Source organism: Curtobacterium sp. WHRI 8282, from assembly GCF_040223925.2.
GTDB lineage: Bacteria > Actinomycetota > Actinomycetes > Actinomycetales > Microbacteriaceae > Curtobacterium > Curtobacterium flaccumfaciens.
On sequence record NZ_JBEHCD020000001.1, the window covers coordinates 847,114 to 1,068,830 of the forward strand.

The 221,717-nt window shown below is 70.4% G+C and carries 222 protein-coding genes, 4 tRNA genes and 2 pseudogenes (2 of these 228 only partly in view); 129 read left to right on the forward strand and 99 right to left on the reverse strand.

All coding sequences use genetic code 11. From position 1 onward, the window contains the following. Nucleotides 1-406 carry the 5' portion of an HAD family hydrolase gene (locus ABRP24_RS04160; protein WP_349847533.1) on the reverse strand. Its footprint begins 266 nt before the window's first position, so 406 of the gene's 672 nt are visible here — the first part of the coding sequence; the start codon lies at nt 404-406; its stop codon lies beyond the left edge, outside the window. Between the two features lie 163 nt (nt 407-569). On the opposite strand from ABRP24_RS04160, the gene ABRP24_RS04165 reads away from it, so the two are divergent. The 4 genes from ABRP24_RS04165 to ABRP24_RS04180 are packed head-to-tail and all read left to right on the forward strand — an operon-like array spanning nt 570 to nt 3,582. Continuing rightward, entirely contained in the window at nt 570-1,634 is a 1,065-nt protein-coding gene (locus tag ABRP24_RS04165) for a TerC family protein (protein WP_071245309.1), read from the forward strand. 42 nt (nt 1,635-1,676) lie between these two features. Further along, a complete protein-coding gene (locus tag ABRP24_RS04170) occupies nt 1,677-2,366 on the forward strand; it encodes a YceI family protein (protein ID WP_349847531.1) in 690 nt (229 codons plus the stop codon). Continuing rightward, a complete protein-coding gene (locus tag ABRP24_RS04175; protein ID WP_349847529.1) occupies nt 2,363-2,878 on the forward strand; it encodes a sigma-70 family RNA polymerase sigma factor in 516 nt (171 codons plus the stop codon). The genes ABRP24_RS04170 and ABRP24_RS04175 overlap by 4 nt, the downstream gene beginning before the upstream one ends. Next, nucleotides 2,875-3,582 (forward strand): zf-HC2 domain-containing protein, encoded by a 708-nt coding sequence (locus ABRP24_RS04180; protein ID WP_071245303.1) that lies wholly within the window; start codon nt 2,875-2,877, stop codon nt 3,580-3,582. The genes ABRP24_RS04175 and ABRP24_RS04180 overlap by 4 nt, the downstream gene beginning before the upstream one ends. Here ABRP24_RS04180 and ABRP24_RS04185 read toward each other — a convergent pair. Next, nucleotides 3,579-4,058, reverse strand: a complete 480-nt coding sequence (locus ABRP24_RS04185; protein ID WP_111057257.1) for a MarR family winged helix-turn-helix transcriptional regulator — start codon at nt 4,056-4,058, stop codon at nt 3,579-3,581. The two genes, ABRP24_RS04180 and ABRP24_RS04185, sit on opposite strands and share 4 nt — an antisense overlap. 128 nt (nt 4,059-4,186) lie before the next feature. Between ABRP24_RS04185 and ABRP24_RS04190 the strand changes: the two genes are divergently transcribed. Beyond that, a complete protein-coding gene (locus ABRP24_RS04190) occupies nt 4,187-7,756 on the forward strand; it encodes a bifunctional proline dehydrogenase/L-glutamate gamma-semialdehyde dehydrogenase (protein ID WP_349847527.1) in 3,570 nt (1,189 codons plus the stop codon). A gap of 138 nt (nt 7,757-7,894) precedes the next feature. Here ABRP24_RS04190 and ABRP24_RS04195 read toward each other — a convergent pair whose 3' ends face one another. From ABRP24_RS04195 to ABRP24_RS04230, 8 genes are all read right to left on the reverse strand, one after another. Further along, nucleotides 7,895-8,092 (reverse strand): hypothetical protein, encoded by a 198-nt coding sequence (locus tag ABRP24_RS04195; protein WP_035809337.1) that lies wholly within the window; start codon nt 8,090-8,092, stop codon nt 7,895-7,897. A 10-nt stretch (nt 8,093-8,102) separates the two neighbouring features. Next, nucleotides 8,103-8,645: a dihydrofolate reductase family protein gene (locus ABRP24_RS04200; protein ID WP_349847525.1), complete on the reverse strand. Its 543-nt coding sequence runs from the start codon at nt 8,643-8,645 to the stop codon at nt 8,103-8,105. Nucleotides 8,646-8,678: 33 nt separating this feature from the next. Then, on the reverse strand, nt 8,679-9,023 hold the full coding sequence (locus ABRP24_RS04205) for a hypothetical protein (RefSeq protein WP_349847523.1): 345 nt from the start codon (nt 9,021-9,023) through the stop codon (nt 8,679-8,681). Beyond that, a complete protein-coding gene (locus ABRP24_RS04210) occupies nt 9,020-10,015 on the reverse strand; it encodes an SDR family oxidoreductase (RefSeq protein WP_027467045.1) in 996 nt (331 codons plus the stop codon). Before ABRP24_RS04210 ends, ABRP24_RS04205 begins: the two co-directional genes overlap by 4 nt. 70 nt (nt 10,016-10,085) lie before the next feature. Continuing rightward, on the reverse strand, nt 10,086-10,847 hold the full coding sequence (locus ABRP24_RS04215) for a YqjF family protein (RefSeq protein WP_301566168.1): 762 nt from the start codon (nt 10,845-10,847) through the stop codon (nt 10,086-10,088). Continuing rightward, on the reverse strand, nt 10,844-11,677 hold the full coding sequence (locus ABRP24_RS04220) for a nitroreductase family protein (RefSeq protein ID WP_071245291.1): 834 nt from the start codon (nt 11,675-11,677) through the stop codon (nt 10,844-10,846). The genes ABRP24_RS04215 and ABRP24_RS04220 overlap by 4 nt, the downstream gene beginning before the upstream one ends. A gap of 3 nt (nt 11,678-11,680) precedes the next feature. Next, nucleotides 11,681-12,061 (reverse strand): hypothetical protein, encoded by a 381-nt coding sequence (locus ABRP24_RS04225; protein ID WP_111234288.1) that lies wholly within the window; start codon nt 12,059-12,061, stop codon nt 11,681-11,683. Between the two features lie 10 nt (nt 12,062-12,071). Further along, the gene (locus ABRP24_RS04230; RefSeq protein WP_017887694.1) at nt 12,072-12,509 is read right to left on the reverse strand and encodes an Lrp/AsnC family transcriptional regulator; all 438 of its coding nucleotides are present in this window, start codon (nt 12,507-12,509) and stop codon (nt 12,072-12,074) included. A gap of 304 nt (nt 12,510-12,813) precedes the next feature. Here ABRP24_RS04230 and ddaH point away from each other — a divergent pair, with 304 nt between their 5' ends. Beyond that, nucleotides 12,814-13,722 (forward strand): dimethylargininase, encoded by a 909-nt coding sequence (gene ddaH / locus ABRP24_RS04235; RefSeq protein WP_349847520.1) that lies wholly within the window; start codon nt 12,814-12,816, stop codon nt 13,720-13,722. Further along, entirely contained in the window at nt 13,722-14,951 is a 1,230-nt protein-coding gene (gene rocD / locus ABRP24_RS04240; RefSeq protein ID WP_349847518.1) for an ornithine--oxo-acid transaminase, read from the forward strand. The genes ddaH and rocD overlap by 1 nt, the downstream gene beginning before the upstream one ends. A 107-nt stretch (nt 14,952-15,058) precedes the next feature. Here the strand turns inward: rocD and ABRP24_RS04245 are convergent, their stop codons facing one another. Further along, nucleotides 15,059-16,051 carry an NAD-dependent epimerase/dehydratase family protein gene (locus tag ABRP24_RS04245; RefSeq protein WP_301580929.1) on the reverse strand — a complete coding sequence of 331 codons (993 nt, stop codon included), beginning with the start codon at nt 16,049-16,051 and terminating at the stop codon, nt 15,059-15,061. A gap of 58 nt (nt 16,052-16,109) precedes the next feature. Next, on the reverse strand, nt 16,110-16,751 hold the full coding sequence (locus ABRP24_RS04250; RefSeq protein WP_349847516.1) for a hypothetical protein: 642 nt from the start codon (nt 16,749-16,751) through the stop codon (nt 16,110-16,112). Nucleotides 16,752-16,956: 205 nt separating this feature from the next. Between ABRP24_RS04250 and ABRP24_RS04255 the strand changes: the two genes are divergently transcribed. After that, on the forward strand, nt 16,957-17,967 hold the full coding sequence (locus tag ABRP24_RS04255; protein WP_349847515.1) for an aldo/keto reductase family protein: 1,011 nt from the start codon (nt 16,957-16,959) through the stop codon (nt 17,965-17,967). Nucleotides 17,968-18,165: 198 nt separating this feature from the next. Here the strand turns inward: ABRP24_RS04255 and ABRP24_RS04260 are convergent. The 3 genes from ABRP24_RS04260 to ABRP24_RS04270 form a co-directional block, all read right to left on the reverse strand. Continuing rightward, nucleotides 18,166-18,238: transfer RNA gene (locus ABRP24_RS04260), tRNA-Phe, on the reverse strand. 1 nt (nt 18,239) lies between these two features. Next, a tRNA-Asp gene (locus ABRP24_RS04265) sits at nt 18,240-18,316 on the reverse strand. A 53-nt stretch (nt 18,317-18,369) separates the two neighbouring features. Next, nucleotides 18,370-18,442, reverse strand: a tRNA-Glu gene (locus ABRP24_RS04270). Between the two features lie 258 nt (nt 18,443-18,700). Here ABRP24_RS04270 and ABRP24_RS04275 point away from each other — a divergent pair. Together ABRP24_RS04275 and ABRP24_RS04280 are read left to right on the forward strand one after the other, a co-directional pair. After that, nucleotides 18,701-19,978: a M23 family metallopeptidase gene (locus tag ABRP24_RS04275; RefSeq protein ID WP_214522663.1), complete on the forward strand. Its 1,278-nt coding sequence runs from the start codon at nt 18,701-18,703 to the stop codon at nt 19,976-19,978. A 34-nt stretch (nt 19,979-20,012) separates the two neighbouring features. Further along, a complete protein-coding gene (locus tag ABRP24_RS04280) occupies nt 20,013-21,491 on the forward strand; it encodes an NlpC/P60 family protein (protein ID WP_349847514.1) in 1,479 nt (492 codons plus the stop codon). A 209-nt stretch (nt 21,492-21,700) separates the two neighbouring features. On the opposite strand, the gene ABRP24_RS04285 is transcribed toward ABRP24_RS04280, so the two are convergent. Beyond that, on the reverse strand, nt 21,701-22,192 hold the full coding sequence (locus tag ABRP24_RS04285) for an inorganic diphosphatase (protein WP_349847513.1): 492 nt from the start codon (nt 22,190-22,192) through the stop codon (nt 21,701-21,703). A gap of 64 nt (nt 22,193-22,256) precedes the next feature. On the opposite strand from ABRP24_RS04285, the gene tilS reads away from it, so the two are divergent. From tilS to ABRP24_RS04360, 15 genes are all read left to right on the forward strand, one after another. Then, nucleotides 22,257-23,276 carry a tRNA lysidine(34) synthetase TilS gene (gene tilS, locus ABRP24_RS04290; RefSeq protein ID WP_349847511.1) on the forward strand — a complete coding sequence of 340 codons (1,020 nt, stop codon included), beginning with the start codon at nt 22,257-22,259 and terminating at the stop codon, nt 23,274-23,276. Nucleotides 23,277-23,285: 9 nt separating this feature from the next. Further along, complete coding sequence (hpt, locus tag ABRP24_RS04295) at nt 23,286-23,837, forward strand: hypoxanthine phosphoribosyltransferase (RefSeq protein WP_017887686.1); 552 nt, start codon at nt 23,286-23,288, stop codon at nt 23,835-23,837. Between the two features lie 158 nt (nt 23,838-23,995). Continuing rightward, nucleotides 23,996-25,984 (forward strand): ATP-dependent zinc metalloprotease FtsH, encoded by a 1,989-nt coding sequence (gene ftsH, locus ABRP24_RS04300; protein WP_349847508.1) that lies wholly within the window; start codon nt 23,996-23,998, stop codon nt 25,982-25,984. Between the two features lie 6 nt (nt 25,985-25,990). Next, nucleotides 25,991-26,959 carry a dihydropteroate synthase gene (gene folP, locus ABRP24_RS04305; protein ID WP_301601195.1) on the forward strand — a complete coding sequence of 323 codons (969 nt, stop codon included), beginning with the start codon at nt 25,991-25,993 and terminating at the stop codon, nt 26,957-26,959. Then, complete coding sequence (gene folB / locus ABRP24_RS04310) at nt 26,956-27,345, forward strand: dihydroneopterin aldolase (RefSeq protein ID WP_027467059.1); 390 nt, start codon at nt 26,956-26,958, stop codon at nt 27,343-27,345. The genes folP and folB overlap by 4 nt, the downstream gene beginning before the upstream one ends. Further along, nucleotides 27,342-27,896: a 2-amino-4-hydroxy-6-hydroxymethyldihydropteridine diphosphokinase gene (folK, locus tag ABRP24_RS04315; RefSeq protein ID WP_349847506.1), complete on the forward strand. Its 555-nt coding sequence runs from the start codon at nt 27,342-27,344 to the stop codon at nt 27,894-27,896. Before folB ends, folK begins: the two co-directional genes overlap by 4 nt. Further along, nucleotides 27,893-28,384 (forward strand): DUF3180 domain-containing protein, encoded by a 492-nt coding sequence (locus ABRP24_RS04320; RefSeq protein ID WP_027467060.1) that lies wholly within the window; start codon nt 27,893-27,895, stop codon nt 28,382-28,384. The genes folK and ABRP24_RS04320 overlap by 4 nt, the downstream gene beginning before the upstream one ends. A gap of 24 nt (nt 28,385-28,408) precedes the next feature. Next, nucleotides 28,409-28,930 carry a PH domain-containing protein gene (locus ABRP24_RS04325; RefSeq protein WP_071245268.1) on the forward strand — a complete coding sequence of 174 codons (522 nt, stop codon included), beginning with the start codon at nt 28,409-28,411 and terminating at the stop codon, nt 28,928-28,930. Nucleotides 28,931-28,939: 9 nt separating this feature from the next. Beyond that, the gene (locus ABRP24_RS04330; protein WP_349847503.1) at nt 28,940-30,700 is read left to right on the forward strand and encodes a PH domain-containing protein; all 1,761 of its coding nucleotides are present in this window, start codon (nt 28,940-28,942) and stop codon (nt 30,698-30,700) included. Continuing rightward, nucleotides 30,697-31,389, forward strand: coding sequence for a Rossmann-like and DUF2520 domain-containing protein (locus ABRP24_RS04335; RefSeq protein WP_035809347.1), 693 nt, complete (start codon nt 30,697-30,699; stop codon nt 31,387-31,389). The genes ABRP24_RS04330 and ABRP24_RS04335 overlap by 4 nt, the downstream gene beginning before the upstream one ends. Before the next feature lie 362 nt (nt 31,390-31,751). Then, nucleotides 31,752-33,290, forward strand: coding sequence for a lysine--tRNA ligase (lysS, locus tag ABRP24_RS04340; protein ID WP_349847500.1), 1,539 nt, complete (start codon nt 31,752-31,754; stop codon nt 33,288-33,290). Nucleotides 33,291-33,374: 84 nt separating this feature from the next. Continuing rightward, nucleotides 33,375-33,578: a hypothetical protein gene (locus tag ABRP24_RS04345; protein WP_071245264.1), complete on the forward strand. Its 204-nt coding sequence runs from the start codon at nt 33,375-33,377 to the stop codon at nt 33,576-33,578. 98 nt (nt 33,579-33,676) lie between these two features. Next, entirely contained in the window at nt 33,677-33,850 is a 174-nt protein-coding gene (locus ABRP24_RS04350) for a hypothetical protein (protein WP_173032455.1), read from the forward strand. Between the two features lie 63 nt (nt 33,851-33,913). Further along, entirely contained in the window at nt 33,914-34,048 is a 135-nt protein-coding gene (locus ABRP24_RS04355) for a hypothetical protein (RefSeq protein ID WP_349847497.1), read from the forward strand. A 353-nt stretch (nt 34,049-34,401) separates the two neighbouring features. Continuing rightward, a complete protein-coding gene (locus tag ABRP24_RS04360) occupies nt 34,402-35,460 on the forward strand; it encodes a sigma-70 family RNA polymerase sigma factor (RefSeq protein WP_035809350.1) in 1,059 nt (352 codons plus the stop codon). Between the two features lie 194 nt (nt 35,461-35,654). Here the strand turns inward: ABRP24_RS04360 and ABRP24_RS04365 are convergent, their stop codons facing one another. Beyond that, nucleotides 35,655-36,587, reverse strand: coding sequence for an NAD(+)/NADH kinase (locus ABRP24_RS04365; RefSeq protein WP_027467066.1), 933 nt, complete (start codon nt 36,585-36,587; stop codon nt 35,655-35,657). Nucleotides 36,588-36,657: 70 nt separating this feature from the next. Between ABRP24_RS04365 and ABRP24_RS04370 the strand changes: the two genes are divergently transcribed. Both ABRP24_RS04370 and ABRP24_RS04375 read left to right on the forward strand, forming a co-directional pair. After that, nucleotides 36,658-37,134, forward strand: a complete 477-nt coding sequence (locus ABRP24_RS04370; protein WP_027467067.1) for a Clp protease N-terminal domain-containing protein — start codon at nt 36,658-36,660, stop codon at nt 37,132-37,134. Nucleotides 37,135-37,358: 224 nt separating this feature from the next. Continuing rightward, nucleotides 37,359-39,878, forward strand: a complete 2,520-nt coding sequence (locus tag ABRP24_RS04375; RefSeq protein ID WP_027467068.1) for an ATP-dependent Clp protease ATP-binding subunit — start codon at nt 37,359-37,361, stop codon at nt 39,876-39,878. Nucleotides 39,879-40,182: 304 nt separating this feature from the next. Here the strand turns inward: ABRP24_RS04375 and ABRP24_RS04380 are convergent, their stop codons facing one another. The 5 genes from ABRP24_RS04380 to ABRP24_RS04400 form a co-directional block, all read right to left on the reverse strand. Beyond that, the gene (locus ABRP24_RS04380; protein WP_349847494.1) at nt 40,183-41,205 is read right to left on the reverse strand and encodes a hypothetical protein; all 1,023 of its coding nucleotides are present in this window, start codon (nt 41,203-41,205) and stop codon (nt 40,183-40,185) included. After that, nucleotides 41,202-42,152, reverse strand: a complete 951-nt coding sequence (locus ABRP24_RS04385) for a hypothetical protein (RefSeq protein ID WP_349847492.1) — start codon at nt 42,150-42,152, stop codon at nt 41,202-41,204. The genes ABRP24_RS04380 and ABRP24_RS04385 overlap by 4 nt, the downstream gene beginning before the upstream one ends. Nucleotides 42,153-42,156: 4 nt before the next feature. After that, nucleotides 42,157-42,612 (reverse strand): hypothetical protein, encoded by a 456-nt coding sequence (locus ABRP24_RS04390; RefSeq protein WP_027467071.1) that lies wholly within the window; start codon nt 42,610-42,612, stop codon nt 42,157-42,159. Next, nucleotides 42,609-43,052, reverse strand: coding sequence for a hypothetical protein (locus ABRP24_RS04395; protein ID WP_035809351.1), 444 nt, complete (start codon nt 43,050-43,052; stop codon nt 42,609-42,611). Before ABRP24_RS04395 ends, ABRP24_RS04390 begins: the two co-directional genes overlap by 4 nt. A 192-nt stretch (nt 43,053-43,244) precedes the next feature. Continuing rightward, nucleotides 43,245-43,697, reverse strand: coding sequence for an SRPBCC family protein (locus tag ABRP24_RS04400; protein ID WP_027467072.1), 453 nt, complete (start codon nt 43,695-43,697; stop codon nt 43,245-43,247). A gap of 77 nt (nt 43,698-43,774) precedes the next feature. Here ABRP24_RS04400 and ABRP24_RS04405 point away from each other — a divergent pair, with 77 nt between their 5' ends. Beyond that, entirely contained in the window at nt 43,775-44,317 is a 543-nt protein-coding gene (locus ABRP24_RS04405; protein WP_071245253.1) for an amino-acid N-acetyltransferase, read from the forward strand. Nucleotides 44,318-44,381: 64 nt separating this feature from the next. Continuing rightward, complete coding sequence (locus ABRP24_RS04410; protein WP_349847489.1) at nt 44,382-45,080, forward strand: hypothetical protein; 699 nt, start codon at nt 44,382-44,384, stop codon at nt 45,078-45,080. A gap of 225 nt (nt 45,081-45,305) precedes the next feature. Here the strand turns inward: ABRP24_RS04410 and ABRP24_RS04415 are convergent, their stop codons facing one another. Further along, a complete protein-coding gene (locus ABRP24_RS04415) occupies nt 45,306-45,515 on the reverse strand; it encodes a cold-shock protein (protein ID WP_017887662.1) in 210 nt (69 codons plus the stop codon). A 280-nt stretch (nt 45,516-45,795) separates the two neighbouring features. On the opposite strand from ABRP24_RS04415, the gene ABRP24_RS04420 reads away from it, so the two are divergent. Then, nucleotides 45,796-46,179, forward strand: a complete 384-nt coding sequence (locus ABRP24_RS04420) for an SseB family protein (RefSeq protein WP_017887661.1) — start codon at nt 45,796-45,798, stop codon at nt 46,177-46,179. A gap of 4 nt (nt 46,180-46,183) precedes the next feature. Here the strand turns inward: ABRP24_RS04420 and radA are convergent, their stop codons facing one another. Beyond that, nucleotides 46,184-47,545 (reverse strand): DNA repair protein RadA, encoded by a 1,362-nt coding sequence (gene radA / locus ABRP24_RS04425; RefSeq protein WP_349847485.1) that lies wholly within the window; start codon nt 47,543-47,545, stop codon nt 46,184-46,186. Between the two features lie 10 nt (nt 47,546-47,555). After that, nucleotides 47,556-48,545 (reverse strand): SGNH/GDSL hydrolase family protein, encoded by a 990-nt coding sequence (locus ABRP24_RS04430; RefSeq protein WP_349847483.1) that lies wholly within the window; start codon nt 48,543-48,545, stop codon nt 47,556-47,558. A 143-nt stretch (nt 48,546-48,688) separates the two neighbouring features. Here ABRP24_RS04430 and ABRP24_RS04435 point away from each other — a divergent pair. Both ABRP24_RS04435 and ABRP24_RS04440 read left to right on the forward strand, forming a co-directional pair. After that, nucleotides 48,689-48,778 (forward strand) — tRNA-Ser (locus ABRP24_RS04435). Between the two features lie 719 nt (nt 48,779-49,497). After that, entirely contained in the window at nt 49,498-53,322 is a 3,825-nt protein-coding gene (locus tag ABRP24_RS04440) for a hypothetical protein (RefSeq protein ID WP_349847481.1), read from the forward strand. Between the two features lie 207 nt (nt 53,323-53,529). Here the strand turns inward: ABRP24_RS04440 and ABRP24_RS04445 are convergent, their stop codons facing one another. Both ABRP24_RS04445 and ABRP24_RS04450 read right to left on the reverse strand, forming a co-directional pair. Next, nucleotides 53,530-57,081, reverse strand: a complete 3,552-nt coding sequence (locus tag ABRP24_RS04445) for an NACHT domain-containing protein (protein WP_349847479.1) — start codon at nt 57,079-57,081, stop codon at nt 53,530-53,532. 345 nt (nt 57,082-57,426) lie between these two features. After that, the gene (locus tag ABRP24_RS04450) at nt 57,427-58,182 is read right to left on the reverse strand and encodes a DUF4145 domain-containing protein (RefSeq protein ID WP_349847478.1); all 756 of its coding nucleotides are present in this window, start codon (nt 58,180-58,182) and stop codon (nt 57,427-57,429) included. Between the two features lie 939 nt (nt 58,183-59,121). Here ABRP24_RS04450 and ABRP24_RS04455 point away from each other — a divergent pair. Next, nucleotides 59,122-61,023, forward strand: coding sequence for an ATP-binding protein (locus ABRP24_RS04455; protein WP_349847476.1), 1,902 nt, complete (start codon nt 59,122-59,124; stop codon nt 61,021-61,023). A gap of 336 nt (nt 61,024-61,359) precedes the next feature. Here the strand turns inward: ABRP24_RS04455 and ABRP24_RS04460 are convergent, their stop codons facing one another. The 3 genes from ABRP24_RS04460 to ABRP24_RS04470 form a co-directional block, all read right to left on the reverse strand. Beyond that, nucleotides 61,360-62,307: a hypothetical protein gene (locus ABRP24_RS04460; protein ID WP_349847474.1), complete on the reverse strand. Its 948-nt coding sequence runs from the start codon at nt 62,305-62,307 to the stop codon at nt 61,360-61,362. Then, on the reverse strand, nt 62,304-62,777 hold the full coding sequence (locus ABRP24_RS04465; protein ID WP_349847473.1) for a hypothetical protein: 474 nt from the start codon (nt 62,775-62,777) through the stop codon (nt 62,304-62,306). The genes ABRP24_RS04460 and ABRP24_RS04465 overlap by 4 nt, the downstream gene beginning before the upstream one ends. Nucleotides 62,778-62,981: 204 nt before the next feature. Then, the gene (locus tag ABRP24_RS04470) at nt 62,982-63,128 is read right to left on the reverse strand and encodes a hypothetical protein (protein ID WP_349847471.1); all 147 of its coding nucleotides are present in this window, start codon (nt 63,126-63,128) and stop codon (nt 62,982-62,984) included. Between the two features lie 322 nt (nt 63,129-63,450). Here ABRP24_RS04470 and ABRP24_RS04475 point away from each other — a divergent pair, with 322 nt between their 5' ends. Beyond that, nucleotides 63,451-63,924 (forward strand): hypothetical protein, encoded by a 474-nt coding sequence (locus ABRP24_RS04475; RefSeq protein WP_232748983.1) that lies wholly within the window; start codon nt 63,451-63,453, stop codon nt 63,922-63,924. A gap of 59 nt (nt 63,925-63,983) precedes the next feature. Here the strand turns inward: ABRP24_RS04475 and ABRP24_RS04480 are convergent, their stop codons facing one another. From ABRP24_RS04480 to ppk2, 14 genes are all read right to left on the reverse strand, one after another. Continuing rightward, nucleotides 63,984-65,495 carry a histone-like nucleoid-structuring protein Lsr2 gene (locus ABRP24_RS04480; protein ID WP_349847469.1) on the reverse strand — a complete coding sequence of 504 codons (1,512 nt, stop codon included), beginning with the start codon at nt 65,493-65,495 and terminating at the stop codon, nt 63,984-63,986. A 255-nt stretch (nt 65,496-65,750) separates the two neighbouring features. Next, on the reverse strand, nt 65,751-66,464 hold the full coding sequence (locus ABRP24_RS04485) for an NADPH-dependent F420 reductase (protein WP_214521739.1): 714 nt from the start codon (nt 66,462-66,464) through the stop codon (nt 65,751-65,753). A gap of 27 nt (nt 66,465-66,491) precedes the next feature. Beyond that, nucleotides 66,492-67,121: a TetR family transcriptional regulator gene (locus tag ABRP24_RS04490; protein WP_349847467.1), complete on the reverse strand. Its 630-nt coding sequence runs from the start codon at nt 67,119-67,121 to the stop codon at nt 66,492-66,494. 104 nt (nt 67,122-67,225) lie between these two features. Continuing rightward, complete coding sequence (locus ABRP24_RS04495; protein ID WP_051597132.1) at nt 67,226-67,567, reverse strand: hypothetical protein; 342 nt, start codon at nt 67,565-67,567, stop codon at nt 67,226-67,228. Between the two features lie 49 nt (nt 67,568-67,616). Next, the gene (locus tag ABRP24_RS04500; protein WP_349847465.1) at nt 67,617-68,147 is read right to left on the reverse strand and encodes a DUF6611 family protein; all 531 of its coding nucleotides are present in this window, start codon (nt 68,145-68,147) and stop codon (nt 67,617-67,619) included. Beyond that, a complete protein-coding gene (locus ABRP24_RS04505; protein WP_301629016.1) occupies nt 68,144-68,704 on the reverse strand; it encodes a hypothetical protein in 561 nt (186 codons plus the stop codon). Before ABRP24_RS04505 ends, ABRP24_RS04500 begins: the two co-directional genes overlap by 4 nt. Nucleotides 68,705-68,789: 85 nt before the next feature. Continuing rightward, nucleotides 68,790-69,383 carry a biotin transporter BioY gene (locus ABRP24_RS04510; RefSeq protein WP_349847463.1) on the reverse strand — a complete coding sequence of 198 codons (594 nt, stop codon included), beginning with the start codon at nt 69,381-69,383 and terminating at the stop codon, nt 68,790-68,792. Nucleotides 69,384-69,413: 30 nt separating this feature from the next. Next, nucleotides 69,414-70,106 carry a TetR/AcrR family transcriptional regulator gene (locus ABRP24_RS04515; RefSeq protein WP_027467251.1) on the reverse strand — a complete coding sequence of 231 codons (693 nt, stop codon included), beginning with the start codon at nt 70,104-70,106 and terminating at the stop codon, nt 69,414-69,416. Between the two features lie 26 nt (nt 70,107-70,132). Continuing rightward, the gene (atzF, locus tag ABRP24_RS04520) at nt 70,133-71,935 is read right to left on the reverse strand and encodes an allophanate hydrolase (RefSeq protein WP_349847461.1); all 1,803 of its coding nucleotides are present in this window, start codon (nt 71,933-71,935) and stop codon (nt 70,133-70,135) included. Then, a complete protein-coding gene (gene uca / locus ABRP24_RS04525) occupies nt 71,932-75,630 on the reverse strand; it encodes an urea carboxylase (protein ID WP_349847459.1) in 3,699 nt (1,232 codons plus the stop codon). The genes atzF and uca overlap by 4 nt, the downstream gene beginning before the upstream one ends. Continuing rightward, nucleotides 75,627-76,331 (reverse strand): urea amidolyase associated protein UAAP2, encoded by a 705-nt coding sequence (locus ABRP24_RS04530; RefSeq protein WP_349847457.1) that lies wholly within the window; start codon nt 76,329-76,331, stop codon nt 75,627-75,629. Before ABRP24_RS04530 ends, uca begins: the two co-directional genes overlap by 4 nt. Then, nucleotides 76,331-77,170, reverse strand: a complete 840-nt coding sequence (locus ABRP24_RS04535) for an urea amidolyase associated protein UAAP1 (protein WP_349847455.1) — start codon at nt 77,168-77,170, stop codon at nt 76,331-76,333. The genes ABRP24_RS04530 and ABRP24_RS04535 overlap by 1 nt, the downstream gene beginning before the upstream one ends. Nucleotides 77,171-77,185: 15 nt before the next feature. Continuing rightward, nucleotides 77,186-78,778: an amino acid permease gene (locus ABRP24_RS04540; RefSeq protein WP_349847453.1), complete on the reverse strand. Its 1,593-nt coding sequence runs from the start codon at nt 78,776-78,778 to the stop codon at nt 77,186-77,188. 172 nt (nt 78,779-78,950) lie between these two features. Continuing rightward, nucleotides 78,951-79,859 carry a polyphosphate kinase 2 gene (ppk2, locus tag ABRP24_RS04545; RefSeq protein WP_027467245.1) on the reverse strand — a complete coding sequence of 303 codons (909 nt, stop codon included), beginning with the start codon at nt 79,857-79,859 and terminating at the stop codon, nt 78,951-78,953. A gap of 177 nt (nt 79,860-80,036) precedes the next feature. Between ppk2 and ABRP24_RS04550 the strand changes: the two genes are divergently transcribed. Further along, nucleotides 80,037-80,396, forward strand: a complete 360-nt coding sequence (locus ABRP24_RS04550; protein WP_071245324.1) for a UBP-type zinc finger domain-containing protein — start codon at nt 80,037-80,039, stop codon at nt 80,394-80,396. Between the two features lie 18 nt (nt 80,397-80,414). Here the strand turns inward: ABRP24_RS04550 and msrA are convergent, their stop codons facing one another. Beyond that, nucleotides 80,415-80,936 carry a peptide-methionine (S)-S-oxide reductase MsrA gene (gene msrA / locus ABRP24_RS04555; protein ID WP_111024046.1) on the reverse strand — a complete coding sequence of 174 codons (522 nt, stop codon included), beginning with the start codon at nt 80,934-80,936 and terminating at the stop codon, nt 80,415-80,417. A 182-nt stretch (nt 80,937-81,118) separates the two neighbouring features. On the opposite strand from msrA, the gene ABRP24_RS04560 reads away from it, so the two are divergent. The 8 genes from ABRP24_RS04560 to ABRP24_RS04595 all read left to right on the forward strand — a co-directional run bounded on the left by ABRP24_RS04560 (nt 81,119) and on the right by ABRP24_RS04595 (nt 87,597). Further along, complete coding sequence (locus ABRP24_RS04560; RefSeq protein WP_349847450.1) at nt 81,119-81,493, forward strand: hypothetical protein; 375 nt, start codon at nt 81,119-81,121, stop codon at nt 81,491-81,493. Between the two features lie 43 nt (nt 81,494-81,536). Next, nucleotides 81,537-82,124 carry a HEAT repeat domain-containing protein gene (locus ABRP24_RS04565; protein ID WP_349847448.1) on the forward strand — a complete coding sequence of 196 codons (588 nt, stop codon included), beginning with the start codon at nt 81,537-81,539 and terminating at the stop codon, nt 82,122-82,124. 93 nt (nt 82,125-82,217) lie between these two features. After that, entirely contained in the window at nt 82,218-82,856 is a 639-nt protein-coding gene (locus ABRP24_RS04570; protein WP_349847446.1) for a HEAT repeat domain-containing protein, read from the forward strand. An 85-nt stretch (nt 82,857-82,941) separates the two neighbouring features. Next, entirely contained in the window at nt 82,942-83,418 is a 477-nt protein-coding gene (locus ABRP24_RS04575) for a DUF4265 domain-containing protein (protein WP_197019677.1), read from the forward strand. Nucleotides 83,419-83,594: 176 nt separating this feature from the next. After that, nucleotides 83,595-84,182: a HEAT repeat domain-containing protein gene (locus tag ABRP24_RS04580; protein WP_349847445.1), complete on the forward strand. Its 588-nt coding sequence runs from the start codon at nt 83,595-83,597 to the stop codon at nt 84,180-84,182. A 57-nt stretch (nt 84,183-84,239) separates the two neighbouring features. Continuing rightward, complete coding sequence (locus tag ABRP24_RS04585) at nt 84,240-84,701, forward strand: DUF4265 domain-containing protein (RefSeq protein ID WP_349847444.1); 462 nt, start codon at nt 84,240-84,242, stop codon at nt 84,699-84,701. 277 nt (nt 84,702-84,978) lie between these two features. Then, a complete protein-coding gene (locus ABRP24_RS04590; protein WP_349847443.1) occupies nt 84,979-87,348 on the forward strand; it encodes a hypothetical protein in 2,370 nt (789 codons plus the stop codon). Nucleotides 87,349-87,360: 12 nt separating this feature from the next. Next, nucleotides 87,361-87,597, forward strand: coding sequence for a DUF4190 domain-containing protein (locus ABRP24_RS04595; RefSeq protein WP_349847441.1), 237 nt, complete (start codon nt 87,361-87,363; stop codon nt 87,595-87,597). A 348-nt stretch (nt 87,598-87,945) separates the two neighbouring features. Here the strand turns inward: ABRP24_RS04595 and ABRP24_RS04600 are convergent, their stop codons facing one another. Beyond that, nucleotides 87,946-88,251, reverse strand: coding sequence for an Lsr2 family protein (locus ABRP24_RS04600; RefSeq protein WP_371836712.1), 306 nt, complete (start codon nt 88,249-88,251; stop codon nt 87,946-87,948). Between the two features lie 123 nt (nt 88,252-88,374). Then, nucleotides 88,375-89,196, reverse strand: a complete 822-nt coding sequence (locus ABRP24_RS04605) for an aldo/keto reductase (protein WP_027467236.1) — start codon at nt 89,194-89,196, stop codon at nt 88,375-88,377. 89 nt (nt 89,197-89,285) lie between these two features. Here ABRP24_RS04605 and ABRP24_RS04610 point away from each other — a divergent pair, with 89 nt between their 5' ends. Next, nucleotides 89,286-90,017, forward strand: coding sequence for an OBAP family protein (locus tag ABRP24_RS04610; RefSeq protein ID WP_349847437.1), 732 nt, complete (start codon nt 89,286-89,288; stop codon nt 90,015-90,017). 61 nt (nt 90,018-90,078) lie between these two features. On the opposite strand, the gene ABRP24_RS04615 is transcribed toward ABRP24_RS04610, so the two are convergent. After that, nucleotides 90,079-90,540 (reverse strand): DUF4383 domain-containing protein, encoded by a 462-nt coding sequence (locus ABRP24_RS04615; protein ID WP_027467234.1) that lies wholly within the window; start codon nt 90,538-90,540, stop codon nt 90,079-90,081. Between the two features lie 78 nt (nt 90,541-90,618). After that, a complete protein-coding gene (locus tag ABRP24_RS04620; RefSeq protein ID WP_349847435.1) occupies nt 90,619-91,263 on the reverse strand; it encodes a TetR family transcriptional regulator in 645 nt (214 codons plus the stop codon). 89 nt (nt 91,264-91,352) lie between these two features. Here ABRP24_RS04620 and ABRP24_RS04625 point away from each other — a divergent pair, with 89 nt between their 5' ends. Together ABRP24_RS04625 and ABRP24_RS04630 are read left to right on the forward strand one after the other, a co-directional pair. Continuing rightward, complete coding sequence (locus ABRP24_RS04625) at nt 91,353-91,967, forward strand: GNAT family N-acetyltransferase (protein WP_349847433.1); 615 nt, start codon at nt 91,353-91,355, stop codon at nt 91,965-91,967. Nucleotides 91,968-92,049: 82 nt separating this feature from the next. Continuing rightward, complete coding sequence (locus ABRP24_RS04630) at nt 92,050-92,406, forward strand: VOC family protein (protein WP_027467232.1); 357 nt, start codon at nt 92,050-92,052, stop codon at nt 92,404-92,406. Nucleotides 92,407-92,490: 84 nt separating this feature from the next. On the opposite strand, the gene ABRP24_RS04635 is transcribed toward ABRP24_RS04630, so the two are convergent. Beyond that, nucleotides 92,491-93,513, reverse strand: a complete 1,023-nt coding sequence (locus tag ABRP24_RS04635) for a LacI family DNA-binding transcriptional regulator (RefSeq protein WP_349847430.1) — start codon at nt 93,511-93,513, stop codon at nt 92,491-92,493. 215 nt (nt 93,514-93,728) lie between these two features. On the opposite strand from ABRP24_RS04635, the gene ABRP24_RS04640 reads away from it, so the two are divergent. The 4 genes from ABRP24_RS04640 (at nt 93,729) to ABRP24_RS04655 (ending at nt 99,020) form a co-directional block, all read left to right on the forward strand. After that, on the forward strand, nt 93,729-95,762 hold the full coding sequence (locus tag ABRP24_RS04640; RefSeq protein WP_349847428.1) for a beta-galactosidase: 2,034 nt from the start codon (nt 93,729-93,731) through the stop codon (nt 95,760-95,762). Further along, complete coding sequence (locus tag ABRP24_RS04645; protein ID WP_027467229.1) at nt 95,759-96,673, forward strand: carbohydrate ABC transporter permease; 915 nt, start codon at nt 95,759-95,761, stop codon at nt 96,671-96,673. The genes ABRP24_RS04640 and ABRP24_RS04645 overlap by 4 nt, the downstream gene beginning before the upstream one ends. Next, nucleotides 96,670-97,620 (forward strand): carbohydrate ABC transporter permease, encoded by a 951-nt coding sequence (locus ABRP24_RS04650; RefSeq protein WP_231495739.1) that lies wholly within the window; start codon nt 96,670-96,672, stop codon nt 97,618-97,620. The genes ABRP24_RS04645 and ABRP24_RS04650 overlap by 4 nt, the downstream gene beginning before the upstream one ends. Before the next feature lie 62 nt (nt 97,621-97,682). Continuing rightward, complete coding sequence (locus ABRP24_RS04655; protein WP_349847425.1) at nt 97,683-99,020, forward strand: sugar ABC transporter substrate-binding protein; 1,338 nt, start codon at nt 97,683-97,685, stop codon at nt 99,018-99,020. Nucleotides 99,021-99,150: 130 nt separating this feature from the next. Here ABRP24_RS04655 and ABRP24_RS04660 read toward each other — a convergent pair whose 3' ends face one another. Genes ABRP24_RS04660 through aztB form a run of 4 tightly spaced genes read right to left on the reverse strand, consistent with a single transcriptional unit; the run spans nt 99,151 to nt 103,389 of the window. Next, entirely contained in the window at nt 99,151-100,329 is a 1,179-nt protein-coding gene (locus ABRP24_RS04660) for a hypothetical protein (protein WP_349847423.1), read from the reverse strand. Between the two features lie 26 nt (nt 100,330-100,355). Continuing rightward, nucleotides 100,356-101,258, reverse strand: a complete 903-nt coding sequence (locus ABRP24_RS04665) for a metal ABC transporter substrate-binding protein (RefSeq protein ID WP_349847421.1) — start codon at nt 101,256-101,258, stop codon at nt 100,356-100,358. Beyond that, on the reverse strand, nt 101,255-102,499 hold the full coding sequence (locus tag ABRP24_RS04670) for an ABC transporter (RefSeq protein ID WP_349847419.1): 1,245 nt from the start codon (nt 102,497-102,499) through the stop codon (nt 101,255-101,257). The genes ABRP24_RS04665 and ABRP24_RS04670 overlap by 4 nt, the downstream gene beginning before the upstream one ends. After that, complete coding sequence (gene aztB, locus ABRP24_RS04675) at nt 102,496-103,389, reverse strand: zinc ABC transporter permease AztB (RefSeq protein ID WP_214561018.1); 894 nt, start codon at nt 103,387-103,389, stop codon at nt 102,496-102,498. The genes ABRP24_RS04670 and aztB overlap by 4 nt, the downstream gene beginning before the upstream one ends. Before the next feature lie 50 nt (nt 103,390-103,439). On the opposite strand from aztB, the gene aztA reads away from it, so the two are divergent. Then, nucleotides 103,440-104,075: a zinc ABC transporter ATP-binding protein AztA gene (aztA, locus tag ABRP24_RS04680; RefSeq protein ID WP_349847417.1), complete on the forward strand. Its 636-nt coding sequence runs from the start codon at nt 103,440-103,442 to the stop codon at nt 104,073-104,075. Nucleotides 104,076-104,171: 96 nt separating this feature from the next. Here aztA and ABRP24_RS04685 read toward each other — a convergent pair whose 3' ends face one another. From ABRP24_RS04685 to ABRP24_RS04700, 4 genes are read right to left on the reverse strand one after another with little or no spacing between them, the layout of a single operon-like run. Beyond that, entirely contained in the window at nt 104,172-105,404 is a 1,233-nt protein-coding gene (locus tag ABRP24_RS04685; RefSeq protein WP_349847415.1) for an MFS transporter, read from the reverse strand. Between the two features lie 53 nt (nt 105,405-105,457). Continuing rightward, nucleotides 105,458-106,195 (reverse strand): copper homeostasis protein CutC, encoded by a 738-nt coding sequence (locus ABRP24_RS04690; protein ID WP_071245156.1) that lies wholly within the window; start codon nt 106,193-106,195, stop codon nt 105,458-105,460. Further along, a complete protein-coding gene (locus tag ABRP24_RS04695; protein ID WP_349847413.1) occupies nt 106,192-107,766 on the reverse strand; it encodes a M81 family metallopeptidase in 1,575 nt (524 codons plus the stop codon). Before ABRP24_RS04695 ends, ABRP24_RS04690 begins: the two co-directional genes overlap by 4 nt. Continuing rightward, nucleotides 107,759-108,943 carry an ROK family protein gene (locus ABRP24_RS04700; RefSeq protein WP_349847412.1) on the reverse strand — a complete coding sequence of 395 codons (1,185 nt, stop codon included), beginning with the start codon at nt 108,941-108,943 and terminating at the stop codon, nt 107,759-107,761. Before ABRP24_RS04700 ends, ABRP24_RS04695 begins: the two co-directional genes overlap by 8 nt. Nucleotides 108,944-109,170: 227 nt before the next feature. On the opposite strand from ABRP24_RS04700, the gene ABRP24_RS04705 reads away from it, so the two are divergent. From ABRP24_RS04705 to ABRP24_RS04725, 5 genes are all read left to right on the forward strand, one after another. After that, complete coding sequence (locus tag ABRP24_RS04705; RefSeq protein WP_349847410.1) at nt 109,171-110,964, forward strand: peptide ABC transporter substrate-binding protein; 1,794 nt, start codon at nt 109,171-109,173, stop codon at nt 110,962-110,964. Nucleotides 110,965-111,057: 93 nt separating this feature from the next. Continuing rightward, nucleotides 111,058-112,017 (forward strand): ABC transporter permease, encoded by a 960-nt coding sequence (locus ABRP24_RS04710; protein ID WP_027467218.1) that lies wholly within the window; start codon nt 111,058-111,060, stop codon nt 112,015-112,017. After that, complete coding sequence (locus tag ABRP24_RS04715; protein ID WP_027467217.1) at nt 112,014-112,907, forward strand: ABC transporter permease; 894 nt, start codon at nt 112,014-112,016, stop codon at nt 112,905-112,907. The genes ABRP24_RS04710 and ABRP24_RS04715 overlap by 4 nt, the downstream gene beginning before the upstream one ends. Continuing rightward, nucleotides 112,907-114,592 (forward strand): ABC transporter ATP-binding protein, encoded by a 1,686-nt coding sequence (locus tag ABRP24_RS04720; protein WP_349847408.1) that lies wholly within the window; start codon nt 112,907-112,909, stop codon nt 114,590-114,592. The genes ABRP24_RS04715 and ABRP24_RS04720 overlap by 1 nt, the downstream gene beginning before the upstream one ends. Continuing rightward, nucleotides 114,589-115,512 (forward strand): ROK family protein, encoded by a 924-nt coding sequence (locus tag ABRP24_RS04725; protein ID WP_349847406.1) that lies wholly within the window; start codon nt 114,589-114,591, stop codon nt 115,510-115,512. Before ABRP24_RS04720 ends, ABRP24_RS04725 begins: the two co-directional genes overlap by 4 nt. 15 nt (nt 115,513-115,527) lie before the next feature. Here ABRP24_RS04725 and ABRP24_RS04730 read toward each other — a convergent pair whose 3' ends face one another. Beyond that, complete coding sequence (locus tag ABRP24_RS04730) at nt 115,528-116,244, reverse strand: hypothetical protein (RefSeq protein WP_301623911.1); 717 nt, start codon at nt 116,242-116,244, stop codon at nt 115,528-115,530. A gap of 122 nt (nt 116,245-116,366) precedes the next feature. Here ABRP24_RS04730 and ABRP24_RS04735 point away from each other — a divergent pair, with 122 nt between their 5' ends. The 3 genes from ABRP24_RS04735 to ABRP24_RS04745 all read left to right on the forward strand — a co-directional run bounded on the left by ABRP24_RS04735 (nt 116,367) and on the right by ABRP24_RS04745 (nt 121,515). Further along, the gene (locus ABRP24_RS04735; protein WP_176708001.1) at nt 116,367-117,653 is read left to right on the forward strand and encodes a HupE/UreJ family protein; all 1,287 of its coding nucleotides are present in this window, start codon (nt 116,367-116,369) and stop codon (nt 117,651-117,653) included. 138 nt (nt 117,654-117,791) lie between these two features. Next, a complete protein-coding gene (locus ABRP24_RS04740; RefSeq protein ID WP_349847404.1) occupies nt 117,792-119,927 on the forward strand; it encodes an Ig-like domain repeat protein in 2,136 nt (711 codons plus the stop codon). 376 nt (nt 119,928-120,303) lie between these two features. Then, nucleotides 120,304-121,515, forward strand: a complete 1,212-nt coding sequence (locus tag ABRP24_RS04745) for an ice-binding family protein (RefSeq protein ID WP_175474974.1) — start codon at nt 120,304-120,306, stop codon at nt 121,513-121,515. Between the two features lie 193 nt (nt 121,516-121,708). On the opposite strand, the gene ABRP24_RS04750 is transcribed toward ABRP24_RS04745, so the two are convergent. After that, on the reverse strand, nt 121,709-122,446 hold the full coding sequence (locus tag ABRP24_RS04750; RefSeq protein ID WP_349847402.1) for a GAF and ANTAR domain-containing protein: 738 nt from the start codon (nt 122,444-122,446) through the stop codon (nt 121,709-121,711). A 164-nt stretch (nt 122,447-122,610) separates the two neighbouring features. Here ABRP24_RS04750 and ABRP24_RS04755 point away from each other — a divergent pair, with 164 nt between their 5' ends. Together ABRP24_RS04755 and ABRP24_RS04760 are read left to right on the forward strand one after the other, a co-directional pair. After that, a complete protein-coding gene (locus tag ABRP24_RS04755; protein WP_349847400.1) occupies nt 122,611-123,762 on the forward strand; it encodes an acyl-CoA desaturase in 1,152 nt (383 codons plus the stop codon). Between the two features lie 73 nt (nt 123,763-123,835). Next, a complete protein-coding gene (locus ABRP24_RS04760) occupies nt 123,836-124,771 on the forward strand; it encodes a diacylglycerol kinase family protein (protein ID WP_301599688.1) in 936 nt (311 codons plus the stop codon). Here ABRP24_RS04760 and ABRP24_RS04765 read toward each other — a convergent pair. Next, on the reverse strand, nt 124,768-125,481 hold the full coding sequence (locus ABRP24_RS04765) for a GAF and ANTAR domain-containing protein (protein WP_349847399.1): 714 nt from the start codon (nt 125,479-125,481) through the stop codon (nt 124,768-124,770). The genes ABRP24_RS04760 and ABRP24_RS04765 overlap by 4 nt on opposite strands. A 197-nt stretch (nt 125,482-125,678) precedes the next feature. Here ABRP24_RS04765 and ABRP24_RS04770 point away from each other — a divergent pair, with 197 nt between their 5' ends. The 6 genes from ABRP24_RS04770 (at nt 125,679) to ABRP24_RS04795 (ending at nt 129,290) form a co-directional block, all read left to right on the forward strand. Then, on the forward strand, nt 125,679-126,410 hold the full coding sequence (locus ABRP24_RS04770) for a trypsin-like serine protease (protein WP_111057501.1): 732 nt from the start codon (nt 125,679-125,681) through the stop codon (nt 126,408-126,410). A gap of 145 nt (nt 126,411-126,555) precedes the next feature. Next, a complete protein-coding gene (locus ABRP24_RS04775; RefSeq protein WP_027467207.1) occupies nt 126,556-127,443 on the forward strand; it encodes an SDR family oxidoreductase in 888 nt (295 codons plus the stop codon). Nucleotides 127,444-127,463: 20 nt separating this feature from the next. After that, the gene (locus ABRP24_RS04780; RefSeq protein WP_214527155.1) at nt 127,464-127,763 is read left to right on the forward strand and encodes a Dabb family protein; all 300 of its coding nucleotides are present in this window, start codon (nt 127,464-127,466) and stop codon (nt 127,761-127,763) included. 207 nt (nt 127,764-127,970) lie between these two features. Beyond that, entirely contained in the window at nt 127,971-128,165 is a 195-nt protein-coding gene (locus ABRP24_RS04785; protein WP_071245787.1) for a hypothetical protein, read from the forward strand. Continuing rightward, nucleotides 128,162-128,830, forward strand: a complete 669-nt coding sequence (locus ABRP24_RS04790; protein WP_349847396.1) for a hypothetical protein — start codon at nt 128,162-128,164, stop codon at nt 128,828-128,830. The genes ABRP24_RS04785 and ABRP24_RS04790 overlap by 4 nt, the downstream gene beginning before the upstream one ends. Nucleotides 128,831-128,873: 43 nt before the next feature. Beyond that, nucleotides 128,874-129,290 carry a Rid family hydrolase gene (locus tag ABRP24_RS04795; RefSeq protein WP_349847394.1) on the forward strand — a complete coding sequence of 139 codons (417 nt, stop codon included), beginning with the start codon at nt 128,874-128,876 and terminating at the stop codon, nt 129,288-129,290. Nucleotides 129,291-129,330: 40 nt separating this feature from the next. Here ABRP24_RS04795 and ABRP24_RS04800 read toward each other — a convergent pair whose 3' ends face one another. From ABRP24_RS04800 to ABRP24_RS04810, 3 genes are all read right to left on the reverse strand, one after another. Continuing rightward, nucleotides 129,331-129,831: a hypothetical protein gene (locus ABRP24_RS04800; protein ID WP_349847392.1), complete on the reverse strand. Its 501-nt coding sequence runs from the start codon at nt 129,829-129,831 to the stop codon at nt 129,331-129,333. Nucleotides 129,832-129,851: 20 nt separating this feature from the next. Next, nucleotides 129,852-130,649: a Sua5/YciO/YrdC/YwlC family protein gene (locus ABRP24_RS04805; RefSeq protein WP_349847390.1), complete on the reverse strand. Its 798-nt coding sequence runs from the start codon at nt 130,647-130,649 to the stop codon at nt 129,852-129,854. 319 nt (nt 130,650-130,968) lie between these two features. Continuing rightward, nucleotides 130,969-131,811 carry a helix-turn-helix transcriptional regulator gene (locus ABRP24_RS04810; RefSeq protein ID WP_349847388.1) on the reverse strand — a complete coding sequence of 281 codons (843 nt, stop codon included), beginning with the start codon at nt 131,809-131,811 and terminating at the stop codon, nt 130,969-130,971. A 101-nt stretch (nt 131,812-131,912) separates the two neighbouring features. On the opposite strand from ABRP24_RS04810, the gene ABRP24_RS04815 reads away from it, so the two are divergent. Further along, a complete protein-coding gene (locus tag ABRP24_RS04815) occupies nt 131,913-132,596 on the forward strand; it encodes an SDR family NAD(P)-dependent oxidoreductase (RefSeq protein WP_071245800.1) in 684 nt (227 codons plus the stop codon). A 66-nt stretch (nt 132,597-132,662) separates the two neighbouring features. Here the strand turns inward: ABRP24_RS04815 and poxB are convergent, their stop codons facing one another. Then, nucleotides 132,663-134,387 carry a ubiquinone-dependent pyruvate dehydrogenase gene (gene poxB / locus ABRP24_RS04820; protein WP_027467199.1) on the reverse strand — a complete coding sequence of 575 codons (1,725 nt, stop codon included), beginning with the start codon at nt 134,385-134,387 and terminating at the stop codon, nt 132,663-132,665. Between the two features lie 98 nt (nt 134,388-134,485). On the opposite strand from poxB, the gene ABRP24_RS04825 reads away from it, so the two are divergent. After that, complete coding sequence (locus ABRP24_RS04825; RefSeq protein ID WP_214527144.1) at nt 134,486-135,193, forward strand: phosphatase PAP2 family protein; 708 nt, start codon at nt 134,486-134,488, stop codon at nt 135,191-135,193. A gap of 153 nt (nt 135,194-135,346) precedes the next feature. Here the strand turns inward: ABRP24_RS04825 and ABRP24_RS04830 are convergent, their stop codons facing one another. Beyond that, the gene (locus ABRP24_RS04830; protein ID WP_371836713.1) at nt 135,347-136,594 is read right to left on the reverse strand and encodes a multidrug effflux MFS transporter; all 1,248 of its coding nucleotides are present in this window, start codon (nt 136,592-136,594) and stop codon (nt 135,347-135,349) included. A gap of 178 nt (nt 136,595-136,772) precedes the next feature. Between ABRP24_RS04830 and ABRP24_RS04835 the strand changes: the two are divergent. Beyond that, nucleotides 136,773-136,883, forward strand: a pseudogene (locus ABRP24_RS04835) (MarR family transcriptional regulator); the annotation flags it as partial. A 193-nt stretch (nt 136,884-137,076) separates the two neighbouring features. Here ABRP24_RS04835 and soxR read toward each other — a convergent pair. The 3 genes from soxR to ABRP24_RS04850 are packed head-to-tail and all read right to left on the reverse strand — an operon-like array spanning nt 137,077 to nt 139,134. Further along, nucleotides 137,077-137,622 (reverse strand): redox-sensitive transcriptional activator SoxR, encoded by a 546-nt coding sequence (soxR, locus tag ABRP24_RS04840; protein WP_349847384.1) that lies wholly within the window; start codon nt 137,620-137,622, stop codon nt 137,077-137,079. A 10-nt stretch (nt 137,623-137,632) separates the two neighbouring features. Next, the gene (locus ABRP24_RS04845; RefSeq protein ID WP_349847382.1) at nt 137,633-138,676 is read right to left on the reverse strand and encodes a YdcF family protein; all 1,044 of its coding nucleotides are present in this window, start codon (nt 138,674-138,676) and stop codon (nt 137,633-137,635) included. Nucleotides 138,677-138,678: 2 nt separating this feature from the next. Further along, the gene (locus ABRP24_RS04850) at nt 138,679-139,134 is read right to left on the reverse strand and encodes an iron chaperone (RefSeq protein ID WP_196783353.1); all 456 of its coding nucleotides are present in this window, start codon (nt 139,132-139,134) and stop codon (nt 138,679-138,681) included. 90 nt (nt 139,135-139,224) lie between these two features. Here ABRP24_RS04850 and mgrA point away from each other — a divergent pair, with 90 nt between their 5' ends. Then, on the forward strand, nt 139,225-140,268 hold the full coding sequence (gene mgrA / locus ABRP24_RS04855; RefSeq protein WP_111047715.1) for an L-glyceraldehyde 3-phosphate reductase: 1,044 nt from the start codon (nt 139,225-139,227) through the stop codon (nt 140,266-140,268). A 1,006-nt stretch (nt 140,269-141,274) separates the two neighbouring features. Beyond that, nucleotides 141,275-142,555 carry an MFS transporter gene (locus ABRP24_RS04860; RefSeq protein ID WP_259411406.1) on the forward strand — a complete coding sequence of 427 codons (1,281 nt, stop codon included), beginning with the start codon at nt 141,275-141,277 and terminating at the stop codon, nt 142,553-142,555. Nucleotides 142,556-142,632: 77 nt separating this feature from the next. On the opposite strand, the gene mnhG is transcribed toward ABRP24_RS04860, so the two are convergent. The 7 genes from mnhG to ABRP24_RS04895 form a co-directional block, all read right to left on the reverse strand. Then, the gene (mnhG, locus tag ABRP24_RS04865) at nt 142,633-142,989 is read right to left on the reverse strand and encodes a monovalent cation/H(+) antiporter subunit G (RefSeq protein ID WP_071245814.1); all 357 of its coding nucleotides are present in this window, start codon (nt 142,987-142,989) and stop codon (nt 142,633-142,635) included. Further along, nucleotides 142,986-143,324 (reverse strand): hypothetical protein, encoded by a 339-nt coding sequence (locus ABRP24_RS04870; protein ID WP_051597118.1) that lies wholly within the window; start codon nt 143,322-143,324, stop codon nt 142,986-142,988. Before ABRP24_RS04870 ends, mnhG begins: the two co-directional genes overlap by 4 nt. Continuing rightward, nucleotides 143,321-143,902, reverse strand: a complete 582-nt coding sequence (locus ABRP24_RS04875; protein WP_214526901.1) for a Na+/H+ antiporter subunit E — start codon at nt 143,900-143,902, stop codon at nt 143,321-143,323. The genes ABRP24_RS04870 and ABRP24_RS04875 overlap by 4 nt, the downstream gene beginning before the upstream one ends. Beyond that, a complete protein-coding gene (locus ABRP24_RS04880; protein ID WP_027467192.1) occupies nt 143,899-145,590 on the reverse strand; it encodes a Na+/H+ antiporter subunit D in 1,692 nt (563 codons plus the stop codon). Before ABRP24_RS04880 ends, ABRP24_RS04875 begins: the two co-directional genes overlap by 4 nt. Further along, entirely contained in the window at nt 145,587-145,997 is a 411-nt protein-coding gene (locus ABRP24_RS04885; RefSeq protein WP_017887553.1) for a Na(+)/H(+) antiporter subunit C, read from the reverse strand. Before ABRP24_RS04885 ends, ABRP24_RS04880 begins: the two co-directional genes overlap by 4 nt. Beyond that, a complete protein-coding gene (locus ABRP24_RS04890; protein ID WP_349847376.1) occupies nt 145,994-148,906 on the reverse strand; it encodes a Na+/H+ antiporter subunit A in 2,913 nt (970 codons plus the stop codon). The genes ABRP24_RS04885 and ABRP24_RS04890 overlap by 4 nt, the downstream gene beginning before the upstream one ends. Nucleotides 148,907-149,007: 101 nt before the next feature. Further along, nucleotides 149,008-149,760 (reverse strand): SDR family NAD(P)-dependent oxidoreductase, encoded by a 753-nt coding sequence (locus tag ABRP24_RS04895; protein WP_138802362.1) that lies wholly within the window; start codon nt 149,758-149,760, stop codon nt 149,008-149,010. Between the two features lie 45 nt (nt 149,761-149,805). Here ABRP24_RS04895 and ABRP24_RS04900 point away from each other — a divergent pair, with 45 nt between their 5' ends. The 6 genes from ABRP24_RS04900 to ABRP24_RS04925 all read left to right on the forward strand — a co-directional run bounded on the left by ABRP24_RS04900 (nt 149,806) and on the right by ABRP24_RS04925 (nt 154,935). Further along, entirely contained in the window at nt 149,806-150,528 is a 723-nt protein-coding gene (locus ABRP24_RS04900) for an SDR family NAD(P)-dependent oxidoreductase (RefSeq protein ID WP_349847374.1), read from the forward strand. Then, nucleotides 150,525-151,184 carry a FadR/GntR family transcriptional regulator gene (locus tag ABRP24_RS04905; protein ID WP_138802363.1) on the forward strand — a complete coding sequence of 220 codons (660 nt, stop codon included), beginning with the start codon at nt 150,525-150,527 and terminating at the stop codon, nt 151,182-151,184. The genes ABRP24_RS04900 and ABRP24_RS04905 overlap by 4 nt, the downstream gene beginning before the upstream one ends. Nucleotides 151,185-151,250: 66 nt before the next feature. Further along, the gene (locus ABRP24_RS04910) at nt 151,251-151,871 is read left to right on the forward strand and encodes a VTT domain-containing protein (RefSeq protein WP_173032337.1); all 621 of its coding nucleotides are present in this window, start codon (nt 151,251-151,253) and stop codon (nt 151,869-151,871) included. A 40-nt stretch (nt 151,872-151,911) separates the two neighbouring features. Next, nucleotides 151,912-152,778: an SMP-30/gluconolactonase/LRE family protein gene (locus tag ABRP24_RS04915; protein WP_216852218.1), complete on the forward strand. Its 867-nt coding sequence runs from the start codon at nt 151,912-151,914 to the stop codon at nt 152,776-152,778. 7 nt (nt 152,779-152,785) lie between these two features. Then, entirely contained in the window at nt 152,786-153,937 is a 1,152-nt protein-coding gene (gene rlmC / locus ABRP24_RS04920; RefSeq protein ID WP_349847371.1) for a 23S rRNA (uracil(747)-C(5))-methyltransferase RlmC, read from the forward strand. 302 nt (nt 153,938-154,239) lie between these two features. Then, nucleotides 154,240-154,935, forward strand: a complete 696-nt coding sequence (locus tag ABRP24_RS04925; RefSeq protein ID WP_138802365.1) for a transglycosylase family protein — start codon at nt 154,240-154,242, stop codon at nt 154,933-154,935. An 82-nt stretch (nt 154,936-155,017) separates the two neighbouring features. Here the strand turns inward: ABRP24_RS04925 and ABRP24_RS04930 are convergent, their stop codons facing one another. Both ABRP24_RS04930 and ABRP24_RS04935 read right to left on the reverse strand, forming a co-directional pair. Then, nucleotides 155,018-156,061 (reverse strand): LCP family protein, encoded by a 1,044-nt coding sequence (locus ABRP24_RS04930; protein ID WP_349847369.1) that lies wholly within the window; start codon nt 156,059-156,061, stop codon nt 155,018-155,020. 76 nt (nt 156,062-156,137) lie between these two features. After that, on the reverse strand, nt 156,138-156,545 hold the full coding sequence (locus ABRP24_RS04935) for a MarR family transcriptional regulator (RefSeq protein WP_349847367.1): 408 nt from the start codon (nt 156,543-156,545) through the stop codon (nt 156,138-156,140). 77 nt (nt 156,546-156,622) lie between these two features. Here ABRP24_RS04935 and ABRP24_RS04940 point away from each other — a divergent pair, with 77 nt between their 5' ends. Continuing rightward, nucleotides 156,623-158,737 carry an efflux RND transporter permease subunit gene (locus ABRP24_RS04940; RefSeq protein ID WP_349847366.1) on the forward strand — a complete coding sequence of 705 codons (2,115 nt, stop codon included), beginning with the start codon at nt 156,623-156,625 and terminating at the stop codon, nt 158,735-158,737. 12 nt (nt 158,738-158,749) lie between these two features. After that, on the forward strand, nt 158,750-159,400 hold the full coding sequence (locus tag ABRP24_RS04945) for a GntR family transcriptional regulator (protein WP_349847365.1): 651 nt from the start codon (nt 158,750-158,752) through the stop codon (nt 159,398-159,400). Between the two features lie 97 nt (nt 159,401-159,497). On the opposite strand, the gene ABRP24_RS04950 is transcribed toward ABRP24_RS04945, so the two are convergent. Genes ABRP24_RS04950 through ABRP24_RS04960 form a run of 3 tightly spaced genes read right to left on the reverse strand, consistent with a single transcriptional unit; the run spans nt 159,498 to nt 164,025 of the window. Continuing rightward, nucleotides 159,498-160,274 (reverse strand): IclR family transcriptional regulator, encoded by a 777-nt coding sequence (locus ABRP24_RS04950; protein WP_349847363.1) that lies wholly within the window; start codon nt 160,272-160,274, stop codon nt 159,498-159,500. A 26-nt stretch (nt 160,275-160,300) separates the two neighbouring features. Then, on the reverse strand, nt 160,301-161,737 hold the full coding sequence (locus ABRP24_RS04955) for a hypothetical protein (protein ID WP_349847361.1): 1,437 nt from the start codon (nt 161,735-161,737) through the stop codon (nt 160,301-160,303). Between the two features lie 38 nt (nt 161,738-161,775). Further along, nucleotides 161,776-164,025, reverse strand: coding sequence for an FAD-dependent oxidoreductase (locus tag ABRP24_RS04960; protein WP_349847359.1), 2,250 nt, complete (start codon nt 164,023-164,025; stop codon nt 161,776-161,778). A 108-nt stretch (nt 164,026-164,133) separates the two neighbouring features. On the opposite strand from ABRP24_RS04960, the gene ABRP24_RS04965 reads away from it, so the two are divergent. The 3 genes from ABRP24_RS04965 (at nt 164,134) to ABRP24_RS04975 (ending at nt 167,882) form a co-directional block, all read left to right on the forward strand. Next, nucleotides 164,134-165,486 carry an MFS transporter gene (locus tag ABRP24_RS04965; RefSeq protein WP_349847357.1) on the forward strand — a complete coding sequence of 451 codons (1,353 nt, stop codon included), beginning with the start codon at nt 164,134-164,136 and terminating at the stop codon, nt 165,484-165,486. Between the two features lie 78 nt (nt 165,487-165,564). Further along, nucleotides 165,565-167,061, forward strand: coding sequence for an LCP family protein (locus ABRP24_RS04970; protein WP_349847355.1), 1,497 nt, complete (start codon nt 165,565-165,567; stop codon nt 167,059-167,061). Between the two features lie 38 nt (nt 167,062-167,099). After that, a complete protein-coding gene (locus ABRP24_RS04975; RefSeq protein ID WP_301629119.1) occupies nt 167,100-167,882 on the forward strand; it encodes an endonuclease/exonuclease/phosphatase family protein in 783 nt (260 codons plus the stop codon). A gap of 6 nt (nt 167,883-167,888) precedes the next feature. Here the strand turns inward: ABRP24_RS04975 and ABRP24_RS04980 are convergent, their stop codons facing one another. Continuing rightward, nucleotides 167,889-168,626: a hypothetical protein gene (locus ABRP24_RS04980; RefSeq protein WP_301629121.1), complete on the reverse strand. Its 738-nt coding sequence runs from the start codon at nt 168,624-168,626 to the stop codon at nt 167,889-167,891. 198 nt (nt 168,627-168,824) lie between these two features. On the opposite strand from ABRP24_RS04980, the gene ABRP24_RS04985 reads away from it, so the two are divergent. Further along, complete coding sequence (locus tag ABRP24_RS04985; protein ID WP_027467175.1) at nt 168,825-169,751, forward strand: SDR family oxidoreductase; 927 nt, start codon at nt 168,825-168,827, stop codon at nt 169,749-169,751. Between the two features lie 150 nt (nt 169,752-169,901). Here ABRP24_RS04985 and ABRP24_RS04990 read toward each other — a convergent pair whose 3' ends face one another. Continuing rightward, complete coding sequence (locus tag ABRP24_RS04990; RefSeq protein WP_027467174.1) at nt 169,902-170,219, reverse strand: hypothetical protein; 318 nt, start codon at nt 170,217-170,219, stop codon at nt 169,902-169,904. 169 nt (nt 170,220-170,388) lie between these two features. On the opposite strand from ABRP24_RS04990, the gene ABRP24_RS04995 reads away from it, so the two are divergent. Continuing rightward, nucleotides 170,389-171,072: a TetR/AcrR family transcriptional regulator gene (locus ABRP24_RS04995; RefSeq protein ID WP_071245848.1), complete on the forward strand. Its 684-nt coding sequence runs from the start codon at nt 170,389-170,391 to the stop codon at nt 171,070-171,072. 91 nt (nt 171,073-171,163) lie between these two features. After that, nucleotides 171,164-171,358, forward strand: coding sequence for a DUF2795 domain-containing protein (locus tag ABRP24_RS05000; RefSeq protein ID WP_349847353.1), 195 nt, complete (start codon nt 171,164-171,166; stop codon nt 171,356-171,358). Nucleotides 171,359-171,457: 99 nt separating this feature from the next. Here the strand turns inward: ABRP24_RS05000 and ABRP24_RS05005 are convergent, their stop codons facing one another. The 3 genes from ABRP24_RS05005 to ABRP24_RS05015 all read right to left on the reverse strand — a co-directional run bounded on the left by ABRP24_RS05005 (nt 171,458) and on the right by ABRP24_RS05015 (nt 173,825). Continuing rightward, nucleotides 171,458-172,975: a threonine/serine exporter ThrE family protein gene (locus tag ABRP24_RS05005; protein WP_035809647.1), complete on the reverse strand. Its 1,518-nt coding sequence runs from the start codon at nt 172,973-172,975 to the stop codon at nt 171,458-171,460. A 58-nt stretch (nt 172,976-173,033) separates the two neighbouring features. Continuing rightward, nucleotides 173,034-173,288 (reverse strand): hypothetical protein, encoded by a 255-nt coding sequence (locus ABRP24_RS05010; protein ID WP_349847351.1) that lies wholly within the window; start codon nt 173,286-173,288, stop codon nt 173,034-173,036. A 96-nt stretch (nt 173,289-173,384) separates the two neighbouring features. Next, nucleotides 173,385-173,825, reverse strand: a complete 441-nt coding sequence (locus tag ABRP24_RS05015; protein ID WP_027467170.1) for an OsmC family peroxiredoxin — start codon at nt 173,823-173,825, stop codon at nt 173,385-173,387. 123 nt (nt 173,826-173,948) lie between these two features. On the opposite strand from ABRP24_RS05015, the gene ABRP24_RS05020 reads away from it, so the two are divergent. After that, nucleotides 173,949-174,563, forward strand: a complete 615-nt coding sequence (locus ABRP24_RS05020; RefSeq protein ID WP_301566249.1) for a DUF805 domain-containing protein — start codon at nt 173,949-173,951, stop codon at nt 174,561-174,563. A 22-nt stretch (nt 174,564-174,585) separates the two neighbouring features. After that, the gene (locus ABRP24_RS05025; RefSeq protein WP_071245854.1) at nt 174,586-175,629 is read left to right on the forward strand and encodes an NAD(P)-dependent alcohol dehydrogenase; all 1,044 of its coding nucleotides are present in this window, start codon (nt 174,586-174,588) and stop codon (nt 175,627-175,629) included. Here ABRP24_RS05025 and ABRP24_RS05030 read toward each other — a convergent pair. Next, a complete protein-coding gene (locus ABRP24_RS05030; RefSeq protein ID WP_349847793.1) occupies nt 175,626-177,431 on the reverse strand; it encodes a gamma-glutamyltransferase in 1,806 nt (601 codons plus the stop codon). The genes ABRP24_RS05025 and ABRP24_RS05030 overlap by 4 nt on opposite strands. A gap of 323 nt (nt 177,432-177,754) precedes the next feature. On the opposite strand from ABRP24_RS05030, the gene ABRP24_RS05035 reads away from it, so the two are divergent. From ABRP24_RS05035 to ABRP24_RS05085, 11 genes are all read left to right on the forward strand, one after another. Next, a complete protein-coding gene (locus ABRP24_RS05035; RefSeq protein ID WP_301580850.1) occupies nt 177,755-178,945 on the forward strand; it encodes a peptidoglycan DD-metalloendopeptidase family protein in 1,191 nt (396 codons plus the stop codon). A gap of 71 nt (nt 178,946-179,016) precedes the next feature. After that, nucleotides 179,017-179,481, forward strand: a complete 465-nt coding sequence (locus ABRP24_RS05040) for an RNA polymerase sigma factor (RefSeq protein WP_139178888.1) — start codon at nt 179,017-179,019, stop codon at nt 179,479-179,481. Then, nucleotides 179,478-180,314: a hypothetical protein gene (locus tag ABRP24_RS05045; protein WP_349847347.1), complete on the forward strand. Its 837-nt coding sequence runs from the start codon at nt 179,478-179,480 to the stop codon at nt 180,312-180,314. Before ABRP24_RS05040 ends, ABRP24_RS05045 begins: the two co-directional genes overlap by 4 nt. A gap of 142 nt (nt 180,315-180,456) precedes the next feature. Then, nucleotides 180,457-181,260, forward strand: coding sequence for a sulfite exporter TauE/SafE family protein (locus ABRP24_RS05050; RefSeq protein ID WP_349847346.1), 804 nt, complete (start codon nt 180,457-180,459; stop codon nt 181,258-181,260). Then, nucleotides 181,257-181,892, forward strand: a complete 636-nt coding sequence (locus ABRP24_RS05055) for a DNA alkylation repair protein (protein ID WP_349847344.1) — start codon at nt 181,257-181,259, stop codon at nt 181,890-181,892. Before ABRP24_RS05050 ends, ABRP24_RS05055 begins: the two co-directional genes overlap by 4 nt. Before the next feature lie 284 nt (nt 181,893-182,176). Continuing rightward, nucleotides 182,177-183,370, forward strand: coding sequence for a zinc-dependent alcohol dehydrogenase (locus tag ABRP24_RS05060; RefSeq protein WP_027467160.1), 1,194 nt, complete (start codon nt 182,177-182,179; stop codon nt 183,368-183,370). After that, a complete protein-coding gene (locus ABRP24_RS05065) occupies nt 183,370-184,455 on the forward strand; it encodes an NAD-dependent epimerase/dehydratase family protein (protein ID WP_027467159.1) in 1,086 nt (361 codons plus the stop codon). The genes ABRP24_RS05060 and ABRP24_RS05065 overlap by 1 nt, the downstream gene beginning before the upstream one ends. Nucleotides 184,456-184,653: 198 nt before the next feature. Continuing rightward, on the forward strand, nt 184,654-185,010 hold the full coding sequence (locus tag ABRP24_RS05070; protein WP_027467158.1) for an SHOCT domain-containing protein: 357 nt from the start codon (nt 184,654-184,656) through the stop codon (nt 185,008-185,010). Continuing rightward, nucleotides 185,007-185,261 (forward strand): hypothetical protein, encoded by a 255-nt coding sequence (locus ABRP24_RS05075; RefSeq protein WP_027467157.1) that lies wholly within the window; start codon nt 185,007-185,009, stop codon nt 185,259-185,261. The genes ABRP24_RS05070 and ABRP24_RS05075 overlap by 4 nt, the downstream gene beginning before the upstream one ends. A gap of 9 nt (nt 185,262-185,270) precedes the next feature. After that, a complete protein-coding gene (locus ABRP24_RS05080; RefSeq protein ID WP_349847342.1) occupies nt 185,271-185,681 on the forward strand; it encodes a DUF6314 family protein in 411 nt (136 codons plus the stop codon). Between the two features lie 35 nt (nt 185,682-185,716). After that, nucleotides 185,717-186,382 carry a pentapeptide repeat-containing protein gene (locus ABRP24_RS05085; protein WP_051597112.1) on the forward strand — a complete coding sequence of 222 codons (666 nt, stop codon included), beginning with the start codon at nt 185,717-185,719 and terminating at the stop codon, nt 186,380-186,382. 60 nt (nt 186,383-186,442) lie between these two features. On the opposite strand, the gene ABRP24_RS05090 is transcribed toward ABRP24_RS05085, so the two are convergent. Beyond that, nucleotides 186,443-187,450 (reverse strand): NAD(P)/FAD-dependent oxidoreductase, encoded by a 1,008-nt coding sequence (locus ABRP24_RS05090; protein WP_349847340.1) that lies wholly within the window; start codon nt 187,448-187,450, stop codon nt 186,443-186,445. A 67-nt stretch (nt 187,451-187,517) separates the two neighbouring features. Between ABRP24_RS05090 and ABRP24_RS05095 the strand changes: the two genes are divergently transcribed. Beyond that, nucleotides 187,518-188,123, forward strand: coding sequence for an XRE family transcriptional regulator (locus tag ABRP24_RS05095; protein ID WP_349847339.1), 606 nt, complete (start codon nt 187,518-187,520; stop codon nt 188,121-188,123). A gap of 20 nt (nt 188,124-188,143) precedes the next feature. On the opposite strand, the gene ABRP24_RS05100 is transcribed toward ABRP24_RS05095, so the two are convergent. Then, nucleotides 188,144-188,899, reverse strand: coding sequence for a glycosyltransferase family 2 protein (locus ABRP24_RS05100; protein ID WP_349847337.1), 756 nt, complete (start codon nt 188,897-188,899; stop codon nt 188,144-188,146). A 146-nt stretch (nt 188,900-189,045) separates the two neighbouring features. On the opposite strand from ABRP24_RS05100, the gene ABRP24_RS05105 reads away from it, so the two are divergent. The 3 genes from ABRP24_RS05105 to ABRP24_RS05115 are packed head-to-tail and all read left to right on the forward strand — an operon-like array spanning nt 189,046 to nt 190,882. Continuing rightward, complete coding sequence (locus tag ABRP24_RS05105) at nt 189,046-189,873, forward strand: hypothetical protein (RefSeq protein WP_349847335.1); 828 nt, start codon at nt 189,046-189,048, stop codon at nt 189,871-189,873. Then, nucleotides 189,870-190,313, forward strand: coding sequence for a phage holin family protein (locus tag ABRP24_RS05110; RefSeq protein ID WP_051597109.1), 444 nt, complete (start codon nt 189,870-189,872; stop codon nt 190,311-190,313). The genes ABRP24_RS05105 and ABRP24_RS05110 overlap by 4 nt, the downstream gene beginning before the upstream one ends. Further along, nucleotides 190,310-190,882, forward strand: a complete 573-nt coding sequence (locus ABRP24_RS05115) for a DUF3618 domain-containing protein (protein WP_027467152.1) — start codon at nt 190,310-190,312, stop codon at nt 190,880-190,882. Before ABRP24_RS05110 ends, ABRP24_RS05115 begins: the two co-directional genes overlap by 4 nt. Before the next feature lie 72 nt (nt 190,883-190,954). Here ABRP24_RS05115 and ABRP24_RS05120 read toward each other — a convergent pair whose 3' ends face one another. Then, the gene (locus ABRP24_RS05120) at nt 190,955-191,413 is read right to left on the reverse strand and encodes a SufE family protein (protein WP_027465483.1); all 459 of its coding nucleotides are present in this window, start codon (nt 191,411-191,413) and stop codon (nt 190,955-190,957) included. After that, nucleotides 191,410-192,321, reverse strand: coding sequence for a sulfurtransferase (locus ABRP24_RS05125; protein WP_071244574.1), 912 nt, complete (start codon nt 192,319-192,321; stop codon nt 191,410-191,412). Before ABRP24_RS05125 ends, ABRP24_RS05120 begins: the two co-directional genes overlap by 4 nt. A gap of 140 nt (nt 192,322-192,461) precedes the next feature. On the opposite strand from ABRP24_RS05125, the gene zapE reads away from it, so the two are divergent. The 12 genes from zapE to ABRP24_RS05185 all read left to right on the forward strand — a co-directional run bounded on the left by zapE (nt 192,462) and on the right by ABRP24_RS05185 (nt 203,633). Further along, on the forward strand, nt 192,462-193,484 hold the full coding sequence (zapE, locus tag ABRP24_RS05130; RefSeq protein WP_071244575.1) for a cell division protein ZapE: 1,023 nt from the start codon (nt 192,462-192,464) through the stop codon (nt 193,482-193,484). Nucleotides 193,485-193,724: 240 nt separating this feature from the next. Beyond that, on the forward strand, nt 193,725-194,969 hold the full coding sequence (locus ABRP24_RS05135; RefSeq protein ID WP_254066179.1) for an ammonium transporter: 1,245 nt from the start codon (nt 193,725-193,727) through the stop codon (nt 194,967-194,969). 98 nt (nt 194,970-195,067) lie between these two features. Continuing rightward, complete coding sequence (locus tag ABRP24_RS05140) at nt 195,068-196,129, forward strand: DUF6177 family protein (protein ID WP_232749532.1); 1,062 nt, start codon at nt 195,068-195,070, stop codon at nt 196,127-196,129. Further along, nucleotides 196,126-196,482, forward strand: coding sequence for a hypothetical protein (locus tag ABRP24_RS05145; protein WP_349849341.1), 357 nt, complete (start codon nt 196,126-196,128; stop codon nt 196,480-196,482). The genes ABRP24_RS05140 and ABRP24_RS05145 overlap by 4 nt, the downstream gene beginning before the upstream one ends. 45 nt (nt 196,483-196,527) lie before the next feature. After that, nucleotides 196,528-196,887: a DUF6507 family protein gene (locus tag ABRP24_RS05150; RefSeq protein WP_232749534.1), complete on the forward strand. Its 360-nt coding sequence runs from the start codon at nt 196,528-196,530 to the stop codon at nt 196,885-196,887. Nucleotides 196,888-197,090: 203 nt separating this feature from the next. After that, the gene (locus ABRP24_RS05155; protein WP_349849339.1) at nt 197,091-199,016 is read left to right on the forward strand and encodes a hypothetical protein; all 1,926 of its coding nucleotides are present in this window, start codon (nt 197,091-197,093) and stop codon (nt 199,014-199,016) included. A 2-nt stretch (nt 199,017-199,018) separates the two neighbouring features. Continuing rightward, nucleotides 199,019-199,507, forward strand: a complete 489-nt coding sequence (locus ABRP24_RS05160; RefSeq protein WP_155896810.1) for a hypothetical protein — start codon at nt 199,019-199,021, stop codon at nt 199,505-199,507. A gap of 436 nt (nt 199,508-199,943) precedes the next feature. Next, nucleotides 199,944-200,783 (forward strand): hypothetical protein, encoded by an 840-nt coding sequence (locus tag ABRP24_RS05165; RefSeq protein WP_349849337.1) that lies wholly within the window; start codon nt 199,944-199,946, stop codon nt 200,781-200,783. 264 nt (nt 200,784-201,047) lie between these two features. Beyond that, nucleotides 201,048-201,923 carry a hypothetical protein gene (locus ABRP24_RS05170; protein WP_349849335.1) on the forward strand — a complete coding sequence of 292 codons (876 nt, stop codon included), beginning with the start codon at nt 201,048-201,050 and terminating at the stop codon, nt 201,921-201,923. 216 nt (nt 201,924-202,139) lie between these two features. Continuing rightward, nucleotides 202,140-202,964, forward strand: a complete 825-nt coding sequence (locus ABRP24_RS05175; protein WP_349849333.1) for a hypothetical protein — start codon at nt 202,140-202,142, stop codon at nt 202,962-202,964. An 80-nt stretch (nt 202,965-203,044) separates the two neighbouring features. Next, nucleotides 203,045-203,284 (forward strand): RNase A-like domain-containing protein, encoded by a 240-nt coding sequence (locus tag ABRP24_RS05180; RefSeq protein ID WP_349849331.1) that lies wholly within the window; start codon nt 203,045-203,047, stop codon nt 203,282-203,284. A gap of 1 nt (nt 203,285) precedes the next feature. After that, complete coding sequence (locus tag ABRP24_RS05185; protein ID WP_071244584.1) at nt 203,286-203,633, forward strand: hypothetical protein; 348 nt, start codon at nt 203,286-203,288, stop codon at nt 203,631-203,633. Nucleotides 203,634-203,816: 183 nt separating this feature from the next. On the opposite strand, the gene ABRP24_RS05190 is transcribed toward ABRP24_RS05185, so the two are convergent. Further along, a complete protein-coding gene (locus ABRP24_RS05190; protein WP_349849329.1) occupies nt 203,817-204,344 on the reverse strand; it encodes a hypothetical protein in 528 nt (175 codons plus the stop codon). A gap of 43 nt (nt 204,345-204,387) precedes the next feature. Here ABRP24_RS05190 and ABRP24_RS05195 point away from each other — a divergent pair. Beyond that, a pseudogene (locus ABRP24_RS05195) lies at nt 204,388-204,987 on the forward strand (tyrosine-protein phosphatase); the annotation flags it as partial. A gap of 99 nt (nt 204,988-205,086) precedes the next feature. Here ABRP24_RS05195 and ABRP24_RS05200 read toward each other — a convergent pair. Beyond that, nucleotides 205,087-206,058 carry an aldo/keto reductase gene (locus ABRP24_RS05200; protein ID WP_176708751.1) on the reverse strand — a complete coding sequence of 324 codons (972 nt, stop codon included), beginning with the start codon at nt 206,056-206,058 and terminating at the stop codon, nt 205,087-205,089. Between the two features lie 99 nt (nt 206,059-206,157). On the opposite strand from ABRP24_RS05200, the gene ABRP24_RS05205 reads away from it, so the two are divergent. Both ABRP24_RS05205 and ABRP24_RS05210 read left to right on the forward strand, forming a co-directional pair. Then, nucleotides 206,158-206,565, forward strand: coding sequence for a ChaB family protein (locus ABRP24_RS05205; RefSeq protein WP_301567365.1), 408 nt, complete (start codon nt 206,158-206,160; stop codon nt 206,563-206,565). Between the two features lie 62 nt (nt 206,566-206,627). Then, complete coding sequence (locus tag ABRP24_RS05210) at nt 206,628-207,596, forward strand: beta-ketoacyl-ACP synthase III (protein ID WP_027465501.1); 969 nt, start codon at nt 206,628-206,630, stop codon at nt 207,594-207,596. A gap of 70 nt (nt 207,597-207,666) precedes the next feature. On the opposite strand, the gene ABRP24_RS05215 is transcribed toward ABRP24_RS05210, so the two are convergent. Continuing rightward, nucleotides 207,667-208,539 carry a hypothetical protein gene (locus tag ABRP24_RS05215; protein WP_349849326.1) on the reverse strand — a complete coding sequence of 291 codons (873 nt, stop codon included), beginning with the start codon at nt 208,537-208,539 and terminating at the stop codon, nt 207,667-207,669. Nucleotides 208,540-208,577: 38 nt separating this feature from the next. Between ABRP24_RS05215 and ABRP24_RS05220 the strand changes: the two genes are divergently transcribed. Next, nucleotides 208,578-209,225: a hypothetical protein gene (locus ABRP24_RS05220; protein ID WP_349849324.1), complete on the forward strand. Its 648-nt coding sequence runs from the start codon at nt 208,578-208,580 to the stop codon at nt 209,223-209,225. A 17-nt stretch (nt 209,226-209,242) separates the two neighbouring features. Here the strand turns inward: ABRP24_RS05220 and ABRP24_RS05225 are convergent, their stop codons facing one another. The 5 genes from ABRP24_RS05225 to ABRP24_RS05245 form a co-directional block, all read right to left on the reverse strand. Then, nucleotides 209,243-210,205 (reverse strand): hypothetical protein, encoded by a 963-nt coding sequence (locus tag ABRP24_RS05225; protein WP_349849322.1) that lies wholly within the window; start codon nt 210,203-210,205, stop codon nt 209,243-209,245. Between the two features lie 259 nt (nt 210,206-210,464). Beyond that, on the reverse strand, nt 210,465-210,833 hold the full coding sequence (gene fliW, locus ABRP24_RS05230) for a flagellar assembly protein FliW (protein WP_111090863.1): 369 nt from the start codon (nt 210,831-210,833) through the stop codon (nt 210,465-210,467). After that, nucleotides 210,830-211,711 carry a flagellin gene (locus ABRP24_RS05235; RefSeq protein ID WP_173033691.1) on the reverse strand — a complete coding sequence of 294 codons (882 nt, stop codon included), beginning with the start codon at nt 211,709-211,711 and terminating at the stop codon, nt 210,830-210,832. The genes fliW and ABRP24_RS05235 overlap by 4 nt, the downstream gene beginning before the upstream one ends. 2 nt (nt 211,712-211,713) lie before the next feature. Next, nucleotides 211,714-213,135 carry a flagellar hook-associated protein FlgK gene (flgK, locus tag ABRP24_RS05240; protein WP_349849319.1) on the reverse strand — a complete coding sequence of 474 codons (1,422 nt, stop codon included), beginning with the start codon at nt 213,133-213,135 and terminating at the stop codon, nt 211,714-211,716. 4 nt (nt 213,136-213,139) lie between these two features. Then, nucleotides 213,140-213,625 carry a flagellar protein FlgN gene (locus tag ABRP24_RS05245; protein ID WP_071244593.1) on the reverse strand — a complete coding sequence of 162 codons (486 nt, stop codon included), beginning with the start codon at nt 213,623-213,625 and terminating at the stop codon, nt 213,140-213,142. 443 nt (nt 213,626-214,068) lie between these two features. Between ABRP24_RS05245 and ABRP24_RS05250 the strand changes: the two genes are divergently transcribed. The 10 genes from ABRP24_RS05250 to fliG form a co-directional block, all read left to right on the forward strand. Next, on the forward strand, nt 214,069-214,884 hold the full coding sequence (locus ABRP24_RS05250) for a sigma-70 family RNA polymerase sigma factor (protein WP_349849317.1): 816 nt from the start codon (nt 214,069-214,071) through the stop codon (nt 214,882-214,884). 118 nt (nt 214,885-215,002) lie between these two features. Beyond that, nucleotides 215,003-215,860, forward strand: coding sequence for a flagellin (locus ABRP24_RS05255; protein ID WP_027465508.1), 858 nt, complete (start codon nt 215,003-215,005; stop codon nt 215,858-215,860). A gap of 106 nt (nt 215,861-215,966) precedes the next feature. Continuing rightward, nucleotides 215,967-217,355: a flagellar filament capping protein FliD gene (gene fliD, locus ABRP24_RS05260; RefSeq protein ID WP_349849315.1), complete on the forward strand. Its 1,389-nt coding sequence runs from the start codon at nt 215,967-215,969 to the stop codon at nt 217,353-217,355. An 11-nt stretch (nt 217,356-217,366) separates the two neighbouring features. Beyond that, on the forward strand, nt 217,367-217,840 hold the full coding sequence (fliS, locus tag ABRP24_RS05265; RefSeq protein ID WP_027465510.1) for a flagellar export chaperone FliS: 474 nt from the start codon (nt 217,367-217,369) through the stop codon (nt 217,838-217,840). Then, the gene (locus tag ABRP24_RS05270) at nt 217,830-218,156 is read left to right on the forward strand and encodes a hypothetical protein (RefSeq protein WP_176708760.1); all 327 of its coding nucleotides are present in this window, start codon (nt 217,830-217,832) and stop codon (nt 218,154-218,156) included. Before fliS ends, ABRP24_RS05270 begins: the two co-directional genes overlap by 11 nt. Before the next feature lie 496 nt (nt 218,157-218,652). Continuing rightward, nucleotides 218,653-218,997, forward strand: a complete 345-nt coding sequence (locus ABRP24_RS05275) for a flagellar basal body protein (protein ID WP_017886135.1) — start codon at nt 218,653-218,655, stop codon at nt 218,995-218,997. Beyond that, entirely contained in the window at nt 218,994-219,389 is a 396-nt protein-coding gene (locus ABRP24_RS05280) for a flagellar basal body rod protein FlgC (RefSeq protein WP_071244596.1), read from the forward strand. Before ABRP24_RS05275 ends, ABRP24_RS05280 begins: the two co-directional genes overlap by 4 nt. Further along, on the forward strand, nt 219,389-219,730 hold the full coding sequence (gene fliE / locus ABRP24_RS05285; RefSeq protein ID WP_027465513.1) for a flagellar hook-basal body complex protein FliE: 342 nt from the start codon (nt 219,389-219,391) through the stop codon (nt 219,728-219,730). The genes ABRP24_RS05280 and fliE overlap by 1 nt, the downstream gene beginning before the upstream one ends. Continuing rightward, nucleotides 219,730-221,400, forward strand: a complete 1,671-nt coding sequence (fliF, locus tag ABRP24_RS05290; protein ID WP_071244598.1) for a flagellar basal-body MS-ring/collar protein FliF — start codon at nt 219,730-219,732, stop codon at nt 221,398-221,400. Before fliE ends, fliF begins: the two co-directional genes overlap by 1 nt. Before the next feature lie 8 nt (nt 221,401-221,408). Further along, nucleotides 221,409-221,717, forward strand: the beginning of a protein-coding gene (fliG, locus tag ABRP24_RS05295) for a flagellar motor switch protein FliG (RefSeq protein ID WP_071244891.1). Its footprint extends 732 nt past the window's final position; the window shows 309 of its 1,041 coding nt (coding positions 1-309); the start codon lies at nt 221,409-221,411; its stop codon lies beyond the right edge, outside the window.

Below are 221,717 nucleotides of genomic sequence, written 5' to 3' on the forward strand. Positions count from 1 at the left end.
GCTGCTGGGTCTCCGTGCCGTTCGTCAAGAGACCGAGGCGGTGTCCGAGGTCGCGTAACTCGTGCAGCAGCGGCAGGGTCTCGGGGATGAGCCGCCAGGCCTCGCGGTACGCACGCAGGTAGTCGTCGAACACGGCATCCAGGCCGGTATCGTCCCCGGGGACCGCGACGCCCAGTTGCGGCAAGACCGTGCGGAGCCGTGCGCGTCGCTGATCCTGGAAGCCGATCACCCCGGATCGCCAGCGCTCGAACTGCTCGTCCTCGGCGGTGAACCAGGCGCCGATCGCTGCCTCCGTGACCTCGACGCCCAAACCCTGGAGGAACCGGGTCACGCCCACGCGAGCGGACCCGCGGTGGTCGAACAGCGTCCCGTCCAGATCGAAGCAGATCGCTCGCGGAGTCGCCACGCGCCCAGGCTACGGCCCGTTCGACCAGTGGGAACGGCCGGGAGCGGCACGGCTCTGTCCGCCGCACGCAGCCCCGGGGTTCGCCACCGCCTGGATCATGCCGGAGACTGGTGCGGGTCGCTCACGAAGCTGCCCGCCCCACCACCAGCAAGGAAGGCTCCGCATGCCCGAGCTCCCCGTCGTGTTCGAAGTCGGCTCGATGATCGCCCTGGTCGCGATCCTGCTCGCCGACCTGCTCATCGTCGCGCGTCGCCCGCACGTGCCGACGCTGCGCGAATCCGGCATCTGGGTGGGCATCTACGTCGGGCTCGCACTGGTCTTCGCGGTGCTCATGCTGGTCTTCGCCGGTGGCGACTCCGCCGGGCAGTTCCTGGCGGGCTGGCTCACCGAGTACAGCCTGAGCATCGACAACCTGTTCGTGTTCGTCATCATCATGGCGCGCTTCTCGGTGCCGAAGAAGATCCAGCAGGAGGTGCTGCTGCTCGGCATCATCATCGCGCTCGTGCTCCGCGGGATCTTCATCCTGGTCGGCGCGCAGCTCATCGAGAACTTCTCGTGGATCTTCTACATCTTCGGCGCCTGGCTGATCTGGACGGCGATCCAGCAGCTCCGCGGCGAGGACGAGGACGACCAGAAGGACACCTTCATCGTCCGGCTGCTCCGCCGTCGGGTCCGTCTCACCGACACGTACGACGGCATGAAGTTCCGCACCCACCACGACGGTGTCCGGCACTTCACGCCGCTGCTCATCGTGCTCATCGCGATCGGTACCACCGACCTGCTGTTCGCGCTCGACTCGATCCCGGCGATCTTCGGCATCACCGAGAGCCCCTTCATCGTGTTCACCGCGAACGTCTTCGCGCTGATGGGTCTGCGCCAGCTCTACTTCCTGCTGGGCGGACTGCTCGAGCGTCTGGTCTACCTGAAGTACGGCATCGCCGTGATCCTGGCCTTCATCGGCGTGAAGCTCGTCCTGCACGCGCTGCACGACAACGAGCTGCCGTTCCTGAACGGCGGCCACCACATCGAGTGGGCGCCGGAGATCAACACGTGGGTGTCCCTGCTGGTGATCGTCGCCGCGATGGCCGTGTCGACGCTGGCGAGCCTCGTCCGGATGCGCGGCGAGACCCCGGCCGCCGACGCCGTGACCGCGGACGACACAGCGGCGGACGACGACCGCGCCGACCAGGACCGCGCCGACCAGGACCGCGCCCGCACCTCCGACTGAAACCCGTTTGAACGATCCGCCCGGCCGTCTCGTCGTCTGGGTATGGCACTCCGCAAACGCACCAAGGTCATCATCGGGATCTCCGCCGGCGTCGTCGTCGTGGCGGCAGCAGCCGTCATCGCCGGCCCGGTCATCTACGCGAACACCGTCAACGGCGAGGCCGCCGCAGCCCCCTCGCTGCCGGCGTCCTCGTCCGGCACCCTCGACGCGAAGGACGCCGACGGCACCTGGACCAGCAAGAGCAGCTCGTACGCCGGGTACCGGGTGCACGAGGTCCTGCAGGGGAATGATGTGAACGTGGTCGGTCGCACGAAGGACGTCAAGGGCACCGCCGTCGTCGACGGCGGCTCCCTCACCAAGGCGACCGTCACCGTCCAGGTCGGCAAGATCAGCACCCCCGAAGCGGCCCGCGACGAGTACTTCCGCTCCACCGCGCTGCAGACCGACAAGTACCCCACTGCCACGTTCGAGCTGACGAAGCCCGTCGACGTCAAGAAGGCGCTCGACGGCTCCACGCAGGACGTCACCCTGACCGGCACGATGGACCTGCACGGCGTCGAGAAGCCGGTCACGGCCGACGCGCAGGTCGCGGTCGGCAAGGGCGGGACCGTCCAGGTCGCCGGCACCGTGCCGATCACCTTCGCCGACTACGGCGTGAAGGCCCCGTCGCTCGGCTTCGTCACCGTGGACGGGAAGGGCTCCGTCGAGTTCTCCCTCGACCTCGGGAAGTGACCGTGACGAGTCGTTCCGCGGACGAGCTGCTCGCGACGCTGTACCGCGAGCACGGTGACGCGCTCACGCGGTACGTCCGGCACCTCACGCGGGACGGCTCGACGGTCGAGGACGTCGTGCAGGAGACGATGGTCCGCGCCTGGCAGCGTCCGGCCGTGCTCGAACGGGCACCCGACAGCGCGCGGGCGTGGCTCTTCACGGTGGCGCGCAACCTGGTGGTCGACGACGCGCGGTCGGCACGCAACCGCCGCGAGCAAGGCACCGAGCACCAGGTCGAACGGATCGAGTCGGACAGCACGGACGCCGTGCTGGACCGGATCGTGGTCGCCGACGCACTCGCGTCGCTGACCCCGGACCACCGCCGCGTGGTGGTGGACGCGTACTGGCTCGGGCACACGGTGCCGGAGATCGCACGGCGACACGACATCCCGGAGGGCACCGCCAAGTCGCGGTTGCACTACGGGCTGCGAGCCCTCCGGCTCGCACTGCAGGAACGAGGAGTGACCCGATGAGCGACGACAAGTACGCGGAGTGGGATGCGGCGTACGTCCTGGGGTCGCTCCCGGCCGGTGAACGGCTGGAGTACGAGCGGCACCTCGAGACGTGCGACCGCTGTGCGGCCGCCGTCGCCGAGCTGGTCGGTCTGCCGGGGCTGCTCGGCAAGCTGCCGGCCGACCAGGCGATCGAGATCGCAGAACCGGACGGGAGGCCCGACACCCGTTCCGAGAGCGACCTCGCCTCCGTCGCGCACCGCGTCCGACACCGTCGCCGCCGTCGCCGGGTCTGGGTCGCCGCCACCGCGGGGCTCGCGGTGGTCGCCGCCGTCCTGGGCGGGCTCGCGGTCGGTGCCGCGGGGGAGCGCACCACGGTGCAGGCCGGTGCCGCTCCGACGGCAGCTGCCACCGCCGACCGCTACGACATGACCGGCGTGCAGGGACTCGACGTCCAGCTCGCCATCAGCGGCGAACAGTGGGGCACCCGCTTCGACTGGGGGTGCTCGTACGGCGGCAAGGAGTGGTCGCCGGACGGGTCGATCCTCTACGACCTCGTCGTCGTCCGGACGGACGGCACGACGCAGACCGTGGGGTCGTGGACGGCTGCCGGCGCGGACGCACGAGGGCTGTCGGCGTCGACGGACATCCCGCGGGACGACATCAAGAGCGTGCAGGTCCGGCTGCGCGGTGAGCGCGGCGCGCTCGCCGTCGTCACGCTCTAGCCGACGTCGGCCTCGTCCGAGGCGTCGTCGGGGCCGATGGCCTCCTGGACGCGCGCACTGACGGACCGCAGCGTCTCGGCGTCGGTCCCCACGGGCCTCCAGAACAGGTCCTCGAGCGCGCCGGTGTGTGCGCGGATGCCGGCGAGCACCGCGCGACGGCCGTCCGCGGTCATCACCACCCAGCTGCCGCGGGCGTCGCTCGGGCAGTCCGCCCGCTCGACCAGGCCGCGGGAGACCATCCGCGTGACCTGGTGGCTGACGCGCGACTTCTCCCAGCCGATGCCCGCGGCGATGTCCCGGACGCGCAGACGGTGGTCGGGGTCGCGGTGCAGGCCGATCAGGATCTCGAACTCGGGGACCGAGATGCCGGCGCCCGCCTGGACGGCCCGGTCGAGCGCTCGGTCGAGTCGTCGCCAGACGTCGTGGTACGCGTCCCAGGTGGCCCAGTCGTGGCCACCGTTGCCCTCCGTCGACATGCCGACCAGCGTATCCACCGGGCGGACGGTCGGACCGCGCAGCGACCCCTTTCATCCGCTCGGATGACTCCTGGCCGACGTACGGCGTGCTCCGAGGTCGCGTCGGACGTGCGGCATACGATCGGGGGATGCCGAGTGCTCGCCTCCAGGACACCACCGATGACGCCGTCGCGCTCGTGCGCCGGTGGCTGGCGGCGTCCGCCGGGGTGAAGCCCGACCCGGGCGCGGTCCGTCTGGCCGAGGTCCTGCGCGACGAGCAGGGCCTCGACTTCACCCGGGGTTTCGTGGACAAGGTCGTCCGCCCCGAAGACCCCCGCGTGGCGGCACGGAACCTCGAGCAGCTGAGCCGTGACGTCCCCGACTTCCTCGCCTGGTACCTGCGCGGGGCGGTGACGCTCGGCGGAGGGTTCGCCACCATGGCGCCGTGGGCCGTGATCCCGACCGCGCGCCGGATCCTGCGCCGGATGACCGGGCACCTGGTCATCGACGCGAGCACGAGCAAGCTCGGCCCGGCCCTCGCCAAGGTCCGCGGTCCGGGCACGCGACTGAACGTGAACCTGCTCGGCGAAGCCGTCCTCGGCAGCGCCGAGAGCGACCGACGCCTGCAGGGCACCATGGACCTGCTCGCCCGCGACGACGTCGACCACGTGTCGATCAAGGTGAGCTCCGTCGTCCCGCAGACCTCGCCGTGGGCCTTCGACCAGACGGTCGAGCGCGTCGTCGACCGGCTCGTCCCGCTCTACCGCCTGGCCGCGGCGCCGACGGCCGCCGGACGCCCGGCCAAGTTCATCAACCTCGACATCGAGGAGTACCGAGACCTCGACGTCACCCTCGCCGTGTTCCGGGCGCTGCTCGACCGTGACGAGTTCGCCGACCTGCAGGCCGGCATCGTGCTGCAGGCCTACCTGCCCGACGCCGCGGGAGCGCTCGACGCGCTGACCGAGTGGGCGCAGGAACGCCGGGCGCGCGGCGGTGCCCCGATCACGGTGCGGCTCGTCAAGGGCGCGAACCTCGCCATGGAGCACGTCGACGCGATCCTGCACGGGTGGCCCCTCGCCACCTGGGGCAGCAAGCGCGAGACCGACACCGCCTACCTCCGGATGCTCGACGCCGCACTGACGCCGGAGCGCACCGACGCCGTGCGGATCGGGGTCGCCGGGCACAACCTGTTCGACCTCGCCACCGCGTGGGTGCTCGCGCAGCGCCGCGGGGTCACCGACGCCGTCGACGTCGAGATGCTGCTCGGCATGGCGTCCACCCACGCCCAGGCCGTCCGGGCCGACGTCGGCCAGATCCTGCTCTACACGCCCGTCGTGCAGCCGGACGAGTTCGACTCGGCCATCGCGTACCTCGCCCGGCGCCTGCAGGAGAGCGCGAGCCCCGAGAACTTCATCGCCGCCGCAGCCGACATCGACCACGACGCCAGCGTCTTCGAGCGGGAGCACAGCCGGTTCCTGGCGTCCGTCGCCGCACTCGACGAGCCCGTCCCCGCCACCCACCGCACGCAGGACCGCCACCGTGCCCTCGGCGAACCGGTCCTGCGCGACGCGTTCCACAACGCCCCCGACACCGACCCGTCCGTCGCCGCGAACCGGGCCTGGGCGCTCGACGTCCTGCGCCGGGTGCCGCGCTCGCAGCTCGGCGCACAGACGATCCGCGGCGCGAAGGTCGCCGACCGGTCCAAGCTCGAGCGGATCATGGCGCGGACCGCCCAGGCCGGCGTGAACTGGGGGCGGCAGGACCCGTCCGACCGCGCCGAGCTCCTCGACCTCATCGGGCACGAACTCGAGACCCGCCGCGCCGACCTGATCGAGGTGATGGCCGCCGAGACGGGCACGACCTTCGCCGAGGCCGACGCCGAGGTGACCGAGGCCGTCGACGCCGCCCACTACTACGCCGAGAGCGCCCGGCGCCTCGGTGACGTCGAGGGCGCGCAGTACGTGCCGCCGCGGCTGACCGTCGTCGTGCCGCCGTGTAGCTCCCCGGTCGCGATCCCCGCCGGTGGCGTGCTGGCGGCGCTCGCCGCGGGCAGCGGTGTCGTGCTCAAGCCCGCGCCCGAGGCGAAGCGCTCCGGTGCCGTGCTCGCCGACGTGCTCTGGGACGCCGGGGTGCCGCACTCGCTGCTGCAGCTCGTCGACCTGGCCGAGGACGAACTCGGCCGCGACCTCATCGGCCACCCCACGGTCGACCGCATCATCCTGACCGGCTCGTCCGACACCGCCCGCTCGTTCCGCTGGTGGCGTGCCGGACTGCCGCTCACCGCCGAGACGAGCGGCAAGAACGCCATCGTCGTCACGCCGAGCGCCGACCTCGACCTGGCGGTGCAGGACATCGTGCAGTCCGCCTTCGGGCACGCCGGACAGCAGTGCTCGGCGGCGTCCCTCGTGATCCTGGTCGGGTCCGTGGGTGAGAGCGAGCGCTTCCAGCGGCAGCTCGTCGACGCCACCCGCACGCTCCGGGTCGCGTGGCCGGACGACCCCACGGCGCAGGTCGGCCCGCTCGTCGCCGAACCGCAGGGCACGCTCCGCCAGGGACTGACCGAGCTCGGGCCGGGGGAGTCGTGGCTCGTGCAGCCCGAGGCGGTCGACGACTCCGGCCGGCTCTGGTCGCCGGGCATCCGGGACGGCGTCCGACCCGGCAGCGACTTCCACCAGACCGTGTACTCCGGCCCGGTGCTCGGCATCATGCGCGCCGAGACCCTCGAGCAGGCGATCGCCATCCAGAACGGCACCGACTTCGGGCTGGCGGCGGGCATCCACTCGCTCGACGTCGACGAGGTGTCCGAGTGGCTGGCACGGGTCCACGCCGGCAACCTGTCCGTCAACCGCGGCATCACCGGTGCCGTCGTGGGGCGCCAGCCGTTCGGTGGCTGGAAGGGTTCCTCGGTCGGCACCGGCACCAAGGCCGGCGGCCCGATGTACGTCGCGACCCTCGGGCGCTGGCAGCCCACACCCCGGACCGTGCACAAGAGCATCCAGCTGCACGGCCTGCCCCCGCGTGTCACCGCGGTGATCGAGGCCGCGCGCACCGGGCTGTCGTTCGAGGAGTTCGACCGTGTCCGCGCCGGAGCCCTGAGCGACGTGCATGCACGAGAGACGCTCTTCCGGTCGCGGGACCTGTCCGGGCTCGTGGTGCAGCGGAACGTGCTGCGCCACCGACCCCAGTCCGTCATCGTGCGCCAGGCCGAGGACGCCTCGACCGTGGACCTCGTCCGGACGCTCGTCGCCGCGACCTCGGCACGCGCGCACATCCTGCTCAGCACGGCTCGGCCGCTGCCGGGCCCGCTCACGCAGCTGCTCGCGTCGAACCGGTCCCCGCTCGACGTCGTCGACCACCTGGTCGAGTCCGACCAGGAGTTCCACGCCCGCGCGTCGTCGGGAGCCGTGTTCCAGGCGGACTGGTCCACCGACCAGGACGACCAGCCGGTCGACGCGCTCGAGGCCGTGCTGTCGCAGGGGCAGGACCGGCCGGCCCACACGGCGTTCGGTGGTCCCGGTGCCCGGATCCGGTTGCTCGGCGGTGACCCGCTCGCCCTCGAAGAAGCCCTGGGTGCGAGCATCGACGTCGCGATCCACGACGCCCCCGTGGTCGAGGCCGGTGTGATCGAGATGCTGCCGTACCTGCGTGAGCAGTCGGTGTCGATCACCGCGCACCGGTTCGGCGACGTCGACAGCGACTTCTCCGAGCTGCGCGTCTAGGCGCGTCGCGCGTCGGGCGCGTTCCGCTTCGCGCGTTCCGCTTCGCGCGTTCCGCTTCGCGCGTTCCGCTTCGTGAGCAGAAGAGGTCGGGTTCCCAGACGGGACCCGACCTCTTCTGCTCACGAAGTGCCCCGAGGATCAGTCCTCGGCGTCACCCGCGTCTTCGTCCTCGACACCGGTCTCGTCCATGCGGTCCCGCAGGTGGTCCGCCATCGCGCCGGCGCCCTCACCGGCGTGGTCGTGGTCGACCTGCTCGATCAGGCCCTGCAGCTTCTCGTGGTTCGTGGCATCGGTGGCACCGTCCATGACGGGCTCGGTCTGCTCGTTGTCGCTCATGCCCCGGACGCTACGCCGCGGTTGCTGCGGAACGGTAGTGGAGCTCGACCGCCCCGCCGTCGAACTGCGTGGTGCCGACGAGCTCGAACACCGGGGTCGGTGCGGCGACCGGCAGCAGGGGAGCTCCGCCGCCGAGTGCGACCGGCATCACGGTGACCCGCAGCTCGTCGAGGATGCCCGCCTGCTGGTACTGCGCCGCGAGCAGTCCGCCGCCGACGACCCAGACGTCACGCCCGGCGGCCTCGCGCTCGAGGTCGGCCTGGTGGTCGCCGACCTCGTCCGAGACGAAACGCACGTCGACGCCGTCGGGCACCGGCAGGTCTCGGGTCGTGAACACCCACGTCGCCAGGTCCGGGTACGCCCACGTGTCGTCGTGCTCGAGCAGCCACTCGTACGTCGTCGAGCCCATCGCGATCGCGCCGACGCCGGCGAAGAACCGGTCGTGGTGCTCCTGGAACGGCTCGAACCCGAACTGCAGCAGCCAGTCGAGGTCGTCGTCGGGCGCAGCGACGAAGCCGTCCAGCGAGGACGCGACGGAGTAGATCGTGCTCATGCCGGCGACGCTACCGAGCACCCCCGACAGGAGTCAGCGCCGACCGCTGCGACCGACGACCGCTGCCTCGGCGACCGCGAGCACCGCGGCGATCCAGAACTGGTCGAGCGCGATCCGGCGTCGACGGGGGTCGGCGACGGCCAACGGCACCATCGTCGCGCCGTGCAGGGCGTCCACGACGGCACTCAGGGTGTGCGCGTTGCCGGAACCAGCTCGCGCGACGAGCGCAGCCTGTGCGAGCTGTCGGACCCCGAGCACGCCGTGCAGCACGGCCTGGTCCGACCCTCGGGCCGCACGGCTCAGGTGCCACAGGCCGAGCCCGGCACGGGCCAGCTCGACGACGGCTGCCCCGTTCACGGTCGACGACCGGCGGCTCATCGTCGGCGTCCCGCGACGAGTGCAGCGGCACCGGCCGCGCCGAGCACCGCCCCGATGATGCCGTTGCCGACCCGGCGGTGCTCCACCCACCAGGTCTGCGGCGACCAGGCATGCGCTGACTCGTCGAAGACCCCGTGCGCGCCGTGGTCGCCCGGAACCGGCTCGTACAGGTTGTCCCGCATCTCGAGGCCGTCCTTGTCGGGGGCCTGCTGCCCGTCGACCAGGGTCTTGGCGGCGTACCAGTCGGCGAAGCGTCCGCTGATCCGGTTGCCGAGGATCGTGTAGACCGTCGACTCGCCCACCCAGGTGCGGCTGCGCGGTCGTTCGGCCACGGCGGCGATGGCGCGGGCGCCGACCTCGGGCTGGTAGATCGGGGCGACCGGCTGCGGGTGGTGCGGCAACTTCGACTTCACCCACTGGAACTGGATCGTGTTGAGAGCCGGCATGTCCACGCGGGACACCTTGACCTTGCTGCCCTGTTCGCGCAGCTCGGAGACGACGGACTCGGTGAACCCGACGATCGCGTGCTTCGCGCCGCAGTACGCGGCCTGCAGCGGGATCCCGCGGAACCCGAGCGCCGAACCGACCTGGATCACGTGCCCACGACCTCGGGGGACCATCCGCGACAGCGCCGACCGGGTGCCGTTCACGAAGCCGAGGTAGGTCACGTGCAGCGCTCGCTCGAAGTCCTCCGGGGCGGTGTCGAGGAACTTCCCGAACACTCCGACCATCACGCCGTTCACCCACAGGTCAATCGGTCCGAGCTCCCGCTCGACCCGGTCGGCCGCGGCCTCGACGGCGTCGCGGTCGGAGACGTCGGCGACCAGGGCCAACCCGCGTCGCCCGGCTGCCTCGACCTCGGCGACGGCGGCGTCGACGCCCTCCTGCCCGCGGGCCAGGACGGCCACGTCCCACCCCCGTGCGGCGAGCTCCCGGACGGTCGCCCGTCCCAGTCCTGCGGATCCACCGGTCACCACTGCCACTCGAGTCATGGCTCCCTTGTACCTGCGGTCGACCGTGCACCACTCAGCCGCTGTCCCCCGATGCGGCAGCAGCCGTGCCTCAGCGCCCCCGACCGAACCGCGTCGTGACCCCCGGCGAGTAGAGCACCGAGTCCGGCTCGAGCTCGGTCAGCCCGAAGGGCAGCCCGGCAGCTCCGACCAGGTCGTCCCGCAGCGACACGACCGAGGCCCGGTGCAACGGCCACGACTCGTGCTCGTTCGGCCAGAACCGCGTCCGTCCCGCCCGGTGCACGTGCATGCCCCACCGCGCCGTCAGGAACGTCTCGAGCGGCCCCGGCTCGTCGAGCACCTCGCCCACACGGACGTCGAGCATCGACCGCAGGTGGGTGCCGTGCCGCCGCATCGCGTACCCCACGCGGCCGTCACCGCTGCGCGACTCCGCGACCGCCCACCGGTACGGCAGGCCGGTCGCGACGCGTGCACCGATGGTCGGCAGGAGCTTGCCGGCGTCGAGTGACAGGAACACCACCCCACGCTGCCCCTGCTCGTCGACCGTGTAGACGCGGACGTTCAGCTCGACGAAGTCGCCGATGCTCCCGGTCGAGAACGGCGGGAACCGGGTGTCCTCGAACCGGAACGCGATGAGGCCCACCCAGGTGGTCGCCCCGTCGTCGGTGCCGTCGAGCGCCATCGTGTCGGGCCGCGTGCCGGCCGGCAGCAGCGGGGCCACCGCCGACACGTCGACGCGCCAGTGCACGAAGACGACGTCGAGCCAGTCCTGCGAGATCCAGGGGCGGCCCGGCAGACCGGGGGCCACGGCCTGGAGGCCCGGGGTCACGTGAGTGGGTCGGGTGTCGGTCACGATGTGGTCGCCTCCGGTTCGATGTGGGCTGCGACGGGTGCGTCGTCCCACCCCTGCTGCGGGGTGTCGCAGGTGCCGCGGAACACGTACTGCGAGGGACGCTTCCGCTCGCTCGACGTCCAGTCGATGGCCGGCCGTCGTCGTTCCGGGGGCAGGTACCCGATCCGGTAGACGGCCATCAGCTCGAGCGACTCGGGCACGCGGAGCAGTCCCTCGATCTCCTCCCACGCGCCGGGGGTCTCCATCGGGAAGGACACGAACTGGATCCCCAGGCCGAGCTCGGTCGTCGCGAGCCAGATGTTCTCCATCGCCGCGCCCATGCTGAACACCGAGTAGAAGCCGGACAGCTCCTCCTTCCGGTACTCGTGGCGGTCGAGCATCACGCCGAGCAGCAGCGGTGACCCGGCGACGAGTTTCCGGTTCTCCTCACCCAGGGTCTGCGGCACCCGGAGTGTGTTCATGAGCAGCTGCCCGCGCTTCGTGAACACCTGCTTCGTGAACGGCCGCAGCGGCCCGGGGAGCTTGTCGAACAGCATGCCGTCGCGCCGCTCGTCCATCTCGGCCTTGGAGAACCGGAAGTACGGCTTGTACCGCTCGAAGAACGTGCCCTCGGCCATGGTGCGGGTCATCGAGCTGCCGCTGATCTCGGCGACGCGGTCGATCGTCTGGCGTTCCTCGATCAGCACGAAGCGCCACGGCTGGCTGTTGAGCTGCGACGGCGCCCGGCCGGCGAGCTCCATGAGCAGCCGCTGGTGCTCGTCCGACACCGGATCGGGCAGGAACGGCCCGTTCGTCGTGCGTCGTCGTCGGATGGCCTCGAACAGCTCCACTGCTCACCTCTCTGATCGCCTGCGTGCGAGCACGGCCCCCAGGTAGGACGGTGCGGCGGCGACCGCGACCCTCCAGTGTGCTCCGGAGCGCGGGTTCGTGCGTGGAGCGACCGCCAGCGGCACGAGTGCCGGCAGCAGGAACAGTGCGGTGCGGTCGCGCGTCCACGCGGGTGTGGTCGCCGCGACGCCGGTCAGGGTCGCGGTCACGACGAACAGGCCGTGGTGCACGACGCGGAGCTTCTTCGTGCGGATCAGCCGCACGGCGACCGCGGTGCCCCACAGGCAGTTCGCGACGTAGGCGACGCTCGCAGCGGTGACCAGCTGCCGGGCCGGGCGCGATCCCGTGGGTGCCGAGTCGCGCCTCCAGACCGTCTTCCGTCCCATGCGTGGGACGTTACGCGGTCTCTCGACTGACGAGCTTGGAGAGCACGATCGCGGAGCGGGTGTGGTCGACCTGGGGTGCGAGGCGGACCTTGTCGAGCGCCTCCTCGAGCGCGGACAGGTCCTTCGAGCGCATGTGCACGACGGCGTCGGCGCTGCCGGTGACCGTGCCGGCGTCGATGACCTCGGGGACGGTGTCGAGCAGGGCACGCAGCTCGTCGGGCGAGACGGTGCCGCGGCAGTAGAGCTCGACCCAGGCCTCGGTGCCGCGATCCTCGACGGCGGGGTCGACCTTGATCGTGAAGCCCTGGATGACGCCGTCACCGACCAGCCGGTCGACGCGGCGCTTGACGGCCGAGGCCGAGAGTCCGACCACCGACCCGATGTCGCCGTAGCCGGCGCGGGCGTTGTCCCGGAGCTGATCCAGGATGCGGTGGTCGAGCGTATCCATTTGTCCCCATCGTACGCGGACTTGTTGCGAGCCCGGTGGGTCTCGCGCACGAAACGTGCGTCACCCGAACGGGTGTCACGGTCCCGCAGGCGGGGGACTGCACTCGTCGGACGGTTCATGCCAGACTTCTGAGTGGCGTCGATGCATGAGTGTCACTGTTCCGCTGCGGTGAGTCTGTGGAAGGATCGACTCGGCGTCGACCTGGTCCGCTGCGGTGAGTGAGCCTGCATCTCACCGGAGCTCTTCTCCTCGTTCCGTTTCGGTTCCTGGCAGGCTCGGGCCCCGGTCCCTTCCAGGAGGACTGATGTCGAACACCGCACCCGCCCCCGAGTCCGTCGCCACCCCGGCCCGTGTTGCCACCAAGCGCACGATCCTGATGTGCAAGCCGGACTTCTACACCGTGAGCTACCGGATCAACCCGTGGATGCACCCGGAGGAGCCGACCGACACGTCGAAGGCCGTCGAGCAGTGGGAGTCGCTCGTCGCCGTCTACGAGCAGCTCGGCTTCGACATCTCGTACATCGACCCGATCGACGGCCTGCCGGACATGGTCTACGCGGCCAACGGCGGGTTCGTCCTCGACGGCATCGCGTACGGCGCGAAGTTCCAGTACCCCGAGCGCCAGCCCGAGGGCCCCGCGTACATGGACTGGTTCCGCCAGGCCGGTCTGACCGTCGCCGAGCCGGAGCAGACCAACGAGGGCGAGGGTGACTTCCTGCTCATCGGGGACACCATCTTCGCCGGCACCGGCTTCCGGTCGGACAGCACCTCGCACGACGAGCTCGCGAAGATCTACGGCCGCGAGGTCGTCACCCTCAAGCTCATCAACCCGAGCTTCTACCACCTCGACACCGCCATCGCCGTGCTCGACCCCGAGCCCTCCGTCGACGGGACGAGCAACATCGCGTACCTGGAGAGCGCCTTCGACGAGCCGTCGCTGGCGATCCTGCGCGAGCGCTTCCCGGACGCGATCATCGCCACCGAAGAAGACGCCGCGATCCTCGGCCTGAACTCGTACTCCGACGGGTACAACGTCGTGATCGCCGCCCGGGCTGTTCGGTTCGCGGAACAGCTGCGCGAGAAGGGCTACAACCCGATCGGCGTCGACCTGTCCGAGCTGCTGCTCGGCGGTGGCGGCGTGAAGTGCTGCACCCTCGACCTGCACCCGCTCGGCACCGGCACCTCGGTCGCGCGTTCGCTCGGGGTCAGCTGATGTCGGCGGCAGCGTCGCTCGGGGTCAACACCGCGGCGGCGCTCGCCGTCGAGGACCGCGCCCTCGCGCACAACTACAGCCCGCTGCCCGTCGTCATCGCGTCGGGTGCCGGAGCGACCGCCACCGACGTCGACGGCAAGCAGTACCTGGACGGCCTCGCCGCGTACTCCGCGGTGAACTTCGGCCACGGCAACCCGCGGCTGCTCGACGCCGCACGGGCGCAGCTCGACCGCGTGACGCTGACCAGCCGGGCGTTCGTGAACGACCAGCTCGGGCCGTTCGCCGCAGCACTGGCGGCGTTGACGGAGACCGAGATGGTCCTGCCGATGAACACCGGTGCCGAGGCCGTCGAGTCCGCGATCAAGGTGTCCCGCGCCTGGGGCTACCGCGTCAAGGGCGTGCCGGCCGAGCGGGCGACGATCATCGTCGCGTCCGGGAACTTCCACGGCCGCACCACGACGATCATCTCGTTCTCGGACGACCCCTCGGCCCACGATGACTTCGGACCGTTCACGCCCGGCTTCCGCACGGTGCCGTACGGCGACGCTGCGGCTCTGCGCGAGGCGATGGACGAGACCGTCGTCGCCGTCCTGCTCGAGCCGATCCAGGGCGAGGGCGGCGTGGTCATCCCGCCGGAGTCCTACCTTCCTGACGTCCGCGCGGTCTGCGACGAGTTCGGCGCGCTGTTCATCGCCGACGAGATCCAGTCCGGCCTCGGTCGCACCGGACACACGCTCGCGGTGCAGCGAGTCGGGGTCCGCCCCGACCTCATCACGCTCGGCAAGGCACTGGGCGGCGGCATCGTGCCGGTGTCGGCGGTCGTCGGCTCGGCTGCGGTCCTCGGCGTCCTGCGCCCCGGCGAGCACGGGTCCACCTTCGGCGGCAACCCGCTCGCCGCAGCCGTCGGTGCCGAGGTCGTGGCGATGCTCGGAGAGGGCACCTTCCAGCAGCGGGCCCTCGACGGCGAACCGCTGTTGCGCGGCCTGCTCGACGACCTGCTCGGCAAGGGTGTCGTCTCGCACCGGGTCGCCGGACTCTGGGCGGGGATCGACATCGACCCCGCGCTCGGCACCGGCAAGGCGATCTCGAAGGACCTCGCCGACCGCGGGCTCCTGGTGAAGGACACCCACGGGTCGACGATCCGCTTCGCGCCGCCCCTGGTCGTCACCGACGACGAGGTGCGCTTCGCGATCGGAACCCTGGCCGACGTCCTGGCGGCGCGCGCCTGACCTGATCCGCAAAACACCGGTGTTCGCGCGTTGAACCCCCGCATCCCGCGGTGCGGAGCGCGAACACCGGTGTCTTGCGTGCGCCGGCGCGCGTCAACCAGTGCGGCTCACACCGCCCAGCGCGCCGCCAGCTCGTCCATCAGGGCATCGAGCCGCTCGTCGACGACCTGCTCCTCGGGGTGCGCCTCGTACCAGGCGATGACCTCGCGTACACCCTGCCGGTAGGTCGTGCGCGGCCGGTACCACGGCACGAGCGACCGGACCTTGCTGTTGTCGAACACCGAGCTGTTCGCCTTGTCGCCGAGCAGCGCCGCGCCCCACTCGGGGTCGACGGCGTTGATCGCGTCCGCCGGCACGTGCACGATCCGCAGGTCCTCGACCCCGGCCGCCGCCGCGATCTCGTGCGCGATGGCGTTCCACGTCGGCGCCTCGTCGCTCGTGATCGTGAAGGGCTCACCGATCGCCTCGGCCCGGTCGAGCAGCCCCGTGAACCCGACCGCGAAGTCGCGGCTGTGCGTCAGGGTCCACAGCGAGGTGCCGTCGCCGGTGATGATGACCGGCTTACCGGCACGCATCCGAGCGACCGCGGTCCAGCCGCCGGTCAGCGGCAGCTTCGTCTCGTCGTAGGTGTGCGACGGCCGCACGATCGTCACCGGGAAGTCCTGCTCCCGGTACGCCTGCATCAGCAGCTCCTCGCACGCAATCTTGTCGCGCGAGTACTGCCAGTACGGGTTCTTGAGCGGTGTCGACTCCGTGATCGGCAGGTGCGTAGCCGGCGTCTGGTACGCCGAGGCCGAACTGATGAACACGTACTGCCGCGTCCGCCCGGCGAAGAAGTCGACGTCGGCCTGCACCTGGTCCGGCGTGAAGGCGATCCAGTTCACGACCACGTCGAAGCGCTGGTCGCCGAGTGCGTCCGCCAGTGCGCTGCGGTCCGACACGTCGGCCTGGAGGCGCGTCACACCCTCCGGGATCGGCCTGCCCCCGGTGGTCCCCCGGTTGAGCACGGTGACGTCGAACCCCTGCTCGACGGCTTCCCGGACGCAGGCGGCGCTGATGACGCCGCTCCCGCCGATGAACAACACGCTCGCTCCGGTCATGGATGCTCCCTCGCTTCCGGCGGCACCGCTCCGTGCCGCAACCCTTTCGATCCTGCACCTACCCGTCGGGGCGGGCACGGAGCACGGCTTCGATCGACGTGGTGCCCTCAGCCCAGGATGCCGCGTGTGGACTGATCCAGCTGAGCAGTTCGAGTGCGAAGTCGTGGTCCCGCTGCAGGTTCCGCGCGTGGATGGGTTCGTGGTGCGCGGCGCGGTTCCGCACGAAGTGCAGCTGCTGGAGCCGTCGCGCCACCTCGCTCCGTCGGATCCGCAGGTTGTCCGGCCCGTGCGGAAAGGCTCGATGCAGGCCAGGAACCCAGAGCGACGTGTGGTAACGCGATTCCACGAGGTACCGCCAGAACCCGAAGCTGAGTTCCGCGATGACCCGTCCGTGCACTTCGGGACGACGACCTTCTCGACTCGCCCGTGCCCGTGCCTTGGCGAGGTCGGCACGCCCGCGGCTGTCGAGTGGTGCCATGTCGAACCAGGGTGGCCCGGCGCGGCTCGATGCCCACGCGAAGAGTTCACGGTCGAGCGCATTGCGAGCGAACACCTCGACGACGCCGGTGAGCTCCATGACCGCCGCCGCGGCTCGCATGTTCCACTCGTAGAGCCGCAGTGCTTCAGTCGACGACCCGGTCCGCCCTGCGTACGAACGGAGCCGTTCTGTGATGAGCCGCTCGAGCTCGTCTTCCTGCATCCCGCCTCGCCTGCTACCGTTGTTCACGAAGACCCCGGAACGATCCCTGGCTCAGGCCACATCGCCGGGGTTTCGTCTTTTCCGATCGTCTCTGAAACATCAGCGTACAGGTGTGCACTCGCAGGCCGAGTGCTCCTGGGGGCGACGCGACTACCGTCACGGTTCGGGTCGCACCGACGCGCCCCACGACAGGAGTGACACGCACATGGAGTACCGCTACCTCGGCAACTCGGGCCTCAAGGTCTCCGAGATCACCTACGGCAACTGGCTCACCCACGCATCCCAGGTCGAGAACGACGCGGCGATCGCCTGCGTCAAGGCCGCCCTCGAGGTCGGCATCTCGACGTTCGACACCGCCGACGTCTACGCCAACACCGGCGCGGAGACGGTCCTCGGCGAAGCGCTCAAGGGGGAGCGGCGCCAGTCCCTCGAGATCGCCACGAAGGTGTTCGGGCCGACCGGTCCGAAGGGTCACAACGACACCGGGCTGTCCCGCAAGCACATCCTTGAGTCGATCGACGGCTCGCTGCAGCGGCTGCAGACGGACTACGTCGACCTGTACCAGGCACACCGCTACGACCACGAGACCCCGCTCGAAGAGACGATGCAGGCCTTCGCGGACATCGTGCGCCAGGGCAAGGTCCTGTACGTCGGCGTCAGCGAGTGGACCGCGGACCAGCTGCGTGCGGGTGCTGCGCTCGCGAAGGACCTCGGCTTCCAGCTCATCTCGAACCAGCCGCAGTACTCGGCGCTGTGGCGGGTCATCGAGGACGAGGTCGTCCCCACCTCGAAGGAACTCGGCATCTCGCAGATCGTCTGGTCCCCGATCGCCCAGGGGGTGCTCACCGGCAAGTACAAGCCGGGTCAGCCGCTGCCCCAGGGCTCCCGCGCGACCGACGACAAGGGCGGCGCGGACATGATCAAGCGGTTCATGCGCGACGAGGTGCTGTCCTCGGTGCAGGAGCTGCAGCCGGTCGCCGACGAGCTCAACCTGTCGATGGCGCAGCTCGCCGTCGCCTGGGTCCTGCAGAACGACAACGTCGCGAGCGCGATCATCGGGGCCTCGCGTCCGGAGCAGGTGCACGACAACGCGGGCGCTGCCGGCGTCGCGATCCCCGCGGAGCTCATGTCGCGGATCGACGATGCCCTGGGCGCCGTGGTCGAGCGCGACCCCGCGAAGACGAACGACAGCAGCCCGAAGACGCGCGAGGCCTAGCCGCCGAAGCCGACGTGCGGAGGCGACCCGCGCCTCCAGGCCGTCGGCGAACCGGCGCGAACGCGAGCCGCACAACCAAAGTCACCCCGAACTGCGCTGCTGCGTGGTTCGGGGTGACTTTGGTTGTGCGCTGCGAGCGACGTCACACCGCTCAGACAACGGAAAAGGCCCCCTGCCGAAGCAGGGGGCCTTCACCGGTGGCTGGACACGGCATCGATCCGTGGACCTTTCGATTTTCAGTCGAACGCTCTACCAACTGAGCTATCCAGCCGTGGCGACCCTGACGGGACTTGAACCCGCGACCTCCGCCGTGACAGGGCGGCACGCTAACCAGCTGCGCTACAGGGCCATATTGAATTGCTGTGGTGTTGTTCAGTACTACTTGCTCGCTCACTCAAGGAGTGACCCCAACGGGATTCGAACCCGTGCTGCCGCCGTGAAAGGGCGGTGTCCTAGGCCACTAAACGATAGGGCCGCAAGCAGTGCATCGCGCTACCGATGGACAAGCATACGGATGCCCCCCGGGTTTCACAAATCCGACCCCGCCAACCGTGCATCCCCGGCGTGTCGCGGCGTCAGCGCACGGGTCTCCGATGCTGTCGGTGCGAGCATCGTCGGCGGCCGCACCCCTCGTCCGAGGGGCTGTCGAGCCTGCGACCCGTGTTGTTACTGTTGCACCTGTTAACAGTGTTACGTGCGTGAGCCTTGCCGCGCTGTTACGAAATCGAGATACATGTCGACCTCCACTCCCTTCTCCCTCCGCACCCGCAGCCGCCTGATCGCCGCCGCGGTCGCCGTCGCGCTCACGGCCGGCACGCTCGCGGCCCTTGCCCCGACGTCGTCCGCCAGCGCTGCGAGCTACCCCAGCTGGGACGAGGTGCAGCAGGCGAAGTCGTCGACCAGCGCCCAGCAGGCCAAGGTCAGCGAGATCAAGTCGCTCATCTCGTCGCTGAAGAGCGAGGCGGCTGCCAAGCAGAAGACAGCCCAGGCCGCGGGCGAGGCGTACCAGGCCGCGCAGAGCAAGTACGACGAGGCGACGCTCAAGCAGAAGTCGCTGCAGTCCCAGGCCGACGAGGCCGAGCAGACCGCCGCGCGGTCCGAAGCGCAGGCCGGTCAGCTCGCCGCGCAGCTCGGTCGGGCCAGCGCCAACGACGTGACGACCGACATCCTCACGCACCCCTCGGACTCCGGTGACCTGCTCTACGAGCTCGGTGCCATGTCGAAGCTCAGCGAGCAAGCCGACGGCATCTACTCGCAGGCCTCGCAGGACCGCGGCACCGCCCAGGCCCAGGCCGACAAGGCGGACACTGCGAAAGCAGCCCTGGGCGACCTCGCCGACGCCGCACAGTCGAAGATGCAGCAGGCCCAGGGCGCCGCCGACGCCGCACAGACCGCGGTGGACGCCCAGAACGACAACCAGTCCCGGCTCGAGGCGCAGCTGACTGCCCTCACCACCAAGCAGCAGGGCGTCGAGGCGGACTACCGCAAGGGCGTCGCCGCCGAGAAGAAGCGGCAGGCACAGATCGCGGCCGCTGCGGCCAGGGCAGCCGCGAAGGCGGCGGCGACCAGCCAGGGCGGCACCGGCGGCGGCAGCGCGAACGCGTCCGGCTGGGTCCGACCCGCCGGGGGGTACCAGACCAGTCCCTACGGCTACCGCGTCGACCCCTACACGCACGTCAGCGCCCTGCACGCCGGCGTCGACCTGGCCCCGGCCTGCTACGCCCCGATCTACGCGGCACACGACGGCACCGTCACCTTCGCCGGCAACGGTGGCGGGTACGGCAACGAGGTCATCCTGGACAACGGCGGCGGCATCTCCACCGCGTACGGCCACGTCGTCGACGGCGGGATCATGGTCACCGCCGGCCAGCACGTCACCGCGGGACAGCAGATCGCCAAGATCGGCTCGACCGGCTGGTCGACCGGGTGCCACCTCCACTTCGAGACCCGGGTCAACGGCGCTGCCGTCGACCCGGTCCCCTTCATGGCAGCGCGGGGGATCTCGGTATGAGCATCAGCGCCACCGGAACGAGTCCTTCCACGTCATGACCACCTCCGCTCGCTCGTTCTCCTGCGGGATCGCGACCATCGCCGTGCTCGGCATCGGCCTGTCGGTCGTCATCGCCGGACCGGCCCAGGCCGCGCCCTCGGGTCCCTCCTGGGCCGACGTCAAGGCCGCCAAGTCCGACGCGGCCGACGCCCAACAGACGGTCGACGAGCTGAGCGACCGGCTCGGCACGCTGCAGGACGCCGCCGACCAGGCCGGTGTCGCCGAACAGCAGGCCGGACAGGCGTACGCCCTGGCGGCGTCGCAGCAGCAGGAGGCCGAGGACACCCTTGCCGACCTGTCCGCGCAGTCGAAGCGTGCGAAGGACCGGGCGGACGACTCGGCCGGCCAGGTCGCCGGGCTCGTGGTCGAGCTGTCCCGCACGGGCGGCGGTGACCTGTCGACGACGATGCTCATGGACTCGACGGACTCGAAGGACCTGCTCTACCGCGTCGGCACGATGTCGCACCTGTCCGAGCGCTCCGCGACCGTCCTCGCCGAGGCACGCGCCGACCAGAAGACCGTCGAGTCCCTGGCGGCCCAGCAGTCCGCCGCCGAGAAGGCCCTGAGCAAGGCGACCGAGGCGACGAAGACCACCTTCGCGACGGCCAACGACGTGGCCGCAGGCGCCCAGGCGCGGGTGCAGAAGGAACAGGACCAGCAGGCCGAGGTCCTGCGCCAGCTCGCGTACCTGAAGGGCACGAGCGTCGCGACGGAGACCGCGTACTGGAGCGCGCAGCAGGCGAAGGCCGCCGCGGCCGCCATCGCCAAGCAGACGGGCGACGCCGGTACCGGGAACGACGCCGGCACCGGGAACGCCGCCGGCGGGGGCACGAGCGGCAGCAACACGGGCGGCACCGGCAACACGGGCGGCACCGGCAGCACCGGCGGCGGGACCTCCACTCCGGCCGTCCCGAGCACGCCGTCCAAGCCGAGCACCCCGTCGAACCCCGGCACCCCCGCGAAGCCGAGCACGCCGTCCAAGCCGAGCACTCCCAGCACGCCGAGCAAGCCGGCACCCGCCCCTGCTCCCGCGCCGGCTCCTGCCCCGGCACCCGCCCCCGCACCGGCCCCGAGCAGCCCCTCGAAGGCCGCCGGCGCGATCTCCTACGCCCGAGGGCAGCTCGGCGAGGCGTACGTCCTCGGCGGCGCCGGCCCGACCACCTGGGACTGCTCCGGCCTCGTGATGATGGCCTACAGCTCGCAGGGCATCGCGACCGGTGGACACAACGTCGTCTGGCAGTACAACTACTTCAAGTCGATCGGTCGCCTCGTCCCGCTGTCCCAGCGCCAGCCCGGCGACATCCTGTTCTACTCGTCGAACGGCACCGCCTCGGGGGCGTACCACGACTCGATCGTGACGAGCTACGGCACCATGGTCGAGGCCGCGCGCCCCGGCGTCGGCGTTGTCGAGCGCGCGATCTGGCTGCCGAACCAGCTCATGCCCTACGTCGCCCGCCCGAGCGGTTCCCTGTAGCCCGCTCCCGGTCTGCCCGTTCTTTCCCAGAGCAGCTGCGATACCGAGCGAGATCGGGCGTACCTGCACGGATCAACGCACCAGGTACGCCCGTTTCCACCCGGTACGCCCCGGCCCGGCCCGCCCCGCGCGACAGCAGCCCACCACGCACACAGAACGGCGCCCGCCCTCCGGAAGGAGAGCGGGCGCCGTTCGTCGTCAGGGGATCGTCAGTGCGAGCCGGGCACGTACGCGGCCTGACCGGCCTGCACGATGCGCTCGGCCTCGGCGGCGTCGCCCCAGCCCTCGGCCTTGACCCACTTGTTCGGCTCGAGGTCCTTGTAGCGCTCGAAGAAGTGCGCGATCTCGGACTTCGTCTGCTCCGGCACGTCCGAGATGTCCTGGATGTGTGCCCAGCGCGGGTCCTTGGCGGGGACGACGAGGACCTTCTCGTCGTTGCCGGCCTCGTCGCTCATCTTGAAGACGCCGACGGGGCGGACCTTGACGCCGACGCCGGGGAACGTCGGGAACTCGAGCAGCAGCAGCGCGTCCACGGGGTCACCGTCGTCGGCCAGGGTCTTCTCGAAGAACCCGTAGTCGGTGGGGTAGACGAACGAGGTGAACAGCACGCGGTCGAGGTAGACGCGACCGGTCTCGTGGTCCACCTCGTACTTGTTGCGGCTGCCCTTGGGGATCTCGACGACGACGTCGTACGCGGCCATGTTGCGCTCCTGTGTCTGCTTCGGGGACTGTCGTGTGTTGCGAAAGCGCGGCTAACGTTACCGGGTGAACTCTCCGCGTCCCCGGCTCGACCCCGCCGTCGCCGAGACCCGCCTGGCGGTCCGCGACCTGCTCGCCGCAGCCGTCGACGACGGTGTGGTCGCCGCAGGCGACCTGGTCCTCGTCGCACTGAGCGGCGGACCGGACTCCCTCGCCCTGGCGGCGGCCACCGCGTTCGAAGCGGGCAAGCAGGGTCTGCGGGCCGGGGCAGTGGTCGTCGACCACGCGCTCCAGGCGGGCTCCGAGGCGGTCGCGAGCCGCGCCTCCCGGCAGGCATCCGAGCTGGGACTCGACCCGGTGACGGTCCGCAGGGTCACGGTCGGCTCCGACGGTGGTCCGGAAGGCGCCGCCCGGGAGGCCCGCCACGCGTCGATCGCCGAGGTCGCGGCCGCCACCGGGTCACCCCTGGTGCTGCTGGGCCACACCCTGGACGACCAGGCCGAGACGGTGCTGCTCGGCCTGCTGCGCGGCAGCGGGCCGGACAGCCTGTCCGGAATGCAACCGCTCGCCCGACGCGACAGCGGCCCGGCCTACGGCCGGCCGCTCCTGTCGGTCCGGCGCCACGCGACCCGGCAGGCGTGTGCCGCAGCGGGGCTGGCGCCGTGGCACGACCCGCAGAACGACGACCCCGCGTATGCACGGGTGCGGGTGCGGAACACCCTGCTGCCGGTGCTCGAACGGGAGCTCGGTGCCGGGGTGCCCGAGGCCCTGGCCCGCACGGCCGACCAGCTGCGCGAGGACTCCGCCGCCCTCGACCACTTCGCCGAGGAGATCGCCGAGGACATCGCCGAGCACTCCGAGGCGGGCATCTCGCTGTCGGTGCGGGCGCTCGGGGCGAACCCGCCGGCGCTCCGGCAGCGACTCGTGCGCCTCGCGGTGGAGAGCGAGTTCGGGGTGACGCTGTCGCGCGTGCAGACGCTCGAGGTCTGCCGGCTGGTCACGGACTGGAGCGGACAGGGCCCGATCGACCTGCCGGGCGTCCGTGCCACGCGGACCGGCGACCGCATCGAGTTCAGCGCCGGTTAGGCTGGCGTGGTGGAACTCTCCGACGTCCAGGCAGACCTGTCCGAAGTGCTCTTCACCCCCGAGCAGATCGACGAGAAGCTCGCCGAGCTCGCGGCGGTCGTCGACGCCGACTACGCGGGCCGCGACCCGCTGCTCGTCGGCGTGCTCAAGGGTGCCGTCATGGTGATGGCGGACTTCTCGCGCCACCTCAAGATGCAGGCGCGGATGGACTGGATGGCGGTGTCGTCGTACGGCTCCGGCACGAAGTCGTCCGGTGTGGTGCGGATCCTCAAGGACCTCGACACCGACCTGCACGGCCGCGACGTCCTGATCGTCGAGGACATCATCGACTCCGGCCTGACCCTGTCGTGGCTCAAGCAGAACCTGCAGTCCCGTGGTGCCGCGAGCGTCGAGATCGTCGCCCTGCTGCGCAAGCCCGAGGCCGCCAAGGTCGAGGTCGACGTGAAGTACGTGGGCTTCGACATCCCCGACGCGTTCGTGGTCGGCTACGGCCTGGACTACGACGAGCGCTACCGCAACCTGCGCGGCGTCGGCGTCCTCGCTCCGCACGTCTACTCCTGACGGGCGGCCCGCCGCGCTCGGGTCGCACTCGGCCGACTCTGGCCCGGGGGTGAGTTCGCCCGCAGAGGACACCCATTCTCGCCACAGAATCGCGGCCGTATGCTGACCTGCACGCAACTTCGGCAGAGAAAGGTGTCGGGCACTCGCGCCCGGATCACATGAACTTCAAGCGCATCTTCCGCGGCCCGTACCTCTACGTGCTGATCGCGCTGGCGGGCATCTTCATCGGCTGGAGCGTCATCAGCCAGGGCAGCACGCAAGAGATCGACACCCAGAAGGGTCTCGAGCAGCTCTCCGATGACAAGGTCTCGTCCGCGACCATCAACTCCACCGAGCAGCGGGTCGACCTCGTCCTGAAGGACGGCGACAAGCAGGAGCAGTTCTACTACTCCACGCCCCGCGGCGAAGAAGTGGTGCAGGCGGTCAACGACGCCAACCTGCCCGACGGCTACAACGACCGTGTCGCCCAGGGCAACTGGTTCCTGTCGCTGCTCGGCATCCTGCTCCCGTTCCTGATCATCGGTGCCCTGTTCTGGTTCCTGCTCTCGAGCGCCCAGGGCGGCGGCTCGAAGGTCATGCAGTTCGGCAAGTCGAAGGCCAAGATCAACAACAAGGAGAACCCGCAGGTGTCGTTCGCCGACGTCGCGGGTGCCGACGAGGCGATCGAGGAACTGCACGAGATCAAGGAGTTCCTCAAGGAGCCCGCGAAGTTCCAGGCCGTCGGGGCGAAGATCCCGAAGGGCGTGCTGCTCTACGGCCCTCCCGGAACCGGCAAGACCCTGCTCGCCCGCGCCGTCGCGGGTGAAGCCGGCGTGCCGTTCTACTCGATCTCCGGTTCGGACTTCGTCGAGATGTTCGTCGGTGTCGGTGCGAGCCGTGTCCGCGACCTCTTCGAGCAGGCCAAGGCGAACTCGCCGGCCATCGTCTTCATCGACGAGATCGACGCCGTCGGTCGTCACCGTGGTGCCGGCATCGGCGGTGGCAACGACGAGCGTGAGCAGACCCTGAACCAGCTCCTCGTCGAGATGGACGGCTTCGACGGCAAGACGAACGTCATCCTCATCGCCGCGACGAACCGTCCCGACGTGCTCGACCCCGCGCTCCTGCGCCCCGGCCGTTTCGACCGCCAGATCGGCGTCGACGCTCCGGGTCTCGCCGGCCGCAAGCAGATCCTCGAGGTGCACGCGAAGGGCAAGCCGCTCGCCGCGAGCGTCGACCTCGAGCTGCTCGCCCGCAAGACGCCGGGCTTCACCGGTGCCGACCTGGCGAACGTCCTGAACGAGGCGGCCCTGCTGACCGCCCGCTCGAACGCGCAGCTCATCGACAACCGTGCGCTCGACGAGGCCGTCGACCGCGTGATGGCCGGCCCGCAGCGCCGGACCCGGATCATGTCCGACCAGGAACGCCTGATCACCGCGTACCACGAGGGCGGCCACGCCCTGGCGGCAGCGGCGATGCGCCACACCGACCCGGTCACGAAGATCACGATCCTGCCCCGCGGCCGTGCCCTCGGCTACACGATGGTGCTCCCGCTCGAGGACAAGTACTCGGTCACCCGCAACGAGCTCCTCGACCAGCTCACCTACGCCATGGGTGGTCGCGTCGCCGAGGAGATCGTGTTCCACGACCCGACCACCGGCGCCTCGAACGACATCGAGAAGGCCACCGGCACCGCTCGCAAGATGGTCACCGAGTACGGCATGAGCCAGGCCGTCGGGTCCGTCAAGCTCGGGTCCGGCTCGAGCGAGCCGTTCGTCGGCCGTGACATGAGCGGTGGCACCGGTCGCGACTACTCGGAGACCATCGCCCAGACGGTCGACGCCGAGACCCGCGCCCTGCTCGAGGCCGCGCACGACGAGGCCTACCAGGTGCTCAACGACAACCGCGACATCCTCGACCGCCTGGCCGGCGAGCTCCTCGAGAAGGAGACGCTCGACGCCCCGGAGCTCGTGGAGATCTTCAAGGACGTCCGCAAGCTGCCGGAGCGCCCCCAGTGGCTCTCCAGCGACGAGCGCCCGGTCAGCAACCTGCCCGCGATCGACGTGCCCGGCAAGGCCGCCTCGACCGCAGCGGACCCGTCGGACTCCGAGTCGACCTCGAAGACCCGTCGTCGCCCGTTCGGCAACCCGGGTATCGCCCCCGCGTAGGCCGGCATGACCGAGCTGCCGACGCGACGAGAGCGTCGACTCGCCGAGGTGAGTCGTGCCCGCGCCGCCGCCGCCGAACCGGCGACGGTCGCGATCGACCTCCGTGCACCCCAGCCGGTGCCGGAGGTCGTGACCGGCCGTCGCCGTGATCGCGGTGGCCCGGCCGAGGAACGCACCCGGGTGCTCGGCATCCTCAACGTCACCCCCGACTCGTTCAGCGACGGCGGGCTGCACCAGGCTTACGACGCCGCCGTGCAGCACGCACGGGACCTCGTCGCGGCCGGTGCGGACGTCATCGACGTCGGCGGGGAGTCCACCCGCCCCGGTTCCGAGCGCGTGCCCGTGACGGTCGAGCAGGAACGTGTGCTGCCGGTCGTGCAGCAGCTCGTCGCCGAGGGCATCCCGGTCAGCGTCGACACCATGAACGCCGCGACGGCCGAACGTGCCGTCGACCTCGGTGCCGCGATCGTCAACGACGTCTCGGGCGGGCTCGCCGACCCGGACATGGCCCGGGTCGTGGCGTCGACGGGGGTCGGCTTCGTCGTCATGCACTGGCGCGGCCACAGCGACCGGATGTACCGCAACGCCGAGTACACCCACGCGGTCGAAGAGGTCCGGCGCGAAGTCGAACTCCGGGTCGCCGAACTCATCGTGCTCGGTGTCCGACAGGAGCAGGTCGTCATCGACCCGGGCCTCGGCTTCGCCAAGCACGGCGTGCAGAACTGGGAGATCCTGGCCGGCTACGAGCGCTTCGCCTCGATCGGTCTGCCGGTGCTCGTCGCCGCCTCACGCAAGCGGTTCCTCGACGGTGTCGGGAGCCCCGAGGGTGCTCCGCCCAGGGAGCGCGACCTCGCCACCGCCGCCATCAGCCTGCTCGCCGCCGAACGCGGCGCGTGGGGTGTGCGCGTGCACGACCCGGCACCGACCCGTGCCGTGCTCGACGTCTGGGACGCCTGGAGGGCAGCTCGATCGTGAACGACACCATCCGACTCACCGGGGTCCGCGCCCGCGGACACCACGGCGTCTTCGACCACGAGCGCGAGGACGGCCAGGACTTCGTCGTCGACGTCGCCGTGGAGCTCGACGCCCGTGCCGCCTCGGGCAGCGACGACCTCGACGCCACCGTGCACTACGGCGTCCTCGCCGAGCAGGTCGTGGCCGAGATCGAACGCGACCCGGTCGACCTGATCGAGACGCTGGCCGAACGCATCGCCGCGGCCGTGCTCACCCACCGTGCCGCCTTGGCGACGGAGGTCACGGTGCACAAGCCGCAGGCCCCGATCACCGTGCCGTTCACCGACGTCTCGATCACCATCCGGCGCACCCGCGGCGCCACGGTGCCGGACGAGGAAGAAGAATGACCCACCGGGTCGTCGTCGCCCTCGGAGCGAACCTCGGCGACCGGGGGAGCACGCTCCGCGCCGCCGCCGCCGCGATCGCCGCCCTGCCCGGGGTCGAGCCCGTGGCCTCGAGCCGCGAGGTCGAGTCGGTCGCCGTGACCCTCGACGGCCTCGACACGTCGAAGCCCCGCTACCGGAACGCCGTCGTGGTCGTCGACACCGACCTCGAGCCGCAGGCCTTCCTCGACGCCCTGCACGGCATCGAGGACGCCCACGGCCGCACGCGCGAGGTCCGGTGGGGCGACCGCACCCTGGACCTCGACATCGTCGCGGTGGACGACCTGCGGATCGCCACGGACACCCTGGTCGTGCCGCACCCCCGGGCAGCGGAGCGCGCGTTCGTGCTCGCCCCGTGGCTCGACGCCGACCCCGGGGCCGTCCTGCCCGGTGCCGGACCGGTGGCCGACCTGCTCGCCGCGGTGGGGGACGACACCGAGCGCGTCGACGAGCCGCGCCTGTTCGCGGAGCCGGCACGGGCCTCCCGGCCGGCGGGGAGCGCGACCAGCGCATGAAGCCCACCCGTGCCTCCACGCTGATCAGCATCGCCGTCGTGACGGTGGTCGCCGGTTTCGCGGTCGACGCCGTCCTGGCGTCGCGCCAGCTGCCGACGTTCCTGTTCTCGATCCCGCTCGGCATCACGCTCGCGTTCATCGGCGTCGCCGTCGTGCTCATGGCGCGCCCGGTGCGCCGGCACGCGCGCGACGGCGCCGGACGCCAGCGGCCGGTCGACCCGCTCTACGCGACGCGGGTCGTCGTGCTCGCGAAGGCGTCCAGCATCTGCGGCACGCTGCTGGGCGGGTTCGCCCTCGGCCTCGTGCTGTACCTGCTGACCCGTTCCGCGACGCCTTCGCTAGGCTCGACCCTGCCGAACGTGATCGCCGTCGGGGGCGGGATCGTCCTGACGGTCTGCGCACTCGTGGCGGAGCGCATGTGCATCGCACCTCCGGGTGACGATGACGACCGTGACGATCCCCGCAACGGTTCGACGACGGTGAACTGACCGAGCAACCCCAGGAGGCCCGCGATGCCGCGTGAACGACTCGACGAGCCCGGCCTCGGCCTCGGTGGGATCGCCTGGCAGCGGGTGTCCGCGAAGCTCGTGTGGACCGAACTCATCACCACGCTCGTGATCGGTGTCGTGCTCACCGCGGGCTGCGTGCTCATCGGGATCGTCACCGACGGCTTCGGTTCCGGGGCCGGCACCGTGTGGCTCACCATCGGCATCGTCGTCGCGGTCACCACGGCGATCACCGCCGCGCTGACGCCCCGACGGGTCCGGGCCATCGGCTACGCGCTCCGCGATGACGACCTGGTCGTGCGCCGTGGCCTCATGTGGCAGCGGTTCACGGCGGTCCCGTACGGCCGGATGCAGCTCGTCGACGTCGCCCGGGGCCCGCTCGACCGGGCGCTCGGCATGAGCGAGCTGAAGTTCGTCACCGCCGCGGCCGCGACGAACGTCCGGATCCCGGGTGTCCCGGCAGCGGACGCCGACGAGCTGCGCGACCGCCTCGTCGAGCTCGCCGAGTCCCGTCGCGCCGGTCTGTAGGGGTCGTCCGTGACCTTCCGACCGGGCACCCCGCCACCCGCTCCGCCCACCCCGCCCACCCGGGGCAACGCGGCCGCCGCGGCACCCCTGACCGACGGCGAGTGGCACCGCCTGCACCCGCTGACCCCGCTGCTCAAGGGCGGGATCTTCCTCATCGTCATCCTCGGCTACGTGCTCAACAGCCTGCGTGACCAGCTCGTCGAGTTCTTCATCCCGGGCGAGCAGCAGGAGGACGGTGACCCGGTCCGGTACGTGTACGAGCACGGCGTCGTCGGCTGGGTCCTGCTCGGCATCGTGGTGCTGCTCGTGGTGCTGATCGGCTTGTTCTACCTGTCCTGGCGCATGCACGAGTTCCGCGTCACCGGCGAGATCGTCGAGGTGCGCTCGGGCGTGCTGTTCCGGAACCACCGCAAGGCCCGGCTCGACCGGATCCAGGGCATCAACATCCAGCGGCCCCTCGTGCCCCGGGTGTTCGGCACCGCCAAGCTCGAGATCGCGCAGGCCGGCAACGACGCCAACGTGCAGCTCGCCTACCTCGGGGCCCGCGCCGCCGACGACCTGCGCCAGCGGATCCTGGTGCTGGCGTCCGGCGCGAAGGACGACGACGCCCACGGCGGTCCGTCGCGGCAGTCGCACGGGGCGCTACAGGACCGCGTCGACGAGATGTTCTCGCCCGAGCTCGATCCGGCAGCCGTGCACGCGACCCGCATCGTCAAGGTGCGCCCGGGGCGTCTCATCGCGTCGATGCTGCTGTCCGGCACGACGCTGTTCCTGCTGCTCGTCATCGCCGGCATGATCGTCAGCGTCGCCCTCACCGGCGAGTTCGCGGTGCTGTTCGGGCTGTTCCCCGCCGTGCTCGGAGCCGGTGGCTACTACGTCCGCAAGTTCTCCCGTTCGCTGCAGTACACGATCGCCGAGACCCGCGACGGCATCCGGATCGGTTTCGGGCTGGTCTCGACGTCGAACGAGACGCTGCCGCCCGGCCGCATCCACGCCGTCAGCGTCGCGCAGCCGCTGCTGTGGCGTCCGTTCGGCTGGTGGGACATCCGCATCAACCGTGCGACGAGCGCCGGCAACGGAGCGTCGAGCAACCAGCAGGTGTCCTCGATCGTGCTGCCCGTGGGCACCACGGCGGACGTCCGCGAGGTCCTCGACATCATCCTGCCCGGGCTCGTCGGCACCGTCGTCGCCGGCCCCGAGGCGTCGCAGGAAGCCCTGCGCGAAGGGGCTGCCGAAGCCGTGGACGTCGTCGACGACAGCCTCACCACCTCGGGCGACCGCGGCGGCTTCGTGCACTCCCCACGACGCGGCGCCTGGCTCCGTCCGTTCGCGTTCCGGCGCAACGGCTACCGGTTCGTGCAGGGTGCGGTGCTGCTGCGGCTCGGTGCCGTGTGGCGGTCGCTCGTCATCGTGCCGCTGCCCCGGGTGCAGAGCGTCAAGGTCGAGCAGGGTCCCCTCGAGCGTGCCTTGCGGCTCGCAGCCGTCCATGTCCACACCGTGGCCGGTCCGGTCTCGGCCCGCGTCGGTGCGCTCGATGCGCGTGACGCGCAGCGCCTGTGGTCGGAGACGACGCAGCGTGCCGTCGAGGCGGCCGCGGTCGACACGACGCACCGCTGGCGCGAACGGGAGGCCCGTCCCGCGGCCGCCAGGCACGCTGCGGTCGACACCGTGCCCGGGTCCGGAGCCCCTGCCGGACCGACGGCGGACCACCGGCCCGGTGCCATCCCTGCCGGCTGGGGCGACGTCCCCCCGACCGGAGCCGCACGATGAGGGCCGGGCGCCTCGGGGTCGGCATCGTCGGTGCCGGACGGGTCGGACCCGTCCTCGGAGCGGCCCTGGCGAACGCGGAGCACGCCGTCGTCGGGGTGACCGCCGTGTCCGACGAGAGCCGTGACCGCGCCGAGGCGATGCTGCCGGGCGCCCCGGTGCTCGCGACGCCGGACCTGGTCGAGCGGAGCGAACTCGTGCTGCTCGCGGTGCCGGACGACCAGCTCGCCTCGCTCGTGCAGGGTCTGGCGGACGCGGGGATCTGGCAGCCGGGGCAGCTCGTCGTGCACACCAGTCCGGACCACGGCGTCGGCATCCTCGCCCCGGCGATGGCAGCCGGTGCGATCCCGCTGGCGATCCACCCCGCGATGGCCTTCACGGGCACGAGCGTCGACCTGTCCCGGCTGCGCGACGCGTACTGCGCGGTGACCGCCCCGGCACCCGTCCTGCCGATCGCGCAGGCGCTCGTGGTCGAGATGGGGGCCGAACCGTTCGTCGTGGCCGAGGGTGACCGGCCCGCCTACGCCGATGCGGTGCGGGCCGCCGTGAGCTTCTCGACCGCGATCGTCGACCAGTCGGCGGGCACCCTGTCCGGCATCGGCGTCGAACACCCGGGTCGTGTCCTCGGTGCGCTCGTCCGCTCCGCCGTCGACAACGCGCTCACCGCCGCCGACGGGCAGTCGACGCTCTAGCGGTTCGGGGGCGGGACCGCGGCGCGGGGCGGAGATCGGGGCCGGGTGGAAGTGGGGGCCGGGCGCTCGAGTGGTCACGACTCCCCGCTCGGTTCGCCCGAGTGGTCGTGAAGTGTCGGTTGCGCGTGCTCGAGCCGACGGGTTGTGACCGGTGGGCGTGGTGCAGGCGGGGAGTTGTGACCGCGGTCTCGGCTCCGGCAGCCTGGCAGCCCCGCCGCCCGGCAGCCCGTGGTGGTCGGGACCCACCGCTCAGTTCTGCCGAGGGGGCGAGAACTGTCGGCCGATCGGGCACGGTTCGGGGGCGGGACCGCGGCGCGGGTAGCATTTCCCCCGACCCCCACGACCATCGGAGCCGCACCCGCATGACCGACGAGACCGTCACCCCCGACACCGCGATCGCCGACGCCGCCGCACTGGCCGAGCAGGAGACCAGCGAGCAGCGACAGGTCCGGCTCGACAAGCGGGCGAAGCTGCTGGAGTCGGGCATCGAGGCGTACCCCGCCGAGCTCCCCATCACCACGACGATCCCGGCCGTGCGCGAGCAGTACGCGCACCTGGAGACCGGCGAGGAGACCCAGGACGTCGTGGGCATCGCGGGTCGTGTGGTGTTCTCGCGCAACACCGGCAAGCTCTGCTTCGCGTCCCTGCAGTCGGGCGACGGCTCGCGCATCCAGGCGATGGTCTCCCTTGCCGAGGTGGGCGACGAGTCCCTCGCCCGCTGGAAGGAGTTCGTCGACCTGGGTGACCACGTGTTCGTGCACGGACGGGTGATCTCCTCGCGCCGCGGCGAGCTGTCGATCATGGTCGACGACTGGGCGATCGCGGCGAAGGCGATCCTGCCGCTGCCGAACCTGCACAACGAGCTCAACGAGGAGACGCGGGTCCGCCAGCGCTACCTCGACCTCATCGTCCGCGACGAGGCCCGCGCCACCGTGCGTGCCCGCGCTGCCGTGATGGCCTCGCTCCGCCAGACCTTCACCGCGCACGAGTACCTCGAGGTCGAGACCCCGATGCTGCAGACCCAGCACGGCGGCGCCTCGGCCCGACCGTTCGTCACGCACTCGAACGCCTTCGACACCGAGCTGTTCCTGCGCATCGCACCCGAGCTGTTCCTGAAGCGCGCCGTCGTCGGTGGCATCGACCGGGTGTTCGAGATCAACCGCAACTTCCGGAACGAGGGCGCCGACTCGTCGCACTCTCCCGAGTTCGCGATGGTCGAGGCGTACCAGGCGTACGGCAACTACGAGCAGATGGCCGACCTGACGCAGGAGCTCGTGCAGAACGCGACCCGCGCGGTCACCGGTGGAGCGCTCGAGGTCACCCTGCCCGACGGCAGCACCTACGACCTGGGTGGCGAGTGGCCCCGCATCGACATGTACGGCTCGCTGTCCGAGGCTGCGGGGCGCGAGATCACTCCGGAGACCTCGCTGTCCGAGCTGCAGGCGCTCGCCGAGGCCGAGGGCGTCGAGGTCGCCCACGCCACGCACGGCAAGTACGTCGAGGAGCTCTGGGAGCACTTCGTCATCGACTCGCTCGACCGCCCGACGTTCGTGATGAACTTCCCGGTCGACACTTCGCCGCTCACCCGGCAGCACCGAACCCGTCCGGGCGTCGTCGAGAAGTGGGACCTGTACGTCCGCGGCTTCGAGCTGGGCACGGCGTACTCCGAGCTCGTCGACCCGGTCGTGCAGCGGGAGCGGTTCGTCGAGCAGGCGAAGCTCGCGGCCGGCGGTGACCTCGAGGCGATGCGCGTCGACGAGGACTTCCTGCGGGCCCTGGAGCACGCGATGCCCCCGTCGGGCGGCATGGGCATGGGGATCGACCGCCTGCTCATGGCCATCACGGGCCTGGGCATCCGCGAGACGATCCTGTTCCCGCTGGTCAAGGGCGCTGGAGCTTAGGGCAGCGCGCCAGCGCTGCGCGACGCCAGCCCCGGACGAGCTTGCGAGTCCGGTCGGAACAGATAGTCGGGGTACGATGCTCGGGTGCCTGAAGGAGTCGTAAGCGGGATCGTCTTCGCCCTGACGCCGACCATCGTCGTCGGCCTGATCTTCTGGTTCGTGATGCGCGCGATCATGCGTGCCGACCGGACCGAGCGTGCCGCGTACGCCAAGGTCGAGGCCGAAGAGCGCGCCCGCTTCGAACGTGAGCACGGTCGCCCCGCGCCGGCTCCGACGTCGGCCGAGTAGCCGCAGCCGCAGCACCCTGCACCCCGCGCACTGTCCGGCGCGCACGTCCTTTCGCTGACTTCACCCGGCGTTCACCGCACGGTGTGACGCTGTCGCGCATGCCGACCTTCCCGGAACCCGTCGAGGACCTCGACGACCTCGACGTGGAGGACGCCTTCGGGCACCCGGTGTCCGGCACGTCCGGCCTGCCCGACGGTGCCGATCGAACCGACCGCGGAGCAGACGGCGGACCCCTCGACGACGAGGGCGACGTCGACGACCTCGACGTCTGAGCGCCGACGGACCGTCACGCACCGTTCACCTCGCCGACGCGTGCCGGGGTGAGCATCGTCCGCATGGCAACCACCGCACATCCCTTCACGGGCCGCAGCCTCGTCGGTGACATCGAGAGCGAGTACGACGAGTTCGACCGAGACGCAGACCTCGAGGTCTCCAAGCTCCGGGACGGGTGGCTCGAACCCTCCTGGTGACCCCCACCCATTCGGTATTCGGGGTACGACGACCAGATCGCACTGATCCGGTCGGACGTACCCCTTTTGCATGTCCGGAGTACGCAGTCGCCTGGGGTACACGATCGGAAACGCTGGTGAAACACGCCTGCAACGCCGGAAAAACGGCGTTATCCGCTTGATCCAGGGCCGATTGGGGGACCAGACTGGCGGTGGGCTGTACCCCGCGGGGGACGCTTTCGATGACGAAGCACGGAGAACCCTGAGAATCGCTCCGAACGATTTGTGGGGTACACCTCCGGGCCGCTTTACTCATCAGCACCCCCCAGCAACGCCCCACGAAGCCATCACCGTCGAACGCAGGGAGAAACACCATGACGATCGCAACGGCTGCACCCAGCACCACCCGCCGCACCGCCACCAAGAAGGCATCGGCATCGAAGACCGCGACCGCCGAGTCCGCCACCACCTCCCTCGACACCGAGGTCGAGGCCGACGAGCAGCTCGCCGGTGTCCGCGGTGCCTCGGTCGACCAGGTCGGCGACTACCTCCGTCACATCGGCCGTCTCTCGCTCCTCACCGCCGAGGAAGAAGCGCAGATCGCACGCCGCATCGAGGTCGGGCTCTTCGCCGAAGAGAAGCTCGCCACCGAGAAGGGTCTCGCGAAGACTCTGCAGCGTGAACTCCGCTGGCTCGTCCGTGACGGTGAGCGCGCCAAGGAGCGCATGATCACCTCGAACCTCCGCCTCGTCGTGAGCATCGCCAAGCGGTACTCGCAGCGTGGCCTGCCCTTCATGGACGTCATCCAGGAAGGCAACCTCGGCCTGGTCCGTGCGGTCGAGAAGTTCGACTTCACGCAGGGCTACAAGTTCTCGACCTACGCCACCTGGTGGATCCGCCAGGCCATCTCGCGTGGTCTCGCCGACAAGGCACGCACGATCCGCATCCCGGTGCACACCGTCGAGCTCATCAACAAGATCTCGCGCACCGAGCGTGACCTGACCGTCGACCTCGGCCGTGCGCCGATGCCGGAGGAGGTCGCCGCCGAGCTGAGCATGAGCGTCGAGGAACTCGTCGACCTCAAGGGCCGCTCGCACGAGCCGGTCTCGATCCACACCGTGGTCGGCGACTCCGACGACAGCGAGCTCGGTGACTTCATCGAGGACGAGGACGCCGCGAGCCCGAACGAGCTCACCGAGACGACGCTGCTGCACCGCGACATCCGCTCCATCGTCGCCGAGCTGCCCAGCGACGAGGCGAACGTCATCCGCATGCGCTACGGCCTGGACGACGACAAGCCGATGACCCTCGACGAGATCTCGAAGATCGTGCACACGACCCGCCAGGCCGTCAGCCGGGTGGAGTCGCGCGCCAAGCTGCGTCTGTTCGCCAAGGCGGTCTCGCAGGACATGCAGCTGTACCTGACCGACTAGGTCAGTGGACTTCGGCCGGCACGTTCACCCGTGCCGGCGCGGGGAAACCGGGTCGTTCTGTGGGAAGACGATCCGGTGGGGTGATGGGACGGCCCGCTCGAGCACTGCTCGAGCGGGCCATTCACGTTCCCGGGGCCAGGACCGGGGCCAGGACCGGGGTCTGGACCGGGGCCAGGGCCGGCGCCGACGCGGCGTCAGTCGTCGATCTCGCGCCGGAGCTTCTGCCGCAGGTCGCTCGGGATGAGCTCGACCAGCTGGTCGGGCCGCACCGGCAGGTCGAGCAGGCTGAGCTTCACGCGCCCGGTACGCCCGTGCCGTTCGGCGTCCAGGCGCACCACGCTGCCGGCGTCCTTGCGGAGCCGCATGTCGATCTGCGCCCCGGTGGCCACCTCGCCGACCACGAGCCCGTCGACCTCGAGCGCTGCGCTCCTGGTGCCCTCGGCGATGTCGAACCGGTAGCGCTCCCGCGCGGCGAGCACCACCGAGCGGTCGATCCCGGCCATCGGCGCGACGGGCGTCACCACGGAGCCGGACAGCGCGGGGGAGAGCACCGGCCCACCGGCGGCGTAGTTGTACGCGGTGGAGCCGGCGGGTGTCGCGGCCACGATGGCGTCGGCCCGGTAGTACCCGTACCCGAGGCCCCCGACGCTGAGGTCGGCCGACACCTGCCCGGCACCGGGCCGTCGCACGATGGTCAGGTCGTTGAAGGCCAGGTAGTCGGTGCGGGCGCCGCCCCAGGACAACCGTGCCTCGAGCGCGTGGTGCGGCTCGAGCTGGTACTCGCCGGCGGACAGCCGTTCCAGCGCGCTCTCGAGTTCGGGCGGCTCGATCTCGACCAGGAACCCGACGTTGCCGTAGTTCACGCCGAGGACGGGCACCGGGCGCTTCGCCACGAGCCGCATCGCGCCGAGCATGGTGCCGTCGCCACCGAGGGCCACGACCAGGTCGACGCGGTCGGTGAAGTCGTCGTCGTCGACCACGTCGACCCCGCCGCCGATGCGCTGGGCGTCCGCGCGCCGGGCGAGCAGCTCGCCCTGGCCGGACGCGTTCCATCGCTGCAGGGTCGTCACGGACTCCTGCACGTTCTTGGTCGGGTGGACGACGAGGCCGACGACGGGCTGCTCCATGAGCGGATCGTACCGAGCGGACCTCCGATGCGGGCTGGTCGTTCGCAGAGGTATGCGATATTCTGAATACATGCAGACCGCTCAACTCTCCGTCGCCCTCCCTTCCGTCCGGCACGGCCGCGAGATCGTGCTGCTCGCCGATCTCGAATCCCACGAGTCCGGCTTCGGCTTCGTCGACGCCGAACACCTGCTGCTGGCGGCCGTCACGCTCTGCGCCGGCATGCCCCGCTTCCGGCCCGTCCTCGACGCCCACCGGATCACCCCCGACGCCGTCCGCTCCGGCATCCGCGCCTTCGTCGGCGCACACAGCACCTGCCCCGGCGAACACGACCGCGTTGCGTGCACGCCGGCTGCGATGCGCGTGCTCGCCCGGGCCGCGACGATCGCCGGCCGTTCGGAGCGCATCCGACCGCCGCACGTCGTCCTCGCCGTGCTCGACTCGGTCGACGATCCGCTCGCCGGGTCCGGGCACGACGTCCTCGACGCCCTGGGCGTCGACGCGCGCCGCTTCCGACGCGACCTGCGTCGCGCGGTGCGGCGCTCCTGACCCAGCGCAACCGACAAGCGGACCGGAGGCCCGTGGCGATCCCGCCACGGCCCTCCAGTCCGTCTCGTCGTTCGCTCACTGCGCACAAGACGCACCCTGGTCACGCCCACGGCGAACAGGGGCAGCCCCCGGGGGGAGCGCTGGTTACTCTCGAAGTACTTGGCCGGACTCACACGAGACCGGCACAGCGTCGGCTCCGCTCATCAGGGGCCAAGGGAGAGCACATGTTCGAGAGATTCACCGACCGGGCCCGTCGTGTTGTCGTCCTCGCTCAAGAAGAAGCGAAGATGCTCAACCACAACTACATCGGCACCGAGCACATCCTCCTCGGCCTCATCCACGAGGGCGAGGGCGTCGCCGCCAAGGCGCTGGAGTCGCTGGGCATCTCGCTCGACGCCGTGCGCGAGCAGGTCCAGGACATCATCGGGCAGGGCCAGCAGCAGCCGACCGGGCACATCCCGTTCACGCCGCGCGCCAAGAAGGTGCTCGAGCTGTCCCTGCGCGAGGCGCTGCAGCTCGGCCACAACTACATCGGCACGGAGCACATCCTGCTCGGCCTGATCCGCGAGGGCGAGGGTGTCGCAGCCCAGGTCCTCGTGAAGCTCGGCGCCGACCTGAACCGGGTGCGCCAGCAGGTCATCCAGCTCCTGTCCGGCTACCAGGGCAAGGAAGCGGTCGCCGTCGGCGGCGAGCAGCAGCAGAACGCGCAGCAGGGTTCGCAGGTCCTCGACCAGTTCGGTCGGAACCTCACCCAGGCCGCGCGTGACGGCAAGCTCGACCCCGTCATCGGGCGCGAGAAGGAGATGGAGCGGGTCATGCAGATCCTCTCCCGCCGCTCCAAGAACAACCCCGTCCTGATCGGTGAGCCCGGCGTCGGCAAGACCGCCGTGGTCGAGGGCCTCGCCCAGGCGATCGTCAAGGGCGACGTGCCCGAGACGCTGAAGGACAAGCAGCTCTACTCGCTCGACCTCGGATCGCTCATCGCCGGGTCCCGCTACCGCGGTGACTTCGAGGAGCGCCTGAAGAAGGTCACGAAGGAGATCCGCACCCGCGGCGACATCATTGTCTTCATCGACGAGATCCACACGCTCGTCGGTGCCGGTGCAGCCGAGGGCGCGATCGACGCGGCCTCGATCCTCAAGCCGCTCCTCGCCCGCGGTGAGCTCCAGACCATCGGTGCCACCACGCTCGACGAGTACCGCAAGCACTTCGAGAAGGACGCCGCACTCGAGCGTCGCTTCCAGCCGGTGCAGGTCAACGAGCCGTCGCTGCCCCACGCGATCAACATCCTCAAGGGTCTTCGCGACAAGTACGAGGCGTTCCACAAGGTGTCCATCACCGACGGTGCGATCGTCGCCGCGGCGAACCTGGCGGACCGCTACGTGCAGGACCGCTTCCTGCCGGACAAGGCCATCGACCTGATCGACGAGGCCGGCGCTCGCCTGCGTCTGTCGATCCTGTCGGCGCCGCCGGAGCTCCGCGAGTTCGACGAGAAGATCTCGACGGTCCGCGGGTCGAAGGAAGCCGCCATCGAGGAGCAGGACTTCGAGAAGGCCGCGAGCCTGCGCGACGAGGAGAAGAAGCTCCTCGGCGAGCGTCTCCGCCTCGAGAAGCAGTGGCGTGCAGGTGACGTCGCCGCGTCCGGCACCGTCGACGAGGGCATCATCGCCGAGGTCCTGGCCCAGGCCACGGGCATCCCGGTGTTCAAGCTCACCGAAGAGGAGACCTCGCGTCTCGTCTTCATGGAGAAGGCACTGCACGAGCGCGTCATCGGTCAGGAAGAGGCCATCTCGGCCCTGTCCAAGACCATCCGGCGTACGCGTGCCGGCCTGAAGGACCCGAACCGTCCCTCCGGCTCGTTCATCTTCGCCGGCCCCACGGGCGTCGGGAAGACCGAGCTCGCCAAGGCCCTCGCCGAGTTCCTGTTCGACGACGAGGGTGCGCTGATCTCCCTCGACATGTCGGAGTTCGGTGAGAAGCACACCGTGTCCCGCCTGTTCGGTGCCCCTCCCGGGTTCGTCGGGTTCGAGGAGGGCGGCCAGCTCACCGAGAAGGTGCGCCGCAAGCCGTTCTCCGTGGTCCTGTTCGACGAGATCGAGAAGGCCCACCCGGACATCTTCAACTCGCTGCTGCAGGTGCTCGAGGAAGGCCGTCTCACCGACGGTCAGGGCCGCGTGGTCGACTTCAAGAACACCGTCATCATCATGACCACGAACCTCGGTTCGCAGGGCATCGCCGGTGGCCCGGTGGGCTTCCAGGTCGAGGGTGACTCGGCCGTCGGCTACGACCGCATGCGCGGCAAGGTCAACGAGGAGCTCAAGAAGCACTTCAAGCCCGAGTTCCTGAACCGTGTCGACGACACGATCGTGTTCCCGCAGCTGTCGCAGCCCGAGCTGCTGCAGATCGTGGACCTGTTCGTGAAGCGTCTGGCCGACCGCCTGCTCGACCGCGACATGACCGTCGAGCTCACGCTGCCGGCCAAGGAGCAGCTCATCAAGGTCGGGTTCGACCCGTCCCTCGGTGCGCGGCCCCTGCGTCGCGCGATGCAGCACGAGGTCGAGGACCAGCTGTCCGAGCACATCCTGCAGGGCGAGCTCAACGCCGGTGACCACGTGAAGGTCGATTTCGTCGACGGTGCGTTCCACTTCGAGACCGGGCGTCAGCCGGGCCGCGAAGAGGTCCTCGCCGGTGCAGCCGCGGTCGAGGCCGCGACCGACACGCCCCAGGGTGAGATCGAGTCGTAGGACCTGACACCCCACGGACAGGAGGCTCGGTGCCAGCTGGCACCGGGCCTCCTGTCCGTTCTCGGGTCGCGTTCAGATCCCGCATCGCCGATCTGCGCGTCCTTCCGGCCACGGACCCCCGTCCGGGGGTACTGTGATGACAACGCGCGAGACGTTCCCCCCAACTCCTCGCGCGTCGCGCTCGATCGGTTCCCCCCAACGGATCGAGACGCAGCCGGCCCCGGTCTGTTCGCAGACCGGGGCCGTTGCACGTCCGGGGGTGGTGCCGATCCGTGCGGACGGGTGTCCGCGGCGTCAGGCGGCGTCAGGCGGCGTCGGGCAGCTGTGCGGCGAAGTCGCGGACGGCGCGCTCCCAGCGCTCCGGGTCCTCGTTCCACTCGAGCGTGTGCGGCGCCGTGCGGAACGCGACCGTGGTGGCGCCCTGCCGCGCGGCGACGGCGGCGACGTCGTCGGCCGCGACCAGGGCGTCGGCCTCGGAGTGGATCAGCAGCGTCGGCGTCGACGAGTCCTGCCACGTGGTCGTCGTCACGGGGGTCGGGGCCCCGGCGAGCCGTGACAGCACGTTCGTGGTCGCGATGCGTGCGGCGACGGTGCCGACGAACGCGGGCAGGTGCGCGCCCCGGACGGCCCCGCGGAGTGCCGAGGCGACGTCGAGCAGGGGTGAGACGGCCACGATTCCGTCGACGTCGACGCGTGCGGCGGCGACGGAGCAGGCGAGCGCGCCGGCGGACCAGCCCTGCAGCACGACGCGCTGTGCACCACGGGCTCGGGCGGCGCGGACGGCGGCGACGATGCGGTCCGCTGCACCGGCGTCGAGGGAGCGGAGCGGCAGGTCGGTGGTGTCGACGACCTCGGACGAGGCGCCGAGCGAACGCCAGACCCCGACACCGCGCAGGACCTGGCGCGGGCCGAGGGACTGCCCGTGCACGTGGACCACGTGGGTCGTGGCGGCCTCGGGTTCGGTGCCGGGCACGTCGTCCGGTCCGTCGTACCGCAGGGCGTCCCAGGCCCACTCACCGGTCGCCACGGGGGCGGTGACGCTGCGGCGCACGGTGTCACCGTCGCTGCCGGCCCCGCTCTCCGTGCTCGCGGTGGTGATCGCGCCGACCTGCACCCGGGTGTCGTCGCGCTGCAGGTCGTAGGTGCCCGGCAGGCGGGTGTCGCGGGTGGCGGTCAGCTCGACCTCGGTGTCCGTGGCGCTGCGGACCGTGGCGGTCGCCGTGTACGGCGTCGGGAACAGCAGCCGTCGTGCGACGAAGGCGCCGAGTCCGAGCGTGCCGACCGCTCCTGCCGCGGTGCCGAGTGCCGTGATGCGTGCGCCGGTCATGTGATCTCCCTGAGTCGTGCCGTGGTGAGCGTCGCAGCGGCCGGGACGTCCTGCCCGGCCTCACGCGCGCGGTCTTCGATCTCGACGGACAGTCGGTGCTGCCGACTCCGCCACTGGCGACGCTGCCACACGATCGTGAAGTAGAGCCCGGTGTTGCCCGATGCCGTCTCGAGCCGCCGGAGTTCCGGTTCGAGCACGCGGAACCGGCGTCGGGCGGCCCGCCAGTCGCGGAACTCCCGTGCGGCATCGGGCAGGACGCCGCCGGCCGCGCCGATCGCGAGCAGGACCATCGAGCCGAGGAACACCGGGGTGTAGAGCTTCGACAGGACCCCGACCGCACCGTCCGCGCCGGCGACGTGCACGGCGTCGAGGGCGATCGCGATGCCGGCGAGCAGCACGAGGCCGGCGGCACCGACGACGAAGAGCCAGTACAGGCGGCCGAGCCCGTCGCCGCTCCGGAACCCGCGCAGCACGGCGACGGCCGACCGGGCGATCACGATGGCGATGTAGGTCATCTCGACCGCCGAGTAGAGCGCGGTCGGCAGCTGGTCACCGTAGGCCACCATGAACTGCGCCGTGGGCGTCGGTGCGTCGATGAGGCTGAACAGCACGACGAGGGCGACGAGCACGAGCACGCAGCCGGTGATGCGGCTGGCGCGCAGGAGCTTGGCGGAGCGTGCCGCGGCCTCGACCGACTGCGCGAGGGCGAACATGCCGCACACCATCAGGCAGCGGCCGACCAGGTCGGCGATGTTGGGCACGTGCGTCACACCGGCGAGGAACGTCGTGACGTCGGGCTGGTTGATCGTGAGTCCGACGGCGACGCAGCTGCAGCAGACCATCAGCCAGGTGACGCTGGCCGACTGGGTGCGCACCAGGAGCAGCCGGGCGACCAGCACCGCCAGGATCAGCCAGACCGGGATCGACCCCCAGACGTGCAACGTCACAGCGTCACCGGAAGATCCCGGGCTGGCCCTCGGGGTCGAGCAGCCCGATCCGCAGCGCGAGCTGGTCGGCGACCAGCTCGACGGCCTGCTCGTGCGGGGTGTCCAACGACCGTGTGAACGCAGTCCGGCCGCTGAGCAGCCCCGTGTACGCCTGGTGGTCGCAGCCGGTGTCGTCCATGAACACGTGGGCGAGCTCGTGCAGCACGCACGCCACCCGGGAGCGCTCGGACAGCCCGGGGCGGGTCTCGAGCAGGGCGTGGTCGGTGCGCTGGATGAGCCGCGCGGACAGGTCGCCCGGCAGCTCCGTGGTCCGCACGTGGATCGGCTTGCCGAGCGCCGCCTCGGCGCGGGAGGTCAGCTCCGGCAGGGACAGCCGACGGGGGAGCCCGAGGCGCTGCACGCGGCGACGGGCCTCGGTCTGCCGACGCAGGGCGTCGAAGCGGTCGCGGTACCCGCTCACGGGGTGCCGCCCGATTCGTCCAGGCGACGCAGGTGGTCGGTGAAGTCGCGGATCTCGTCCGCCGAGGCGAACTCGCCCAGACGCCGAGTGGCGAACGCGACGACCTCGCGCTTGCGCAGTTCGAGCACGAGCTCCAGCTGCGCCTGCACCCGCTCCGGCACGTCCGTGTTGCCGGCCGCGTCGGTCAGGTACTCCGCCGGGACGCCGAAGTAGGTCGCCAGGGCCGCCAGGAGTCGCTGGTCTCGGACGGCCGGACCGTTACCGCCGAGCATGTAGCCCCAGCGCGGTCGGCTCATCGACGCTCCCTGCGCCTCGATCTCGGCGGCGATCTCCTTGTACGGGGGTCGCTGGCCCGAGTTGGCCTCGACGACGTCCATCAGGAGCTGCAGTTTGCGCGACAGTTCCCGTCGGTGTGCGTCGTCGTCGTTGTACTCGATCACGTGTCCCCACTCTCACATCTGTCTCAGACATGATAAAACTGATCCAGCGCGTCGGCCGGTGTCACCACTCTGCCAGGCTCGCGCTCGCTCGTCAGGTCGGCATTTCGATGGGGGGATGCCGAACGGGGGACGAACGAACGGGAGGCGCGGTGCCAGCTGGCACCGCGCCTCCCGTCCGTCGTGTGGTGCGGACTACGCCTGCACGTCGCCGCGCCAGCCCGGCTGGGTCGGTGCGTTCTCGACGCGCTCCTTGTAGTTCTGCAGGTCCTTCTTGACGGCGTGGCCGCCGACGCCCACGGCGGAGCCGAGCTTCTCGAGGATGCCGGAGGGCTCCCAGTCGATCTGCACGGTGACGCGGGTCTCGGCGTCGGAGAGCTTGTGGAAGGTGACGACACCGGCGTGGTCGGTCTCGCCGTCCTTCACGGTCCACGCGACACGCTCGTCGGGGTGCTGCTCCGTGATGAGGGCCCGGAACTCGCGCTCCTGGCCGGCGATCTTCACGGTCCAGTCGGTGGTCTTGTCGTCGACCTGGACGATCTTCTCGACCTCGTCGAGGAAGTGCGGGAACTCCTCGAAACGGGTCCACTGGTCGTAGGCCTGGCGGACGGGGACGTTGACGTCGACGGTTTCGATGATCTGAGGCATGCACCGGACGGTAGGCCGATCGACCTGGGCGGCACTCAGCAGCGCTGTCCCCCTGCGACCCCGGTAGTGTGAGGCGGATGACAGAGCACGGCAAGCACGCGTTCCACGAGCGCGACGACCACGGGATCCTCGTGCGTCCGGCGCTCGCCTCGGACGTCCCGCACATCCAGCGGCTCATCGCCCCCTACGTCGACCGGCGCATCCTGCTCGGCAAGGAGAACGTCGCCCTGTACGGCTCGATCCAGCAGTTCCGGATCGCCGAAGGGCCCGACGGCACTCCCATCGGGTGCGGCGCGCTCGCCGTCTTCTGGGACGACATCGCCGAGGTGCGCACCCTCGCCCTCGACGAGCAGTGGATCCACAAGCGCGTCGGGCACCGGATGCTCGAGGCGCTCGAGCACGACGCCCGCGAACTCGGCGTCGCCCGGATCTTCTGCCTGACCTTCGAGGTCGACTTCTTCGCGAAGCACGGGTACCTGGAGATCGGCGAGAGCGTCGTCTCACCGGACGTCTACGCCGAACTCGTCCGCTCGTCGGACGAAGGGGTCGCAGAGTTCCTCGACCTCGCCCGGGTCAAGCCGAACACCCTCGGCAACACCCGCATGCTGAAGAACCTCTGACGCTTTCCCGTGCCGCCCGGCGGGGTGGCCGGGTGCGGCACGCGCCGTTGTCTACCCTGTGCGCATGTCGTCGTTGCGTCACCCCGTCGGGCCCGAGAAGCCGGTCGTCTACTGGCGCCGCCGGGCGCTCGTGCTCGGGGCGCTGCTGGTCGTCGTCCTGGTGGTGGTGCTCATCGTCGTCGGGCGGGGGAGCGGGGCCACGTCGGCGGCGCCGAGCGCGTCGGCCTCTGCTGGTGCAGGGTCTGCTGCCGGTACATCGTCCGACGGGTCTGCGGCCGGTTCCGGGTCCTCGCGGTCCGCTGCGCCGAAGCCGTCGGCTTCCGCCTCGGCTTCTGCGTCGAAGCCCGCTGCCGCCGACGGCTCGACCTGCACGAAGGACCAGATCGTCCTGACCCCCGTGCTCGACAAGTCGGCCTACGGCCCCACCGAGGACCCGAAGATCGCGATGTCGATCAAGAACTCCGGCACGAACTCCTGCCACCTGGACCTCGGATCGGCGCAGCAGGTGCTGACGATCAGCTCCGGCCAGGAGCAGTACTGGTCGTCGAAGGACTGCCAGACCGGCGGCACGAACCAGGACGTCACGATCAAGTCCGGTCAGACGCTCACGACCCCGGCGATCGCCTGGGACCGCACCCGCTCGTCCACGTCGACGTGTGACTCGTCACGGCCGGCGGTCACCGCTGGAGGGGCGAGCTACCACCTGCAGGTCGCCGTCGGGAATCTCGAGTCGAAGAGCTCGGTGCAGTTCATCCTGCAGTAGGCGGCGGCGGCGGCTGGTTCGCGGTTCGCGGTACGCGGTTCGCGGTTCGCGGTACGCGGTACGCGGTACGCGGTTCCGATCCGTTCCGCACAACCGAAGTGCATTCGCGCCAGGCGCTCGCGTGGTTCGGCGTGGCTTTGGTTGTGCGAGATGCCGAGCAGGGCGCCGGGAACAGCAACAGGCCCCGTCGTCCGAAGACGACGGGGCCTGTTCAAGCTGATGTGATCAGCCGAGGACGGTGATGTTCTCCGCCTGCGGGCCCTTGCGGCCCTCGGTGATGTCGAACTCCACCTTCTGGTTCTCCTCGAGCGACTTGTAGCCGTTGCCAGCAATCGCAGAGAAGTGCGCGAAGACGTCAGCGCTGCCGTCGTCCGGGGCGATGAAGCCGAAGCCCTTTTCGTTGTTGAACCACTTGACGGTACCGGTAGATGCCATGATGGCGTTTCCTTAGCTTTCTTGCTTCCGCCAAGGTGCAGATGCACCGACGGAGACCCCGACGTACGTCGACGGGGGTAATGCGCCACGCGGGCAGGTGCCGGCGGGACGGGTTCGGGGTCAGGCCTGTCGGCCAGTGACCCTGGGGCCCGGGTTGAGGGGCAAACCACCTCGCCCGGACGTTGAGCGCCGCCGAAGCGGTTCCATCAGGCTAGCGTGCTCTGGGCCGACTGGCTACCCGTGCGTCACGGAACGACGAAAATCTGGTGGAATTGAGCTGATGGCAGACAAGGAACAGCGCTTCCGGAGCGAACAGCTCGAGGAAGCCCTCGCGAAGCAGGACGTCGCTGCGGTGGCGTTCGCGCTCCGCCACGACATCGTGATCGTCCCCCGGCTCGTCACCGGCAAGAAGGACATGCAGGTGCGGGTGTTCGGCCGTGAGGGGTCGGACAAGCGCATCCTGCTGCTGTTCTCGTCGGCGGACGCCTACACGGCGATGGTGCCGGACGAGAAGATCCGGCAGGTCATGGTCTACGACGGGCCGCGGCTCGAGGAGTTCCTGGCCGCCCACCTCGACATGCTCGAGGGCGTGTTCTTCGACATCGCCGGTCCGCACACCATGCAGGCCGCGCCGGCGGACCTGCTGGCCGCTTTGCGCGCGTAGCGCCTCAGAACGCGCGGTCGAGCTCGCGTTCGCGCGGCGACTGCGTCATCGAGAACGCCGCACGCAGGGCTTCGCGCAGGTGCCCGGAGTCCGAGCCGAGCACCGTCGTGAACCCGAGGCGGGTGGCCTCGTTCACGCGCTGCTTCGTGCCCGTGGCCGGACGGATCTCGCCGGCGAGGCTGATCTCGCCGACGGCTGCGAGCGTGTGCGGGTACGGACGGTCTCGTGCGGCGCTCGCGAGGGCCAGTGCGATCGCCAGGTCGGCGCCGGGCTCCGTGAGCTTCATGCCGCCCACCGTGGACACGTAGACGTCGGCATCGGACAGCTTGAGGCCGGCGCGGCGTTCGAGCACCGCGAGCAGCATCGCCACGCGTGAGGCGTCGACACCGTTCACGACCCGGCGTGGCTGCGGCGCCGAGCTCGGGACGATGAGGGCCTGCACCTCGACCGGCAGCGCTCGGCGCCCCTCGAGTGCGACGGTGACGCACGTGCCGGACACCGGGGTGGCGTTCTTCGACATGAAGAGGCCGCTCGGGTCCGGGACCTCGTGGATGCCGTCGCCACCCATGTCGAAGCACCCGACCTCGTCGGTGGGGCCGAAGCGGTTCTTGAGCGCCCGGACGAAGCGCAGCGCGGTCTGCCGGTCGCCCTCGAAGTGGCAGACGACGTCGACCAGGTGCTCCAGGAGCCGCGGGCCGGCGATCGTGCCGTCCTTCGTGACGTGGCCGACGATGAGGACGGGCAGGGCGCGGTCCTTCGCGATGCGGATCAGGGTCGAGGCGACCTCGCGCACCTGGGACGTGCCACCCGCGATGCCGTCGATCGAGCTCGACGAGATGGTCTGCACGGAGTCGGCGATGAGCAGGTCGGGCTGGACCTGGTCGATCTGGCCGATGATCACGCCGAGGTCGACCTCGCTCGCCAGGTACAGGTCGTCGTGCATCGCCCCGGTGCGTTCGGCGCGGAGTCGGACCTGGTCGACGGACTCTTCGGCGCTGACGTAGAGGACGCGCTTGCCCGAGGCTGCGGCTCGGGAGGCGACCTCGAGCAGCAGGGTCGACTTGCCGACGCCGGGCTCGCCGCTCAGCAGGACCGCGGCACCCGGCACCACGCCGCCGCCGAGGACGCGGTCGAACTCGCCGATGCCGGTCTGCCAGCGCTGCACGGAGGTGCCGCGGGCTTCGGTGATCGGTCGCGCGGCCCGGGCGCCGGTGACGGCGACCGCCGACGTACCCCGGGTGCTCGCTGACGCCGCAGAGCTGTCCTCGACGGTGCCCCAGGTCTGGCACTCACCGCACCGGCCGACCCACTTGATGCTGGTCCAGCCGCACTCGGTGCAACGGTAGAGGGACTGCGGGCGCGCCATGTCGTCGAGGCTAGGCCGTACGGCCGACATCACCGGCGCGATCGTCCGGCTCGTCCGACTGGTCTCGTTCGTCGGGCACCGCGATCGACCCGGTCATCCGGTGGCGCAGGCGCTCGACCGGCCCCGGAACCTGGCGCGAGGCGTGGTCGAGTGCCTCGGCACCGTCGGTGTCCTGCTCGGCGCGGGCGTTCGCCACCGCCCCGGCTTCGCGACCGAGGTTCTCGGCCTCACGCACGGACAGGTAGTGCCGGATCGCCGCCACCGTGTCGACCCGGGCGTCGACCGCGGGTTCGAACGCGCTCGCCCAGACCTCGTAGCCGCGGTCGTTCGGGTGGAACAGGTCGCCGTAGCTGTTGAAGAAGGTGCGGCGGACCCCGACGCGCTTCGTGATGGTGTGCAGCGGCGCCACCGTCAGCCCGAACTCGCCGGCCACCCGGTGCACGATCTCGTTCGCCACCGCCACCTTGCGCTCCCGGTCCGGCACGAACATGCACGGCAGTTCGGCCACCACGGCGTGCGACGGCACCGCGCCGTAGATCGCCCGGATGTTCCGCTCGAACTTGTCCGGGTCGAAGTCGGCGATGTCGTTCGCCCCGATCGACACCGTGCAGACGTCGGGCGCGTAGTGCCGGAGCTTCGGCAGCTGATCACGCTTCGCGCCCCACGTGGTCGAACCGGAGACGCTGAGGTTCACCACCCGCACCGACATGTGGGAACGGTGCCGGATGCGCCGTGCGAGCAGCCCCACGTAGCCACGCCCGGGTGCGGTCGCACCGACGCCCTGCGCTGCCGAGTCACCGATCGCGACGTAGAGCAGCTGCCCCTCGTGCTGCTGTCGTTCGCGCCACCAGTCGGCGTGGATCGGGAGCATGTCGACGACCCTCTGCGCCGCTGCCCGTTGGCCCTTCACGCCGGCGCGGGCACCGACGGCTGCGGCACCGACGACGCCGAGGCTGCCGACGACGGAGGTGAGGAGTGCGATGAGCGTGCGGGATCTCATGCCGTGGACGGTACGCCCGCCGGTCTTGCCGGAGACGAGGAGGACCTGTGGGTGTGGGGAGAGCCCTGCAGGTGACCGCCTGTGGAGGGGGAGCCGACCCGGGGTGTCATCACGGGCCTCCCGGATCGTGTAAACTCTTTCCCGGTACCGTGTCCGAGCGGCCGAAGGATCATGTCTCGAAAACATGTGTGGGGGCAACTCCACCGTGGGTTCAAATCCCACCGGTACCGCCACAGGGCGATTCACGGAACTCGGTGAAGAGATTCACGGAACTCGTGAAGCCCGGCGAAGGCCCTCAGGGATGCCCTGGGGGCCTTCGCCACGTTTCGGGCCACTGCCTGCATCTAACTGATGCGGCGGTCGTTGCTGTCCAGCTGCCATCCCCTAAAGCCGCGCCTCGCCCCGGAGCGGCTAGCCGGGTAAGCCGAGTCGGCGCGTGCTCCTATCGGCGCGACGAGCTGCAGGCGACCATCACCGCTCGGAGCGAGGCGCTCATAGCCCGCTCGGGCACGGTGCGGCCCGCTGCGTGGAGCTTCCGGCCGGAGTCCGAGTACCTGGCATCGATTGCGACCTTCCGGCCAGCGGGAGACGCACAGACTCGGATGGGCCGGCCAGCCCCCTCACCGAGGAAGCAAGCGAGGTGGCCGTCCTCCGTCTGAACCCGGCGCCACTCCCGCGCCCCAAAATTCCGGTACGCAATAGCGGAGTCGAACTCTGCTGCTGAGGCGAATCGCTCCGCCGGGTCGACTGCTTGAAGCTCGCCGAGTGAATTGGATGGGTCACCAGGGCGACGTCGAGGGTGGTGAGGGAGGAACCGGTAGGTAGCTCCTTGCGCACTAGAAGGTGGCCTCAGAGTGCTCCGATGTCATTCACCAGATGAACGTCCGGCACATTAGGACGGGCACATGGTGCGAAGCGCACACCGTCGCGAGGAATGGCCCATGATGATGCTGTGACCGACCCCGACCCCGACCCGCTGGCGGAGGCTGCCGACCTTCTCGATTGGACACCTGACGTGCTCCCCACAGCGGCGCTCCACGAAGCCGACTTCGAAGCCTTCACCGAGCGGCTGCTCGTCGCGCATCGCCACGCATTCCCCACCGTTTCCCGGCGGATCGCCAGGATCACCCTCTGGGGTCGACGCGGCGACCCGCAGCACGGCATCGACCTCGCTGGAGCGTGGGACACCGGCACCGAAGTCGCGTTTCAATGCAAACGCTGGGGCCGGCTCCTTCCCGGGGATATCGACAGCATCGTGACCGCAGCAACGTACCCCGCGGACGAGTACGTCCTGGTCTACTCAGGTGTCGCGTCAGCACCAACGCGTGAAGCGGTTCGGGAGCACCCGGGATGGGACCTCTGGGACGCGAAAGATCTCCGCCAACTCCTCAACGATCTGCCGCTACACCAGCGCCGAGAAGTACTCGACAATACGTGGTCGCCGGAGATCCGTCGAAGGATACTGCGCGACCTACCAACCGATGCGTTCATCAGCACGAAAGCTGTGCGAAAAAGCCGATCCCGAGAGGGGCAGCTCCTCAACGACAACGGTGCCTACATCGGCGTGAAGTCGCAGCGGAAGCAGATCCTTCGGATGCTGCAGAACGGCACCGACGGACCACCCGCCATCATCGTCCACGGCCCCGGCGGCACCGGCAAGACCCGCCTTATCGAAGAGGCAGCAGAGACGTTCGAAGAGCGGCGACCCGATGTGCCGGTGGTGTGGCTTGGTGCCGGTGTCGCCCTCGATCGTGTTGCGCTCGATGAGCTTCCCCTTCTGCCATCGGTCATCGTCGTTGACGACGCTCACCTGCGCACCGCCGCTCTAACGCTGCTCTTGCAACACGTCGTCGCAAATCCCGGTACGCGCCTCCTCTTGGGTTCGCGAGACCCTGCAGTTGAAGAATTGCGCCGCCAACTTGTCACCGTGGGCATTGCGGCACATCGAACGGGGACGGTACGCACAGACCGGTGGAGTATCAACGCTGCCCGGAGACTTGTCGCGAGCCTCGCCACCGGACTGTCGCTGCAGTACCAGTTCACGGAGCAGCTCGCGCAACTCGCAGCTGACACGCCTGCAGTGGCTGTCATTGCGATTGGCTTGGTGCGCGAAGGAGTCCTGACCGACAGTCTGCAGCTCAACGACGATCTGCGCACCGAGATCCTCAAGCGGTTCGGGATCGAAACACTCGACGATGTTCCCGGCGCACCTGGCCAAGCCGCGCCGACGCTATATGCGATCATCGCTGCGCTTGGGTCGATGAACTTCGACGATGCAGCCACGACTCGTCAGCTGCGAGCCATGACGGGTTGGAGCGTCCGGGAATGCTTGATCGTTCGCGCTGCGCTGGACGAACGCGGTCTGACAGCAGGAGAACCCACCGTCCGAGTTGTCACGGAACTGCTCGCTGACCAGATCCTTGAACGCGAAGCAATTATTGCCCGCCAGGACACCGGCTTCGTCCGGGACCTGTGGACCAACTTTGCGAACACCCACTTTGGCGCGCTCCTGGCGAACCTTGGCTCGCTGGACCGTCGGCTGCAAATCCACGGCAATCCGGGCGTCATCGACGACTTGTGGAGCGATGTGCTCGGTCGGGTACAGAAGATGGACCATGCCGACTTGTTGGGTATCCTCGTCGATGGCGCGCAGCTCGCCGTTACGCAGCCAACGCAGTTCATCGACGTACTCGACGTCGTGCTCGCCCGACTTGATGTTATCGACGACTCCGATCTGAGGGCCAGGCCACGGCTCTGGTTCGGGCGAGAGGGCGTGGAATACCGCCTCTCCTCCCTGTACGCAGACGTCGGCGTGCACGCACCGGATCTCATCCCACGCGTCCTGGAAGCGCTCCGCCAGCTGGGGCGCCGCGACGTCCGGAAAGAGAATCCGACCCCTGGCCACCCGCTCCGGCTCATCCGTGAACGTTTCGCTGACTACTCAGCGCTACCCAGCGCGGACGCTCCGAAGCACCTCATCGATGCCGTAGAACGCTGGATCAGTGAAGAGCCTTCACCGGTCCTGCTGCTTGTGCCGTTGATGGCGAAGAACACCACTCGTCGGACGATGACCGACCATCGGACGCTGACTTTCGAACCGGTGATCGTGTCACCGGGCCGGACGGCATCGATCCGAGCCCGGATCCGGGCGCTCCTCGAGTCGAACCTTCAATTGGCGGGGGACAGCGTCGAGCTGCTCAAGCACGCACTTCAGCCTCCCCAGCCAGGCTTCGGCGCCGTTGCGACGACCGAGAACGTCCTCCATTGGGAGGCGGAGGACCTCAAGACCTTGACATCGCTCCGGTTCTTCGCAGAGCGTGCCGACACTGCAGCGGTGCGCCGTTCGGTTCGAAACGCCACCGACTGGTCGGCGACTCACGCACTTTCGCAATCAGTGCGGGCGACGGCGCTGAACCTCATCCGCGAGCTTGACGCGCGGCCCGAAGATGACCTTGCTGACTTCCTCATCGGGGGCACCACGATCACATCCCACCTGCGGTTGGAAAGCGGCACAACAGGTAGTCGGCTGGAGCGCTTGGATGCTCTGGCTGCGGATGCGATCCGCTCGATCTGGCCCGACGGCTACACCGCGGCCGGCTTCCACTTCCTCGACACGCAAGCGCGAGAGGTGGCCGCGGTCAGTAAGCAGCAGATCTGGAAGCTGAACGCCATTGCCATCACGCTCCGCCGCACCGCACCGGAACTCGTTCCCGCGGTCACATCAGCGATTGTCGGTCAGGAGCCTGGCCCGCTCGATGACCTCCTCCCATCGTTGCTCGCCGACGTGACCGATGAGGCTATCATCACTGCCACCGAGAGCTTCGCGTCCCTAAGGCCAGAAGTGCGCCGCGCATTCGGCATCGCCGCCAGCCACGAGGGATGGCGAAACGATCGACCCGCTTCGGCCACGCTGCTCCGGCTCGGCCGTGGTGACGCGGTTAACAGAGTCCGGGAGTCATTCCTGGTCGCGTACGACCGCACCGCGACATGGTCGCAGGTTCGTGACGAGCTCGTCGCTGGTGACGCATCAGCGTGGACTATCGACGTCGTCTTGGACCGTTCCGGGTTCGGCTACAGCGACGACGACACGGCTCCTCCTGTGGCAAGCGATGATGTGCCAGCACTTTTTGACCTGGCAGACCGGATGACTGCGTCTGCGGCAGCTCTCCCACGCGTGCTGAAAGCGGCCGCCTCGGCTGATCCGAACGCGGTACTCACTTTTTTGAACCGTCCCCGCGACGAGTTCTACTCGCCGGACATCACGGCGTTGTTCGCCGCCCGCGCAGACAGCGTCGCCGCATGGCTCCTCAACGAGGCATCCACCCAGCCCAATCCGCGGTTAGACGTTGCGACCGTCGCAGCCATCGGCGAACCGATGCCGCGAGCGGTCGCGGACGCGCTCGAGCATGTCGCCGCTGCCGCGGACAGTTCCATCATCGACAGGCTGGCGGAGATGTTGACGGCGGTGAGCGCATGGTCGTCGTACCAGCCAGACCTTGCACGGTTCATCCTTGAACACGGCGGCCGTGTCTCAGGCGATGACCACCGCCGCGCACTTGTCTCCCAGGGCTCTACACCGACGCATTGGTCATGGGGTTCAGGAGGGTCCCCGGAGCTGAACCGTGCACTGCACGCAGCCGTTGCGGGCGCCGCCGACGAACCGAACCAAGAACTTCGTGAATTGCTCGAGACGGCAGTCCGAATCATGCAGGCACGCATCGACGACATAAACAACGAAGACGACGGCGAGTTCGACGACGACGGTGGCGCTGGGTGAGACGGTCCGACCGGTGCGATTCAACCGTCGGACGTGGGTCGCTAGACGCGCGGGACTGCTGCAGGTTCGGTGGACTCCAGGTAAGTAGGGGTATCGGCTCCTGCTGGAAGGATGTGCGCCATGGGCAATGCGTATCCGGAAGATCTCCGCCGTGCGCGCATCTTGCCCGCTGCTGGTTCGGGAAATCGGCTCCCCGGCTGCGCTCAGTCAAAACGCCGGGTTCCGGGGGCGAGTGAGGACGCCCGGGCGGCTGTCCCGGCGACATCCACCGCACGGCCACGCTTCGATGCCCGAATTCTGAAACTCGCACTCCGGACAGCACCAGTAAGTCGCGCTCTCCGCCTGCACCTGCGTTGCGCCGGCAGCGACGCGGACACTCCAGTCTTCGTCGTCGCAGCACTTCTGAACGAGTTCCGCGACGCCGTCCACGGACCGCATCTGCCGTGCTACAAGGGCGGCCCCACGTCGAACCGCGGGCCTGTTGTTCGCGAGATGTTCCGCGATGGCAGCCGGCAGGTCTCGTGCTGCGTTCAGGGCGCCGACTGTGAAGTTCAATGCAGCAGCGGGGGAGAGCGAAGCCACCGCATCCGAGTCGGAGGGGAAGCGCACGGCACGACCCCCGCGGAGGACCAGGTCGAGCGCGCTATCGCCGATCCACTCGACCTGAGAGCACAGCAGCGCCTCAACACGTTCCCACTGTTCCTCCGAAAGCTTCGTCGGGTCCGCACTCGGCGCATTGACGCGCGGGCAGAGCAGGAACGCGAGCCCCACCTCCGTTCCGAAGGCGGCACTGCGTGCGTACATCGCTTCGCGGACGACTTCGACCGGATCAAGACCTGTTGCTGCCATCATCAAGTCGAACCAGTCGCGCCGCTCGGCATCGGACGCGACGACGACAAGGGCGCTATCGGTTGCAGCCACCTCCGTGTCGAACAGTGCATGCGTGAGGTCGGCGAGATTTTGCATCCGCCACGGTGGGAGCGGCGATGAGACACTCCCCTCCGACGTCAGGGGGACCAGAAGCCAGTCGAGCGCAACCAGCGGCGCGACGGCGTTGGCCAGCGCCCGGAAGATATCAGTCGTCATCAGCGGCCGCGGGTTGCGGAAGCCGCGGCTTTCTAGCGCGCCGACGATGGAGAAATACGTGTTCGCCGGACCCCGTCCCGCGGCGAGGAACAGCCATGTCGCCTGCTCCTCGGTGAGGTCGACGGGCAGCCGCGCGACCATGTGCGCGAACATGCCGAGACCTGCCGGTACGGGCTCGGTGGTGGACGAACCTATCTCCAGAACACCGGTGCGACGGTTGCGCGTCGACGTGGTCGGCTTGGAGGTCGGCAGCTCCAATGTGGCCATCAGGTCCCGCGCCGGCTGCGGTAGGAGCGCGATGCCGTCGGCCTGCGCGTCGGCCACCGCAGTGATTCCAGCGACCACTCTTCGGCTGTCGTCATCCCACCCGATACCGCTCAGGCTCACCTCTCGTGCGGCGCGCGCTTCAGGCGAGACTGGCAGCGCGGCCGCAGCGAGGGCGATACCGTCCGCCCGGAGGGTGTTCGGCGCCTTCCACCGACGTCCGGACGGGCCGGGCTGGGCGTGCGCCATCGCGTGGAAAAGCGCCTGCTGTAGCCGTGCACCGAGGTCAATGTCGATGTCGACCATCTGCTCATCCGACCATGCGATGAGCGCTTGCGCGGCGAGGACACTGTCGACGTCGCCGGACGCGCGGACGAGGAGCGCGTCAACTACGGCGGGAACGCTGTGTGCTGCGAAAACAAGTGCTTCGCGGCTGCCCTCCACTGCGAGGAGTGCGCCGACCCAGTCGCGGACGGTGTCGCCGTCGTCTGCGTGCTCTGCGAGCCACATCGCGTCCGCCACGTCGATCCAACGGCGGGAGCGTGCTCGGATGCTCTCGCCGTCGGTGTGCAGCACCGCTGCTCGCTCGTCCCAGAACCACAGCAGCTGCTTCGCGACATTCCGGGTCACCGGCGAGGAGAACCCCCATGTCTGCAGCGATTCAGCTGCGATGTTGGTGAGGTGTTCCCGGCTGTCGGTGTCCCGTCCGGCAAGGTGATGGCCGACCGCGATGATGACCTGCAACGCCATGCCGGGCCGGTAGTCGTGGTCCCAACCGCCGGGAGGGGCGCCGGCGGTCGAAGACGGGTCGGGTTCGGCGGCGCGCTCCTCGAGAGCCAGAGGCAGAAGCTTCAACGGCGACGTCGGTACCGAGTCGTGCAGGGCGACATGCAGCGTCAGCAGGGCGACGTGCATTGGCGTGGCCAGCAGCGAATCGCGTCGCCGACCGAACGGCTGCTCCTCGTGCCAATGCGACCGTTCCCGGATCCATCGGTTTCGCTGCTCGTCGGGGATCTTCTGCACACCGGCTTGGTGTTCAAGGATCGCCCGTACTGCCGAACCGGAGTCGCGGTCGTGGCGGAGCTCGGTGCGTTCAAAGCGGAGAGCGTCTCCGACGTTTCGAGCTGCGGCGGGTCGGGAAGTGATCACCCAGCCGGTCGCGTCCGGCAGCGTCACCATCAGGCGGGACAGGCCGCTGAGCACGGCGCCGAGCTTGCCGTACGTCTCGTCGAGCCCGTCGATAAGGAATGCCACTCGGCCTGCGAGCGCGGCCGCAGTGATCGCTTCGATGACATCGGCGTGCTGAGCTGAGCTGACCTGGTCGGCGGCGAGCCGACTGAGGAGAGCCAGGGAAACATCTCCGGCGACCGTGATCGCCTGCGCGATGGAGCCGAAACGAACCGGCACCGGCAGCGGCGCGTCGGCGTCCGCGGCCCAGTAGGCGGCGAGCTGCGACATCATCGTCGTTTTCCCCATCCCGGGCAGCCCCTCAATGAGCAGCCGCGTCTGTCGGCGGGCAACGATCGCGACATCCTCACTGGACACCTGCTGTTCGGTCGGGAACTGCGGTCGATTCAGCTTCCACGACATCAGAAGGTCCGTCACGGTGATGTCGCCCACCCCCGGCACGAGTGAGGACAGATCCAGACGGTCCGTTCGGGCTGTGAGCTCGGAGCGGTATGCGTTCACGGTCTGCTGACGCAGCGCTTGTCGTTGTGCGGAGGTTCCGTCGCGGCTGCCGGTGACCGGATGGCCGGCGGCCTCGAGCGCGGCGACCCAGTCAGTGACGTCGGTGCGCTCCTGCCGACGGCCGGCTTGCTGGAACCGGCGGACGAGCGCGTCGAACGCCGCGGTCCCGTGCCCAGCGCCGGTGACGGCTTCAAGCCACGCCGACGCGATGCTGCGTCCCGTGCCGCCATCGCCGGTGTCGCAGCGGAAGAATCGGCCGTGCGCGAGGATCTTCTTCGGCAGCGCCGCGTCGACGCTGCCGGCGACGTCCATGACGGTTTTGAGCTGTTGACGCGCGTGGGTGTTCGGGTTGACGCCGCGGGAGGTGCGGTCGTACTCCAGGACGGCTTGCGCCGCCTCGAGTGTTTTCGAGAGGACGGCGACACCCATGACGAGTTCGTCGCCGTCAGCGAGGCGCTGCTGCGCCCACTGGCGCATCGTGTCGTCGAACGGCTTGCCGAGCTTGCCGGTGAGTTTCGCTTGGATGTACCAGCGGGACCTGTCCTCCATCGTGCACCGCAGATCGTCGACCGGGTCGTTGGTTTCGAAGTCGAGGGCGGTCGGAACCTTCCCGGAGTCCGCCTCGGTCATGCTCCGGCCCGTCAGGCCCATCGCCGCCAGGTATGCGGCAAGACCAGCGCGATGCTCACCGCCGGCTTCGTTGGACGCGCCACCGTTCATGCCCGCTCGTCGCGCGTCGTCCGCCGCGCCGCCTGGTGCCCCATGTCTTCCCGCCACGGTCCGACTTTAAGCGGCGCGCCGTCGTGGCGACACGTTGTGCGTCACAGCCACTACGGGTTGAGAAGGCTCCGTGGCCGGTCACCGCGCGGCGAACGTCCGTCGCTTGCGATCACTGGAGTGCCATGGCGCAAGGCGTCAGGTGAATCGGCGATCGGCGCGCAGGGGGCGGAGGAACTCCTGCAACCGTCGAGTTGCTCGTGCGAAAGCATCCGAGGGATCGACCAGGTGCATAGCCGGTCCTAGTTCAGCTACCGGATGTGCCGCGTCTTCCGCGAGGTGGTCTCGTCATGCTCTCCGAGGAGGGGCGTGCCTGAACGGGTTGGTGCGAACGATGCGTGCGGCGCGGTTGAGGACATCTTGGTCGGAAGTGTCGTAGAAGAGTCGGAGCGCGAGCTCGATGAATTCGGCTGCGTCGAGTGCGTCTTTCACGGTGACGTTCTGACCATGCGAGCCAGCGTTGCCGATGACTTTCGTTGCTTGCAGTACTGACGCCTCGCGTGGAGAGGTCTGCTCGAGCAGGCGGATGCGGTCATGCAAGTTGGTGAGTTGCTTGACCCCTCGGCTGGTGAGGAGCGCCTCGACTGCGCGCCGCATATGGTTCGCGGCGCCGTTCGGGCTCATCCAGATGATGGCGGCCGCTTCGCGGAGTGCGTCTTCGACTTCAATTGGGGTGTCACTTGGGGGTTTGAATAGTGGGATTGTGGGATGGATGAACTGCATCCGGTACTTGTTCACGAAGTGCGGACCGTGATCTGGGTCGATGTCGTCGATGCTGAGTTCCCAATTCCCGCCGACAACGTACTGCTGTCTGCAGTTGTCCCACTCGCAGACGAACTTCTTCGAGAATGCACCGGAGAGATGGTGCACGCTGTCGAGTCCCGCTTCGTACAGCCGGAGGGTCTGCGCGGACTGAGCGTCGTGTAGTTCGTCAATGTTATCCGAGGTCGGGGTGAGAAAGCCTTTCTCGCAGGCTGGGCATTGCACCCGCGGCCAGTGGCCGTTAGTGATCGGCCCTAGCCAGTCCGCAGCCCATGTCCCCATGCTGTGACAGTAGCGGCATCCTCCGCCGGTGGTGTGTCGCGTCACCGCACTGCTGGGTCGAGAGCGCATTGTCGGGGGGCTGTGACTGCTGCCGCCCGCCTTCTTCCTCCATCCCGGGCAACTGGTCCTCGCCGCGACGTTAGAGTGTCTGCTACTCACGGACGACCTCGTCGGGCACGTCATCACAGGCTCCGCGTTCGGACGGCTGCGTTCCTGTCAGCGACAGCCGTGGCGGAAGACGAGGCGGACGGAAGACCGGTCTGGGGCGGCACGGCGGACCCGGCAGTCGGGCAACGCATCAAGGCTTCGCGATCACTCGGCCATAGGTACCCAAGCGGTCCGCCGCGTATCTCTGGTTTGGTGGCATCGCGCCCGTCAACATCGGCTCCAACCCGCGGTTGCGCTCGATAGTCAGGCGGCAACTGCGGAGGCGCACGAAACCGCCTCTAACCAGCCAGTTTGCTCACACCCGGAGGAAATTCTGCGGGTCGCCGGAGGAAAGCGGCACAGTATAGGTAGCGGGAAACCCGCGCCAGCAAGCGGATGCCGGGAGATGTGTGAATCGCCTGCCACAGGAAACCCCCGTTCACGCGGGGGTTTCCTTGTTTCTGGGAGTGCCCGTGGTGCGTCTTTGGTGCAGATCTCGCTCAGGACGTCCCGTGCTGCGGTGCCGCTTGCTAGGGCGCATGCACAGACGAGGTTTGTCCGACCCATGTCGGAGTCAGATCCGTGCGCTGATCAAGCGGGCAGCCCGGTCAAGGTTTCGCACCTAGAAGCCCGTGGTGGGCCAAATCGAGCTGACCACTGCTTCGCGCTGCGCAAGATCTAAATCAGCGTGCAGATGTGTGGCGACGGCTCGGGGAGGGGGGCAGAACCACAGGTTCGCAGCCATCGGCGCCCGTGGCGCTGGGGTGTACCCCAACGCAACTTCGACGTCTCATGCCGCATGTGCCCCACACGGGTGTCAATGCGCATGCCGCAGCTGACATATGCTCATCCTCAACCAAAGGGGAGCAAGTGATTTTAGATGTTGTAGCGATCAAGAACTTTCGAGGCTATACGAATGAGCAAGAGGTAGCTATTTCTAACCTCACCGCCATTGTGGGGCGGAACGATGTAGGTAAATCGACCGTGTTGGAAGCTCTCGCCATTTTTTTTGGCAGCGATCTTATCAAGCCCGAGGTTGGAGACCTCAACGTGTCGACGGACTCCGATGCATTTGAAGTGACCTGTACGTTTAGTGACCTGCCCGAAACTCTTGTCCTGGATGCTCAGGCGGAGACTTCCCTCACAGAAGAGCACCTATTGACGGGGGATGGGCGGCTGAAAATCAAAAAGCGGTGGACCTGTTCGGGCGGAAAGCCTAAGGAGGAGGTGTTCGTAATCTGTGACCACCCTTCTGTCGAAGGGTTATCAGATTTACTTCTCTTAACAAATTCCGCGCTGAAAAGCCGCTTGTCGAAGTTTCTAACCGCTGAGCAGCTGGCGGCTGTGAATAAGTCGAATAATCCTGCTATGCGTCAGGCGCTCTGGGGGTCGAGATCGTCACTCGCGCCGATCGAGCAGGAGGTGCCGGTCTCGAAGGAGGACTCCAAGCGTATCTGGGAGCGGCTGGCGCCGATGCTGCCGCACTTTGCCTTGTTCCAATCAGATAGGGCCAGTCGGGATTCCGATAACGAAGTGCAAGACCCGATGAAACTCGCCATCGCTTCAGCGCTTGCGGAAACCGACGTGCAGGATGCGCTGGCGCAAGTCGTTGGTACGATCCGTCAGCGGGCCATTGAGCTAGCAGCGCGGACTCATGCTGCACTTGGAGAGCTGGACCCGAATCTTGCCGACGGGCTCGTGCCCGACTTCAAGAGTGATCCCCGTTGGGCGAGCCTCTTCAGTATCACCCTTGAAGGTGCTGACGGAATCCCCATCAACAAACGTGGCAGCGGAGTTAGGCGGCTTATCCTGGTCAGCTTCTTCCGAGCAGAAGCTCAGCGTCAGATGGAGGAAGGTTCGAAGCGAAGCGTCATCTACGCGGTTGAAGAACCCGAAACTTCGCAGCATCCTAAGAATCAGAAAGTGCTGCTCGAAGCGTTCCGGGAAATGGCCCGTGCTGACGGTTGCCAAGTGTTGCTCACGACCCACAGCCCAGGCTTGGCTGGCCACCTTCCAGCGGATAGCCTTCGATTTGTCTCGAAGACACCGGGCGCGGGTCCTCGAATCGACGCTGCGGACGCAACGTCGTGGGATGCGATGGCTGAAGAGCTGGGTATTTTGCCCGATGACCGTGTTCGTGTCTTGGTCTGCGTTGAGGGGCCGCACGACGTGGCTGGCCTATGTGGCTTGAGTCGCGCGCTGCACCGTGAGGACGGTACCTTAATCGATCTGAGCGTTGATAAAAGGTTTGCTTTTGTCCCGCTGGGTGGAGGTACTCTTCAGCAGTGGGTCTCTAAGCGGTATCTGCAGGGGTTCGGGCGTCCAGAGTTCCACCTGTACGACAATGACGTGGCTAAATATCAGCAAGTTGCTGATCAGGTAAATGCTCGAAACGACGGGTCCTCCGCTCGGCTCACAGATCGGCGCGAATTAGAGAACTATCTGCATCCCGACGTCATCAAGGAGGTCCTCGGTGTCGAGGTCGCCTTTGGAGAGAGGGACGACGTACCAGCAATCATATCTAGCGCTGTTGCAGCTGATCAGACGCGCCCGCCGCTTAATTCCCGGACTGTCAAGAGTAAGCTTGCAGACCAGGCTTACTCAAAAATGACGGCGGATCGCGTCGAAGACATAGGGGCCGCTGAGGAGATTCGGTCATGGTTGCAAGAACTGTCGAATATGGCGGCCGACTGATGAAGCACACGTAGCAGGCATTGCCCACGATTGCTGACATAGGAGCGCTACATTGGCGGCTTTTCCGCTGGTCACCCGGGCCGAGCCCATGAACGTGCGCGGCGCCAAGGCGGTTGGATCGGTGCTCTGACCGCGACGCGGAGAGCCTTCGCCGGCTGTGGAAGTTTTGAAGGGCGAGGGAGGCGAGCCGGCAGCCACGGTAGGGATGGGGCTGGGCCAGTTTGAGCTCACGGGCGTCCTCCCGGACACTCCGACGCTCTTGTATCAGCCCTCCGACGAACGACGCGCGCCCCTCACGTGGAGGGGACGCGCGTCGTCGTCCGCGGCATCCGAGCGTTACGTGCTCGCCCGAGCGATGATCTTCTGTTCCTGATTTGCAGTCGGGAGCTTGGTCGCGAGCCAGCCGTCGACGAGCTGCTTTACCCACTTCGACAGGATCTCCGTGCTCAGCTTCTTCACGCAGTGCTCGTCGACGAGGTTCACGCCCGGCTCGAACGGATCGTCCGGGTCTACGGGGTGAACGGGGATGTTCGGGCACAGCCAGATTCCGGTCACCCGGAGCCCTGTGATGGTGTGCGGGCCCGCGGTTGCACTGACTAGGGCGGTCATTGCCGCGCTCGTCGCGGCGCGGAGCGCTGCGCGGATCCCAGCACGTATGGCTGGAGGGACGTCGCCCCCGAGCGCGACGATGGCAACACCGAGGACCTGGTCCGCGATCTTGTTGCCAAGCAGTTCCGTCAGTTCAGCCTTGCCGAGGTCGTGCACTTGCAGCAAGTCCGCGACGAGCGAGCAGAAAAGGTGCTCGCGAGCGAACACGGCCGACACTTCATTCTTCGCGGACTGCGTCCACTGGTTCTCGTCGTCGGGTCTGAGTGAACGGGTGTGTTCGGTGATGGACTCCACCAGCGCGTCGGTTGACGCGCCCACGATGGAACGGAGCACGTTGACCGCGGTCAGCGGGTCGTCCTCGTTCGCCCACGCGTCGATGAGTCCTTCGGTGACGCGGGCACCGATGTAGTCGCTCATCGCCACCTGCCATGCGGTCGTTTCCGCCCTGGAAGGCATGTCGGACGGTAGGCGTTCGTTGACCTTCTTTCGCGCGGCTGCGCTGACGGCCGCAGCTCGCTTGCTCCAGTCCGACGCGTCCACGTTGTAGGCATTCAGACGCGTCGAATGCGGGACGCCGTGCAGCCGCTTATCGCAGCCGCCGGCGCCGTTGGTTCCGCACTTGCAGTCCTGGACCGGAGTAAGCACCGATCGCGCGCAGGGGTCGCCGTGCGTCATGCGTAGACCCCTTCCGTGTGCCCAACCTCGGCGAACTCCCGAGGCTGCTCACCGCCTACGTCATGCGACACGAGCTGACGCATGCCAGAGTGTTCGTCGGTTTCCTCCGATGCGCCGGCTCCGCCGTCGTCGATCACGCTCTCAGCCCTGCCGGCCTTCGCTCTCGGCACTTCGCGGACGGCGATGCCGAACCGCGCACCGACTTCGTCGCGGGTGATCCCGGTGGCGAGCATCCGGGTCATCACCACGCTGGCCTTCTCCCGCGCGTCGGCAACCTGCTCGGCCGCGCGGGTCCGGATCTTCTCAATCTCCACCTCTGCCGTCGCCTCAATCGTCTCGATGGATGCCTGGGCGATGAAGAACCCCTCGCCGAGCTTGTCCAGCTCGTCCTGTCGCGCGCGGAATGCCGCCGCGCGTCCGCGCGCGAGCCGTCGCGCTTCGATCTCGGTCGCTGATTGCTTCGGTGCCATGCGGCTCCCCCTTCTTTGGTATTGGTCGGACGTGACCTAACGGTCACCGCCCAGTATCGAAGTGGCGCCGCCACTTTCGGGCGCTACTTGTCGCGCTGTCGACCCTGCAGATCGGTGACAGTCCCGTCCTCTACGTGTCCGTCCCACTCCGCGATCATGCTCACCGTCCGTCGTCCGCTTCGAGCGGCTGAACCGTCGACGCGTTCAGGACGGCTTGCCCTCGGCGGGCACCGTGGCGGTCGCAGTGGACTTCGACGCGATCCGCTCGACCTGCTCGCCAGCCTCGTACGCCGCAATTGACGCCTTCAACTTGTCCGCGTCCGCACCTTCGTACCAGGGTGCCGTGCGCATCATCGACGACGGCAGACCTGACGCTCAGAGGATGGCACGGCCAAAATGCAGCTCGGCGAGCTCCGAGGTGTCGAGGATCCGCCGTCGGTTGTTCTGCACGTTGGTCGACCGGACGCCCTTGTTTTATCGAGTACGACACCGTCTCGTGGTCGTAGTTACCGATCAGCTCCGACAGCCTCCCGCCGGCTGCAACGGCACCGACTGCGAGACGTGTAGGCACGGTGAGCATCCTACGGTGACGATTCCTCGCCACTGCGGATCGCCGCATGTCCCGCTTTCGGAGTGCTGAGCAACGGTCACTAGCTGTCACTATGGGCCCACCATGAAGAAGTTCATCGCACCTCTCGCCCTCGCTGCCGTCCTGACGCTGACCGGCTGCGGTGCCGGGCGGACCAACCCCGCCATCGACACCACCGACTCGGCTGTCGCCAAGAGCATGCCCACAGAGTCGCCAACACCGGAGGCGGTCCCGGACCTCGTCGGTAACTGGAAGCAGAACAACGCCAAAAGGTCCGATGGCTGGACGGCCGCCACGATCACAGCCAACACGATCACCGTGAATTTCGTTACCGACAATGGTGACACCACGTCCCTCTTCTGGGTCGGGACATTGACGCCGCCGAAGGACGGTAAAAGCCCCTACACGTGGACGTCGACGCGGGACAAGGCCGCGACCGACAGCGCGCTTCTGGCTTCGACGGACGACACGAAGGAGTTCGTCCTCGACGAGGGCGAGATCAGCTTCCCAGTTTCAATCAGCGGCACGACGGCGACGGTGCGGATGTCGAAGGTCTGATCTTCCGTTGGGGAACTGAGCCCAGGTCAAAGACCACGACAAGGGGTGTGGTCGGCCCTTCAGTGGGCTGCCGCGTAGGCATCGAAGACGTGCTTCGGGAGTCGACCCCGGACGCCCACTTCGAGCCCGGCCGAGACTGCCCACGCTCGGACAGCTGACGGAGACGCTGCATCCAGCGGTTCGGATGTCGAGACCGGGCTGCGCAAGGCCTTCGCGGTGGCCGTCGCCGAGCTGGACGCTGCGGGCTGGAGGTGCCGCAACAACACCTCGAACGTGTCCGGGTGCACGCGACGCGTGTCGAGTTCGGTCGCCTTGGCGAACTTCCCGCCGGAGAAGGACCCGTCCGTGACCAGCATGGCGGTCAGCCGGGACACTGCACCGACGACACGAACGCCGAGCTCCTCGGATCGCTGCTCGAGTCGCGCACGTTGCCGTTCGTCGCATCCGGTGAAGACGACCTTGTCCCCGACGCGGAGCGGTTCCCCGTGTGGCCATGGGGTCGGCAGCACGCCCAAGCCTGCGCTCAACCGGGCATGACGAGCGGCATCGGCGCGGTCGAGGACTCGCTTCACCTTCGTCTCCGCGACGCCCAGGAGCGAGGCGATGGTCCTCAGCTCACGGCGCTCGTCGTGCGACACCCGTCCGTCGTCGACCGCCCGGTGCGCCAGCGCGAGGAGGAACGCTTCGTGCGCCGCGCTGATGTCTGCTGGGGACAGCTCGTACTCGGCGCACAGCTCCTGCAGGGCCACTGACTCAGCGTCGGAGATGTCGCCGTCCTCGAGGGCGTCGAAGAGCATCTCGAGGTACGCCGTCGACCCAACGGGTGCTCCTTCCTCGAGTACTTCGAGGAGGGACATCGCGGTGAGCTGTTCGAGCAACGGGGGAGCGGTGGGACGTGGCGGGGCGGTCCGTGCAGGACGTCTGCCGACGGACGCCCCGTCGACGCGCGGCCCCTTGGTAGACGGCGAAGCAGACCGCGACGGCGACCGAGACGGACCTGACGGCCACCGCGTGCTCCTCGCGAGGTCCTGCGCCTCGATCAGCACCGGATCCGGACCACCGTTCAGCCCGACGTAGGCACCGAGCAGCCCCGCGGCGGCTCGCGCATCGCCGAGCGCAGAGTGCGCGTCGTCGAGCCGGACGCCGACCGCCCAGCAGCAATCGGCGAGTCGGCGCCGGTCCATGTCCGGCAGGTACGCGTAGCTGGCATCGAGCGTGCAGTACGCAGCGATCCACGGCACGTCCCAGCCGGCGCTCTTCAACTCGTTCCGGAGGAATGCCAGGTCGAACTTGGCGTTGTGCGCAACGACGGCGAGCCCCGAGAGACGCGCGACGACCGTACCGGCGACGTCAGCGAAACGCGGTTGACCGACGACGTCGGCCTGCCTGATGCCGTGGATGTGGGTTGCCCCGACCGGTCCTTCAGGATCGACTCGGGTCACCCATTCGTCGACGACTGCGCCTGCTGCGTCGAGCCGCACGATCGCAACCTCGAGGATGCGGTCCCGCTGCGGTGACAGCCCGGTCGTCTCGACGTCGACGACTGCGAACGCGGGCGCACCGGCGCTCACGCTCGTCTGTGCAGACGCTGGCGCTACCGGGTGCTTGGCCGGGTGCGCCCGACGTCCGAACAGCCAGTTGAACAGTCCCACCGATGCCTTCTTCCACCCCGCCGCGACGGATGCTCGCGGGGAACGGGAGCGTCGCGGTCTTCCATCTCACGCTAGAAGACAGCCGCCGGCACGGGGGACGATCGGGCGTCCCCAGAAGAGGGGCCAGTGTTCGGCCTGGCTATTCCGGAGGGATCCGAAGGTCGGTCCAGATCGTCAGAACTGCCGGTTCGCCACATCCGCCCGGTGCGACACCGCCAGTATGTCCCGCAGCCGCTCCGCGGGCAACGGTGCGCCCTGATCCGCCAGGTAGTCCGCCGCGAACCCCTCGGCACTCGCCGCGTAGATCCCGGTGTACGCCCCGGACTCCGGCTCGAAGCGCCACGAATCGGCCAGGGTCCCGGCGTCCACGGTGTCGAACCCGAGCAGCTGCACGAGCTCGGCGACCACGGCCTTGGCCGGCTCGTCGTCGCCCGCGATCGGCAGCGCAGTGCGGGGAGTGGAGTCGGCCAGGTGCGGGATGTGGTGCGCGACGATGTTGTTGAACGCCTTGACGATCCGGGTGCCGGGCAGGAGCGTCTGCTCGTACTCCGCCGTGGTCGTCGCGAGGGTGTCGAGCTGCTCGATCCGGCCGTCGCGACCGGGGTAGTAGTTGCCCGTCGACAGCACGGTCCGCCCGGCGAAGGCGTCGAGGTCGGGGGCGAGTGCCGGGTAGGCGGTGAGCGGGATCGCGAGGACGGGCACGTCGCCGAACTCGACGGCCTGTCGCACGGTGCCGGCCTGGGCGTGCGGGCCGAGCTCGGCGACGAGGTCGTGCAGCGACGCGGGGCCGCGCGAGTTCGCGATGAGGACGTCGAGGTCGGCGGCGACGGCCAGGCGTGCGATCGCGGTGCCGATGGCTCCGCTGCCGATGATGCCGATGCGGTTCATGTGGTGCCCTTTCAACAGTGGTGGAGGTCAGGGGAGAGCAGGGGCTTCCCAACCGCGCCGCGACAGGGCGGAGAGCGCGGCGGAGGACGAGTCGTCGGCCATCGCGGCACCCCGGACCCAGCTGGTCGCCAGGGCGGCGAGGAACAGGTCCCGCGCGCGGACGTCGGCACGCGCACGACCGGAACGCTGCGCGGCGCGGAGGAACTCGTCCGTGGTGGTGATGAACCCCTGGCACGTCAGGGCGAGCGGCGACGAGTCGGACGACGCGGCGGCACGGAGCGGTTCGGGCAGTCCGTCGAACGTGCCGGCCCACTCGGTGACCGCGTCGAGCCAGCCGTGCAGGGCGTCGCCGGTGTCCACGGAGCCGTCGCGCAGCGCTTCGCGACGGGCCACCAGGTGCTCGTCGCGCGCGGCGAGGAGCTCGGCGAGCAGGGCCTCGCGCGTGGGGAAGTGCCGGTACAGGGTGCCGGCGCCGACGCCGGCCTGCTTGGCGATCGCGTCGAGCGAGCCGGTCACGCCCTGCTCGGTGAACGCCCGCTCCGCGACCCGCAGGATGTGGTCCCGGTTCCGCAGCGCGTCAGCGCGCGCGGGACGCGGCGGACGCGGGGAGTGCGGTGAACGCGGGGCGCGCCCGGCGGGAGCGGTCTGCTCGGGCATGGCGGGCCTCCAGGCTGTGGCGTCAGGAACCGGAGAAGCTCTCCGGAACCACCACAGTACAGGAGGCCCTCTCCGTTTCAACGCGGAAGCGCGACGCCCAGGCGTCAGGACTCCTCGGCAGCCTCCGCCGCGTCCGCCAGGTCCGTCCGCGTGTTCGCGTGGATCGGCTCGCTGTGCCCGAAGGTCTTCGCGGCGGCGCGCAGCCGCCCGACGAACTCCCCGTTGTCCATCTCGAGTTCGTCCTCTTCCGCGTCCTCGATGACGATCTCGCTCGAGGGCCCGATGAGGATCTTCGTGGTGGTCATCGTCCCGTCGTCGGCGACGGCGGGCACGTCGACGGTGTCCGCTCGGTCCCCGCCTGCGAGGGCCGCGGCGTACTCGATCACGGCGTCGGCAACGTCGTCACCGACCAGGATCGTGGTGGCGTCGTAGTGGATGTGCTTCATCGCGTACTCCTTCCCGAACCCATACAAACGCGCGGCGCGGGAACGGGCTTCAGGTTGACCGCTGCACGCGGTGGTCCGGGTCCGGGGACTCCAGGGCGTTCCACACGTCCGCCCAGATGAGTTCGAAGTCGACGGGGCGGATGCGGTCGGCCCGGAGCGCCTGCTCCAGGATCGACAGCGCGTCCAGGGAGCCGGTGAGCAGGCGCTCGTCGCCGTGGACCTCGCGGCGGCCGTCGCCCAGGAACGTCGTCACGGTGACGGACCGCACCCGCGGTCGCAGCGAGCGGGTGGCGCGGGCGAGGACCGCGAAACCACCGCCGTAGAGGAGCAGCGCGGTGGTCGTGCCGACGGCGGGGACCGAGACGGCGAGCACCAGGGCAGCGAGGGCGAGGACCGCCCCGACGGCCGGCCAGACGTGCCAGGCACGCAGCAGCAGGCGCTCGCCGGTGGTCGTGCCGGGCGGGAACACGACGAGGGTCCGCGAACTCCACAGCGTCCGCCCGACGGGTCGGATCGTGTACCGGCCCCACAGGTGGGTGCCGTCGAGCAGCCGGGTGCGGACCGGCAGCGCCGTGGTCATCGAACGACCGGCGCGAGTTCCGCGCGCACCGGCGCGAGTTCCGCCCGGACCGGCTCGACGACGTCGCGGTGCCGGACGGTCGCCAGGCACGGGAAGCAGACCAGGTCGCCTTCGCGGACGTCGGCGGGCAACGGAGCCGGGAGGCGGTGGAACGGACCGTCGGCCTGACCGTCACAGCGGGTGACGACGTACATCGGGGAGAGGGGAGCGGTGCTCCGGCGTCCGATCAGGCGCACCTGGTCGAGCACGGCGCAGGTCGGCAGGACCGCGTCGAGTTCCAGGAGCACCACCCCGGTGCGCGGTCGCCGCACACGGGTGACCGCCGCCACGGCGACGCTCACGTCGCGGGGTGCCCAGCCGCGCGGGCGGTACCGGGGCGGGGACTGTTCGGCGGTGTGCACGGTCGGGGTGCCGGTGAGGTCGGCGAGCCGGACCATCGAGATCGCCGAGACCAGCAGGTCGTCGGTGGTCGCGACGGTGTGGGCCGGCCAGAGGAACGGGTCCATCGGATCGGGGAGCGACGCACGGAGCGTCGGCATGATCGCAGTCAGTGTCACGACCACACGCTCTCGCGGGCTCGAGCGGCGCGGAAGGCCTCCTGACGGAACCCCTACGGCCGGCGCCGGAGTCCTGACGGAGCGCTCACCGGCGGGTGGCCGAGCGCACGGCTGCGGTCCACCCGAGGGAGATCACGGCGGCGCCGATCAGGGTCTTCACCACACCACCGAGGACGAACGGGTACAGCCCGTACTGCAGGGTCTGCTGCAGGTCGAGGCCGAGTGCCACCGCGAGCCAGGCCATCCCGGCGACGAAGGTGACGACGGTGCCGAGGGCGAAGGACAGCAGCGCGTTCCGCAACGGGCGGTCGCCGAAGCGTTCGGCGACCCAGCCGACCAGGGCCGCGGCAGCGACGAAGCCGACGATGTACCCGCCGGAGGGGCCGACGAGCACGCCGACCCCGGCCGAGCCGTCCGCGAAGACCGGCAGCCCGACGACACCGAGCAGTGCGTAGACGAGCATCGACAGGGCACCGCGACGGGCACCGAGGGCACTGCCGACGAGCAGTACGGCCAGGGTCTGCCCGGTGATCGGGACGGGCCAGATCGGCACGGACACCTGCGCGGCACCGGCGGTCAGCAGCGCGCCGCCGAGGACCAGGGCGGTGCTGACGACGGCGGTGCGGGGGAGCAGTGCGTCGGCGAGCGGACGGTGTGCGGCGGGGGTGATCGTGGTCATGGTGACTCCTTGCAGAGGGGAGAGGGAGGGTCAGACCGCGACGGCGGCCAGCAGGGACTCGGCGTCGCGCCGGGCCCCCTCCACGGCGGCGGTGTCGAGGCCGCAGGCGCGCAGGCAGGTCGCGACGAGGGCGTCGCGGTCGGCGTCCTGCACGGGGCCGGACCGGCGGAGCTGGATGACGGTCTCGGTGATCTGGATGAGCACGGCACCCAGGCGCGACGGCGAGACGCCGGCGGCGACGTCCGGGGTGGCAGCGCGCGAGCCGAGGCGCCCGTAGGCCTCCTGCAGTTCGACGCGCTCGGCCCGGAACCCGTCGTAGCGCTCGCCCTGCACCTCGGGCAGCAGGTACAGCGTGCCGATGTTGTGCGGCGTACGGGCGAGGGTGTCCACGTCGGCGACGACCAGCGCGGCGAGGGCACCGGCTGCCGAGGCCGACTCCGGCACGAGCTGCTCGAGGCCGCGGACCAGCTCGAGGCTCGGGCGCACCGAGGTCGTGAGCAGCTCGACGAGCATGTCGTCCTTGCCGGCGAAGTGGTAGTACAGCGAGGCCTGCCGGATCCCGACCCGTTCGGCGATCGCCCGGGTCGAGGTCGCGCTGATGCCGTTCTCGACGAACAGCGCGGCGGCGGCGTCGAGGATCTGGTCGCGCGGGCTCAGCGCGGAGTCGGCGTTCGGCACGACCCGCGGCCGCCCGGGGCGCACGGGCCGGTCGTCGGGGGACATGCCCCCATCCTGACAGCCGGTGTCCGTCACGACTGCTCCCGGTACGCGCGCCAGCCGCCGTGGTGGGTGATGTCCTCGGCCCCCTGGACCGCGAACGGCTCGACCAGGAACCCGGTGACCTCGGTGCCGTCGTCGAGCGCCACGGTGCCGATCGCCATCGGTGCCGGCAGGGCTGCGACGAAGGTGCCGAAGCCGGCGGCGGGCAGGCGCCAGACCTCCCCGACGATGCCCGACCCCGAGCCCGAGCCCGAGCTCGACCCCGGCGCAGCAGCGCCGGACGCGACCGGACCCACGCGGACCAACCCGGGCTTGGGCGGCACCGTGTCGAGGGCGTACAGCCGGTAGTCGGACGCGGTGCGGGCCTCCCGGACGAACGATCCGCCGGACGCGACCAGCTGTCCGTTCAGCGGCTGACCGCGCAGGTGCGCCCCGACGACCAGCAGGTCGACGGTCGGGGCGGCGAACGCGGCCGCCAACGCCGCCAGGCGGCGGTCACTGAACGCCGGACCGGTGAGCATGACGCCGAACGGCAGCCCGTCGACGAAGCCCGCTGGCACCGCGAGTGAGGCCATGTCGAGCAGGTTCGCGAAGTTCGTGTACCGACCCATCCGGCTGTTCGCGCCGATCGGATCGGCCGCGACCTGCTCGAGCGTCGGGTGCCACGTCGTCGTCGGGGTGAGCAGGGCGGTCGTGCCCTCGAGTGCGGCGCGACCCGCTGCCCCGAACGCGTCGAGCCGTTCCTGGTCGGCGAAGAGCTCCGCGGCGGTCGGTCGTGCGCCACCGAGCACGATCGCGGCGACCGACGGGTCGAGGTCGGCACCGACCTCGTCGCGGTGGGCCTCGATGTGGGCGCCGACGGCCGCGTACCGCTCCGCGACGAACGCGCCGTCGTAGAGCAGCGACGCGGCGTCGAGCAGGGGTGCGATGTCGACCTCGACCACCTGGTGTCCGAGCGCACGGAACCGGTCGACGGCCGCGGCGAACGCCTCTGCCCAGCCGGGTGCGAGCCCCTCGAGCTGCGACGGCAGCGGCACCGCGATGCGCGGGACGGCGGGCAGGTCGGCGAGGGCGAGGTCGGGCCGCGCGAGCGGGTCGACGCCGTCCGGACCGGCCATCAGCTCGGCCGCCGTGCGCGCCAGGTCGAGCGACCGGGCGAACACCGTGACGCAGTCCTGCGACCGGCAGGCGGGGACGACGCCGGTGTTCGGCACGAGCCCCTTCGTCGGCTTCACCCCGACCAGGTTGCCGAGCGCGGCGGGCACCCGGCCGGACCCGGCGGTGTCGGTGCCGAGCGCGAAGTCGACGATGCCCAGGGCGACCGCCGTGGCGGAACCGCTCGACGAGCCGCCGGAGATCCGCGTCGGGTCCCAGGCGTTCCGGACCGCACCGAAGGGCGAGCGGGTGCCGACCAGGCCGGTGGCGAACTGGTCGAGGTTCGTCTTGCCGACGACGACGGCTCCGGCGGCGCGGAGCCGGGCGACGGCGGTGGCGTCGGCGGCGGGTTCGTGGGCGTAGGAGCGGGCGGCTGCGGTGGTGGGCAGGCCGGCGACGTCGATGTTGTCCTTCACGGCGAACAGCAGGCCGGCCAGGGGCAGCGTCGGGTCGACGGCTTCGGCCTCGGCCAGCACGTCGGTGCGGTCGCGCAGGGTGATCCAGACCTCGGGCCGGTCGACGGCGTCGATGCGGGCGAAGGCGTCACGGACGCGGGCCGCGGCGGACGTCGTGGCGGCCGCGGTGGCGGCGGTCGGGCCGGTGCTCGCCGCGCCGATCCCGCTCACGGCGGCGCTCGCCGCGCCGATCCCGCTCACGCCGGCGCTCGTGCCGCTCACGCTGCCGCTCCGATCGCGGCGAGGACCTGGCCCGGTGCGACCTGGTCGCCCGGCTTGATGTACACCTCGAGCACGTGGCCCGGCACCGGTGCGTGCACCATCGACTCCATCTTCATCGCCTCCACGGCCAGCAGCTTCTGCCCCTCGTCCACGCGGTCACCCGGGCGGACGTCCACCTGCCACACGGTCGAGGTGAAGGGGGCGTACACGGCGGTCGACCCCTCGGGCACGGTCACGGCGTCGGCCACCACGGCGGCCGGTTCGTCACGGACGTCGAACTCGCCCGATGCCCGCCACCGTTCCTTCTCCTCGCCGAACGCCTGCGCCTGCTGCGCCCGGAAGTCGGCGATGGACCCGGCGTTGTCGGCCAGGAACCGGTTGTACGACGCGATCGAGAACTCGCCCTCGACGGTCTCGAACGAGCCCCGTCCGGCGTCCGTCTCGGCGCGCAGCTCGAGCAGCTCGTCGGCACCGACCGGGTACCACTCGATCCGGTCGAAGAACCGCAGCGCCCACGGGTTCTCCTGGAACAGCCCGCCGCGGCGGAACCGGTTCCAGATCTGCACGGTGCGGCCGACGAACTGGTAGCCGCCCGGACCCTCCATGCCGTAGATGCACAGGTACGCGCCGCCGATGCCGACGGAGTTCTCGGCGGTCCAGGTGCGGGCCGGGTTGTACTTCGTCGTGACCAGGCGGTGCCGGGGGTCGAGCGGGGTCGCGACCGGGGCGCCGAGGTACACGTCGCCCAGGCCGAGCACCAGGTAGCTCGCGTCGAACACGGTGCGGAAGACGTCGTCGACGCTGTCGAGCCCGTTGATGCGACGGATGAACTCGATGTTCCACGGGGTCCACGGGGCATCGTTCCGGACGCCGTTCATGTACCGCTCGATCGCCAGGCGGGTGGCCGGGTCGTCCCACGACAGCGGCAGCTTGACGGTGCGCGACGGCACGACGAGCTGGTCGGTCGGCGGGATCTCGTCCTCGAGCTCGCGGAGCAGCCCCGCCACGTCGCGCGCCTTGAGCACGGACGCGTCGGTGTGCACCTGCAGCGAGCGGATGCCCGGCGTGATGTCGAGGATCCCCTTCGGCGTGTGCTCCTGCAGCTTCGTCATGAGCGCGTGCACGCGCATCCGCAGCGCGATGTCGAGCGTCATGTCGCCGTACTCGACGAGCACGTTGTCGTCGCCGTCGCGTCGGTACGCGACGCTCGGTCGCACGTCGGTCGCGTCCAGGCGGGCGATCACGCCGTCGTCGCCGTCACCCCCGGTGCGCGGCACCGTCCTGGAGGCCCGGTGCGCGTCGAGCGCGGCGGCGTCGGCTTCGCGGACGGGGACGAACCGGACCGTGTCACCCGGTCGGAGCTGGCCCAGCTTCCACAGGTCCCCACTGGCGACCACGGCGGGGCAGACGAAGCCGCCGAGTGACGGTCCGTCCGGTCCGAGGATGATCGGGGTGTCCCCGGTGAAGTCGATCGCACCGACCGCGTAGGGGGTGTCGTGGATGTTCGACGGGTGCAGACCGGCCTCGCCGCCGTCGGTCCGCGCCCACTCCGGCCGTGGCCCGATGAGCCGGATGCCGGTGCGCGCCGAGTTGTGGTGCACGGCGTAGTCGGTGGCGTAGAAGACGTCGAGGTCGGCGCGGGTGAAGAAGTCCGGCGCGGCGTGCGGCCCCTCGGTGACGGCGATCTCCCACGCGTCGGTCAGCGCGGTGCGGCGGTCGGCCGGGGTCGGACCGCCGACCAGGCCCAGACGCGTGCCGGACGGGAACGCCGGGTGCGGGGCGTCCGAGTCCGGGGATCCCGGGCGCAGGACGTCGCCGGCGAGCAGGGCCCGACCGGCGTGACCGCCGAAGCCACCGAGCGTGAAGGTCGCGGTCGAGCCGAGGTAGGTCGGCACGTCGAAGCCGCCCCGGACCGCCAGGTAGGTGCGGAGGCCCGGACCGGGTGCCGTGCCGATCGCCAGGGTCTGGCCGGCGCCGACCTCGACGGGCTCCCACAGCGCCACGGGCTCACCGTCGAGGCTGACCGGCGCCGGCGCACCCGTGAGCGCGACCACCGCGGCGGTCGAGAACCGGAGTGTCGGGCCGGTGGCCGTGACCTCGAGCGCGGGGGCACCGTCCGGGTTGCCCACGGCGCGGTTCGCCTCGGCGAAGGACGCCGCGTCGAACGGGCCGCTCGGCGGGACGCCCACCTGCCAGTACCCGACCCGGCCGGGCAGGTCCTGGATCATCGTCATGGTGCCGGGCGCGACGACGTCGATGCGTGGGTCCGGGTCCTCGGTCGCGTCGAGCGTCGAGGTGGAGTGCGTGGCGGTGCGGAGCTCGAGGTCGTCGGTCAGCGCACGGAGGAGCCCGGCGTTCGTGACGATGCCGTCGATGCGGGTGGCCGCGAGCCCGTCGCGCAGCAGATCGAGGGCGTCGTCGCGGGTCTCCCCGGTGGCGATCACCTTCGCGAGCATCGGGTCGTAGAACGCGGACACCTCGGAGCCGGTCTCGACCCAACCGTCGACGCGGATGCCGGTGCGTTCGCCGGATGCCGTGGTCGCGCTCGGGAACACGGCCTGGGTGACGAGGCCGCTGGAGGGCAGCGAGCCCTTCGCCGGGTCCTCGGCGTAGACGCGGGCCTCGACGGCGTGGCCGTTCGGGGTCCAGGTGCGGTCGAACACGTCGGGGTCGATGCCGGCGGCACCGTCGCTGGCCAGGCGGAGCATGAGCTCGACGAGGTCGACGCCGAACACTTCCTCGGTGACCGGGTGCTCGACCTGCAGGCGGGTGTTCACCTCGAGGAACGACGCCTCTTCGCGCACCGGGTCGTAGACGAACTCGACGGTGCCGGCGCTGCGGTACCCGACGCTCTCGGCCAGGCGGCGGGCGGACGCGTGCAGCTCGGCGCGGACGTGCTCGGGGAGCGCCGGTGCCGGGGCTTCCTCGATGACCTTCTGGTTGCGGCGCTGCAGGGAGCAGTCGCGGTCGCCGATCACCGCGACGCGGCCCTCGCCGTCGCCGAAGAGCTGGACCTCGACGTGCCGGGCCGGCCGCACGAGCCGCTCGAGGAAGATGCCGGCCGACCCGAAGTTCGCGGTCGCGAGGCGGACGACGCTCGTGTACGCCTCGCGGACCTCGTCGAGGGTCGAGCAGGCCTGCATGCCGATCCCGCCGCCGCCCCCGGTGGCCTTGAGCATGACGGGCAGCCCGATGCGCTCGGCCTCGGCCACGGCGTCGTCGACGCTGGCGAGCAGCCCGGTGCCGGCGAGCATCGGGACCCCGGCGGCGGCGGCCAGCTCGCGGGCGGTGTGCTTCGCGCCGAACCGGACGATCTGGTCGGCGGTCGGCCCGACGAACCGGATGCCGGCGTCCTCGCAGGCGCGGGCGAAGTCGGTGTTCTCGGACAGGAACCCGTAGCCGGGGTGCACGAGTCCGGCGCCGGTGTCCTTCGCGGCCTGCACCACCGCGTCGATGCGCAGGTACGAGTCGCGGGCGGGTGCGGGTCCGAGCCGGACGGCTGTGTCGGCCTCGCGGACGTGGGGTGCCGCACGGTCGGCGTCGGAGTAGACGGCGACGGTGCGCATGCCGAGCGCCTTGGCGGACCGGATGATGCGGCGGGCGATCTCGCCGCGGTTCGCGACGAGGACGGTGTCGGTGCTGAGGGGGGTCTGGTTCACGGTGGCGGTCCCGGTGGGGTCGGGCGCGGCGGTCACGGCTGGACCACGATCATGCGCAGCGGTGTGCAGGAGAAGTCGTTGCAGGGGTTGTTCATCTGCGGGCAGTTCGAGACGACGACGAGCACGTCCCGCTCGGCCCGGATCGCGACCCGCTTGCCGGGGGCGCTCATGCCGTCGACGATCCCGAGGGCGCCGTCGGCCTCGACCGGCACGTTCATGAACCAGTTGAGGTTCGACACGATGTCGCGGGCACCGAGTCCGTGGCGGCCGGCCTCGGCCAGGAAGTTCTCGCGGCAGCCGTGCTGGTACCGGGTGTGGTGCCCGTACCGAAGGGTGTTCGACTCCTTCGAGCACGCGCCGCCGATGGTGTCCTGCCGGTCGATCTCGTTCGCGACGACGGTCATCAGCGGGTGGCCCTCGTTCGACATCAGCACGGTGCCGGTCCGGACGTACGCGTTGCCCTGCGCGGCGAGGGTGTCCGGCACGCTGTACCGCTCGTCGGGGTCGTGGGCGTCGTAGAGCAGGCAGTCGGCGCTCTGGTTGCCGCCGACGTCGACGATGGTGAGCACCTGACCGGCGCGGACCACGGCGGACCACGGTGCGAGCGGGGCGACCCGGTCGTCGCGGACCACGGTGCCCGGCACCAGGGACTCGCTCCAGTCGAGGGCGACGTCCGGGTCGTGGACGGCTCCGACCGGGACGGTGGAGGCGGGGGTGTGGGTCGTCGTGTCGGTCATCACAGGCCTCGGGCTTCCGCGTGGTCGATCGAGTTCAGGTAGGCGCGGGTGAGTTCCGGCGTCGCGGTGAACCGCTCGTCGGCCGCGGTCGTCGCGGCCCCGCGCCAGGCGTGCACCCGCAGGGGTCCGACCGCGTAGTCCGGGCGCGGGTCGATCGGGTGCGCGACGTTCGCGACCAGCACGAGCAGCGGCAGCTCGGCGACGAGCGTGACGTGGGTGCCCGCGCCGGCCGAACCGGTGAAGGTCATCGCACCCTCGGCGTCGATCCGCACGCCCTGGAAGAACGAGATGCTCGGCGGCAGGTCCCGCTTGGTGAGCCCGTGCTTCGCGGCGGCCTTCGCGAACAGCGACCGACCGCTCGGGGTACGCCCCTCGGGTGCCGCGTCGCCGTACTTCCGCTCGTTCCAGGCGTCGGTCGAGGTGCCGCAGAACGCGTCGTGGTGCCCCGAGGTGTCCTCGAGCACGGTTGCCAGCGCCCGGCCGTCCCCGCTCAGCAGGGGCGAACCCTGGCCCAGGTACGCCTGCCACGGGATCTTCTGGGTGTCGGCGACGTTGAGCCGCTCCCACGGTTCGAGCGCGTTGAACACCAGGACGTTGGCGCAGGCCTGACCCGTCGGGTCGTCGAACCGCAACCGTGACCCGCGGGCCAGCACCTTGTGGGTGTACCCGCCCGGCGCCACCGTCTCGGCCCAGACGAGCTGTGCGGGGTCGACGCCCTCGGGGGCGAACGGTGACGACGATGCCGGCAGGTACGGCATGTACTCGGACTGCGAGCCGGCCTGGGCGCGTGCGTCGGACCGGGAGGCGAGCACGCTGTCGGTCTGGTGGAGGTCGCGCATGGGGTTCCTTCCGGATCAGGCTTCGACGGGGGCGGGGACCGAGGCGGTGGTGGGCACCTCGGCCAGGGTGATCGGCCCGTGCGTGCGGTGCCGCCAGCTCGACCACGCCCAGCCGACGAGCAGCACGCCGCCGATGAAGAGCAGGGCGCTGTACTGCAGCCACCACGACGTGCCGGTCAGGTCGTAGATCTCCGGCCGGGGCCAGATGAGGTTGATCGCCATGCCGATCTGGAACGCCACGGCCAGGGCGTTGAGCGGGATGCCCCAGCGACCAAGGGTGAACAGCGGCTTGCCGTCCTCGTCCACCCCGGTCGGCAGCCCGGTACGACGGAGCGTGATCCGCTGGACCAGCAGCGGCCCGGTGACCCCGAGGTAGGCCAGGTAGAGCATCGCGATGCACAGGCTCGACAGGGCGGTGAAGATCGCGGACTGCCCGATGTTGACGGCGAGGGCCAGCCCGGCGCCGACCCCGACGACGATCGACGCGGCGATCGGGGTGCCGGTGCGGGGCGAGACCCTGGCGAGGGTGCGGTGGAAGGGCAGTGCCTTCTCGCGGGCCATCGAGTAGACCATCCGGGCGCCGGCGGTCTGCACGGCGAGGGTGCACGCGAAGACCGCGACGGCGACGGTGCAGAGCAGGAGCCGGCCGAAGACGTCGCCGAGGGTCGACGTGATCACCCAGGCGAGACCCTGCGTGGCGAGCTTGCCGTCGGTCAGGCTCGGGGCGGCGACGAGGGCGCCGATGATGAGCAGCCCGCCGCCGAGGCCGGAGACCGTGAGCGCCCGGACGATCGTCTTCGGGGTGGTCCGGCGCGGGTTGTGGGTCTCCTCGGCGAGCTCACCGGCCGAGTCGAAGCCGACCATCACGTACGCGGCCATCAGCGAGGACGCCAGGAACGCCCACACGTACGGCTCGGTGCTGGTCGACCCGGCGGTCGTGAACACCACGGAGGCGCTGCGGTGCGGCAGGAGGAACAGGGCGCCGATGAGCACGACCACGCCGATGATCTCGATGAGCACGCCGAAGCTCGTCACGCGGGCCATCAGCCGGACGCTCGTGATGTTCACGATCGTCGTCACGGCGAGCATCACCAGACCGAGGACCACCGCGTTCGCGGCACCGGTCGGCGACGCGACGGACGGGTCCGCGCCCGGACCGCCGACGACCTGGAACCCGTCCCAGATCGCGGGGAGCACGGCCTGCACGGCGATGGCCGCCACCGCGACGGTGAGGATCTGGCCGATGATCATCGTCCAGCCGGTGAACCACCCGAACCGGGCTCCGGCCAGGCGGCTCGACCACTGGAAGATCGCGCCGGAGATGGGCCAGCGGGCCGCGAGCTGCGCGAAGTTCAGCGCGACGAGCAGCTGGCCGCCGAAGACGAGCGGCCACGCCCAGAAGAACGCAGCACCGCCGAGCCCGAAGCCGAGTCCGAACAGCTGGAAGACCGTGGTGAGGATCGAGACGAAGGAGAAGCCCGCCGCGAAGGAGGAGAACGAGCCGACCCCGCGGTGGAGTTCCTGCTCGTAGCCGAGGCGGGCGAGCCCCTGGGTGTCGACGTCGGACGTGGCGCGCGGTGCGTGGAGCGGTGCTTGCGGAGAACGCATGACTGCAGACCTTTCGCGGAGTACCTGTCGGGTGACAGGTAGTGCGACAAGTGTCTTGCGGCCCTGTGTCGTCGCCGTTGCCCGTCTGTTTCGAGTGCGTGACGGCAGGCCTCGGCGTGTAAACGTTCCGAGTCGGCGGGCGGATCAGCGGCGGGGGATCACCGGCGGAGGATCACTCGACGTCCACGTCCCGCTTGCCGCGGCGGACGATGAGCGGGTCCGGCTTGCCGATGACGTCGGCTGCCTTGTCCGGGTAGTCGAACTGCGTCAGGAAGTACCGCATCGCGTTGAGCCGCGCGCGCTTCTTGTCGTTCGACCGCACGATCGTCCACGGCGCGTAGCGCTTGCTCGTCCGGGTGAACATCGCCGTCTTCGCCTCGGTGTAGTCCTCCCACCGGTCGAGCGACAGCAGGTCGATGTCGGACAGCTTCCACCGTCGCACCGGGTCGAGCTGCCGCATCGCGAACCGGGTCCGCTGCTCGCGCCGGGTCACCGAGAACCAGAACTTCGTCAGGTGGATGCCGGAGTCGACGAGCATCCGCTCGAACTGCGGCACCTGGGTCATGAACGACTCGTACTCGTCGTCACTGCAGAACCCCATCACCCGTTCGACGCCGGCGCGGTTGTACCAGGAGCGGTCGAACAGGACCATCTCACCGGCGGCCGGCAGGTGCTGCACGTACCGCTGGAAGTACCACTCACCGCGCTCGCGCTCGGTCGGCTTGCTCAGCGCCACGACCCGCGAGGTCCGGGGGTTGAGGTGCTCCGTGAACCGCTTGATCGTGCCGCCCTTGCCCGCGGCGTCACGCCCCTCGAAGAGCACCACGACCTTCTGGCCGGTGTCCTCGAGCCAGTACTGGCACTTCAGCAGCTCGATCTGCAGCAGGTACTTCTGGTACTCGTACTCGTCCCGCGGCAGGCGCTCCGAGTACGGGTAGTCGTCCTGCCAGGTGAGCACCGGGTTGCCGTGCGGGTCGATCAGCTCCGGGTCGGCCGTCTGGCCGTCCGCGACGCTGTACCCCTCGGTCCGCAGCTGTTCGATGTACTCCCGCAACGGCTGCGAGTACGGCGCTGTGTCCACGGTGTCCTCCCTCTGCGAGCCGATCGGCTGTCGACCCCAGGGCCATCCTGGCCCGGCCACCCGCACGACCGCCCCACGCCTCGCCCTGGACGCGACCCGATGACGGCCTGGAGGCGCGGTGCGGGCCCGCCCCGTGCCTCCCGACCGCATGTGGCCCTTCACAGGCATGATGGGGCCATGACGGACCAGGCCGAGATGATCCACCCCGAGATCGCACCGAGCGGAGACGGGTGCGTCGAGTGCGACGCGACCGGCTCGTGGTGGGTGCACCTGCGCCGCTGCGCGGCGTGCGGCCACGTCGGCTGCTGCGACGACTCCCTCAACACGCACGCGACGCGGCACTGGGAGGAGACCGGGCACGCGGTCATCCAGAGCTACGAGCCCGGCGAGACCTGGGCGTGGGACTACCGCGACGACTCCCGCTCCGAGGGGCTCGAGCTCGCGGCCCCCACCAGCCACCCCGTGACGCAGGCAGTCCCCGGGCCGGCGGATCGCCTTCCCGGGGACTGGTTGGAACTGCTCGGCGGATCACGCTGATCCGCGGCGGTCGTCAGGTCAGACGGCCGCGGTCGCCTCGTCGCGGTGCGGGAGCTTCCAGCCCGGACGCACGAAGTGGCAGGTGTAGCCGTGCGGGTTCTTCTCGAGGTAGTCCTGGTGCTCGTCCTCGGCCTCCCAGAACGGGCCGGCCGCGGTGACCTCGGTGACGACCTTGCCGGGCCAGATGCCCGACGCGTCGACGTCCGCGATGGTGTCGAGTGCGACCTGCTTCTGCTCGTCGGTCGTATAGAAGATGGCCGAACGGTAGCTGCGACCGATGTCGTTGCCCTGGCGGTCCTTCGTCGACGGGTCGTGGATCTGGAAGAAGAACTCCAGCAGGTCCCGGTACGAGATCTGGGACGGGTCGAAGACGATCTCGACAGACTCGGCGTGGTCGCCGTGGTTGCGGTACGTCGCGTTCGGCACGTCGCCGCCGGAGTAGCCGACGCGGGTACTGACGATGCCGGGACGACGACGGAGGAGCTGCTGCGCTCCCCAGAAGCATCCGCCGGCGAGGATGGCGGTCTCGGTGGTGGTCATGGTGGCCTCCTGGGCTCTCGTGTCACTGGCTGCGACACCGTGTGGTGCAACCGGCAACAGGGACGATCTGTTCCCGTCGTCAGGTCCGCTGTGGGGCACGGACCCACCCGGGTGTGCGGTCGGTACGACTCGACCCTACGAGTCCGTGCTCCGTGTCACCCCTGCGGTACGGTCGGGCTCACATGAAGCGGTCATCCATCGACGAAGTGCGGCGCCGTCCCCGTGGCTGGTGGCTGCTCGGACTCGCGTTCTGTTTCCTCGTGTTCCTCGAGGTGTTCGCGGCGATCGGCTCGCTGCCGGGGATGGTCGCCGCGCAACTGGAGCAGTACACGCCCTGCGCTTTCGACGTGACGTTGCAGTGTTCGTACGCCGTCGGGGAGACCGCGCAGTTCCTCGTGCCGCTCCTCGCACTCGTCGTCGCGATCACGACCTGGGTCATCGGGGCGTCTGGTGCTCCCACGGTGCGGCGACAGGTGCTGATACCCACGATCGGCCTCGTGGTCATCGTCCTGATCTTCGTGCTCGGCGTCGTCGCGATCGGTCTGTCGATCCGATGACCGTCGTCAAGCGAACTCGCCGCCCCACGCTCCCGAGGACCTGATGCCGTTCACTGCAGAAGAAGCCGCCGAGCAGTCGGCGATCCTGGCCGACCTCCGTGCGCTGGGGTACGACTTCTCGAGCCTGTCCGCCTTCGCGCAATCGGGTGTCCGGTACAAGGACGCGGTGCCGACGCTGCTCGAGTGGTTGCGGAAAGCGCGGACGCCGATGATGCAGCGGGCGGTCGCTCGTACGCTGACGAACCCATCGGCAAAGGGCGCAGCCATGCCCGCGCTGGTCGATGCGTTCCGGAACTTCACCGACGAAGCGGGTACGCGCTGGGCGGTGGGGAGCTCGATCGAGACCGCGTACGTGGACACGTACTTCGACGACGTGGCAGCGCTCGCGCTCGATCCTCGGTACGGACGTGCACGGCAGATGGTGGCCCTCGCGCTGGGGAAGTCGAAGCGGCCTGAAGCGGTCGATGTCCTCCTGCAACTCATGGACGACCACGACATCAGCGGGCATGCGGTGTTCGCGTTGAGCAAGCGGTCGAACCCGCGAGCGCGGGCGGCGTTCGAGGAGAAGCTGACCGACGACCGCCCGTGGGTGCGGAAGAAGGCTGCGCTCGGGCTGCGGAAGATCGGGTAGTTCTGACCCCGCTCGTTGCGAGAGACTGCTCTTCGCGTCGATTCTCGTCGAGAAGCGCTTCCAGCAAGCCGGAGCGGCGTCGATCGACCTGTGGTGATCGAGACCAAGGAATGGCGCTCGCCGCCCCACGCTCCCGAGGACCTGATGCCGCTCACACCACAAGAAGCCGCCGAGCAGTCGGCGATCCTGGCCGACCTCCGTGCGCTGGGGTACGACTTCTCGAACCTGTCTGCCTTCGCGCAATCGGGTGTCCGGTACAAGGACGCGGTGCCGACGCTGCTCGAGTGGTTGCGGAAGGCGCGGACGCCGATGATGCAGGGGGTGATCGCTCATGCGCTGACGAACCCGTCGGCAAAGGGCACGGCCATGCCTGCGCTGATCGGGGCGTTCCGGAACTTCACCGACGAAGCGGACACACGCTGGGCGGTGGGGGCCTCGATCGAATCAGCGTACGTGGACACGTACTTCGACGACGTGGCAGCGCTCGCGCTCGACCGGAACTACGGCGATGCTCGCCAGATGGTGGCCCTCGCGCTGGGGAAGTCGAAGCGGCCTGAAGCGGTCGATGTCCTCCTGCAGCTGATGGACGACCACGACATCAGCGGGCATGCGGTCTTCGCACTGAGCAAGCGGTCGAACCCGCGAGCGCGCGAGGCCTTGGCGGAGAAGCTGACCGATGACCGCCCGTGGGTGCGGAAGAAGGCTGCGCTCGGGCTGCGGAAAATCGGGTGATACGGTCAGGCCGCGTGAAGCGGTCATCCATCCACGACGAGGGCCAGCGCCCGTGTGTTCGTGGCGTCTCGCTGGAGAAGGTCGCTTGACCGCACCTGACCCAGCTCGATGGGCGTTGCACCCGAACCCGGTGTGGGCCGGCCGAGTCGACTTCGTCGCAGACGCGATGATCGCTGAAGAGCCGACGAGTCCCCTTCGATTCGAGCAGCTCCTCTTCCGGGACCTCGGTGACGGCCTGCACCAGCTCTGCTGCATCCCGTTCTTCACGTACGGCTGGTCGCTCGGTGATGGAGTGCGTCTTGAGGAGCGTGAGGGAGTCGGTCCCACGCCGACTGCAGTTCTCGAACGAAGCGCATTCTGGGTTCTCCGAGCTTTCGTTGAGAGTGATGACGCAGCCGCAGCGCTCCTCGAGCTGTTGCAGCGGAATGACGCGCTCGTGGAAACGCGTGGACGTCTGGTCGCGTTCGCGGTCGAGGGCGCCCAGAGACTCGCTGCTGTCCGAGAGGAACTGGAAGCTCTGCAGCGTCCGGGTTTCCTGTCCTACGAGACCGGCTGGCTCTGACCCCGCTCGTTGCGGGAGACTGCTCCTCGTGTCGATCTTCATGGAGGAGCGCTTCCGGCAAGCCAGAGCGGCGTCGATCGACCTGCGGGGTACGACGGTCTGGGCGATCCTCGACCTCCCGCCCGGGCACAGCAGCTCGTGAACCGAAGTCGCCGCCCCACACTCCGGAGGACCTGATGCCGTTCACTGCAGAAGAAGCCGCCGAGCAGTCGGCGATCCTGGCCGACCTCCGTGCGCTGGGGTACGACTTCTCGAACCTGTCCGTCTTCGCCGAGGCCCGGATTCGGTACAAGGACGCGATCCCCCTGCTGATCGAGTGGCTGGGGAAGGCGCGGACGCCGGCGATGCAACAGGACCTCGCTCATGCGCTGTCGAACCCGTCGGCAAAGGGCACGGCCATGCCTGCGCTGATCGAGGCGTTCCGCAACTTCACCGACGAAGCGGATACACGCTGGGCGGTGGGGGCTTCGATCGAATCAGCGTACGTGGACACGTACTTCGATGACGTGGCAGCGCTCGCGCTCGATCCTCGGTACGGACGTGCACGGCAGATGGTGGCCCTCGCGCTGGGGAAGTCGAAGCGGCCTGAAGCGGTCGATGTCCTCCTGCAGCTGATGGACGACCACGACATCAGTGGGCATGCGGTGTTCGCGTTGAGCAAGCGGCCGAACCCGCAAGCGCGCGAGGCCTTGGAGGAGAAGCTGACCGATGACCGCCCGTGGGTGCGGAAGAAGGCTGCGCTCGGGCTGCGGAAGATCGGGTGAAGTGCGCCATCTGACGGACCGGAGGCGACCAGCTCGAAGGGGAAAGGAATCGTAGGAATGCCGGACTACACCGTCGTCACGCACGAGAACCCAGTGCTCGGGGTCGAGAAGGTCGTCCGGATGGAGCTTGATCCGTCGTGGGACACGATCCGCTACGAAGACCTGACGATCATCGTCCTCGACGACGGCCGCAACGTTGTCAGCTGCGTCCCCTTGTTCGCGAAGAACGTCCATCTCGGAGACATCATCAAGACGGTCGAGAACACTTCGACCGGACAGCTCGAGTACGGAGGACGTGTCGACCGGGGGCAGTCTTGGGTCTTCAGGATCAGTCCTCGGGATGAAAGCGCCTTCCGCATCGCTCACGAGGTCATCCACGAATTCGGCGGCGCCGTCGAGACGTGGGGCTCGATCACAGGAGTAGCGATCCGAGGCGACGCGGCCGCCGACCGGTTCGCGGACCGGTTGCAGCGGCTGGAAGACGACGGACTCCTCGAGTACGACACCGCAGAGCGCTGAGCGGGCGAACGTGTCATGGGGTGGCGATGCGCATGGTCTAGCCCTAGTACCCACCCCGCCGGGGGTCCGGAGCTTCTCTAGCTGAAGATACATTAAGACCGTCGCGGTACTACCCCTTTTCATCTGGGGTTTTCCCCGATACCCCCAAACAGGTGGGGGGTACACGCGTTCAGCTTCCTCATATGCTTCGGGCGCTGACAGCAATTGGTGCCGTCGCTCTGAACTAGGGGGTTTCGTGCGCTCATTGCTGCACGCTCCGCGCGCGAGGGGGCGCAGCATGGCTGCTGCCACCTTGGGCGCGCTCGCACTTGTCGGATCACTACTCGTCGCCACGCCGGCGCAGGCGGTCAACGACACCGGGACCGGTGGCGTATTCGTCCCTGCATCTGGCCGTGTCCTGGACACCAAGGTCGGTACCGGTGGTTTTAGCACGCCGATGGAGGCGGGCAAGTACCGGACCATCAAGATCGCCGGCGTCGCCGGGATCCCCGACGACGGCACCGTGGGTGCCGTGTCGCTGAACGCGACCGTTAGCGGCTCGCCGGACAGCGGCATCCTCTACGGCCGGCCGAATGCGGACGCGTCGCGCACGACGATGCTGATCTACAACGACAACGCTGGGGAGTACGTCTCCAACACCGCGATCGTCGCCGTCAGCACTGACGGCACCATCCAGGTGTCGACCGAGACGGCTGCACGGCTGATCCTCGACGTGCAGGGCTACTACACCGCCAACACCGACGGCACCGCCGCCGGCGGCTTCGTCCCCGTAGCGGGGAAGCGCATCGTCGACACCCGTTCCGGGCTCGGCGCTCCGAAGGCGCTCCTGGCGCCGGGGAAGAGCGTCGACATTCAGGTCACCGGCGCCAACGGCGTCCCGGCGGGCGCGTCCGGTGCGGTCGTGAACCTCCTGCCGATCAACTCCACGGCTTCCGATGGGTACCTGACGCCTTACGCGACCGGGACCAACCGGCCCGACAACGCGCTCCACTACGCGCCGTCGGTGAACACGTCGATCCAGGCGCAGGTGCGGCTGTCCGCGACCGGGAAGATGACGATCTACAACGGCTCGTCGACCATCAACCTCGTCATCGACCTGCAGGGATACTTCACGAAGGCCGGCGTCAACGGCGCGACCTTCACCCCTGGTATCGGCCGGGTCTTCGACTCCCGCGCGACGGGGAACACGATCCTCGCCAAGAACGAGACCCGCGCCATCCAGGTCGCCGGCCAGGCCGGCGTCCCCGTCATGGGCTCCGGTATCACCGCCGTCGTCGTCACGCTGACCGCAGCGCACGGCGGCAGCGACGGTCGCGCATCCGTGTGGGCCAACGGGACCGCGGAACCGGAGACGACGTCGATCAACTTCCAGGCCGACGAGATCCGCACCAACACCGTCACTGTCGCGCTCGGCGCGAACGGCAAGATCAACCTTGACAACGTCGCCGCCGCCACGAACTACGTCATCGACGTGCAGGGCTGGTATTCATCACAGCTCAGCCCTCGCATTACGTGCGCTGCCCCCTACTTGGCCGGTGCTTGGGTTAAGTCCGTGCCCGCAGACGACATTTCCTGCAACGCGGTCATCCCGGCCGCCGTTGCCTCGGGGCGCACTTTCAGCGTCCTTGTCGACGGCGACGAAGTTGAGGCCGGCGCACAGGCGGCAACGGCCTCGAACATCCCGGTAGACGTTTCTGCCTTTGGTGGCACGCATACCATCGTTGCCACTATCGATGGCGGGACAACTCCGCTGGAAGCGGCCTACGAATTCACGCTTGGCTCGTGGGCAGATGACTCCTGGAGTCCGACGCCGCCCACGGAAGCGCAGGTGAGCCTCGCTCCGGAGCTCGGCGCCGTCCCCGAATCAGAAGACTTCCCCGACGATGCAACCGCGACCTTCACGGTGAACGGCCCCGACGGTGCCGTGGTGGCTACTTCAGGTGACACAACCACCCAGTGGACAATCCCTGAGGGGCTGCTGGCCGACGGGGTGACTTACACGTGGCGAATGACGGTTACCGGCGAAAACGAACTCGGGACGGTCACCGAAACGCGGACTTCCTCGGACTGGAAGTTCACAGCGTCAAGCGCCCTGACGGGCAGCGAGGACACCAGCGTCGACTCTACGGACCAGCAGTGCATTGCGGACACGACCGCAGCCAACGCCGAACAAGACGGCACCCAGACGCGCGATGACATCGTGAACGCCTGTTCCATGACCACGACCACCACGGTAAGCGAAGAGGAAGAGGTCGATGCTGACTCGACCTCGGCCCTTGCTGTCTCGCGTGCCGCGGCTCCGAAGATCCACACCAAGGAGTTCTACCAGTCTTCGCATGCCTGGGACTGGCACTGGAAGGAGGGGCACGCTGGCCGTATGTACTGGGATGGTAAGAATGCATGGGTTGCAAAGAAGCATCGCGGCAAGACCGGATATCACCACTGTGGTGTTAATCGGTCCACCATTCAGGCGACGATCGACGTCGCGGAATGTGACGAGTACAAGTATGGTGCCGGCGTCGCGGAGGGTGAGCGTTTCGTGGTCACCAACTACGTCATGGGCGTCCTGGTTTCCCAGGGCACTAAGGGGCACTCGATGGGCATGGCCAAGAACGGCAAAATCACTTACCGCCAGTACTACAGATAGGGCCTTGTTCTTGTGACGATTAATCAGCAAACGCGCCCGTACAGCACACTCAGTATCGTCGGCTTCGTACTCGCCTTCGTAGTACCAGTCGCGGGTATCGTAGTCAGTGCGCTCGGCCGAAACGATGCCCGCCGGTCGAACAGGCGCGGCTTCGCTCTTGCGACTTGGGGTCTGTGGATCGGCATCATCTTCACTGCCCTCATCGCGTTTAGCTTCGTGAGCGCCCTGCTTGATCCCGTGTTGAGCTGATAGCTCGGCGTAAGCGTTCGGTTTGCCCTTCCCGCGATTTCGCAGCGGGGAGGGCAAACTTGTTTCGCTCTGCACAGCTCGGTTCCCGACTCAATGCCCTGAGGCAGTCAATCGGCTTCGATCTCCACAGTCTCGCGGTCGACGCTCGAAGGCCTAAACTTGCCAGCAACCTTGGGCGCGGCGAGGGCGTGAGCGCGCTTGACTTTGATTCGGAGCGGTTTGAGTAGGTCTCGCTGAGGCATCGCAGTTGGACTCCTGATTACAGCTGACATAGGAGCGCCGTACCGGCGTGAGCGAGAACGGCGAGCCACCCGAGGGGCGGCCGGCCGTTTCGTTTGCGGAGCGGCGTCAGCGTGCGGCCTCGTAGGCATTGCGGACGGCCTGGCTGATGCGGCCGAGGGAGGAGACCTCGTGGCCGTTCGCGTTGGCCCACTCGCGGATCTTCGCGAGCTCCTCCGCGTTCCCACGCTTCGGCGCGCTGTCCGCAGTGGTGCGGCCAGCGCGGCCCGTGACCTTGCGGGCTGCGGCGACATAGTCGGCGAACGCTTCGCGGAGCGCGTCGGCGTTGTCGTCGGTGAGATCGATTTCGTAGTTGCGAGACAGAACCCGTGGCGGGCTGAAACTGGTCGGGTGCCCGGAGCGACCAGGCGGCACGAAGCAGCTCGCCAGGCACGGTGCGAACGCACGGCGGGTGAGGCTCGCCCGTGACCTGGCCGTGTACCGACTGGAGGCGCGGTGCCAGCTGGCACCGCGCCTCCAGTCCGGGGTGGGGCCGCGTCAGTTCGCGGTGTCCTCGAGCGCGTCGAGCGCGGCCACGTCCTCGGCGGCGAGCACGAAGTCGACGTCGGCGTTCTCGGCGATGCGCGACGGGGTCGTGGACTTCGGGAGCGGCAGGACGTCCTTCTCGAGCAGGTAGCGGATCGCGACCTGGGCAACGGTCTTGTCGTACTTCGCCGCGATCTCGGCGATCTGCTCGTTCTCGAGCAGGCCACCGGTGGCGAGCGGGGAGTAGCCCTCGGTCAGGATGTCGTGCTCCCGGTCGAAGGCGGTCGTCTCGTCCTGGGTGTTGCCGATGAACCAGCGGATCTGGTTGGCGTGCGGGACGACGTCCGTGCGGCCGAGCAGGTCCTCGAGGTCGGCGACGGCGAAGTTCGAGACGCCGATGCTCTTGGTGCGGCCGGCGTCGTAGAGCTCCTCGAAGACCTTCCAGACCTCGACGTTGCCGTCGCGGTGGTCGGAGCCCATGTCGCTCCAGGGCCACGGCGCGTGGATCAGGTACAGGTCGACGTGTCCGAGGTCGAGGTTGCGGCTCGACTCCTCGAAGGCGTCGCGGGCGCCGGACGCCGTCTTGATCTCGGCCGGCAGCTTCGTGGTGATGAAGAGTTCGTCGCGGGGGATGCCGCTGTCGCGGACGGCCTCGCCGACGCTCGCCTCGTTGCCGTACGCCAGGGCGGTGTCGATGTGGCGGTAGCCGAGGTCGAGGGCCGTCTTCGTGGCGTCGTACGCGTCGGAGCCGGACGGGATCTGCCAGGTGCCGAAGCCGATCTTCGGGATGTGCAGACCGTTGGACAGGGTGAACGTGTCGATGAGTGCGGGCATGCAGCGGACAGTACGCCGCAACCGCACAGCGTTCCGAGGGGCTGCCGGGTTGCATGGCGCCCACCTCGAACGGACGGAAGGACGCCCCCATGCCCCTGAACCCCACCGTGCACGACCGGAAGACCGGTGTCACCCCGCCCGGAGCGGCCGGCGGCTTCGAGCTCGCCCTGCTCGACCGCGGCGCCGCCGTGCTGCAGACCTCGGCGCCGCTGCGGGGCTTCGACGTCTACGTGGTCGGCTTCCACTGCGTGAAGGGCGAGCCCGACGTGCAGATGGAGGCGCACCATTTCTGCAAGGTGGTGAACGCCGAGATGCTGCAGTGCGTGCTCTTCGACGGCAACACCGCCGACGCGAACCTGATCGGCATCGAGTACATCGTGTCCGAGCGGCTCTTCGACTCCCTGCCCGAGGACGAGCAGGCGTCGTGGCACCCGCACAACCACGAGGTGTTCTCCGGTGAACTCGTCGCTCCGGGCCTGCCGATCGCGGTGGAGACCGAGCTGATGGGGCACCTGGTGAACTCGTACGGCAAGACCTGGCACACCTGGCACAGCACCCCGATGGGTTCGCAGCCCGCACACGACCTGCCGATCGGCGATCCGATGCTCATGTGGTCGTTCAACCGCGAGGGCGAGGTGGACAGCGCGCTGCAGCAGGACCGGAACCAGGCGATGCGCACCGATCCGGAACCGCGCAAGGAGTCACGGGCGAAGTACCTGGACCGCGCCCACCCGCAGCGCGGTGTCGGCCCGATGCGCGACGCCTTCACGGGCACGACCCCGACCCCGGGTGTCGTCGACGCGGACGACGGACGCCCCTGACGACGGACGGGAGGCCCGTGGCGGTGTCGCCACGGGCCTCCCGTCCGGTGTGTGCTGTGGTTCAGCGCGCGGTGCGCGTCCCGATCCGCGGCAGGACGAAGCCGAGCACGATCATCGCGACGGCCAGGAAGGCGTGCAGCACGTTGTCCGCGCTGTTGAGCGGCACGAAGTTCGCGCCACCGGCCATGCCCGCGGTGAAGAGCCCGTAGACGAAGAGCACCGCGTAGACGATGCCGCCGGCGACGAGGTACAGGCGTGCGGAGGCTGCACGGCGGGCGGCGAGCAGCCCGACGATGCCGAAGAGCAGGTGCACGATGTTGTGCAGGACGGACACCTGGAACAGGCCCAGGAGCAGGGCCATGGAGCCGTGGCCGGCCATGGACATCGAGCCCATGTCCATGGTGAGTCCGGGGATGAACCCGGCGATGCCGACGATCAGGAAGACGACACCGAAGACGAACGCGCCCCGCTGGGTCCACGTCGAACCGGAGGTGGTGCGTGCGGTTGCTGCGCTGCTGGTCATGATCAGCCCTCTTTTCTGTACGCGCCGCAGTGTGCGGCACACATGACATTCGGAGCGCTTCCCCGGTCGGTTTGCAGGTCAGTGCTCGGCGGTCACGGCGGCGGTCTCGACAGCGGTCACCGCGGTGGTCAATCCGCGCACCAGCAGCGCCCGCGCTCGGGCGGTCGCGGTGCCGTCCGGATCGATCCACGCGGCGCGGGCGAGCCCGTCCACCAGGGTGATCACGGCGTCCGCGACGACGGGTACCGGCTCGGTCGGCGTCGGCCCGTGCCGCGCGGTCCAGCGCGCGATCCCGGCGACCACGCCGTCGCGCCAGAGCCGACGTTCGGCGTCGAGCAGGTCTCCGTCGCCGTCCGGGGCGAGGGCCGTCGCGCTGAGGGCCTCGAGCACCCGGAACCGCTCGGGCTCGCGCCGCACCAGGTCGAGGTACGCCGAGATCCCCGCCTCGAGCGCGGTGGCGAGGTCGTCGTGCTCGTCGGCGGCCGCGAGCACCGGCGGCAGGACCGCACGCGCCTGCCGTTCGAGGAGCGCGACGACCAGGTTGCGCCGCGCACCGAAGGCGTAGTGCACGACACCGTGGGCGACGCCGGCTCGAGCGGCGACGGCCCGGGTGGTGAGGCCGCGCAGGCCGTCGTCCCGCACGACCAGGGCGGCGGCGTCGAGCAGTTCCGCACGCCGGTCTTGTCGGCTGCGGTACCCGCGCGTCTGCTGCTCGTCGGTCATCGCAGGAAGCGTACGGGGCGCGTGCAGGAACTGACCGCGAGAATGAAGTCGGCCAGGTGGCCAAATCACCGAACAACCGAGGAGTCAGCATGGAGACCGTCGTCCGAGCAGCAGGACCCGCCGAGCTCGAGGCAGCCGCGGCCGTCCTCGCCGAGGCCTTCGCCGACGACCCGGTGCTCGCCGAGTTCCGACCGCCGCGACCCGGCGAGGACCGTCCGGCCGTGCTGACCGGGCTGTTCGCCGCGCTCATCCGGTCGGTGCCGATGCCCGCGCGTCGGGTGGACGTCGCCACGATCGGTGAGCGGGTGGTCGGCGCCGCCTTCTGGCAGGCGCCCGGTCGGCAGCCCGGTGGCGTCCGGGCCTTCGTGCGGCAGGTGCCGGCGTTCCTCCGGGTCCTGGGGCTCGGCGGGGCACTCCGCGCGGTAGCCCACCTGTGCCGCATGGAGCGCGCCCGACCGGTCGCCCCGCACTGGTACCTCGCCGAGATCGGGGTGTCGGCGTCAGCACGTGGTCGGGGCATCGGCGGACTGCTGCTCGGCCACGCACTCGAGCGCGCGGACCGGACGTCGGACGGCGCGTACCTGGAGTCTTCCACCCCGGTGAACCGTCGGCTGTACCGACGGCACGGGTTCACGGACGGTGCGCCGATCGCGGGGTTCCGCGCGGCGACCCCGATCAGCATGTGGCGTCCGGCCGCCGGCTGAACCGCCGGGGGACATCGACCCTGTGCCGGCGTGCACGAGCGCTGCCTACCGTCCACGGCACACCACGACGAGAGGAAACACCATGGCAAGTGGAGTCGCAGCAGTCTGGGTCCCGGTCAGCGACATGGAGCGCGCCGTCGCGTTCTACCGCGACACGCTCGGTCTCACCGTCAAGGACCAGTCCGACGACTGGAGCGAGATCGACGCCGGTGGCCTGATGATCGGCCTGAACGGGCGTGAGTCCGCCAGCCAGGCGAGCGACGGCGGCGCCGTCGTGTCGTTCCAGCCGGACGGCAGCATCGAGGACGAGGTCGCCGCGCTCAAGGAGCGCGGCGCGGACATCCAGGGCGAGATCAGCGAGCACCCGTGGGGCAAGATCATCCCCTTCAAGGACAGCGAGGGCAACGACCTGCAGCTGTACTCGCCCCCGCAGGGCTGACCCGGCCGGGTGCAGGACGCACTCATGGACGGACGGGAGGCCCGTGGCGACGCCGCCACGGCCCTCCCGTCCATTCGCGGCCGGCTACGCGGACCCGCGCCAGACGACCTCGGTCGGCAACAGCAGACCGCGTGGACCGTCGTCGGTGCCGCCGATCTGCTCGAGGACCTGGTGCGCCGCCTGCTCGCCGAGCAGGCGCGCCGGCTGCCGGACCGTCGACAGCTGCGGGTCGCACCGCAGCGCCCAGGCGCTGTCGTCGAACCCGACCACTCCGACGTCACCCGGCACGCTCCGCCCGCTGCGCTGCAGGACGTCCATCGCACCGGCGGCGACGGCGTCGGACGCAGCGAACACCCCGTCGATGTCCGGGGCTCGCTCGAGCAGCTCGCGCATGCCCTCGGTGCCGGCGGTGTAGCTGAACAGGGGGTTCCGGGCGACGAGGTCGGGGTCGAAGCGCTCGCCGAGTGCCGCGGTGAACCCCGCCAGACGGTCCTGGCCGGAGTCGCGGTCGAGCCCCGACGCGAGCATCCCGATCCGGCCTCGACCGGTGTCGACCAGGCGCCGGGTGATCTGCTCGGCTGCGGCGCGGTTGTCGATGCCGATGTACGAGATGTTCGCGGCGTCGGACGGGTGCCCGACGAAGCACGCGGGCATGCCGATCTCCTCGATCGCGCCGGTGATCGGGTCGCCGTCGCGCGCGGACAGCACGATGGCGCCGTCGACGAACCCGCCGCGCAGGTACTCGACCACGCGCTCGCTGTCGCGGGCGGAGTCGACCATGATCGTGACGAGCTGCTGGTCGGCGTCGGACAGCACGGCGTTCGTGCCGATCAGGATGTTGCCGATGTTGGGGTCGTCGAGCACCACGACCGAGGGTTCGTGGACAATGAGCGCGATCGCCCCGGAACGCCGGGTGACCAGGCTGCGGGCGGCGGCGCTGCGCACGTAGCCGACGCGTCGGACGGCGTCCTGCACGGCCTCGCGCGCCTTCGGCGAGACGTACGGCTCGTCGTTGAGCACACGGGAGACGGTGCCGCGCGACATCCCCGCTTCGTCGGCGACGTCCTGGATCGTGGCGCGCTGACGAGCGGATCGGACCTCGGACATGGGGCAACCATATCCGGCGCTGAGGAGCCCTCGGAACGCCTCGCAGTTGACAGGGTGCAGCCGCTGGTGTTTGATCTGGGAGCGCTCCCAGAACCATCCGGCCTCGATCGGCCGGTGCGGACTGGGAGCGCTCCCAGAACACTGGGTGGCCTTCGCCGTCGAAGGGGTCGCACGCGACCGAGGCGGCCGGGTCGCCCCGATCAGCGAGGATCCCCGTGACGACCACCACCCTGCCGACGACCGCCACCGGCGCGCTCGGCCTCGGCTCGACGGGCCTCGCGTTCGGGTGCGACTACAACCCCGAGCAGTGGGACCCCGAGGTGTGGGTCGAGGACGTCCGGCTCATGCGCGAGGCCGGCGTGAACCTCGTCGCGATCAACGTCTTCGGCTGGTCGCACGTCGAGCCGCGGCAGGGCGAGTACGACTTCGCCGCGCTCGACACCGTCATCGAGCTGCTGCACGGCGCGGGCATCGGGGTCGACCTCGGCACGGGCACCGCCTCCACGCCGCCCTGGCTCACCACCCGGTACCCCGAGGTCCTGCCCGTCGTCGCCGACGGCACCACCCGCTGGCCCGGTGGCCGCCAGGCGTTCTGCCCGAGCTCCCCGGTCTACCGCGAGCACGCCCTCGCCCTGGTCCGCGCCACCGCCGAGCGCTACGGCGAGCACCCCGCCGTGCGGCTCTGGCACGTGTCGAACGAGCTCGGCTGCCACAACGCGCACTGCTACTGCGACGTCTCCGCCCAGGCGTTCCGCGGCTGGCTGCAGGCCCGGTACGGCACGGTCGACGCGCTCAACGCCGCGTGGGGCACCTCGTTCTGGAGCCAGCGCTACTCGGCGTGGGAGCAGGTGCTGCCGCCCCGCGCGACGCTGTCGTTCACGAACCCGGCGCAGACCATCGACTTCGACCGGTTCTCGTCCGACGAGCTCCTCGGCCACCACCGTGCCGAGGCCGCCGTCCTGCGCGAGCTGAGCGACAAGCCCGTCACGACGAACTTCATGGTCGCCGCGCACATCACGGCGCTCGACTACTGGTCGTGGGCCGGCGACATGGACGTCATCGCGAACGACCACTACCTGGACCACCGCCTGCCCCGGCCGCACGTCGAGCTCGCCTTCGCCGCCGACACCACGCGTGGCCTGGCCGGCGGCGCCCCCTGGCTGCTCATGGAGCACTCGACGGGTGCCGTCAACTGGCAGCCGCACAACGTCGCGAAGGCCCCGGGCGAGATGCTCCGGAACACCGCGGCGCACATCGCCCGCGGCGCCGACGGGGTCTGCTTCTTCCAGTGGCGCGCATCCGTGCAGGGCAGCGAGAAGTTCCACTCCGCGCTGCTGCCGCACGCCGGCACCGAGTCGGGGACCTGGCACGACGTGGTCGCGCTCGGCGCCCTGGTCGGGCGGCTCGGCGAACTGCGCGGGTCGCGTGTGGTCGCCGACGTCGCGCTCGTGTTCAGCTGGGAGAACCAGTGGGCCGCCGACCTCGAGGCCCACCCCAGCACCGCGCTCCGCTACCTGGAGCAGGTCCACGCGTTCCACGCCGCGCTCTGGGACCTCGGGGTGACCGTCGACGTCGTCGCCCCCGGTGCACCGCTCGACGGGTACGCGCTCGTCGTCGTCCCCGAGCTGTACCTGGTCCGCGACGAGCACGCGGCCGTCATCGCCGACCACGTCGCCGGCGGCGGGCACGCGATCGTCAGCTGCTTCAGTGGCATCGTCGACGAGCGCGACCGGGTCCGCACCGGCGGCTACCCGGGCGCCTTCCGTGACCTGCTCGGCGTGCGGGTGGACGAGTTCCTCCCGCTCGCCGCCGACGCCACGATCGCGCTGTCCGACGGCACGACCGGCAGCGTCTGGTCGGAGCCGGTCGAGCTGCGCGGTGCGACGAGCGTCGTCGACTACGCCGAGGGCTCGCTCGCCGGCCGTCCGGCCGTCACCCGCAACGAGCACGGCGCCGGGACCGCCTGGTACACGTCCACGGTGCTGGTCGCCGGTGCGCTGGGCGGGTTCGTCCACCGCGTCCTCGACGAGGCCGGGGTGCGCGCCGACCCCGCCGTCCGCCCCGGACTCGAGGTCGTGCGACGCCGGGACGACACCCACGAGTGGGTCTTCCTGCTGAACCACTCCGACCGCACCGTCGAGCACCACGAGGCCGGCCACGAGCTCGTCGCCGACCGCCCCGTCACCGGGACCACCGCCATCGCCCCCGGCGGGACCCAGATCATCCGCACCGACAGGAACCGCTCATGACCACCACCGCACAGTCGCCCAGCGCGACCCGACGACGCCGGGGCGGCGGGTTCCGCTACCGCCGCGCCATCGCGATCTTCGTCCTGCCGTTCGCCGTCCTGTTCACGGCGTTCTACCTGGTCCCCATCCTCTACGCCGTGTGGGAGTCGCTGCAGAAGATCGAGCGGCAGGGAACGTTCGGCGCCCCGACGCAGGTCTTCGGCGGTCTGAGCCAGTACGCCCTGGTGTTCCAGGACGGCGAGTTCTGGAGCTCCGTGCTCCGCGTGCTGCTGTTCGGCGTCGTGCAGGTGCCGGTGATGCTCGGGCTCGCGCTCCTGTTCGCCCTGCTGCTCGACTCCCCGCTGCTGCGCGGCAAGCGGTTCTTCCGCCTCGCGTTCTTCGCGCCGTACGCGGTGCCCGGCGTCATCGCCGCGATCATGTGGGGCTACCTCTACGCCCCCGACCTGTCGCCGTTCTCCGCGGTGACCTCGCGGGTCGACCTGCTCGGCGGCAGCACCGTGCTGTGGGCCGTCGCCAACGTCGTGACCTGGGTCTACGTCGGCTACAACATGCTCATCATCTACTCGTCGCTCCTCGCGATCCCCGCCGAGGTGTACGAGGCGGCGAAGCTCGACGGTGCGTCCCAGCTCCGGATCGCCCTGTCGATCAAGATCCCGCTCGTGGTGCCGGCCATCGTCCTCACCGCGGTGTTCTCCGTCATCGGCACCCTGCAGCTGCTGACCGAGCCGACCGTGTTCCGCCAGTTCACCTCGACCATCTCGTCGACGTTCACGCCGAACATGCTCGTCTACTCGACGTCCTCGGTGCCGAACTTCAACCTCGCCGCGGCGTTCTCGGTCGTCCTCGCCGTCGCCACGTTCGTCCTGTCGATCGGGTTCCTCCGACTGACCCAGCGGAAGGCCGCCGAATGACCGTCAACGCCCCGTCCCAAGGCGACCTCGTCCGCGACGCCGGCCGACCGCTCGAGCCGAACCGGGCCTCCCGTCCGCACCAGCGCGGAGCGCGCGGTCCCCGTGAGAGCGTCATCTCGCGCAGCGCCGCGATGATCGTGATGGGGGTCTTCACCCTCTACTTCCTGCTGCCGATCTTCTGGCTGCTGGTCTCGTCCACCAAGACCGCCGCGAACTTCAACTCGACGTTCTCGCTGTGGTTCAGCGCCACCTCGGTGCAGGACTTCTTCGGCAACCTCGTCGAGCTGTTCACGCGGCAGGACGGCATCTACCTGCGCTGGCTGCTGAACAGCATCGCCTACGCGGGGGTCGCCGGTCTGCTCGGCACCGTGCTCTCCGCGATGTGCGGGTACGCCCTGGCCAAGTACCGGTTCCGCGGCCGCGAGGTCCTGTTCAACGTGTTCCTCGGCGGCGTGCTCGTGCCGGCGACCGCCCTGGCCCTGCCGCTGTTCCTCATCTTCAGCCAGGTCGACCTGACCGACACGTTCTGGTCGGTGTTCCTGCCGAGCATCGTCAGCCCGTTCGGCGTCTACCTGTCGCGGTTGTTCGCGGCGTCGAGCGTGCCCGACGAGATCATCGAGGCCGCCCGCATCGACGGCTCCGGCGAGGTCCGGACGTTCTTCACCGTGGCGGTCCGGCTCATGTCGCCCGCGCTCGTGACGATCTTCCTGTTCCAGTTCGTCGCCGTGTGGAACAACTTCTTCCTGCCGCTCGTGATGCTCCGCGACTCGTCGCTGTTCCCCGTCACCCTCGGCCTCTACACGTGGAACTCGAGCGTGAACCAGTACCCGGACCTGCGCACCCTCGTGCTCATCGGGTCGTTCGTCTCGATCATCCCGCTGCTCATCGCCTTCCTGAGCCTGCAGCGCTTCTGGCGCTCCGGCCTGGGCTCCGGCGGCCTGAAGTAGCCCCTCGACCCGCACCCCTTCCCGCACCAGCTCTCCCCACACCACATCCGAACGGAAACAGCATGAAGACAACGAAGTTCCTCAGCGTCGCCGCGATCGCCGTGGCCGCCACCGTGGCCCTCGCCGGCTGCAGCACCGGCGGCAGCAGCAGCGGCGGCGGATCCGACACCACGGCCGCCAGCTGCAAGCCCTCGGACGGCAAGGTCACCCTCGACTTCACGACCTGGGTGCCGAACATGGACAAGGTCGTCGCGATCTGGAACAAGGCCAACCCGGACATCCAGGTCAAGGTCTCGATCGTCGCGAACGGCAACAGCGGCACCTACCAGAACTTCTTCAACCAGCTGAAGGCCAAGCAGGCGCCGGACATCGGCCAGGTCGAGTACGACACCCTGCCGGCGTTCCGCGTGCAGGGCGGCCTCGAGGACATCGGCGCGTGCGCCGGCATCAGCGACGCGAAGAAGGACTTCTCCGACGGCCTGTGGAACCAGGTGACCTTCGGTGAGTCGAAGTCGGTCTACGCCGTGCCGCAGGACTCCGGTCCGATGGCGCTGTACTACCGCAAGGACCTGTTCGAGAAGGCCGGCCTCGACGCCCCGAAGACGTGGGAGGAGTACGCCGAGGACGCCGTGAAGATCAAGGCGCTCGGCGGCAACATCACCAACTTCGCCAAGGGAGACGTCAACCAGTTCGCGGGGCTCGTCTCGCAGGCCGGTGGCCAGTGGTTCGAGAACTCGGGCCAGGACTGGAAGGTCAACCTGAACGACGACGCGTCGAAGAAGGTCGCCGACTACTGGCAGAACCTGATCGACAAGAAGCTCGTCAACACCCTGCCGAGCTTCACCGACCAGTGGAACAGCGCCTACGACAGCGGCAAGGACTGGACCTGGGTCTCCGCGGTCTGGGGTGCGAACACCATCTCGAGCGGTGCGCCGTCGACCTCGGGCAAGTGGGCCGTCGCGCCGATGCCGCAGTGGAAGTCCGGCGAGACCAAGTCGGCCGCCTGGGGCGGTTCGTCGAACGTCGTCTTCGCGGGCAGCGAGCACCCGGCCGAGGCGTCGAAGTTCCTGGTCTGGCTGAACACCTCGACCGAGGCGCTCTCCGCACTGAACAAGGAGGCCAACCTGTACCCGGCCTCGACCACCGGCGCCGACCTGCCGGCCCTGACCGAGGGGCTCGACTTCTACGGCGGCCAGAAGATCTACGAGGAGTTCGCCACCGCGGCGAAGGACATCCAGCCCTTCACCTGGGGCCCGACGATGACGCAGACCTACTCGGACGTCTCCGACGGCTTCGGGCAGGCGGCGTCCGGCTCGGGCACGTTGGCCGAGGCGCTCGAGTCCGGGCAGTCCAAGACCATCGCGGCGCTCAAGGCGCAGTCGATCCCGGTCAAGGGCTAACGGACGGCGGCTGACGTCGCGCGGTCCACGCGCTGACAGCGGACAGGAGGCCCGTGGCGGGATCGCCACGGGCCTCCTGTTGCGTCTCGGGCTGTGTTTCGTGCCCCGTCGCTCGCTCGCTCGCTCGTCGCTACGCGACCGCGATCTCGTTCGGCACGCCAGGCAGCTCGTCGCTCGAGGCGATGACCTCGCCGGTGGTCAGGTCGACGGCGTGGACCTTCTGCTCGGCGGGGTCGGTGACGTAGGCGACGTCACCCGCGACCTTCAGGGCCGGGTGGGCGTCCTGCCACTCGGCCGGGCCCTCCCACGCGTCGATCACCGGGTACGACTCCAGCTGCTCGCCGGTGGTCTCGTCGAAGGTGTGCAGGGCGCCGTCGTCGCCGAGCACGACGGCCTCGTCGCCGGGGCCGCGGGCCAGGTCGCGGAACGTGAAGCCGACGCCGTCGGGCATGTCCGCGACGGTGTACTCGCCCGAGGCCGCGTCGATCAGGGCGATCTGGTCGAGCAGGTAGCCCTCGCTGTCGGGGTCGTCGTTGTAGTCGCCGACCGCGACGGACGAGTCCTCGGTGGTGAACAGGTTGCCGGTGCGGCCGTACTCGGTCGGGGCGTCGATCTTCTCGAACGCGCCGTCCTGGTAGACCAGCGCACCGTCGGTGCAGCCGAACACCGCGACCTCGCCCTTGACCGCACCCTCGCCGTGCACGTCGGGGCACTCCTCGGACCGGGTGGTCTCCTTGCCGTCGGCGTCCAGGGCGCGCACACCGGAGCGGCTCTCCTCGGTGCCGATGGTGGTGAGGAGCGTGCCGTCCTCGAGCTCGATCGCGACGCCGTGGTGGGCGGCCTCGGACTTCGTCGTCTCGACCTCGGGCAGGTCGGCGCCGTCGAGCTCGGTGTGGTCGAACGTCGTCACGTCGCCGGTGCCGTCGGCGAACAGGGCGGTGCGGTCGCCGTGGACGACCGCGTGGCCGCCGGTTTCGGCGGGGAACACCGCGTCGGTCAGGGCGGGCTCGGCCTGCGTGTCGAGGACCCGGAAGCCCTCGGGCACGGTGACGAGCACGTGGCGTCCGTCACCGGCCGGGTTGACCCGGGTGAAGCCGTCGATCGCGTCGTCGGCCACGACCCGCAGGTCCTGGTCGAGGACCAGCAGGCCGCCGTCGTAGGTCAGGGTGATGCGGGTCCCGTCGGCCTTCGGGGTCGCAGTGCTGTCGGACCCGGCGTCGGTGTTCGTGGCGCACCCGGTCAGGGCCAGGGCGGCCGCGCCGAGCAGGGCGGCGGGCCACACGGCCCGGAGCGTCTTCGTGTTCGTCATGCTGTTCACTGTATTGATTCTCATTCTCAATTACCAGTCGACAGGCCGTCGACGATGGCCCCGGTGTTCGAGCGCATCATGCCGAGGTAGGTGGAGGCGTCGCCGTCCTCGGTGAGGGACTCCGTCGCCAGCGGGCGGATCTCGACGTGCAGGTCGACCTCTTCCGCCAGCACCTCGGCCAGTCGCGCGGGCTGTGAGGCGTCGGCGAAGATCGTCCGGACCCCCGCTTCGTTGATCGCGTCGGCCAGGTCGCGCAGGTCGGCGGCGCTCGGAGAGGCCAGGGTGGTCCCGCTCGGGATCACCGCCCCGACGACCCGGAACCCGTAGTGGTCGGCCAGGTAGCCGAACACGTGGTGGTTCGTGACGAGCGCCCGGCGTTCCTCGGGCACGGTCCGGAACGCGGTCGTCATCGTGTCGTCCAGGTCGCGGAGCTCGTCCAGGTAGGCGTCGGTGCCGGTCGGCTCGATGCCGGCGTCGCGCAGGTCCTGGTCGAGGGCCTCGACCACGTCGACCATCCGAGCGGGGTCGGTCCAGAAGTGCGGGTCGGGGCCGCTGTCGTCCTCGGTGGTCCACTCCAGCGGGTCGAACGCGTCCCCGGCGGTGGAGACCGGCACGCCGTCCTCGGCCGCCGCCGCGATGTGACGGGCGACCCCTTCTTCGAGCCCGAGCCCGTTCTCGACCACCAGGTCGGCGCTCCGCAGTCGGGCGGCTTCCTGCGCGGAGACCTCGAACGAGTGGGGGTCGGCGCCCGGGGGCATGAGGACCATGACGTCGGCTTGGTCCCCGACGACTTCGCTGACGACGTCGCCGAGGATGTTCGTGGTGACCGCGACGAGGGGGCGGTCGGAGCCTGCGGTGGTGCACCCGGTGGCGACGAGGGCGACGACCGCGGCGACGAGGCCCGCGGTCAGGGCCCTGGTGCCCGTCACAGTCCGACCTCGGCGAAGGCGACGGGGGCGACGGGGAGTTCGATCGTGCGGGCGACCCGCGCGCCGTCGGCGAAGTCGATCTCGTGCACGGTGCCGTCCGTGGGGTCGGCCAGGTAGGCGCGCTGGGCGTCGAGCTGCAGCAGCGGTGCTGGGTCGTCGGTGCCGGTGTCGCCGGCTCGGGCGTCGATCAGTGGTTCGGTCGTGGCGACCTTCCCCGTCGAAGCAGTCACGACGACCACCCGCCCGGAGTCGTCGACCCCGACCACGTGCTCGTCCTCGTCGTCCACCGCGACCACGGCGCGCAGGGGGCGATCGGTCGGCACGAGCCGCCAGGAGCCCTGACGCACGTCGAGCAACCAGAACCCGGTGGTGCCCGCCAAGCCCGCGACGGTGGGGCGGCCGGCACGTGCGGCGAAGGCCGTCGGACGTTCGGCGCCGTCGGGCAGGCCGACGAACGAGGTCTCGCCGGTGTCGTCCACCACGACCGCTCCGTCGGCGCAGCCCACGACGGCACCGGCGCGGGTGACGATCCCGCCTGCGGGGTCGGTGCACGCTTGCTCAGTGGTGTCGGTGGTGTCGGTGGTGTCGGCGGTGTCAGCGGCGTCGGTCGCCTCGCCGTCCGGGTCGAGCACGCGGACCGTGTCGCCGTCGGCCGCCACGAGCTGCTCGCCCATCGGCAGCAGGACGCTCGCGTCGATCCGGGCGGTCTCGTCGACCTCGCCCTGGCCCAGTGCCTCACGGTCGAGCACGACGGCCTCGGCCCGGTCCGGCCAGGTGATCGTCGTCATGGTCTCGGACGAGTGCACCGCGACCCGGCCACCGCCGTCGATCGTGCCGACGACCCGGGGCTCGGCGGCGTAGTAGTGCGTGTGGTCGCCGTGGTCGACCGTCCAGGACCCGCCGTCGACGATCGTGGTGCGGTCGGCATCGCTCGTCACGAGGAACCGGCCGTCGGTCGCCGAGTGCTCCGGTGCGTCCACGTCCTCGAGTTCGGTGGTCTCCTCGGTGAGCAGGTCGTGCAGCGCGGTCGCGCCGGTCGCCGACACGGCCAGGAGGCGCACCTCGGGTTCCTGGGATTCGCTCGCGCCCGCCACGTAGCCGTGGGGGCGGGCGGTGCCGGTCGAGCTGTCGGCCGACGGGGCGCCCGTGGAACAGGCGGTGACGGTGAGGGCCAGGCCGGTGGCGAGGCCGATGGTGGACAGGAGGCGCGCGGGGGCGCGGCTGGTGGTCGAGTGCTTCATGCTCCCTCTCGAGACGGTGCGGCGGATCGTGGTGCTGCCGGCGCGGCCGCGCGCGCCGGTGTGGGGATCGGGGTGCGCCGCAGGACGACGACGGCCAGGGCGCGCGAGACCACCACGCTGCCGACGGCGACCGCGGCGATGCTCGCGCCGGCGGCGGTGCCGGCGTGCCAGGAGACGAGTAGCCCGACGAGCACGGCGGCGGCACCGATCCCGGCGCCGAGGAGCATGGTCGAGGCCACGTGCCGGGTCCAGGCACGGGCGGCGGCCGCCGGTGCGAGCAGCAGGCCCACGACGAGCAGGGTGCCGACGGCTCGGTACGAGGCGACGACCGCCAGGGTGACGAGCCCGATGAGCACGACCTCGGCCAGGCGCGGGTGCAGTCCGAGCGTCGTGGCCTTGCGGGTGTCGAACGCCAGCGCGGTGAAGGGCCGGTGGAACGCCACGGCGACGGCCAGGGCCACGGCTGCGGCGATCGCGAGGCCGCCGACGTCGGCTCGGGTGACGGCGAGGACGTCGCCGAACAGGATCGCGGTGACGTCGGTGGCGAACGACCGCGAGGACGAGACGATGATCACGCCGAGCGCGAGCATCCCGACGAACAGCAGGCCGATCGAGGTGTCGTACGACAGTCGCGCGCGACGTCGCAGCGCCCCGACGCCGAGCACCATCACGCCCGCACTCACCGCGGCGCCGAGCACCGGCGGGATCCCGGTCAGGGTGGCGATCGCGACGCCGGGCAGCATGCCGTGCGAGAGCGCCTCGCCCAGGAACGCCATGCCCCGGACCAGCACCCACGTGCCGACCACGGCGCAGAGGACCGCCGCCAGGGAGCCGCCGACCAGGGCGCGCACCATGAAGTCGACGGAGAACGGATCGGTCAGCCAGGTCACGGTCCGAGACGCTACATGAAAACGAGTATCGATACTGATAGCGTGCTCAGGTGCCTGCGACCGAGCCGACCGAGCGCCGACCCGCCGTCCACCTGGACCGCGTGACGGCCGTCCTCGGCGACCGGACCGTCCTCGACGCGCTCGACGTGACGTTCCCCGCAGGGGTCGTCACCGCGCTCACCGGACCGAACGGATCCGGCAAGTCGACGCTGCTCGACGTGGTCGCGGACGTCGTGCGGCCGACCGCCGGGCGGGTGACGGGCCTCCCGTCCGACGGCGTCGCCTACGTGACCCAGTCCGTGCCGCCGACCACGCTCCCGCTCACCGTCCGCGCGGCCGTCACGATGGGGCGGTGGCGGCACCGCGCGTGGTGGCGGCCGCTCGGACGCGCCGACCGGGCGATCGTCGACGCGCAGCTCGAGCGGATGGCGATCACGGACCTCGCCGACCGGCCCGTCGAGGAGCTCTCGGGCGGGCAGCGTCAGCGGACGCTCGTCGCGCTCGGGCTGGCGCAGCGTGCCGGGGTGCTGCTGGTCGACGAACCGACCGCGGGGGTCGATGCCGAGTCGGCGGCGCTCGTGGTGGCGGCGCTCGCCGACGAGGCCGCGGCAGGGGTCGTGGTCGTGCACGCGGCCCACGACCCGGCAGCCATCGCCGCAGCCGACCGCATCGTCACCCTGACCTGACCGATTCCGCAAAACACCGGTGTTCACCCGTTGAACCGCGGTCTGCGCGTGTTCAGTGCGCGAACACCGGTGTCTTGCGACCGATCCCGACCGGGGTCAGGGGCAGGCGACGGCCACCGGGCCGGTCGGCGTCGGCTCGGCCGCGACCGGCTCGACCACCGGCACGGCACTCGACTTCCGCAGCCCCATCGCGACGAGCACGACGGCACCGACGATCGCGACCCCGCCGGCCAGCCAGAAGTCAGCAGCCAGACCGAACGACGACACCGCGGCACCACCGAGCACCGAACCGGCGGCGATCGCGAGCTGGATCGTCGTGACGAACAGCGCGAGCCCGGTCTCGGACCCGGCCGGCGACGCCGTCGACATCCACGTCTGCATCCCGAGCGGCAGCGCACCCCACACCAGGCCCCACACGACGAGCAGCACGAAGACCCCCACGACGGAGTGGGCGAGCAGCGGCAGCAGCACGACGGCCGCCGCGAGCACGAACTTCGACGCCCCGATGGTGCCGAGGACACTGCGGTCGAGCGTGAAGCCCGCGGCGAAGTTCCCGACGATGCCCGCGACGCCGAACACCAGCAGCGCGATCGTCACGGTGTCCGGGCCGACGCCGACGAGCTGCTGCAGGTACGGCGCGATGTAGGTGTACGCGGCGAACTGGGCCGCGAAGACGAAGGCCGCGGCGATGAGCCCGACCCGGGCACGGGGCACGCGGAGCAGCGACCCGAGCGTGGCGAACCGCACCCGCTGCTGCGCGGGGATCCTCGGCAGCATCGCCAGCTGCAGGACGAGCGCGACGACACCGAGCGCCCCACCGATCACGAAGCCGAGGCGCCAGCTGGCGAGCGACGACACCAGGGCGCCGAGCGGCAGGCTCACGACGGTCGCGACGGAGACGCCGGCCGTGATGAGCGAGGTCGCGCGGATCGTCAGCTCCGGCCGGACGAGTCGCCCGGCGATCCCGGCGCCGATGGCCCAGAAGCCACCGATGCCGACACCGAGCAGCATCCGTGCGATGAGCAGCACCCAGAACGACGGCGCGACCGCGGCGAGGCCGTCGGCGACCACGAGCAGCACGGTCAGGGACACGAGCACCACCCGGCGGTCGAGTCGCGAGGTCAGGACGGTGACGACCGGCGCCGCGACGGCTCCGACCAGTCCGGTGGCGACGACCATCAGGCCGGCGGTGCCGATGCCGACGTCCAGGTCGTCGGCGATGGCGGGGAGCAGTCCGATGGGCAGGAACTCGGACAGGACGAGCACGAACGACCCGAGTGCGACGGACGTGACGCTGAGCCACCCGCGGCGCGCTGCTGACGATGTCATGGGGGCGTCAAGCGGGTTCCGACGGCCGCCATTCCCGTGTGACGGTGAACGACTCAGGCGTCGAGCGCGCGCCGCGCGGCCGCGACGACCTCGGCGTCGGTGACGAAGTGCGCCGAGCCGTCGTCCCCGGCGCCCATCGGCACCCCGGCGTGCGTGCTGTCCGCGGCCGGACGCTTGGCCGACAGGTGCACGGCTGCGGCGCCGGTGGCGAGCAGGGCGCGGACGTCGGCGGGGGTGACCCCGGCGCCGGCCATCACCTGTACGGGCCCGGCGGCCTCGACCATGCGTGCGATCGTCTCGGCGCCGGCGACCGCGGTGGGGGCGGCACCCGAGGTCAGGACGCGGGTGAACCCGAGCGCCGCGAGCGACCCGGCAGCGGCGACGGGGTCGGTCGCGTGGTCGATCGCGCGGTGCAGGGTGACCTCGGCGGTGGCACTGACGGAGCGGGCGGCGTCCACGAAGCGGCGGAGGGCGTCCTCGTCCAGGGTGCGGTCGGGGCGCAGGGCACCGACCACGACGCCGGCGGCCCCGGAGCGCAGGACCGTGCGGACCTCGCGCACCATGAGCTCGACCTCGTCGGGGGAGTGCACGAACCCGCCCGGACGGCAGCGGACCAGCGCGTGCGCCGGGATCCCGGTCTCGTGGGTCGTCTCGACCAGGGCCTGCGACGGGGTGAGCCCGCCGAGCTCGAGCCCGACGCAGAGTTCGACGCGGTCGGCGCCGCCGTCCCGCGCGGTGATCGCACCCGCCGGTGAGGTGACGGCGATCTCGAGTGCGGCGGTGGTGCTCATGCAGGGGCTCCGAGCGGTTCGTTGGAGGCGGGGACGATGCGGGCGCGGAGGTCCGGTGCCGTCGGGAACACTCGATCGTAGGGGAACATCGGGCGCTCGATCCTGTGGTGCCCGAGGCGCAGCAGGTCCTGGTCGACACCGCCCGGGGTGAGCGCGAGCATCCAGTCCGCGGACATGTCGAACAGCTCCGGTTCGAGGTACCCGATCTTCACGATGACGACGTCCGCCTGCCGCGGCGCCAGGTCGAGGTCGGTGAAGTCGTGCTCGTGGTGGTACGGCTTCCGCAGCTTCGTCAGGATCGCGAAGACGCTGCCGACCTGCAGCACGACCTCGGTCTCGGCGTCGCGGTCACCGTGCTTGATCGCGTGCACCCGGCCGGTCATCGTGATCGGGCCCGCGTGCACGTGGTCGACCTCGGCACCGGCGGTCACGGTGATCGTCGCACCGACGCCGGCGTCCACCGCCGCGGCGACGGCGGCCGGTCCGGGCACGCTCGCGTAGATGACGGTCGGGCCGGACGGGTCCTGGAACTCCGGGCGGGCGAGCACCTGCGTCAGGCCCCAGGTCATGTCCCCGGAGCCGCCGGCCGTGGGGTTGTCACCCGAGTCCGAGACGAAGTACGGCTTCGCGGCACCCGGGGCGAGCGCTGCGTCGAGGCACTCCTCGAACGTGCCGGTGGGGGCGACGAACACGAAGTCCTCACGGATGTCCCAGAACGCACGTGCGAGCCGCTCGGCACCGGCGGCGACGGCGGCCTCGTCCCACCCGGTGACGACGGTGACGGCGTGGTCGCGGGGCTGGTCGGCCCACGCGTACCCGACCCAGATCGCGGCGTCGAGCACGCCCTCGGTCTGCTCGACGACCGGGACCTGCGCGTACAGGGACTTCGCCGGCTCGAGACGGGTCGAGGTCTGCTCGCCCGGCAGCAGGACGGGGATCGGGATCCAGGCCTTCACGGGTCGCTGCGCACCGGCGGGTCGTTCGGTGAGCACGTCGACGAGGTTCCGGACGGCACGCTCCTTCGTCTCGAGGGTGTCCTCGTGCGGGGCCATCCGGTAGCAGGTGACGAGGTCGACCCGGTGGGCGAGCTCGCGCGTGACGTTGCCGTGCAGGTCCATCGACGCGGACACGATGACGTCGGGGCCGACGACCGCGCGGATGCGGCCGAGCAGGTCCGTCTCGGCGTCGTCGAGCCCCTCGACCACCATCGCGCCGTGGATGTCGTACCAGAGCCCGTCGACCGGACCCATCGCACCCAACCGCTCCACGATCTCGTCGGCCAGGGTTTCGTACGACGCCCGGTCGACGATCCCGCCGGGCAGCGCGTGCCCGATGAGCGCCCCGCGGAAGTCCGCCCGGTCCGCCATGGTCGCCAGGAACGGGTAGCGGGCGACGGCCTCCTCGCCGCGGTCCGGGTGGAACGCGGGGGCGTGGGTCCGGGTCGGCGTGAACGTCGACGTCTCGATGGCGAGCCCGGCGATGGCGATGACCGGGCGACGGACGTCAGCGGCGCCAGCGGTGCTGGCTGCGGCGACGGGGACGGCTGGGGTGACGGGACCGGTCTCAGACACGGGCGCTCCTGTTCCTGGTGGTGGACTGGGGGATGGGCGCGGAGAGCTCCTCGAGCGAGGCGGCGAGGCCCCGCTGCAGCGCGAACTGCCCGGCGCCGACGAGCCCGGCATCGGCGCCGAGCGACACCGGCTCGATGGCCAGGTGCTGGGTCATCAACGGGTGGCAGCTCTCGTAGAGCTGGCTCCGCACGGCGGCGATGAACGGGTCGAGGGTCGACAGGATGCCGCCCAGGTACACGGCGTCCGGGTTGAAGAAGTTCACGTTGGCGGCGAGCACCTCGCCCAGGTACCTGCCCGCCATCCGCACGGCACGGGTGGCCTCGGGGTGCGCGTCCGAGGCGAGCCGGACGACGTCGGCGGTCGAGGCGACGTCGACCCCGGCGTTCGACAGGATCCGGACCAGGGCGGCACCGGACGCCACCGTCTCGAGGCAGCCGGTGTTGCCGCACGAGCACGGGGTGTCCCCGGCGGCGTCGATCCGCACGTGGGTGATGTCCCCGGCGGCCCCGGTCGACCCGCGGTAGAGCCGGCCGTCGATGACGATGCCCGCGCCGATCGCCGATCCGGCCTTGATCGTGATGGTCTGGCGTCGAGCCGGGTCCTGCACGGTCTGTTCACCCGCCGCCATGCAGTTCGCGTCGTTGTCGACGATCGCCGGCAGGCCGAACCGGTCGCTCAGCCACGCGGCCACGGGGAACCCGTTCCACCCCGGCATCCGGCTCGGCAGGTCCACGACGCCGGCGACGACGTCGACGGGCCCGGGCAGGCTGAGCCCGACGCCCCGCAGCCCCTCGCGACCACGGTCGTCGGCGAGCCGCTCGAGCAGCGCGGCCAGGCGCTGGAGCCCGGCGGTCGGACCGTCGGAGAGCGCGAACGGGACGTTCGCGACCGACTCGAGCGCGCCTCCTGGCAGGACCACGCCGATGCGCGCGTGCCCGCCGCCGACGTCCGCGGCGACCGCGTACTCGTCGACGCCGCCGATGCGGAGCACCTTGCGGGGACGGCCGCCGGTCGAGACGTCGGTGCCTTCCTCGGCGAGGATCCCGTGCTCCAGGAGCTGCCCGACGACGTGCGAGACGGTCGAGGGGGCGGCTCCGAGCACCTTCGCGATCTCGGTCCGGCTGGCGGCCTGCCCCGAGGCGACGAGCTCGAGGACGCGGGCGCTGAGATCGGCCACGACTTTCTCCAATCCGGGCGGAACGGGAGCGGAACACCGGTCGGTGGTCCGTTCTGCCGCGAGCCTACGGGGCGGATCGAGCGGTCCACCCTTTCGTCCGTTCCGCAGTAACGCAGTTTTTACATCGAGATGTTTGTTTTTCCAATCGCTTTGGTCCTTGACTGTCCTCGTGCCGCTCGGCACCCGTGCTCCACCTCCCCGAAGTCCCTCGCACAAGGAGACACCGCATGTCCAAGCCCCGTCGCTGGGCGCTCCTCACCGGAGCTGCGATCGCCGTGAGCGCGCTGCTCGCCGGCTGTTCCGGAGGCGGCAACGCCTCGCAGGGATCGACCGACGAGATCGACTACGCGCTCCCCGCCAACTTCACGCCGAACTGGATCCTGCCGATCGGCACCGCCGCGCACCTCAACACGAACAACGGCTCCATCGCCCAGTCGCTGTACGAGCCGCTCGTCGCGTACGACGGCTCCACCGGCAAGATCGCGTGGAACAAGGCCGGCTCCGTCGCCACCGATGCGGAGTTCGCCGACGACGGCAAGAGCGTCACCATGACGCTCGGCGACCGACACTGGTCGGACGGCGAGGCGATCACGAGCCGCGACGTCGGGTTCTGGTTCAACCTGATCAAGGCGAACAAGGACCAGTGGGGCTCGTACTCCAAGGGCAAGGCACCGGACAACTGGACGTCGTTCAAGGCCGTCGACGACACGCACTTCACCATCACGTTCGACAAGGCCTACAACTCGGACTGGATGCTCGCCAACCAGCTGAGCCACATCATCCCGCTGCCCCAGCACGCCTGGGACAAGACCAGCGCGACCGCGAAGGTGACCGACGCCGACGAGACCACCGCCGGCGCGAAGCAGGTGTGGAAGTACCTCAACACCGCCGCCGGCAAGATCTCCGACTACGCCACCGACGACCTGTGGAAGACCATCTCCGGCCCGTACGGCGTCAAGACCTTCACCACGGCCGGCAAGGTCACCCTGACGGCGAACAAGAAGTACGACGGTGGTGAGAAGCCGTCGATCACGACGGTGAACCTGCTGCCCTTCACCACGGCCGACGCCGAGGTGAACGCCGTCCGCTCGGGCGAGGTCGACTACGGGTACATCAACGCCACCGACATGGACCAGAAGTCCTCCTTCACGGGGAAGGGTTACGAGGTCGAGCCGTGGACCGGCTGGGCCATCACGTACATGCCGTACAACTTCAACAACCCGACGATGGGCGCCGTCTTCAAGCAGCTGTACGCCCGTCAGGCCGTCCAGGTGTCGATCGACCAGAAGTCGCTGTCGAAGGTCGTCTTCAACGGCACCGCCACCTCGACGTACGGTCCGATCCCGCAGGCACAGGAGTCCGACTACGTCTCCGACGTGCAGAAGTCGAACCCGTACCCGTTCAGCACCTCGAAGGCCAAGGACCTGCTGACCAGCCACGGCTGGAAGGAGCAGGGCGGCACGATGGTCTGCACCGACCCGGGCACGTCCGCCAGCCAGTGCGGCGAGGGCGTCGAGCAGGGCACGAAGTTCTCGATGCAGGTGCTGTCGCAGTCCGGTTCGACCGTGACCGACAACATGATGAGCGCGATCCAGTCCTCGCTCGCGAAGACCGGCATCGACTTCACCATCAAGACCGCACCGGTGTCGAGCGTGCTGTCGCAGACCCCGACCTGCACCTCGGACGAGGCCAGCTGCGACTGGGACCTGTCGTTCTTCGGCACCGCGGGCAGCTGGTACTTCCCGGCCTACCCGACCGGTGAGTCGCTGTTCCAGACCGGCGGTTCGGCGAACTTCGGCAGCTACTCCAACAAGGAGGTCGACTCCCTGATCGACGCGACCACCACCTCGACCGACGCCACCGCCGTGCAGGACTACAGCGCAGCGGTCGCGAAGGACCTGCCGGTGATCTGGCTGCCGAGCCCCGATTACCAGATCTCGGTCGTCAAGAAGGGCCTGTCCGGCTTCGACCAGGACTCGCTCGCCAACTTCCACCCGGCCCAGTGGAAGTGGAACAAGTAAGACCGTGACCACGGATGGGAGGCGCGGTGCGCGTCCGACGCACACCGCGCCTCCCGTCCCTCGCACGTCTCCAATCCGACCATCGGAAGCCGCATGACCACAGCTCTCTACCTCACCAGGCGCGTCCTGCAGGCGCTCGCGGTGATCCTCATCGTCACCGTCGTGGTGTTCTGCCTGCTGCACGCGCTGCCCGGCGGCCCCGCCCGCGGCGTGCTCGGCGTCTCCGCGACCCCGACGCAGATCGCCCAGTTCAACCAGGCGCAGGGGCTCGACCAGCCGCTGCCCGTGCAGTACCTGCGGTTCCTCGGTCGTCTGCTGACCGGCGACCTTGGTACCTCGTACACGCTCAACGAGCCGGTCTCGCAGCTCATCGCCGAGCGCCTGCCGAAGACCCTCGTGCTCACCGGCATCTCCGCGGTGCTCGGACTCGTCGTCGCGATCCCGGTCGGGATGCTCCAGGCGGCCCGCCGGAACGGTGCGGTCGACTACGCGGCCACCGCCCTGGCGTTCGTCTTCTACTCGACGCCGGCCTTCTTCCTCGGCCTCGTCCTGATCATCGTCTTCAGCCAGCAGCTGCCGTGGCTGCCGTCCCAGGCCCCGAGCGGCACCACCCTCGCCGAGGTGTTCCAGGACCCCGCCGGACTCGTGCTGCCCGTGGTGACCGGAGCTCTCGCGATGATCGCGGTGTTCAGTCGGTACATGCGCGCCTCGACGCTCGAGAACCTGCAGGAGGACTACGTCCGCACCGCCCGTGCCGGCGGCGCCTCGACCGCGACGATCCTGCGACGGCACGTGTTCCGGAACTCGCTGACCCCGGTCGTCGCGATGCTCGGGTACTACCTGCCGGTGCTGTTCGGCGGCGCCCTGGTGACCGAGCAGCTGTTCAACTACCCCGGCATGGGGCTGCTGTTCTGGAACGCCGCACAGTCCTCCGACTACCCGACGCTGCTCGGCTGCGTGCTCGTCATCTCCATCGCGACCGTCATCGGCACCCTGCTCGCCGACGTCGCACAGTCCTTGATCGATCCCCGAGTGAAGGCGAGCCGCGCATGACCGCCGTCCAGATGGCCCCCGAAGCCCCTGGTGCCCCCGTCACCGTCGCGGCCACCGGGTTCCGGCTCGCCGCCCGCCGGTTCCGGGGCAACACCCTCGCCGTGATCGGCCTCGCCCTGATCGTCGTCATCGTGCTGTTCTGCTTCGTCGGCCCGTTCGTGTACCCGACCGACCAGACCCACACGCTGCTCGAGCAGGCCAACCAGGGTCCGAGCGCCGCGCACTGGCTCGGCACCGACGCCGTCGGCCACGACGTCCTCGGCCGCCTGATGTACGGCGGCAAGGTCTCCCTGATGGTCGGCATCGCCGCCGGGGTCCTGGCCACCGTCGTCGGCACGCTGTGGGGTTCCGTCGCCGGGTACGTCGGCGGCTGGGTCGACGCCCTGATGATGCGCGTCGTCGACGCCGGCATCGCGATCCCGGCCCTGTTCATCCTGCTCGTCATCTCGGCGATCACGAACCCCGGGGTCGGCGGCCTCATCGTCATCCTCGGCCTGGTGTCGTGGCTCGTGCCGTCCCGCCTGATCCGCGCCGAGACCCTGACGCTCAAGAACCGCGACTACGTCCTGACGCTGCGCGCGATCGGCGGCTCGCACGCCCGCGCGATCGGCAAGCACCTGCTGCCGAACTCGGTGTCGACGATCGTCGTCGCGGCGACGTTCCAGGTCGCCGACGCGATCCTGCTGGTCGCCTACGTCTCGTACCTCGGGCTCGGCGTGCAGCCGCCCGCGACGGACTGGGGCGGCATGCTCTCGGCGGGTCTCACCGCCGCCTACTCCGGACGCTGGTGGCTCATCGTGCCGCCGGGTCTGGCCGTGATCCTGGTCGTCTGCGCGTTCAACGCGGTGGGCGACGGACTGCGGGACGCCTTCGACGTACGGGGCCGCTGATGACGACCGAACCGATCCTGCGGACGACCGACCTCGGCGTCTCCTTCAGCACCGAGTCCGGCACCGTCGACGCCGTTCGGGGGGTGTCCCTGTCGGTCGCCCCCGGCGAGACCCTCGCCCTGGTCGGCGAGTCCGGCTCCGGCAAGTCGACCGTCGCCCTCGCCGCGATGGGCCTGCTCTCCGGCAACGCGACGGCATCGGGCAGCGCCGTCGTCGCCGGCCACGAGGTCGTCGGCGCCGGCGAACCCGCGCTCCGGGCACTGCGCGGCTCGACCGTCTCGATGGTCTTCCAGGAGCCCGCGACCGCCCTCGACCCGCTCACCCGCGTCGGCGCCCAGATCGCCGAGGTGATCCGGAACCACCGTGACGTCTCCGCGTCCGCCGCCGCGGCCGAGGCCGTCGACCTGCTCCGTCGCGTCGGCATCCCCGACCCCGAGTCGCGCACCCGGTCGTTCCCGTTCCAGCTGTCGGGTGGGCAGCGCCAGCGCGTGGTCATCGCGATGGCGATCGCGAACGCGCCGAAGCTGCTCATCGCGGACGAGCCGACCACGGCCCTCGACGTGACCGTGCAGGCCGAGATCCTCGAGCTCCTCCGTGCGCTCGCCGTCGAGACCGGCACCGGCGTGCTGCTCGTCACGCACAACATGGGGGTCGTCGCGGACTTCGCCGACCGGGTCGCGGTCATGCTCCAGGGCGAGATCGTCGAGACCGGCGGGGTCGAGGACGTCCTGCTCCGCCCCGAGCACGAGTACACCAAGCGGCTGCTCGCCGCGGTGCCGCGGCTCGACGTGGCGGGCGATCGTCCGTCGGCTCCCGTCGCCGACACACAGACCGAGACGGCCGGGAGGCCCGGTGCGGCCCCGGTGGTCGACCTGCGGGACGTCTCGGTGACGTTCGGGCGCGGGGCGCGCGCCGTCCACGCGCTCGCGGGCATCGACATCGCGGTGCACGCCGGTGAGACCGTCGGCCTGGTCGGCGAGTCCGGCTCCGGCAAGTCGACCGCGGCCCGGGTGGCGCTCGGGCTCATCAAGCCGACGTCCGGCACGGTGTCGCTGTTCGGGCAGGACCTGCGGACGGCGAAGGGCCGTGACCGTCGTGCCCTCCGCTCCGGCATCGGCGTCGTCCTGCAGGACCCGGTGGCGTCCCTCGACGCCCGGATGTCCGTGGCCGAGTGCATCGCGGAACCCCTCGCTGTGCACCGTCGCGGGATGTCCTCGGCCGACCGCCGTCGCCGCATCGACGAGGTGCTCGACGCGGTCCGGCTGCCGCGGACCCTGGCGTCCCGTGCCCCGCGCGAGCTCTCCGGCGGGCAGCGCCAGCGGGTCTCGCTCGCCCGGGCGCTGGTGCTCGAACCGCGGTTGCTCGTCGCCGACGAACCGACCTCGGCGCTCGACGTCAGCGTGCAGGAGACCGTGCTCGAGGTCCTGGGCGAGCTGCAGGACGACCTGGGGTTCGCGTGTCTGTTCGTCTCGCACGACCTGGCCGTCGTGCAGCACTTCGCCGAGCGCGTCGTGGTGATGCGCCAGGGCGTCGTCGAGGAACAGGGCACCACCGGCACGACCCTCCTGCACCCCACCACCGACTACACCCGGCGGTTGCTCGCCGCGGTACCGGTGCCCGACCCCGTGCTGCAACGGCAGCGTCGGACGGAGCGCCTCGCCTCGCTCGCGGCGGTGACCGCGTGACCCGGGTCCTGGCCGGGGTCGACGTCGGCGGCACCAACACGAAGGTCGTCCTGACCACGCCGGACCTCGAGGTCATCGACCGCCTCGACCTGCCGACGCCCGCCCACGCGGGCGGGGCGGCGATCGTGACGGCCGCCCTCGGGGCCGTGACGGGTCTGCTCAAGACGCACCGGGCCTCCTTGGCGGGTGTCGGGGTGGGCGCAGCCGGCGTCGTCGACCGGACCACGGGGACCGTCCTGGTCACCGGCAACTCGTTCACCGGCTGGGCGGGGTACGGCGTGACCCGGGCGGTGACGGACGCCCTCGGTGTCCCCGCGACCCTCGACAACGACGTGAACGCGTTCCTGCTCGGCGAGATCGCCACCGGCGCGGTCGTGGGGGAGTCCGACGTGCTCGGGATGACCCTCGGCACCGGGGTCGGCGGCGCGCTCGTGCTCGACGGACGCCTCTTCGCCGGCCCGCGCGGTGCCGCGGGTGAGATCGGCCACGTCCCCGGCTTCGGCGATGCCCGGTGCACCTGCGGGCAGACCGGGCACCTGGAGACCATCGCGGGCGCACGCGGCATCGCCGACCGCTACGCCGAGCGCTCCGGCCGGATGCTCTCGGCACGGGACGTCGCCGTCGCCGCACGCGGCGGGGACGCCGACGCGGCCGCCGTCTTCGCCACCGCTGGGTGGGGCCTGGCCCGTGCCGCACTGCTCACCGCGGGGATCCTCGACGTCACGACCGTCCTGATCGGCGGGGGGATCGCACGGTCCTGGGACCTGCTCGAACCGGCCATCACGGCGGCGATCGCCGCGGAACCGCCGGTCAGCGGGGCGACGATCCGGCTCGCGCAGTCGACGCTCGGGTCCGACGCCGTCGCACTCGGTGCGGCGGCGCAGGTGCGAGCGCGCGTGCTGGAGCCGGAGACCGCGTAGCGGGGGAGCGCCCGGTCAGGGCACCCAGACGACGATGCCGCGCAGGTCGTGGAGCACGGCGGCGAGCCCGGCGCGCAGACCACGGGCCGCGCGGTCCTCGGTGAAGGTCTCGGGGTCGTAGTGGCTCGACGGGCCGAGGCCTTCGCCGCGGAACCCGCCGCCCGTCCAGTCCGCCGCCGTGACGTTCGACGTCGGCTCGGCGATCTCGGCACCGACGACCAGGAACTGCTGGTGGAGCGCGGTCGGCGAGACGGCCGCGAGCGGGTCGACCATGTGGTTGCCGACGGTGATGACCAGGTCGGGCTCGGCGTCGACGGCGCGCAGGACCGCGGCGATGCGGTCGTCGGCGTCCTTCGCCGAGACGGGGGTGACGGTGACGTCCTCGTCCGCGGCCCACGACTCGACGGCGTCGAGCAGGGTCCGGGTCGGGGCGTCGGCGGCGTCACCGGCGTCGGAGAGCAGCACGACGTCGTAGCCGGCGGGGGCGTGCACACCGGACCACGAACCGGGCTCCGGGTGGATGGTGGCCTCGGGAGCCGGCGGCTGGTCGGGGTCCGAGAACCCGGCGCCCAGGACCCCTGCCGAGGCGTGCGCCGACGCGGTCGCCGTCGGGCCGGTGCCGCCGGTGGTGTCGTCCGACGCCCCGGAGCAGCCGGCCAGCAGGACGGCGCCGGCACCCGCGAGGGCGACGGCGGTCAACAGGACGGTCGTCCGGGTGGCGAGGCGGGTCACGGAACCATGCAAGCACGCCCGCCGGCCGCCCCGGGCCGGGCGGGGGACCTGTCCAACACCCGTCCCGTTGCTGGTCACCGGCTGTTCACCTGCCGGTCGCCTGCGGGCCGGATCGTCTGCGCGTGCCCTCCGGAACCACCGCCGCGCTCCTGCGCGCCCGCCCTGCCCACTCGTCTCCCGCGTCCGCGCTCGTCGCACGGGTCGTCGCCGCGCTCGTGCTGCTCGGGGTGGTCGTGATCGGTGTGCTCGCGGGCGCGGCACCGGCATCGGCGCACGGGTTCAGCTCGGTGGTCTACGCCGACGTCACGTCCACGAAGCCGACGGTCGTGCAGGCGAAGCTCGGGCTCGAGTACGACCTGATGCTCGTCTCGGTGGCCACGAGCGAGCACGACGACGCGCTGCACGAGCAGGGGCAGAAGGCCTGGGACGACGGGGACTTCCCCGGGATGGTGACGGCTGCCGAGGCGCACACCGACGCGATCGGGAAGTACGTGTTCGACCGCTTCACGGTGACCGGAGCCGGCGGGCAGGCCTGCACGGGCACGCTCGACGACGCCGTCACGGTCGACCTGCAGGACGAGGTGCCGTACGCCCACGTGACCGCGGACTTCACGTGCCCCGAACCGTCCGAGACGCAGTCCGGGCACGTGGTGTCGTCCGAGCTGTTCCCGGACGACGAGACCTTCGTGCGCGACACCAAGACGATCGTCACCTACGACGTCGACGACCGGACGGGTTCGGCCACCCTCGACGCCTCGCAGCGCACGTTCTCGACCGAGCAGTCGGCGGGGGAGCGCTTCTGGGAGTTCTTCCGCCTCGGCGCCGAGCACCTGCTGACCGGGATCGACCACATCCTGTTCCTCGTGGCGCTCATCGCCGGGTCGCGTCGACTGCGCGAGGTCGTCTACACGGCGTCCGCGTTCACGATCGCCCACTCGATCACGTTCATCCTCGCCGCCCTCGGAGTGGTCAGCCCGCCCGCGATCGTCGTGGAGCCGCTCATCGCCCTGTCCATCGCCGCGGTCGCCGGCTGGTACCTGTGGCGGCTCTGGCGTCGTCGATCTCGGGCCGACGAGCTGGTGGTCGGCGAGCACGGACACTTCTCGCTCGACCGCGCCGGGTGGACCCGCCTGGCCGTCGTCTTCGCGTTCGGGCTCATCCACGGGCTCGGGTTCGCCGGGGCGCTGGGCATCCACGAGGCGTTCTCGTGGCAGCTGCTCGTCTCGCTCCTCATCTTCAACGTCGGGATCGAGGCCGTGCAGCTCGCGATCATCGTCATCGTGTTCCCGCCGCTCTCACTGCTGCGGCGGAAGGCGCACCGGGTGTCGCTCTGGGTGACGGGTGCCGTGACCGCCGGCGTGTTCGTGATGGGGATGATCTGGTTCGTCGAACGGCTGGCTGCGGGCTGACGCTCGCCGTGGACCCGCTGACAGGTCGAGCTCGTTCCTGAACGGCGACGAACTGTCACTCAGCGTTTACCAAGACGTTTTGCAGTGCATGCAGAGTCTTCCGTGCTGCACCATCCCACGTCTGAGAAACGGACCCACATGAGTCTCCTGTCCGGCGCCACTACCCGGCGCAGAACCACCACCCTCCGCGTCTGCGGAGCCGTCCTCGGGGCGGCGCTCATCGCCGGTGCCTCGATGGTCGGGACGAACGCCGCCACCGCTGCGACGAACACCCCCACCACCAACATCTCGACCGGTGGCCCGATCCACGTCCTGCTCGGCGTCGGCGCGACCGAGAGCCAGCGCATCGCCTCGTGGTACTTCCCCACGAACGTCGCGCAGTCGCTCGAGATCCAGAAGACCGCGTCCATGACGGACGGGGTCTTCACCGACGCCAAGCAGACGATCGCCGCCTCGGAGGCCGCGAACACCGCGGCCGACACGAGCGCGACCGACTCGAACACCAAGAGCATCCCCGGCATCGCCGCCGAGTCGGGCTACATCAACGCCCACGCGACCATCTCGGCCCTCGAGCCGAACACCTCGTACACGTACCACGTCGGTGCGGCGGACGGTTCGGCCTGGTCCGCGTCGTACACCTTCACCACGAAGAGCTTCTCCGGCGACTTCGACTTCCTGTTCTTCGGCGACCCGCAGATCGGCTCGTCGGGCTTCACCGACGACGACGGTGCCGGCTGGGCGGACACGCTCAAGTACGCCACGTCGACCGAGCCGGACGCCGAGCTCCTGGTCTCCGGTGGCGACCAGGTCGAGCACGCCAACAACGAGTACGAGTGGGGTGCGTTCGCCGACAGCAGCGACGTGCTGAAGCGCTACCCGTGGGCGTCGACCATCGGCAACCACGACGTGGGCGGCAAGGCCTACGAGCAGCACAACCAGGTGCCGAACTCCCTGAAGGTGCCGGACTTCTACCCGGGCGGCAACACGACCGCGAACTCGGGTGGCGACTACTGGTACATGTACAAGGGCGTCCTGTTCATCGACATCAACTCGAACGCCTACGCGGCCGGTTCGGACGCTGCCCACGTGAACTACGTGCGCGACGTCATCACCCGTCACGGCGACGACGCGAAGTGGACCACGCTGGTCTACCACCACTCGATCTACTCGCCCGCCGACCACGCGAACGACAAGGACAACCAGCAGCGCCGGTTCGACTTCACGCGTTCGTTCTCGGACATGGGCGTCGACCTCGTCCTGCAGGGCCACGACCACTCCTACTCCCGCAGCTACGCGATCAAGAACGGCAAGAAGGCCAACGTCAACGAGCAGCCCGCTGCTCCGGACGTCTTCTCCGGCCCCGGCGGCGTCATCTACATGACGGCGAACTCGGCCTCGGGCTCGAAGTACTACGACCTCACCACCCCGGACGCCACCCAGGGCGGCTACGGCTCGGACCCGCTCGACCCGACGGGTCAGCGTCACTTCGCCAACTCGGTCGAGAACCAGGAGCACGTCCGCACCTTCGTGAAGGTCTCGGTCACCGACGACAAGCTCGCCGTCGAGAACATCCGTGCCAGCGACTGCACGACGCTCAACTCGGCGGTGCAGCACGGCAAGGTCGACAGCTGCGGCGTGACGCTCCAGCCGACGGCCACGGCCGACCCGGCTGCGATCGGTTCGACGGTCGACAAGTTCAACCTGCACGCCACGCTGCCGAAGACGACCACCACGCTCTCGGTGTCGGCTGCGACGCAGACGTACCGCACCAAGACGCCCGCCACGGTCACCGCGACCATCGGCGGCGGGGTCGGTGCCCAGCAGGGCACCGTGACCTTCCGTGACGGCAAGACGGTGCTCGGGACAGCTCCGGTGAAGAACGGCACGGCCAGCATCACGCTGCCGAGCGCTCTCGCCATCGGCAAGCACTCGGTGACGGCCTCGTTCGTGAACGCCGACACGACCTACTCGGGCACGGACTCGACGACGGCCAAGGCGACGACGGTGACCGTCTCGAAGGCCCCGTCCCGTGCCGTCCTGCAGTACAGCGGCGGGAAGGCGAGCGTGCAGGTCGGCGCCACCGGCTTCCGGGTCGACGGCACCGTGCGGATCTACGAGGGCTCGAAGCGCCTCGCCGACGTCAAGGTGTCGCACGGCACGAACACCTCGGCGCTCAAGCTGAAGAAGGGCACGCACAAGCTGCACGCCGTCTTCCTCGGCACCTCCGAGATCGCCACGAGCACCAGCCCGACCATCACGGTCGTCATCAAGTAGCACCAGGCACGAGCAAGGGCCCCGCGATCCCGATCGCGGGGCCCTTCGCCGTGCGGCCGGGGGTGGGCGCCCTGTCCTACCCGGGACCGGCGCCGCACCGGCTGACGGGAGACCCGAACTCCCTACCCGGCCGCTGGTGAGAGCGACCGGTCAACCTGTGGTGAGCATGCGCCCACTGGCCGGGATTGCCTAGACGGCCAGGTCAACTGCCAGGCTTTGAGCGAATGTTCAGACATTCCTAGGTAATCGCTCTGGGGAAGCGCATACTTCGAGCCACCGAGAATGCGCGCTCGTCGTCGACGTCACCCCGCCTCTCCTTGCAGGAAGAGGCCGGACCATGCAGGCTCGCCATCTCAGACGCAGTTCCCTCCTGGTCGTGTCGGCCGCCGCCGTCGCGCTGATCACCCTCGGCACCGGTGGTGGGGCATCGGCCGCCACGGTCATCGACGGCCCCGTCAACCTCGGCACCGCCTCGACCTACGGCGTCCTCGGCGCGAGCGCGGTCACGAACACCGGCCCCTCCGTGATCAACGGCGACCTCGGGTTGTCGCCGGGGACGTCCATCACCGGCTTCGGCGGCGCACCGAACGGCGTCGTCAACGGCACCACGCACCAGACCGACGCCGCAGCCGCACAGGCCCAGCGCGACACCACCACCGCGTACAACGTCGCCGCCTCGCTCTCCCCGACGCAGACCGGTCTGACCGAGCTGAACGGCCTCTCGCTCTCACCCGGCGTGTACTCCGGCGGCGCCCTCGCCCTGGCGAACAACGGTGCGCTGACCCTGGCCGGCAGCGCGAACTCCGTGTGGGTGTTCCAGGCCGCGTCGACCCTGACCATCGGGTCCGCCAGCCAGATCGTGATCACCGGCGGTGCCAGCTCGTGCAACGTGTTCTGGCAGGTCGGCAGCTCCGCGACCGTCGGCACCGGCGCCCAGTTCCAGGGCACCGTCCTGGCGCAGCAGTCCGTGACCGCCACCACCGGCGCGACCGTGCAGGGCCGACTGCTGGCCCGCACCGGCGCAGTGACCCTCGACACGAACACGATCACGGCATCGAACGGCTGCCCCGCGCCGGGCACCCCGTCCGAGTCGCCGACCATCACCTCGGGCACCCCGTCCGACGGCACCGTGGACGTGCCCTACTCGTCCACCGTGACCGCGACCGGCACCCCGAACCCGACCTTCACCGCCACGGGCCTGCCCGACGGCCTGACGATCGACAGCACCACCGGCGTCATCTCCGGCACCCCGACCACCCCGGGCACGTCGACCGTGACGATCACCGCATCGAACGGCACCAGCCCGGACGACACCAGCGTCGTCACGATCACCGTCCGCGCCCCGGCCCCGGTGCCCACCGCGACGCCCACTCCGACGGCACCCGCAGTGGCACCCACCGGCACCCCGAGCGGCCCCGCAGGCGCCGGCGGTGGTGGCGGCGGCGGAACCGGCCAGCCCACCGGTGAGCTCGCGTTCACCGGCTCGGACCCGACCGTCCCGCTGAGCATCGCCGCCGCGCTGCTCGCCGCGGGTGCGACGCTCATGGTCCTGCTGCGTCGTCGCCGTCGCACCGTCGGCCGCATCTGATCAACCCGCACATCCTCACGGCCCCGCGACCCTGGTCGCGGGGCCGTCTGCGTGCCGTCGCCGGCCCTGCGGTCGGTCCACGTGCCCGTATACCTGGAGGCATGCCGACCGGTCGTGTCTTCGACGACGTGTCACGGGCCTCCCGGCTCGTCGAGGACGACCTGGTCGTTGCCGGGGCGTCCCGAGGGACCCCTCAGGACGCTCCGGCAACGATGAGGTCGGCGAGCGGGACGTCGTCTCGTGCCACGGCTGCGGCGACCTGGCTCAGCGAGCGCTGGTGTGTGCGGGCGTAGCGACGGATCATGTCGAAGGCCTCCTCGACGTCAACCCCGGCCGCACGTGCGAGGTACCCCTTGGCCTGTTCGATGGCGACCCGGCTGTCGAGCGCGCGCTGGAGCTGCTCCGCGGTGAGCGTCGCGTGCTCGAGGGTCCGTTGCTGCAACAGGCTGATGGTCGCGACGTCGGCGAGGGCCTGCGCGGCTCGGGCATCGGCGCCGTTCAGCGCTCCCTCCGTCTCGCGGAACAGGTTCAGCGACCCGACGGTGGTGTCCCGCAGCCGGAGCGGGATGGCATGGACGCCCGCGTAGCCGCGAGCCCTCGATGCCTCGGCGAACCGGGGCCAGTGCTGCCGCAGGTCGTCGGCGTTCTCCGAGGTCACCAGCCGACCGGTGGTCACGGCGGTGATGCAGGGCCCCTCACCGGCGTTGAGCTGGAGCAGACCGATGAAGCTGCTGCGCTCGCTCGTCGACGCGACGACGCGCAGCTCGTCCTGCTGGTCGAGCAGGTGGATCGCGCCCGCGGCGGCGTCGAACAACTCGACCGCCCGGTCGACCAGCGTCTGCAGGACGTCGACCACGTCGTAGTCCGCCACCAGGCTGTCGGTGAGGGTCACGAACGTCTCGACCAGTCGTGCTTCGCGTACCTCGGTCATGTGGAGCGGTCCTTCCGTCGAGCAGGCGGGACAACCGTAACCGAGCAGCGGACACGCGGACCTGTGGCTTGCACCCGGGAGCGCGGCGGCTCTAGCGTTGGAGCAGCAGCCCCAGACCCCGGCCGCCGGAACGTTCCTCCATTCCGTCGACGACCAGGGAATCCATGACGACGCAGCACGCCGGTACCAGCCCGCAGCGGGAGACCAGCTCGAAACCCCTCGCCAGCGGCTACCGGAAGACCGGTTCCCCGGCCGGACCGCGGACCGGCGGCACCTCGTCCTACTCCGCGCTGCTGGCGCAGGTGAAGGAAGCCGGGCTGCTCGAGCGCCGTCGGGGGTTCTACTGGGCGCTGTTCTCCGCGCTCGTCGTGGCGACGGCTGCGTGCTGGGTCGTGTTCGCGTTCCTGGGTGACTCGTGGTTCCAGTTGATCGTGGCCGGCGCGCTGGGTGTGCTGTTCACACAGTTCGCGTTCCTGTCGCACGAGGCCGCGCACCGTCAGGTGTTCGAGTCCCAGAAGTGGAACGACCGCGCGGGCCGCTGGCTCGGCACGTTCCTCGTGGGCCTCAGCTACTCGTGGTGGATGAACAAGCACACCCGCCACCACGGCAACCCGAACACCGTCGGCAAGGACCCGGACATCGCGCCGGACGCGATCCGGTTCCTGCCCGAGGACGCCGCTGCCGTGACGAACGGGCCGCTCCGGCTGTTCGTGCAGTACCAGGGCTGGTTGTTCTTCCCGTTGCTGACGCTCGAGGGGATCAACCTGCACCGGGCCGCCGTCATGTCGGTGCTCCGGGGCACCGGCGGCCGCAGCGACACCCGGGGGCGGGTCCTCGAGGGCATCCTGCTCGTGGCGCGGTTCGCGATCTACCTGACGGTCGTGTTCTGGTTCCTGCCGTTCGGGATGGCGTGTGCGTTCCTCGGGGTGCAGCTTGCCGTGTTCGGCGTGATGATGGGTGCTTCGTTCGCCCCGAACCACAAGGGCATGCCGACGATCGCCCACGACGCGAAGGTCGACTTCTTCTCCCGTCAGGTGCGCACCTCGCGCAACATCCGTGGCGGCTGGTGGGTGTCGTTCCTGATGGGTGGCCTGAACTACCAGGTCGAGCACCACCTGTTCCCGTCGATGCCGCGTCCGGCGCTGAAGCAGGCCCGCCTGCTCGTCCGTGACCACTGCGACACCCTCGACGTGCCCTACACCGAGACCACGCTGCTGCGCTCGTACGGCATCGTCGTCCGGTACCTCAACCGCGTCGGCCTCGCCGCCCGCGACCCCTTCGTCTGCCCGATGATCACCGAACTCCGGATCCACTGACCCCCGCCCCGCCCCGCCCTGCCCCGTGCCGAACCTCCCGAACGAACCCCACCAGCTGCGAGCAGCGGTGGTGGTGAACCCGACCAAGATCGACCAGGCTCGCCTCCGAGCGGTGCTCGGAGCCGAGGAGGGCGCCCACGGATGGGCCGAGTCGCTCTGGTTCGTCACGAGTGCTGACGACGACGGACGGGCTGCTGCACGGGCCGCGCGCGACGCCCACCCGAGCGTCGTCCTCGTCGCCGGCGGGGACGGTACGCTCCGGGTCGTCGCCGAGGAACTCCGCGGCACCGGGACGCCGGTGGCGCTCGTCCCCAGTGGCACCGGCAACCTGTTCGCGCGGAACCTCGGGCTGCCCCTCGGCGACCTGGTGCGCTCCGTCCGTGCGGGCTTCGGCGGGACGGACCGTCCGATCGACGTCGGGCTGGCCGACCTGACCGACCCGTCGGGCACCACGACGTCGCACGCGTTCCTGGTGATGACCGGCATCGGGCTCGATGCGAGCATGGCCGCGGACACGAACGCGTGGGTGAAGAAGCGGTTGGGGTGGGTCGCCTACTCGGATCCCATCGCCCGGTCCGTGATCGGCAACCGGCAGATCCCGGTGCACTACGGGATCGACGACGGCCCGCTCCGCAGCATGAGCGCGCACACGATCATCGTCGGGAACTGCGGCACCCTGACCGCGGGCATCCTGCTGCTCCCCGCGGCTCGCCCGGACGACGGGATCCTCGACGCCGTGGCGTTCCGGCCGGCCGGGTGGTTCGGGTGGACCAAGGTCGGGTACGCCCTGACGCTCAACCGGTTCTTCGCGCGCACCCGGTTCGGGCGGCTCCTGGCCCGGGTGCTGCCGACCTCGCGTGCGCTCCGGTACACCCGGGCACGGACGCTGCGGCTGACCGTCGACACCCCGGAGCGTGTGCAGCTCGACGGCGACGCGTTCGGCGAGGTGGTCGCGGTGTCGCTCACCACGCACCACCACGGCCTGGTGCTCCGGACGGAACCGGTCTAGCCGGTGCTGCCGAGGTCGGCACCCCGGTGCACGACGTCCTCCGCCATGGCCCGGATCCCGCGGCCCGCACCAGCAGCAGCACGTCGCAGGATCTGGAACGCCTCGTCCATGCGGATGCCCCGGCGGTAGGCGAGTGCGCCCTTGGCCTGTTCGAGGAGCACCCGGGCCTCGAGCGCGTCCTCGACCTGTTCCTCGATCGTGGTCGACACCCCGCGGTCGCGCTGTCGGACCAGGGCAGCCGAAGCCGCGTCGGCGAGCAGCTGCATCAGCACGACGTCCTGGTCACTGTGCCCGCGGGTGTGGTCGGCGAAGACGCACAGGGAGCCGATGGTGCGGTCCCGCAGACGGATCGGCTCGGCGAACGTGCCGTGCAGCCCGCGTTCACGCATCGTCGCCGCGAACGCCGGCCACTCCGTCTCGTGCGTGGACACGTCGGGCACGTCGATCGTCTCGCCGTTCCGGTAGCAGTCGAGACACGAGCCCTCGTTCGTCCCGAGCTGCGCTTCTTCGGCCTCGCTGCTGCGCTCGCTCGTCGAGGCGATGACCTGCAGTACACCGGACTGGTCGGCCAGCACGACGCCCGCCTCCGTCGCCGAGGTCCCCTCCACGCATGCCGCGATGACCCGGTCCATGGCGTCGAGCACCTCGAGGTCGGTGTCCAGGGCCGGCACCAACCGATCCGGAAGGTTGATCGCGTCACTGGTCGTCATGCTTCGACGCTACGTCCAGACCGATGGCGCACGGCTCAGCCAGTTCGCGTACCGGACGATCGTCGGGGACCCGTGACGACCCTTCCGCAGACCGCGTCCGTCGAAGTGCGGACTGGTGCGACCCCTGAAGAAGGGTCAGGATGACGCATCAGTTGCACAGAGCAACTGGCAGGTGCTTCACCGACAGAGGAGTCGTCATGAAGAAGTCCATCGCAGCCGCGTTCGCCGCGGTCGCCGTCATCACCGCCGGCGTGTTCGCCGCTTCGCCCGCGTCCGCGCTGCCCGTCAGCACGAAGGTCGTCGGCGGCGAGAAGGCCCCCACCACCTCGTGGGCGGTGCAGCTCGAAGCCTCGGGCGGGAGCATCCCCGCAGGCTACGTCAGCAACTGCACCGGCGAGCAGCTCAACGCCTCGTGGATCCTCACCGCCCGGCACTGCATCGACGGCATCGGCGCGATGAACGTGTACCACTCCAACTCCACCGTTAACCGCGGCGCGGCCGTCGCCGTCGACCGCGTCAGCACCTCGCCGGCGGGTGACATCGCGCTCGTGCACCTGCGGACCGCCTACTCGCTGTCCACCTACGCACCCCTCGACCTCACCGCGACGGCCAAGTCGACCGGCACCGGCACCATCCAGGGCTACGGCCTGCGCGCGAACGCGACCCAGTCCGACGGCCTCTACCAGGCCACCGTGTCGCTCACCGGCGCGAGCACCGACGCCTTCGGCGGTCGTGCCCAGCACCTCACCGGCGTGACCGGCGCCTCGAACCACGGTGATTCGGGCGGCCCGCTGCTCGTGAACGGCAAGGTCGTCGCCGTCTGCTCCACCGGCGACAGCGCCGACCCCGGCGCGAACACCAAGGCCGGCTCGAACTACGCCCTGCTGTCGCAGGCCTCGTCCTGGATCCGCACCACGGCCGGCGTCTGAACCACCTGACGGACTGGAGGCGCGGTGTCAGCTGGCACCGCGCCTCCCGTCCGTCCCCACCCGTTTCCAGAACCGGGGTCGCCTGCTCGGCGTCCGTCACCCACCAGCTGAGCGCCCGTGCGGGCGCCGCGACGACAGTGGGGCCATGAGCCAGTACGAGAAGCGCGATCCGAACACCCTCTACCCGGCACCGCCATACCCGAAGCAGGAGCAGTCACTGCCGGGCGCCGCGTGGAAGATGGACCCGAAGCCCGACCATGGCGAGGAGAGCTACACAGGGCTCGGACGCCTGAAGGGATACCGCGGCATCGTCACCGGTGCCGACTCCGGCATCGGCCGTGCCGCCGCCATCGCGCTGTCGCGCGAAGGCGCGGACCTGGTGCTCTCGTACCTGCCGGACGAGCAGGAGGACGCGGAACAGGTCCGCGACCTGCTCGAGTCCGAAGGCCGTCGCGCCGTGCTGTTCCCCGGTGACATCTCCGACGAGCAGTACTGCACGGACCTGGTGCAGAAGGGGGTCGACGAGTTCGGCGGCCTCGACACCCTGGTCATGGTCGCAGGGCGCATGGAGAGCAACGAGGACATCCTCACGCTCGACACGTCGATGTTCGACTCCACCTTCAAGACCAACATCTACTCGCTGTTCTGGCTGACCAAGGCTGCGGTGCCGCACCTCGAGCCCGGGTCGACCATCGTGACGACCGGCTCGATCCAGGCGTCGACGCCCTCGCCGGACAAGATCGACTACGCCGTGTCGAAGGGCGCGATCAAGCTCTTCACCGAGGCCGTCGCGCAGCAGCTCGCGCCGAAGGGCATCCGCGTGAACTCCGTCGCGCCGGGGCCGGTGTGGACGCCGCTGCAGCCGGGTTCCGACGACGCCGAGACAGTGTCGCACTTCGGGGAGAGCTCGCCGTTCGGTCGCCCCGGGCAGCCCGCCGAGCTCGGTGCCGCCTACGTGCACCTGGTCAGCCCGGAGTCGAGCTACCAGTCCGGGTCGACGATCACGATCGCCGGTGGGACGCCGGCGTTCTGATGTTCGAGGAAGGGGACCACGTGTCCGGAGTGACGCACACCGTGCTGGTCGAGTGGGACGGGGAGGACCGGTCGTCCGAGGCCTCGGCCCTGTCGCGCGAGCACCTGCCACGGATCGAGGGGGTCGAGTCGGTGCAGTCCGGTACGAGCGTGAGCACCGAGGGGCTGGAGGGCGGGTTCCACTGGATGCTCGTCGTCCGGTTCCGCGATCGTGCCGCGCTCGCCGGGTACCTGCCGCACCCGGAGCACCGGCCGGTGGCCGAGTTCATCGGAGCGGCGAGTGCGCGGGTCGTCGTGTTCGACGTCGAGGACGCCGACTGACCGCTGCGGCGGAAGCTGTGTAACGCTCTGGTTGCGATGGCGGTCGAGGGGTTCCGTTGTTCGTGGAGCCTCGACGTACGGTGGACCGGCCATCGCAACGGCGCGGGGGTCACCGGCCGGTGCCGTGGCTCTTCGGAGCCCGCGCCGGTAGGGTCCCCGCCTGCGGGCGGGGACCGTTCGACATCCGCCGACGGAGGGAAACAGACGATGCCCGGCAACCCGAACCCGTTCGTCCACGACGGCGCGAAGATCCTGCTCGGCGAGGCGGGAGCGGCGCACTGCGACGAGTGCGGTGACACCGTCCGGCTCGACCCGCGGATCGGCAGCTGGCGGACGGTGCAGCAACCCGGTCCCCAGCTCCCGCCTGACCGGCAGCGGCGAAGTGTGGCGGGTGCCGCGTGAGCGGCATCGTCCGGACCGCCGGCGTGGCCCTGGGGCTCGTCGCGGCGGTGGCGCTGACCGCCTGTTCCGATTCACCGGCTGCGACGCCGACCCGCACCGTGACGGCGACCGCGACGCCGACTGCACCGGCCGACACCGGTACTCCGACCCCGACCGCTCCCGCGACGGACACAGCGTTCAGCTTGTCGGATCCCGCGACCTGGACCATCTCGACCGACGAGGTCGGACCGATCGCCCTCGGTGGCGCAGTACAGGGCGAGATCGACGACCTGGCAGCCGCCTACACCCGGAGTACGGATGCGTGTCCGGCCAGCCCGGAGACGACGTTCTGGGAGCGAGCCGACGCCCCCGGCCTCATCGTCATCCCCCGCGACGGCAAGGTCGCCGGGGTGACCATCGGTGGGGTTGGGGCGGACCCGGTGACGACGAACTCGCCTGAGACCGACGCCGGGATCGGCATCGGAGCACCCCTGACCGAAGTGCGGTCCGCGTACCCGGACCTGCAGTACACCGGGACCTACGGTGAGGAGCAGGGGCCGTACTCGATGTGGAGCGTGCAGGCTGACGGACGCTACATGACGTTCCAGCTCGGGACGGACGGCGCCACGGTCGCTGCGATCTGGGTGGGGTCGGTCGCGAAGCTGCCGTACGAGTACTGCGCCTGAAGCGTTCGCAGGTCAGAACGTCGCTGCTGGCAGGATGACGGGCATGGCCAGCGCTGTCCGTCTCATCCGGTCCGACGTCCTGAGTGACGCGGCGCAGTACGCGTACGCTTCGACCGTGCCGGCCGGGACCCGGCTCGTGTTCCTCGCCGGGGCCTGCCCGCTCGAACCGGACGGGTCCACGGCGGCGGTCGGCGACTACGCGGGCCAGGCTGCCCTGTGCATCGAGACGATGCGGGAGGCACTCCGAGCCGCCGGTGCGTCGATCGAGGACGTCAGCACCCGGGTGCTCGTGGCGTCCTCGCGGCAGGCCGACCTCGTCGCCGCATGGCAGGTGGTGCGCGATGCCTTCGGCGCGCACGACGTGCCGAGCACCCTGCTCGGGGTCACGGTGCTCGGCTACGACGACCAGCTGGTCGAGATCGAAGCCGTCGCGGCCGTCGCCGACGGTCAGCCCGCGTGACGGCGCGAGGTGTCGAGGCTCCCGCGCTCCCGCGCGCGCCTCAGAAGTCCGGACCCGCTTTGACCAGGGCGATGCCGACACCGACGAGCGCGAGGACGAGGCCGGCCACGAACGTCCGCGGGGACGGGTTCTCGCCGCGGAGCCTGGCCACGACGGGCCCGAGGAGGGCGAGCCGGACCACGAGGTACGCGATCGCGATGATCTCGGCCGCGAGCCCGGATGTGCCGGTCAGCCAGGCGTAGGCGAGGACGGCAGCCGGCAGGAAACCCGAGGTGAGGACGGGCAACGAATCCCGCAGCTCGGCGCGGACGGTCTCCCCGGTGAGTCGATGGTCGCTCCGCGCACGTCGGCCGACCGACTCGGCGAAGGTGTGTGCGAGGAAGGTCGAGAACGCGGTGGCGAGGACGTACCAGAGCCCCCGACCGCTCTCGGCGGTGTCCGGGACCATCGGTGCGATCGTGCCGAGGATCACGATGTTGCCGTACACGAACGCGGTGATGCGGCTCGAGGCGTCCTCACGCGACAGGCGGTTCCTGCCCACGGAAGTCCTCTCGTGCGGGCTCAGTAGTACTCGCCCTGCCGGTAGTCCCAGCTCGTGAACGTGTCGGCGAGCAGTCCCATGATCCGGTCGACGTCGAGCCCCTTGCGGATCAGCGTCGGAGCGGGGACGACCGATCGACGTCCGTCCTGCAGCGGGATCAGGGTCCCCGTGCTGTCGACCATCGACACCATGACGCCCTGCTCGTACCGGGTCTCGGCGCTCTGCTCCGGCTGGATGGACGCGACGTAGTCGTCCGCCTCGACGATCACGTCGGCGCGCTCGGCGATGCGCTCGCCGATCCCGTCCACCACGCCACGGTTACCGGTACCCGACGGGTTGGCGGAACTCGCGAAGGCGAACCTGCCGTGCTCGGTCCAGAGCTCGCGGGCGGCGAGCTCACCGGGGACGCCGAACTTGATGACGAAGCAGGACGTCCCGCGGGTGTCCATCATGAGGTCGTCAGAGCCGTCCGTCGGCAGTGCCGCTCGACCCTCGTCGCTCCAGGGCAGGATGCACCCGAGCAGGATGTCCTCGTCCCAGCACCGCTGGTACAGGGCGTCGATCTCGGGGGTGAGCTGCGCGATGCTCCGGAGCATCTCGAGCGAGCTCACGAGCACGACGCCCGGCTTGTTGCGGTTGCGTTCCTTCGCGTCGAACTTCCGCTCCAGACCCGCGCGGTCCGAGGTCATCAGGATGTAGCCGACCTTGGTGGGGACCACCGCCAGCCCGCCGTCGTGCAGCAGGGCGTCCACCGCGCTGCGCGGCACACCGCCGGTCCAGTGCACCCGGTTCATGCTGACCTGCGTGTCGTCGTTCATGCCAGTCCTCGTCCCACTCATGAGCCAGACGATCGTCTGACAGCGGGAGCCTAGGGACGGCGTCTGAGCCGGACAAGGGCGATGGGTGCGACCTGTGGGCCTTCTCCGGAGGGTTCAGGCGGGCTCGCAGCGAGCGAGCGAGCGAGCGAGCGAGCGAACGGCCGCGGCTGGCCGGTGCCGAGCCGTGCACAACCACTGAGCCGTACACAACCAAAGTGCATCCGAGCCACGTGATCGCGTGGTTCGAGGTCACTTTGGTTGTGCGACGCCGCCGGACGCCGGCCGACGGCCGGCCGCCCGACCGCGGGCGACGGCCCGCTCACCCCACCAACGACTGCGTCCCCACCACGATCGCCAGGGCCAGCCGCTCCGCGTCCACCGACCCGGGCTCGGCCGTGTACGCCAGGATCCGCAGGTCCTCCGGCCCGACGACCAGGGTGTCGCAGTCGAGCGTGATCCGCCCGACGTCCGGGTGGTCGACCACCTTCCGGCGGGCGGTCTCGCCGAGCGCGGTCGCGCCCGAGTCCCACAGCTCGACGAACCGCGGGCTCGCCGCCCGGAGGTCCCGCACGAGCTGCTGCAGCTGGCGGTCGAGCGGGTAGCGGGCCGCGGTCATCCGGAGCCCGGCCACCAGGTTCGCCTCGAAGGCCGCCTGCTCCTCGGGCGTGTGCACGGCTCGGCTGCCGGATCCCACCAGGTGCCGCCACGCGGTGTTCCGGTCGTTCCCGCGCAGCGCCCCGATCGGCCCCATCAGTGCGTCGTACGGGGCGTTGGCGACGAGCAGGTTCCCGGCCGCGTCGAGCACCGCGACGGGGGTGTCCGCCAGTCGGTCGAGCAGCCGCTGCACGCTCGGCGGGATCCGCGACGGCACCACGTCGGCGCCGGGGACCGCGTGCCCGGCGAGCCGGTAGAGCAGCTCGCGGTCGGCATCGGCGACCCGCAGCGACCGCGCGAGCGCCTCGACGACCTGGGCGGACGGCGAGGTCGCCCGCCCCTGCTCGAGCCGGGTCAGGTAGTCGGCCGAGATCCCCGCGAGGCCGGCCAGCTCCTCACGCCGCAGACCGGTCGCGCGCCGACGCGGCCCGACGACCACGCCCGCCGCCTCGGGGGAGACGTGGTCGCGCAGCCGCCGCAGGGTGTGCCCGAAGTCCGTGTCCGCCATGTCCCCAGTCTGCGCGCGACGGGCGACCGGGTCCTGGCCCTGCCGGTCCTACGACAACCGGGCGACTCCCTGCGGTCGTCGTCCAGCGTGACGCTGGACCCATGACAACGACACTCATCACCGGGGCCACCCGCGGCCTCGGCAAGGAAACCGCCCGCCAGCTCGTCGAGGCGGGCCACACCGTCTGGATCGGCGCCCGCGACGCCGACCAGGGCGCCGCGGTCGCCGCCGAGATCGGCGCCCGCTCCGTCCAGCTCGACGTCCGCGACGACGACTCGGTCGCCGCGGCCTTCGCCCACGTCGACGCGAACGGCGGACTCGACGTGCTGGTCAACAACGCCGGCATCGCCGTCTGGGGGCAGAGCGGCCCGGACGCACTCGCCGTCTTCGACACGAACGCCGTCGGCACCATCCGCGCGACCGAGGCCGCGCTGCCGCTCCTGCGTCGCTCCGCGAACCCGATCGTGGTGAACCTGTCGAGCGCGCTCGGCTCCTTCACCGCCACCCACGACCCGTCGAAGCCCGCGTTCACCGTGCCCGCCGTGGTCTACGGCGCGTCCAAGGCCGCCGTCTCGATGCTGACGGTGCAGTACGCACGCGTCGTGCCCGAGGTGCACTTCGTCGCGATCGAGCCCGGCTACACGGCCACCGAGTTCGGTGGCATGCCGAACCCGCACGGTCGCCCCGTCGAGGTCAGCGCCGCGACGATCGCGGCCGCCGCGAGCGCGGGCCCGGAGGGCCCCACCGGCGTGTTCCTGGAGGACGGCCAGACGCTCGGGTGGTGACGTCGTGACGGCCTGGAGGCCCGTGGCGGCGCCGCCACGGGCCTCCAGGCCGACGTCCGGTCGGGTCTACAGCAGCTGGCGCGCGTTGGTGGACGCGAGGTCCAGCAGCTCGTCGCCGCGACCCGACAGCACCGTGCGGATGGCGTAGAGCGTGAAGCCCTTCGCCTGCTCGAGCGTGACCGCCGGGGGCATGGAGAGTTCCTGGCGGTTCGCGCGGACCGACACGAGCGCGGGACCGTCGTGCGCGAGCGCGGCGGCCATGGCGTCCTCGAAGTCGTCGGACACGTCGACGTGGAACCCCTTGATGCCGATCGCCTCGGCGACGGCGGCGAAGTCCGGGTTCTGCAGCTCGGTGCCGTAGTTCACGAAGCCGGCGGCCTTCATCTCGAGCTCGACGAAGTTGAGCGACGAGTTGTCGAACACGACGATCTTCACCGGCAGCTTGTTCTGCACGATCGTGATGAGCTCACCGAGGAGCATCGTCAGCCCGCCGTCACCGGCCAGGGCGATCACCTGCCGGTCCGGGAACGCCGTCTGCGCACCGATCGCCTGCGGGACGGCGTTCGCCATCGTGCCGTGCACGAACGAGCCGATCAGCCGGCGCTTGCCGTTCATGGTGAGGTAGCGCGAGGCCCAGACGACGGGGGAGCCGACGTCGGGGATGAACACGGCGTCCTCGGCGGCGAGCCGGTCGAGCACCCGGGCGACGTACTGCGGGTGCAGCGGCTTCTTCCTGCCGGCCGGCACCGCCAGGTCGTCGAGCTTCTCGCGGGTCTTGCGGTAGTGCTTGAGCGAGTCCTCGAGGTGCTTCGTCGGGTGCGAGCCGGTCAGCAGCGGGATGAGGGCGAGGGCGGTGTCCTTGACGGTGCCGACCAGCCCGATGTCGACGGGGTGCCGCCGGCCGAGCTGTGAACCGCGGATGTCGACCTGCACGTGCTTCGCCTTGGCCGGGAAGAACTGCTGGTACGGGAAGTCCGTGCCGAGCATGAGCACGACGTCGGCGTCCTCCATCGCGCGGTACCCGGACGCGAAGCCGAGCAGCCCCGTCATGCCGACGTCGTACGGGTTGTCGTACTCGATGTACTCCTTGCCACGCAGCGCGTGCACGATCGGGGCCTGCAGCCGCTCGGCCAGGGCGACGACCTCGTCGTGGGCGTCCGCGACGCCGGCTCCGGCCAGGATCGTGATCCGGTCGGCACCGTTCAGCAGGTCGGCGGTGCGCTGCAGCTCGGTCTCGCTCGGCACGATGCGCGGGGTGGCCCGCTCGATGCGGGTGGCGCGGTCGTCCTTCGCCTCGGCGAGCAGTACGTCGCCCGGGATCACGAGCACCGCGACGCCGCGCTTCTCGATCGCCTCACGCATGGCGATCTCGAGCAGGCGGGGCATCTGGACGGGGTCGGCGACGTACTCGACGTAGACGGAGCACTCGCGGAACAGCTCCTGCGGGTGCGTCTCCTGGAAGTAGCCGGAGCCGATCTCCGCCGTGGGGATGTGCGCGGCGATCGCCAGCACCGGCACCCGCGAACGGTTCGCGTCGTACAGGCCGTTGATCAGGTGCAGGTTGCCGGGCCCGCAGCTGCCGGCGCAGACGGTCAGGTCACCGGTCAGGGCGGCTTCGGCAGAGGCGGCGAACGCGGCCGCTTCCTCGTGACGGACGTGCTCCCACCGCATCGTGCCGTCCTTGCGCAGGGCGTCGGTGAAGCCGTTCAGGGAGTCCCCGGGCAGGCCGTAGACCCGGTGGATGTCGTTGGCGCGGAGGGTGGCGACGATGTTCTCGGCAACGGTTGGCATGTGCCCTGTCTACTCGCGACCGCTGCGCTGAACGCTTTCGGAGTTTTGTGAGGCTCACTCGCCCGGGGATGCCGGGGTCGTGCTGCGACGATGGCGGGATGACCGACGACGCGCCGCTCCTCCGTCCCCGCCGACGGGAGCCCGCCGCGTACGGGATCCTCGAGCGCTCGCCGTACCCGCTCGTCTCGGTGGCGATCGCCGTCATCGCGGTCGTCGTCATCACCATCGTCGGGTTCACCCTCGGCACCGTGGACCTCGGGCTGTCCAAGGCCCTCAACGCGCTGCACACCGGGTTCATCGGGGCGTTCAGCACGGCGGTCTACCACGTGATCAGTCCGGCACCGGCGATCGGGATCACGGTCGTCGTCGTCGCCGTGATCTGGTGGCGCACGCGAGACCTGCGACCGGCCCTGGCGTTCGGCGGCACCATCGCGATCACGTGGGTGCCGTCCGCGATCGTGAAGGAGATCGTGCACCGCGCCCGGCCCGACGTCGCCGTGCTGCCGCACCCGTTCCCCGTGCAGCCCGACCCCGGGTACCCGAGCGGGCACACGGTCTACATCACGGCGTTCGTGGTCGCCCTGATCTGGCTGCTCCGCGAGACCCGGTGGCACCGGCTCGCCCTGACGCTCGGGGTCGTGGCCATCGTGATCGTGTTCGTCGCGGTGTCGATCGACGCGGTCCACTACCCGACCGACGCCGCTGCCTCGATCCTGTGGGCGCTCGCCGTGGCGCCGGGGGTGCGGGTGGTGTGGGTCGACTGGCTCATGCCGCGGGTGCCGTTCCTGCGGCCGGGGCGGGGCTGACGCCGGGCGGGTTGGGTTGGGTTGGGTTGGGTCGGGGGGCTGGGGGCTGGGGCTGGGGCGGTTGACGGTGGTCTGGCCGACGCGGAACGACACTGTCGATGTCGTACGACGTCGACAGTGTCGTTCCGCGTCAGCGGGCGGTGGCGTCCCGGGTCAGCGGAGCGTGCTGGTCCGGCCGCGCGCCGCGAGCAGTGCCACGACGGCCACCACGGCGGCGGCGAGCATCACGATCGCCAGCGGCGCCGCGGTGTCCGAGCCGCCGATGCTGAAGACGAGCGGGGACACGAGCGCCGCGAGCCCGAACTGCAGGGCACCGAGCACGGCCGAGGCGCTGCCGGCGGCCGACGGCACGGCACCGAGGGCGAGTGCCGTGGCGTTGCCGAGCACCAGACCGAGCGAACCGACCGCGGTGAACAGCGGCACGGCGAGCCAGATGACCGGCGCCCCGGAGATGACGAGCAGCGCGAATGCAACGGTCAACGCGAGCACCAGCACGATGCCGAGCGACAGCACGCCCGTCACCGAACGGGTCGCGGTGAGCTTGGCGGACAGGATGCTGACGCCCATGAGCGCCAGGGCGTTCAACCCGAAGGCCAGGCCGTAGCCGACCGTGCCGAAGCCGATCATGTCCTGGTACAGGAACGGCGACGCGGAGATGTAGGCCATCATCACGGCGAACGCGAAGCCGAACACCGCGGTGTAACCGAGGAACGTGCGGGAGCGCAGGGCACGCAGGGCCGAGCCGGAGCCACGGCGTTCCGCACGCAGGGCGTCGCGGTGTTCCTTCAGGTGGGTCTCGCGGATCACGGCGAGGACCGCGATGAGCATGACGACCGACAGGCCGAGCACGATCGAGAGCAGGCCGCGCCAGCCGATCGGGCCGGTGAGCAGGCCGCCGAGCAGCGGTGCGACGACCGGGGCGACCCCGCCGACGATCATCATGAGCGAGAACGCGCGGGCGGCGGACTTGCCGGTCGCCAGGTCGGAGATGACCGCACGGCTGATCACCATGCCGGCCGCACCGCCGAGGCCCTGCAGCAGGCGGGCCGCGATCAGCACGCCGATGTTCGGCGCGAGCACCGCGGCGATGCTGGCGAGCACGCACACCGCGGCACCGGCGATGAGCGGCGGCACGCGGCCGAACCGGTCGGACAGCGGACCGAACACGAGCTGGCCCGCGGTCACGCCCACCAGGAACGCGGTGAGGGTGAGCTGGACGGCGGTGGCGCTCGCCCCGAGCTCGGTGGTCATCTGCGGGAACGCCGGCAGGTACAGGTCGGTGGCGAAGGGGGCGACGGCACTGAGCAGGCCGAGCACCAGGAGCAGCGCGGTCGTGATGCCCTGCTGCTTGGTCGTGGGTGTCGCGATCGTCGCGCGGATGGTTCCGGTGTCCGTGGTCATTGTTATGAAAGCATAACTCATTGCCGGAGATCGGTACAGTACGGTCATGCACTCCGCCGTGTCCGACCACGTCCTCGCCGAGTTCGCGGACGTCCTGCTCCGGATCGCGCGTGACATCGATCCACACGGCTCCGAGACCCTCGACATCGTGCCGCTGACCGGAACCGAAGCGCTCGTGATGCGCTGGATCAACCGCAACCCCGGCACCTCCCCCAGTGCCACCGCCGAGGCGACCGCCCTGCAGCGCAGCAACCTCAGCGTCGCACTCCGGTCCCTCGTGGCGAAGGGCATGGTCGAGCGGCGCCAGGACCCGGCGGATGCCCGGACCGTGCAGCTGCACTCGACCGCCCTGGCCCAGGAGAGCGTCGACCGGCTCTACCGGCACTGGTCCGGCAAGCTCCGGACGGCCCTCGGCGGCGACGAACGGGGTGCGGTCGAGCGCTGGAGCTGCTGCAGCGGATCGACGACGGGCTCCGCGCGGGCTAGGCGACAGCGTCCTCGGCGGCGGCGGCAGCGGCGGCTGCGTCGTTGTCGGCGGCGGCGGCGGCATCGTCCGCCGCCTCGTCCTGGATCGGCAGCAGGCGACGCGCGCCGTGCCCCTCGTCGCCCAGGGTGTCGCCCGGGTTCACGACCGAACACGCTCCGAGCGAGACGCACCCGCAGCCGATGCACTGCGTCATCTCCTGCTGCAGGCGCTCGAGCTCGAGCTGGCGGGCCCGCAGCCGCGCGCGCCACCGTTCGTTCAACCGGTTCCAGTCGCGCAGCGAGGGCATGCGGTCCGCGGGCAGCGCTTCGAACTGCTCGGCGACCTCGCTGAGCGGGATGCCGAGGCGTTTGGCCACCTGGATGATCGCGATCCGCCGTTCGACGTGCCGCGGGTACATCCGCGTCCCGCCGTCGGTGCGCTCCGGGTGGATCAGGCCCTTGCGCTCGTAGAAGTGCAGGGCCGACGCGGCGACGCCCGTGCGGCGGACGATCTCGCCGATGGGCAGCAGGTCGGTCGGCCGCGGTGCCTGGATCTCGACCATGGTGGAGATCCTACTGCTGGAAGGACTCCCAGAGCAGGAACCCGGTGAACAGCACGAACGGCGTGCAGGCGACCACGTTGAGCCAGCGGTGCTCGACGATCACCGCGGCGAACTCCCGCAGGAACGCACTCGGCACGTAGTACGCCGCCGTGCGCGCGCCGACGACCTGGGCGGGCAGATCGAGGCGACGGGCCAGGGTCGCCGCCCGCAGCACGTGGTAGTTGTTCGTGACCACGACCATCTGGCCGTCCCGACCGGCGGCCGTCTGCACGTCCCGCGAGAACCGGAGGTTCTCGCGGGTGTTCCGCGACGCGGTCTCCGCGACGACGTCGTCCGCGTCGGCACCGTGCGCCACCAGGTACTCGGCCATCGCGGTGCCCTCGGGGCGGGGTTCGTCGTCGCCCTGTCCGCCGGACGGCACGAGGAGCGGTCGGCGTCCGGCTGCCCGTTCGGCCCGGTAGACGCCGAGCGCCCGGTCGAGTCGACTCTGCAGCAGGGGCGGGACCTCGCCGTGCACGAGCCCGGAGCCGAGGACCACGATCGTGTCGGGGACGATGCCGTGCCGCGTCCGCCCGTAGACCACGGAGTACAGGGCGAACGCGACCAGCGACAGCGCGAAGTACCCGCAGACGAACACCATCAGCACGGCGATCGCGATCTTCGTGCCGTCCCACAGTGTGAAGCCCTCGCCGCTGCCCGAGACGAGCAGGGCGATGGCGACCGCCGGCAGCACGAACACCGCCACCCCGGCGGCGAGCGACAGCAGGTTGCCGACGCTGCGCCCCTCGGCCCGGAGCATCTGCAGACCGTTCGCGACCAGGGCGACCCCGAGCACCACGACGGCCAGCGGCACGAGCAGCAGCACCACCGCGACGAGCAGGCTGAACCCGGGGACCACCCTGGTGAGCACGGCCACGACCGTCGCGAGCCCGAACAGCACGGCCACCGTCAGGAACACCCCGTTGCGGAGCATCCGTGGGTCCCGTCGCCGCCCCAGGACGTACAGCACCAGGAACAGCAGGGCGAAGACGGGAGCGGCGCCCAGCCCGAGCACCGTCAACCGACCGCGCGACGGATCAGGTCGGCCACCCGTGCCTCGTCGGCCTCGGAGAACTCGGGGCTGATCGCCCACGACGTCGGCCAGAACGTGCCGTCGTCGAGCGCGGCCGAGTCCTGGAACCCGAGCGTCGCGTAGCGGGCCTTGAACTTCGCGGCGTCCTGGAAGAAGAACACCGCCTTGCCGTCCCGAGCGTAGGCGGGCATGCCGTACCAGAGCTTCGGCGCGAGCTCGGGCGCGACCTCGAGCGCGATGCGGTGGATGCGCTCCGCCAGCCCCCGGTCCGGCTGGGGCATCTCGGCGATCTTCGCCTCGACCGCAGCGGCGTCGGCCGCTGCCTTCTCGGCCTTGGTGCCCTTCGTGCCGCGGGCGCGCTTGACCTCTGCGGCGTGCTCCTGCATCGCCGCGCGCTCCTCGTCGGTGAAGGTGGTCTCGGTCTTCGTCGTCCGTGCCATCGTCGTCTCCTCGTGGTCTGGTGCACCCATCATGGGTCCGCGAAGCGAAGCATGCGAGGCCCTGGCCCGATCGAGTGCCAGGCTCGTCCCATGACCTACATCGCCAGTGACGACCGCTACGACTCGATGACGTACCGCCGGACCGGCCGCTCGGGCCTCGACCTGCCGCTGCTCTCCCTGGGGTACTGGCACAACTTCGGGGACGACATGCCCTTCGAGAACCAGCGTGCCATCAGCCGCCGGGCGTTCGACCTCGGGATCACCCACCACGACCTCGCGAACAACTACGGCCCGCCGTACGGTGCCGCCGAGGTGAACTTCGGCCGTCTGATGCGCGAGGACTTCCGGCCCTACCGCGACGAGATGGTCGTCTCGACGAAGGCCGGCTGGGACATGTGGCCGGGGCCGTACGGGCAGGGCGGTGGCTCGCGCAAGTACGTGCTCGCCTCGCTCGACCAGTCGCTGCAGCGCACGGGCCTGGACTACGTCGACGTCTTCTACTCGCACCGTCTCGACGCCTCCACCCCGCTCGAGGAGACGATGGGCGCCCTGCACACCGCGGTCCAGCAGGGCAAGGCGCTGTACGTCGGGATCTCGTCGTACGACGCCGAGCGCAGCCGGCAGGCGGCCGAGATCCTCCGCGACCTCGGCACGCCGCTCCTCATCCACCAGCCCTCGTACTCGATGCTCAACCGCTGGATCGAGACCGAGGGGCTGCTCGACGCCGCCGGCGAGCTCGGCTTCGGCGTCATCGGCTTCACCGCGCTGGCGCAGGGGCTGCTGACCGGCAAGTACCTGAACGGTGTGCCCGAGGACTCCCGCGCGGCAGCGGGCAAGTCCCTCGACGCGTCGAGCATCACGCCCGAGGTCGTCGAGCACCTCCGTGCCCTGAACGACGTCGCGGCCGCGCGCGGACAGTCCCTCGCGCAGCTCGCCCTCGCCTGGGCGCTCCGGGACGAGCGGGTGACCTCGCTCGTGATCGGCGCCTCGCGGGTGTCACAGCTCGAGGACAACGTCGCCGCGCTGTCGAACACCTCGTTCACCGACGAGGAGCTCCGCGTCATCGACGAGCACTCCGTCGGCATCACGGATGTCGACCTGTGGGCGGGAGCCCGCGCGGGCGAGGTCTCCTGACCCGAGCGCCACGCCGCAGCAGTCCCTCGGCCGGGCGCATCTCGTCGCTCGACCGGCCCGCGAGTGGTCACGACACGTCGCGGGTCGCGTGCCGTCCGGTCACGAACTGTCGGCTGGCGGCGCCGCAGGCGACGGTCTGCGACCGCACCGCGGGGCGCGGGCGGGGTGTCGTGACCGGTGCGGGGTCCTGGGCGCGCGGTGCGGCGGCCGGGAGGCCCGGGGCACCCCGCCACGCGCCTCCCGTCCGTCGTCCGGTCGCGTCGTGTCGCGTGGTCGGCCCCCGCCGGCCGGTCAGGACACGTCGCGGGTCGCGTGCCGACCGGTCACGAACTGTCGGCTGGCGGCGCCGCAGGCGACGGTCTGCGACCGCACCACGGGACGGCGGGCGGGGTGTCGTGACCGGTGCGGGGCCGTGGGCGCGCGGTGCGGCGGCCTGGAGGCGCGGGGTACGCCGCCACGCGCCTCCCGTCCGTCGTCCGGTCGCGTCGTGTCGCGTGGTCGGCCCCCGCCGGCCGGTCAGGACACGTCGCGGGTCGCGTGCCGACCGGTCACGAACTGTCGGCTGGCGGCGCCGCAGGCGACGGTCTGCGACCGCACCGCGGACGGCGGGCGGGGTGTCGTGACCGGTGCGGGGCCGTGGGCGCGCGGTGCGGCGGCCGGGAGGCGCGGGGTACGCCGCCACGCGCCTCCCGTCCGTCGTCCGGTCGCGTCGTGTCGCGTGGTCGGCCCGCGCCGAGTGGTCGCGACACGTCGCGCATCGCGTGCCGACCGGTCACGAACTGTCGGCTGGCGGCGCCGCAGGCGACGGTCTGCGACCGCACCACGGCTGACCGGCGGGACGGCGCCCGGAGCGAACTCCTCCGGTGCGCGGTGGCCGATTGGTACCATCGACAGCGTTCGACAACACGCAGTGTGTATCTACCGGCCGCCGGCTCCCCGGCGGACAACGGCGGCACCCGATGGGTCCGCCGCCACCGAACCGGGCGGGCCGAGAAGGCACACCCCAATGCTCCAGACCCGCTCCACCGGCGACACCCCCGCCACCGGCGACACCCCCGCCACCGGCGACGCCCCGCCCGCTCCGGACCGCTCGCTCGTCTCCCTCGCCGGACGCTGGTACTTCCCCGTGGCGTTCATCGCCCGGCTCCCGTTCGCGATGATGGTGGTCGGCGTCCTGACCCTCGTCGTCGCCGCCCGTGACTCCGTCGCCCTCGGTGGCATCAACTCCGCCGCCGTCGGCATCGGCTCCGCGATCTTCGGCCCGATGGTCGGGGCCGCGGCGGACCGCTTCGGCCAGCGCGCGGTGCTCGTTCCCGTCGGCCTGGTGAACGCGGCGCTGCTCGGGCTCTTCCCGTTCGTCGTCAGCGGCACCGCGCCCGACCTCGCCGTCCTCGCGGTCGCGTTCTGCATCGGCGCCTCGGCACCGCAGGTCGCCCCGATGTCCCGCACGCGGCTCGTCGCGATCATCCGGCAGCGCATGGCCCCGGCGCGGCGCGAGAAGACCCTCAGCGGCACCATGGCCTACGAGTCCGCCGCCGACGAGACCGTGTTCATCATCGGCCCGTTCCTGGTCGGCATCCTCGCCAGCGCGATCGCCCCGTGGGTGGCCGTCGCCGGCGCCTCGGTCCTGACGTTCGTGTTCGTGACGGCGTTCGCGCTGCACCCGACCGGCAAGCTCGTGGTCGGCCAGCACGCGGAGTCGACGCAGGCACCCGCGCGGCAGCTCCTGCGTCCGCGGCTCGTCGTCGTGGTCGTCGGCATCCTCGGCATCGGGCTGTTCTTCGGCTCGACGCTCACCTCGCTGACGGCGTTCATGGAGACCCACGGCGAGGCCTCGCAGGCCGGCCTGCTCTACGGCCTGATGGGCATCGGGTCCGCCGGGCTGGCACTCGGCTCGGCGGCGTTCCCACGGGCCTTCGGCCTCGGCTGGCGCTGGCTCGTCTTCGGCGTGGTGCTCCTCGCCGGTGCGGTCGCGTTCGCCAGCGCCGACTCCGTCGTCGCCGCGGGCGTCGTCCTCGCGGTCATGGGCATCGGGATCGGACCCACCCTGGTCGCCCAGTACAGCCTCGGCTCGGACCGGTCACCCGTCGGTCGCTCCGCCACCACCATGACGATCCTCGGGTCCGCCGTCATCGTCGGCCAGTCGATCGCCTCCGCCATCACCGGTGACGTCGCCGAGCACCACGGCACCGCCGCAGCGATGCTGCTGCCGGCGGCCTCCGCCGCGATCGTGGTGGTCGCCGCGGTCCTCAACCTGCTGCTCCCGCGTCGGGTCGCGACCGCCTGACCGCGAACGTGAGCGCCTGACGGATCGGAGGCCCGTGGCGACGCCGCCACGGGCCTCCGATCCGGCAGATCGGTGCGTCAGGACTCCGTGTCGTCGACGAGCAGGTCCTCGTGCCGGTAGTCGTCGGCGCGCAGGCCGGCGCGGGCGATCATGTGCGTCGACACGGGCACCAGGAACAGCTGGAACACCATGATCGGCAGGACGACCCAGAACGCCGTCCACGTCCACACCGCGACGACGATGGCGGCCAGCGCGAGTGCGAGCCCGAGCACCTGCGGCTTCGCCATCGCGTGCAGACGGACGAGCGGGTCCGGGAACCGGACGATGCCGACCCCGGCGCCGAGCGACAGCAGCGACCCGACGAGCAGCAGCCCGATGGCGATCCAGGCGCGGATGCCGGCGTCGTCGACGAACGACTCGATGATCTCGATCACGACTGGTCCTCCTCGGCGCGCTCGGGGGTGGTGACGGTCAGTCCCTCGTCGGACGGGTCCGCCGAGGGTGTGACGGCCCGGGCCACGGCGACCGTGGCGAACACGCTCGTCGCCGAGATCACCACGAGCACGGGGATGCCGGTCAGGTCCTGGCGGATGACCATCGCGGCGGCGATCACCACGAGCACGGTGGTCAGCACCATGTCCGAGCCGATCATGCGGTCGAGGATGGTCGGGCCGCGCACGATCCGGAACACCGCGAGGGCGAACGTCGCCCCGAGGAGCGCGAGCACGAGCGCGACGGCGATGCCCATCACGACGACGGCGGGGCTCACCGGGTCACCGCCGGCAGCGGCTCGGACAGCTCGGAGACGTCCTGCTTGGATCCCAGTGCACGGATGACCATGGCCTCGATCCGGAGTGCGACGCGGCGTTCGTCCTCGACCTGCTCCGGGCGCTCGGTGTCGAGCACGTGGAGCAGCAGGCGACGGCGCCGCAGGTCCACGTCGGCGACGTACGAGCCGGGCACGAGCGAGATCGCGAGCGTGGCCAGCGTGAAGGTCATCTCTGACGTGGAGTGCAGCTGCACGAGCGTGATCGAGCTGCGCCGCACACCGCGGGGACGGAACGCGACCCACGCGACCCGGAAGGACGCCACGACGACGAGCCCGGACCAGACCACCAGGAACCGCAGCACGTGCACGATCGAGAACCGTGCGGACAGCGGGACCGGCGGGAGCGGCAGCGCCTGGGTGACGAGGAGCGCCACGACGATGCCGCACAGCAGCGTCAGCGGGGTCCACGACCCCCAGAGCAGCGCCCAGAGCACGGTGAGTCCCGCGACGAGGGGCACGTCGTAGCGCCACGCCAGCGCGATCCGCCTGGCGTTGGAGATGCGGCGGACGTCGGTCATCGCTCACCTCCGAGCACGGCCTGCACGTAGCGGTCGGGCGACTCCAGCGACTCCGCTGCGCGGGTCGCGTAGCCGTAGAGCGGGCCGGCGACGACGGTCAGCGCGACGGACCCGAGCACCGCGATCGTCGTGACCCCGACGAGCATGCGCGGCAGGCGCACCTTCTCGGGAGCCTCGCCGACCGCCTCGGTCGCGCCGGTGGTCGGACTGGAGGCGGTGGCTGCGTGCGGTGCGTCGGTGACCGTCACCGAGCCTCCCGGGTGGTAGGCCTCGCCCGTCTCCTCGGAGACGGTGAGGGGAGCCGGTTCCGGCGACCGCAGGTGGGCGTGCGGTTCTGCGCTCGTCGCGTGCGGGGCGGCGGCCTCGGCCGCCGGCTTCGGCCGCCAGAAGGCGGCGTCCCAGACCCGCATGAGCGCGTAGAGGGTGAGCAGCGAGGTGACCACACCGGCGCCGATGGTGACGTACGCCATCGGGGAACCGTCCTCGGCGGCGGCGCGGAACAGGCCGAGCTTGCCGATGAAGCCGGAGAACGGCGGGATCCCGCCCAGGTTGAACGCGGGGATCAGGTACAGGGCGGCCAGCAGCGGTGCGGCCTTCAGCAGTCCGCCGAGCGACCGGGTCGAGGTCGTCCCGCCGACACGTTCCATCAGGCCTGACACCAGGAACAGCGTGGTCTGCACGACGATGTGGTGCACCGTGTAGAACACCGCGGCCGCCGTCCCCGCGACGGTGCCGAGTCCGACGCCCATCACCATGAAGCCGATGTGGCTGATCAGCGTGAAGGACAGCAGCCGTTTCACGTCGGTCTGCGACACCGCGCCGAGCACCCCGACCACCATCGTCAGTGCGGCGACGACGAGCAGCACCTCGTTGAGTTGTGGTCGCGGGAAGATCACCGTCTCGAGCCGGATGATCGCGTAGATGCCGACCTTGGTCAGCAGGCCCGCGAAGACCGCGGTGACCGGCGCCGGGGCCGTCGGGTACGAGTCCGGCAGCCAGAACGCCAGCGGGAACACGGCCGCCTTGATGCCGAACCCGATCAGCAGCATCGTGTGCAGGAGCAGCTGGACGTGCTCCGGCAGGTCGGCGACGCGCTCGCTGATCTGGGCGATGTTCACCGTGCCGGTGGCGCCGTAGACCAGACCGATGGCGGCGAGGAAGATCGCCGACGCGATCAGGCTCGTGACGATGTACGTCGTGCCGGCCCGGACGCGCTGTTCGCTGCCGCCCAGCGTGATGAGCACGTAGCTCGCCACCAGCAGCATCTCGAACGCGACGTACAGGTTGAACAGGTCGCCCGCGATGAACGAGTCGAGCACGCCGGCGGCGAGCACCAGGTACGTCGGGTAGAAGATCGTGACCGGGGCGTCCTCGTCGTCGGCGGCCAGACCCTGGCCGATCGAGAACAGCAGGACGAGCAGCAGGACGCTCGCACTGACGGTGAGCAGCAGGGCGCTCAGCCGGTCGACGACGAGCGAGATGCCGTACGGGGCGTCCCAGCCGCCGACCTGCACCACGATCGTGCCGTGCCGGTCGACCAGGACCATGAGCGTGGCGGCCACGGCCAGGGCCACGACGAGCACCACGACGGTGATCGCACGCTGGAGCTTCTGGTGGCGGAGGAGTCCGAGCGCGACCGCGGCACCGAGCAGCGGGACGAGGACGAGGAGCGGGACGAGCCAGGTCATCGGGTCGCCTCCTGTTCTGCGTCGGTGGTGGTCTCCGGGTCCTCGTCGGCCGGCTCGTCACGGTCACGGCCGATCGCGGCGTCGGCCTCGTCGACCTCGACCTCGTCGGCGCGGGACAGCTGCCACGACCGGTGGATCAGGGCCAGCAGGAACGCGCTCACGGCGAAGGTGATCACGATCGCGGTCAGGGCGAACGCCTGGGGGAGCGGATCGGTGATGCCCTCGGCGCTCTTGCCGATCGGCGGGTCGCCCGCGGCGCCGGACATCACCAGCAGCAGCAGGTTGAGCGAGTTGCCGAGCAGCAGGAAGCCGAGGAGCATCCGGGTCAGGGAGCGTTCGAGTAGCAGGTAGACGCCGCACGAGAACAGCACCGCCATGGCGATCACGAGGACGAGGGTGACGGTCATGTGGCGCTCCCTTCCGGGGTGGGGGCATCGAGGGTGTCGCTGACGGACCCCTCGGTGGTGTCGCGGGTCGGGGTCGAGGCGTCCTCGAGGCGCTGTCGGTCGACCTCGGCGCCGAGGCTGCGGAGGACGTCGAGCACCAGGCCGACGACGACCAGGTACACGCCGATGTCGAAGAACGTGGCGGTGACGAACTCGACGTGTCCGAGGATCGGGACGGTGGCCTCGAAGAACTCGGAGTACAGGGCTTCGCGACCGAAGAACAGCGGCACGATCGCCGTGACGGCGGCCGTCGCGACCCCCAGACCGAGCAGGCGACCGGCGCGCACCGGGGCCGCGGCGCCGAGTTCGGCCGGGCCGCCGGCCAGGTAGCGGGCCGCGAGGGCGATGCCGGCGACCAGACCGCCGGCGAACCCGCCGCCGGCCGAGTTGTGGCCGGCGAACAGCAGGTAGAGCGACAGCACGATCAGGCCGTGGAACAGCAGTCGGACGACCACGTCGAGCAGGGCCGAGCGGCCGGTCGGGATCGCGGCGCTCGTCGGCAGCCAGGCGCGGGGCTCACCGTCGGTGCGCTCGCCGTTCGCGGTCAGGGTCTCCGGCAGGTCGCGCAGCCGGGGCAACGTGTCCTCGCGCGAGTTCACGAAGATCAGGCTCGCGACGCCGGTGGCCGCGGCGACCACGACGGTGAGCTCACCGAGGGTGTCCCAGCCGCGCAGGTCGACGAGGGCGACGTTCACGACGTTCAGACCGTGCCCGAACGAGCTCGTCAGCGCGGGCAGGTCGGGCCAGAGGGGGCGGGCCGTGCGGGCGGAGGCGGCCACCACGACGACGATCGCCAGTGTCAGCCCCGCCAGACCGGCGAAGAGTGCCCGCACGACCCGGAACCGCGACGGGTTGGTCGTGGCGATGCGCGGGGGCAGCCGTCGGAGGACCAGGACGAACGCGATCAGGGTGACCGTCTCGACCACGAGCTGCGTCAGGGCGAGGTCGACGGCGCCGTGCAGGACGAACAGCACCGAGAGGCCGTAGCCCGTGACGCCGACCAGCACCGCGGCGGCGAACCGGGTCTTCGCCGTGAGCACCGCGATGCCGGCGATCGACATCACGATCATCACCGGGATCTGGCCCCACGAGTCGGCGAACCGGACGTGGAACTCCCACGGCCCGCCGAGCACGAGGTTGGCGAGCGCCCCGGCGACGAACACCGACAGGATCACCGTCAGGTAGTAGGGGAGCGAGCCGCGCTGCAGGCTCGCGGTGAGTCCGGTCGCTCCGCGGTCGAGCAGTCGCATGCCGTGCCGGTACGTGCCCGCGGCGCTCGGGAACCCGGCGAGCTGGTGCTGGAGTGCCTCGACCGGACGTCGGAGGGCGAACAGCGCGAGACCGCCGACCAGGGTGACGGCCGAGATGCCGAGCGCCGGTTCGAGGCCGTGCCAGAGTGCGAGGTGGGGGACTTCCTCGCCGGGGAGCGAGGCCACCGTCGCCGCGGGCTCGATGCCGTGCGCGACGACCGGGGTCAGCAGGCCGTGGGCCACACCGGTCAGTGCCAGGATCGACGGCACCACACCCAGGCCGTGCAGGGCGTGCGGTTCCGTCTGGGCGACGTCGGGCTTGCGGGCGAACGCTCCCCAGAAGAAGCGGAGCGAGTAGGCCACGGTGAGCACCGAGCCGAGTGTCACTCCGACGAAGGCGAACCAGGCCCAGCCGGCGTCGGGACCGTGCAGCGACTCGGTGAAGCCGGTCAGCACGGCTTCCTTCGCGACGAAGCCGATCGTCGGCGGGATGCCGGCCATCGACACGAGCGCGAGTGCGGCCACGACGGCCAGCCACGGTGCCTTCCGGCCGAGGCCGCTCAGGCGCCCGAGGTCGCGGGTGCCGGTGGTGTGGTCGATCGCACCGACCACCAGGAAGAGCGTGGACTTGAACGCGGCGTGCGCCACGAGCAGGGCGACCCCGCCGAGCGCCACGGCGGGCGCGCCCCACCCGGCGGCGAGCACCAGGAACCCGAGCTGCGCGACGGTGCCGTAGGCGAGCAGGAGCTTGAGGTCGGTCTGCCGCAGCGCCCGGTAGCCACCGATGAGCATCCCGAGGACACCGAGGACGGTGATCGTCTCGCGCCAGCCGTCGAGCAGTGCGAACGCCGGGGCGAGCCGGGCCACGAGGTAGATGCCGGCCTTCACCATCGCTGCGGCGTGCAGGTACGCGCTGACCGGGGTGGGTGCGGCCATCGCGGCGGGGAGCCAGAAGTGGAACGGCACGATCGCCGACTTCGTCAGCGCGCCGAGCAGGACGAGGACCACCGAGACGGTGACGATCGGCCCGGTCGGCGGGGCGGCGATGATGCCGGAGAGCGAGGTCGTGCCCGCCGCGACCGACAGCATGACCAGACCGGCGAGCATCGCCAGACCGCCGGCGGTGGTGACGACGAGGGCCTGCATCGCGGCCGCACGGCTCGCACGCTTGTCGGCGTCGTGTCCGATGAGCAGGTAGGAGAAGACCGTGGTGGCCTCCCACAGGACGAAGAGCACGATGACGTCGTCGGCGAGGACGAGCCCGAACATCGACCCGGCGAACGCGGTCAGCACGCCCGCGAACCGGCCGATCCCCGGTTCGTCGCGCCCGAAGTACGAGGCGCAGTAGACGAGCACGAGGGCCCCGACGATCGACACCACGAGCGCGAGCACCCACGACAGGGCGTCCATCCGCAGCGTGACGTCGAGGTCGAGCTGGGGGACCCACCGGTGCCATTCGACGACGCTGCCGTGCAGGGCGGCGTCGGTCTGGGCGATCGTCAGCACCGCCGCCGCGGCGGGGGCGAGGGCCGCGACGTAGAACACGCGGCGGCCGAGGACGGGGGTCAGGGCGGGGACGATCAGGGCGACGATCGCGAACGCGACGAGGACGAGGACCATCGGGCACCTCCTCGGGGTCGGGCTGCAGTCCGGCTCACTGGGCCCTCACAGCCTACGGAGGAGGCCATGTGGAGAACCTGTGCGGTCGGACAGCAGTCTGCTCAGGTCCGGCCGTGCGCGCGTGCCGGGATCTGCGTCGCGAGCTTGCCGCCGGAGACGTCGAGCAGGGTGCCGGTGATGTACCCGGAGGCATCGCTCGCCACGAAGACGAGCAGGTCGGCGACGTCGTCCGGCGTCTCCCACCGGCGGAGCGACAGCGTGTCGAGCAGGCGGTCCTGGGCCTCGGCCGGCATGGTCGCGAAGCCGTTCATCGCCGTCGGGACCATGCCTGGCGCGTAGGCGTTGACGGTGATGCCCCACGGCCCGAGCTCCGATGCGAGCACCCGGGTGAACGAGACGACGGCGGCCTTCGAGGCCGCGTAGGCCGCGCTCCCGACACTGGGCACGATCGCGGCGAACGAGGCGGCGTTGATGATCCGACCGCGCCCGGCCGCCTGCATCACCGGAGCGACGGCCTGGCTCATCAGGAACGTGCCGCCGAGGTTGACGTCCATGCAGCGTCGCCAGGCGTCCCACTCCAGTTCGGCGACCGTGCCCGTGACGTTGATGCCGGCGTTGTTGACCAGCACGTCGATCGTGCCGTGCCGCCCGACGACCTCGTCCACGGCGTCGTGCACCGACTGCGGGTCGGCGACGTTGCACACGACGTGGTCGAGCGGGAAGTCCTGCTCGAAGGCCAGGTCGAGCGCGACGACGCGGCACCCTTCGCTGACGAAGCGGTCGGCGAGGGTGCGGCCGATCCCGCGCGCTGCGCCGGTCACGACGACCACGCGGTCGGTCAGGTCGAGGTGCATCGTTGCTCCCGTCGTCGGTGGCTTCAATAGGCATACTATTCGAGCATGACGGATCAGCGTGTGCTCTGGGTCACGGGTGGGGGCAGCGGCATGGGAGCCGCGAGCGCCGAGGCGGCGGCGCGGGACGGCTGGACCGTGGTGCTCAGCGGACGTCGTGCCGACCGGCTCGAGCAGGTCGCGCGCACCGTCCGCGGCGCCGGGGGAACCGCGGACGTCCTGCCCCTCGACGCGAACGATCCCGACGCCGTCACCGCCGCGCGGGACGCCGTGCTCGAGCGGCACGGCCGGCTCGACGGGCTCGTGCTGGCGGCCGGGCTCAACGCCCCGCGACGCCGGTGGGACGACCAGTCGCTCACCGACTTCCGCGCGATCGTGGACACGAACCTCACCGCCGTCGTCGCGCTGGTGGACGCCGCGCTGCCGGCACTCCGCACGGCCGGCGGCGTGGTCGTGGTGGTGTCGTCGTACGCCGGGTGGTCCTTCCAGCCAGGGGCGGGTGTCGCGTACTCGGCGAGCAAGTCCGCGCTCGCGTCGGTCGTCCGCACGCTGAACCAGCAGGAGGCCGAGCACGGCGTGCGTGCCACGCACCTGTGCCCGGGAGACGTGGCGACGGACTTCCTCGACCAGCGGCCGGAGGTCCCCGACGCGGCCGCCCGGCAGCGCATGCTCCAGCCGGAGGACGTCGGGCGGACGGTCGCCTTCGTGCTCGGGGTGCCGGCACACGTGCGCATCGACGAGCTCGTGGTGTCGCCGGTCTCGCAGCGGTGACGAGCACCTTCGAACGGGTCCTCGACCAGATCGGTGCCGCCGTCGTCTCCGGTGCCGTCGCCGTGGGCAGCCGCCGGAGCATCGACGACCTGGTGGCCTGGACCGGTGCCAGTCGCAGCATCGTCCGCGAGGCCGTCCGGGTCCTCGTCGCCCTCGGCCTGCTCACCGCGCGGCAGCGGGTCGGCGTGACCGTGCTCGGCGTGCGGGAGTGGGACGTCCTCGACCCGCGCGTGGTGCGGTGGCGTCTGCGGGGCCCGGACGCCGACCGCGTGGCGGTCGAGCTCCGTGAGCTGCGTGCGGCGGTCGAGCCCGCCGCCGCTGCCGCAGCAGCCCGGCGGGTGGCGCTCGACGAGTTCGCTGACCGACGGGAGGCCCTCCGCACCACCGCGGACGAACTCGCCGCCGCCGCGACCCGCGACGACCGCCCCGACTTCGTGGCCGCGGACGTGCGGTTCCACGCGCTCGTGCTCGACCTGTCCGGCAACGCGCTGTACCGACGACTGCACCAGGTCGTCGGCCAGGTGCTGCGCGAACGCGGGAGCGTCCGCCCGGACCGGCACGACGTCGGCCTCCACCTCGCACTCGCCGATGCCGTCCTCGACGGTCGCCCGGACGAGGCGGCCTCGACGATGCGGGCGATCGTCGACCGCACGTGAGTGGAGCCCCCGGACCTGCGAGGATGGACCCCGGTGTGCCATTCCGGTGCCCGTGGAGGGTGAGTCGTGGACGCAGCACAGGACCTGGTCGTCCAGCTCGTCGGCACCCCGTGGGCGTTCTTCGTGGTCGGCCTCGTGCTCGCCGTGGGCAGCGTCGCGGTCTTCCTGCCCAGCCAGGCACTCGTCGTCGCGATCGGCACGCTCCTGGTGGGCGGTGACGGCGGTCTCCTGCCGGTCCTGTTCCTCGTCGTCGCGGCGTCGATCGGCATGGTCCTCGGCGACCTCGGGCTGTACCACCTGGCGCGTTCGGTCGACCTCGGCTCGAGGTCGTGGTTCTCGCGGCCGAAGGTCCGCGCGGCCCGGGACGCCATCGACGGCCGCTACCGTGCTGCTCCCGGACGCATCGCGGTGCTCGGACGTTTCATCCCGATGGGCCGGTTGACGACGAACCTGGTCGGCGCGGACAGCGGGCTGGACCTCCGGCGGTTCCTGCTCAGCTGCGTGCTCGCCGACGTCGTGTGGGCGGCGTACTGCGTCGGCATCGCCTCGGCCACCGGGCGCTGGAGCCGCGAGCAGCCCTTCCTCGTCACGACCCTCGCGGTCGTGGCGTCGATCCTGCTCGGCCTGGCGATCTCCGCGATCGAGAAGGCCGTGCGACGACGCACCCAGGCGGCGGCCGCGGCCTGACGAAAGTAGGGTGGGCACCCCGTTCGAAGGAGAACCCGTGCTGTTCGACGACCTCGTGCCGGACCGCGACGCGCTCGAGCGCATCGCCACCGGCAGCACCTGGGCCGAGGGGCCCTGCTGGATCCCGTCGACCCGCACGCTGCGGTGGTCCGACATCCCCGGCGACCGGATCCTGCAGTGGCACGCGGACTCGGGGGAGACCTCGGTGTACGCGGACGGTGTCGAGTTCACCAACGGCCGCACGCTCGATCGGGACGGCAGCGTCGTGCAGTGCTCGCACGGCCTGCGTCGGGTCGAGCGTGACCGCGACGGCGTCGTCACGCCGATCGTGGACGCGTGGGACGGGGGCCGGTTCAACTCCCCGAACGACGTCGTGGTCGCGCGGGACGGCGGCGTCTGGTTCACCGACCCGGCCTACGGCATCACCCAGCCGCGTGAGGGGCACCCGGGTGTGCGCGAGTACGGCGACCACTGGGTGTTCCGGTGCGGACCGGAGGGCGAGGACCTGCGGCCCGTGGCGACCGACCTGGACGAGCCGAACGGCCTGGCCTTCGACCCGGACGAGCGGGTGCTGTACATCGCGAGCTCGTCGGGCGACGAGCCGGTCATCCGCGCCTACGACCGCCGTGGCGACCTGCTGAAGAACGGCCGGGTGTTCGCGCGGCTCGAGCCCGGAGAGGGTGCGCCGGACGGCATCCGGGTCGACGTGCACGGCAACGTCTGGTCGTCCTCCCACCACGGCGTCGTCGTGTTCGACCCCGAGGGAGCCCGGATCGGAGCGGTCGCCGTGCCGGAGGTCACGTCGAACCTGTGCTTCGGCGGCGACGACGGCACGACGCTGTTCCTGACCGCGACCACGTCGGTGTACCGGATCGCCACGACGACGCGGGACGCTGCCGTATCCTGACTCGGCCATGCAGTGCGACTACTTCGACCGCGGGGTGTGCCGGTCGTGCACGCTCATGGGCCAGCCCTACGCCGACCAGGTCCTCGACAAGGAACTCCGCACGCGCGAACTCCTGCACGACGCGGTCGAGGCTGCCGGGGGCCCCGGAGCAGTCTCCTGGTCGCCCGCGATCACCAGCCCGGAGTCCGGGTACCGGAACAAGGCGAAGATGGTCGTGGGCGGATCCGTCCAGCACCCCACCGTCGGGATCCTCGACCACCGGCAGCGCGGGGTGGACCTGCGGCACTGCGGGATCTGCACGCCCGGCATCCGGCACGCGTTGCCCGTGCTGGCCGAGTTCGTCTCGACCGCGGGGCTGATCCCGTACGACGTCGCCGCGCGCCGGGGCGAGCTGAAGTACGTGCTGGTCACCGAGTCGCCCGACGGTGAGCTGATGATCCGCTTCGTGCTGCGCTCCGAGGGGCAGCTGCCACGGCTCCGGCAGCACCTCGACGCCCTGCGCGCCGCGCTGCCGAACGCGGTCGTGGTGACCGTCAACCTGCTGCCCGAGCACAAGGCCGTCACCGAAGGCGACCGCGAGATCGTGCTGACCGACCAGGAGACGCTGCCGATGCGGCTCGGCGGGATCACGATGCACCTGCGGCCGCAGAGCTTCTTCCAGACGAACACCGGTGTCGCGACCGAGCTGTACGCGCAGGCGACCGCCTGGATCGACGAGCTCGACCCGGCGTCGATGTGGGACCTGTACTGCGGCGTCGGCGGGTTCGCGCTGCACGCAGCCCGCCCCGGCCGCGTGGTGACCGGCATCGAGACGAGTGCCGAAGCGATCCGCTCCGCCGAGCAGTCCGCTCGTGAGGCCGGCCTCGAGGGCCTCCGGTTCGCCGCCGACGACGCGACCGAGCACGCACTCCGGGCCCGTCCGGACGCGGTGCCCGAGCTCGTCGTCGTGAACCCGCCGCGTCGCGGGATCGGCGAACGGCTGTCGACCTGGCTCGAGGAGTCGGACGTGCAGCACGTCGTGTACTCGAGCTGCAACCCGGTGACCCTGGCGAAGGACCTGGCACGCATGCCGTCGTTCCGGCTGCGTCGGGCCCGGGTGCTCGACATGTTCCCGCAGACCGGGCACCTCGAGGCCGTGACCCTGCTCGTACGGGGCTGATCCCGAGCGCGGATCGGCATTGCCAGGGAATTGCCAAGGACACGTACCCGGGTACGGCTCGATGACCATGGCCATGGGGATCTGACCGTTCAGGTTCGGGGTAGGGGTACATAGCATGCACGGGTAGAACCGTTTGTCTCGGTTTGATAACGGTCAAGAGTTTCCTATGGTTGCCGACCGAGGTGCCGCCGGCCCGATGACCACTGCCCCCGGTGGCGCACCCCCACAACTGACCGCGATCGGTCGGGGTGGGCAGTGGATTCCGCAGCAGATGCGGCTCGTGACCCCGGTGGAGCAATCACATGAAGAAGCTTTCCCGTACCCGCACCATCGTCGGTGGCCTGGCGTTCGCCGGCATCGCCGCGACCGGTGTCGGCCTCGCGGCAGCCCCCGCGAACGCAGCGTCCGGTTCGACCTGGGACCAGCTCGCGCAGTGCGAGTCCGGTGGCAACTGGGCCATCAACACCGGCAACGGCTACTACGGTGGCCTGCAGTTCAACCTCGGTACCTGGCAGGCCAACGGTGGCGCGGGCAACCCCGCCTCCGCCAGCCGCGAGGCCCAGATCGCCGTCGCCGAGCGTGTCCTCGCCTCGCAGGGCTGGGGCGCATGGCCCGCCTGCTCCGCCCAGCTCGGGCTGAGCGGCACCAGCGGTGCGGCCCCCGCCGCGGCCGCTCCGGCCCCCGCACCGGCTCCGGCCCCCGCACAGCAGGCTGCCCCGCAGCCCGCCGCACCGGCACCGGCTCCTGCCGAGCAGGCCGCCCCGCAGCCGAGCACGACCGAGGCGACGCCCGCCCCGGCAGCGACCACGCCGAGCAAGCCGGCCCCGGTCAAGACGAGCGGCAAGACGTACACGATCGCCTCGGGTGACACGCTCGACACGATCGCGACGAAGCTCGGGATCGACGGTGGCTGGAAGCAGCTCTGGGCCGCGAACACGTCGACCATCGACGACGCGAACCTGATCTACGCCGGCCAGGAGCTCCAGCTCCCCGCCTGATCTCTCCGCAGACCGAACACGACGACGCCCCACGACCTCGAGTCGTGGGGCGTCGTCGTGCGTGCGGCCTCGCGGTGCCGGACTACTGCGGGTTGTCGGCGAGCCAGCCAGCGACGTCGTCGGACCGGAGCGCCTGGGACAGGGACCCGACGGCGAGCTCGTTCAGGTTCACGATCGACTGCCCGTCCGGTGCCGTCCCGGAGCCCGCGGTCGGCACGGTGAAGGTCACGAGGTCGTCCGCTCGGACCGCTCGGAGCGACCACCCGAGTTCCGCCATCCGTGCGAACGAGAACCCGGCGTCGACCGACAGGTGCGCACTCGTCGCCGCCACGAAGTCCTGGATGCGCCCGGGGTTGGTGACGGTGCCACGGGACAGCAGCCCGTTCACGACGCCGCGCATGAACGCCTGCTGGTTGCGGACGCGGGTGTGGTCGGCGTCGACGAAGGAGTAGCGCTCCCGGACGAAGGCCAGTGCTGCGGCCCCGTCGAGCCGGTTCGCCCCGGCCGTGAAGTCGTGGCCGCGTGCCGAGAACGCCCGGGGGGAGTCGACCGTGACGCCGCCGAGGGCATCGGTCATGTCCTCGAACCCGGCGAAGTCGATCTCCGCCACGTGGTCGATCCGGATGTCCAGGAGCTGTTCGACGGTCTCCGTGGTGAGGGCGACACCACCCCAGGAGTAGGCCGCGTTGATCTTCGCGCGCCCGTGTCCGGGGACCTCGACCCACGAGTCGCGCATGATCGACATGAGGTACACGTGCTGTCGATCGGCGGGGACGTGCGCCAGCATCAGGGTGTCGGAGCGCCCGCCGAGCTCGGGCCGCGCGCCCTCGGGGCCGCCCTGCGCGCGAGCGTCGGATCCGATGAGCAGGATGTTCTCACCGCTGGACGTGCTCGGCCGCGCACCGCTCGGGAACGGGTCGGCGATGGTGTCGCGACCGGCGTCGAAACTCCGCGCGAGCCCGCCGACGAACACGCTCGCCACGACGGCGAGGACCAGGGCGACACCGACGAGCGAGCCGAGCGTCGCGACCAGGGCGACCAGGAACGGTCGCCGTCGCCGGGTGCTGCGACGGGGTGCGCGGAGAGTGTGTGCTGCGGCCGCCCGGGCGGCTCGGCGTTCGGACATGCGGGGGCTCCTGTGGTCAGGTCGGCACGCACCGACCACAGGATCTTATCGCATGTGGTATTTCATGAACAGTGTTTCACCCGGACTGCGGCTTGGCGAGCAGTTCGCCCAGTGCCGTCCGGAGGGCCGGGTCCTCCGGCAGGACCTCGCGCTCGATGTGCCGCGCGGTCTCCCACGCTGACCGGCCGGCGGGCGTCACACTGACCACGCGGCGCCGACGGTCGGCGGGGTGCGGGGTGCGTTCGACGAGGCCGTCCCGCTCCATCCGCTCGAGGGTGCGGGACATCGTCTGTGGCTGGACCCGGGCCGTGCGGGCGATGGTGTCGGCGCCGGTCGGTCCGGTCCGGATGAGGATGTCGATCGCGACGACCGCGGCGTGCGAGAGCCCGATGGCGCGGAGGCGTTCGTCCCAGTCCCGTTCGACGGACCGTGCGGCCGCGGACAGCAGGCGCCCGAGGGGCCACTGCTCGGTCGTGTCCTGCATGTCGTGATTCTATGGTCGGCGGGTGCGCTCGACCGTCAAGTAATCAGCATGCTGACGATCGGTGTACGCTCACCGACGTGTCCCGCTTCCTCCGCATCGTCCTCCCCGCGCTCGTCATCGTGGTCTGGCTCGGCATCGCCTCCGTCGGCGGTCCCTTCTTCGGCAAGATCTCCGAGGTCTCCACCAACGACCAGACCTCGTTCCTGCCGGCCTCGGCCGACGCCACGAAGGTGCAGGAGCGGTCCTCCGAGTTCCGCGACGAGTCGGGGGCGCCCGCGATCATCGTCCTCGAACGCGACGGCGGCCTGACGTCGACCGACCTCGTCGACGCGAAGGCACTCGCGACGACGCTGTCCGACCGCACCGACGTCGAGGCCGTCAGCCCGGTGATCCCGAGCGAGGACGGCGACGCGGTCGAGATCGTCGCCACGCTCACGCAGGACGCCGAGACCGGGGACGCGGTCGAGGCCATCCGCGCCGACGTCGACGACACGCTCCCGTCCGGTGTGAGCGGCTCCGTCACCGGTCCCGCCGGGTTCACCGCGGACCTGACCGAGGCCTTCGCCGGCATCGACGGACTGCTGCTCGGGGTGGCGCTCGCCGCGGTGTTCGTGATCCTGATCATCGTCTACCGATCACCCCTGCTGCCCGTCCTCGTGCTCGGCACCGCCACCTTCGCCCTGTGCGCCTCGATCCTCGTGGTCTGGTGGCTCGCCAAGGCCGACATCGTGACGGTCAACGGGCAGGTGCAGGGCATCCTGTCGATCCTCGTGATCGGCGCGGCGACGGACTACGCGCTCCTGTACACCTCGCGCTTCCGCGAGGCGCTGCGCGACCACCGCACCGGTTGGGACGCGACGAAGGCCGCCCTGCGGGGGAGCCTCGAGCCGATCCTGGCCTCGGGCGGCACGGTGATCGTCGGGGTGCTCTGCCTGCTGCTCTCCGACCTCAACTCGAACAAGGCGCTCGGGCCGGTCGCGGCCATCGGCATCGCGTTCAGCCTGCTCGCCGCCCTGACACTCCTGCCCGCGCTGCTGCTCGCGTTCCGCCGCGCGGCGTTCTGGCCGCTGCGTCCCGCGTTCGGCAGCGCCCACCCCGAGCTCACCGGTCCGGGCGCCCGCGGCATCTGGGCGCGCGTCGGTCGGCTCGTCGCCCGTCGGTCCCGGGTGGTGTGGATCGTCTGCACGGTCGGCCTGCTCGCGATGGGTGCCGGCCTGTTCGGACTCAAGGCGGACGGGGTGCCGCAGAGCGACCTGATCATCGGGTCGTCCGAGGCCCGTGACGGTCAGGACGTGCTGGCCGACCACTTCCCGGGCGGTTCCGGCAGTCCCGCGCAGGTCATCGGCGCGGAGCGCGACCTCGGCCAGCTCGTCGACGCGATCACCGCGGTGGACGGGGTCGACGGTGTGGTCGCCGCAGCGAAGGACAGCCCCGCCGGTACCGTCCCGGTGACCGGGGACGCCGCCGGCAGCGGCACGCCGACCGTCTCCCGCGGTGACGTCCTGCTCGAGGCGACGCTGTCCGACGCCGCCGACTCGGACGCCGCCGAGCAGACCGTCCGCGACCTCCGCACCGCCGTCGAACGCGTCGACCCTGGAGCGATAGTCGGCGGCGTCACTGCGACGGCGGTCGACACGAACGACACCGGGATCCGCGACCGCACGTTGATCATCCCCGTGGTGCTCGTCGTCATCCTGCTGATCCTGATGCTCCTGCTCCGCAGCATCGTCGCGCCGCTCGTCCTGATCGGCAGCGTGATCGTGTCCTTCGCGGCGGCCCTCGGTGTCGGAGCGCTCGTCTTCGACCACGTGTTCCACTTCCCGGGCGCGGACCCGAGCGTGCCGCTGTACTCGTTCGTGTTCCTGGTGGCACTCGGCGTCGACTACAACATCTTCCTCATGACACGGGTGCGCGAGGAGGCGCTGCGGCACGGGCCACGCGAGGGCGTCCTGCGCGGACTCGGGGTGACCGGCGGGGTGATCACGTCGGCGGGTGTCGTGCTCGCCGCCACGTTCGCCGCCCTCGGCGTGATCCCGATCCTGTTCCTCGTGCAGATCGCGTTCGTCGTCGCGTTCGGCGTCCTGCTCGACACGATCGTGGTCCGCTCACTGCTCGTGCCGGCGCTGGCCTACGACCTCGGGCACCGGGCCTGGTGGCCGTCGCGCCTCTCGCGCACGCGCCCTGACATGTGACACGCTGGACCCATGCCAGTTCCCTCGACGCAGCCCGCTGCCGAGCGCAAGCTCCTCCGTGACACGGTGCAGGACAAGATCCGAGACGCCATCATGGACGGCACGCTCGAGCCCGGGGAACGCCTCAACGACGACGACCTGATCGCCTGGCTCGGTGTCTCCCGGACGCCCATCCGCGAGGCCCTCGCCGAACTCGCCCGGGCCGGACTCATCGAGATGGCGCCGAACCGCTACACCCGGGTCGCGGCGCCGACGAAGGAAGAACTCCTCGACGCGTACCGCACCCTCGGCGTGATCTACGGCGGCGTCGTGCGGCTCGCGGTGCCCCGGTTCACGGACGCGCAGCGCAAGAAGATCGTGAAGATGCTCGACGACGTGCACGCACGGGTGAGCGCCGACGAGCAGGACAAGGTCGCGCGTGAGGGCGCCGGTATCTACGCCGTGTGGGCCGACGCGTGCGGCAACCCGTCGCTCGTGCAGCTCTGCAACTCGACGACCGACGGGCTCTCGTTCAAGCTCCGCGTGCCGGAGCTTGCCGAGCTCCTGCCGGCCGACGTGATCCTGCCCGAGCTGACGAAGCTCAAGGACGCCGTCGTCGCGAAGGACCCCATCGCTGCCGAGCTCGCCATGGAGGCGATCCACCTGCTGCCGTCGCGCGACTAGCGGGACCAGCGCGACCAGGAGACGGCCTGGAGGCCCGTGGCGAATCCGCCACGCGCCTCCAGGCCGTCACTGCGTCACCACACGACGAGGCGAGCCGTCAGTGCGCGACGGCGCTGATCATCCCGAGACCGACGCTGATGCGGTCCGCGACCTCGATGAGGTCCTCGGCCAGGGACTCGAGGTCGCGGTCGCGGAGCTGCGTGAGGCGTCCGGAGATCGAGAGCGCGGCCGCGGTGTCCCCCGAGGCGTTCCGGATCGGCGCGGCGATGCAGAACCGCCCGAGCGCGAGTTCCTGGTTCTCCTCGGTCCAGCCGCGCTTCGCCGAGACGGCCAGGTCGGCCGTCAGGGCGTCGTGCGACGTGATGGTGTGGTCGGTGTACCGCGCGAGGTCCGCACCGAGGAGCCGCTCCCGGTCCACCTGTGACAGGTCGAGCATGAGGGCCTTGCCGAGCGCCGACGCGTGCAGCGGCTGTCGCATGCCGATCATCGTGTGCGACTTCGGCGCCAGCGACCCCTCGAAGTGGCAGAGGTAGATGCACGAGGCGGCGTCGCGCACCCCGACGTTCGCGGTGAGGCCGATCCGGTGGGCGAGTTCCTGCGCCGCGGCCCGGCTCTCCCGGTGCACCGGGTTGTGGTTGAGTCCCTGGCTGGCGAGTTCGAGCACGGCGCGACCGACCGAGTACCCCTGCGAATCAGGATCGCGACGCACGTACTCGAGCGACTCGAGCGTCGCCAGGAGCCGACCCGTCGTCGACGTCCCGAGGCCGATCGCCCGCGCGATGTCGGAGGCACGCATCGGCCCGTCAGCAGCACCGAGCGCGCCGAGGACCGCCGCGGCGCGCTCGACGCTCTGGTTCGGAGGGGTGGTCGTCATCCCCTCATTCTGGTCTGCGACGGCGATCAGGACACCGTGACGCCGCTGACGAACGCGTTCGAGCGCACCTGCGCCGCTGTCAGCGGTACCCCGCCGAGCACGACGTCCTGGAACGCGACGCCCGAGATCCCGTGGGCGGCGTCCCAGCCGGACAGCGTCACCGAGTCCGCCGTGACGTCGGTGAAGTCGCGGATCGTGATGCCCGTGATCCGACCGCGTTCGTCGCGGTAGCCGGTGTCGTTCGAGTACTGCTCCTTGAGGACCTGCAGCACGATCGCTCGCTTCCCGACCGGCTGCGACTCCACGTGGAAACCGTCGACCGTGACGTCGGAGACCGTCGCCCAGTCCTGCACGTCGAACTTCAGGGCGACCTCCTTGGCGCGGAGCACGTACGACTGCGTGATCGAGATGTCGGTGAACAGCGACGTCTCCATCGAGGAGCCGAACCGGACGGGGTTGCCGCCGGTGACGTTCCAGAAGGTGGTGTCGAGTGCGTGCAGCCCGCGGGTCTCGGGTTCGCCGTTCGTGGCGGCGTCGAGGGCGTGCCAGCCGAACCCGTCGTCGCCGCTCATCACGAAGTTGTGCTCGACCGCCATGTCCTGCACGCCGTCGGTGTCGATGCCGTCGTTGTTGATGAGCGTGCCCATCAGGTTCGTCCACGACACGTGGATGCCCGACGACCGGATGTACAGCGTCTGCCACCACTGTGCGTTCCGGACGCCGATGCCGGAGACCGTGACGTCGGAGCTGTCGTGGAACCGGATCGCCATCGTCTTCGCGGTGCGCGAGGTGTCGTCGCCGGCGTCGAGGATCCCACGGCCGAGCACCCGCACGCCGGTGACGCCGTCACCGTCGATGCGACCGTGCACCAGGGCGCCGGGAGCCAGGTAGATCGTCTGCCCGGACGTCGGGCGGATGACTCCGGCGTCGTGCTCGCCCGGGCCGAAGTACCGGACCGAGGGGTCGGCGGCGGACGGAACGGTCGTCTCGGCCGGTGTGACGAAGAGGAACAGCGCGCGAACGCCGGGCGTCTCGATCACGAGCGGGTGTGCGTCGCGGATCGTGAACGTGATCGTGGAACCGGAGCGGGTCGTCGCGATCGACAGCGTCCGTGGTGTCACGACGGGTGTGGCCGACGCGGCGAGGCCAGGCATGGTGACGCTGACGGTCGCCGTGCCGGTCCCCTTGGCGAACATCGCGACGTCGTGCGAGGTGCCGCTGACCGACTCGGCCCTGACCGGCACGGCCGTCCCGTTCGCCGAGACGGAGTGCGCGGTCGCGGCGGGCGAGGTGGGGTTCCCCGGGTTGGGCTGGATCGTGGCGGTGCCGGCGGTGCCGGCGGTGACCGCTGACGGGGTGGCGGCGGTGTCCGCGACCGCAGCCGCGCCGTGCGGCCCGGACGTGCCGACGGCGGCGAGTGACAGCGCGATGACCGTCGCGATGGTGTGTGCGCGCAGGCGCATGGCGATCTCCCTTGATCGTTGTCGGTGTTGCAGGTGGGTCAGTAGACCTTCACGGCGCTCGCCGAGACGAACGGCGACCCGTTCGTGGCGGTCACGACGATGCGGAGCGAGTCGGTCCGCACCGGGGCGAGGTCGTGGACGCGATGCCGGTGCCGGTTGTCCGTGACGGTCTCGAGCTGCCGCCACGAGCCGTCGACGGACACCTCGATGCGGTAGTCGCGGGCGAGCGTCGGGACGGCGTCCCAGTGGGTGCGGTGGTGGTGCAGGTTGATGAGGTCTGCGTCGACGTCGTCGTTCCACACGATCCGCACCTGGCGCACGTCGACCGGCTCCGTCCAGTCGAGTGTCAGGGCGGCTCGGCCGTCGCCGGCCTCGGACGACCACAGGTGCGGGCCGCCGAAGGGACGCTGGTACCCGTCGATCACCCTGGAGGCCCGCCACGCGTCCGAAGCGCCGGCTGCGGTGAACGCGAAGGACCGTCCGCGCAGGGCGCGCGCTTCCCAGTCGGTCACCGGCTGGTCGGACTCCTCGGGGATGTGGTCGTCGAACTGCTCGTCGTCGGCCGTGCGGGCACGGAGGGCCAGCACCCCGTACGGGTGCCCGTCGGTCAGGACCAGGCGGACGCCCGGGGCACGACGGACGACGACGACCGCGTTGCACGGCTCCTCGGGACGGAACGCGAGGTCCACCACCGCTTCCCCGGATCCGGCAGTCACCGCAGCGGTGTGGGTGGCGACGTGCTCGATCGGGGCGTAGTTCTGCGGCTTGCCGGTCGTCCAGAGCTCGACCGTGAGCTCGGCCGCGGTGTCGTCGTCGACGACGGTCCGGAGCGCGAAGGAGCCGAGCGCCGGGTCGGCCGGCAGGACGATCGCGACGTCGCGATCGAGTGCGAAGGTGTCGGCGGTCGCCCACGGGGTGGTGTCGATCGAGGTGAGTTCACTGCTCGCGGTGATCGTCGCCAGGCGGGCCAGGTCGGCACCGTCGACGGCCCGGACCCCGATGAGCGGGGCGTCCTCGCGGAGCAGCGTCTGCTGGAGCATGTCGACGTGGTCGTTGCCGAGCGTGCGGGGCGTCGTGCCGTGCCGGGCGACGAGGTGCGCGGCGGTGCCGGCAGCCTGGCCCTGGGTGGCGCACGTGGCCATCACCCGCGTGGAGCCGAACGCCACGTGCGACGCGGAGATGTTCCGGCCGGCGAAGAGCAGGTTCGCGACGTCCGCGGAGTAGAGGGAACGGAACGGGATGTCGTAGGTGCCGTCCGTGTACCGCTGCTGCGCGCCGGCGGTCTCGGCGTACACGCCCTCGACGGGGTGCAGGTCGATCGACCAGCCGCCGAACGCCACCGCGTCGGGGAAGGTCCGCTGCGACAGCAGGTCCTGCTGGGTGAGCGTGTGATCGCCGATGAACCGGCGGTACTCCCGTTTGCCGGGGATCGCACCCACCCAGTCGAGCGTGAGGGTCTCGGCGTCGAAGGCGCCGGAGTTCTTGATGTGGTCCCAGATCCCGTAGACGACGCCCCACAGCTCGTCGCGGATCCGCTCGTTCTCGGTGACGGTGTCGAGCGCACCGCCCCACTCGATCCACCAGTAGTTGCAGCCGTTGTCCCCGGTCTTGATGGCCCGGTTGGCCAGGATCGGTGTCGTCCTCAGGTCGACGGCGATCGACGGTGGCACGAACTTCTCGGGCCGGCCGGTGTCGTGCGTCGAGAAGAAGATCGAGCTGCCGAGCAGTTCGTCGTCGGGCTGTTCCGGCGCCCACGCTTCCCCGTGTTCGGCGCGTCCCTCGCGGCCGATCCGGAACGACGCCCCGGCGAGTGCGCCAACGAGGCCGTCGCCCGTGCAGTCGAGGAACACCGGTGCGGTGAAGGTCGTCTCGATCTCGGACCCCATCGTCCACCCCGTGACGGAGGTGATCCGGGTGGCGCCGTCGTCGTCGGCGGTCGTGACGGTGCGCACGTCGGTGTTGAGGTGCAGGTGCACGTTCGGTTCGGCGCGCACGAGGTCGAGCACGACCTGGTCCCAGTAGACCGCGTTGCCCTGCGGGTTCCGGTACTGGTTCTCGAGGAAGAGCTCCCCCATGATCCCGGTCTCGCGGGCGAACCGATGGGTTCCGTGCGCGGTCGCCCCGACCACCCACACCCGGATCTCGCTCGAGGAGTTCCCGCCGAGGACGGGACGGTTGGTGACGAGGGCGACGCTGGAGCCGAGGCGTGCGGCGGCGACCGCGGCGCACACGCCGGCGAGACCGCCTCCGACGACCACGACGTCGTGGTGCTGTTCACGGGACTGCATGGCGGTGACGGTATCACTCTCTGGCGCTACCTTCCCACTCTGTGGCAAAGTTTGCCCGGCAAGTGCTATCGTCAACGAACTCTCGACAACGAAGTGTGAGGTCACCCCATGAGCGACGGAACCCGAACGCGCACGAGCGCGGACGCCGCCGGCCCCCCGGACGTCCAGGCAGCACTGGGCGACGACGCGCGCCGACAGGGCATGCGGAAGGTGATCGTCGCCGCGGGCGTCGGCCACTTCGTCGAGTGGTTCGACTTCGGCCTCTACGGCACCCTGGCCACGGTCATCTCGCTGTACTTCTTCAAGCAGGGCGACCCCCAGGTGGCGTTGCTCTCCGCGTTCGCCGTGTTCGGTGCCGGCTTCGTGATGCGCCCGCTCGGCGGTCTGTTCTGGGGCTCGCTCGGGGACCGGGTCGGCCGGAAGACCACGCTCGCGACGGTCATCCTCATCACGAGCGGAGCGACGGCCGTGATGGGCGTCCTGCCGACCTACCAGAGCGTCGGGCTGCTCGCACCGATCCTGCTCGTGCTGGTCCGGCTCGTGCAGGGCTTCGCCGCCGGTGGCGAAGGTGCCGGCGCGACGACGCTCCTGGCCGAGTTCGCGCCCTCGAACCGACGGGGCTTCGTGACGAGCTTCATCGACGTCTTCGGGTTCGCGGCCTTCATCGTCGGTGGCGGGCTGGTGTTCCTGTTCACCGCGCTCGCGGGCGACGACGCGCTCGAGACGTGGGGGTGGCGCGTCCTGTTCCTCATCGCGGTCCCGCTCGGACTGGTCGGCCTGTACCTCCGCAACCGGCTCGAGGACACCCCCGAGTTCCGCGCACTCAAGGCGAAGGGCGAGGTCGCGGCGAACCCGTTGCGTCGCTCGCTCCGCACCGGGTGGAAGGCCCTGCTGTTCTGCATCGGCTTCGTCGTCCTCAAGGCGGTCGGCCACTGGATCCTGCAGACCTTCATGCCGTCGTACCTGCAGGCCGACCTCGGGTACTCGCCGCTGGTGTCGTACGGGGTCGTCGTGATCGGCTTCCTCGTGATCGCGGGACTCGTGCCGTTCTTCGGCCTGCTGTCGGACCGGATCGGCCGGAAGCCCGTCATGCTCGCCGGCTGCACCGGCTTCCTGGTGCTGACCTACCCGACGCTGATGCTCATGGACGCCGGCAACTTCTGGGCGGCCGCGGCCGCGATGGTGCTGCTCGGCCTGTTCATGGCGGCGTTCGACGGTGCCGTCAGCGCGGCGATGGCCGAACTGTTCCCGACCGCGATCCGCTACGGGTCGATGGGCATCGCCTACAACATCAGCGTCGCGCTCTTCGGTGGCATCACGCCGTACTTCGCCACGTGGCTCATCAGTGCCACGGGCAACACGTTCGCGCCCGCCTTCTACGTCATGGCGGCTGCGGCGATCACGGGGATCACCGTGCTGCGGGCCCGTGAGACGAACAAGCAAGGCCTCGTCGCCCGGTGAGGAACACGACAGCGGGCATGGGGTGACCTGCCAGGCGCATCCCATGTCCGTCGTGCGCGCGCCGGTTATGGTTTCCCGGTGAGCAACGAACCCGAGCAGACGACCGAGCCCGCACACCGCGGTGCCGCGACGCCGCGCCACGGGCGCCAGAAGCGACGGGCCGGCGTCGTGTTCCCGGCGGTGGCGGGCGTGCTCACCATGGCCCTCCTGCTGTGCGGCGGGTACGCGGCGTACGCGTACCACCAGCTGTCCGACGGCGTCACGATCGTCAACGCGATCACCGGCGGCAAGGACAAGAAGGACGACGTCGACGGCACGGCGCAGAACATCCTGCTCGTCGGCGACGACCACCGACCGGACAACGCCACCCCGGAGCAGCTCGCCGAGCTCAGCACCGAGGAGGACGGTGGCGCGACGAACACCGACACGATGATCGTGCTGCACATCAACGCCGACGGCAGCCAGGCGACGATGATCTCGTTCCCCCGCGACTCGTACGTGGACATCCCGGACGTCGGCAAGGGCAAGCTCAACAGCGCGTTCTACTACGGCACGCTGAACGGCGGTGGGGACACCGGCGGTGCGAAGATGCTCATCAAGACCATCGAGAACCTGAGCGGGCTGCAGATCGACCACTACGTCCGGGTCTCGCTGCTCGGTTTCTACCAGGTCGTGAAGGAACTCGGGCCGGTGGAGGTGTGCCTCAACCAAGCGGCGAACGATCCGTTCTCCGGGGTGAACCTGCCGGCGGGCAAGTCCTCGCTGGACGCGAAGGAGGCGTTGTCCTTCGTGCGACAGCGCCACGGGCTGCCGAACGGTGACCTGGACCGCAACATCCGGCAGCAGTACTTCCTGTCCCAGGAGGCCCGGAAGGTCACGTCGGCGGGCACGCTGCTCAACCCGGTGAAGATGGGGAACATCCTGCAGGCCGTCGGGGGATCGATCCAGACCGACACCAACCTGATCGACCTCGCGTCGCAGATGGCGAACCTCCGGCCCGCGAACATCCAGTCGGCCACGATCCCGACCCTCGGGACCCCGACGATCTCCGTCAACGGATCGCCGCTCTCCATCGTCGAGGTGGACACCGTCGGTCTGCCGGCCTTCGTGCAGGGTCTGGTCGGTGAGCCCGAGGCCTACACCGCTGCCGGTCCGGCGCAACCGGCGAACACGTCGGTCACCGTGCTGAACGGCAGCGGCGTGCAGGGAGCGGCCACCGCCGCCGGTCAGGTCCTGACGGCTCGCGGCTTCCAGGTCGCGCCGGCCGGGTCCTCGCCCACCACGAAGGTCACGCAGGTGCAGTACCCGGCCGGCCAGGAGTCGCAGGCGAAGGCCGTCGCGGCCGTCGTGCCGGGTGCCGTCGCCGTCCGGACCAACACGGTCACCGGCGTCACACTGGTGCTCGGCACCGACGGCAAGACCGCGAAGCCGGTCGCGACCGAGCCGAGCGCGGCCCCCTCGACGCCGGCGGCCACCGGCTCGGGCTCGAAGCCGACGGAGCAGCCCGCGAAGGAACCGTCGCCGAAGTCGACCGACGTGCACAACTACGGCACCGAGGGCACCTGCATCAACTGATGGGAACCGGCCAGGCGGGGCGTCGGTAGGTTCGTGGAGTGACCAGCGCCGCACGCCCGATCGTCCTGATGACCTACAACATCAAGAACCCGGACCCCGCGCACGACTGGCCGGCCCGCCTGCCGGTCGTGCTCGACGTGATCCGCCGGCACGACCCCGACCTGCTCTGCGTGCAGGAGGCGTTCGGGCACCAGATGGACGACCTGCGCGGCGGGCTGCCCGACCACGCCGACGTCGGGCAGGGGCGCGAGGGCGGCGACGCCGGTGAACACGCGGCCGTCTTCTACCGCCGCGACCGGTTCCGCCCGTCGGACGAGGGATCGTTCTGGCTGTCGGACACCCCGGACGAGCCGGTCTCGAACACCTGGGGCAGCCTGTACCCGCGGATCGCGAACCACGCCCGGTTCCTCGACGCCGAGGGGCCCGCGTTCACCCTGCTCACCACCCACCTCGACCACGAGCCCGGACCCCACGGTGACGAGGTCCGGGGCCGGAGCGCCGCCCTGATCGTGGAACGGCTCGCCGGGGACACCGGTCCGGTCGTCTTCGCGGGCGACTGCAACGAGCCCGCGGGGAGCGGCACCGCGTCGAGGGTGCTCTCGGAGGCCGGGTTCGCCGATGCCTGGCTGACCGCGGGGGATCCGTCCGACCGGACCGCGACGTTCAACGACTGGCAGCCGCCGGTCGACTCCGGGGAACGGATCGACTGGGTGCTCACCCGCGGCGTCAGCGGCGTAGACCGCGTCGTGATCGACCACGACGGCCCGGAGACCTGGTTCGCCAGCGACCACTTCCCGGTGGTGGCGACCCTGCGCGTCTGACCCGCTTCAGCAGCTCCGGCGTGCGTGGACGGGCATCGGGGACCCGATCACCGTGACCGTCGTGTCGTTCGTCAGTGCGGACACCCCGTTCGTGCCGGTGTCCGTGGGGTCCTGGGCGTCGTCGTCCGTCGCGGGAGCCGCGTCCCAGCCCTGCCGCAGCAGGAGCTGCCAGGCGCGGGAGTCGTCGGAGCCGTAGGACACCCGGTGCGACCGGGGTGCGTCGGCGATCTGCTCGTCCAGGTCGTCGCCCACCTGGACGCCGTCGGGGCCGGTCAACTCGATCCGGGCACCCGAGCGGCTGCGCACCGAGTCACGCAGGATCCGGACCTCGACGGCGTTGCCCGCTCGGGCGTCGGAGCGCAGGGCGGCCACGCGGAGGGCGCCGCCCCAGGTGTACGTGGTGCTGGCGGGGAAGCACGCCCCGCCGTCGCCCTCGGCGGTCTGTGTGCGCGAGGGGGTGCCGAGCAGGCGGTTCAGCACGCTCACGGTGAGTCCGGAGTCGCGCATCGAGGACTTCACCACGGTGTCGTCGCCGTTCCGGAGCACCAGGGCTTCGGCGTCGAGCTCGATCGAGTCCACCCGGCGGAGTTCCGCCTTCGTCACGTGCACCGGAGCGGCGTCGTGCGAGGTCTCGGCGGCCACGGCGACGTCCGCCCCGAGCCCGGTGGTGCCGTCGAACGCGAGCGCACCGGCCGAGAAGGCCAGCACGGCGGCGCCGAGCGCCAGCAGGGTCCGAGGAGTCACCGTTCGACGGTAGGGCCTCGACCGGGACAGAACGACAGGTGTTACCGAATCGGAGCCTGCCCGTCACCGGACCGTGACAAACGAGGATCACGCACCTGCGGCCCTGGAACGGGGCGGCCGGCGGGCGCAGGCCGCTCCGCGCAACGGGGGACAGCCTCCTGGACGGCCCGCAGCGACCCCCTGCGTACCGTCGGCGACATGACGGACCAGCAGAACGACCAGACCGGGCCTGACCAGTACGTGATGCAGGACCCCACGAAGATGTACGCCGACAAGAAGCCCGACGAGCAGTACCTCGAGGGCGCCGGCACCGACGCGGAGATGGCGCAGAACGTCCCCGCCGACCACGGTGAGGACACCTACCGCGGCTCGGGTCGTCTGACCGGCCGCAAGGCGCTCGTCACCGGTGGTGACTCCGGCATTGGTGCCGCCGTCGCCATCGCCTACGCCCGCGAGGGTGCGGACGTCGCGATCTCGTACCTGCCCGAGGAGCAGGAGGACGCCGACCGCATCGTCGGGCTCATCGAGGCCGCCGGTCGCAAGGCCGTGGCGCTGCCGGGTGACATCACCTCGCTCGAGGTCTGCGAGCAGCTCGTGGCCGACGCGGTCGAGCAGCTCGGTGGCCTCGACATCCTGGTGAACAACGCCGGCAAGCAGCAGAACGTCGACGACATCACCAAGATCTCCGACGAGGAGTTCGACGAGACCTTCAAGACGAACGCCTACGCGACGTTCCGCATCACGAAGGCCGCCGTGCCGCACCTGCAGCCCGGCTCCACGATCATCAACACGACGTCGATCCAGGCGTACGCCCCGTCGCCGCACCTGGTGCACTACGCGGCCACGAAGGCGACCGTGAACAACCTGGCGAAGGGCCTGGCGGCGCAGCTGGCGCCGAAGGGGATCCGTGTCAACGCGGTCGCCCCCGGCCCGATCTGGACGCCGCTGCAGCCGGCCGGTGGCCAGCCGCCGGAGGCGCTGCCGAGCGCGGGCGAGCAGACCTACCTGGGTCGCTGGGGGCAGCCCGCCGAGCTCGCGCCGGCCTACGTGTTCCTGGCGAGCGGTGAGTCGTCGTACGTCGTGGGCGAGACGCTGCACGTCGACGGCGGGATGCCGACGCCGTAGGGCTCCTGCCCCTGACGGGGACCTGACGGGAGGCGCGGTGCCGGTGGGCGCCGCGCCTCTCGTCGTCCGTGTGCTCCGGTCCACGGCTTGTGGTCGCGTCGACTGCTCCTGGTCACGTCGCCGGGTCCGCTCCGGATCCGGGTCGTGACGTCAGCAGCTGACGGAGCGAGCCATCCGCTCGAGGAGCTCGCGTGCCGACATCGCGGCGGCCAGCTCGACCTCGACGGGGTTGATGCCGATCGCCTGCTCGAACGCGCGACGGCGGGCCTGGTCGGCGATCGGCACCTCGGGGCGCTGGGGCAGCACGGCGATGGCTCGCGCCGCCGCCTCGAACGCACCGGCGGGACGGCCGAGCTGTTCCCACATGGCCCGGACGTCGTGCGCCACCTGATCGGGGTCGCCGCCGAACTCGAAGCCGGTCGAGGCCATGGTCGCGAGTCCCTGGGCAGTGGGGTCGTTCGGGGTCATGCCGGCATGGTCGCACGGACGGCCGCGAACCGGCTCGACGTCGTGGCCTGTCCCCCCTTGTGCCGACACCCGTACCGGGGATTCTGGTGTCCCCCGTTCTGCGTTTGGATGGAGGTGCCCCGGACCCGGGGTGACACGGACAGGACGTCCGGGGACGACGGAGGGCACGATGCTCGAACACACCAGCGCCGACACGCAGGCCGCGGCGGCCGCGGCGGCCACGCTGCACCTGCGGATCACGATCGTGGGCGCCACCGTCGACCTGCTCCGGGACGTCCCCTTCCACGAAGCCCGGCCCGTGCAGGTCGCCGAGCGGATGGGCATCAGCGTCGCCGAGCTGGAGCAGCACTTCCCGTCGTGGGACGGCCTGGTCCTCGCCGCGCTCGACCGCTGGAACGGCGCCCGGATGGACGAGGTCACGCACGAGGTCGGTGACGGCTCGACCGTGGACCTGCTCCGCGCGATCGTCGCCTCGAACGCCGAGGACCCGGCCCTGATGCGCCTGCTCGTCGCCCTGCTGTCCGTCGCGGGCAACCCCGCGCACCCGATGGCGACCTACCTGCGGTCGCGGTACCAGCTCTTCTTCGCCCAGATCAAGCGGGGCCTGGAGCACGACATCGCGATCGGCCGTGCCCCGCACACGATGGACCCCCGCCGCGGCGCCGAGCAGCTCATCGCCCTGTACGAGGGGCTGCAGCTGCAGGCCCTGCTGCGCGCCGAGCTCGACCTGGTGGCTGCGTTCGACCGCGCGGTCGCCCGGCTCGAGCGTGGCTGGATGGAGCGGTACGAGCCGCAGGCCGCCCGCCGTCTGGCGATGTGGGACGACGACGACTCGGGCAGCTGGGAGATCTGACCGGCGGTTCGTCCGCAGAGCGCGTTCCCCGCGCCGTCGTGCAGCGCCCCGCGGGTACTCCGGGAGGCGCAACCTGACGGAAGGAACCGACATGGCAGCACCGAACCCCATCCAGGTCCAGAAGTACCTGAGCGGCATCGACTACCCGGCGTCCAAGGACGACGTGGTCTCGACGGCCGAGCAGGAGGGCGCCCCGGACGACGTCCTCGAGGCGCTCCGCGCGATCCCGGACGGCGAGTACGGCGCCCCGACCGCGGTGTCGAGCGCGGTGTCCGACGCCGGCTGAGCGCGGCGGACTCGCTCGGTGAGCAGCAGAGGTCGGGTGCGTGCGTCGCACTCGACCTCTTCTGCTCACGAAGCGCCGCCGGCTCCCCGCCGGCTCAGCTCAGGAAGTGCCCCCGGAGCGCGACCCGCGGGGCACCGACCCGTCGCCGGGGTCGTACCCGGTGTCACGGATGACGCGGAGCGCCGTGGTGTCGTTGTGGACCGAGTGCACGACGACCCGGCGCGTCCGGCGGAGCGCTCGACGGGCACCGGGCGTCGCGAAGAGCCCGCCGAGCACCAGGCCCGCGCCGATCCCGAGTGCCACGGACACCGCCGCCACGAAGTCGAGCGCGGCGCTCGACGACCCGGACATGAAGTTCAGCAGGGCGTTCGACACGGCGACACCGGGCAGCAGTGCCCCGCAGAACGCCGGTACTGCGATGGCCGCCACGGCCGTGCGCATCCGGACGGCCGCGTAGGTCGAGAGCACCCCGAGCAGCACCGCCGCCAGGAACGTCGCCCCGAGGAGCGGCAGCCCGGCCTGCCGCAGCGCCCACAGCGCGGCACCGGCGGCGACGGAGAACACCACCGCGACGGGGATCACCCGGGCACTCGCCTGCTGTACGAAGCAGTTCGCGCCCGCCGACACGACGGTCAGCGACAGCGACGCCCAGAGCGGCAGGGTCTGCGTCACGATGCCGGACGGGTCGACCTCGATCTGCAGCCAGTGCGTCATCGCGATCCCGGCCGGCACCCCGACCACGATCGCCGCGATGACCAGCCCGATGTAGAACGCCCGGGCCACGGCCATCGCCCGGAACCCCGAGATGGCGTCCTGCGCCCAGGTCACCAGGGACGGGTGCGGCAGCAGGAGCACCACGAGCGCCGCCACCATCGTCGCGGCACCGTTCGCGTTGAGCACGCCGGCCCAGATGGCCAGGGTGCCGATCGCCGACGCCACCGCGCCCTGCGCCCCGGACACGAAGAACTGCGGGTACCCCCGGTCGGTCAGCCAGCGTCCGGAGACGATGATCCCGAGCATCAGCACGAACGCCCCGAGTCCGGCACGCCACCCGCCTCCGGCCTGCACAGCGATCGAGATGCCGAGGATCGACAGGCCGACGTCGGACAGCCACATCGGCCACCGAGGCGGGAGCCGCAGCACGGCGACCAGGGCGTTCACCGCCGAGGTCATGTCACGGTCGTCGTGGATCAGGTCGTCGACGATCTGGTTCGCCCGCGCGAGCTTGTCGAGGTCGGAGCCGTCCGAGCGCACGGTCCGGACCTTGACGAGCGGCGGGACGTCGGCCGGGGCGTACTGGATCGTCACCGAGCTGCCGGAGAAGTCCAGGTCGAGCGGTGCGAGGTTCCACTTCGTCGAGACCGCGACGACGGCCGTCTCGACGCTGCGGGTGTCGGCACCGGAGGCGAGCATGACCTCGGCCAGGTCGAGGCAGAAGTCGACGATCTGGGTCGCCGTGTACTGGTCACGCCCCTTGGCATCGGGCTCGACGTGCTCGTAGATCGTCCCGCGCAGACGGGCCCGCGCGTCGCGCAGGTCGTGCTGCGCGAGACTCCGGCGGCGTGGCCGGGGCGGGCGGCCCGGCTTGTGCGGGCCCGGGGGGTGCTGCTCGGCCATCACGCCATGGTGCCAGTCGACGGCGGCCGAGTCCGGACGTCCGCTGGACGCGTCCGGATCAGCCCCGGCGGCGCGTACTGAGACGACCGAGGGCGAAGCCCGCGACGACCGCGCCCACCAGCACGAGGACCGGTCCGGCGGTCAGCTGCCACGGTGGGCCATTGGCGACGAACGCGTAGTCGGACAGCGGGGCGTACGCGAACCAGCCGGACGAGGACGGCGGAGCCGTCAGTACGAACACGATCCCGACGACGACGGCCAGCAGGCCGAGCCAGAGGGCGACGAGGGTCGGTGTGGCGAGGGATCGGGGCACGGCGCCCAGCGTAGGTGGCCGACGGACGGGAGGCCCGTGGCGGGGTCGCCACGGGCCTCCCGTCCGTCAGGTGGTGACGGTTCCTGCGTTCCGCGCCTACTGCTCGAAGGTCGCGTGCAGCGTGATCTCGACGCCGGTCAGCGCCTTGCTCACGGGGCAGGTCGCCTTGGCGTCCTCGGCGGCCTTGAGGAAGGCCGCCTCGTCGATGCCGGAGACCTCGCCGCTGACGGTCAGGACGATGCCGGTGAGACGGAAGCCGCCGGCCGGGTCCGGGCCGAGCGAGACGTCGGCCTTGACGTCGAGGGCCTCGACCGTGCCGCCGGCCTCGCCGAGGACGGCGGAGAACTGCATGGCGTAGCAGGCCGAGTGTGCGGCGGCGATGAGCTCCTCGGGGCTCGTGGTGCCCCCGGCGTCCTCGGCGGTGCGCTTCGGGAACGAGACGTCGTACGTGCCGACCTTCGAGCTCGAGAGCTCGACCTGGCCGGAACCGTCCTCGAGGCCGCCGTTCCAGGCGGTGCGTGCGGTGCGAGTGGGCATGCCCGCTCCTTTCGTGTGGGGGAGCGGCCCCGAACGGGACCGCCGCTCCTGAGTCAATCGGAGAACGATCGTTCTCGCAACGGGCTCACGGCGAAGACGCAGGTCTGCCCTACGATCTGGCACATGGGGGACAGCAGCGTGACGGGTTTCCGTGGGGCCGTGCTCGAGCAGGGTCCGGCCGACGTGACGAACCCGGTGGTCGCCTGGCTCCGGTTCTGGACCCAGGGGTGGCGGTTCCACGGGCGGGCGAGTCGTTCGGAGTTCTGGTGGGTGATCGCGCTCGAGCTCGCGCTGGCCGGTGCCGCACTCTGGGTCGTCGGCGCGCACGGGACCGGAGGTCGGTGGGAGCTGTACGTCGACCCGTTCGGAGCACTCCCGTCACCGCGGGTCTCGTTCCACCTGGTCGACCGCGGGCAGGGGGCGTGGTTCGGCTGGGGCAGCGGTGGGCGGGACGTCTGGCCGGACGCGTGGGACCTGGCGATCCTCGTCCCGACGATCGTGACCATCGTGCCCCGGTGGTCGCTGCTCGTGCGGCGACTGCACGACCGGGACCACACCGGGCTGTGGATCCTGCTCCTCGTGTTCACCGGGCCGCTCGGTGCGGTCGTGCTGGGTGTCATGGTGGCGCGGTCGTCGCGTCCTGGTGGAGCACGGTTCGACCGCGGACTGTTCGCCGGACGGCGTGGTCTCGAGGCGACTGGACGACACATGTCGTCCTCGACGACAGGTGTAGCGTGAAGGGCGATCAAAGGAGAACCCCATGCGCGCCGTCGTGTTCGAGCAGTACCAGACCTTCCCGTCCCTGACCGAGGTCCCGAAGCCCGCACCCGGGCCCGGTGAGGTCCTGCTCAAGGTCGCCGGCGCCGGTGCCTGCCACTCCGACGTCGCCGTGTACCGGGAGTTCCAGCAGGGGCAGCCGGGAGCCCAGGCGCCCGCGTTCGTGCTCGGCCACGAGAACTCCGGCTGGGTCGAGGCCGTCGGCGACGGGGTCACCGGCTTCGCCGAGGGCGACGCCTACCTGGTCTACGGGCCGGTCGGCTGCGGGCACTGCTCGTACTGCTCGAAGGGGCAGGACACGTACTGCGAGAACGCCGCGACGAACCCGTACATGGGCATCGGCCTCGGGCGCGACGGTGGCATGGCGGAGTACGTGAGCGTCCCGGCGCGGAACCTCGTGCCGCTCGGTGACGCCGACCCGATCGCCGCCGCACCGCTCAGCGACGCCGCGCTCACGCCGTACCACGCGATCAAGAACTCCCTGCCGAACCTGGCCGGTGGCGGTCGCTTCGCGCTCGTCGTCGGGCTCGGTGGCCTCGGGCAGATCGCCGTGCAGATCCTGACGGCGCTCACCGGTGCCACGGTCATCGCGACCGACATGAAGCAGGACGCGATGGACCGCGCCGCCGCCCGTGGCGCGATCACCGTCCCCGGCGGCCCGGACCAGGCCGAGCGCATCCGCGAGATCACCGGGGGACGCGGCGTCGATGCGGCCTTCGACTTCGTCGGTGCCACCCCCACGATCAAGGTCGCGCAGGCGTCGATGGCGGTCGGCGGGCGGTTCACCGTCGTCGGGATCGCCGGCGGCACCACCGAGTGGAACTTCTTCGCGACGCCGTACGAGTCGACGATCACGAACACCTACTGGGGCACGATCGAGGACCTGCACGAGGTCGTCGCGATGTACCGCGCCGGCCAGATCGTCCCCGACGTCGAGCGGTACGCGCTGTCCGACGCACTCGAGGCGTACCGGAAGCTCGAGGCCGGGGAGCTCTCGGGCCGCGCGGTGGTCGTCCCGACGCTTTAGCGTCCCGCGGCGTAGCCCTGCGCGCCCCGAGGGTTCGCGGCGGCACCGAGGATCCCGGTGTCCCGGTCGCGGGTGACGCACGACAGCCGGCCGAGGCTCCAGTCACCGCCACGGGTCACGACGTGTCCGCGGGCCTCGAGTGCCGCGATGACCTCGTCCCCCAGGCGGTCCTCGACGACCAGGCCCGCGGGCTCCCACGTGCGCGGCCAGAACGACCCCGGGAACGACGTGGTGTGCAGCGCCGGCGCGTCGATGGCCTGCTGCGGGGAGTACCCGCCGACGATCCAGCGCAGCAGGAACAGCAGCTGCCACTGGTCCTGCTGGTCACCGCCGGGGGAACCGAGTGCGGCGACCGGCTGCCCGTCGCGGAGCACCAGGGTCGGTGTCAGCGTGGTGCGGGGGCGCTCGCCGGGCCGCAGGGTCGACGCGGTGCCCGGTTCGAGCCAGGTCATCTGCAGGCGGGTGCCGAGGCAGAACCCGAGCTCGGGGATCGTCGGTGACGACTGCAGCCAGCCACCGGACGGGGTCGCACTGACGATGTTGCCCCAGCGGTCCACGACGTCGATGTGGCACGTGTCGCCGCGGGTCTCGCCGTCGGGGGTCACGAACGGCTCGCCGCGGTCCTCGAGCGGAGCGGCCGGCGGGACCTCGGTGTCGGCCCCGGTGTCGCGGGCGACCTGCACGGTCGGTTCGCCCACGCCGACCGAACCGGAGGAGTCGTACGAGGTCCGGACCGGCGGCAGCGCGTGCTCGATCCCGGCGATCGTTCCGGGTCGGAGCTCCGCCGAGGCCCGCTCGCCGATCAGCGCACGGCGCTCGTCGGCGTAGGCCTCGGAGAGCAGGACGTCCATCGGGACCTCGCCGTCGCCGTAGAACGCCTCACGGTCGGCGAGGGCGAGCTTCTGCGCCTCGACGATCGTGTGCGCGCCGAGCTCGGTCGACGGGTCGAGCAGGGCGTCGTCGAGCGGTTCCAGCAGCCGCAGGGTCTGGAGCAGCGCCGGCCCCTGGCCCCACGGCCCGGTCTTGGCGATCGTGCAGCCGCGGAACTCGGCGGTCGTCGCGGGTTCGTACGACGCGCGGAACGCCGCCAGGTCGGACGCCCGGATCACCCCCGCGTGGTCGGTGCCCGACGCGTGCCGGTGCGGTTCGCGGACGAACCGGTCGATCGCCTCGGCGACGAACCCCTCCGCCCACTCGGACCGGGCCGCATCGATGCGGCCCGTCCGGCTGCCGGCACCCGCGCCGGCCTCGACCAGCCGGTCGAGCACTGCAGCGAGTGCCTCGTTGCGCACCAGGTCCCCGGGGACCGGCACCGTGCCTCCCGGCAGCCACTGCGTGGCGGAGGTGGGCCAGTGCTGCTCGAACAGCTCGCGCACTGCGGTGATCGTCCGGACCACCGCAGGTGCGACCGGGTGGCCGTCGCGGGCGTACCCGATCGCGGGGTCGAGGACGTCGGCCAGCTCCCAGGTGCCGTGGTCGCGGAGCAGGAGCAGCCAGGCGTCGACCGCGCCGGGGACGGTCGCGGCCAGTGCGCCGGAGCCGGGGACCAGGTCGAGGCCCTCGGCGCGGTAGTGCTCCGGGGTCGCGCCCTCGGGGGCGGGGCCCTGACCGACCAGCACCGTCGGCACGGGGTTCACGGCCGTCGCGAAGACCGCCGTCAGGTCACCGCCGGGGCCGTTCAGGTGGGGCTCCACGACCTGCAGGACGAAGGCACCGGCAACGGCCGCGTCGAAGGCGTTGCCGCCACGCTCGAGCACCGACTGGGCCGTGGCCGTCGCGATCCAGTGCGTCGAGGCCGCCATCCCGAACGTGCCCTGCAGGTCCGGACGGGTGGTCTGCGCTGCGGGCGGGACGAAGGCGGGGTTCGGCGTCGGCATGCCACCATCTTGCGCGCTCCCGGCGTCCCGGCACCCGGGTGAGCGCTGCCCCAGCCTGCCGCCTCCGGCTCCTGCCCCGCCGCGTACCCCCGGAACTGGGGTTGCCCCACCGCGTCAAGGGGGTTGTTTCTCTCCCCGGAAAAGGTGACCATCGTTCGGCGGCGCGTAACCGACGTGCCGCCGAACGGTCGCGCAGGGGCGCGTCCGCCACCTGGACCGCCTCCCTGCGGTCCCAGCTCAGGGAACTCATGCGCCGCACTTCGTCGTCTTCGGCTCGCCTCCGCCCAGTCCGCGCTCGGGTCGTCGCAGCGCTCGTCGCCCTCGCCGCCGTCGCGACGGGGCTGGTGAGCACCGCCACCCCGGCCGCCGCCGCTCCGATCGTCTACACGGGCACCGTCGCCGCGGGCAAGACGCTCTGGCCGGGCGACTCGGTGACCTCGAACAACGGGCAGTTCCAGCTCGTCATGCAGGGCGACGGCAACCTCGTCGAGTACGGCATCGGTCGCAAGGTGCTCTGGGCGTCGAACACGTCCGGCAAGTCCGGGGCCTTCGCGCAGATCCGGGCGAACGGCACGCTCGCCATCGTGCACAACAACGTGCGGATCGCGCTCTGGGGCGGCGCCGGGCACGTCGGCCGGAACTTCGGGGTCCGCCCGGACGGCACGATGCGCATGATCAACACGGCCAACAAGAGCGTCGTCGAGTTCCCCACGTACCAGGACAGCGTCGCCGCGGGGAACCTCATCCTGCCGGGGACGGTCCTGCGGTCCGACCGCACCAACGCCCGGACCCTCACCATGCGCGCCGACGGAGTGCTCGCACAGGTCGTCAACGGCAAGCAGGTCTGGGCGACGAAGACCGCCGGGAACGTCGGGGCCTACGCCTCGGTGCAGGCCGACGGCAACTTCGCCGTCTACTCGGCCGCGAACAAGTGGCTCTGGTCGAGTGCCACGAGCCGTGCCGGCGGCGGAAGGCTCCTCGTGCAGGTCGACGGCAACGTCGTGCTCTACGGCAAGTCCGACACCCGAGCGTGGTCGACCCGCCCCGTGACCGGGCTGCTGTGGCCGGTCGCCAGCACCAAGATCTCCGGCCGGTACGGTGACGACCGCGGCGTCGGACACGTCCCGCGCTACCACCAGGGCACCGACTCGCCCGTGGGGACCGGGACGCCCGTGTACGCCTCGGGGACCGGGACGGTCACCACCACCGTCGCGAACCACGCGTCCTACGGCAACTACGTCGTCGTCACGTACGGCAACACCACCGTCCTCACCGCGCACCTCAGCAAGATCGGCGTGAAGCAGGGGCAGATCGTGTCGAAGGGCAACGAGGTGGGCAAGTCCGGCAACACCGGGCAGTCCACCGGGGCCCACGTGCACGTCGAGGTGCGCCAGGCCGGCTCGCTCATCGACCCGCTCTCGGTGCTGCACTTCCGGTGATGCGACCGAACCGGGCGCTTCGGCTGTCAGGATCGCCGATCTCGCGACACTCCTGAAGTGAAGGGAGTGCTGTGACGAACGATGACTCACACCTCGTGCGCCGGATGGTCGCCGGGGACCGTAGCGCACTGGCGACCGCGTTCGACCGGTTCGCCCCGGTGCTGACGCGCTACGCGTGGGCGGTGTCCGCGACGCCGACCGACGTCGAGCGCGTCGTGCAGGAGTCGTTCCTGTCGCTCTGGCAGCACGCCGACGGCCTGTACCTGCCCACCGGTCTGCTGCTGCCCTGGCTCCTGGCCGTCTGCCGATCCCACGCCCGGACGAGTGGTGCGGACGGCGTCGACAGCGGCGACGCTGCGCCGTTGCGCTGGGTCGAGGACGACCTGCGTGCCCTCCCCGAGACCGACCGACGACTCGTCGAGCTCTGTCTCGTCGAGGGTCGGACGTGGTCGGAAGCCGCGCAGCACCTCGGACTCCGCCCGCAAGGACCCACGCCACGGCGGGGGTCCCGAGCGACGAAGGAGGTGCAGCGATGAACTCCGAGCCCCCGATCGGAGACGACCTGCAGCGCATGCTCGTCTCGATGAAGCAGAACGTGCTCGAGCGGGCCGAACCGCGGAAGCGCCGTGGACGTCGCGCCGGCATCGTCATCACCGTCATCGCCCTGCTCGCCGTGGGGACGGCGGGTGGTGGCGTCGCGCTCGGGCTCATCCCGACGTCGCCCACCGAGCCCGAGCCCGCGCCGAGCGCCACCAGCCAGCCGAGCCAGACCGTCACGCCGTCGTCGGCGCCGGTCGTCGGTGAACCGACCCCGACGCCCACGCCCACGCCGACCGCCCCGCCGTACTCGGCGACGGACTGGTCGACGTGGACGATCTCGGCGGATGCCGTCGGGCCGGCGACGCTCGGCAGCCCCGCCGGGTCCGACGACGCCGCACTGCGAGCTGCGTTCTCGCCGGCGCCGCCCCTGATCGACGACAAGGGGACCGTGATCTACCCGTTCGGTTGCCCGAACACGAACTCCAGGATCTGGGACGGACCCGGCGGCGAGCGTGTCGTCGAGGTCGTCGCCGGCGGCACGGTCGGTACGGTCGTCATCCAGCAGGGTCAGGACGCCGCACCGGGCCAGCAGGTCGGCCCGAAGACGCTCGAGGGGGTCGGTCTGGGCAGCACCCTCGCCGAGGTCAGGGGCGCCTACCCGGACCTGGTCCAGACCCGGACGGACGCGGCGGGTGGTACCCGTGACACGTTCTGGGCGGTTCGGTCCGGCGAGCGGTACATCGTGTTCCAGGTCGGCGAGGGGAGCGGCCGCGTGGCGACCGTCTTCGTGAGCGGCACGAGCGAGCCGGTGGCCGACTACTGCTCCTGACGCCCCGATTCGCGAGCTGACGTTCGCCTCGTGAGCAGAAATGGTCGGGTCGCCTTCGGGCACCCGACCATTCCTGCACTCCAAGTGCGGGCCACCTCGCACCGTGCGAGAGCACGCCCGCGGCGCGGATAGCCTGGGCAGGATGAGGAAGCGCGGCGGAACGGTGCTCGTGTTGGTGGCGATCGGGGTCCTGGCGGGGGTCCTGTCCGGGTTGTTCGGCGTCGGCGGTGGGGTCATCGTGGTACCGGCGCTCATGGCCTTCGCACAGATGGACCAGCGTCGGGCCTCGGCCACGTCGCTCGTGGCGATCGCCCCCGCCGCCGTCGTCGGCGCGGTCACCTACGCCGTGCAGGGCGAGGTGCACTGGCTGGCGGCCCTGACCCTGGCGGTCGGCAGCGTCATCGGCGCGCCGATCGGTGCCCGGCTGCTCCGTGCCCTGCCGCTCCGCGTGCTGCCCTGGATCTTCGTCGGGTTCATCGCCGTCGTGCTGGTGTCGCTGTTCACCACGGTGCCGACCCGCGGCGGCGAGGTGCACTTCGGGGTCGTCGAGGCGATCGTCCTGCTGGTGCTCGGGCTGCTGTCGGGGGTGCTGTCCGGGCTCGTCGGGGTCGGCGGCGGGGTCGTCATCGTGCCGGGGCTCGAGGTCGTGCTCGGCGCCGGCGACCTGCTGGCGAAGGGCACGTCACTCCTCACGATGGTGCCGACGTCGGTGTCCGGGACGGTCGCGAACCTGCGGCGTCGCGCGGTCGACCTGCGGGTCGGGCTGACGGTCGGCATCACCGCCGCCGTCTGCTCGCCGGGTGGCGCCGTGCTGGCGCGCCTGGTCGACCCGCAGGTCGGCACCTGGCTGTTCGCGGCGTTCCTGGTGGTCGTCGCGGTCATCGTGCTCAGCCGCGGGCGTCGGAGGGCACCACAGAACGACGCGAGCGGCGGGGAGGTCGCGTGACGGGCCTCCCGGCAGCGCGCGACGCGGAAGCCGTGCTGGCGGCGTTCGCCCGCACCACCGGCGACGTCGCCGCGGCCCGCCGGGTCGCGCGGCAGTTCCACGACCTCGACGAGGGGGAGCGCTCGGCGCTGCTCTGGAGCGAGGACGACGGCGCGAAGCTCGTCGCCGTCCTGCTGCTCGTGCAGGCGATGCGGGCGCACCCGGATCCGGAGCTCACCGACGAGTACCTGTCCGCGGCGAAGGCCGAGCGGTTCGAGGACCCGGTGCTCGTCGACCTGGCCGCCGAGGAACTCGTCGGCGCCCCGTTGGTGGGCGCCTCGACCGGTCCGCTGTTCGCGCTGGCGAAGTCCGACGTCGCGATGGTGCGCCGGATCGCGGTCGTGGCGACCCTGGCGTTCGTGAAGCAGGGCGACGCCGAGGTGGCCCTCGGGATCGCCGGGCGCCTGGTTCGGGAGCGCAGCGAGACGGTGCAGTCTGCGCTCGGGTTGGTCCTGCGCGAGACGGGGAAGCGGGCGTCCGAGCCGGCACTCGTGGCGTTCCTCGAGCAGAGCGGCCGGTTCCTCAGCCCGGCCGCCCGCCGGACGGCCACCGAGCACCTGCCCCCGGGGGAGCGTGACCGGCTGCGGGGATGACACAGCTCGCGGTCGCGCGCGACGCCTTGCTCGCCCGGGCAGAACCCGCCTGGGGCGACGGCCGGGAGGCCCGGTGCGGGTCCGCCCCGCCGCTGGCCGCCCGCGCGCACCGGCCCCACCGCCGTGCCGGGGTCCGGCGCCTGTGCTGCGGGCACGCCCGCCCGCGCCGACGTGCGCGAGGGGGACGCGGGGCTGGGAGCGTCCACGGGGCGGGCGCGTACCGAGGAGGGGAACGCGAGTCGTGCCTCCAGGCCGGCTCGAAGCGACCACGAGAGGAACGCAACGTGCGCGCACTGACCTACCAGGGCACCGAGAAGGTGTCCGTCGAGACCGTCCCCGACCCGACCATCCAGGAGCCGACCGACGCGATCGTGCGGATCACCTCCACGGCGATCTGCGGGTCCGACCTGCACCTGTACCGCGTGCTCGGCCCGTACATCGACCGCGGCGACGTCCTCGGCCACGAGCCGATGGGCATCGTGGAAGAGGTCGGATCCGGCGTCACGAACCTGAAGGTCGGCGACCGGGTCGTCATCCCCTTCAACATCTCCTGCGGCCACTGCTGGATGTGCCAGCACGGCCTGCAGTCGCAGTGCGAGACCACCCAGGTGACCGAGTACGGCACCGGTGCCTCGCTGTTCGGCTACACCAAGATGTACGGCCAGGTCCCCGGTGGCCAGGCCGAGTACCTGCGCGTGCCGCACGCCGACTACGGCCCCATCGTCGTGCCGGACGACGGCACCCCCGACGACCGCTGGCTGTTCCTGAGCGACATCCTGCCGACCGCGTGGCAGGCCGTGCAGTACGCCCAGGTGCCCGAGGGCGGCACGCTCGCCGTGCTCGGCCTCGGCCCGGTCGGCCAGTTCGCCGCCCGCATCGGCAAGCACCTCGGCTACCGCGTGCTCGCCGTCGACCCCGAGCAGGTCCGCCGTGACCTCGGGGCGAAGCACGGCGCCGAGGTGTTCGACCTGACGAAGGACCTGGTGCCCGAGCTCGTCGACCTGACCGACGGGCGCGGCCCCGACGGGGTCGTCGACGCCGTCGGCATGGAGGCCCACGGCAACCCGATGGCGGGCTTCGCACAGCGTGCCGCCGGCCTGCTGCCCGACAAGCTCGCGCAGAAGGCGATCGAGACCGCCGGTGTCGACCGGCTGGCCGCCGTGCACGCGGCGATCGACCTGGTCCGCCGCGGTGGCACCGTCTCGCTGAGCGGTGTCTACGGCGGCATGGCCGACCCGATGCCGATGATGACGCTGTTCGACAAGCAGATCACCATCCGCGAGGGCCAGTGCAACGTGAAGCGTTGGATCGACGACATCATGCCGCTCGTCTCCGACCCGTCGGACCCGCTCGGCACGCTCGACCTGACCACCCACCGCGTCTCGCTCGAGGAGGCCCCGCGCATGTACGAGGTCTTCCAGAAGAAGCAGGACAACTGCGTCAAGGTCGTGCTCGACCCAGCGATGGCCGCAGCCTGATGCGCGTCGTCGTCGTCGGCGCGACCGGCAACGTGGGGACGGCGGTGCTCCGTCGGCTCGCGGCCGTGCGCGCCGACGGCGACGGTGACAGCGGCCGTCACGCCGCCGGCGACACCGGCCGTCACGCCGCCGGCGTCCAGATCGTCGGCGTCGCCCGGCGGCTGCCGGACCTCCGCGCGGAGCCGTACGCCGCCGCCGTCTGGCACGCGGTCGACGTCGGTGCCGCGGACGCCGTGGACCAGCTCACGGCCGTGTTCCAGGGCGCCGACGCCGTCATCCACCTGGCGTGGGCCCTCCAGCCGACGCACGACATCCCCGCGCAGCACCGCACGAACGTGACCGGCACGGCGAACGTCCTGGCTGCCGTCGCGCGCGCCGAGGTGCCTCAGGTCGTCGTCGCGTCCTCGGTCGGCGCCTACCGCGGGGTGGACGTCGACGGCAAGCACACCCCCGTGGACGAGAGCTGGCCCGCCGACGGCATCCCGACGGCGACGTACTCGATCCACAAGGCCGCCAACGAAGCGGCGATGGACGCGTTCGAGGCCGAACACCCCTCCGTGACCGTCACCCGGCTGCGCCCGGGGCTGATCTTCCAGCGGGACGCCGCCGCCGAGATCCGGGGGCTGTTCCTCGGACACCTCGTGCCGATGTCGATCGTGCGGTGGATCCGCTGGCTCGTGCTGCCGCTGCCGTACCCGTTCGTGTTCCAGGCCGTGCACGCCGACGACGTCGCGGACGCCTACTGGCGCGCGGTCGACCGACGGGCATCCGGGGCGTTCAACATCGCCGCGTCGCCCGTGCTCAACCCGCCGAGACTGGCCCGCGCCTTCGGCATGCTCGGTGCCGTGCGGATCCCGCTGCGGTTGCTGCGCGGGATCGTGACGGTCACGTGGCGGCTGCGGTTGCAGCCGACGGACGCCGGGTGGATCGACATCGCGGCCGGGGTGCCGATCATGCGGACCGACCGTGCCCGGTCGGTGCTCGGATGGGAGGCCCGGCACACCTCCGAAGAAGCGTTGCGTGCACTCGTGGCCGGGTTCGCGGACGGTGCGAACGTTCCGGGGTCCGGGCCGCTCCGCGGCTGAGCGGGCTGCGGCTGGCCGGGGTCGGCGCTGCCTGGGTGCTTTCGGGCGTACCGGGTGCTCCCGGGCGTACCGGGTCGGAAGTTCTGACCAGGTACGCCCGGTTCCACATTCCATCGCGGGCGTTCTGGGAAGGAACGCCCGCTCGTGTTCCCCGTCTCGCGCTACGCTTCGCTCGTCGTTGTGAGAAGGGGGAGTGCGATGGTGCTCAGTTGGTCCGCGTTCAGTGAGCTCGAGGGGCCGGGGGAGTCGGGGATGTCCGACCTGTTCGGCGGCTGGTTCGGCATCGCGTTCGGGGTCGTCGCGGCGCTGATGATCCTCACGACCCTGACGATCGTCATCCTCTCGCTCTACCGGGGCAAGCGGATGGCCGACCGTGGTCAGAACCCGCTCACCATGCAGGAGGACATCGCGTACCAGGCGATGCAGAGCCGCACGTTCGCTCCGGACAAGCCGCTCGAGCAGCGCCTCGCCGAACTCGACGACCTGCACGCGCGCGGTGTGATCTCCGACGAGGAGCACCGCAGCGCCCGAGCCGAGGCCCTGCGCGGACGATGATCGCCTCCGAAGACGTCCGCAACCCCCTGATCCCGCCGGTCTACGACCTCGTCTGGACCCTGCTGATGGCGCTCGTCGTCATCGTGGTCATCGTCGCCGTGTGCATCGCGGTCGTCCGCAGTCGGCGCCCCCACGGTGCCCGTCGGACCTCGCCGGAGCAGCGGCTCCTCGAACTCGACGAGCTGCACGCCCGCGGTGTCATCACCGACGACGAGCGCCGAGCCGCGCGGGCCGAGGCCCTGCGCCGTTAGCCTGGTCCGGTGCTGCTGCCGACGGACCTGCTCGGGGTGTGGGAACTCCACCGCGCCGTGCACGACCACCGCACCGGGGCCGCGGGGACCGTCACCGGGACCACCACCCTGACCCGGGTCGGCGACGACGAGGTGCGCTGGGACGAGTCCGGCGTGATGATCTTCGACGGCCGGTCCACCCCGGTGTCCCGGACCCTCCTCCTCCGGCGGGGTCCCGACGGCGGCTGGACCGTGCACTTCTCCGACGGTCGGGTCTTCCACGACTGGGTCTGGGGCACGAGCGTCGCCCACGCCTGCGCTCCGGACGACTACACGGGTGCCTTCGACGGCGACGAAGACCGCTGGACGGTGCGGTGGGAGGCACGTGGTCCGGCGAAGGACTACCGGCTGGACAGCATCCTCACCCGACCGCGGTCGTGACCCGCAGGGTCGGCGGTCACCGCCAGACTGGGGGCATGGCACGCTCCTCCGGCACCGACGCCCCGCGCATCACCCTGACCGAACCGACGAACCTCGAGGACTGGGCGCCAGCTCCCGGTGACGTCCTGACGGGGGACCGCCTCGAGGGCAAGCGCATCGACGTCCTCGACCTGGCCGGCGAGCGGCTGCCCGACCTGGAGATCGAGGAGTGTGTCATCGATACGTTCCGGGGCGACGATGCGGACTTCCGTGGGCTCCGGGTCCGTGACTCGGTCATCGACTCGCTCGACGCCCCGATCCTGCGGGCGTCGAGCAGCTCGTGGCGCGAGGTCCGGGTCTCCGGTGGTCGGGTCGGCTCGGCGGAGCTGTACGACTCCGGACTGAACGGCGTCGAGTTCGTCGGCATGAAGTTCGGGTTCGTGAACCTGCGCGGCTCGACGATCACCGACGTCGTGTTCCGCGACTGCGTCATCGACGAGCTCGACATCGCCGACGCGAAGCTGCTGCGGGTGTCGTTCGACGGCAGCAGCATCCGCGCCGCCGAGGGGTCGAACACCCGCATCGAGCACGTGGACCTGCGGGGAGCGGACCTCGATCGGGTCGAGCGGCTCGAGGGGTTCCGCGGAGCCACGATCGGCGCCGACCAGCTGTACACGCTCGCACCGCTGCTGGCTGCACAGGCCGGCTACCGCGTCGACTGACCCACGCCGAGTTTCGCGCTCACCGACACTGCACGCCCGACCGGCCCCGCGAACTGTCGCTCAGCCCGAAACAGCGCCCGAAACAGCGCCCGAAACAGCCCCAGCGTCGACCCCGGCCAGCGCCGCGGCCAGGTCGGCCTGCACCAGGTCGCCGTGCACCGCTGCACCCACCTGGGTGCCGGCAGCCGCCGACGCGATGACCGTCGCCATCGGGGCCGTCACGTTGCCGGCCGCGGACACCCCGCGCACCTCGGTCTGCCCGGCGGCGTCCACGGTCAGCGCCGTCGCGAAGCGGTGGTCCCCCATGAACTGGTCGGTGGCGGCGAGGCCGAGCCCGGACAGGAAGCCCACCCGCGCCTCGGGCCGGCTCGCCGTGGCCAGGGCATCGAGCTCGACGAAGGAACCGTCGCCGAGCCGGACCCCGGTCAGCCGGTCACCCTCGGAGACCACTTCGGCGACCGGACCCTGAACCACCGAGATGCCGCGGGCCGCCAAACCGGCCAGGGCGGTGTCGTCCATCAGTGCTGGATCGGTCAGGAACGCGGTCACCCGATCGCTCAGCGCCCGGAACATGAGCGCGTGGTGTGCGGCGTTCGGTGTCGTGACGAGGACCCCGATCCGCTGGTCGCGGATTTCCCACCCGTGGCAGAACGGGCAGTGCACGACCCCGCGCCCCCACTGTTCGGCCAGGCCCGGGACCTCGGGCAGGACGTCCACGGCGCCGGAGGCGACGACCAGTCTGCGGGCCGTGACGACCGCGCCCGAGTCCAGCGTGACCGAGAAGCCGACCGGGTCGTGACCGTCACCGGTCGTGGCGGACGTGGCCACGACCCTCCCGGCCGTGACCTGGACGCCGTAGGCGGCGACCTCGTCGCGACCGATGCGGATCAGCTCGGCGGGCGCGACGCCCTCGTGTCCGAGGTAGTTGTGTGCGCCGGCCGCCGGAGCGTTGCGGGGCTCGCCGGAGTCGACGACGAGCACCGAGCGCCGCGAACGGCCGAGGATCAGGGCGGTGGAGAGGCCGGCGGCCGAGCCGCCGATGACGATGACGTCGAAGTGTTCAAGCATGCGCTGATCATGCGGCCGGTCACGAGTGAACGGCAACGAAGTTTGCCGATGTGGCAACATGGCCCGCATGGCACACAGCACCACGGGACCGGTCGCGCGCACGACGGCCGACGTCGTCGACGGGGTCGGCCCCCGACTCCGCGCGCTGCGCGCCCACCGCGACGTCACGCTCGCGGCACTGTCCGAGCAGACGGGGATCTCGGTGAGCACCCTGTCGCGGCTCGAGTCCGGCCAGCGGAAGCCCACGCTCGAACTGCTGCTGCCCCTCGCGCGGGCGTACCAGGTACCCCTCGACGATCTGGTCGGCGCACCGCAGACCGGCGACCCGCGCGTGCACATGAAGCCCGAGGTGCACGGCGGCCGCGTGGTCGTGCCGCTGACGAAGCGGACCGGCGGGGTGCGCTCGTTCAAGCAGCTGTTCCCGCCGAACACCCCGGGTGGGGAACCGTCGCTCAAGACGCACGAGGGCTACGAGTGGCTGTACGTGCTGTCCGGACGGCTCCGGCTGGTGCTGGGGGAGCACGACCTCGACCTGGGTCCCGGAGAGGTCGCCGAGTTCGACACCCACACCCCGCACTGGATGGGCAACGTGACCGACTCCGTCACCGAGGTGCTGTGCCTGTACGGGCCGCAGGGCGAGCGGGCGCACGTGCGGTCACGGCCCGCTCCGTGACCGGCTGACCGAAGCCGTCGTCAGCGGCTGCGCCACCACCGCCGCGACCGAGACCGCGATCGCAGCCGTCGTGCCCACCGGCGCACCGGGTTGGCCCGCCGGCCGTTCACGCGGAACGTGTGGAAGGCGCGTCGCGTCCGCACCCAGACGGACGGGAGGCCCGACAACGGTCGCGCGGACACCTGCACCGTGAGCACGGGGTCGGCCACCACCCGCCAGGCCGGGTCGAGCTGCATGCTCAGGTCGACGTCGTCGTGCACCTCGGCGTCGTCCCGGTGCGCTCGCCCCCCGACCGCGGCCCAGGTCGACCGGCGCATCGCCATGGCGGACCCGAACAACGGTGGGTGTCCGAGCGCACTCCACATCAGCACGAAGTACGGGCCCATGTACACGGCATCCCACAGTCGGCGCACCACGGGGCCGCCGTTCCGGGGCCGGCCCGGACCGGTGACCGCGACGACCTCGGGGTCGGCGAGCAGGCGGACGGCGTCGGCGATCCAGGACGGCGGTGGGACGGAGTCGGCATCGAGTCGCACGACGACGTCGCCGGACGCCCGGTCGTAGCCGCGCGCCGAGGCCCGGGCGATCCCGCGCACCGGCTCCGTGACCACGACCGCGCCGGCGTCCCGGGCGATCGCCGCGCTGTCGTCGGTGCTGCCGTTGTCGACCACGACGACCTCGTCGGCCGGCCGGGTCTGGGCCGCGAGGGCGGCGAGGCACCGGCGCAGGTGCACGGCATCGTCCCGCACGGGGATCACGACCGAGACGCGGGTCACCCGTCGATCCAACCGGCTGTCGCCTGTGCGGATTGCCGGACCGCGTTTCCCGGTGATCCTGGGACAGGCCCAAGAGGGCACGGCGCAGGTTCGTTGCGAAACGCCCCCGGTGCACGCCGGGGACGACGACAACCGGAAGGCCGACCATGACCACGAACCCGCCCGGGAACGACTCCGGGACGCCCATCCACGACCGCACCGCAGCCTCCGAGGGGCACGAGGTCGCCCCCGGCGTGACCGTGCCGTCGTACGCCAGCGGTACCCCCGCCGCGCGACCCACCGACCCCGGTGCGCCCCGGACCGACGACCCGTACGGCGACAGCGCCGCCGAGGTGCCGTTCGACGCGCCCCTCGACGCCGTCCCGGCCGACGAGCAGCTCCCCGCCGTCCCGTCCGCCGCGTCCTCCGGCGGCGTCAGCGGCTCCAGCGGCGCTGGCAGCTCCAGCGGCGATGGCAGCGGCTCCGGCAAGGCCGATGCGGCGAAGGGTGCCGCGCAGGACGTCGCCGGCGACGCCAAGGAGAAGGCCGCGAACGTCGCGGGCACCGCCAAGGAGCAGGCGTCGAAGGTCGCCTCCGAGGCGACCGACCACGCCAAGCAGCTCTACGGCCAGGCGTCCGAGAGCCTCAAGCAGCAGGCCGGCGAGCAGCAGCAGCGCGCTGCCGGCGGACTCCGCTCCCTCGGTGAGCAGCTCGGGCGCATGGCCGAGAACGACGACGAGCAGGGCGTCGCCTCGAAGGTCGTCCGCGACCTGTCGGGCCGCGCGACCTCCGCCGCCGGGTTCCTCGAGAACCGCGACCCGGGCTCGCTGCTCGACGAGGTGAAGACCTTCGCCGCGAAGCGCCCCGGCACCTTCATCGCGATCGCCGCGGGCGCGGGCCTGCTGGCCGGCCGCCTGACCAAGGCGCTCGCGACCGAGGTCAAGCACGAGAAGGAGGCCGGCGACGGCACGACCGGATCGGGGAGCGGCGTATGAGCCAGTCCGTCCCCGGCGCGACACCCCTGGGCGAACCGACGCCCGAGGAGCGCGCTGCGACCACACCGCTCGGTGAGCTGCTGTCCGACGTGTCGCGTGACCTCTCCAGCCTGTTCCGGCAGGAGGTCGCCCTCGCGAAGGCCGAGCTGACCGACTCCGCGAAGAAGGCCGGCAAGGCGGGCGGGATGTTCGGCGGCGCCGGACTCACCGCCGTGTTCGCCCTGCTGTTCCTGTCGATCGCCGCGTGGTGGGGCCTCGGTTACCTGATCGGCAACGCCTGGTCCGCCCTGATCATCGCGGTCGTGTACGCGATCGTCGCCGCGATCCTGGCCGTCCGCGGGCGCAAGGAGATCAAGGAGATCAAGGGCGCCCCGCAGACGGTCGAGACCGCCAAGGAAGTCCCCGAGACACTCAAGCCCAACACCGGGAGGAAGCCATGAGCACCCCAGACGAGATCCGCGCCGACATCGAGCGCACCCGCGGCGAACTCGGCTCCGACGTCGACGCCCTCGCCGACAAGGTCAGCCCGTCGTCCATCGCCCACCGCCAGAGCGAGAAGGTGAAGGGCCGGTTCCAGGACGTCCGCGAGTCCGTGATGGGCGCGGCCCAGTCGGCCCGCTCGAGCGCCTCCGGTTCCGCCTCGGGTGCGACCGGCCAGGCGAAGGACGTCGCGCAGAAGGGCGTCGAGAAGGCGAAGGGCAACCCCCTGGCCGTCGGCCTCATCGCGTTCGGTGCCGGTTGGCTGGTGTCGTCGCTCCTGCCGACGACCGAGAAGGAAGAGGAGCTCGCCGGTGAGCTGAAGGACAAGGCTGCACCGCTCGTCGACGAGGTCAAGGAGCAGGCGAAGGACGTCGGCTCGCAGCTCGGCGACGTGGCGAAGGAGCACGCGCAGGACCTCAAGGGGACCGCGCAGGACGCCGCGCAGGCGGTCAAGGGCGAGGCACAGGGGGCCGCGTCCGACGTCAAGGACAACGCGCAGGGTGCGGCGGACGACGTCCGCAGCAGCTGAGCGGAACCCCGTGACGGACAGGAGGCGCGGTGCCAGCTGGCACCGCGCCTCCTGTCCGTCAACGGGTCGCGTCTACGCGACCGCCGCCTGCACCTGACGCTGGACGCGTCCGAGCATGCCCACCATGCCGCGGATCCGCAGCGGGCTGACCGCCTCGGACAGGCCGATGGTCAGCGGGTAGTCCGTCGGCACGGCGAGCACCTGCTCGACGGTCAGGCCGGACAGCCCCTGCGCCAGGATCGAGGCGAAGCCGCGGGTGGTCGGAGCCTCGCGCGGGGCGGTGGCGTGCATCCGGACCACGTCCGGGGCATCGCCGTCCTCGCCCACCGTCACGGTGATGAAGACGGGGGACTGGCACTCCTCGACGCGTTCGAGCTCGTCCTCGTGCCCCTGCAGGCGTTCGGGCAGTGCGGGCAGCTCGTTCGAGAACTCGAGCAGGAGCTGCAGGCGGTCCTTCTGGCCCAGGGCGAGGAAGTCGTCGCGGATCTCGGCGAGGGTGGCGGGGAGTGGTGCGTCGGTGCTGGCGTTCATCGGTTCGGAACAGTACCCGGCTCGGATCCCTGCACGATGGGGACGCGGACGGCGCTGCCCCACTCGGTCCACGAGCCGTCGTAGTTGCGGACGTTGTCGTAGCCGAGCAGGTGCTGCAGGACGAACCAGGTGTGGCTCGAGCGCTCACCGATGCGGCAGTAGGCGATGACCTCGTCGGCGTCACCGATGCCGGCACCGTCGCGGTAGACGGCGTCGAGCTCGTCGCGTGACTTGAAGGTGCCGTCGGGGGCTGCGGCCGTCGCCCAGGGGATGTTCACGGCGGTGGGGACGTGGCCGCCGCGCAGCGCGCCCTCTTCGGGGTAGTCGGGCGCCGTCGTGCGCTCCCCGCTGTACTCCGGGGCGCTGCGGACGTCGATGAGCGGCTTGCCGAGGTGCGCGAGGACGTCGTCCTTGAACGCGCGGACGGGCTCGTCGTGGCGCTCGACGACGGGGTACTCGACGGGCGTGACCGGGGTCTCGTCGGTGGTCAGGGCGCGGTCCTCGGCGATCCACTTGCCGCGACCACCGTCGAGCAGGCGGACGTCTTCGTGGCCGAACAGGGTGAACACCCAGAGGGCGTACGCCGCCCACCAGTTGTTCTTGTCGCCGTAGATCACGACCGTGGTGTCGCGGCCGATGCCCTTGCCGCCGAGGAGCTCGGCGAAGGCGGCACCGTCGATGTAGTCGCGCTGCACCGGGTCGTTGAGGTCGGTGTGCCAGTCGATCTTCACGGCGCCCGGGATGTGCCCCGTCTCGTAGAGCAGGACGTCCTCGTCGGACTCGACGACCACCAGGTCGGGCGCGCCGGCCCCGGCGTCGAGTTGCTCCTGCAGCCAGTCGGTGGAGACGAGGCGCTCCGGGTGCGCGTAGGCGGCGAACTTCTCGGACGGGTCGACCGGTGCGGTCATCGGGGGTACCTCCAGGGGGTGCGGGGGAGCGTGGTGCTGGGGAGCGTGCTGCCGGCGCCGGACTAGGATCGGGCGTCGGTGCCTGTGGGCAACGGTACGCGGACGTACCGTGCCCCTGACGCAACTTGACACCCCACGACATGCTTCCCGGAAGGGTTCCCCGATTGCCCGCTCACCTCGTCGACCGTGATCCCCGGGTGACCCCGCAGCAGATGGCGGCGGCGCTCGTGCCCCCGCCCCAGTTCACGGACGCGTCGTTCGACTCGTACCGGCCGGACCCGGACTACGACTCGCAGGCCTCGGTCCGCGATGCCGTCGCCGCGTTCGTGGCCGCCGGTCCCGTGGACGCCCCGCGGCGCGGGCTGTTCGGGCGCCGGAAGCAGTCGGCGGAACCCGCGGCGAAGTCCGGCGTGTACCTGGACGGCGGGTTCGGCGTCGGCAAGACCCACCTGCTCGCAGCCGCCTACCACGCGGCCACCGGCCGGAAGACGTTCGGCACCTTCATCGAGTACACCGCGCTCGTGGGCGCCCTGGGGTTCCAGGGGACGGTCGACCTGCTCCGCGGCACCGCACTGGTGTGCATCGACGAGTTCGAGCTCGACGACCCGGGCGACACGATGGTGATGACCCGGCTCATCAAGGAACTGACCGAGACCGGCACCCGCTTCGCCGCGACGTCGAACACGCCCCCGGGAGCGCTGGGCGAGGGACGCTTCGCCGCGCAGGACTTCCTGCGCGAGATCCAGGCGATGTCGGACCGCTTCGACACGATGCGCATCGACGGCCTCGACTACCGCCGACGTGCCGTGGACGAGTCGGCGCAGGTGGTGTCCGACGTGCCCGCCGCGCTGCCGTCCGGCTCCGTGACGCTCGACGACTTCGGCGCGGTGGTCGCGCACCTGGGTTCCGTGCACCCCTCGAAGTACGTCGCGCTGGTCGAGGACCTCGACGCCGTCGGACTCACCGACGTCCGGGCGTTCACCGACCAGACCGACGCGCTGCGCTGGGTCGCCCTGGTGGACCGGCTGTACGACGCGCAGGTGCGGATCGTCGCCTCGGGCACCCCGCTCGATCAGGTGTACCCCGACGCGATGCTCGAGGGCGGCTACCGCAAGAAGTACCTGCGCGCGGCGTCCCGCGTGGTGGCGCTCACCCGCGCCTGAGGACCCCTCGCCGTCAGACCGATCTGTCCACGGCGGTCTCCTGCCCCTCGCGCAGGGGACATCGGGCCGGCGGAAACACGACGTTTACAAACGGCGCGGTCGCGTTACATCCGCGAAACAGTTCGTGCTCCCTCGTGAAACCTCGCCTCGCCAGACTCGGTGACACCCGAGGCGGTCCAAGAGCCGCTCGTGCAATCGAGAGGTGAACAGATGCTTGATCAGGGCCAGACAGGCTTCATCATGATCATGGCTGCGCTGGTGTTGTTCATGACACCCGGCCTGGCCTTCTTCTACGGCGGTTTGGTGAAGGCGAAGTCCGTCATCAGCATGATGATGATGTCCTTCGGTGCGATCGCGCTCGTCGGCGTCCTCTGGGTGCTGTACGGCTACGCGATCGCCTTCGCCAACACGGGGCCGCACACGGCCGTCAGCGGCGTCGTCGGGTTCTTCAGCATCGACTGGAACCAGATCGGCCTCGGCCAGGCGTTCGAACAGTCCCAGGCCACCACGCTCGCCGCCACCTACCCCGACCTCGCGTTCGTCGGCTTCCAGGCGACGTTCGCGATCATCACCGTCGCGCTCATCTCCGGCGCCATCGCCGACCGCGCCAAGTTCGGCGCGTGGATGGTCTTCGCCGGCATCTGGGTCACGGTCGTCTACTTCCCGGTCGCCTCGTGGGTCTTCAACCTGACCTCCGGCTGGGCCGCCACGTGGGGCGTCATCGACTTCGCCGGTGGCACCGCGGTGCACATCAACGCCGGTGCGGCGGGTCTTGCCCTGGCGATCGTCCTCGGCAAGCGTGTCGGCTTCGCCAAGGGCGCGCACAAGCCGCACAACCCGCCCTTCGTCCTGCTCGGCGCCGCCATCCTGTGGTTCGGCTGGTTCGGCTTCAACGCCGGCTCCGCCGGTGCCGCGAACGGTGTCGCGTCGCTCGCCTGGATCAACACGCTCGCCGCTCCCGCAGCCGCGGTCCTCGGCTGGCTGCTCGTCGAGAAGCTCAAGGACGGCAAGGCGACCTCCGTCGGCGCCGCCTCGGGAGCCGTCACCGGCCTCGTCGCGATCACCCCGGCCTGCGCCAACCTCACCCCGGGCTGGGGCATCCTGCTCGGCTTCCTCGCCGGCATCGTCTGCTGCTTCGCCATCGACTGGAAGTACCGCCTGGGCTTCGACGACTCGCTCGACGTGGTCGGCGTCCACCTGGTCGGCGGCATCTTCGGCACGCTGTTCCTCGGCTTCTTCGCCAACGACACCGGCCTGATCTACTCCGGCTCGTTCGAGCAGCTCGGCAAGCAGGCGGCCGCAGCGGGTGCCGTCGGCGCGTACTCGTTCGTCCTGGCCTTCATCATCGGCTGGGTCATCGAGAAGACGATGGGCTTCCGCGTCAAGACCGAGGACGAGGTCGCCGGCATCGACACCGCGGTCCACGGCGAAGAGGGCTACGTCCTCTACGAGCAGACCGACGACAGCCCGGTCAGCGTCCGCTAGACACGCTCCACCACCCGCACGACGACGGGCCCCGCGCACACAGCAGCGCGGGGCCCGTCGTCGTGTGCGGGACCATCCCCGGCCGGTAGGGTTCCGGCGTGGACGACGTCACCCTCGCGCACCCGCTCGTCGACGCGGTCGGGCCCGGCTTCGTCGTCTCCGAGACCGACGCCGCGATCGTGTCGCTGTCCTCCGCCCGGATGGGGCTCGTGCTCGAGACACGGGCCGCCGACCTCGCGTTCGTGCTGCTCACCCCGCCCACCAGCCGCCTCACCCCGGCGATGCTCGCGATGCTCCGGCGCACGAGCAGCGCGTGGGTCGTCCGCGAGGGCGACCGCTACCGCGCCGCCGGCTCCACCGAGGTCGTCGACGACGTCGCGACCGCGATGTTCGCCCCGCAGGCCTCCCAGCGCACCACCCGGCTCGGCGCCGACGAGGTCCCCTGGGTCGAGCTGATCGTGTCCGTCCACCACCCCGCCACCGAGCAGGCCGGCATCGGTCGCACCGCCGAGCTCCTGCTCGAGGGACTCGCCGGCAGCGCGCCCACCGCCTGGGGCACGGTCGAGCCGGCCACGCTCGCCTGGAGCGTCGGCGCCGTCACCGACTTCGCCCGCGGCCGCGCGCCCCGTCCGACCCGGCTCGTCGCCGTCGCCCCGGTGGACGTCGGGTTCGCTGCGGTGCAGCTCCGCATCGAACGGTCCGCCACGGGTGTCACCGAGGAGACGCGGCTGGCACTGCCGCGGCCGGGAGGCACGGTGCCGGTCCCCGGGAACGACTCGCCTCCGGTGGACGGTCCCGTCGTCGACGTCCTGGCCGACCTCGCGCGTCGACAGCGCGTGCTGCTCGCGACGGCGTGGCGTTCGGGCGGGCACGCAGACGCGACCCTCGCCGCTCGGCAGCGCGGCATGCCCGTCCCCCTCGGAGCGGTCGTGGGTGCCGCCGCCGTGCGGGACCTCGGCGTCGACGCCGGTTCGTTGCCGGTGGGTGCCACGCCGGTCGGGACGCCGCGCGTGCCGTCGCTGCTGCTCGACTTCTCGCCGCCGACCGCAGGGCTGACCGGGGGCGCCGAGGTGGAGGCCCGCTGGCGGCGGCTGGCCGAGCTCGGCACCGCGCTCGGCCCCCGTGCCGTCGAACTGCTCGGGTTCGGGGCGGACCGATGAGCGCCGAGTGGACCATCCTCACCGCCGAGCACGTGGACGCCGCAGCCGTGCTCGCCGGAGCCGCCGCGGTCGACCCGACGACCGGCATCCGCCAGCTCTGGGCGGGCGATGCGTTGCAGCTCGTGTCGGACGACGGGGTGGTGCTCCTCACGCTCTTCCAGTCCCGCCGGCTCGACAGCGTCATCGACGCGGAGCGGCTGCTCACCAGACCGTTGTCGGTGGCGGGTGATCGGCTATGGTGGACCGAGATCCACGCGGCCGCGCAACCCCCGTTCCGGGGGACGGCCGAGCGGATCGTGCACAGAATCGCGGACGCCGCCGGGGGAACGGCGGAGTCCCGAGCCGTGCAGTGACCACGCGATCGCTCTGACCGAGCGGGACCACGACCAGGGGGAGCCATGGGGAACGGCTGGCAGATCGAGCCCGCGGGCGTGCAGACGACGCTCACCGACACCGAGACCGCGGCGACGAACCTCTCGACCGCGTTCGACGGTCTCGCCGACGCCCACGCGGCGCTCACGACCGCCGTCGGGGACGACCAGGCGGTCGCCGGTGCCGTGGCCGCGCTCATCGAGAGCCACTCGGACCTCCTGACCCGCGTGGGCAACCACATCACCGCCGGTCTGGCCGGCGCTGCCACCGCGACCCTCGCCTACTACCACGGTGACGAGGAGATGGCCGCGACGGCGCAGACCAACGCGATCCGCGCCTCCAGTACGGGCGATTTCTCGGCCTTCGACCTGGGTGGTGACCAGTGACGAGCCAGTGCCGCGCCGACGGCCTGATCGACCCGGATGCGATCCCCGGCGCGAACATCGACGCGGCGAAGGTCGAGACCGCCGGCACGGCGTTCTCGACGTCGGCCACCGACGTCGAGACCCGCGGCGGCGAGGTGAAGACCGCCTGGGCGAAGCTCGGCAGCAGCTACACGACACCGGACTCGGCAGACCTGCTCGCGGTCATGGACGGCGTCGAGACCGACACCGCAGCACTCGCCGCGACCCTGCAGAAGGCGTCGACGTTCATCGGCGACTACGCGACCGCCGTCGCGCCCATCGCGAAGCGGCTCGTCGAGCTGAAGGCCGAGGCCGCGACGTTCGTCGAGAAGGCGCTGAAGGGCAAGACCGTCGGCCCGTGGGACCCGGAGCACCCGGCCAACCAGGGCATCGTCGGGCTCGTCCAGAACTTCGGCGAGGTGCTCGACGACGTGCACCTGCCGTGGGACCAGTACACGCCGTACGTCGACGAGAACAACGAGCTGCTCACCAAGGTCGCCGAGCAGGAGACGAAGCTCTCCGCCGCGTCCGCGGAATGCGTCAACGCGATCAACGGGCTGCGCACCGACATGTGCCTGGCGCCGGTGCAGGCCGTCGACTACACGGCCGCGGTCAAGGCGAACGAACCGATGCCGTGGGGGAGCACCGGGCGCGGTGACCAGTCGTGCCAGGAATCGTTCGACTCCGGCGTGTACGACGCCGCGAAGGGCACGATCGAGGGACTCGGCGGACTGATCGGGTACAACTCACAGACCGGCGAGTGGGGTGACGGCGACTGGGCGGCGCAGTCCTGGAAGGGCTTCGCGGAGTCCCTCGGGCTGATCGTCCTGATGGGCAGCCCGCCGCTCCTGATCGCCGCGGCGCTGCCGAAGGGCGTCCTGCCGGATGTCGTCGGTGACACCGCGCGGAACATCATGGACAAGCAGAAGACCCTCGTCGAGGGCTTCGTCGGGTCGCCGGAGGACTGGCGGGACGACCCCGCTCACGCCGCCGGTGGTGCCGCGTTCAACATCGGCACGCTGTTCATCCCCGGCGCGGGCGAGATCGGCGCGGGCGCGAAGGTCGCGGCGCTCGGGTCGCGGCTCGCGGTGCTCGGGGCGGACGGCAGCAAGCTCGCGGCAATCGGTTCGAAGGTCGCGGCCGCCGGCACCACGATCGTGCGGGTCGGGGATGCGCTGTCGAGCCTGCCGGGGAAGGCGTTGTCGGGAGTCTCGGACCTGCTGGCGCGCGGGCGTGGCGGGTTCGCGGATGCACTCCGAGGGCTCGGGGACAGGATCCCCACCGTGAAGGTCAGCGTCGAGCACGCCATGGCGACGCCGGACGGGTTCGGGGTGGGGGTCGGGCGGCCGCACATCGAGGTGGGGAACCCGGGTTCGGGTGGGCACTGGTTGCACTCGGTGGCGGATCGGGTGGAGGGTGAGACGACGCCGCGACCGGCCGTGGGCCAAGAATCGATGCCTCACGCTGGGACGGAATCAGGGGTCGACCCCGCTGCGTCTCCCGGAATCGCTCACGGCGATGGTGCCGGTGCCCTTGATCCGTCAAATGGGGCGCGCGGACACATCGCTGACTCTCCGCGGGAACTCGAGCACGCACAAATGGAATCTCGGACTGGTTTCCGTCCGCCGGACACCGCACGGGACCTGCAGCCCACCATCGGAGCGGCCGAGCATGGCCACGTTGGACATTGGATCGCAAGCGAGCGCATCGAGGGTGGCAAGGGGATGCTCGACCAGGAGTGGGTGACGGGGATCAAATCGCTGCCCGACGGGCGGATCCCCGAGTACGAGGTGCCGAATCACGCACATCCGACTCACCCGTTGAAGCTCGATGACTTCAGCATTGTCGATGGGCGCCCGACTGTCACCGAGGTGAAGGGCAACTACGGCTGGTTGCAAAGCCTGTCGCCGGCCCGGAAGGCAGAGATGATCGAGGGATGGGCCAAGTCGGCCACGGCCAAACTTAACGCGCTTGAGGACCCAAACGTGCAGTTGCGATGGGTATTCACTCGGGATCCGGATATCGCAGCAGAATTCGCCCACGCGATTCGACGACTGAGGAATGTATCGGTAGAATACATCGAGATGCCTCGCGATTTCAAAGGATGGTAAGCGTGCAGACCAATGTCACCGACTGGTACCTCGTGGCAGACTGGGATGCAAGGCCCGAGTCTGCGGACGTGATCGCTGCTCGTCTGGTTGAGACTTCCGCCGCGATCAAAGTTGCGCTGCCTGTGTTCGATGGAATATGGACGTTCCACGATCGGAACATCGATAGTGCAGATGAGAGGTCTTGGTCGGGACTCGTCGCTTCGTCGCCGTACAAAGTCGACGGCGTTGCGGAACCGGCACGGGGATTTACGCTCTCATTGGCTTCAGCGATTCCGGGTGGATCAATGCTGCATGCATCGGTAACGGCTGGTGCGGCGTTCCAGACCATCATCAACAAACCGAACGAGTTCGTCTTAGACTTTCGTGCTCGCCGCTTTGGTGAGGCGGTAGAAATCGATCTGCCGATACCCGCGGACGAACGGTTCCGAGACCTTGGCTTGAGGATCAAAGACATCTGGGATGCCTCGGATCTCCGCGTCGAGTTCGACTGAAGTAGACGGTGCCGCCCAGGTCGTTGTGAAGCGATGATCGATCGCCGCCACCCGCTCAGCGAGCGCGAGCGCGTGCGTGACGCTGATGAGCAGCGGCTGGCTGGCGGTCCGGACCGACTCGCCGATGACCATGGCGGGCACCTGCTGTCGGCCGGCCATGGCGGTTCACCGTACGGAATGAATCTCACTCCGGAACACGGCCGAAGTGTCAATGTGCGAGCAGTCCGGAGGGTGGAAAACTGCATCTCCGGATGCTGCGAGAAGATCCGAACACCTCGGTATACCCGAGCCGCGAGATGCAGTATTTTGGTCGCGCTGATCGTGGGTCGATACTCTTGATCCACTGGGCACGGGACGTTGTCGAGCACCTGCAACAAGTCCGCGTCACGAACCACGTCTCGCATGAGGCGGCGACAAGGGCCGGAGGCCTCGCCGATTGAGTTCTGTATCCGACGTCATCGACCAACAGAATGCGCTCGCGATCCTCACGTTCGATCGGCTGGGATCAGGGTGGCAACGTTCGACGAGTGTCTTCGTCAGTCTCGGCGTGACCGCGCGAATCGAGCAGGCTGTGGACACTGGCATTGCAGTCATTCACACCCCTCCCGCTGACCTCGCGGAATTCGAGGCGTGGAGTCGTCTGCGCGAAGTCATGGCCGAATCAGAACAGGGTGCCTGGTTCACGGGGTTCCTGCGCCTCGATTCAAGTGGTGCTTACCAGTTCGAGTTCTCCTGGGACGACGAGCCCCGATGGCCACTGCTGATCGACATCGCTGGACAGCTCGTGGACTCATTGCCGGTGGAGAATCCGGAATTGCGAGAAGACCTGGCGATGCATCCGCGGTCCGCGGCTACGACACCACCATGGCTCGTCGAGCGTCTCGGCGCATCTCCGCTGCACTTCTCCGACAGGTGGGACGCCCGACTCGAGCCGCTCGGGAGCAGCCCGAACTGGTCGATCGTCCGGGAAATGGTCCGTGACACGATCCAGCTGCTCGGCGATGATCGAGATGCCGTACTAGAACGTGATGTGATCACCGAAGCGGTTTACAGTGAGTTGCTGGCATCGACACGGGTGAGTCAGATGATGCGCTTACTCCGAGATGCAGCGGCAGCGGGTGTGGTCGACGAGCCTGGGCAGCTGAATTCGGACGAGGGTGGCGCGTCGCGAGACGCGATCTGCAACGACCAAGCGTTCCATTGCAACGTCGTCGTGCTGCTGTCGCTCATCGACCAGCTCGCGGACCAGGAGATCGCGAACGTCGTGAAGTCTTGAGATGAGCTCCGGGACCACTCCTTCTCGTACGACTTCAGGAATTCGTCGCTTGAGAAACTTGCTGTCAAGGACCGCGGCGAGATCCTGAGCGCTGTCAGCAGAGACGGAAGATCCGAACACGGTTGGGTGGGCGGGTGTTCCTCAAGGAATTCGCGAACGCAGTCGTAACTCACGTGTTTCGGCCGTTGGCTTAGCGGCATCCATCGAGGCATTGATAGCAACGACTTCTTAAGTTTTTGACACGGAGGCCGATTCTTGGGATCGATGGAAGCTGAACTCGCTGCGCAGAATGAAGTAGCTGCGCTGACGATGCGAACGCTTGGTGAAGGTTGGGCGACCTGTCATGACGTTTTCGTCGAGGTCGCGAACACCCAGCAGCTCAACGGCATTCTTTCGACTTTTGACGGTCAGTCTGTGCAGCGTCCCACGCCCGCAATCGAGCTCTACGGTGCTTGGTCGCGGCTTCGCGGCGTCATGGCCGGTGCCGACCGCGGAGCATGGTTGATCGGTCACCTGAAGGTGTCGAGCGACGGTCATTACAGCATGGATTTCGAGTGGGATGAACGCCCTGTCTGGCCGAGCAGTGTGGGTACGGGTGGGGCAGTTCAGCAGGGCCGAGACATCGAGCGCTCCGAGTTGCTTGCTGATCTCCTCCGGTACCCGCGAATTCCGGAGATGACGCCGCGATGGCTCGAGGAATTGCAGTCCCTGCCGGCTCCGGAATTCCGAGACGCCGTGTGGCCGAGCGCGATGCTGAAGATGCAGGAGAATTCCGACTGGATGGTCATCGCTGAAGGCGTGAAGCGGCTTCTACGTGAAGCGATCCTCGACGATGAACTCGACCTGCTGGATGACGATGAGGTTGCCGATGGCCTCCTCCAGGACGTCTTGAACCAAGTCGATGCGGGCCGGCTTCGATCCATCGTGGCGGTGATTCCGAGCGAGGAAACCACTCGAGACCACGTGTGGCGCGGAATCGACCCTTCTGCCAACGCGGGCCAGGCACTGATTGAGTATCCGCAGCTATCACCGCAGATCGCCCAATTCCGCGACGCGCTCGAGGGGCTGGTCGGGTTCGAGCGCAGCGTGGTGCGTTTGCCCGGCGTGGATGGGGGATCGCTCACCGGCGGTGGAACGTGACTGAAGACCGGCAGCAGATCCTCGCGCCCGACATCGCGCCCGATGACGCGCACGCCACGGCGGAGCGTCTTCGCAAGTGTCTCCGAGACCGCCGGTTCGCTCCACGAAGCACGTGGGAAGCATTCGTTGACCTCGCAAAGTCCCTCCAGGTGCTCTGGGAGGCAGAGGGCATCAAGGTTGCCGACCGTGCGCCTGAGGACTGAAAGGTCGAACTCAGTGGAAGATCTGCACGGCTCGCAGAATCGCCTTGCGATCTTGACCTTCGACCGCATGCCGAGCGCGTGGTCGCGCGCGACTTCAGTCTTTGTGAACCTTGGTGTCTCGTCGCGACTGCAGCGGGCGGTGCTCACCGCGAGCGGGGTGACTTTCGGCCCTCCCGCCGGTCTGGCGGAGTGGCAAGCCTGGAAGGATCTTCGAGCCTTCATGTCTGATGCGGACCACGGCGCTTGGTTCACGGGGCGACTCCAGGTCGAGAGCTCCGGAGCCTATCGGTTCGATTTCGACTGGGACACTGAGCCGCTGTGGCCGGTCCAGGTCGGTCTCGATGGCAGCATCGTGCAATCTGAGCGCGTCGAGACCACGCAGCTTCGCGAAGATCTCAAGCAGTACCCGCGGGATACCACGACCACGCCGGAGTGGCTCGTCCAGCGCCTCGCAGCCAATCCGCTTCGTTTCGTGGATGCTTGGCAGCCAGTGCTCGCGCCGCTCGCGAGCAGCGAGAACTGGATGATCGTTCGAGACATGATCCGCGACGCCATCCAGGCCGGTAGCGATGACGACGGTGTTGCAGTGGAAGCAGCTCAAGTTGCTGAGGTCGTCTCCAGCGAACTCGTCGGCTCGACGCGCGTCGGGCAGGTCTTGCGCCTCTGTCGTGAGGCGTCCGAGGGCGGACTGATCGAGGTCCGACCGGGGTCGACTGCGGATGCAGCGGAGCCAACGAGCGCGGCGCTCGACGATGACGAGGTCAATGTCGAGGCCCTGATGCGTCCGCTCGTAGCTCTTGCCAGTCAAGAACTCCTCAACGCGCAGTCAGCATCCTGATCAGCGGACGGCTGAGCTTCGGGTGTGAACGCCGAGCCCGACGGGACGGATTCCGTCTCCCCGGGGACGATCGCAACCGTTTGATCGACCGCACCCTGGAGAGCCGAGCCGACGAGATCTCGAACTGGTTGAACATGGAGCCCAAGCCCAAGCCCAAGATCTTCACGATCACCGCGACGTTCGATCAGGCGATCGGACGGCGGTTCGGTGATGGGGTCTTCGCAGACGAGGAGCAGATGTGGATGCAGTTGTTGTGGGACAAGAACAGTCCAGGCGGTTTCGTGGTCCGGACCGCGTACCCGAAACGGCTCGGAGGGTGACATGACTGGATTGACCGAGATCGGGTACGAGAACTACTCCGAAGCGATTCCTCTCCTTGGGGGCTTCCTGGAGAACCTCTACCAATACTGGTGGGACGACTACTCGTCCGTTGCCGACTACGTCGACTTCTACATCGACGGGTTCAGCCGCGAAGAGCTTGCTGGAATGTCGAAGGAGTTCGTCTCGCTGGGTGCTGACGGCGCCGAGGGTCGGGAGGTGGACGCATTTCTTCGTCGGATGAACGCGAACTACCGCCTTGGTTCCGGGTCAGGTCGGGCGTTGTTGCGCGAAGTCGGCAAGCGAGTGGAGGAGCTCGCCGACGGCGCGGTTCCAAAGGTCTTCGACTGAATGGTGAGCACTCGGACTCGACCGAGTTCCGAACACGACCTCCCCTTCGTACCAGCGACGTTCTCAGGCATTGAGCTGAACGTTGCCATCACGGCGCTCGGACGGTCACGGAGGCGGCGAGGAGCGCTACCGCCCTCCGCGTGAGCGCCGGGACGACTTGGCCACGCCAGTTTCGAGACGAGGTCACCGTTGGCGGTGCACGTAGGCCCAACGGTTCGCGAATGATCCACGGACCTCGGTCAGCAGCCGCCGCGCGAGGGCAATGCCGTCGTACCCGAAACACTCGATCGTGATTCCTGGGTTCCCGAACACGACACTGCTCGCCACGTTCATGTCGCCGGCGAGGGCCACTGCTCCACACTGGCCGCACGTGAACACCGGTTCTGGGCCGGACATCCAGTCGCCGAGGAGCGAGATGTCCTCGTCGGCGATTTCGCTGTCGCACTGCCAGCAGCGCGGACCTTCCATGTCGCTGACCGCGTCCCACATCGAGTCCTCGACGGAGCAGAGGATCGCGCTTGACGGTGCGCTGCTCCACGTCGACTCACGGAACGAGTCCGCGTGCGCACCGAGGGCATCCGGCCCGTTCGCGGACGCCGATCGGACGCTCCAGCCGGACGCGCGGAGCCAATCGTTCACGTCGGCAGCCATTCGTCGCTGATCACGCTCGGCGATGTCGAGGGCGACGATGAGTTCGGTGTGTTCACTCATGGTTCGATCCTCGCAGACGGCTCGTCCCCGGCAGAGTGGAAGCATGACCACGACGTCGCGCGCCCTCACCAACCTCCGCCCCGTCGGCGGTACCGCCCTCCAGGCCGACCACCCCCGCACCGTGTACCGGGCGAACACCGAACCGGTTGGACCGGACGCCTACCCGCCCGGCCTCGACGCGGTGATCGACCTCCGCCGAGTCGACGAGACCGCCGCCGTGCCGCATCCGCTCGCGGCGTCGCCTCGCTACCGAGGCGTCCCGATGTTCGATCCGTCGTCGGGGCTGGAGTCGGCAGCCGAGGCCATCGCCCTCGAGGACCAGTACATCGACTGGCTCGACCGGCACCGCACCGGGATCGCCGAAGCACTCCGCGCCGTCGCGGCCACCGACGGCGACGTGCTGGTCTGCTGCTCGGCCGGGAAGGATCGCACCGGGATCGTCAGCGCGCTGCTCGCACGGCACTGGGGCGCGGACATCGACGCGATCGGTGAGGACTACGCCATGAGTGCGGAACGGCTCGTCGACCGCTTCGTGCGGGAACGCGCAGAGAGCGCCGACCCCGAGGCCACCGCGATCGCGCAACGGTGCGTTCCGGCGATCATGACCACGGTCATCGACCACGTCGAGCGTCGCTGGGGGTCGGTCGACGCGTACCTGCGGGCGATCGGCCTGCACGACGGCGAGATCGCGCGCCTCCAGGCAGATGGTCGTGTCACCGACCCGTTGGTTCCGTCGGCGACGTCACCAGGCGTAGTCCTCCGGCGAGGTCTTGTGCCCCGGGAAGATCTCGTCGAGCCGGTCGAGCGCACGCTGGTCGAGGCGGATGTCGACGGCTCGGACCGCGGACTCCCACTGCTCCATCGTGCGCGGGCCGGTGATCGGCGCGGTGACTCCGGGCTGGTGCAGCAGCCACGCGAGGGCGAGCTCGCCGGGAGTGTGGCCGAGCTCCTTCGCGAAGGACTCGTAGGCCTGGAGCTGGTCACGGTGCGCCTCGACGTACTCTGCGCTGCGGCCCGAGAGGCGACGCGAGCCGTTCTCGGTCTTCTCGATGACGCCGCCGAGGAGCCCGCCCTGCAGCGGGGACCACGGGATCACGCCGAGGCCGTAGTGGCGGGCGGCGGGGAGGACCTCACGCTCGACGTCGCGGACGACGAGGTTGTAGATCGACTGCTCGCTGACGAGGCCGAGGAAGTTGCGGTGCTTCGCGGCTTCCTGCGCCTGGGCGATGTGCCAGCCGGCGAAGTTCGACGAGCCGACGTAGAGCACCTTGCCCTGGGCGACCGCGAGTTCCATGGCCTGCCAGATCTCGTCCCAGGGGGTGTCCCGGTCGACGTGGTGCATCTGGTACAGGTCGATGTGATCGGTCTGCAGGCGGCGCAGCGACGCGTCGAGCGACTGGCGGATGTTGTACGCCGAGAGCTTGCCGCCGTTCGGCCAGTCGATCATCTCGCCGTAGACCTTGGTGGCGAGGACCGTCTTCTCGCGACGTCCGCCGCCCTTGGCGAACCAGCGGCCGATGATCTCCTCGGTGGCGCCCTTGCCCACCGAGCCGCCGTAGCCGTTGGCGGTGTCGAAGAAGTTGACGCCGAGCTCGTGGGCCCGGTCCATGATCGCGTGCGAGTCGTCCTCGCTGGTCTCCGGGCCGAAGTTCATCGTGCCGAGCACGGCGCGCGAGACCGACAGCCCTGTCCGTCCGAGGTGTGTGTAGTCCATGAGACGGGTCTACTCGTGACGCGCTGCGGACGCCAGGCCCTGGGAGTACCGGTCGAGGGGTGGGGAGTAGTCAGGGGGTACCACTCGAGAGGAGCAGCCATGCCAGCCAAGGACGAGATCCCCAGCACCCTGCAGCGGTCACCGGAGCACGCGCAGGAGGTCTTCGAGAAGACACTGGACTCGGCGAACGAGACGTACGGCCCGGGCGAGCGGGCGCACCGCACGGCGTTCGCCGCTGTGAAGCACGAGTACGAGAAGGTCGGCGACCACTGGGAGGAGAAGGAGTCCTCCGGGCCGTCCGACTCCGGCGCCGCTGGCTCCCGCGGTTCCGCTTCGCGTTCTTCGGGGAAGACTGAGGGCGGCGTCGACGCGAACGCCTCGAAGGCACATCTGATGGACGTCGCGAAGCGGCTCGACGTCAGCGGCCGCTCGAAGATGACCAAGGACGAGCTGGTCGAGGCGATCGGCAAGGCGAACGACCGCGCGACCGCAGCGGCGCGGAAGTGATGCGGTGGTCTCCATTCCCCGATCGGCATGCGGCGGTGGAATGAGGGGGTAACGTGCCGACGATGAACATCCCAGCACTCCGCGGCAGCCGGATCCTCGGGTTCGGACACCACCAGCCCGAACGCGTCCTGACCAACGACGAGCTCTCGACGATGGTCGACACGAACGACGAGTGGATCCGCACCCGCACCGGGATCCAGACGCGTCGGATCGCCGGGCCCGACGACACCGTGACGTCGATGGCGATCGAGGCCGGACGCCGTGCCCTCGCCGACGCCGGGGTGTCACCCTCGGCCGTCGGACTCGTCATCGTCGCCTCCACCACCCACCAGGACCGCGCGCCGTACACGGCAGGTCGGGTCGCCGCCGCTCTCGGCATGACGAACGGCCCGGCGCCGATCGACATCAACACCGCGTGCAGCGGTTTCGAGTACGCGCTCGGGCTCGCCGACCAGTCCATCCGCACCGGTTCGGCCGACGTCGCGCTCGTCATCGGGTCCGAGGTGCTGTCCGGCATCGCCGACTGGACCGACCGGTCGACGTGCGTACTCGTCGGTGACGGGGCCGGTGCCGCCGTGCTCGGGGTCGCCGAGACGCCCGAGATCGGCCCGGTGTCGTGGGGGAGCGTGCCGCACTTGCTCGACGCCGTCCGTGTCGAGGGGTCGCCCGGGCGGTTCAACCAGGAGGGCCGCTCGATCTACCGGTGGGCCATCACCGAGGCCGAGGGGCACGCCCGCAAGGTCGTCGAGGCCGCCGGGCTCTCGATGGACGACATCGAGGTGTTCGCGTTCCACCAGGCGAACCTGCGGATCATCGAGCCGCTCGTCACCGCGCTCGGCGGCGAGTCGAAGTTCGTCATCCGTGACGTCGTCGAGTCCGGGAACACCTCGGCCGCGAGTGTGCCGCTCGGGCTGTCGAAGGCGTGGGAGCGTGGCGATCTGCCAGAGGGGGTGCCGGCGCTGCTGTTCGGGTTCGGTGGTGGGTTCGCCCACGCCGGGCAGGTCGTGACGACGCCGGTGCGGTCCTTCTGAGGCGCAGTTGCACGAACGGCCCGGGCTCGGCTGCTGAGCAACCCTGCCCGGGCCCTGTTCGGTCGTCCCGCTAGCGCTTCGAGCGGGGGGCGTCCTGGCCCGGCTCGGTCCAGAGGTCCTGGTCCTTGCCCGCGCCGCGCTTCCACGGAAGGGCACGCCGGGTCTTCTCGGCAGCCGGTGTGACCGTCAGCACGATCGGGAACTCCGCCGGCGGCATGCCGAACCCCGTCCGCGACGCCTGGATCACCTTGCGCCCCAGGGCGTGGTTCCCCAGACCGCCGACGGCCGCTCCGATGCCGAACGGGAGCGCGCGGCCGAGGACCGAGCCGCCCTGTCGGATGGCGAAGCGCTTGATGAACTGGTCACGGACCTGTCCACCGATGCCGTTGACGACCTGCTTCGGCAGCGAGGACGTCACCATCTCGCCCCAGAACGCGGTCCGGGCCTGACCGCCGGCGGCCTGTCCGGCGAGCTGCTTGATGAGCTGCGTGCCCGGTGCGCCGAGGATCATCGCCATCACCAGGGTGCGGGCGCGCTCCGGGTCGTCCAGCGCAATGCCGTGCACCTCGGTCACCGACTGTGCGAACAGCGCGGTGGTCTCCAGGAACCCGACCGTCTCGGCGCCGCTCAGTCCGAGCGCAGCGGCCATCCCGACTCCGGGGATCACCGCACTCGCACCGACCGCGGCACCGCCGGTCGTGACGGCGGCAAGGTACTGCCGCTCGAGGATCTGGATCACCTCGGCGGGGGTCGCGTCGGGCTTGCGGCGACGGATCGCGTTGACGTGCGCGACCACGACGGGGCGTTGCACACTGATGACCCGATCGAGCCACTTGGCCCAGCCCGAGGGCTGGACCTGCTGCGTTCGGGGGTCGGAAGCGGTGGGGGAGACCGGTGCGGTCGGCAGGGGCACGATCGACTGGTCCTTCGGGGCACGGGCCATGCGTTCACCGTACGCCGGGCACGTGAGAGGCTCGCTGGGTGGACACCGATCCGGAGCAGGGACCCCTCGACGACGCTCGTCGTGCGGCCGGGTTCCTGACCGTCCGGCAGGTGGCCGCCCTCGCGCCCGAGGTCCGGGTGCTCGATCCCGCGTCCGTCCTGATCGGGGTGGGCGTGTCGGTCCTGCCCGGCGTGGAGCTGTACCCGTCCACGACGCTCGAGACCCGGCACGGTGGGGTGATCACGCTGGCCGCCGGTGCCCGCCTGGGCCCCGGACCCGTGACCGTCGTCGCGTCGGCGTCGGCTGTGCACATCGGCGAGGGTGCCGAACTCGGCCCGGGCCCGGTGACCATCGTGGCCGACGGGTCCGACGTCGTCATCGGTGGTCGGGCTCGCCTGACGGCAGGGTGTCTCGTCGAGGGGCCGGCGCGGATCGGCTCGGGCGCGCAGGTGCTCGGGCCGGTCTCGTTGCGAGACGTCGAACTGGCGGACGGCGGCGACCACCGGGAGCCCGACCCCGACCACCGCGGCGGCGTGGTCAAGGGCGTGGGGCCGGTGCGTGGTGTCCGCGTGGGACTCGGTGAGGTCGTCGTCGGTGGGGTGGCGCACGCCGGTGAAGCGTCCGGTCGGCCGCGGATCGAGCGTCAGCGCACGTACCACCCGGACGCGCCGCGTCGTCCGCGCTGATCGTCGAACACGCAGCCTCAGCACGGCACACCCGCGCGCCGGAGGGCAGCCCGCACCCGGTCGGGCAGCATCAGGTCGGACCACGAGAGCCGGACGACCACACGGACCTCGGGGAACGACCGGATGAAGTCCTCACGACGTTTCTCGCGCCAGTGAGCGTCCGCGGTGGACCGCCCGTCGAGCAGCGCCGGGTCCTCGTACTTCGCGCGGCCGTCGACCTCGACCACGACGCCCTGGTCGGGGAACCAGAAGTCCACGATCGCCGTGGCCGATCCGGCCCGGGCGAACACGTGCTGCTGCACCGGCTCCGGCACCCCGATCTCCCGGAAGCGCACGCGGCACACTGACTCCGCCGGTGACCCCGACAGCGCCGAGCCCATCCCCACGGCGATCCCTGCCTTGTCGTGGCCCGTGGGCCCCGTCGCGGCGAGTTCGTCGAGCAGGACCTCGGGCAGGAGATGCCGATCGTGGAGCGCCTGGTCGATCATCGGCAGCGCGAACTCGAGGGTGGACGAACCCGCGATGTCGACGAGGGTCCGTGCCAATGACGTGACGGGCGCTCCGTCGATCTCCGCGGGGGTGGTCGCGGGCAGGCCGGCCCACCGTGCGTCCGGCGTCGGCTCGCGGACGAGCGGTCCGGGATGGAGCCGCAGATGTGCTGACGTGTCGGAGCGTTCGCGGCGCGGATCGACCACGTCGACCTTCGCCGGAGGGGCATGGACGAAGGGGAGTCCGTGCACGGCAGCCGCAGCCGAGCGGGCGAAGGCCCTCGGCGCGTGGATCATCGGCGCTGTTGCGCGCACCAGGAGCAACAGGTGGTCCTCGGGCCGGAGTCCGACGACCGACGACGGGGAGACCAGGACCCCCGGACGTACCGCGACCAACTCGCCCCGACGGACCCGGCGTTGCAGTGCCCGGCGCTCGGCGCTGGGCTTGCCGGTCGTGCGGATGAGGGGGATGGTGCGTGCGCGGTCGTCCATGGATCAACCATCGATCGCCGGGACCGACCACGGGGCGACGGTGAGCCGATCTGTGGATGACGAGCCGCGCCTCCAGGCTGTGGAGGGATGAGGCGGAAGCAACTTGCGACGATGTCGATGTCGTACGACGGCGACTCTGTCGCTGTCACGTGTGCGCAACAGTTGCAGACGCGGAGGTGCGACAGCACCGATGTCGTACGACGTCGACAGTGTCGTTCCGCGTCGACCGGCCCCGGCCCGGCCCGAAGCCCGCCCCCACCTACACCCGCGCGAGCTCCGCCCGCAGCGGCAGGTCCTGCTCCTCGAGGATGACCTGCGCGCCCACGGCCGTCCGGGCGTTCACGACGATCGGCGCGAGCAGGTTCACCGTGGTGCCGGACGCTCCGGGGTTCGCGACCACGAGCAGCATCGCATCGGTCGGGTCGGTCAACCCGAGCCCGGCGGCCTGCTCGTCGGTGAGCTCCGGCGCGTACGACGGCAGGTGCACCGCGGCGTCGAGCAGGAACAGCCGTGCGTCGTCGCCGACGAGCGTGAACAGCCCCTCGGCGCCGTCGACCGGCGAGAGCTCGAAGGCCGCGGCGGGAGCGAGCCCGAACGGCGGGACGGCGAAGGTCAGGGAGATGCTCATCGGAGGTAGTCCATCAGGGTCGGCTGCAGGACCTTCGCGGTGACGGCGAGGGCTGCCTGGTAGTTGGTCTGCTGCACCTGCAGGTCGAGGACGGCCTTCGCGAGGTCGACGTCCTCGATGTCGGCGCGGCGGCTCTCGAGCGAGACGGTCGCGGACTTCAGCGAGTCCTGCGCCGCGAGTGCAGCGGCGTGCCGGACGCCGACGTCGGCCTGGGCGCCGCGGACGGTCCCGAGCGCCGTGTCGACGTCCCCGATGCGAGCGTTCACGTTCACCCCGTTCTGCAGGTCGCTGACGATGGAGTCGATCATGCCGAACACCGAGTCGTCGCCGGAGCCGAAGACCGCGGCGCCGGAGGTGTCGACCCGCACCGTGGTGCCGTCGCCGACCCGACGCGACACGTCGGTGCCCGAGGCCGCCCAGCCCGTCGCGGGGTCGTAGGCGACAGCGGCGGTCGACGAGCCCGCGAACACCGAACGGGTGCCGTAGGTCGTGTTGGCGCGTGCCTCGAGGTCGGCCTTGAGCGACCGGAACTGCGTGACGAACGCGTCGCGGTCGGTGTCGCTCATGGTGCCGGAGTTCGCGGCCCGCACCGTGAGGTCGCGGACGTTGTTGAGCACCGAGTACACGCCGGACAGCGCACTGTCGGTGGTCGCGAGCCACGCCGCGGCGTCGTTCGCGTTCCGCGAGTACTGCGCGGCTGCGGCCTGCTCCTTGCGCACCTGCATCGACGACGCGGTACCGACCGGGTCGTCCGAGGGCTTCTGGATCGCACGCAGCGTCGTGGCCTGGTCGGTGAGCTCGGCGACCCGCGCGGCACCGGCCTGCAGCCGGGCCGAGGCGGCCGCCATCGACATCTGGGTGGTCACACGGGTGATCACGATCAGCCCCTCCCGACGAGTCCGACGCGGTTGATGATGGTGTCGAGCATCTCGTCGACCGCGGTCAGGACGCGCGCCGCGCCCTGGTACGCGTGCTGGTAGCTCAGCAGGTTGACGTTCTCCTCGTCGAGGTCGACGCCGGCGCTGGACTGCTGCTGGTTGCGCGCGTTGGTGAGCGCGAGTCCGGTCATCGTCGATTCCGACGTGGCCGACCTGGAGGCGGTGCCCACCCCCGCCACGAACGTCGCCCAGACCTGGTCGGCGCCGTCCGACGACGCCCCGAGTCGCGCGAGCGCGTCGGCGAACGAGTCGTCGAGTTCCCCCGCCGCGTTCCGCGTCGCCAGCCCACCGGCGTCCGTGGGGACGACGCCGAGTGCCTGGGCGGCGGGGACGCCGGCCGCCAGGGAGAAGAAGGGGGCGCCGGTGGTGCCGGCCGGGGTGGTCCCGGCGGCGTGCAGGGCGTTCACGGTCGTGGCGAGCCGCGTGGCCACGGCGTCGTAGGACGCGGAGGCCTCGGCGAGTGCGCCGCCCGTGCCGGTGCCGGACGCGGGTGCGAGGACCGCGAGGGCGCCACCGATCGACCCGCCGCCCAGTCCGACCGCCCCGGCCGTGCCGGTGGTCCAGGTCAGGGTGACCGCGGTGCCGTCGGCGAGACGTTCGCCGCCACCGAGGGCGACCGAGCGGGCGTCGGTGCCCTGCACGAGCGGGTTGCCGCCGAGGAGCACGTCGACCGTGCCGTCGGCGTTCGTCCGGGTGGTGCCGCCGGCGAGCGTGGCGATCTGCTGCGTGAGCTGGTCGCGCTGGTCGAGCAGCTCGTTGGCGTTGCCGCCCGAGGCGAGCGCGGTGCGGATCTTGCCGTTCAGGTCGGCGACCTGCTCCGCGGCGCCGTTCAGCTGGGCGACCTGCCCGGTCAGGGTGCCGCGCACCGAGGACCACTGCGCGTCGACGGCCTTCGAGCCGGCAGCCAGGGCGGCGACGACGGTGCCGGCGGCCCCGAGCACGGCACTGGCGGCACCCGGGTCGTCGGGGTGGCTCGCGAGCTCGCTCCAGGACGACCAGAACACGTCGAGCTTGGCGCTCAGGCCGTCCTTGCCGGGCTCGTGCAACCCGGTCTCGAGGGCGGAGAGCGCCGTGGCGCGGGCATCGGCGTAGGCCGAGGAACCTGCGGCGACGCGGACACCGGTGTCGAGCGTCAGGGACGCCAGGCGGGCGATGCCGTCGACCGAGACGCCCTGGCCGGCGAGGGCCGCGGTGCCCCGCATGAACCCGGTCTGGGTCGCGGGGATCGAGTTCTGCGTGACGCGCTGCCGCGTGTAGCCCGCGGTGCCGGCGTTCGCGATGTTCTGGCCGGTGACGTCGATGCCGGCACGGGCGGCTGCGAGGCCGGAGTAGGCGGTCGCGAGGGATCCGAAGGTGCTGACCACGGTGTTACAGCGTCCCCTCGAACAGGCGGGCGCCGTCCTGGCCTGGGCCGGACGTGCCACTCGCGTCGTAGGTGGCGGCGCCGGTGACGGTCCCCGCCAGGGTCTCCTCGGTGGCCTGGGCGGCGGCACGGAGGAACCGGTCGTTCTCGTCGCGCAGGGCACCGATCTGGGTGGTCAGTTCGACCATCGCGGTGAGGTGTGACGACAGGATCTCGCCCCACGGCCCGTTCGGTGCCGCGGCGACGACGTCGCGCAGGGGAGCGTCGGCGGCCACGCCCCACTCCTCGGCGACCTCGGCGCTCTGCGCGGCGCGCTCGAGACCGGTGCTGCGGAGCCGGTCGAGGACCTGCTCGACCTCGCGGCTGGCGTGCGACACCCAGCGGGAGCGGCCCGCGGTGAGCAGGAGCTGTTCCTCCTCGAGCTTGAAGGTGAGCAGTTCGAGCAGCTCGCGTTCGCGCCAGAGCACGGCGGACAGGTCGTTCACGCTCATCAGCTCCTCCCAGGTGGTGGTTCGTCGGGGTGGTCCCCGGTCCGTCATCCTGCGGACACCGGGACCTATCGACTCCGTGACCGCGACCGTAAGCCCCGGCGGCCGAGTGCCGTCCCCCGTACTCGTCGACTCTGTGACCCGATGACCCCCGTCGGGGGACAAGAACGAGCGTTCCCGACCGCGGGTCCCCCCAAATGCCGACCCGAAACGGGGCCTGACACCCCCGCACTGGGGACGGTTGTGCACCTGTTCAGCGCATTGCCAGCCGATACATTCAGAACGCACCCCGGGGGACACCCGGAACCGCTCGGGAACGATGCGGGGTGCACCGCTCGGAGGGACCCGGGCGGGTCTTCGGCGTACGTACCGGCCATCCGAGGCCGGCGTCCGTCGCGCCCACGGACGGGTGAGCCGACACACGTCAGGTCGACCAGGGGAACAGCATGGACCGCACCGAACGCAACGCGATGATCGTGGAGCACCTCCCGCTCGTGGGCTACATCGTGGCCGACGTCCGCTCCCGGGCGACGCACCTGGACCGCGACGACCTCGCCGCCGTCGGATCGCTCGCACTCGTCGCAGCCGCCGAGGCCTTCGACCCCACCCTCGGCGTGCCGTTCGGCGCCTACGCCCGCACCCGGATCGCCGGTGCGCTGGCCGACGACATGCGTTCGGCCGACTGGGCCTCCCGCGGCACCCGGAAGCGGATCCGCGAGACCCTGGCAACGCAGGAGGCCCTGTCCGCACGCCTCGGTCGGAGCGTCGGTGCCCAGGAGATCGCCGATGCCATGGGCGTCGACAAGCAGACCGCCGTCGACGCGATGAGCGACGCCGCCCGGACCGTCGCGCCGCTCGACGAGACCGTGCACGACCTCGTCGCCGCGGACCTGCCGCTCCCCGGGGACGACCTGCTCGAGACCGAGAAGCGCCGGTACCTCCGCGCCGCAGTCGAGGCCCTGCCGGAGCGGATGCGCTTCATCGTCGAGGCCGTGTACTTCGGCGACCGCTCGGTCACCGACGTCGCCGCCGAGCTCGGCATCACGCACTCGGCCGTCTCGCAGCAGCGCTCCGAGGCGATGCGCCTGCTCCACGACGGTCTCGCCGCCCACTACGGCGACGGCACCACCGTCGAGCCCGCGAGCCGCACCACCGCGGCTCGCCGCAGCGCCTACCTCGCCCGTGTCGCCACGAACGCCGCCGCCGGTGTCGCCCGTGCCGTGCACGACGTCGCGTCCGGCCCGGCCGTCGCGGCGAGTTGAGACGTCGGCGGAAAGTTCTCCGCTGATCCCCTAACGACTCCCGGCAACCGGCCGAGAGTCATCCATGTCAGCCCACGGACGGGCCGACGCACGACCCACATTCACGGAGGAAACCACCATGGGTATGTCCATCAACACCAACCTCTCGGCACTCAACACGTACCGGAACCTCAACGCGACGCAGAACGACCTGTCGAAGTCCCTCGAGAAGCTCTCGACCGGCCTCCGCATCAACCGTGCTGCCGACGACGCTGCCGGTCTGTCGATCTCCGAGGGGCTGAAGTCCCAGGTCGGTGGCCTCACGGTCGCCGCCCGCAACGCGCAGGACGGCATCTCCGTCGTGCAGACCGCTGAAGGTGGCCTCACCGAGACCCACTCGATCCTCCAGCGCATGCGCGACCTGGCTGTCCAGGCCGGCAACGACTCGAACAACGAGGACTCGCGGAAGGCGATCACGACCGAGGTCGGTCAGCTCCAGGAGGAGCTGCAGCGCATCTCGGACTCGACCAACTTCAACGGGATCAAGCTGCTCGACGGCAAGGCCTCCACCACGGCTGCTGGTCCCGGTACCGGCAAGCTGACCTTCCAGGTCGGCGCGGACGGCTCCGACGCCAGCAAGATCGACGTCGACCTCACCGGCGCGGACGTCTCGAAGGTCGCCACGGCGGTCAAGGCGCTCGACTTCACCACGGGCGACAACGCTCGCCTCGCGGTGACCGAGCTCGACGCGCAGATCAAGTCGGTCTCGGAGGCTCGTTCCAACCTCGGTGCGGTCCAGAACCGCTTCGACCACGCCATCAACGTGACGAACGTGGCCAAGGAGAACCTCACCGCTGCCGGTTCGCGCATCACCGACGTCGACATGGCGCAGGAGATGGTCAAGTACACGCGCGACAACATCCTGAGCCAGGCCGGCACCTCGATGCTCGCGCAGGCGAACCAGAGCACCCAGGGCGTGCTCTCGCTCCTGCGCTAGCCATCACGACGTCCGTCCTCCGGGCCCGATCGGGTGTCCCGGAGGACGGACGCCACCATCCTGACCACCTCCACGACGCCAGGGAGTGTCGACGATGTCCTCGTCCGTGTCCTCGAGCAGCAGCCTCGCGATCGACGGTCTGGTCAGCGGCCTGAAGACGACCGACCTCATCAACTCGCTGATGAGCGTCGAGGGGGTCCCGCAGACCCTGCTCAAGAACAAGCTCATCACCACCAACTCGTTCATCTCGTCACTGCAGACGCTCAACGGGTTGATCCAGGGGCTCGCCACGAAGGCCGCGGACGCCGCGAAGGCCTCGTCGCTCGACCTCTTCGCCGCGACGAGCACCGCGCCGAGCGTCACCGCCGTCACCGGTACCGGGGCGACCGCCGGCTCCATCAGCTTCACCGTCGGTTCGACCGCCTCGGCACAGGTCGGGGTCACGGCCGCGATGTCGACGTGGTCGACCGGTGCGCAGCCGATCACGATCGTCGGCGCGGACGGCAAGCCGACCACCGTGACGCCGGCGTCCGGTTCGCTCGACGACGCCGTGTCCGCCCTGAACAAGTCCGGTGCGGGCGTCACCGCGACGAAGGTCTCCGCCGGCACCGACGCCGACGGCAGCAAGCTCTACCGCCTGCAGCTCACGTCCGCCACGACCGGGGCGGCCGGCGGCTTCCAGGTGTACCGGGGCGGCGCCGACGACGTGGCTGCGGGCACCGCGACGAACGTCCTCACCGAGACCGGTGCCGCCGTCGTCACCACGGCGACCGACGCCAGCGTCACGCTCTGGGCCGGCACCGCCGCCGCGCAGACGGTCACGAGCGCGACGAACACCTTCACGGGGCTCGTCCCCGGGCTCGACGTCACCGTGTCGAAGGCCACCACCGAACCCGTCACCGTGACGGTCGCGCAGGACACCACCAAGGCCCAGTCCGTGGCCTCCGGGCTCGTCGACGCGATGAACGCGGTCGCCGCCTACTACAAGACGAACACCGCGGTGTCGAGCTCGACCAGCGCGACGTCCGGCACCACGACGACGAAGGCCGGCGTCCTGCTCGGCGACGGTGCGTCCCGCGACGCCGTGCAGCGGCTCACGAGCACGATGTCCGCCCCGGTCGACGGCAAGTCGCCGTCGACGATCGGGATCGTGATCACGAGGGACGGCAGCTTCACCTTCGACCCGGAGGTCTTCCAGAAGGCACTCGCCGCCGATCCGAAGGCCACCCAGGCGATGCTCTCCGGCGTCGCCGCGAACGTCGGTGCCGCGGCCAGCGCCGCCTCCGACAAGTACGACGGCTCCATCACCACGTCCATCACCGGACAGCAGGCCGTCGCCAAGGACCTCAACACCCAGATCGACAGCTGGACCGACCGGCTGACGAGGCGCCGGGCCGCGCTGCAGACCCTCTACTCATCCCTCGAGACCAGCCTCAGCAAGCTCCAGTCGCAGTCGAGCTGGCTCGCCGGCCAGCTGGCCTCGACGTCGAGCTGACGGGAACGACCATGACCTTCGACTTCCAGGCAGCCGCCTTCCGCCAGGCCGCCCAGCCGCGCACCGTCACCGACCAGCGTCGTGCCCAGTACACGAACGAGGCCGTGCTGTCGGCGACGCCGGCCCAGCTCGTGACGATGCTCTACGACCGGCTGCTGCTCGACCTGCACCGTGCGGAGGCCGCGCAGGTCGCCGCCGACTGGGAGGCGGCCCGCGAGCAGCTCCTGCACGCCCAGGCGATCGTCGGTGAGCTCTCCAGCACACTCCGGATCGACGTCTGGGACGGCGGCGAGGGTCTGCTCGCCGTCTACAACTACGCCTCCACCTCGCTCATCACGGCGAACGTGCACCGCGACGTGCAGGCCACCCGCGACTGCATCCGGATCCTCGAGCCGCTGCGTCAGTCGTGGCACGAGGCAGCCGCGTCGCTGCCCGCGACGCCCACCACGCAGCAGCCGACCGGGGGAGCCCTCGGTGTCGCCTGAGCCGTCCGCAGAGCTGTCGCCTGAGCAGCCGGACGGACGAGCCGGATGGGAGGCCCTGCTCGCCTCCCTGGAGCGCGATGCCGCCGGGCAGGCGGCCGACTCCACGGCCGTGGCCGGGTGGTCGGAGCCGGCCGGGCTGGGACCGCTGCCGCGGGACCTGGTGGGACGGGCCTCCCGGCTGCTCGCCGCGCAGCGGGACCGGATGACGGTGCTCGAGGCGGACCGCCGCTCGACGCTGGAGCACCTCGGTGCCCTGCGCGCCGTCGACGCCACGCGCGAGCCCCGCGGCTCCGTGTACCTCGACGCTTCCGCCTGACCCGCGCCCCGAGCGACGATGTCGTCGTCGTACGACGGCGACCCTGTCGCTTCCGCGTGCGTGCAACTGCCGGCGTGCGCAACTGGCGGCGTCTGCACGGAGCGACGATGTCGTCGTCGTACGACGGCGACCCTGTCGCTCTCGCGCGCGTGCAACTGCCGGCGCGCGCAACGGGCGACGTCGTCGTTGTCGTACGACGTCGGCTCCGTCGCTTCCGCGCGCGTGCAACTGGTGGCGCGTGCCCGGGGCGACGATGTCGATGTCGTACGACGTCGACGGTGTCGCTCTCGTGCGCGTGCAACTGCAGGCCCGCGCAACGAGCGACACCGCACACCGACCCCGCACCCACCGCCCCCCGTTCGGGGCGACGCCTAACGCGGCGGACGACGGACTCCGATAGCGCCACTCGAGCACGGATCGCTCACCAGTTCGGCCAGGGATCGGCCACCACCGCACGGCGACGTCGCACCGACGACGCCTGACGAGGGGACCCTTCGTGTTCGATTCCGTGACGAGCGTCGCGCTGCAGAGCGCACTCGACGGTCTGTCGATGCGCCAGAAGGTGATCGCGAACAACATCGCGAACATCAACACGACGAACTACCACGCCGAGAAGGTCCAGTTCGAGGACGCCCTGGCGAAGTCGATCGTGGACGGCGACGGCGCCACCACGCCGACGATGGCGCGCAGCCTCGAGCCGACGAACACGAACGGCAACAACGTCAACCTCGACGAGGAGACGCTGTCGAACATCGACACCGTGCTTCGGTACCAGTTCGCCACGCAGGCGATGAACTCCGAGCTCACCAGCGTCCGTGCGGCGATGCGGACGAACTCGTGACGACCTTCGACGCGATCGGCATCGCGAGCACCGGCCTGACCGTGCACCGGAAGTGGCTCGACGCCGTCTCGGACAACATCGCCAACGCGAACACCGTGAAGTCGATGGACGACACCGCGTTCCAGGCGCGCTACGTCGAGGTGCAGGAGGGCAACGGCGTCTCCGGCGCCTACGTCAAGGGCGCGGCGTTCGGCAGCGCCGCCGGCCGTGTGACCTACGACCCGGACAACCCGCTCGCGAACGAGGAGGGCTACGTCCGCATGCCCGACATCGACCTCGGCACGCAGATGGCGGACCTCATCATGGCCCAGCGCGGCTACCAGGCGAACGCCGCCGTGGTCGACCGTGCCAAGACCGCCTACGAGGCGGCACTGCAGATCGGGAAGAACTGATGCCCATCGACGCCGTGAACGGTGTGACCACCAACGCGATGACGAACGCCCTGACGAGTGTCTCGGGGACGTCCAGCGACAGCACGAACGCCACCGGTGCCGCCGGCGCGACGACCGACGGCAGCGGGTTCGCCGCGAGCCTCGGCAACGCCGTCGACGGGCTGCAGTCGCTGCAGAGCGACTCGAAGACCCTGGCGCTCAAGGCCGTGACCGGCAACCTCGACGACATCCACGACGCGACGATCGCCGCCACCCGCGCGCAGGTCACGCTCGAGCTCGTCTCCGCCGTCCGCAACAAGGGCGTCGACGCCTTCAACGAGATCATGAGGATGCAGGCCTGATGCCCGTCGCCGTCAAGAACGTCTTCGCGCGCCTCAGCGCCTACGTGAAGGGCTTCTCCGCCGCCCAGCGCACCATCGCGATCCTGGCGATCGCGGCGCTCGTGCTCGGCGGGATCGCCCTCGCGTCCTGGCTCGGCAAGGCGTCCTACGCGCCGCTCTTCACCGGGCTCGCCGCGGCCGACGCGAGTTCCATCACGGACCAGCTGCAGACCGACGGTGTGCCGTTCCAGCTCACCGACGGCGGCGCGACGATCCTCGTGCCGCAGGCGCAGGTGTACTCGGAGCGGCTCAAGGCGGCGTCGAACGGCCTGCCGTCGTCGAACGAGGGCGGCTACTCGCTGCTCGACAAGATGGGCGTGACGAGCTCGGAGTTCCAGCAGGACGTCACCTACAAGCGCGCGATGGAGGGCGAGCTCGCCAAGACCATCGGTGCGATGGACGGCGTGCAGACCGCCACCGTGCAGCTCGCGATCCCGGAGAAGTCGGTGTTCGTCTCCGAGGAGAAGGACCCGACCGCGTCGGTGTTCATCGCGACCGAGAACGGCACGCAGCTGAGCACCGACCAGGTGCAGGCCATCGTGCACCTGACGAGCGCCTCGGTCGAGGGCATGCAGCCCACCGACGTCTCGGTCGTCGACGCGAAGGGCCAGACCCTGTCCGCCGTCGGCACCGGTGCAACCGGGAGCGGCGCCGACCAGGCCGCCGACTACGACGCGGCGACGAGCAAGAAGATCCAGGACCTGCTCGACACCACGCTCGGCGTCGGCAACGCGACCGTCGTGGTCTCCGGGACGATGAACCAGGAGTCCGGCACCCGGACGTCCGAGAGCTACACGTCTCCCACGTCGGGCCCGGTCGCGCTGAACGAGTCGAGCACCACCGAGGAGTACGGCGCCGGCGCCGGCGCGGGGTCCGGCGCGACCGGGGTCCTCGGTCCGGACAACATCGCCGTCCCGAACGGCACCGCGACGAGCGGCACCGGCGACGACGGGTACAAGAACGAATCGGCGACGAAGAACAACGCCGTCGACCACACCACCGAGACCACGCAGATCCCCTCGGGCGGGCTCGACCGGCAGACCATCTCGGTCGCGCTGAACTCGAAGGCCGACGCGGTGCAGAACGCGAACCTGCAGAGCATCAACGACCTGGTGTCCGCCGCCGCGGGTGTCGACCAGAACCGTGGCGACCAGGTCAAGGTCGCGATGATGGACTTCGACACGAGCGCTTCCGACCAGGCCGCGAAGGCCCTCGAGGCCCAGCAGAAGGCCGACCAGCAGGAAGCACTGTGGTCGTCGATCCGCACCGCAGGCATCGTGATCGGCATCGTCCTCGCCGTCATCGCGATCATGTTCTTCGTCGCCCGCCGCAACCGGAAGCAGGAGCGCGAGGCCGTCGACCTCGGCGAGCTCGACGCCTTCGCCGGTGAGACGTTCCAGCTGCCCCTCGCGATGGACGGCGTCGACGACCGGGCGACACTCGGTGCCGGTGACGCCCCGACCGCCGTGCTGTCGGCGATGCCCGGCGGGGACGCCCCCACCGAGGTGTTGACGACCGAGGAGATCACCGCCGAGCGCCGCCGTCAGGACATCTCCGCCCTGGCCGAGCGCGACCCGAAGCGCACCGCCGAGCTCCTGCGCGGGCTCCTCGACGACCGGGCACCGGTGTGAGCGCGCTGATGCCGAGCCCCGGCGGCGGTTCCGGTCCGAGCGACCGTGCCCTGACCGGTGCGCAGAAGGTCGCGCTCATCCTCATGCAGATGGAGACGGACCGCGCCGCCGAGGTGATGAAGCAGTTCACCGAGATGGAGGCCGAGGAGATCTCCGCCGAGATCGTCCGGATGCGCCGCGTCGAGGACACCGTCGTCGACCAGACGCTGTCGGAGTTCCACCGGATCACGATGAGCGGCCGGCTGCAGAAGCGCGGCGGCAAGGAGACCGCCCTCGGGCTGCTCGAGGCGTCGTTCGGTGCCGAGCGGGCCGCCGGC

Excerpts from the sequence above, each read along its gene's own strand:
- ABRP24_RS04165 (WP_071245309.1), top strand. The coding sequence starts at position 570 with ATGCCCGAGCTCCCCGTCGTGTTCGAAGTCGGCTCGATGATCGCCCTG.
- ABRP24_RS04170 (WP_349847531.1), top strand. The coding sequence starts at position 1,677 with ATGGCACTCCGCAAACGCACCAAGGTCATCATCGGGATCTCCGCCGGC.
- ABRP24_RS04180 (WP_071245303.1), top strand. The coding sequence starts at position 2,875 with ATGAGCGACGACAAGTACGCGGAGTGGGATGCGGCGTACGTCCTGGGG.
- ABRP24_RS04185 (WP_111057257.1), bottom strand. The coding sequence starts at position 4,058 with ATGTCGACGGAGGGCAACGGTGGCCACGACTGGGCCACCTGGGACGCG.
- ABRP24_RS04190 (WP_349847527.1), top strand. The coding sequence starts at position 4,187 with ATGCCGAGTGCTCGCCTCCAGGACACCACCGATGACGCCGTCGCGCTC.
- ABRP24_RS04195 (WP_035809337.1), bottom strand. The coding sequence starts at position 8,092 with ATGAGCGACAACGAGCAGACCGAGCCCGTCATGGACGGTGCCACCGAT.
- ABRP24_RS04200 (WP_349847525.1), bottom strand. The coding sequence starts at position 8,645 with ATGAGCACGATCTACTCCGTCGCGTCCTCGCTGGACGGCTTCGTCGCT.
- ABRP24_RS04205 (WP_349847523.1), bottom strand. The coding sequence starts at position 9,023 with ATGAGCCGCCGGTCGTCGACCGTGAACGGGGCAGCCGTCGTCGAGCTG.
- ABRP24_RS04210 (WP_027467045.1), bottom strand. The coding sequence starts at position 10,015 with ATGACTCGAGTGGCAGTGGTGACCGGTGGATCCGCAGGACTGGGACGG.
- ABRP24_RS04225 (WP_111234288.1), bottom strand. The coding sequence starts at position 12,061 with ATGGGACGGAAGACGGTCTGGAGGCGCGACTCGGCACCCACGGGATCG.
- ABRP24_RS04230 (WP_017887694.1), bottom strand. The coding sequence starts at position 12,509 with ATGGATACGCTCGACCACCGCATCCTGGATCAGCTCCGGGACAACGCC.
- ddaH (WP_349847520.1), top strand. The coding sequence starts at position 12,814 with ATGTCGAACACCGCACCCGCCCCCGAGTCCGTCGCCACCCCGGCCCGT.
- rocD (WP_349847518.1), top strand. The coding sequence starts at position 13,722 with ATGTCGGCGGCAGCGTCGCTCGGGGTCAACACCGCGGCGGCGCTCGCC.
- ABRP24_RS04245 (WP_301580929.1), bottom strand. The coding sequence starts at position 16,051 with ATGACCGGAGCGAGCGTGTTGTTCATCGGCGGGAGCGGCGTCATCAGC.
- ABRP24_RS04250 (WP_349847516.1), bottom strand. The coding sequence starts at position 16,751 with ATGCAGGAAGACGAGCTCGAGCGGCTCATCACAGAACGGCTCCGTTCG.
- ABRP24_RS04255 (WP_349847515.1), top strand. The coding sequence starts at position 16,957 with ATGGAGTACCGCTACCTCGGCAACTCGGGCCTCAAGGTCTCCGAGATC.
- ABRP24_RS04275 (WP_214522663.1), top strand. The coding sequence starts at position 18,701 with ATGTCGACCTCCACTCCCTTCTCCCTCCGCACCCGCAGCCGCCTGATC.
- ABRP24_RS04280 (WP_349847514.1), top strand. The coding sequence starts at position 20,013 with ATGACCACCTCCGCTCGCTCGTTCTCCTGCGGGATCGCGACCATCGCC.
- ABRP24_RS04285 (WP_349847513.1), bottom strand. The coding sequence starts at position 22,192 with ATGGCCGCGTACGACGTCGTCGTCGAGATCCCCAAGGGCAGCCGCAAC.
- ftsH (WP_349847508.1), top strand. The coding sequence starts at position 23,996 with ATGAACTTCAAGCGCATCTTCCGCGGCCCGTACCTCTACGTGCTGATC.
- folP (WP_301601195.1), top strand. The coding sequence starts at position 25,991 with ATGACCGAGCTGCCGACGCGACGAGAGCGTCGACTCGCCGAGGTGAGT.
- folK (WP_349847506.1), top strand. The coding sequence starts at position 27,342 with ATGACCCACCGGGTCGTCGTCGCCCTCGGAGCGAACCTCGGCGACCGG.
- ABRP24_RS04320 (WP_027467060.1), top strand. The coding sequence starts at position 27,893 with ATGAAGCCCACCCGTGCCTCCACGCTGATCAGCATCGCCGTCGTGACG.
- ABRP24_RS04325 (WP_071245268.1), top strand. The coding sequence starts at position 28,409 with ATGCCGCGTGAACGACTCGACGAGCCCGGCCTCGGCCTCGGTGGGATC.
- ABRP24_RS04335 (WP_035809347.1), top strand. The coding sequence starts at position 30,697 with ATGAGGGCCGGGCGCCTCGGGGTCGGCATCGTCGGTGCCGGACGGGTC.
- lysS (WP_349847500.1), top strand. The coding sequence starts at position 31,752 with ATGACCGACGAGACCGTCACCCCCGACACCGCGATCGCCGACGCCGCC.
- ABRP24_RS04350 (WP_173032455.1), top strand. The coding sequence starts at position 33,677 with ATGCCGACCTTCCCGGAACCCGTCGAGGACCTCGACGACCTCGACGTG.
- ABRP24_RS04355 (WP_349847497.1), top strand. The coding sequence starts at position 33,914 with ATGGCAACCACCGCACATCCCTTCACGGGCCGCAGCCTCGTCGGTGAC.
- ABRP24_RS04360 (WP_035809350.1), top strand. The coding sequence starts at position 34,402 with ATGACGATCGCAACGGCTGCACCCAGCACCACCCGCCGCACCGCCACC.
- ABRP24_RS04365 (WP_027467066.1), bottom strand. The coding sequence starts at position 36,587 with ATGGAGCAGCCCGTCGTCGGCCTCGTCGTCCACCCGACCAAGAACGTG.
- ABRP24_RS04370 (WP_027467067.1), top strand. The coding sequence starts at position 36,658 with ATGCAGACCGCTCAACTCTCCGTCGCCCTCCCTTCCGTCCGGCACGGC.
- ABRP24_RS04375 (WP_027467068.1), top strand. The coding sequence starts at position 37,359 with ATGTTCGAGAGATTCACCGACCGGGCCCGTCGTGTTGTCGTCCTCGCT.
- ABRP24_RS04380 (WP_349847494.1), bottom strand. The coding sequence starts at position 41,205 with ATGACCGGCGCACGCATCACGGCACTCGGCACCGCGGCAGGAGCGGTC.
- ABRP24_RS04400 (WP_027467072.1), bottom strand. The coding sequence starts at position 43,697 with ATGCCTCAGATCATCGAAACCGTCGACGTCAACGTCCCCGTCCGCCAG.
- ABRP24_RS04405 (WP_071245253.1), top strand. The coding sequence starts at position 43,775 with ATGACAGAGCACGGCAAGCACGCGTTCCACGAGCGCGACGACCACGGG.
- ABRP24_RS04410 (WP_349847489.1), top strand. The coding sequence starts at position 44,382 with ATGTCGTCGTTGCGTCACCCCGTCGGGCCCGAGAAGCCGGTCGTCTAC.
- ABRP24_RS04415 (WP_017887662.1), bottom strand. The coding sequence starts at position 45,515 with ATGGCATCTACCGGTACCGTCAAGTGGTTCAACAACGAAAAGGGCTTC.
- ABRP24_RS04420 (WP_017887661.1), top strand. The coding sequence starts at position 45,796 with ATGGCAGACAAGGAACAGCGCTTCCGGAGCGAACAGCTCGAGGAAGCC.
- radA (WP_349847485.1), bottom strand. The coding sequence starts at position 47,545 with ATGGCGCGCCCGCAGTCCCTCTACCGTTGCACCGAGTGCGGCTGGACC.
- ABRP24_RS04430 (WP_349847483.1), bottom strand. The coding sequence starts at position 48,545 with ATGAGATCCCGCACGCTCATCGCACTCCTCACCTCCGTCGTCGGCAGC.
- ABRP24_RS04445 (WP_349847479.1), bottom strand. The coding sequence starts at position 57,081 with ATGAACGGTGGCGCGTCCAACGAAGCCGGCGGTGAGCATCGCGCTGGT.
- ABRP24_RS04450 (WP_349847478.1), bottom strand. The coding sequence starts at position 58,182 with ATGGGGACATGGGCTGCGGACTGGCTAGGGCCGATCACTAACGGCCAC.
- ABRP24_RS04455 (WP_349847476.1), top strand. The coding sequence starts at position 59,122 with ATGCCGCATGTGCCCCACACGGGTGTCAATGCGCATGCCGCAGCTGAC.
- ABRP24_RS04460 (WP_349847474.1), bottom strand. The coding sequence starts at position 62,307 with ATGACGCACGGCGACCCCTGCGCGCGATCGGTGCTTACTCCGGTCCAG.
- ABRP24_RS04465 (WP_349847473.1), bottom strand. The coding sequence starts at position 62,777 with ATGGCACCGAAGCAATCAGCGACCGAGATCGAAGCGCGACGGCTCGCG.
- ABRP24_RS04470 (WP_349847471.1), bottom strand. The coding sequence starts at position 63,128 with ATGCGCACGGCACCCTGGTACGAAGGTGCGGACGCGGACAAGTTGAAG.
- ABRP24_RS04475 (WP_232748983.1), top strand. The coding sequence starts at position 63,451 with ATGAAGAAGTTCATCGCACCTCTCGCCCTCGCTGCCGTCCTGACGCTG.
- ABRP24_RS04485 (WP_214521739.1), bottom strand. The coding sequence starts at position 66,464 with ATGAACCGCATCGGCATCATCGGCAGCGGAGCCATCGGCACCGCGATC.
- ABRP24_RS04490 (WP_349847467.1), bottom strand. The coding sequence starts at position 67,121 with ATGCCCGAGCAGACCGCTCCCGCCGGGCGCGCCCCGCGTTCACCGCAC.
- ABRP24_RS04495 (WP_051597132.1), bottom strand. The coding sequence starts at position 67,567 with ATGAAGCACATCCACTACGACGCCACCACGATCCTGGTCGGTGACGAC.
- ABRP24_RS04500 (WP_349847465.1), bottom strand. The coding sequence starts at position 68,147 with ATGACCACGGCGCTGCCGGTCCGCACCCGGCTGCTCGACGGCACCCAC.
- ABRP24_RS04510 (WP_349847463.1), bottom strand. The coding sequence starts at position 69,383 with ATGACCACGATCACCCCCGCCGCACACCGTCCGCTCGCCGACGCACTG.
- ABRP24_RS04515 (WP_027467251.1), bottom strand. The coding sequence starts at position 70,106 with ATGTCCCCCGACGACCGGCCCGTGCGCCCCGGGCGGCCGCGGGTCGTG.
- ABRP24_RS04530 (WP_349847457.1), bottom strand. The coding sequence starts at position 76,331 with ATGACCGACACGACGACCCACACCCCCGCCTCCACCGTCCCGGTCGGA.
- ABRP24_RS04535 (WP_349847455.1), bottom strand. The coding sequence starts at position 77,170 with ATGCGCGACCTCCACCAGACCGACAGCGTGCTCGCCTCCCGGTCCGAC.
- ABRP24_RS04540 (WP_349847453.1), bottom strand. The coding sequence starts at position 78,778 with ATGCGTTCTCCGCAAGCACCGCTCCACGCACCGCGCGCCACGTCCGAC.
- ABRP24_RS04550 (WP_071245324.1), top strand. The coding sequence starts at position 80,037 with ATGACGGACCAGGCCGAGATGATCCACCCCGAGATCGCACCGAGCGGA.
- msrA (WP_111024046.1), bottom strand. The coding sequence starts at position 80,936 with ATGACCACCACCGAGACCGCCATCCTCGCCGGCGGATGCTTCTGGGGA.
- ABRP24_RS04560 (WP_349847450.1), top strand. The coding sequence starts at position 81,119 with ATGAAGCGGTCATCCATCGACGAAGTGCGGCGCCGTCCCCGTGGCTGG.
- ABRP24_RS04565 (WP_349847448.1), top strand. The coding sequence starts at position 81,537 with ATGCCGTTCACTGCAGAAGAAGCCGCCGAGCAGTCGGCGATCCTGGCC.
- ABRP24_RS04580 (WP_349847445.1), top strand. The coding sequence starts at position 83,595 with ATGCCGTTCACTGCAGAAGAAGCCGCCGAGCAGTCGGCGATCCTGGCC.
- ABRP24_RS04585 (WP_349847444.1), top strand. The coding sequence starts at position 84,240 with ATGCCGGACTACACCGTCGTCACGCACGAGAACCCAGTGCTCGGGGTC.
- ABRP24_RS04590 (WP_349847443.1), top strand. The coding sequence starts at position 84,979 with ATGGCTGCTGCCACCTTGGGCGCGCTCGCACTTGTCGGATCACTACTC.
- ABRP24_RS04605 (WP_027467236.1), bottom strand. The coding sequence starts at position 89,196 with ATGCCCGCACTCATCGACACGTTCACCCTGTCCAACGGTCTGCACATC.
- ABRP24_RS04610 (WP_349847437.1), top strand. The coding sequence starts at position 89,286 with ATGCCCCTGAACCCCACCGTGCACGACCGGAAGACCGGTGTCACCCCG.
- ABRP24_RS04615 (WP_027467234.1), bottom strand. The coding sequence starts at position 90,540 with ATGACCAGCAGCGCAGCAACCGCACGCACCACCTCCGGTTCGACGTGG.
- ABRP24_RS04620 (WP_349847435.1), bottom strand. The coding sequence starts at position 91,263 with ATGACCGACGAGCAGCAGACGCGCGGGTACCGCAGCCGACAAGACCGG.
- ABRP24_RS04625 (WP_349847433.1), top strand. The coding sequence starts at position 91,353 with ATGGAGACCGTCGTCCGAGCAGCAGGACCCGCCGAGCTCGAGGCAGCC.
- ABRP24_RS04630 (WP_027467232.1), top strand. The coding sequence starts at position 92,050 with ATGGCAAGTGGAGTCGCAGCAGTCTGGGTCCCGGTCAGCGACATGGAG.
- ABRP24_RS04635 (WP_349847430.1), bottom strand. The coding sequence starts at position 93,513 with ATGTCCGAGGTCCGATCCGCTCGTCAGCGCGCCACGATCCAGGACGTC.
- ABRP24_RS04645 (WP_027467229.1), top strand. The coding sequence starts at position 95,759 with ATGACCACCACCGCACAGTCGCCCAGCGCGACCCGACGACGCCGGGGC.
- ABRP24_RS04650 (WP_231495739.1), top strand. The coding sequence starts at position 96,670 with ATGACCGTCAACGCCCCGTCCCAAGGCGACCTCGTCCGCGACGCCGGC.
- ABRP24_RS04655 (WP_349847425.1), top strand. The coding sequence starts at position 97,683 with ATGAAGACAACGAAGTTCCTCAGCGTCGCCGCGATCGCCGTGGCCGCC.
- ABRP24_RS04660 (WP_349847423.1), bottom strand. The coding sequence starts at position 100,329 with ATGACGAACACGAAGACGCTCCGGGCCGTGTGGCCCGCCGCCCTGCTC.
- ABRP24_RS04670 (WP_349847419.1), bottom strand. The coding sequence starts at position 102,499 with ATGAAGCACTCGACCACCAGCCGCGCCCCCGCGCGCCTCCTGTCCACC.
- ABRP24_RS04685 (WP_349847415.1), bottom strand. The coding sequence starts at position 105,404 with ATGACATCGTCAGCAGCGCGCCGCGGGTGGCTCAGCGTCACGTCCGTC.
- ABRP24_RS04690 (WP_071245156.1), bottom strand. The coding sequence starts at position 106,195 with ATGAGCACCACCGCCGCACTCGAGATCGCCGTCACCTCACCGGCGGGT.
- ABRP24_RS04705 (WP_349847410.1), top strand. The coding sequence starts at position 109,171 with ATGTCCAAGCCCCGTCGCTGGGCGCTCCTCACCGGAGCTGCGATCGCC.
- ABRP24_RS04710 (WP_027467218.1), top strand. The coding sequence starts at position 111,058 with ATGACCACAGCTCTCTACCTCACCAGGCGCGTCCTGCAGGCGCTCGCG.
- ABRP24_RS04715 (WP_027467217.1), top strand. The coding sequence starts at position 112,014 with ATGACCGCCGTCCAGATGGCCCCCGAAGCCCCTGGTGCCCCCGTCACC.
- ABRP24_RS04720 (WP_349847408.1), top strand. The coding sequence starts at position 112,907 with ATGACGACCGAACCGATCCTGCGGACGACCGACCTCGGCGTCTCCTTC.
- ABRP24_RS04740 (WP_349847404.1), top strand. The coding sequence starts at position 117,792 with ATGAGTCTCCTGTCCGGCGCCACTACCCGGCGCAGAACCACCACCCTC.
- ABRP24_RS04750 (WP_349847402.1), bottom strand. The coding sequence starts at position 122,446 with ATGACCGAGGTACGCGAAGCACGACTGGTCGAGACGTTCGTGACCCTC.
- ABRP24_RS04755 (WP_349847400.1), top strand. The coding sequence starts at position 122,611 with ATGACGACGCAGCACGCCGGTACCAGCCCGCAGCGGGAGACCAGCTCG.
- ABRP24_RS04765 (WP_349847399.1), bottom strand. The coding sequence starts at position 125,481 with ATGACGACCAGTGACGCGATCAACCTTCCGGATCGGTTGGTGCCGGCC.
- ABRP24_RS04770 (WP_111057501.1), top strand. The coding sequence starts at position 125,679 with ATGAAGAAGTCCATCGCAGCCGCGTTCGCCGCGGTCGCCGTCATCACC.
- ABRP24_RS04775 (WP_027467207.1), top strand. The coding sequence starts at position 126,556 with ATGAGCCAGTACGAGAAGCGCGATCCGAACACCCTCTACCCGGCACCG.
- ABRP24_RS04785 (WP_071245787.1), top strand. The coding sequence starts at position 127,971 with ATGCCCGGCAACCCGAACCCGTTCGTCCACGACGGCGCGAAGATCCTG.
- ABRP24_RS04795 (WP_349847394.1), top strand. The coding sequence starts at position 128,874 with ATGGCCAGCGCTGTCCGTCTCATCCGGTCCGACGTCCTGAGTGACGCG.
- ABRP24_RS04805 (WP_349847390.1), bottom strand. The coding sequence starts at position 130,649 with ATGAACGACGACACGCAGGTCAGCATGAACCGGGTGCACTGGACCGGC.
- ABRP24_RS04810 (WP_349847388.1), bottom strand. The coding sequence starts at position 131,811 with ATGGCGGACACGGACTTCGGGCACACCCTGCGGCGGCTGCGCGACCAC.
- ABRP24_RS04815 (WP_071245800.1), top strand. The coding sequence starts at position 131,913 with ATGACAACGACACTCATCACCGGGGCCACCCGCGGCCTCGGCAAGGAA.
- poxB (WP_027467199.1), bottom strand. The coding sequence starts at position 134,387 with ATGCCAACCGTTGCCGAGAACATCGTCGCCACCCTCCGCGCCAACGAC.
- ABRP24_RS04825 (WP_214527144.1), top strand. The coding sequence starts at position 134,486 with ATGACCGACGACGCGCCGCTCCTCCGTCCCCGCCGACGGGAGCCCGCC.
- ABRP24_RS04830 (WP_371836713.1), bottom strand. The coding sequence starts at position 136,594 with ATGACCACGGACACCGGAACCATCCGCGCGACGATCGCGACACCCACG.
- soxR (WP_349847384.1), bottom strand. The coding sequence starts at position 137,622 with ATGGTCGAGATCCAGGCACCGCGGCCGACCGACCTGCTGCCCATCGGC.
- ABRP24_RS04850 (WP_196783353.1), bottom strand. The coding sequence starts at position 139,134 with ATGGCACGGACGACGAAGACCGAGACCACCTTCACCGACGAGGAGCGC.
- mgrA (WP_111047715.1), top strand. The coding sequence starts at position 139,225 with ATGACCTACATCGCCAGTGACGACCGCTACGACTCGATGACGTACCGC.
- ABRP24_RS04860 (WP_259411406.1), top strand. The coding sequence starts at position 141,275 with ATGCTCCAGACCCGCTCCACCGGCGACACCCCCGCCACCGGCGACACC.
- ABRP24_RS04875 (WP_214526901.1), bottom strand. The coding sequence starts at position 143,902 with ATGACCGACGTCCGCCGCATCTCCAACGCCAGGCGGATCGCGCTGGCG.
- ABRP24_RS04880 (WP_027467192.1), bottom strand. The coding sequence starts at position 145,590 with ATGACCTGGCTCGTCCCGCTCCTCGTCCTCGTCCCGCTGCTCGGTGCC.
- ABRP24_RS04885 (WP_017887553.1), bottom strand. The coding sequence starts at position 145,997 with ATGACCGTCACCCTCGTCCTCGTGATCGCCATGGCGGTGCTGTTCTCG.
- ABRP24_RS04890 (WP_349847376.1), bottom strand. The coding sequence starts at position 148,906 with ATGGTCCTCGTCCTCGTCGCGTTCGCGATCGTCGCCCTGATCGTCCCC.
- ABRP24_RS04895 (WP_138802362.1), bottom strand. The coding sequence starts at position 149,760 with ATGCACCTCGACCTGACCGACCGCGTGGTCGTCGTGACCGGCGCAGCG.
- ABRP24_RS04900 (WP_349847374.1), top strand. The coding sequence starts at position 149,806 with ATGACGGATCAGCGTGTGCTCTGGGTCACGGGTGGGGGCAGCGGCATG.
- rlmC (WP_349847371.1), top strand. The coding sequence starts at position 152,786 with ATGCAGTGCGACTACTTCGACCGCGGGGTGTGCCGGTCGTGCACGCTC.
- ABRP24_RS04925 (WP_138802365.1), top strand. The coding sequence starts at position 154,240 with ATGAAGAAGCTTTCCCGTACCCGCACCATCGTCGGTGGCCTGGCGTTC.
- ABRP24_RS04930 (WP_349847369.1), bottom strand. The coding sequence starts at position 156,061 with ATGTCCGAACGCCGAGCCGCCCGGGCGGCCGCAGCACACACTCTCCGC.
- ABRP24_RS04935 (WP_349847367.1), bottom strand. The coding sequence starts at position 156,545 with ATGCAGGACACGACCGAGCAGTGGCCCCTCGGGCGCCTGCTGTCCGCG.
- ABRP24_RS04945 (WP_349847365.1), top strand. The coding sequence starts at position 158,750 with ATGCCAGTTCCCTCGACGCAGCCCGCTGCCGAGCGCAAGCTCCTCCGT.
- ABRP24_RS04950 (WP_349847363.1), bottom strand. The coding sequence starts at position 160,274 with ATGACGACCACCCCTCCGAACCAGAGCGTCGAGCGCGCCGCGGCGGTC.
- ABRP24_RS04955 (WP_349847361.1), bottom strand. The coding sequence starts at position 161,737 with ATGCGCCTGCGCGCACACACCATCGCGACGGTCATCGCGCTGTCACTC.
- ABRP24_RS04960 (WP_349847359.1), bottom strand. The coding sequence starts at position 164,025 with ATGCAGTCCCGTGAACAGCACCACGACGTCGTGGTCGTCGGAGGCGGT.
- ABRP24_RS04965 (WP_349847357.1), top strand. The coding sequence starts at position 164,134 with ATGAGCGACGGAACCCGAACGCGCACGAGCGCGGACGCCGCCGGCCCC.
- ABRP24_RS04985 (WP_027467175.1), top strand. The coding sequence starts at position 168,825 with ATGACGGACCAGCAGAACGACCAGACCGGGCCTGACCAGTACGTGATG.
- ABRP24_RS04990 (WP_027467174.1), bottom strand. The coding sequence starts at position 170,219 with ATGACCCCGAACGACCCCACTGCCCAGGGACTCGCGACCATGGCCTCG.
- ABRP24_RS04995 (WP_071245848.1), top strand. The coding sequence starts at position 170,389 with ATGCTCGAACACACCAGCGCCGACACGCAGGCCGCGGCGGCCGCGGCG.
- ABRP24_RS05000 (WP_349847353.1), top strand. The coding sequence starts at position 171,164 with ATGGCAGCACCGAACCCCATCCAGGTCCAGAAGTACCTGAGCGGCATC.
- ABRP24_RS05005 (WP_035809647.1), bottom strand. The coding sequence starts at position 172,975 with ATGGCCGAGCAGCACCCCCCGGGCCCGCACAAGCCGGGCCGCCCGCCC.
- ABRP24_RS05015 (WP_027467170.1), bottom strand. The coding sequence starts at position 173,825 with ATGCCCACTCGCACCGCACGCACCGCCTGGAACGGCGGCCTCGAGGAC.
- ABRP24_RS05020 (WP_301566249.1), top strand. The coding sequence starts at position 173,949 with ATGGGGGACAGCAGCGTGACGGGTTTCCGTGGGGCCGTGCTCGAGCAG.
- ABRP24_RS05025 (WP_071245854.1), top strand. The coding sequence starts at position 174,586 with ATGCGCGCCGTCGTGTTCGAGCAGTACCAGACCTTCCCGTCCCTGACC.
- ABRP24_RS05030 (WP_349847793.1), bottom strand. The coding sequence starts at position 177,431 with ATGGCGGCCTCGACGCACTGGATCGCGACGGCCACGGCCCAGTCGGTG.
- ABRP24_RS05035 (WP_301580850.1), top strand. The coding sequence starts at position 177,755 with ATGCGCCGCACTTCGTCGTCTTCGGCTCGCCTCCGCCCAGTCCGCGCT.
- ABRP24_RS05045 (WP_349847347.1), top strand. The coding sequence starts at position 179,478 with ATGAACTCCGAGCCCCCGATCGGAGACGACCTGCAGCGCATGCTCGTC.
- ABRP24_RS05050 (WP_349847346.1), top strand. The coding sequence starts at position 180,457 with ATGAGGAAGCGCGGCGGAACGGTGCTCGTGTTGGTGGCGATCGGGGTC.
- ABRP24_RS05065 (WP_027467159.1), top strand. The coding sequence starts at position 183,370 with ATGCGCGTCGTCGTCGTCGGCGCGACCGGCAACGTGGGGACGGCGGTG.
- ABRP24_RS05070 (WP_027467158.1), top strand. The coding sequence starts at position 184,654 with ATGGTGCTCAGTTGGTCCGCGTTCAGTGAGCTCGAGGGGCCGGGGGAG.
- ABRP24_RS05075 (WP_027467157.1), top strand. The coding sequence starts at position 185,007 with ATGATCGCCTCCGAAGACGTCCGCAACCCCCTGATCCCGCCGGTCTAC.
- ABRP24_RS05085 (WP_051597112.1), top strand. The coding sequence starts at position 185,717 with ATGGCACGCTCCTCCGGCACCGACGCCCCGCGCATCACCCTGACCGAA.
- ABRP24_RS05090 (WP_349847340.1), bottom strand. The coding sequence starts at position 187,450 with ATGCTTGAACACTTCGACGTCATCGTCATCGGCGGCTCGGCCGCCGGC.
- ABRP24_RS05095 (WP_349847339.1), top strand. The coding sequence starts at position 187,518 with ATGGCACACAGCACCACGGGACCGGTCGCGCGCACGACGGCCGACGTC.
- ABRP24_RS05105 (WP_349847335.1), top strand. The coding sequence starts at position 189,046 with ATGACCACGAACCCGCCCGGGAACGACTCCGGGACGCCCATCCACGAC.
- ABRP24_RS05110 (WP_051597109.1), top strand. The coding sequence starts at position 189,870 with ATGAGCCAGTCCGTCCCCGGCGCGACACCCCTGGGCGAACCGACGCCC.
- ABRP24_RS05115 (WP_027467152.1), top strand. The coding sequence starts at position 190,310 with ATGAGCACCCCAGACGAGATCCGCGCCGACATCGAGCGCACCCGCGGC.
- ABRP24_RS05120 (WP_027465483.1), bottom strand. The coding sequence starts at position 191,413 with ATGAACGCCAGCACCGACGCACCACTCCCCGCCACCCTCGCCGAGATC.
- ABRP24_RS05125 (WP_071244574.1), bottom strand. The coding sequence starts at position 192,321 with ATGACCGCACCGGTCGACCCGTCCGAGAAGTTCGCCGCCTACGCGCAC.
- zapE (WP_071244575.1), top strand. The coding sequence starts at position 192,462 with ATGCTTCCCGGAAGGGTTCCCCGATTGCCCGCTCACCTCGTCGACCGT.
- ABRP24_RS05135 (WP_254066179.1), top strand. The coding sequence starts at position 193,725 with ATGATCATGGCTGCGCTGGTGTTGTTCATGACACCCGGCCTGGCCTTC.
- ABRP24_RS05145 (WP_349849341.1), top strand. The coding sequence starts at position 196,126 with ATGAGCGCCGAGTGGACCATCCTCACCGCCGAGCACGTGGACGCCGCA.
- ABRP24_RS05150 (WP_232749534.1), top strand. The coding sequence starts at position 196,528 with ATGGGGAACGGCTGGCAGATCGAGCCCGCGGGCGTGCAGACGACGCTC.
- ABRP24_RS05155 (WP_349849339.1), top strand. The coding sequence starts at position 197,091 with ATGGACGGCGTCGAGACCGACACCGCAGCACTCGCCGCGACCCTGCAG.
- ABRP24_RS05170 (WP_349849335.1), top strand. The coding sequence starts at position 201,048 with ATGGAAGCTGAACTCGCTGCGCAGAATGAAGTAGCTGCGCTGACGATG.
- ABRP24_RS05185 (WP_071244584.1), top strand. The coding sequence starts at position 203,286 with ATGACTGGATTGACCGAGATCGGGTACGAGAACTACTCCGAAGCGATT.
- ABRP24_RS05190 (WP_349849329.1), bottom strand. The coding sequence starts at position 204,344 with ATGAGTGAACACACCGAACTCATCGTCGCCCTCGACATCGCCGAGCGT.
- ABRP24_RS05200 (WP_176708751.1), bottom strand. The coding sequence starts at position 206,058 with ATGGACTACACACACCTCGGACGGACAGGGCTGTCGGTCTCGCGCGCC.
- ABRP24_RS05205 (WP_301567365.1), top strand. The coding sequence starts at position 206,158 with ATGCCAGCCAAGGACGAGATCCCCAGCACCCTGCAGCGGTCACCGGAG.
- ABRP24_RS05210 (WP_027465501.1), top strand. The coding sequence starts at position 206,628 with ATGAACATCCCAGCACTCCGCGGCAGCCGGATCCTCGGGTTCGGACAC.
- ABRP24_RS05215 (WP_349849326.1), bottom strand. The coding sequence starts at position 208,539 with ATGGCCCGTGCCCCGAAGGACCAGTCGATCGTGCCCCTGCCGACCGCA.
- ABRP24_RS05225 (WP_349849322.1), bottom strand. The coding sequence starts at position 210,205 with ATGGACGACCGCGCACGCACCATCCCCCTCATCCGCACGACCGGCAAG.
- fliW (WP_111090863.1), bottom strand. The coding sequence starts at position 210,833 with ATGAGCATCTCCCTGACCTTCGCCGTCCCGCCGTTCGGGCTCGCTCCC.
- ABRP24_RS05245 (WP_071244593.1), bottom strand. The coding sequence starts at position 213,625 with ATGAGCGTGAACGACCTGTCCGCCGTGCTCTGGCGCGAACGCGAGCTG.
- ABRP24_RS05250 (WP_349849317.1), top strand. The coding sequence starts at position 214,069 with ATGGACCGCACCGAACGCAACGCGATGATCGTGGAGCACCTCCCGCTC.
- ABRP24_RS05255 (WP_027465508.1), top strand. The coding sequence starts at position 215,003 with ATGGGTATGTCCATCAACACCAACCTCTCGGCACTCAACACGTACCGG.
- fliS (WP_027465510.1), top strand. The coding sequence starts at position 217,367 with ATGACCTTCGACTTCCAGGCAGCCGCCTTCCGCCAGGCCGCCCAGCCG.
- fliE (WP_027465513.1), top strand. The coding sequence starts at position 219,389 with ATGCCCATCGACGCCGTGAACGGTGTGACCACCAACGCGATGACGAAC.
- fliF (WP_071244598.1), top strand. The coding sequence starts at position 219,730 with ATGCCCGTCGCCGTCAAGAACGTCTTCGCGCGCCTCAGCGCCTACGTG.